Raw genomic sequence first — 183,792 nt, 5'->3', positions numbered from 1 at the left:
AAACCGACTACGACCAACTGACCAACGACTGGGCCGAGAAGGCGTTCACCGAACTCGCCGCACCGGTCCACGGCAAACAAGCACCCCTCAGCCCCCCCCCCCCCCCCCCCCGCCCCCCCCCCCCCCCCCCCCCCCCCCCCCCCCCCCCCCCCACGCCCGGCGACTTCGTCAACATCAACTGGTTCTCGTTCGTCAGCGGCGGCGACGAGCCCGCCCCGGGCTGGGTCGACGTCGACCAGACCAAATGGCAGGCCCAGCTCGACCAGTTCCGGGCGATGACCCCGGCGCCGGTGCCCGCCAACGCCGTACGCGTGCCCGAGTTCAACGCCACCTGCACCTACAGCCACTCCAAGCCGGACGACCCGATCGTCGCCCCGGGCCTGCCCGGCGCGTCCCACATGCACAGCTTCTTCGGCAACAAGAGCACCGACGCGTTCACCACCACCCAGAGCCTGCTGAGCAACACGGGCACGACCTGCACACCCGCCAAGGACCTCTCCGCGTACTGGATCCCCACGCTCTATGAGCGCGGCAAGGCGGTCGAACCCGACGGGATGATCGTCTACTACGGATCGCGGTTGCCCGACCCGACAGCGACCGTGCCCTTTCCGCAGGGCTTCCGCATGATCGCGGGCAACGCCAAGCTGCAGGTGGCCACCCCGGCCGGCTCGCCCAACCAGTTCTGGTGCGCGGGCCCCGGAGGCGAGACCGGCCGCAGCGCCGACGGCAACTGGCCGCGGTGCGCCTCCACCGCCAAGCTGGTGTACCAGCTGGTCTTCCCGGACTGCTGGGACGGCAAGCACCTCGACAGCCCGGACCACAAGTCGCACGTCGCCTTCACCTACGACGGCAAGTGCAGCGGCGCCTACCCGGTCGCCATCCCCTCGGTGTCGTTCGTCATCAGCTACCCGACCAGCGGGAGCGCCGACGGGTTCAGCCTCGCGTCGGGCATGGCCTCGTCCATCCACGGCGACTTCTTCAACGCCTGGGACAGCGCCGCCCTCGGGCAGCGCGTGAAGGACTGCATCGTGCAGAGCGCCAAGTGCAACTCCGCCGGAACGTTCTGACCCGACGGACGGCGGCCGCCCTGCTCCTGGGCCTGGCGGTCGCCGGCTGCACCTCGCAGCCGGCGGCCGACGGGCCCGCGCCCGCCGCCTTCAACGACACCGACACGGCATGGATCCAGTTGATGATCCCCATGGACGAACGGGCCTCGCTGCTCATCGGCTTAACGCCCACCCGCGCCGGACGCACGGCCCTGACCGGCTGGGCCGAGGAGACCGGAAGGAGACTGAAGGGAGAACTGGCCGATCTGCGCGAGCTGTTGGATGCCTCGGGTGTTCCCGACACCCGCCCCCACGAGGGGCACAACATGCCGGGCATGGTCACCCTCGACACCGTGCGCAGGGCGAGGACGGTGACGGGGGACAGCTTCGACCGCCTCTTCACCGAGAGTCTGCGGGCCCATCTGGTCCAGGTGCGCATGCTGTGCGCGAGTGAACGCACGTCAGGGAGCGCCGCGCGGGCGAAGGACCTCGCCACCATCATCGAAAGGAGCGCGGCACAGCAGATCACCCGGCTCGACGCCCTGATGGTCAGCGGCCCCGTCCCGCGCCGTCCCGCACGGACATGAAGAACTCGGTCCCCCGCTCCAGCCCCTCTTCCTCGCGGACATCGGACGACTGCTTGACGACAGTTCCCGTCGGTCTACGTGCAGTTCAGCGTTCCGACGAGAGCGGGAAGGGTCCTCGTGTCCGCCGGGAGAGTGCCGCGCCAGGCGATGTGGCCGTCGGGGCGTACCAGGAGCGCGGCGTTCGCGTGGTCGGCGCCGAGGAGCCGTGCCCACTGACCGGGGTCGGCTTCCTGCTGTCCTGCGGTGCGTACGGCCCGCAGGGTGAGGGGAAACCCGGCGCGCCGCACGGCTTCGGCCTGCGCCTGCCACCGTGGGTCCTCGTCGGCTGTGAGCAGAGTGAAGCCCGGGCCCAGAAGGTCGAGGGTGGAGGTGACTCCCGCCGTCCCCGGGGTGAGGCGTACGTGGGGTGCGCGTTGTCCCGGGCGGCAGCCGGGCCTGTATCCGGAGGGGTCCAGAACCTCGTGCTCACCGGTGTCCGCCGGGTCGGGGATGACGGCGGCGGAGCGGTAGGTGGCGGTCAGGAGGAGTTCGTCGTCGATGCGGTAGCCGGCCGGGGTGGTGGCGTTGGCCGTGGAGATGTCGACGACTTGGCGGGCGAGGGGGCGTCGCTCGGCTTCGTATGTGTCCAGGAGGGCCTCGCCGGCGTGTCCGGCGGTGACGGCGGCGAGTTTCCAGGCGAGGTTGTCGGCGTCGCCGATGCCGGTGTTCATGCCGTGTCCGCCGGTCGGCGGGACGACGTGGGCGGCGTCGCCCGCCAGCAGGACGCGGGATCGGCGATAGGAGGCGGCGAGTTGGGCGTCCATGCGCCAGGTCATCGTGTCGTGGACGGTCACGTCCAGGTCAGGGATGCCCGCGGCCGTACGGACGAGGCCGGCCAGGAACTCGTCATCCGTCGGGTCCGTCTCGGCGTCGAATCCGAGGGGGTACTGGTAGATCCAGTGGCGGTCATTGTCGACGGCCATGAACCCGCCCCGGCCGGGGACGGTGAGGAAGTACGAGGCGCTGGCACGGTCGGCAACGACCTCTCCCAGGGGCGCCTCGAAGCGGACGCTGAGGTAGCGCCCCAGGCCGGTGGGGCCTTCCATCGCGATCCCCGCTCCGGTGCGGACGATGCTGCCGGCGCCGTCGCAGCCGACGAGCCAGTCCGCCCGTATCCGGTCCGGACGGCCCGTCACCCTGTCCTCGACGACGGCCCGCACGCCGAGGCCGTCGTCCTCGAAGGAGACCAGACGGGCGGCGAACCGGACGCGGGCGCCGGCCAGTTCCGTGGCGCGGCGCAGCAGTATGGGTTCCAGGGTGTCCTGGGAACAGATGAGGCCGGGTGACGGCGTGTGCTCGGGGCCCTCGCCGGGCTCCTGGGCGGGACCGCTGCGGACGTAGTCGGGGTCGACGAGGTCGCGGCCCCGGTAGAAGCGGACCTGCTCGGCCGGCAGCCCCGCCGCGCGCACCTCCTTCTCCAGCCCGAGCCGACGGAAGATCTCCATGGACCGGGCCGAGACGCCCCGGGCCTTGGGGTGGCGGGAGGTGCCGGGGTGGGACTCGACCAGTACGTGGTCCACGCCCTGGTCCGAGAGCAAGCAGGACAGGGTCAGCCCGACGGGTCCGCCCCCGACGACCAGTACGGGCGTGCGCGATTCGGTCACGGGGCCCCTTCATGTGCGTACGACTACCTAAGTAACGGCTAAATCGAGAAATGACGTTACCATGCAGGGGTGCTGATTGACTGGCGCTGTCGACTGATACGGGGGGCGAGCCATGGACCAGCGGTTCACCGATGACAATCCACGCGGCCTGTACTTCCTGGCCGACCTGGTCAACGCCGTGCGGGACGGCACCGGCGCCACGCCGGCCGGGCTGGAAGCCGTCATCGAGGCGCACGGGGGTCCACCTTGGAGGCTGACCGAGACCACCGCAGGGGACATGCGGGACGCCGCGGCGGTCGTCGCCGGCATCCTGGACCTCAGCGACGAGGACAGCGCCGCCGAAGCGATCAACGCTCTGCTCGACCAGTACCCCGCCCGGCCCCGGCTTGAGCGCGTCCCCGGACGCCGCTGGTCCCTCCGCGCCACGGCCCCCCACGACGCTCAGCCCGCCCGCTGGCTGCTGTCCACCGCCGCCCTCGCCCTGGCCCTCTGGCTCAGCGAACGCGGCTACTGCGCATGGGGCCGCTGCGCCGCCCCTGGATGCGGCCGCTACTTCATCGACACGGGCCGCCGCACCCCGCAGCGCTACTGCTCGACCCGCTGCGGAACCCGCGTCCGCGTCGCCGCCCACCGCGACCGGAGCCGATGATCCGCATCGACATGTCGGCACAGGTCAGTCGAGAGCCGGGTGCAGTTCCGGACGGGCTTCCCACCAGGCGCGGTAGAACGTGTTGGTGGGGATGCTGTCGAGGTACGCGCGTGCCGCCGCCCGGTACAGCAGGCCGGCGTGGTGCTCGGAGAGCCCGGCCCGGTTCCAGGCGAGCCGGATGCGGCCGGTGAGGGGGTCGCCGGCCAGCGGGCGCAGGACCGTGCCCTCGGCGGGCGGTGAGGTGGGCTGGCACAGGGAGACGGCACGTTCGGCGGCGATCAGTTGCCAGCGCATCTTGCGGTCGTCGATGCGGTAGCGCAGCGTCGGGGTGAAGCCGGCCCGGCGGCAGGCGTCGGCCATGCCCTCCGGGCCGCCGTCGTCCTCGTCGGTCAGTGTCGTGAAGGTCTCCCCTGCCAGGTCGATCAGTTTGATCTCGTCCTGTGCGGCCAGCGGGTGTGTGGCCGCCAGGCGGACGCAGGCGGGTTCCTTGGCTATGAGGGTGCGGGCCACGACGCCTTCGGGCAGCGGCACTTCGTGGTCGGCGATCTCCCCGTAGAGGATTGCATCGTACTGTCCGGCGCCGAGCATGCGGGTGAGCCTGGTCGCGGAGTGCTCGATGGTGATGTCGATCTCGTGGCCGGGCAGTTCCTCCTCCGTGTGGCCGAGGAGCCGGTCGATCAGGACGAGCAGGATGCCGCCGATCCGCAGGGTCGGATGTGGTGCGGCGGCCCGTGTCCCGGCCGTCAGGGCCTCCATCTCGCCGAGCACCCGGCGCGCGGCCGAGAGCACCATCTCGCCCAGTGGGGTGGGCTGGACACCCCTTCTGCTGCGGACGAAGAGCTCGCCGCCGGTGACCGCCTCGATACGCCGCAATTGAGCGGAGAGGGCCGGCTGGGACACCCCCAGCCGGACCGCCGCCCGCCCCAGACTGCCCGCTTCCGCAATCACGCGGACAGCCTCGAGATGCCTCAACTCCAATTGCATTTCACCAGCTTAGGCGGGGTGCAGGGCCATGTGGAGGGGGTCCTTCCCGGCCGGTCATAGCACGGGGGTTATGAGCGATGGGATGTCCCCTTCTTGCCATGTTCACGCTCATACTCGGCGCATCCCACTGGCTCCCCAGCAACCACAGGAGCAGATGTGCACCCCACCAGACTCACGGCGGCCCTCGCGGCGCTCGCGCTGACCGCGGGCTTCGCGGGCTCCCTCGCCGGCAGTGCGGCCGCCGCCGACCGGGCGTCCGGGCACCCCCACGCTTCCCTGCGCACCGGCGCCCTGGCGGCGAAGATCAGCCCGGCCCAGCACAGGGCGCTGGTCGCGAGCGCCCAGGACGGGACGGCCGACACCGCCCGCACCCTCGGCCTCGGCGCCAAGGAGAAGTTGGTCGTCAAGGACGTCACCAAAGACGCCGACGGCACGACGCACACACGCTACGAGCGCACCTACGCCGGTCTGCCGGTCCTGGGCGGCGACGTGATCGTGCACACTCCGCCCGCCTCGCTGGCCAAGGGCACCGTGAGCACCACCTGGAACAACAAGCACACGATCCGGACAGCCTCCACCACCCCGGCGCTGCCCAAGGCGTCAGCCGAGAGCAAGGCACTGAAGACGGCCAAGGCCCTCGACGCGGCCAAGCCCACCGCCGACAGCGCCCGCAAGGTGATCTGGGCCGGTGGCGGCAGCCCGAAGCTCGCCTGGGAGACCGTGGTCGGCGGCTTCCAGGACGACGGCACACCGAGCAAGCTGCACGTCATCACCGATGCCACCACCGGTGAGGTGCTGCACCGGTACCAGGCGGTCGCGACCGGCGTCGGCAACACCCGCTACAGCGGCCAGGTGCCGCTGACCACGACCGCGTCGGGCTCCTCCTACAGCCTCACGGACAACACGCGCGGCGGGCACCGCACGTACAACCTGAACCGCGCCACCTCCGGCACCGGCACCCTGCTCAGCCAGTCCAGCGACACCTGGGGCGACGGCACCACGTCCAACGCCGCCACGGCCGCCGCGGACGCCGCCTACGGCGCACAGGAGACCTGGGACTTCTTCAAGGACACCTTCGGGCGCAGCGGCATCAAGAACGACGGCAAGGCCGCCTACTCCCGCGTGCACTACGGCAGCGGGTACGCCAACGCGTACTGGGACGACAGTTGCTTCTGCATGACCTACGGGGACGGCACGGGCAACACCACTCCGCTCACCGAGCTGGACGTGGCCGGGCACGAGATGAGCCACGGCGTCACCTCCAACACCGCGGGCCTCACCTACAGCGGTGAGTCCGGCGGCCTGAACGAGGCGACCTCCGACATCTTCGGCACCGGCGTGGAGTTCTACGCCGACAACGCCACCGACGCCGGTGACTACCTCATCGGTGAGAAGGTCGACATCCGCGGCAACGGCACCCCGCTGCGCTACATGGACAAGCCCAGCAAGGACGGCAGTTCGGCGGACAGCTGGTCCTCGGGCCTCGGCAACCAGGACGTGCACTACTCCTCCGGCCCCGCGAACCACATGTTCTACCTGCTCTCCGAGGGCAGCGGCAGCAAGACGATCAACGGAGTGACGTACAACAGCCCCACCTCCGACGGGGTCGCCGTCACCGGCATCGGCCGGGACGCCGCCCTGAAGATCTGGTACAAGGCGCTCACCACGTACATGACCTCCAGCACCAACTACGCGGGCGCCCGCACCGCCGCCCTCAACGCGGCCTCCGCGCTCTACGGCGCCAACTCCGCGCAGTACGCGGCGGTCGGCAACGCGTTCGCGGGTATCAACGTGGGCAGTCACATCACCCCGCCGACCGGTGGCGTCACCGTCACCAACCCGGGCAGCCAGTCCTCCGCGCTGGGCAGCGCGGTCAGCCTGAAGATACAGGCGAGCAGCACCAGCACCGGCGCCCTGACCTACAGCGCCACCGGTCTGCCGGCCGGTCTGTCGATCAACGCCTCGACCGGCGTGATCTCCGGTACGCCCAGCACGGCCGGGACCTACAGCACCACCGTGACCGTGAAGGACTCCGGCGGCGCGACCGGCACGGCCACGTTCTCCTGGACCGTCAGCACCAGTGGTGGCGGGGGCGGTTGCACCTCGGCCCAGCTGTTGGCCAACCCGGGCTTCGAGTCGGGCAACACCGGCTGGGCGAACAGTGACGTCATCAACAACGACAGCCGCGAGGCGGCGCACGGCGGCACCTGGACGGCCTGGCTCAACGGCTGGGGCTCCGCGCACACCGACACGCTCTCCCAGTCGGTGACGATCCCCGCGGGTTGCGCGGCGACGCTCACCTTCTACCTGCACGTCGACACCCAGGAGACGGGCAGCACCGCCTACGACAAGCTGACGGTGACCGCCGGTTCGAAGACCCTCGCGACGTACTCCAACGCCGACGCGGCCGCCGGGTACAGCAAGAAGGTGCTCGACCTGTCCGCGCTGGCGGGCCAGACGGTCACCCTGAAGTTCACTGGCGTGGAGGACGCCTACCTGGCGACCAACTTCGTCGTCGACGACACCGCCCTGACCACTGGCTGACCACCTACGCGGACCAGCCGGCGCGGTGCCGCACCCCGTCTTCCGGGTGCGGGACCGCGCCGTACGACCGGACCGAGCGCCCCGCACCTCGGCTCAGGAGCGGCCGCACCTGTGCTCCGCTTGATCCATTCGGCTGCAAACCAGGTGCGCGTTCTCACCTCTCGCCGCCGTGCTGCCGACTGCTATCGGTATGACTTCTTCTTCGTGGCGTCGCAGGACGCTGGCGGCCGCGGCCGCCGTCGCCGCGGTGTGCGTGACGGCCGTGACGGGCGCCGTTCCGGCCGGCGCGTCCGGGCACGTGTCCGCGGCGGACGCACCGTGGGTGGTGTCGCTGGGCGACAGCTTCATCTCCGGCGAGGCCGGCCGCTGGGCCGGCAACAGCGACGAGCGGGCCAACGGCCAGGCCCGCACCGACCGGGCCTTCGACCCGAAGACCGGCAAGACCGACCCCCACCGGGTGTACGGCGCCTCCTACGACAACGGCTGCCACCGCTCCGACACCGCCGAGGTCCACTCCCTCGCCCTCGACGTCCGCAAGCTCAATCTGGCGTGTTCGGGCGCGACGTCCAAGGCCGTCAAGCTGCCGGAGAACGGCGGCGAGCCGTTCAAGGGCGAGCCCTCCCAGGCCGGACAGCTCCAGAAGGCGGTGACCGGGCAGCCGCTGCGCGCGGTGGTCGTCTCGATCGGCGGCAATGACCTCGGCTTCTCCACCATCATCACCGAGTGCACGAAGGCCTTCGCCAAGCCCTACGGCCGCTCCCCGTGCGCGCCCGAAGCCGACAGGGCCGTCAAGGGGGCGCTGCCCGGCGTGCGGCAGGCCGCGGTCGACACCCTCGCCGATGTCCGTACCGCACTGAAGCGGGCCGGCCACCCGGCCGGTTCCTACCGGCTCGTCCTGCAGTCCTATCCGTCCCCGCTGCCCGACGCCGCGCGGGTCCGCTACCCCGGCGAGAAGTACGATCGGCTCACCGGCGGCGGCTGCCCGTTCTACGACCGGGACCTCACCTGGGCGCACGACGACCTCGTACCCGCGATCAGCGCCACCCTCGCCGAGGCGGCCCGCGAGGCGAAAGCGGAGTTCCTCGACCTGTCCCGCTCGTTCGAGGGCCGGGAGGTCTGCGCCACCCACACCCGGCACGCCGACGCGACACATCCGCCCACCGGTGAGACCAGCGAGTGGATGCGCTTCCTGACCACCGGCCTCCTCCAGGGCAAGGTGCAGGAGTCCCTGCACCCCAACAGCTTCGGCCAGCAGGCCCTGGGCACCTGCCTGACGCTCCAGCTCCGGCAGCCGGCCGCCGACCACCGCTGCACCAACACCAGCGGCAAGGGCCCGCAGGACATGCACCTGGCGCCTCTCACCTGACCTCGTCTCCCCCGGCCTGCGCCCCTCGGCGGGGTCGGGGGGCGCTCCACGTGTACACGAAGCGCAGCTTGGCGGTCGCCTCGCGGGCGCGGGTCAGTGCTTGTGCGGGTGAGTCACCGACGGCGATGACGTACCCGGAGCGGTCGAAGTTCTGGGTGACCGTGCATTGCGGGCTTCCGGGTTCCCGTAGCAGCGTGACCGTGTCGATGTGCGGGAGGTCGCGGACCTCCTCGACGCCTCGCACCTCCAGCAGGGTCTGTGCCGGGGGGCCGGAGGGGGCCGCGTACCACACCGCGGCGCTGCGCTCGTGGACGATCTCTTCGGGGAGCAGGGGGCTGATGTCTTCCCCGATGCTCTGACGGGCGATCAGGTCGTACAGGTCCACGCCGGTGGAGAGGCGGACGAGGTCCATGATGGCGTCGCCTGCGACGCGGTTGTGCATCTCGATGATGCGGGGCCCGCGTGAGGTGAGCATGACCTCGGTGTGCGAGGGGCAGTCGTGGAAACCGAAGGCGTCGAGAACCCGGGTGACGAACTCGGTCACCGTGTCGTGCTCGTCGGGGGCGAGGGGGGCGGGCACCACGTGTCCCCGCGAGACGAAGGTGTCGGGCTCGGTGAACTTGCGGGTGACGGCGATGAGGTGGTGGCGGTTCCCGACGGAGATCCCCTCGACGCTGTACTCCTCACCGTCCATGAACTCCTCGACCACCACGCCTCGTTCGAGGTGGTACGGACCGACCCGGCGCAGCGCCGCCTCGGTGTCCTCCGCGGTTCGGATGTGCGAAACACCCAGGCTGGCCTCGGTGTCCACCGGCTTCACGATGCACGGCAGTCCGATCTTCTCGATGGCCCCGAGTACTTCCTGCCGTCCGCGAGCGAAGGCGTACCGGCAGTTCGGGATCGCCTCCCGGTCGAGGACCTCCCGCATGCCGGCCTTGTCGAGCACCCTCTTGAACAGGTCGAGGTCGACGGTGGTGGGGATGTTCAGCCGCTCGCTGATGGCCCGCACGACGGGGTACGTGTGCTCGTTGAACGCGGCGACGGCCGCGAAAGGCGTGCGGCGGTGCAGGGATTCGGCGACCTCCGCCCACAGGTCGGTGCCGGCGCTGTCGTCGAGGATCACCACATGCGCGTACCGACCGACCGCGTCCTCGCGCACGGCTCTGCCCCGGGGGACGAAGAGCACCAGCTCATGCCCCTCGTCGCGGAGCCGGTCATGGCACATCCGGTTGGTACCACAGACAAGAATGCGCACGTTTCCTCCTGAGAAGGCTGAGGTGGCCGGGGATGCGCTGAGGTGCCGTGCCGCTCGCCTACCGCGTCGGTTCGGCACGCAGCGGTATGCGGTCCACCCGGACGAGGTCTCGCGCGGCCTCCGCCCTCGTCACGGCTTCCTCCGTGGTGGCGCCGGTGCACAGGACGTATCCCTGGCGCGAGTCGGAGGACAGGAGGGGGCCCAGTTCCTGGCCGGGTCGCAGGGTGCACTCCACGCGGATGGCGCCCGGGGCCCGTCCGGCGTCGGCGACGCCCTCGACGTGGCGGACGCGGACGTTCTCGTAGGAGAAGAAGCGGACGGCCGCCGCACCGGCCTGGGGGGCGCGTGGTGGGTCCGGCATGTTCAGCAGGGCGCACATGGTCTCGGTCATCTGGTCCGCTCCGCTGACCAAGTGGCACATCTCCCAGATCTGGTCGCCGCCGACGCGGGTCTGGGCCTCGATGAGGCGTGGGCCTGCGGGGGTGAGGCGCACTTCGCTGTGGACCGGGCCGGTTCGCTGGCCGATGAGGCCGAGGAACTCCGTGATCAGCGCCTCGACGGCGGTCCGGTCGCCGGGGCCGAGTCTGGCGGGCCCTTGGTGGCCCAACTCCACGAAGCCCGGCAGGCCGGTGGTCAGCTTCTCCGTGATCATGACGATCTCGTGGGTGCCGTGCCGGGACATCGACTCGACGCTGTACTCGGGCCCGGACAGGAACTCTTCCGCCAGGATCGGTTCCGGGCCGGCCACCGCCGTGGTCCAGGCCCAGCGTTCGGTGAGCTGCCGGGCCGACTCGACGACGTAGACCCCTTCACTGAGACCGCCCGAGGGAGGCTTGAGGACCATGGGCTGTCCGGCGAGCCCGGCCAGGAAGGCGGCCGCGTCCGCTTCGGTCGCGCACACGCGGTGCCGTACGGGGCTCAGACCGTGCCGGTCGAGCAACGCGCGGGTGCGCGTCTTGTCGCGGGTGGCGAGGACAGCGTCGAGGTTCTCCCCCGGGATGCCCAGGTCGACCGCGACGCGGGACGCGGGTTCGAGGCCGTACTCGGTAAAGGACAGCACGGCGTCGAAGGGGTCCGCCGCGTGCCAGTCCCGGACCAGGGGAAGCAGTCGGCCGGGGTCGCGGTAGTCGAGGACGGCGTAGCGCGAGGTTCTCGCCGCCTGCTCCTCGCTCGCCCATCGGGGCACCTGGACCATCGAGTGGCGCAGTCCCAGCGCCGTCGCCTTGGTCAGCTCGTGGCTTTGTCCACCGATGCCGCCGATCAGCAGCACGTGCCGCCGCCGCGGGGAGTGCCGCGAAGACTGTCTCATGGCCTCTTCCTGCCCAGAACTCGTTCCTGACTCACTGACGCAGCCGGGACAGATCCACATTCATCCGATCGGCCAGGGCGCGTGCCCGGGTGACGACGACGTCGAACAGTTCGGAGTGGGTGACGCGCAGTTCGTCGGGGTTGAGGGCCAGGGCGAGGAGTTCCCCGACCCGCTGGTGGATGTGGGCGCGCAGATTGGCCGCGTCCAGGCATTTGCGGCCGAGCCCGATGGAGTCGCTGAGCAGTTCGATGCGGTGGAACCAGCGCGCCGGGAGGTAGAGCGCGTCCCCGGGCCGCAGGACGAAGCGCGTCAGCCGGGTGTCCGGGGAGGCGCACAGCGCGTCCCATCGCGCCTCGCCGTCGGGACCGGGCAGGAGCTCGGCGTCGGGGCCCATGATGTGCCAGAGCTTCTCGCCGACGATCTGGACGTGCATGACATCGACGGAGTACGAGTCCTGGTGCAGCCGGGTGATGCCTCCGCGCTGCCCGATCCACAACTGGTGGTTGGTCGATGCGGCCTCGCCGTACAGATCGCGCCGGAAGTCGTACTGTGCGATGTCCAGTTCCGGCATGTCGGGGGCGAGTTGCGGGGCGATCGTCTGGTAGTACCACTCCTGGAGGTAGAGCGGGGACGTGCCGTCGCCTGCGCTCTCGTCCAGGAGGGTGACGAACTCGCCGAAGGTCATCTTCCGGGCGGCCTTACTGGTGTAGCTGTCGACCATGACGGGGACGTCGGCGCACCGCTCGGCCAGGTTGTGGAAGGTCCATTCGCGTACGGAGGGCCAGTCGGCGGCGTAGCCCTCCAGCACGACCGGGCGCTTTTCGAACCGGAATTCCCGGTCGAACCGGGCCCGGTCGAGGTCGCTGCGGCGCTCCAGTTCCGGGGCGGACGCGAGCGCGTCGTGGAGTGGGCCGGAGCGGAAGCCCGCCTCGACCTTGTCGAGGGCGTCGATGTCCTGTCGTTTGAGCAGGTTCGGCTCGTTCGGCATGGCGATGTGTCTCCCCGGGGCAGGTGGAACTGAGGCGGACTCAGGCGGTGAGCAGGCGCACCATGCTCTGCACGACCTCCTCCCGCAGGGTCGTCCGGCCGGGCAGCCAGCTGTGGACGAAGTGGTCGCACCCGTCGAGCCACACGACCTCGACGGACCGGGCGCGGCGGGCCGCGTCGAGGTAGCCCTCGATGACCTCGGGCGGGCACACCTGGTCCTGGCGCGCGCCGACGATCAGCAGGCTGCCCTCGAACTCCGCCAGGGCGGCGTACGCGGGCGAGTCAGGGTGACGGGCGGGGCGGGGGAGGTTGCCGTCGAAGGGCAGGTCGGCGGCGTGCGCGGGGTAGGTGGCCGGGCAGAACAGCATCAGGCAGCGCGGGCGCAGCTCCGGTACGGTCCAGGCCGCGAGGTGGGCGCCCATGCTCGTGCCGAGGATCACGGGCGGCCTTGTGGGGTCGAGCCGGTCGGCCGCGGCGAGGGTTTCGGCGCGGCGGCGGCGCAGGGTGGAGCGGGCGAGTTCTCCGGTGCTGTCGCCGTTGCCGGAGAAGTCGAAGGTGAGGCAGGTGTGCCCGTGGTCCGCCAGCTCGTCGAGCAGGTAGCGCGTGCGGTGCCTGGTCGTGGTGGGGCCCAGGCCGTGCAGGGACAGGATCGCCGGGTCCGCTCCGCCGGCTCCCGTGATCTTCGTTGCCGCCAGCCGCTCTCCAGCGGCTTCGAAGGCGAACTCGGAGACGGACTCGCGGTGCACGGCGTGTTCCTTCCGATGGACGTGGGGTGCGTCGGGCGGTGGGGCCGGAGTCAGGTGGCGAGGTCGCCGGCCGAGCGCAGTCGCGTCTCGCGGACGGTCGGCCACTCGGCGCGCAGAATGCTGTAGTAGACGACGTCGCGCCGGCGTCCCGAGGGCATGAAGTTGTAGCTGCGCAGGACGCCCTCCTCGACGGCTCCGATACCGGCGAGCCCCGCGCGCGCCTGCTCGTTGAGCACATCGGTCTTGAACTCGACGCGCTCGCAGCCGAGTTCGCCGAAGGCATGGTCGAGAAGAGCGAGTTTCGCCGCCCGGTTGACGCCGGTCCCACGCGCGCTCGCGCACAGCCAGGACCAGCCGATCTCCACGCGTCGGTCGGCCGGGGCGAGATTGCCGTAGGCCGTGCTGCCGACAATCTCGCCGGTGGTGTTGTCGGTGACGGTGTACACGATGCGGGTGCCGGTCAGTGTGTCCCGGATCGCCGTTTCGACAAACGTGTGAAGGTCGTCCGGTGTCTCCACGTTCTGGACGAAGTAGCGCCAGATCTCCGGCTCGTACACGATCCGTGCGAATGCCTCGGTGTCGGTGACGCGGATACGCCGTAGGGTCACCCGGTCGTTGGCCGGCTCGATCTCGGCCAGCTTGTCCCAGCTCACTTCTGCGGATCCTTCCCGTGTTCGTCGTGCTCCGGCTGTCCCCCGCGGGGCTCGGTGGCCGCCGTCCTCACCAGCACAGGGGTGTCGTCGGCGAGAGTGCCGTCGTTGCAGACCGGGTGATCCGCGTAGACGCCTTCCAGGTCCGCGGCGTAGCGCGCCCCGATCCGGGCCCGTACCAGCTTGTACTGGGCGTTCAGCAGGCCGTTGCGGACGGAGAAGGGCTCGCTCGCGACGACAGCCCCGTAGACGCGCTGGTCGTGGCGCAGTTCGCGGTTCAACTTGCTCACGTCGCGGGCGAGCGCCTCCGCGTCGAGGTCCCCGGCGGCCGGCGAGAGCACGGCGGCGAGGTAGGGACGGCCGTCACCGAAGATCGCGCAGTCGCGCACACCGGGCAGTTCGCGGACGCGCTCCTCGACGGCGGGGACCAGGATGTTGAGCGCCGTGCTCAGGGAGACGATGTCATCGACCCGGCCGTCGATGTAGAGGAAGCCGTCCTCGTCGACGTGGCCCAGGTCGTACGTCCTGACCTCGCCGGTGGGCAGGAACGTTCTCTCGTCGGCGCCGGGCGGGGCTGAGGTGTAACGGGTGTTGAGGGGGTGGCTGCTGCCGACGATGAGGACGCCGTCCTTGTCGAAGCGGACCCACTTGTGGGGCAGGACCCGGCCGACGCTGCCGAGGCGGAAGGCGCCGGGATGGTTCTTGGAGACGATGCAGGTCTCGGTGAGGCCATAGCCCTCGTACAGGGGGACACCGGCATCATTGAAGAAGTGCAGCATCTGCCGCCCCGCCGGAGCGGAACCGGTCCACAGGTAGCGCACGCGGCCGCCGAGCGCCCGCTGGATCGCCTCGCCACGACCCGCCCGGTCGCCGGGCAGCCCCTCGGCCTCCAGACGGGCCCGTACCTGCTCGTAGAAGCCCGGTACTCCCATGATCACGGTGGGTGAGACCACGGGCGCGGTGTCCGCGGCGGTCGCCCGGTCGGCCAGGGTGACGTCGTGACCGTGGACGAGGGCGGAGTAGATCCAGAACCGCTGCTGGAGGAAGTACAGGGGCAGGAAGACCAGCAGGTTGTCTCCGTCGCCGTGGTGGAACATGTCCTGGACGGCCGCCATGGACTGATTGACGCTGGCGACGGTGACCTCCATGCTCTTCGGCGGCCCGGTGCTCCCGGAGGTCTGCTTGATCGCGCACAGGTCGGCCGGGTCGTAGCCCGGGTGGGGCGGCAGTGCGGAGGGGCCGGTGGCGTCGAAGGCCCAGGCGCGGACCTGTCCGATGTCTCGTACCGCACCCGCACCGCTCCCCTCGTACGGGTCGCTGGTGAACAGCAGGCGCAGGCCGAGTTCGGCGGCCATGGCGGCCGGCCGGTGGCGGCCCGGCTCGATGGCGGCGGTCACGGCGCCCAGCTTGAGGGCGGCGAGGTCGAGCAGGACCCATTCGATCCGGTTGGGTGCCATGACGCCGACCCGGTCGCGCGCCCGGACGCCGAGCGCGTCGAGCCGGGCGGCCACCCTCACCGCGCCCGCGTCCAGGTCGGCCAGGCTGAGCGAGCGGACGGCGGCGCCGTCGCGGTAGTGGAAGCGGTGCAGGGTGTCCCGGCAGACGCCCCGGGCCACGGCGCTGACCACGTCGGTGACCGGGGCGTACGGGGCCTGGCGCTCGGGCGCGGACTGCTCGGTCATGCGGGCTGTTTCCTCCTTGGGCCGGATCCGTACGAAGGAAGGCCGATCCGTACGGGAGGGAGCTGTGAAGGGGCCACGGGACAGGACCACGCTCGGCGAGCATCGCGCCGCCCCTCGGCGCCCCTGCCGTGGGCACGCTCAGCCGGGCATCGGCAGCGCCTGCGTGGCGAGGGCGTACGCGCTCAGCCGCTCCCAGCCGTTCGACGCGTACCAGGCGCGGTCGAAGCCGGTCAACGGCCGCACGGGCAGCGTGGCGTTCTGCACGCCGTCCGCGAGAGTGCGCCACAGTTCGTCGACGAGGGAGCAGTGGCGTACGGCCTCGCGCATCTGGTGCAGGGTGTAGGCCGGGCCTTCCATGCGGACCAGGCGGATGTCGTAGCACCCTCGGTAGCCGTGGCCGAAGACGGTGAAGGGCGGATGCCACACCTGGGCTCCGGGAGCGCGGATGGAGTAGCGCACTCGGGACGCGGTGTGACCGCCGTGGCGGTGGTCGGCGTGTGCGGCGATGTCGGGTACTTGCGGCGGGAAGAAGTAGTGCCGGCTCTCGGGTATGGCCTCACGGTCGAACTCACCGGGGGCGAAGTGCCAGCGGTTGTACATCATGCGCTGGGCGGCACGCCACAGAATGGGGCCGGTGGCATCCCCGGCCTCGGCCATGCGGGTGGTGTGGGGCAGGCAGCAGCAGACGAAATCGCCTTTCTTGAGCGTCAGCGTGCCCTCGGGGCCACCGGGCCGGACGCCGCGCAGCCGGTTGAGATCACGGACCGAGCTGCTCATCCCGTAGTCGGAGTCGGTGGCGCGGACGGCGGAGAGCACGATGGCGGCGAGGAGTTCCCCCACAGCGCCGTGCCCGGGCCCATGCCCATTGCCCGCGCTCGTCCGGGCGTCGAGGAGGCTGGCCGCGACCGCCATGCAGTGCAGGTCCGCTCGTGCCCGGCCGGTGGGCTCGATCCCCAACTCGACCTCGCCGTGACGGGCGATCAGGTCAGGCAGGGCCTGCGGGTCGCGGGGCAGCGGAAAGTGCTCCAGATACTCGTTCTTGGCGAAGGTCAAGCCGTTGATGCGGCGGTAGCGCATGAAGGGCGACTGCCGGTCGACCTCGCCCTGGAGGGTACGGACCTCCGCCGCCAGCTCCGGCAGAGGCAGCGCGCGGGGGCTGTGCGGAGGGCGGCCGAGCGCGGCGCTGTACTGCGCGTGGCGCTCCAGCAGGAACCCGCGCAACCCGGTGACGGACAGCTGCGCCCCGTTGAACTCCTCGAACCGGACCGACCTGCCGCTGCTGAACAGGCAGTGCGCCCAGACCACGAAGAGCCGGTCGGCCCTGGCCCAGGTGTGCGGCGGGCGTCGCCGCAGGTCCGCGATACGGCCCTCGCGCGTCAGGGTGTTGCTGCCGGCATCGGACTTCGAGAAGACCTCGCGCTCGACGAACACGTAGACCGTCTCGACGCGTTCCACCCAGTCGGCGAGCTGGATCAGCCGGCGGTCCAGCTCGCCCCGCTCCTGCCAGCCGCTGAGGATGGCGTCGACCTCGGCGAACTCGGCGGCCTCCCGCGCCTGCGCGGACCGGGTCTCCTCGTCGGCCATGTCGAGGACCTCCGGCGGCACGCGCATCCAGCCCAGCGTTTCTTCCGCGTCGGGTCCCGGCACCTCACCGGGCCTCCAGAAGGAGACGCCGAAGAGCGCCGAGCGCGTCACCGCTATGAGGCCGGTGCCACGGGCCGGGCCCACACCGACTTCGACGTCGGTCCGGCCGAGCACGTGCTGCACGAGCCGCGACTCCCAGAGCGTCAGCCTCCGGCAAGCGCGCCCGAAGGGGATACGACCTTGGCACGTGAGCTCGCTGAGCAGCCAGCTCGATGCTTCCTGCGCTCGCAAGACGGCAGCCTCCCATCCTGACGCGAGCATGAGGTCTTACCGTTCGGCGTGGGGGCTTCACCGGTGCCGAAGAATTTGTGAGAACTCGTTGCATGATGCGATGGAGACAGCACTCATGGTGGCGATGGCCTCCCACGGCGTATACGCATTTTTCGGCCGTCCGCCCTGGGGTGCCCCGGTGGTGATGTCGATCGCGGCGAAGGCGACGCGAGAGGGGCTCCGCCGACGGGGACGGGCGTCGGGCGTGTGGTTGGCGGGGTGGGGCGCGGGGCGTGGGCCATGTCGTCGATGCTGTGGATGCTGAGGCTGAGGATCGGTTCGTCGTGGTTGATGTCTCATGAGTGAACCACCTCAACGTGAACCCGTTCGCTGAGCGTTTGGAGCCGGGGCACCACGGCCACCGGCCTCCCCGGCTGGCGCCCATGCACCGCGCTACCCGGGGCGCTGGGCCGCTTGCGCGCCGCGTCGGGGCCTTCTCGCTGTCACTGCTGTCCGGTTCGGTCAGCTCTTGGCCGTGCCCTGTCGCGCATTCACTCGATCGTTGTCGCGCCGTCGTGCGCCATGGACACGGACACGTTCTGGAAACTCGTCGGCCTCAACGACCACTCCCCAGCCCCCGTCTCCGAACTCCCCATGCGGCACCCTGCCCACGCCCGACGCCCACGCGCGCAGACCGCTCAACGTACTGGATGTCTTCCGCTCCTTCTACTTCGACACCGCTCTCTCCTCCCGCCCCGCCGCCCTACCTACGCTGCTCGCCGTCGCCCGTCCCGGACACACTCAAGGCCGTCAACCGATCCCACGCCGAAGCGCTCTTTCCCCGTCTGGCCGCCGCTCCCCCACGCCGTCCCCGACCCAACCGGCCTCGGTGCGCGTCGCAGGTGCGACAGGTCAAGCCGGCCTTTGCTGAGCCCCGTTTCGGGCTCGTGTCGCTGATTTGCTCGGCAGAGGCGCGTGGCGAAGGCTGTCGTGGGTGCGCAGCAGGAGACCGAGCGCGAGCTCCTCCGCACTGTGACCGCCGCCGCGGATCCGATTGGCATGCAGATGAACCGCGGAACCGTACAGTTGCTCCGGAGGCAGCCACAAGTCGTCTGTCTGCCACAACATGCGCATTTTCTTCGCCGGCGGTCCCGTCTCGGCTCGGCGGAGCTTGAGGATGTCACTCACGCGATCGCCTACGGGGCGGTTCGCGAGGGCGGTCCCGTCTCCGATGAGGTCGCGCAGCAGTTCCTTGCGCCGACGGAACTCCTCTCCGCTCGGTCTGCGAGTAGCCACCCGGCCTCGGTACCAGGCCAGGCGTTGCTCGGCGGTGAGACCGAAGCCGGTCAGGAGGTCGTCGATACTCCGTACCATCAGCGTCAGACGATCCGCGGGTGACCGCCCGTCGCGCTCCAGATGCAGGAGATCCGCCACAGCTCGGCTGTCCGCCATGAAGATCTCTTCCATGACCGCGGTGCCCTGCGGACCGCCGAATCGCTCGACTTCGCGTTCGTAGGTGTCGAGCACGAGACGGGTGCACATGCCGTCGCCGATCATGTCTTGGGCCCAGGTCAGCAAGGCTGGAAGAAGCACGCCGATGAGTCGGTCCGGTGCCCCGCGGAACCGTAGGCGCAGGTGTGGTTCCGGGTCGCTGTACCGGATGAAGAACCAGCCGTCCGCCAGACCGGCCCCGATCGTCCCCTCGGTGAAGGCACGCATCGGACCGCTGATCAGTTCCTCCTCGAGGGAGGGCGGCACGTACAGCTTCGCGTAGAGCCATTCACTGCCCGGTGGCCGCAGCTTGAGAGACGGGTGGACCCTGGGGGGCGGCTTGGTTCTGCGCATGGTGTGGCTGACGTCGGTCGGTGCGTGTGTCCGGGGAGGACTGGTGCGCACGAGCGGAACGACCAGTTCGCCGGCGAACCGGCCGCCAGGACCGGGGAGCCATGCTTGGTCCGGCCCGGGAAGCGCTTCTTGCAGCAGCGGACGGAAGGTTCTGGCCGAGCCGCGGACCTCGGTACGCAACTCTTCCACGTGCAGAGGGTCGTCCAAGTCGAGAAGAAGACGATTGTCTCCGACAGACAGGAACACGTGACGGGGTACGTCCCACGCCACGCGCCAGCGAGCCAGAGCGTCGCGGAACTTCTCCTGGTGCTCAGCCGGCAGAGCCTCGGCGGATTCCGCCGCCGGCATCCGCCATTGCGCGAGAGCGAGGACGATGCGACCGACCTGCACTCTGGGCAGGAAAGGAAACTCGCTTGCCGGGCCCCAATCGAACCCGGCGAGCTGGATGCAGCCTTCCCTCGACAGATCGTCGAGGAAGCGTACGAGATCGGAACCCTGCCGCGCCGTCAGCATGTGCCCGGCGCACGGCAGCACACTGGCTCCGGTGCGCGCCCAGCGGAGTACCAGACGGTTGCCGTTCACTCCGACGACCAGTTCGTCGACGGGGATGCGGGCATCAGGGGCCACACCTGGGGTGGTGTCCAGTGTGATCTCGTGGGTGCGTACCGCCGGGCGGACAGCGACGTTGGCCGACCTTGCGTGCGCGGGGAGGTAGACGACCTCGGCGAGCAGGTCGTGCGGCACGACGGCCTCTTCGGCACGTGCCGTGTCCCTGAGTGCGGTCAGTCCGTCCTCGGCCAGAAGGTGTCCGAACCGACCCAGATTCCGTCCAGCGGCTGAGCCCCCCAGGTTCGGGCCCACTACGACAAGGTAGTCACCTGTATCGACGGCTGCGGAGGAATCGGCGGCCACCAGCAGCGACAGGTCGAGGGACGGCGGCAGCGCCGACTCGTACTCCTTCCTCGTGGCGAGGGCCTCCACGTGCCGTTCGTGCAGTTCGACGGCCCGGCGCCGCTGGTGCAGGGCTTCGAGGGCCAGGTCGAGCAAGGCACGACTCCGTTGCGGGGTGAGCGACGTGAGGGGCGTGCGGTGATGGCCGGGTGGCCCGAGGCCGTACTCGCGGTCGAGGAGTTCGAGAAGCGGAACCTCTCGATGGGACCCGTAGCGTGCCTCGAACGATTGCCGGTACGCATGGAGTCCGGGTGATCCGGGCTCCGCGGGGTTCAGGCGCAGCAGCAGCTCAGCCGCTTGAGCCGCATCGTGCGCGAGCCGCCTCGAGACCTTTGCGGTGTGTAGTCGTAGCGCTGAGTCGACTTGCAGGGGAGGCCGCTTGCGGTGGGTCGGCTTCGGTGCGAGTGCGGCGGTCTCGTGTCCGAGCGCCCGGTACTGAGCAGCGTTCGCGTGCGGGTCGGCGTCCCAGGCGTCCGCACCCGCGAGCACATGGTCGAGCGCCTCGCGCTGCGCCAGGGCCGCGGGCACCCGGGCGAGCTGGTCGCTGACCCAGCGCGCAGGATCCGGAACGGTGAGAGGCGGCCGTAGCTCCGTCAGCAGAAAGGTCTGCCGCCAGAGGTCGTGCAGCAGTTGTGCTGCCCTGGCCTCACCAGCCTCCGCCGAACCCGAGCACTGTGTCAGGTGGGCCACCAGTTGCGCGAACGACACCGGCGTGCGGGCAGCGTCCAGTGCCGCTCGCACCATGCGCGTAGCACGTACGGACACGCTCCCGCCTTCTTGTCCCCCGGCACCGCGTGCTTGTTCGCTCAGGAAGACTCGCCCCGCTCGGACGAACGCGGTCGGGTTCGCATACCAGCGGAGCTGTTCGCGCACCTCCTCACGCGCTTCCAGCGTGTGGACCAGGTCGAGCAGCAGCCCCATGTCCGGTCGGGTCCGCGTCCTGCGTGGAGCGTCGGCGAGCGCCACCGTCGTCTCGTCCCCCCAGGTCGTGAGGCCCACACCCGCGAACAGGCCGTAGGGCGTGGGCCGGGCGCACATGCGAATGGCGTACCTGAGGAGTTTGCCCCGCAGCCGCCGTGCCGCACGGTCCGAGGAAGGCGTCCGCCGCAGAGCATCGTAAAGATCTTCGCTGCCGACGGCCAAGGCCCGCCTCACCCTCGCGTCGTCGGGGAGCAACGACCGACCCGATGGATTCCTTGCACGCCAATCAGGGTCGGATGAAGGATGCGCAAGGGTGGGACAGGACTCCACGGGGAAGAGCGGGGCGCGTAGAACCGCCCAGCCAAGTGCGCGGTAATGCAGCCGGTCGGAGGTCATGACAGCAGGAACAGCCGGTCCCACACCGGCTCCCGATCGGTGGCAGCTGCCAGCAAGGTGAGCGCCACGCCGGCGGCGCCGTCCAGCACGGCCGGCTGATCAACCTGTCGGCCGTCCGGCTCGATGTTCGCGAAGCCCAGAGGGCGGGCGGGGTCGTACGAAGCGATCAGCTGATCGACCAGCGCGACGGATGCGGCGCGGAAGATGTCGAGTTCGGTGTCGTGGGCGAATCGGAGAGTGATGTGCAGCAGACCGGCGACACCGTGGCAGAAGGTCGGGGAATCGATGCGGCGTTCCCCCGGCGTTCGCCGGTGCACAGCGGTGAGCGCTCGTACCGATAAGTCGCACAATGCGTGATCGCCCAGTGCCTGCCCGGCCAGCCACAGCGCGCGGGCCACTCCCGGGGCCCCGTAACACCAGGCGGCGCGGCCTCCTTCGAGCATGCCTGGCACAGCGGGCCTTCCGTTCGCGGACAACGGTACGACCGTCGGCCAGTTCGGCCCCCGAGCGTCGTCGAACCGGTGATCTGCCAGCCATTGGGCGGTTGCCGCGACCGCGCGGGAGATGCCTTCGACTTCGACATGCCGCGTCAGTGCCAGAGCCAGAACGGCAAGGGGCCCAGGAATACCGTGAGCCAAGCCGCAATTGAGTGTTCCGTCGGGATACCGGCGCGCCAGTGATGCGTCGCCAGTCGCCCAAGCGGGGGTGTACCAGCGTGGCGGAACCGCAGACTTCCCGGTGTCAGAAAGCGTACAGAGCGCCCCGACTGTGCGGCGGAGTACTACGTCAGCGTCAGAACCGGACTGACGACGTGACAACCAGTGGCCGGCGATACCGGACAGTCCCGAGATGGCATCGAACGCGGAGACGGACATCCCGGGTGACGCGGCCGCGACCCGGTCCGCCAGTGCGACGGTCGCCGGTAGCAGCGCGTTCTCGCAGGTCATAAGAAGCTGTCGGTAGCGTTCTCCCGTACGGGAGAGAAGCCATACGGCCGAGGCGAGCCCGGCCAGTCCACTGGACAATCCGGCAGGTAGTGGGCCTGCTCGTGCCGCGCCGCTCGCCGCTGCGGCGAGGTAGGCGTGCGCCACCTTGTCCCATCCCTCTTCGGGGAAGCACAAGTCGAGGTATCCGTGAAACACTGCCAGACCGGCATCTCCCTGAGCAATTCCCCAGGGTTCCCAGCGCATCGCATCGGGGAATCCGGTTTGCCGCATCGCAACATCGTGCGCGGCCCGTGCCACTTCGGGGTTACTCAAACGGACAGCGACGGTCCTGGCAATGGATGTCGCACGGGCGGCCCTTGGCGGATCAAGCACGGATGTCCATGGCTTGACGGTGCCTCGATACAGTTGCTGCGCCTTGGATGTCATGGCATCAACAGCGAGGGCCGCAGGTGAAGACATGCGGATTGCAGGTATCGCATGTGACGCACGTACGTCCCTCGCAGTCGGTACGGCAGGTCTCACAGGTCGCTTGGCCGCAAAGCGTCTGACAGGTATGGCAAGTTGCCTGGTCGCAATCTGTACGGCAGGTACAGGTTCCGCACTGCGTGGCACACGTCTGACACGTGTCCTGATTGCACTGTGTCCGGCAGGTCTCGCAGGTGGCTTGACCGCAGTCGGTGCGACACGTCGCACATGACATGCGCGTCTCGCAGATGTCGATACAAGTGCGGCCACGGCAGAGAGTGATCTGTACGGTGTCCCCACATTGGCACGTGACGTCCGTTACGCATGGATCGAACCGAGACGGTCCCGGGCACTCGGCTTCCCAGGTCTGCGGCTCGGTAAGCGCTGACGGCATCCGCGCCGCCGACAGCCTGACGTCGAGATCGAACTCATCGACACCGACGGGTCGGACCGTGCGAGTCCGGACATAGTCCACGCGTGCGTTCGAGCGCAGGTACACGCGTGTCGCCCTGAGCCCGACGAACGGCCTCCGCTCCGCAGGTACGTCCTCCATCGTCAGCACGTCTTCCGAGCGGAACTCCGCATAGAAGTCCAGCTCACGCGCGAAATAGATCCGGCGCTTACCGGCGTGCTCGCTGTCACCCAGAAGACCGGCCAAGTGCAGCAGTCGTTCCGGAACCGCGTCGGGACGTGGTCTGACCCACTGAACGAAGGGATCTTGCGGCCGTTCCTCTGTACGAGGAGTTTGCTCCCCCGCCCGAGATTGTCCTTCGGTGGCGTCGCCGTCGTTGCTGTCGTCAGCGTTCTGATCACTTGTCCGATCGGGCGGATCAACCATGGCGCCCTGCTTTCAGATGTCGACTCATGCGGTGGCGCCAGCGCCGCGGCGCCACCGAACGACGCGCTCAGCGTGGCAGCAGGCAAGGGTTCAGTCACTACGTCGTTCACCGCAATTCCTCACACCCGCGATGATGCGCGCTTCCGATAGTCGCTCTGACACCAAGGAGCGAAATGTGCGCCTTCGGGGACACACCGCACTCTTGAACCGTCTCAAGGCCCTCCGGCCACATCTGCGAAGTGCTTCGTCATCAGCTCCGGCAGCCCCCGATGGGCGTTGCGCAAAGCCGCCGAGTTCGAGCCAACTTGTTTGGCGGCATGCGGACTTGAACATCGAATGGACGAGGCCGACGCGCGCGGTGACGCGCCTGTCGACTGTCTCAACAACCTGATTCCCCGCAGGACTGTAGGTCTTACCCTGTGGCGAGAGCCGAGCGAGGCTTACGCTCTCGGCCTGAAAAAGCCTGCTCCGCATCTCAAAGGGAGCCGAGGCTCTTGTTACGAGTTCGCCCGGCTCAGATGCTGTTCGCGCGTACCGGTCGCCCTGGCGTCGGTGCGCGACTTCCCCTGTCGAGACCTGGGACGGAGAGGGGACAGGAATGGAACACGACGCAGAAGAGCTGGACGGCAAAGTGCAGGACATCGTGCGGCTCATCCGGGAGATCCGTGACGAAGATGTCTGGCGTAGCCTCCGGGAGTCGTGGCGGCGTCCGGGCTGGACGACCCCCGCAGAATCGATATTCGTAGCCAGTCAACTCGACGCGCTCAGGGACTCGCTGAGGGTGATACGGCAACAACAGGAGGGCCTGCTTGACGGCTGTCGCGCGGTGGGCGAGAAGAGCTGAGCCCGTCCAGGGCGGCGGTGGCCGCCAGCAGCTGTTACGACGGTGGCACGTCGGCGAGTAGGGCCGGTGTGGTCATGCCCCGACTACGCAGCAGCTCTTGTGGACGCGGCTTGCTGCGAGGATGCCTGCGGTCTCGCGCGGCAAAGCGCGTGCGTTGGCGCCCGAGCGTCGCGCCGAAGCGGCAATGGGGCCGGCGGCGCAGGCGCCTGCAAGGACGGCGAGGCTCACGACAGTGAGCGGGCGGAGTGCTCGCCGGACTGCCGCCCTGGAGGCGCTGCGCGCCTGGACGCTCGACCTGACCGGGGCCATGGTCGTCACCGGCAGCACTGGGCTCCTCGACGCCCAGCAAGGAGAGCGGGAGCATCCGCGCGGACGCGGACCCCGGTGACGTTCTCCAGCTCACCGGCGCGCTCTGGCGTGCCGCCGCCGTCCCCGAGGACCGTGCTCCCCGCATGCTCGCGCTCGTCCTGGACGGACTGAGCGCACAGCCGGAGTGCTGAGGACGGCTTGGGAGGCAGTGAGGATCGGCTGGGACCGGACCACTACCGCGTGTTGAGGGTGGCGGGCGGCCGTGTCCGGTAGAGGTGTGCTCAGCGGGCCTGTGCGAGGAGGTCCCGCGACAGGTCCCACAGGCGGGCGGCGTTGTCCGGGTCGACGGCGTAGCGGGCGACGCCGTGCAAGGTGCCGGTGCGGCGGTCGACGACATCGCTCTCGTTGCAGTCGACGAAGTAGCGGCCGCCCACGCCGTCGAGGAGCGGTGAGGCGGCGAGCAGGACGGAGGTCGCCGCTCCCTGCTCGACCGTCTTGATCAGATGGTCGGGGACCAGCCCGCTGCCTCGGCCGGAGGTGTGCCGCTGCAGGTTGGTGTGGATGGCTCCGGGCATGCACGCGTTGACGGTGATGTTGTCCCCGGCCCAGCGGCGGGTCGCTTCGACAGCGAAGAGGACGTTCGCGGTCTTGGACTGGCCGTAGGCGAGCCACGGATCGTAGGGGCGGAAGGCGAAGTGCACGTCGTCCCACACGATCGGGGAACGCTGGTGACCGGAGGAACTCACCGCGACCACACGGGCGCTGCCTGCGGCGGCCAGCGCCCGGTGCAGCCCGGTGGCGAGAGCGAAGTGACCCAGGTGGTTGGTGGCGAACTGCCACTCCCAGCCCTGCTCGGTGTACCTCTCGGGGCAGGCCATGACGCCCGCGTTGTTGACCAGGATGTGGAGCGGGCCGCGCCAGGCTGCGGTGAAGGCGGTGACAGAAGCGGGATCGGACAGGTCCAGGTGCGCCACGTGCACCTCGTGACGTCCGGTCGAGGCGGTGATTTCCTTGGCGACGCGTTCGCCGGAGGCGACGTCCCGTACGGCGAGGGTGACCTCCGCGCCGGTGGCGGCCAAGGCCCGGGCCGTCTCGGCGCCGAGCCCCGAGGAGGCACCGGTGACCACTGCGCGGCTGCCGGTGAGGTCGACGCCCTGCGTCACCTCGTCCGTCGTGCTGGAGAAACCGAAGGGGGTGGTGAGGGGGCTCATGGACGAACTCCTTGATGTGCTGCGTACTTCGAACAAGCCATGTTTTCGAGCCGGCCAATCCTTCGAGACGGCCAATCCTTCGAGTTGGCCATGCCTTCGAGCCGGCCATGTCTGCAGGCCATGTGTGCAGGCCAGCGCGACGGCTCGGCGTGTTCAGGTTTTTCTGGGGGCAGGAGGGTCAGGTAGTCAGGGGGTGAGCATCTGGTCCTGTTCCACCGGGGGTGTGCCGTCGTGCCAGGGCAGGACCTTGCCGAACCGGACCAGCTCGCCGTACAGGGCGGGATCCACGGGCTCCGCGAAGACCAGGTCGAGTACGGCCTCGGCGGCTCGGGCGGGCGTCTGGGCCCGGCTGTAGTCACTGAACCAGGGCCGCGAGGTGTCCGTGTCGACCATGCCCGGGCACACGGCCGCCACCAGGATGCCGTCGGCGAGGTCGCGCGCACGGCGCTCGGCGGCGACGGCGCGGACTGCGGCGACCTGAGCCACCTTGGACGGCACGTTCAGCCAGAGCGGCCAGCCCGCCTCCTGCGCCGTCCCGCTGTGGACGGCGCTGCGCCAGGACTCCACGGCGTACTCGACCTGGTCGAGGCTCGCACCGTCGAAGAGGTGGTGCAGCCGGGTATCGAGATGGCCCAACGTGCCCAGGCTGCTGGCCACGACCAGGAGCCGGCCGCCCGGGCGCAGGACGGGGCCCATGGAGCGCAGGACGGCGTGGGTGGCGGTGTTGGAGACGTCGATGAACTCATCGGCCCGCTCGGCCTGGGACTCCTCGGGCAGTACGCGGGCGACCGCGTTGGACACGACGATGTCGACTCCGCCGTGACGCCGCTGGAGCTCCGCGGCGAGACGGGCGATGGCATCGGTGTCGGTGACGTCCAGGACGCGGCCCTCGACCTGGGCACGAGTGCCGGGCAACCGGCCGACCTCGCGGGCGGCCTCCCCCACCCGTTGCGGGTTGCGGCCGGTGAGCAGGACGAGATCGTCCTCGTTCATGCGGGCTGCCAGTCCCTCGGCCAGGGCGCGGCCGAGCCCCTGGTTGGCGCCGGTTATCAGAGCGATGCGGGAAGCGGTCATGCCTGCCACGTTAAGAACGCCGCGTGCCATGCGTCCAACGAAAGTTCGGAACGTATGGTATGCGTGATCGTCATGAACTTCGAGGACGTCTCCCTCACCGCGCTGCGCGTCTTCCGCGCCGTCGCCGAGCACCGGACCTTCACCGCGGCCGCCTCCTCACTGGGCTACACCCAGTCCGCCGTGTCCCGGCAGGTAGCGGCGATCGAACGGGCCGCGGGCACACAACTGCTGCAACGCCGACGCGAAGGAGTACGGCTCACCGCGGCCGGCCGCACCGTCCTGCGCCACGCGGCGGTCGTACTCGACGAGATCGAGGCGATCGCCAGGGAGCTGTCCGGCCTGCCCGCGGCGGCCGGTACCGTCCGACTGGGATGGATCCCCACCGCAGGTGCGGTCCTCCTCCCCCGGGCCCTCACCGAGCTCAGCCGCACCGACCCCGGCCTGCGCGTCGTCAGCCGCGAGGGCACCACCCCCGTCCTGGTACGCGCCCTGCGCGCGGGCAGCCTGGACCTGGTCCTGCTCGGCTCGGCGCCCCCCTTCCGCCCGCCGGACACCGAGACACCCCCGCTCGTGGTGGAGACACTTACCGAACGGGCCCTGCACGTGGCGGTACCCGTCGGCCATCCGCTCGCCCGCGCCGACTTCATCGACGTGGCCGACCTCCGGGCACAGCGCTGGATCGCCGGTCCTTCCTCCGGCGAGGACCGTCTGATGGGCGTATGGCCGGGTCTGGACGAACGACCCGAGATCACCCACACCGCCCGGGACTGGTGCGCCAAGCTTCACCTCGTGGCCGCCGGTGCGGGGCTGACCACCGTGCCTGCCGCCCTGGCCCCGGCCGCGCCTGAAGGCGTCCGCATCCTCCCCGTACGCGGCGGCCCTCAGGAACAACGGCGACTGCTCCTGGCCAGTCTCGGCCGCCGTCGCACGCAGTCCGTCAACCGCGTAGCGGCCGCCCTCCGCGCCGCCGCCCTCGCTGTCACCTGACAGCGTCCACGGGACGCGGCCGGGCAAGCGACGCGGTTCCCGAAGGCGGGGTTGCCAGCATGGGCGAAGCCCGCAACGCGCCCGAACCCGCATCAGGGGTAGCGGTGGCGCCATTCCACCACCGAGGCCACCCCCAGCCAGCAAATCAGTTGAGCCGCAGACGCAGCCACAGCGACAATGCCACGATGCCCACCATCACCCCCGACGGTCGCGCGGGCATCACCGCCGACCTCGTACGACGCCTGGTCGACCGGCAGTTCCCGCAATGGTCCGGGTTGCCGGTGACCCCCGTACCCGTCGACGGATGGGACAACCGGACCTACCGTCTGGGCGACACGATGACGGCCCGGCTGCCCACCGCAGCCGGATATGTCCCGGCCGTCGCAAAGGAGCACCGGTGGCTGCCGCGCCTGGCCCCGCACCTGCCCGTCGCGATCCCGCCGGTCCTGGCCGAGGGAGAACCCGGTGAGGGCTATCCGTACCCGTGGTCGGTGCGAGGCTGGCTGCCGGGCGAAACCGCGCTCCCCCACCGCGTCGAGGACCTCGCCGGATTCGCCGTGGCGGTGGGTGAATTCCTCGTGGCCCTGCAACGATGCGATGCCACCGGCGGCCCTCTCGCCGGCGCCCACAGCTTCTACCGCGGCACATCTCCCGCCTACTACGACGAAGAGACCCGGCGCTGCCTGGAACTGCTCAAGGCCCGCACCGACCGGTTCGACATCGGCCTCGCGGAGGAGGTCTGGGCAGCAGCGCTCGCGACCACCTGGGAGAAGGACCCGGTGTGGTTCCACGGCGACGTCGGTTCGGGCAACCTGCTCGTCACCGACGGCCAGTTGACCGCGGCGATCGACTTCGGCACCTGCGGCATCGGCGACCCCGCCTGCGACCTCGTCATCGCCTGGCACATGTTCTCCGGCGCCGCCCGACAGGCGTTCCGCGACACCGTCGCCCAGGACGACGGCACCTGGGCGCGGGCCCGCGGCTGGGCCCTGTGGAAGGCAGCCTTGGTGCTCAGCGAATGCATCGACACCGACCCGGAGAAGGCCGCCGACCACGCACGGGTGATCGACGAAGTCCTCGCGGACCACCGCCGGACGACCACCTGACAGCAGCCACCCGGCCCGGCGACGTCAGCCAGGGCTGAGGTCCGGTGTAGGTAAGGCAGATGCCTTCGTTGACGCCTGAGGCCGAGACCGCGGGCAGTACGGGTGGTTGCCGACGCACATAGCTGTCATGCAACTGGCTCAGCAACCCTTCAACGCCGCGGTCGGTCAGGGGGCGCGTTTCCGATGCCGACCGGTTCGAGCACATCAACGACAGCCTCGGACGCGCGACGGACGACGCCGTCCCCGCGGCGTTACCAAGCGCGTGGGGCAACAGCCCCGGACCTCACTCCGGGGTTTCAGCCAGGCCGGGGGCCGGAACGCCGTCAGCTTAGGTGTTCCCGGCGGTGGGTGGGCGTTGATGCGTTACTCGTGGACTGACCTGAGTCTTCACGTCGGCGCGCGCGTCAGCGCGGTCCGCGCCCAGGCCCGCGAGCAGGCGCAGGCCGTCCTCGGCGGGGCTGTCGGGGGCCGCGGACAGCACCAGCAGTTCCATGCCGGACTCGTCCGGTAGCACGAAGCTCTCCTGGTGCAGTTCCAGCAGTCCGACCAGCGGGTGCTGGAACGCCTTGCGTCCATGGGTGCGGGCACACACGTCCGCGCGCGCCCAGAGGCGACGGAAACGCTCGCTGCCCATCGCCAGCTCACCGATGAGCGAGGCCAGCTGGGGGTCATCGGGATACTTGCCGGCGGCGAGGCGCAGGTGCCCGACCACGTCGAGGGTGCAGTTCTCCCAATCCGCGTAGAAGCCGCGCTCTGCCTCCTCGAGGAAGATGTGCCGGACGCTGTTCAGTCCCGCCAGAGGCCGGCCGTAGAGGAGCTCGGCGAGGCGATTGCCGGCGAGCACGTTCATGCGGTGGTCCATGATCATGGCGGGTGCGTCGGTGACCAGGTGGAGGACGCGCAGCAACTCCGGCCGGACCCGCCCGCCCGGCACCTTCGCGCGGCGGCGGCGCTGCCGGGCGAGCCGGGAGAGGTGCCCGCGTTCGGTCTCGTCGAGGCCGAGGACACGGGCCAGCGCGTCGAGGACCTGCTCGGAGGGCTGGGTCGCGCGGCCCTGCTCCAGGCGCACGTAGTAGTCGACGCTGACCCCTGACAGGTGCGCGACCTCTTCGCGACGCAGCCCTTCGACGCGGCGGCGGCTGTCGGTGGGAATACCGACGGCCGCCGGGTCGACCCGGGAGCGCCGGGTCCGCAGGAAGCTCGCAAGGTCGTCCATGCCTCCCAGTATGGCCTTGCCGGTGCCCGTGAAGGTGGTCCTGCCGTTACCAGGAAGTCCGGTCCGACGGAAGAGGCGCCCCTGAACGCGGGGCGCCGCGGTGCCCAGAATCGACGGCATCCGATCCGAAGGAGTTCCCATGAAGACGCTGATCGTCTACGCCCACCCGGAGCCGAAGTCGCTCAACGGCTCACTGAAGGACCTCGCGGTGTCCACGTTGGAGAACGCCGGACACGAGGTGCGGGTGAGTGATCTGTACGCGATGAAATGGAAGGCGGTCGTGGACGCCGAGGACTACGGCCCCCACGCCTCGAGTCCGCTGAAAGTCGCGCGGGACTCCGGCCGGGCCTTCGACGCGGGGGCTCTCACCCCGGACGTCCGCACCGAGCAGGAGAAGCTGCTGTGGGCCGACACGATCATCTTCCAGTTCCCGCTGTGGTGGTACACGATGCCCGGGATCCTCAAAGGCTGGGTGGACCGGGTGTTCACGTTCCACTTCGCGTACGGCGTCGGCGAGCACAGCGACACCAAGTACGGCGAGCGTTTCGGCGAAGGAACCCTCGCGGGCCGCAGGGCCCTGCTGTCGGTGACCGTCGGCGGCCCGGAGCCGCATTACGCCGCCCGCGGGATCGCGGGCCCCATCGACGATCTGCTGTTCCCGATCCAGCACGGCATCCTCTACTACCCGGGCATCGAAGTGCTGCCGCCGTTCGTGCTGTACAGCGCCGACCGGATGACCGACGAGGACTATCCGGACGTCGCCAAGGCCTGGAAGCAGCGCCTGCTCACTCTGGAGTCGACCGAGCCGATCCCTTTCCGGCGGCAGAACTTCGGTGACTACGAGATCCCCTCGCTGCATCTGAAGGAGGGACTGGAGCCTGCGGGCAGCACGGGTTTCGGGTTGCACGTACGGGGCTGAGCGCGGGAGTTGGGAGGAACGAGTCGGGCGCGAACCCGAGGCCAGGACTTCTGCTCATGTGAAAGAAGTTCACCGGGCCGGAGTCCGACCGCTGCTCGCCGGTAGTTCCTTCCGACCCGGCTGGAGTGAGTGAACCGCAGAGCCTGTGGTCCGTCCTGACTCAGGGCGCGCGCTTCCGGACCTTCGCGTCCGTTGGAGTCTGAGGGTCACGGAGTGGGCCCCCGCTCCCTTCTCGGGCCTCGCCTCCGGCCCATGAAAGTGATCGTTCGGCTGAAGCCCCTTGGAGCGCCTCGGCGCGAGGCGACGGCCCTCCTCCCCTCCCGCTGGCCGCGACGGCCTGGCGGGGTGCGGGCCGGGAGAGGCTGACCGGCCCGCACGAACGGATTGTTCCCTCCCAGCGGTGCTCAGCAGGTGGCAGCGCTGGAGATCCGTATTCCTGTCAGCGTTCCGCTCGACACGGTGAAGCTCGAGTTCGGGGGTATGCAGGCCGTCGTGCCTCCCGACCAGCGGATGTAGGCGACATCGTCGTGGCGGGTGTTCTGGATGACGAGCCCCGGTCCGGACGGACGGGACGGCAGGTTCTGCCAGGTACTGGTGACGTCCTGGAACTGGCCGATCTTCACACCGTTCTTGAAGAGACAGACGTACGGGTAGGCACAGGTGGCCGCCGCCGTTTTCACGGTGGAGGGCCCGGTGGCGGCGACCGCCGTCGCCTGGGCCGCGACAGACACCCCGCCGGCCATGGCCACCGTCATCGCCACGGCTCCGAGAGCACGTACTGCTTTCACGTGGAACCCCTTCACTTATGGAGGTTTCAAGCGCGTGTGGTGCAGCTCGCATCCTCCGGGAGATCTGCGCGGCCGCCCAGGTCCATACCGGTCAATCACGATGTCCGGCCCCGGTCCCGTGGACACCATCCGGCTGAAGGTGCCCGAGGTGGGCGAGTTGTTCGTGGACACCGAGTTCGCCGAGAACCTCACCGACCGGGCGGCAGCGCATCGGGGGCGGTACGGCATGGACCTGAAGTACGCGGCAGCGCACCGAATCCACGCGCGTGCACGCGGCGGTACGCGATCTGAACAGGCTGGTGCTGGCCGGCGAAACACTGCGGGCCACTCTGCTGACCAGGAGTAGAGACCGGCGGAAGAAGATAAGTGCAGGATCTCGGGCTTCCGGAGGTCAGCGACGTAGTCACCGCGACTGTTCCGCTCCGCTAACCGCCCCCCGCTACTCGTCGCCAGAGCACGAGCTAGGCTCTCGGAGGTCCCTGACGCGGGCCGCGGCGCGCCCGCCACCTGCGCGTTCCTCTCTGGCTTACGGAGCCCCGTAGTGAAGCATCGTGTCCGACCGGCCGCCCTCATGCTCGTCGTCGGCGCCCTCCTGACCGGATGCGTGTCGACACCGGCCGACACGCGACGGCCGGCCCCCGACAGCGACCGCCCTTTCTGGCAGGCGGAGTTCGACGGCGCCGCCGGTGCCCGCCCGTCGGCCGCGTACTGGAACACCGAGATCGGCAACCGGGACGAGCAGGGATGGGGCAACAACGAGCTGCAGTACTACACCGACGACGCGGCCAACGCGGCGCAGGACGGCTCAGGCCACCTCGTGATCACGGCGAAACGAGCCCCCGAGGAGGCTGAGCTCCCCTGCTACACGGAGGACTTCTGCCCGTTCACCTCGGCACGCCTGACGACTGCCCAGAAGGTTTCGCTCCGCCGGGGGCGCGTTGAGGTCCGGGCGAAGATGCCCACCGGAAAGGGCCTGCTCCCGGCCATCTGGATGCTCGGCGACAACGGTGAGCAGTGGCCCCGCCAGGGCGAGATTGACATCAGCGAGGTCGTCGGCAATGAACCACGCACGGTGTACGGCACCGCGCACGGTCCGACGTACTACAACGAGAACGGGATCGGCGACTCCACCACCCTCCCCGCTGACGCCGACCAGGCCTTCCACACCTACGCCGTCGAGAAGGAGCCACACCGCATCACCTGGTCCGTCGACGGGAAGCGGTACTTCACCCTGACCCCGGACAAGTTGCCCGCCCCGCGCGACTGGGTCTTCGAGCAGGACATGCACCTCCTGCTGAACGTCGCGGTCGGCGGCGACTGGCCCGGCTCACCCGACAACTCCACCCGCTTTCCCGCGGCCATGACCATCGACTACGTACGTTTCTACGGCACCGGACACAGTTGAGCTCTGGGAACGCTTGAGGGGCTCGGTCGCAGAGGTGTCGGCGAGGTTCAGGAACGTCGCATAGCCAAGCGGCTCGAAAAACGATTGCTGGGCACCAAGCAACGCTGGCACGATTCACGCGTGCTCACTGCTGAGACGCCGGACTGCCTGATCGTGACGGGGATGCCCGGGGCCGGGAAGTCGACGGTGACCAGGCTCATCGCCGAGCGTCTGCCGCGCTCCGCCCGGCTCGACGGTGACTTCATCAGCAGGCTGATCGTCAGCGGTCGTGTCGGGGCCCTTGGTGAACCGGCCGACGAGGCAGCGCGGCAGGTGGAGCTGTGCAACCGCAATCTCTGCACGCTGGCGAACAATTTTGCCGACGCCGGGTTCGCGCCTGTGATCGACTGGGTGATTCCCGACCGCAGGCAGCTGGACTTCTTCGTCTCACTCCTTCCGGCCAGGAGTGTTCTGTTCGTCGTCCTCGCACCGGGTATCGAGACGTGCCGTCACCGCAACACTCTCCGTGATCCACGGGAGCGGTTCGACTTCGACGGCTATGAAGATCTCGATGCCGACATGAAGCGCGAGCTCGGCGATGTCGGCTGGTGGTTCGACACCGCTGACCTCACTCCCGAGGAGACCGCCGACCGCATCATCCGCGAAGCGCGCCATCGCGCGATGGTGAACTGACTGCAAGTTCCCCGCTTTCGTTCGGGTCCCGGCGGACTGTCCTACCTGGGCTGAAGGTCAGCCGGTCGACGGTGGCCGTGCAGAGCAGGGGATCCGTAAACGTCTTGGTCCAGCCCGCCGAAGGCTTCGTTGGGGGCGATGGCGACGCTGTTCTTCTCCTCCCCATTGGGCAGCACTGCCCCCTATGCCCACAGACCGCACTTTTCGTGTTCTGGCTGTAGCAATCGTCCTACCGTTCGAGTGATCCGCCACGGAGGCCCGAGGTCTGACGCACGAGGAAGGGGACCTCTTGAGCGTCCCCATCACTCATCACTCACCCCTGCACTCCTACACTCCTGGAGGAACCATGCGTGTCCGTACCGCCCTCGCCGCGGCAGCCCTGACCGGTGCCGCCCTGACCCTGTCCACCCCCGCCATCGCCTCCGCGGCCGGTCCCCACACCGCGGCGACGGCCCAGACCCCCGCCGATGACGAGCCTCCCGTGTACTACTTCGGCCCCGACAACGGCGACGACTGGTTCTACTTCGAGGACTCCACCACCAGCAGCGACTGATGCACGGTGGTTCCGGCCGCACACCAGCGGCCGGAACCGTCGGGGCGCCCGGGTGTCAGACCGGAGCGTCCTCCGCGCACTGGCCCAGACGCGCACCCGCCGGACGTGAAGCCGACCACCAGGTAGTCGTCCTCACCCCCCGATCTCGTGCGCACGCGAAGGCGGCGGTGCAAGGAGTGACCGCTGCGCCTTCCTGCGATCGGTGTAGATCGCATGGGCCGCCCGCGTCGAGTCCAGCGTGGCGACCTCGCTGACCGGCACGTCCCACCAGCTGTCGCTGTCCGGGGCGGAGATCGAGGGATCGGTCTCGACGTGGATCACGACGGGTCCGCCGTCGGCCGGCCAGGCCTTGGCCTCGGCGATGGCCTTCTCCAGCATGTCGCGGGAGCGCGCCTCGATGACATGGGCGCCGAGGCTGCGGGCGTTGGCGGCCAGGTCGGTGGGGAGCGGGGGCCCGTCGAGGCGGCCGTCGGCGGTGCGGTAGCGGTAGCGCGTGCCGAAGCGCTGGGAGCCGAGCGACTCCGACAGCGTGCCGATCGAGTGGAATCCGTGGTTCTGGACGAGGACCACGATGATCTTGACGTGCTCCTGGACCGCGGTGGCCAGTTCGGCCGGCATCATCAGGTAGCCGCCGTCGCCGACCATGGCGAAGACGTCCCGGATGTCGTCGGCGAACCGGATGCCGAGCGCGGCCGGGATCTCGTAGCCCATGCAGGAGTAGCCGTACTCCACGTGGTAGGCCTTGCGGTCACGTACGCGCCACAGTTTGTGCAGGTCGCCGGGGATGGACCCGGCCGCGCAGAGGACGACGTCCCGGTCTCGACCGGGTCCGTGAGCACGCGCATGGCGCCGAGGAGCGCGGAGGGCAGTTGCTCGGGGCAGGTGACCCGGTCGAAGAAGCGGGAGAGGGGGCGGAAGGCGTCGTTGACGGTGATGTCGGCGGCGCCGGGCTGTTCCAGCTCCTGGAGCACGGGCGCGCTGCGGCGGGTGGCGAAGGTGTCGGCGGGGAGCAGCAGTACCGGGACGCGGTTGATCGTGGCGAGCGCGGCACCGGTCAGCATGTTGGTGGAGCCGGGGCCGATCGAGGCGGTACAGGCCCAGGTCTCCAGGCGGTCTCGGTGCCGCGCGTAGGCGACGGCGTGTGGACCATGGCTTGTTCATTTCTGGCCAGTACGTAGGGCAGGCCGTCGGCCTCCCTCTCCTGTTGGAGCAGGGCCTGGCCGAGGCCCGCGACGTTGCCGTGGCCGAAGATGCCGAGGACCCCCGCGAACATGTTGTGGACCTCACCGTCGCGCTCGGTCCGCTGGGCGGCGAGGAAGGCCACGACGGCCTGTGACCACGGTCAGCCGGACCGTCGCGGTCCGCGCTGTGGTCATGAGGCACCCCCTGGGGCCTGTGCGGTGCGCGGCGCTGGCAGCCGCGGGGCGAAAGGCGGGTCCTACCAGGTGTCGCGGACCCACGCGTGCGCGCGGTCGTCGCGGACGAACCAGGTCCGTTCGGGGCCTTGCCGGCCGTACGGCACGAGCACCCGATCCCCGGTGCGCGCCTCGGCCGGGACGGCGATGGCGGCCTGCCAGTCGGTGTCGGCCGTCGTGCCCAGGGGTCGTACCTGGCGTGCTTGGTCGTTCATCGACCGCTCCCGTGGACGAGGCCGGCCGCGATGTCGACGGCGGCGGCGACATCGTCGCCGGGCGGGTAGAGGAGGGTGCGCCCGACCACCAGGCCGCGTACCGCCGGGAGGGCGAGGGCTGCGCCCCAGGTGGCGTACGTGTCGTGGGGGTCGCCCTGCGGGTCGCCGCCGAGCAGGAGTGTCGGCAGTGTCGTCGCGTCCAGTACGCGTTCGAGTTCGTCGACGACCGGCAGTTTCAGCCAGGTGTAGGCGCTGCTCGCGCCGAGCCCGCTCGCGATGGTGATCGACCGGATGACGCTGTCGGGATCGAGGAGGTTGCGGACGCGGCCGTTCTGATGTGTGGTCAGGAACGGTTCGATCATGGCCATGAGGCTGTGCTCGGCGAGGCTGGTGACCGCGGCGGCCGTCGCCTGCAGCGTGTTCAGGGTTCCGGGGTCGTCGAAGCAGATGCGGGTGAGTGTCTTGCCGCCGTCGAGTCCCTGTGCGGCGATGGCCTCGGCGGTGTAGGCGGTGAACCGGTCGTCGAGTTCGAAGGCGGCGCCTTGCAGTCCGCCGCGGTTCATCGAGCCGATGGCGATCCGGTCCTCCAGCGCGCCCATGAGGGCCAGGTCGTCGAGGAGGTCGGGGGTGCCGAGCACGCCGTCGACGCCCGGGCGGGACAGCGCGGTCGCCAGCCGGTCCAGGAGCCCGGTGCGGCTGGCCATGGCCGCGCCGTCGTCCCGGACGCCGAGGGCGCCGCGGGCCGGATGGTCGGCGGCGACGATGAGCAGCCGCCCGTCGTCCCCGGTCAGGGGGCGCCGGGAGCGCTTCTGCCAGGCGCGGCCGATGCGTTCGGGCTCGCGGGCCCGGATCTCGGTGAGTCGTTGGGCGTCGATCATATGGTCCTCGTGGTCTGGACCGCCGGCGGGGAGGCGAGGGCCGCCTCCACCTCGGACGTGGTCGGCATGGCGGTGGAGCAGGCGAGCCGGGCGGCCACGAGAGCGCCCGCGACGTTGGCGAACTCGATGGTCCGGCGCAGGTCCCAGCCGCTGAGCAGGCCGTGCACGAGGGCGCCGCCGAAGGCGTCCCCCGCGCCGAGTCCGTTGACGACCTCGACGGGGAACGGCGGTACCTCCACCCGCTCCTCGCGGGTGGCCGCCAGCACCCCCTTGGGCCCCTGCTTGACGACGGCGAGTTCCAGGCCGCGTTCGAGCAGCGCGTCGGCCGCCCGGCCGGGTTCCGTCTCTCCGACGGCGACCTCGCACTCCTCCCGGTTGCCGACGGCGACGGTGACGTGGTCGAGCGCGCGCCCCACCTGTCGCGCGGCGTCGTCGGGGCCGCTCCAGAACATCGGCCGGTAGTCCAGGTCGAGGACGGTGTGGGGGCGCCGGGCGCGCGCCTGCCAGGCGGTGAAGTGCGCGGACCGGCTCGGTTCGGCCGACAGCCCGGTCACCGTCGCCCAGAAGACGGAGGCGTCCCGGATGTCGTCGAGCGGCAGTTCGGCAGGATCGATCATGAGGTCCGGCGCGCCGGCGTACCGGTAGAAGTAGAGCGGGAAGTCGTCGGGCGGGAAGACCTCGCAGAAGGTCACCGGCGTCGGCGGCCCGCCCGGTGCGGTGAGCGCGTGGATGTGGACCGGGTCCACGCCGAGCCGCTCGGCCTCCTGCCGGACGTAACGGCCGAAGGGGTCCTGGCCGACCCGTGTGATGAGTGCGGCGCTGCGGCCGTGGCGGGCGGCGGCGACGGCGACGTTCGTCGCGCTCCCGCCGAGGAACTTCTCGAACGTACGCACCTGTTCCAGGCCGACGCCGTGGTCGAGGGGGTAGATGTCGACCCCGGTCCGCCCGATGGTGACAAGGTCGTGGGCCACGGGTCAGCTCCTCGCGGCGGGGACGAGGGAGAGGAGGTGGGTCACGGAGGCACGCACGTCACCGGCGGGGCCGTCGCCGGCGTCCGTGTCCGGCGCGGACGTGAGGACGGTGTCCTGTTCGAGCACGTACCAGCCGTCGTACCCGGCGCTCTCCAGCAGGGCGACGATCGCGGCGATGTCGATGTCACCGGCGCCGAGCGGCACGTACATTCCGGCGCTGACCGCCTCGGTGTAGCTCATCCGCCCGGACCGCACCCGCTCGCACAGGTCGAGGCGTACGTCCTTGAGGTGGACGTGGGTGACCCGCTCGGGCTGTTTCGCCGCGAGGGCGACCGGGTCCGCGCCGCCGACGAGCAGGTGCCCGGTGTCCAGGCACAGTCCGATCCCCGAGCCGTCCAGGACGCGCTGGGTCTCCTCGCCGGACTCGACCATCGTGCCGACGTGCGGGTGAAGGGTCGCGACGAGTCCGGCCCCGGCGGCGACGGAGGCGATCCGGTCGAGATTGGCCAGGAGCGCCGCCCAGCCCGCCGTGTCGAGCGCGGGGCGCGCGTCGTATCCGTGGGCTCCGGTGGCGGCCGCGACGACGACCGTGCCGGCGTCGGCGGCCACGAGCCCGGCGATGGCCGCCTCGATCTGCGGGAGCGGGTCGTGGCCCGGGTCGTGGAGGACGGCCGGGACGAACTGGCCGACCGCCTTGAGCCCGTACGACGCGAGTGTGGCGGCCTTCTCGGCGGGGGCGTCGGGGAGGAAGCCCTCGGGCCCGAACTCCGTCGCGTTGAGGCCGGTCTCCCGCATCTGACGCAGCACCAGGTCCGGGGGAAGCTGGTGGCCCCAGCCCGGAACCTCGCAGACTCCCCAGGAGATCGGCGCTCCGGCGACGCGCTGGGCGAGGGGTGTGGTCACGGCGTTCCTCCCTGGAGGACGTGGACGGCGTGGGTCGACCTGATCGGCATACCGGGCCCCTTCCCTGATTCTCGTGGCGCATCGGGCCGGTGGAGACCCGCTCGCGTGCTGCGAGCCTGCCTTTCCTCGCCAAGCTCTGTCAACCTATTGTCCTTACATAGAGGCTCATGCGGAATTGCCTCGTCCTCCAGGAAGATCACCTCCGTGATGCCGTCCCGGCCCGAAAGGCGTGGGACCAGTTCGTCCTGGAGGCCCTTCCCCGACAGGACCAGCAACACACCGACGCGCGGGTCCGCGCTACCCGTCGTCGGTGTCCCGGCCGACCGCAGACCGGACACGTGGAACCCCGCGCCGGTGCACTCCCGGACGATCTCGCGCAGCAGCCCGCGCCCGCGGCGGCGCCGGTCGACGCCGCCGGCCACACACTGGCCGCGGTCGTCAGCCCCCGTACCGCGTCCCGGCGTACGAAGATCAGCCCACCGCCGATGAAGCCGATGCCGGAGACGATCTGCGCGGTCACCCGCGACGGGTCGAGCGCCATCCCCGGCAGGCCCGCCGATTTCTGCCGGTACTCGCGCTCCAGGCCGATGACCGTGCACAGGGCGAACGCCACGGCGAGATGGGCCAGGCAGTCGCCGTTGTGGTTCATCGCGGCTCCACCGGGGGCGTCAGGCGCGGCTCCGGCCGGGCCAGGAGCACCGGTGCCGGGCAGCGCGCCGCCACCAGCGCGAGGCCGGCGTCGTCCCACGGGCGCACATGCGTCAGCGCCAGCAGGCCGACACCGGCCAGGGACGCGAGCTCGGCCGCCTGACGTGCGGTCAGGTGGTGGGGTGCGGCGGCGGTATGGTCCTCGTCCCAGCGAGTGGGCGGCGCGCCGGGCTCGTCGCCGGGCCCGAGCGCCGCCTCGGCCAGCAGGACGCCGCTCCCCCGGGCCGGCTCGACCAGTTCCCGGCACGGACCCGAGTCGCCGGTGTACGTCAGGGAGCCGCGGTCGTCCTCGACGCGCACGGCGTAGGTCTCGACCGAGTGCCGGACCCGGGCGAGCCGCAGCCGGAACGGGCCGCACGTCAGGTCACCCGGCCGGGCCTCCTCGAAGGCCAGCCGGGAGGCGCGGCCCACCCGCTCCCGCACACCGGCCGTGCACGGCCGACCCGACGCCGCCACCGGCCGGCTACATCCCGGGATCCGGCGGTATCTTCCGGGACTGCTCGGTGCACGACTACGACATCATCCGCTGGGTGACCGGCCGCGAGGTCGTCTCGGTGTACGCCACGGGTGCCAATCGGGGGGAGGAGTTCTTCGCCGCCGCCGGTGATGTCGACACAGGGGTCAGCGTCCTCACGCTGGACGACGGGACGCTCGCCACATGCACCGCGACCCGCTACAACGGCGCCGGGTACGACGTGCGTCTGGAGGTGTGCGGCGCCAAGGGCTCACTCGTCGCGGGGCTCACCGACGAGACCCCGCTGGCCTCCGCGGACGGCGCGTTGTGGCCCGCCGGCCCGCCGCACGCGGGGTTCATGGAGCGGTTCCGGGACGCGTACCGGGCCGAACTGGCCGCGTTCACCGAGATGGTGGCCGGAGAACGACCGAGCCCCTGCACCGGCGGGACGCCCGCGCGGCCCTCGCGATCGCCGAGGCGGCCACCCGGTCGAGGACGGAGAACCGGCCCGTCCCGGTCCCTGCCATGGAACCGGCCAATCTCGCCCAGGCGCCGCTCACCTGATGGACGTGGCGTCAGTTGGATCGGAGGTGCGGTCGCTGATGTCTGGTGCTCATGGCGTGGAAGACCTTCTTCGGCTCCCAGTGGGTCTCGTCGAGCAGGCGCACGACACCGTAGGAGGCGATGTCGCGGTCGCGGGGCTTGTCGTAGTTGGCGAACGAGAACCACAACGCGGTGTCGACACCTTCCTCCTCGAAGATGTCGAGGAGTTCGTTGAGGTAGCGCACTTGCTCGTCCTCGTCCGGCGTCGCGCCGTGCGGTGGCTGCCAGGCCATGCCGCCCAGGTCGCCCGCTCCCCGGTAGGCGCAGGTGCCGTACTCGGTGATGACGACGGGCTTGCCGTGGGCGGAGAACTCGCGCAGGTGGGTGCGGAAGGTGTCGGCGTTCTGGGCAGTTCGGTAGGCGTCGATGCCCACCAGATCGAACGGGGTCCAGTCGACGGGCTCCCAGGGGCCGGAGGCGTAAGTGACCTTCCCGCCGAAGTGGTCGCGGACGGTCGCCGCGGCCTGGGCGAGAAACGCGTTCAGGCGCTCGGGGACCGGCCCGAGAGAGGTCCACCAGTGGAGGTCGGCGGTGGCCATGGCGTGGAGACGGTCGAGGTAGGTCTCGCCGGGGAGGAAGCCATGGGCGAAAGCGCTGAGTTCGCAGCCGGTGACGAACACCACCTGCGCGCCGCTTCGCCGCAGGGCTTCGGCGCGCCGGGCGCAGTCGGCGAAGAACGACAGGATCCGCTCTGGGGGAAGGTCGGCCGGGAAGGGAGAGAACCACACTTCGAGGCCGGCTTCGGCTGCGTGTCGGGCCGCGATGCTCAACCGCTCGGCGTCGCCGCCGGAGACGCGTACGACGTCGCAGTGCAGGGTCTCGGCGATCACGCTCATGTCGTGTCGGACCGCGGCGGGGTCGAAGGTCTTCCTGGTGAGACGCTGCCCCGGGAAGGTTCCGGTGTCGTAGTTGATGCCTCGCGCGCGCACGTCAGCGCCCTTCCACGTGGTTGAGTCCGTGTTCCAGCAGGTCGAAGGCCAGCTCGACGTCCTCTGCCAGCGCGCGGGCGACGTCCTGGGCACAGGCGCCGCCCAACAGACGCTGGAAGTACGTCTCCTGGAGGGTGAGCAGGGACGCGGCGATCTGGGCGGCCATGAGCGCGGCTGCCGTGCGGCCGTAGTCCTCGGCCAGGACCTGCGCCAATGCCTCGCGCTGCCGGTAGAGGAGACCGCTCGCCGCACTCTGCAGGGCCGGGCTGTCCTGGATCACACGCACGCGGGCGAGAAGCGCTTCACGGTCCGCCTCCGGTATCTGCCCGGCGGCCAGCGCGCGATGGTGCGCTCGCAGCGCCTCCAGGAACGTCTGGCCGGCCGGCCGCCGGGCGACGATCTGGGCCAGGTCGTCGCCACCCACGCCGTGGAGGGCGAGTGATTCCTTGGTCGGGAAGTACGCGAACAAGGTCGCCTTGGCCACCTCGGCGGCCTCGGCGATCTCGTTGACCGTCACTGCGTCGAAACCGCGCTCGGCGAACATCCGCGACGCCACCGCGGCGATCCGCTGCCTGGTCTGTTCCTTCTTGCGCTCACGAAGCCCTGCCATACGGCCACGATACGCATACTCGGTTCAAAAATGAACTCGGTCCGGCTAGTGAGGGTGCCTTCGGTGAGCGTCAGCGTTTCTGGGCGTCCCAGTTCGCGAGTACGGCGTCGGCCGCGGCATGCAGGTGGCGTGCTGGCGTGCCGTCACATACCTGTGTCGAAATGCCGAGCAGGAAGCCGTGGATCATTGACGTGAAGCCGTCCACGTCGGTGTCTTCGGCAAGTTCTCCCGAGGCGATGCCGCGTAGGACGCACGCCCGGATGCGCGCTCGGTCCGCCGCGCGGCGCGCCGCTACGACCTTTAGCGCTCCGGCCTCGCCCGCTCCCGGCGCCCGGGTCGTCCCCGAGAGGGCGACGAGGCATCCGCGAGGGTGGGACGTGTCGGTCTGCATGTCGATCGACCCGTGGAGGAGCCGGGCGATGGCCTCGCGGGGGTGCACCGCCTCATCGGCCACGACATCGGTGACGCTGCCCGGTCCGGCGATGTAGTGCTCAACGGCCTTTTCGAACAGTCCCTCCTTCGAGCCGAAGGCGCCGTAGAGGCTCGCGGAGGACAGCCCTGTGGCCTCGCGGAGCTGGGCCAGCGATGTCGCTTCGTAGCCCTGTTCCCAGAACAGCAGCATCGCGGCCTCCAAGACGGCCTCCATGTCGAAGACGCGGGGACGACCGACAGGGGACACGGCGAACCTCCTTCATTGCGGACTGACCGATCCAGTTTGACACCCGCAGGTACGTCGCTCAATATCGGATTGATCAATATCGGATCGATCAATCCATAACTAGTGGAGGTGTCCGCCCCGATGACCACAACCTGCCCCACGCCGGTCTGCGAGCGAGCGCACGAGCCGTTCCCCGCTGTGGCACTGGCGGTGACGGCGTGTACCGGATTCATCGTGATCATGACCGAGACGCTGCCGGCGGGGCTGCTCCCGCAGCTCGCCGCCGGACTCGACGTCTCCGAAGGCGGCGCCGGCCAGCTCGTGAGCGCCTACGCGATCGGAACCGTCCTCTCGGCGGTACCCGCGATCGCGCTGACGCGCGGGGCGCGGCGGAAGCCGCTCCTCCTCGCGGGCCTGCTCGGGTTCCTTGTCGCGAACGCCGTCACCGCGGTATCGCCGTCGTTCACCATCGCTCTTGTCGCCCGGTTCATCGGGGGAGCCTTCTCCGGTCTGCTGTGGGGCATGCTCGCCGGATACGCCCGGCGTATCGCCGCACCTGAGCACGCCGGGCGCGCCCTTGCCATCGCCATGGCCGGAACCCCCGTCGCACTCTGCGTCGGAACACCCCTTGGCGCCTGGCTGGGCTCGACGGTCGGGTGGCGCTGGTCCTTCGCCGCGATGTCAGTGCTCAGCGTCCTCGTCATGGTCCTCGCGAAGTTCCTCGTACCCGACGCCCCGGGGCAGTCGGCGCGAACCCGCGCTCCGCTCAGCCGAGTACTGGGGATTCCCGGTGTGGCGACCATCCTCGCCGTCGTGTTCGTCTGGATGCTCGCGCACAACCTGCTCTACACCTACATCGCTTCCTATCTGCAGCAGATGCGTCTCGCGCTCCGGCCCGACATCACCCTTCTCGTCTTCGGCGTCGCCGCGCTCGGAGGTATCTGGATCACCGGCGTGTTCATCGACCGCGCACTTCGCAGGCTCACCCTGGCGAGCGTGATCCTGTTCATCGTCGCCGGGGCTTTTCTTGCCGCCGCGCAGCAGTCCACCGTGCTCGTGCTGCTCGCGGTCGTCCTGTGGGGCCTCGCGTTCGGCGGCTCGGCGACGCAGTTGCAGACGGCCATGGGGAATGCCGCGGGCGAGAACGCCGATGCGGCGAACGCGATGCTGACGACCTCCTTCAACATGGCGATCTTCGCGGGTGGTGCTGTGGGGGCTGTGGTCGTCGATGGCGTGGGCGCACCGGTTCTTCCAGCCGGGATGATCGCTCTCACGCTCATGGCGCTCGTCATGGTCGGCTTCGGCCGACGCGCAGCGTTCCCTGCAGGGCATTGACCGGGAACTGACCGGGCCGCTCCTCGTGGGTGCGGTGGTCCGTGCGGTTGAGGGCGAAGCAGCGCGGGGCCGCGAACTCCGGTTCGATCCAGTTCAGCCGCCACGACCTCTGGACCGCGCCCATGACGGCAGTGAGGCCGACCTGTCCCTGCATGACGGAGTGGTCGGAGTGGAGCGGCCTCAGGTGGGAGCGGTCTGGGGCGTCCTTGTCGGTCTCATTGAGCATCTCAACGCCGCAGTTCTGCTTCCCGACGGGACCCTCATGTGCCCCCTAGGAATGCGAGTTGCCTGGCTCCTTCAGTCACGAAGATCCGGAGCCCTGGTCCGCCCCATCTGATGCGTGGGGAAGCAGGGGGAACAGTCGGGCGATGAGGGCCACCGGTCGAGCACCCTCGGGCCGCGCCAGCGGGCGCTGTTCGCGGTCCCGATAGGGCGCGAGGGCCCGTCGCACCACGTCCGCGACCCGGCCCATCTCTTCGGGTGTCAGGTAGGCGACGGCGCTGAAGGCTTCGTCGCGGCGCCATGCGGAGGGCGCTTCCTCTCGCTGGGTCAGCCATCGCTGCCAGCTTTCGTCCTCCAGCCCTCGGGCCAGATCGCCGAACTGCTCCTGCGCCCTGGGACCGTCGGCAGCGGGGGCGTGCCGCTTCAGGCGCCATGGACGTGCGCGGCCCCCGCGGTGGGGGGCTTCCTCGATGTACCCGTGACGTGCGAGTTGCCGTAGATGGAACGAGCAGAGGCCAGAGCTGTAGCCCAGCCGGGCGGCGGCTTCGGTCGCTGTGACGGTGCCGACTTCGGCAAGCAGGTCCAGCAGCGCCGTGCGGACCTCGTGCTCGCGCAGCGCTTCGCCAGTGCGGGCCGCCTGGCCGTCCGGAGGATTGATGGCTTCTTCAGTCACTTTGCAAAGTCTGCTACTTTGCAAAGGAGTTGGCAAGCGGCAGTAGGACGGAAGGCATCAGGTACGGGGCCCCGCCGCATCTGTGCCCTGCGCAAGAAGGAGACTCCATGTCTGTTCGTGACGAGCGGTCCCGTTCCGTCGACCGACGAGTCCGTGTGCAAGGCCGCCCGGTGGACACCTATCCGGCTCTGCCGCCGGAGGCGGGGCGGGGTTCGGTTCGCAGGGTCACGGTGGTGGGTGAGGAGGTCCTGAGCCGTCCATGCCGGGAGGTGACCGAGTTCGGGACTCCCGAGTTGTCGGCGTTGATCGACGACATGTTCCTGACCATGTATGTGGCCGACGGCGCCGGCCTGGCTGCCAATCAGGTTGGCGTCGACCTGCGTCTGTTCGTGTACGACTGCCCGGACGACGATGGCATCCGGCATGTCGGTCACATCATCAACCCGGTTCTGGAACTGCCCGATCCACGTAGCCGTCGGCTCATCGACGACTTCGAGGGCTGCCTGTCCGTGCCCGGCGCAGGCATGGCGGTTCCCCGCACCGATCGTGCTGTCGTCCACGGGGTCGACAAGGACGGCAACCCCCTTGTCATCGAGGGGCTGGGGTACTTCGCCCGGTGTCTGCAACACGAGGCCGATCACCTCCTGGGCCATACGTATCTTGATCGGCTCTCCAAGCGGGAGCGCAAGGACGCGCTGCGGCAGATGGCAGAGCGCCAGGAGGACGTCTTCGCCCAACGCGCGGTCAAGGCCGCCCGTCTGGGCCACCACTGAGACGCACGAAGGCGCACCAGCGCCCGGTAGGAGACGGCCAGCACAGTCCCCGCTTACTCCCGAACCCCGGACGCCCCACAGACCCTTACGGATGTATGACGCCCCGTGCTGTCGGCGGCGTTGGACGGACCTCGCACCGCCCCGCGCCCCTACCGTGTCGGCATGCGTGTTCTGGTCACCGGCGGAGCCGGTTTCATCGGGTCCCATGTCGTGGAGGCGTTGTCCGCTCGTGGGGACGAGGCGGTCGTGTTCGATGTGAGGAATGCACCCTCGGCTGATGTGCGGGACGCCGACGAGGTCGCCCGTGCGCTCCGTGGTGTGGATGCCGTCTGTCATCAAGCGGCCATGGTCGGGCTGGGTGACGGTGTGCGGGACGCGGCGGAGTATGTGTCGCGGAACGATCTGGGTACCGCCGTGCTCCTTTCGGCCATGGCGCGGGCGGGCGTCGCGCGGCTTGTGCTGGCCGGGTCGATGGTCATCTACGGCGAGGGGCGGTACACGTGTGCCCGGCACGGGGCCCAGCGGCCGGGGCCGCGCGCCGTGGAGGATCTTGATGCGGGTCGCTTCGAGCCCAAGTGCCCTGTGTGCGGCGCCGAGTTGGTGCCCGGCAGCGTCACGGAGGATGCTCCGGCCGATCCGCGCAATGTGTACGCGACGACCAAGCTCGCGCAGGAGCATCTCGCCGCGGCCTGGGCCCGCAGCACGGGCGGGGTGGCGGTGTCGTTGCGCTACCACAATGTCTACGGGCCCCGGATGCCGCGCGACACCCCGTACGCGGGGGTCGCCTCGTTCTTCCGCTCGGCGCTCGCCCGCGGTGAGGCCCCGCGGGTCTTCGAGGACGGCGGGCAGCGGCGGGACTTCGTGCATGTGCGGGACGTGGCGGCCGCCAATGCGCTCGCGCTGGCCGCGGATTGCGCGGCGGGCGTGCTGACCGCGTACAACACGGGCAGCGGGGTGCCGCACACGGTCGGCGAGTTGGCGTCGGCGTTGGCCGGTGCGTGCGGCGGGCCGCGACCGGTGGTCACCGGGGAGTACCGGCTGGGGGACGTCCGGCACATCACCGCCGACTCCTCGCGGTTGCGGGAGGAGCTGGGGTGGCGGCCCGAGGTGTCCTTCGAGGACGGGATGCGGGAGTTCGCCACCGGGTAGGGCTCAGGGGGCCGTCGGGAGCGTCACCTCGAAGCGGCAGCCGCCCGGGATGTTGCGGACGGTGGCCCTGCCCTGGTGGGCCTCCACGATGCCGCGCACGATGGCCAGGCCGAGTCCCGCCCCGGCGGGCGGGGTCCGGGCGTGGGTGCCGCGCCAACCGGTGTCGAAGACGCGCGGCAGGTCCTCCTCGGGGATGCCGCCGCAGCCGTCGGTGACGGAGACGACGACGCCGTCGGCCGCGCGCGTGGCGGCGACGGCGACCGTGCCGTCGGCGGGGGTGCGGCGGATGGCGTTGACGAGGAGGTTGCCGAGGACGCGGCTCATCTCCTTGCCGTCGACCTCGACGGGTACCGGCTCGACCTGGTCCCCGACGAGCCGCACCCCGTGTTCGCGGGCGAGCGGGTCGGCGCCGGCGAGGGCGTCGCTGACGAGGTCGTAGAGGGAGACGCGTGCGGGGGCGAGGGGCAGGGTGCCCGCGTGGATGCGGGAGAGTTCGAAGAGGTCGCCGACCATGCCGTCGAGCCGTTCGACCTCGGTGCGCATCTGGGTGAGGTACCGGGCGGGGTCGGCGGCCACGCCGTCCTCGAGGGCCTCCGCCATGGCGCGCAGGCCGGCGAGGGGGGTGCGCAGGTCGTGCGAGATCCAGGCGACGAGTTCGCGCCGGGAGGTCTCCAGCGCGCGCTCGCGCTCGCGGGAGGCGGCGAGTCTGCTGCTGGTCGCCTCCAGTTCGCGGCTGACCGCCTCCAGTTCGGCCGTGGCGGGGAGGTGCGGGGCGGCGAAGGCGCCGCCGTCACCGAACGAGCGGGCGGCGAGGGCGAGTTCACGGCTGTGGGCAACGACCCGGCGCCCCAGGAGGAGGGCGGTGGCGAGGGAGACGACGGCGGCCGTCGCCACGACGGTGGTGACCACCTTCAGGTCGTGCGGGGAGAGGAACATCGCCCAGGCCACGGCGAGGGTTCCCGCGAGCATGGCGACGACGCCGACGGCGGAGACGACGGCGAGGGAGACGGTGAGCGAGCGGCGGCGAAGGAGTCGCAGGGCGACGGCGCCGAGGAGGCCGGAGCAGGCGGCGCCCGCGAAGGAGTAGAGGGCGATGAGGAGGTTGGCGTGCACCGTCAGACCTCCGACGGTTCGGCGGGACGGCCGGTCTCGAAGCGGTAGCCGACGCCCCACACCGTCTGGATCAGGCGCGGGCGGGCGGGGTCGTCCTCGACCTTGCCGCGTAGCCGCCGGATGTGGACGGTGACCGTCGACAGGTCGCCGAACTCCCAGCCCCACACCTCGCGCATCAGCTCCTCACGGCTGTACGCGCGTCCGGGGTGGCGCAGGAAGAACGCGAGCAGGTCGAACTCCCGTAGCGTGAGAGCGAGTTCGGTCCCGTCGCGGGTGGCGCGCCGGGCGGCGGGATCGACGGTGAGGCCCGCCGCGCTCACGGGTTGCCGGTCGGTGCCGGGGCGGGCGCGACGCAGTACGGACTCCACACGCAGGACCAGTTCGCGGGGGCTGAAGGGCTTCGTGACGTAGTCGTCTGCGCCGACCTCCAGGCCCAGGATGCGGTCGTCCTCGTCGCCGCGCGCGGTCAGCATGATGACCGGGACCGGGCCGCGGGCCCGCAGTCTGCGGCAGACCTCCAGGCCGTCCATGCCGGGCAGCATCAGATCGAGCACCACGAGGTCCGGGGGGCTGGCGGTGGCGCGGGCGAGCGCCGCGGGGCCGTCGCCGGCGTGATCGACCGCGTAACCGGCCCGGTCCAGGTAGCCGGTGACGACCTCGGCGACGGTCGGGTCGTCGTCGACGACCAGGACCCGGGGGCCGGGCCCGTCGGTGGCGCCCTTCGCGGGCTCGTATGACTCGTGCATCGCCCCAGCGTGACACCCCCGCAGCGGCGGGGTGGGGCCCGGAGGGCAGGCAGGAGCGGACGTCCGTGTTTCGTAAGGAGACAGGGACCGTTATGCCCGTTTGGCGCTCGTAGGGTGAAAGCCGTGACAACCCCACCACCACCGGTCGACGTGATTCTGCCCTGCCTGAACGAGGCCGAGGCCCTCCCCTGGGTCATCGAGCGCATCCCTCCCGGCTGGCGGGCGATCGTCGTCGACAACGGTTCCACGGACGGTTCGGCGGACCTCGCCCGCACGCTCGGCGCCCAGGTCGTGCACGAGCCCCGGCGCGGCTTCGGCTCCGCCTGCCGCGCGGGTCTCGCCGCCGCCCGCGCCGACATCGTCTGCTTCTGCGACTGCGACGCCTCCCTCGACCCGTCCCACCTGGTGCCGTTCGTCGACGAGGTACGGGCGGGCGGCGCCGACCTGGTGCTCGGGCGACGCCGCCCGGCGGGCCGTGGCGTCTGGCCGGTCCACGCCCGCGTCGGCAACCTCGCCCTGGCCCGTATGGTGCGCCGCAGGACCGGCGTGCCGCTGGGCGACCTCGGCCCACTGCGCGCCGCGCGCCGCGAGGCGCTCCTCGGCCTCGGCCTCGCCGATCCGCGCAGCGGCTACCCGCTGCAGATGGTGGTGCGGGCGGCCGACGCGGGCTGGACCATCACCGAGCACGACGTGCCGTACCTGCCGCGCAGCGGAGCGTCGAAGGTGACCGGTACCTGGCGCGGCACCTGGCACGCGGTGCGCGACATGCGCCGCGTCCTCGCCGAACCGCCTGGGCGAGACGCGTCAGTCAACTCTGAAACAGCCCCTCGGCGCGGGCCCGTCCGCACAGTCACCTCGGCGGGGAAAGAGGACGCACGGTGAACACCCTGCTGGTCATCGCCAAGGAGCCGCGCCCCGGCCGGGTCAAGACGCGGCTCACCCCGCCCTTCACGCCCGCGCAGGGCGCCGCGCTCGCCGAAGCCGCGCTCTCCGACACGCTGCGCGCGGTCGCCACCACCCCGGCCGCCCGGCGCGTCCTGGTCCTCGATGGGCGCCCCGGGCCGTGGCTGCCGCCCGGCTTCGACGTCGTACCGCAGTGCGCGGGCGGACTCGACGAACGCCTCGCGGCCGCCTTCGCCGGATGCCGGGGCCCCGCGCTGCTGATCGGCATGGACACCCCGCAGGTCACGCCCGCCCTCCTCGACGTCGGCTTCGACACCTGCGACGCCTGGTTCGGGCCCGCCCTCGACGGCGGATTCTGGGCCCTCGGCCTGGCCGAACCCGACCCCGGACTGCTGCGCGGCGTCCCCATGTCGACGCCGCGCACCGGTGAGCTGCAACGGGCGCGGCTCGTCGCCGCCGGACTGCGGGTGCGCGACCTGCCCGCCCTGCGCGACGTCGACACCGCCGCCGACGCGCACGCCGTCGCCGGGCTGGCCCCGGAGAGCCGGTTCGCCGCGCGCCTCGCGCACTGTTCGCCGGCGGTACGCCGATGAGCGCGCCGCCCGCCACCGCGTCCTGGGCGAGCGCCGACCCGTACGCGTACGCGCTGCGAGCGGGCCGCGGTCCGCTGTTCCTGCGCCGCGCCGACGGCTGGCTGCTGCCTCTGGAGGTGGAGCGCTGGTGCGCGCGGGCCGACGCGGTGGACCGGGAGGTCCTCGACCGTTGCGAGGGCGCGGTCCTCGACGTGGGCTGCGGCCCCGGACGGCTCGTCGCGGAGCTCGCCGCGCGCGGCAGGACCGCGCTCGGCATCGACGTCAGCGAGGCCGCCGTCGACCGCGCCGAACGCCTCGGCGGCCCGGCACTGCGCCGCTCCGTCTTCGAACCGCTGCCGGGTGAAGGCCGCTGGGACACCGTGCTCCTGATGGACGGCAATGTGGGCATCGGCGGTGATCCACGCGCCCTCCTGGAGCGAGTGACGCAACTCCTCTCCCCCGGCGGCCTGTTGATCGCGGAGACCGCGCCGGTGGACGTCGACGAACGCGCCCACGTTCAGGTCGTCGACGTCCCGTCCGGCGCCCACGACGACGGCCGCCCGTTCCCCTGGGCTCGCCTGGGCTCCGAGGCCCTGCTCCGGCACGCAGCGCCGACGGGCCTCTCCCCCGACGCTCAGTGGTCAGCGGGCGGGCGCCGCTTCGTCGCCCTGCGCTCCCGCAGCACCGAGCAGGTCAGCACCAGCGCCGACCCGCCGAACAACGCGGCCGTGATCAGCAGCCAGTGGGTCAGGAACGGGGCCGCGGACAAGGCCGTGGCCGACCGGTAGCGCGCGTCGACCGACCCACTGATCAACGGGTACCAGACGAACAGCAGCAGGAGGGAGAGCGCGGCCGGGACCCGGACATATCCGGCCCGTGCCCGCTGCCCCGCGCTGTCCGCCACCGCCAAGAGCACCTTGTCCGCGGCCGAGTACAGCGGCACCAGAACCAGATCGTGCAGCAGCGCCGCCCCCACGATCCACAGCGCCACGCCGAGCCAGTCACCGGCGAACAGCCGCACGCCCGCATAGGCGGCGAGCGCGGACGAGCCCGCCAGCAACACGAGTTGGAACGGGCTGCCGAGTCGCGGCCGGGGCATGGTCCACTTGCCTGTCATCGTCTTCACAGCCTTCCGAACGTCAGCCGGGCCACCCACTTGGTGTTCAGCACTCCGGGCGCGGCAGGCACGATGATCCGCGCCGGGTAGCCGTGATCGGGGGTGAGCGGGGCCCCGTTCACGTACAGGGCGAGGAGGGAGCGCGGATCGGCCACCTGATTGGCGCGCAGCGCGGCGTGCCGGAACGCGCCGTGACGCTGAAGGGACTCCACGAACACGTCCGGCGGATCATCGCCGTCATGGCCGACGAGGGCCGCGAGGTCCCGCAGCCGTACGCCGCGCCACCGCTGGTCGGACGTCGACCAGCCCTCCACACACGCGATCGGCAGCGCGGCACTGTGCAGGGCGAGCGCGTCGAGCCGCGCCCGGCTGAGACGGATCGTGCCGGAGCGTCCGGTGACGACCAGACGCCAGGTGTCCGCGGAGGTCTCGGCCGCGCCGACACCCGCGTAGGCGGCGGTCTTGTTGATCTGGAAGCCGTTCGGTCCGCCACCGGGTTCGGCGCCGCCGTGCGGGGCGAGCAGTGCCGTCGGTCGCAGCCCGTCGAAGCCGCGCCCCACGGTCGTCGCGAAGAGCAGCGCCGATCCGCCGCCGACGAACCACAGGGCGCCGCGCCGCGAAACGGTCGCCGGCTCGGGGCTCGGCGCGACCAACTCCCCTTCCCCCTCCGCCCCCTCCTCGCCGTCCCGCATCTTCCGTACGTTGCGCAGTGCGGCCGGTGTCTTGAGCGCCGCGTGTGTCAGGAAAGCGGCGAAGAAGACCCAGGCCCCGTAGAAGTGCAGCGGGTAGAATGAGCCGGGGAAGAGGTAGTCGAGCTGCACATTGAGCACGCCCGTCACGAACTCGAACAGGCCGCCGCCGACCAGCAGAAGCAGCGAGAGCCGCTCCAGACCGTGGGCGAGGGAGCGGACCGGTGGCAGCGCGAACAGCCGGGGCAGCACCGACCACAGCTTGGCGAGAAGCACCGGGATCAGCGTGACGCCGAGCGTGACGTGCACGCCTTGCGTCAGCCGGTACAGCCAGTGCGGGTTCGTCGGCCAGGCGAAGAGGTAGAGGCCCAGCAGCCCTTTGCCGGGGGTCTTGTCGTTCACCGCCGCCAGGTCCGGGTTGTACGCGGCGTAGGAGAGGAGACCCGTCACGAACAGCACGGGAACACCGAGGAGCAGCACGAGGCCGAGCACCGAGGTGAAGCCGGAACCGCGCAGCGGGCTGCGCCAGAATCCGGGTGAGGAGGGGGAACGAAGGGTGTCGCGCATGGTGCGACGGTAGGCCGGATCCCCGCCCGAACCGCCTGCGCGACCCATGACGAAACGCTGACGTCCGGCCCCGGCGGCGCCGTCCGCGCACCGACCCGTCCTAGCGTTCCCGTGTGACCCGCACCGACGCTCCCACCAGGCCCCCGAGGCCGTCCAGGGCCGAACCCCGCTCCGGCCGCCGAGACCTGTACGCCGTCGCCGGGGCCGCCCTGCTCGTGGTGGCCGCCGTGCTGATCGGCCGACACATCGAACACACCCGGCACACCCTGCACGTCGGCTGGCCACCCCTGTACGCCAACTGGCTGCCCCACATCGGCCCCGGCACCCCCGCGGCGCTCGCCGTGGCCGCCGCCGTCGTGGCGTACGCCCCCGCGCTCACGACAAGACTCTCCTGGCCCGCGCTCCTCGCCACGTCCTGGGCGACCGCGACCGCCTGGATCGTGAGCCTGGCGCTGATCGACGGATGGCACCGCGGCATCGCCCGCCGCCTCACCACCAAGTACGAGTACCTCCAGGTCATCGACCGCTTCCACGACATCCCGGCCACCCTGCGGGACTACACGCACCACATTCTCATCGACTCCCCCGACCATTGGCCCGCCCACACCGCCGGCCACCCCCCGGCCGCGCCGCTCACCTTCGTACTCCTCGACCGGATCGGCCTCGGCGGCGGTGGGTGGGCCGGAATGTGGTGCGTCGTCGTCGGAGCGACGGCCTGCGTGGCGGTACTGATCACCGTCCGGGCGCTGGTCTCCGAGGAGTGGGCCCGGCGCGCGGCACCGTTCCTGGTCCTGGCACCGACGGCGGTGTGGATGGGCGCGTCGGCCGACGCCTACTTCGCCGCCGTCGCCGCCTGGGCCGTGGCCCTGCTCGCCCTCGCGGTGAGCGGCCGGTCCATGTGGTGGGCGGCGGGCTCGGGCCTCCTGTTCGGCCTGCTCTGCTACCTCTCGTACGGGCTCACCCTCTTCGCCGTCATCGGCGCGGCGGTGCTGTTCCTCGGCCGACACCGGGTACGGGAACACCCGGCGATCCTGGCGGCCTTGCTGCTCGCCGGACTCGCCGTGGTCCCAGCGGCGTTCACCCTCGCGGGGTTCAACTGGTGGGAGGGCTACCACCTCCTGGTCACCCGCTACTACCAGGGCGCGGGCGGCATCCGCCCCTACGGGTACTGGGTGTGGGCCAATCTCGCGTGCACGGTGCTGATCGCGGGCCCGGCCACGGTCGCGGGCCTGCGCAGGGCCGTCGGCCAACTCCTTCCGCGCCCACTCCCCCGGCCACTGACGCCCCAGGCCCGCCTCGCCCTCCTCACCACGAGCGCGCTCCTTGCTCTGCTCGTCGCCGACCTGTCCGGCATGAGCAAGGCCGAGACGGAACGCATCTGGCTGCCCTTCACCATGTGGCTCCTGGCAGGCGCCGCGTTTCTTCCCCGACGGCGCGTCTGGCTCGCGGCACAGGCAGGGCTGGCGCTGACGATCAATCACCTTCTGCTGACCGGCTGGTAGACGGCGCATGGCGACACCGCACGCGGTCAACTACAGTTCGCTGCCCGGCCCGAACTCGGCCATCGCCGCCGTCACCATCGCCTCCAGGCGGTCGTGGTGTGCCCCGCGCCAGTACACACGGGCACACTGCCCGCACTGGGCGAAGACGTCGTAGGTGGCGCGCGTGCCGCCCTCGATGCGGTCCGTGATGTCCTCCTTGCAGGCCTGCGTCAGCGTGCCATTGCAGGCGGTGCAGCGGGTCCAGGGGCGCAGCTCCGGGGCGAACCGGCCGAGCACGTCACGAAGTTGGTCGTCGGGGCGGTCGCTGTAGACATAACCGCCCGCCCACAGTTCGCGGCGGCGCAGCAGCCCCCGGTCGCGGCTGAGCAGGACCCGGCGTTCGGTCGCCGAGCGGAGTGCGAGGGCCGGATCGCCGATGTCGGTGGCCTCGTACGCGGTGTCGATGCCGAGCAGCCGCATCCGGCGGGCGAGGGTGCCGAGGTGAACGTCGAGGAGGAAACGCAACGGTGCGCCCGGCACCGGCTGCGGCCGGGTGACGGCCCGCACCTCGACCCGCTCCCCCGCCGCCGGGATGTGCCCGGTGCCCGCCTCGACGCCGTCGACACGGAGCCCACCGACCTCGGTGAGCGGCACCCCGAGCGACTCGACGACGTGCCCGAGCGTGGAGACGCCGTCGACGGTGAGCGGCGCGGGCGTGCCGTCGCGGTAGGCGCGCGGCACGAACAGGCCAAGGGCGGGGGCGACTTCGACAAGGATCTCCGGACCGTTCATCGGCACAGAATGCCATGGCGGCGGGCGGGCCCCGTGAGGAGGACCGGCCGCTCTCGCCCTGGCGGACCTTCGAGCGAGTCATGCGGCGTTGACTGTCGCGGCCAGGGGCCCGCCCAGCCGCACTGTACGTCAGCGCGCTCTACGCCTGCGCGTCTAGCGCAGAGCCGCGGCGACCAGTCCCTCCATGGCCTCGCGCGGCACCTCGCCGCCCCGCACCAGCCGGTCGAACACCAGCCCGTCGATGCAGGTCAGCAGGGTGAAGGTGCGGTTGTCGACGTCGCTGACGCCGTGTGCGGACAGGAACAGCCGCACCGCCTGGTGGCCGGCGTTCTCGCGTGGGACGAGGATGTCGCGCAGTTGCGTGTCGCGCACGCTCTCGACCGTGCAGGCATGACGGGCCAGCGAGCGCCGACGGCCCTCGCCGGTCAGACGCTTGTGAGCGAGGGCCATCAGGGCGTCGACCAGTTCCTCGGCGGTTCGCAGGGGTGCGAGTTCGTCGGCCGTCGTCCGCAGTTCGGCCTGGTCGCGTTCGACGAGGCGGGTGGCGAGTGCGGTCAGCAGCGCGGCGCGGGTGCGGAAGTAGGCCGAGGTGGTACCGGCCGGCAGGGCTGCTCGGCGGTCGACCGCGCGGTGGGTCAGGCCGCGCATCCCTTCGTCGGCGAGGACATCGAGCGCCGCGTCCGCGAGGAGGGTGCGTCGGTTGGAAGCCATACCCCTTTTCTACACCCGTAGAGACCCGGGATAGGGTCATCTTCTTCATCTGTAGAAGATGCAGCAGAAGGGCCAGTAGAAGGGCCTGCAAAGGGGGTCGGTATGGGAAACACGGCAGTGGTGGTCGGAGGGGGCATCGGCGGGCTGGCCGCCGCGATCGGCCTGCACCGCATCGGGTGGCAGGTGACGGTCCTGGAGCGGTCGCTGACATCCCAGGACGCGGGGGCTGGTATCTCCCTGGCGGCCAACGGCCTACGGGCATTGGACGAACTCGGTGTCGGCGAAGCGGTCCGCAGAGCATCGCGGGGCCAGTACAGCGGAGGCACGCGCACGCCCCGAGGCCGCTGGCTGATGCGGATGGACGGCGCGGCTCTGGAGAAGGCGGTGGGCACACCAATCATGGGCATCCCCCGCGCCACCCTGCACCGGCTGCTGCGCGAGGCGTTGCCCGACGGAGCGCTGACCACCGGCTCCAAGGCGTCCGCCGTCACCCAGGACGGACCGCAGACCGTGCGCGTCGACTACGACACCACCTCTCTGCACGCCGATCTGGTCATCGCCGCCGACGGCATCGCCAGCACCGTCCGCGCTCAGCTCTTTCCGCACCATCCAGGCCCCGTCTACAGCGGTTCGACCGTGCTGCGCGCCATCACCGAGCAACCGGTGCATGTGCACAGCGACTTCGAACTGACCTGGGGCCCCGGCGCGGAGTTCGGGCACATCGCCTTCCCGGACGGGCGGGCCGAGTGGCACGCCGTCCTCAGATGCCCTGCCGGGACACGGCCCGCCGACCCTCTGGCCGCACTGAGCCGACGCTTCGGCACATGGCATCACCCGATCCCTGCCCTGCTTCAGGCGACCCGGCCCGAGGCCGTGCTCCACCACGACGTGCACGAACTGCGCACGCCGCTACCCGCCTACAGGGTCGGACGCATCGCGCTCCTCGGCGACGCGGCACATGCGATGCCCCCCAACCTCGGCCAAGGCGCCTGCCAGGCACTGGAAGACGCCGTCACCCTGGCCGCCACCCTCGCCACCGAGCCCACCATCGACACCGCACTCGCCCGCTACGACGCCGAACGCCGACCGCGCAGCCAGGCCGTCGCGGACGCCGCCCGCCAGGCCGGGAGAATGGGGCACCACCTGTCCCACCCGCTGGCCGTCATGTTGCGCAACACAGCGCTGCGACTGACGCCCTCCCGGGCCGCCACCCGCATGATCCTTCGCCACCACGCGTGGACCCCACCACCGCTGAACTGACCCGGCTCCTGTCCAGCGGCATGTCGGGTGCGCTGGACCAACGCGGGGAACGCCGTCGGCACCCCGGGCCGGCCGCGCTCACACCGCGCCCGGGCTTGGCCATCAACGGCCGAGCATCTCACCGCCGTTGACCTGCACGATCTGGCCGGTGACGTGACCGCCACCGGGAGACGCCAGCCACAGCAGGGTGGACGCGATGTCGTCGGGGATGCCGGCGCGGCCGGTCGGGATGGCGTCGACCCTGCGCCGGTACTCCTCCTCGGACATCGAAGGACCGAAGAACTCGGTGTCCTCGATGTAACCCGGCGCCACCGCGTTCACAGTGATCCCGCGCGGCCCGAGGGCCTTCGCAAGGTCGTACGTGTACGGGTGCAGGGCCGCCTTGGCGCCGCCGTAGGCGCCCGTGCCGGAACCGCGCAGCGCGGCGATGGACGACAGGAAGAGGATGCGTCCACCGGGTGCCCTGAGATGGTCGCGCAGCGCCTCCGTGAGCAGGACGGACGTGAGTGTGTTGATGCGGAAGTTGTCGTTCCAGGCGTGGGCGACGGCGTCGAGGGGATCACCGTCGGCCCCGTCCACCTGCGGCGCGGGCCGACCGAGCCCGCCCGCACTGTGCACAAGGACGTCGACGGCCCCGTCGAACGCGCCGAGCGCGAAGTCGGCGGCGCCGCGCGCGCCTTGAACGGTGGCGAGGTCCGCGGCGTACATCAAGCCGCCGGGTACTCCGGCCTTCTCCAGAACCTCGGCCCTGCGCCCGACGATGAGCACCCTGTCGCCCTGCGCGGCGAACGCCTGCGCGGCCGCGCGCCCGATCCCCGTACCACCACCGGTGACTATCACGTTGCGTGCCATGCCCTCGACCGTAAGGCATTGAGCATGCTCCAACTTCAGGTCGGCATTCTCATGTCGCAGAGAGGACGTAGGGACTGTCTCGTACGGGTCGTTGCCCCCTTCCCCCTTTGGTGCACTTGGCTTCTGGTTCAGCGCGTCGAACGAACCGAGTTGGTACGGCCGCGTCCATAGCGGCCGTGCGCCGGGGAGGGAGGACGAGCGGCTGGGTTGCCCCGATCAGGTCTTCGAAGCGTTGCACCGCTTGGAGTGGGCCTTCAGTCAGTCAGGGCGTTTGCTGGTCACGAGCACGTGGACATTGCCCAGATCCTCGATGGGGCGGTGCGGGACGTATCCGCGCGGGCGGATGGTGAAGACATCGGCGCGGAGTCGTTCCGGCTGCATGAAGAAGGCCGCCCAGATGCCTGCGGGCTGAGTTTCCTCGGGCATTCCGGGCTGCTGGAAGCGTCCTTCGAGGACCACGAAGTAGCAGGGATCGGGCACAGACCGCACGCCGCCTGGCTGAAGGAGCCGAGTGGCGGCATCGCGGGTTGTCGCCACGACGCGGATACGGTCCGGCTGCGCGTCGCCGTGTGCGCGACCCCAGGCCAGAGCCTCGTCGCGGATGCGGGCCAGGACGGACGGAGTCAGATTCGCGTTGGTCATATCGCTCCCCGGTGGTCGCGGAGTGGCCGGTGCGTCGATCCGGCCGCGCCGCTGTCAAGGACGCCGGGCCGGGGTGACCACGGTGAACAGCGGGCCCTCCCAGCAACAGGGCTGACCATCGGCGTCGTGGCCGCAAGTTGTCGCGCGCGGCCTGCGGTGTCCGGCGCAACCCGCGTCCGGTCGGCGAGGGGGCGTGCCGACGGTGGTGCGGCAGAGCTGTCCGCTCCGTTACGCCGACCGCTCCGGCCAGCGCCTGCCCCACTCCTTGACCACCCGGTCGCCGACGGCGAGCGAGTGATACGTCCGGCCGTTCACCTCGATGCTGAGCTCCCGCCCCTCGTCAGTGCGGATGTGCATCATGTAGTGGCCCGTCGGGCCGTAGGTACCGGTCGAACTGCTTACCCCCCGTCCGGTGACCTCCCCGGTGTAGGCGTCCTTCGTCTCGCCCAACCCGTGCGCGGCGATCATCGCCAGAACCATGGCGAGCGGGCCGACGGTAAGGAGCAGCACCATGGTGTTCGACATATGCGACCCCCGCATCGATGACGGCACCGACTGTCCACGGCAGGGTACCGGCCTTGTGAGCACCAGCCCAGATGGCGTAGCCAGAGGGGCTGTTCGATTCCGGCCCGGGGGCCGTGGCTGATTCATGGCCCGGGTGATGGGCGCCGTTGAGGTCACCGGAGAGGGGCGGGCTGGCGAGGCCTTACGAATCGCAAGGCAGCGGCACTCCTGCACACGCTGGCGCGGCTGCCGTGCCTGGAGCACTCCTCGAACGACTCCTGGACTACCCCGATCAAGGCGGCCGCCGAGCTGGTGCGCGACGCCGCCTCCGGCACGCAAGGCGTCGCTTCGATCGCGCGCCGACTGCGCGATCGGTCGATCGCTTGAGAGCGTCGCATCGCTGGTCGACACTGTCGCATGTGGCCCGGAGGCGAGGCCCCGGCTCACAACCTGCTGGCTTCGGCGTTGGCCGCCGGGGCAGCGTGTGCCGCAGCTCACCCGTTCCCCGCCTCCGTCGGCGGAACATTGCGCACGGGTGCGGCGTTGGGAAGGGTGTGGCTGCGGAGGGGACAGTGTCCCCGGGCCTCACCTATAGCCCATGGGGAAGATCGTTCGGCTGAAGCCCCATGGAGCCTTTCGCCGCGAGGCGACCGCCCTCCGCGTGCCACACCCATACGGCCCTGGCTGGTCTCCCCCGTCCAGCCAGGGCCTTCACGTGTCGGCGACTGGCCGGCCTGCGGACAACAGGGATTGCGGCAAGTGCCGCGCACACGACGATGAAAGGCGCCAAGTCAGTCCTCGCGGGCCGGACCGCGCCCGGCTGCGAGGCGGTTCTGTCCCCCGGGCCTGGGCAGAACTGCCAACGCGGTGTCCGCAATGTCGCGCACCGTCTCCGGGGCCAGCCCGGCCTTGCCTACCGCCTCGATACCGCGGACCACCGTCAGCAGCAGTGCCGCCAGCCGCTCCGGATCCGCGTCGCTGTCGATGTCGCCGTGGCGCTGGGCGGCGCTGATCTCCGTCCGCAGCAGGGTCAGCAGCGCTGTCATGGTTTCCGCCGACTGTCCGGCGACCGTCGGGTCACACTGGCCCAGTTCCGCCGCGCCCTTGGCCAGCAGGCATCCACGGCGCTCGGTGTCGGAGGCGGTGTTCTCCGCCATGAGGCGCACGTAGTCCGACAGCCGGGCCATGGCCTCCGCATCCGGGCCGCCCGCCAGCCGTGCTTCGGCCACCTCGACGACCGCTGTGCACCAGTCGCCGAACACGCGGTGGAACAGCTTGGCCTTGTCGCCGAACGCGCCGTACAGGCTGCCCTTGCCCAGGCCGGTCGCCCGGGCGATGTCGTCCATCCGGGTTCCCGCGTAGCCGGTCGCCCAGAACTGTTCCCGGGCCCGTTCCAGGACTTGGCGTTCGTCGAATGCGCGTGGTCTCGGCATGGTTTCAGCCTAGCCATTCTTGACTCGATCGTCCATTACTGCCTACGTTGTGGACGATCGATTCCAGAACTGCACTGACTGAACCGAAGGGGTTCGCCATGCCAGGCGTACTGCAGGAGAAGGTTGCCGTGATCACCGGAGGGACGAGCGGGATCGGGCTGGCCATCGCCCACCGCTTCGTCCGGGAGGGCGCACGGGTCTTCGTGACCGGCCGGGACGCCGACCGCCTCGATGCGGCGGTCAAGGAGATGGGCCCCGCGGCCACCGGCGTACGATCCGACGTCTCGAACCTCGCCGACCTGGATGCGCTCTACGCGCGCGTCCGAGACGAGGCCGGACACATCGACGTACTGGTGGCCAATGCGGGAATCGCCGCGGACGCCGCGCTCGGAGCCCACACCGAGGCGAACGTCGACCTGACGCTCGCCGTCAACGTCAAGGGCACGCTCTTCACCGTTCAGAAGGCGCTCCCGCTGCTGGCGGAGAACGCCTCCATCGTGGTCATCGGCTCAAGCAACAGCGTGCGGCCCAATGAGCAGCTCGAGGTCTACAGCGCCTCGAAGGCGGCGGTGAGCAACCTCGTGCACAACTGGGCCCGGCAGTCACGGGAGCGCCGCTTCCGGGTCAACGTGCTCAGCCCGGGCCCCACGCGCACCCCTGGCCTGCTGGGCGTCACAGGGCCTGCCGCCGATGAGTTCGCCGAGGCCACCGTGCCCCTGGGGCGACTGGCCGACGCCGAGGAGATCGCCGAGGCCGCCCTCTTCCTGGCTTCGGACGCCTCGTCGTTCGTCACCGGCGCCGAACTCTTCGCCGACGGCGGTTACACCCGGGCCTGAACGTTGGCCGGTGGAGCGCATCCAACTCCCCCGTTCCCGCGCGCGGAGGAATGAGTAATAGGGTGCGCTCCCGGCCGCGCGTGTGCCTCTCGCACTGTGCTGACCTGGATCCGCAATGAGTGAGGCCGATCCTTGGCAGTGGCCAACCTGGCCGCACAGGCCGCCCCTACCCGCCTCTAGGATGCGATCCGCGGACCTCCACCCTCGCCCATTCACATGGCCGTGATCAGCACCTCCACAGACGTCCTACGCCACCCTGACCACATACTTGCCCTGGACGCCGCCCGCCTCCAGTGCCCGGTGTGCCGCTGCCGTCTCCTCCAGGGGAAAGACCCTGTCCACCGCAGGGCGCAGCTTGCCGTCGACCACATGGCGGGCCAGGTCGTCCAGGTCCGCCCGCAGGGGGTTGCCGCTGAAGAAGCGCACCCGGCCGCGTCCGTGGACCGAGCTGGCCGCGAGGTAGGCGAGTGACGCGGCCGGTCGCTTCAGGTCGAAGGCGATGGTGACCATGCGCCCGCCGGGGTTCAGCAGGCGCCGGAAGGCCCGCAGGTCGGTCCCCGCGGTGTCCAGGACCACGTCGAAGCGGCCCAGGTCAGTCGGTCGCACGGTCCGGTGGTCGACGGCCTTGTGTGCGCCGAGCCCGCGGACGAAGTCGAGGTTGGCCGCGCGGGCGAGAGCGGTGACCTCTGCCCCGTACGCCCGGCCGAGCTGGACGGCGGCGTTGCCGACACCGCCTGCCGCGCCCCGGACGAGGAGTCGTTCGCCGGGGCGCAGCCGGGCTTTGTCCCGCAGCGCGGTGATGGCCGTGGTGGCCACCGGCAGCGCGGCGGCGTCCACCAGGTCGAGGCCGTCGGGGAGCCGGCCGACCCGCTCGGCGGGCACGGTCACGTACTCGGCGGCGCTGCCGAACCCGGCGGTGCGGCCCAGAACCCCCCACACACGGTCGCCGGCCGCGAACTGCGTGACTCCGGTCCCCGGCGCGGTGACCTCGCCGGTGAAGTCCAGGCCGACGCGCTTGGGGAATTTCCGGCCGGTCAGCAGGCGGACACGGCCGGCGCGGGCGGCCAGTTCGCCGCCGTTGACGCTGAACGCGCGTACCTTCACCAGGACTTCGCTCGGGCCTGGCTCGGGGCGTGCCACGCGGCCCGTATAGAGGACATCGGGGCCGCCGTAGCGGTCGTAGAGCACTGCCTTCATCATGCGGTCGTTCATCGTCTGCCTTTGCCGCCGGGGGTCGTTCGGGGATGTGGCACCGACCGTAGGCTTGGAAGTGGACGCGATCGTCCGCTTGGACCGGAAGCGAGAGACAGTGATGGCGGAATCATCTCGGATCACAGGCCGGGACGAGGTGCGGGCGGACGCCCGGCGCAACCGGGAGCGCCTCCTCGTCGCCGCTCGTGCGGTCTTCGCGGAGCGTGGAATCGACGCGCCGATGGCGACCGTGGCCCGACGCGCCGAGGTCGGCGTGGCGACGCTGTACCGGCACTTCCCCACCCGGGACGCCCTGGTGAGAGGCGCGTACGCGCAGCAGATGGAGACCTGCGCGCAGGCGCTCACCGACGCTCTGGCCGCCCCTGACCCGTGGCAGGGCTTCCAGCGGATGGTCGAGACGGTCTGCGCTCTGCAGCGGGAGGAACGCGGGTTCCCGGCCGCGTTCGTCGCGGCCTTCCCGGAGACCGCGTCGGAACACGCGCAGTCCCGGCAACAAGCCGAGCGGGACTTCACGACCCTGGTGCGCAGGGCCCAGGCGGCGGGCGCGCTGCGGGCCGATTTCCACCCTTCCGACCTCGCCGTGTTCCTGTTGGCCCACTGCGGTCTGGTGACCGCCCTGCCGGATGACGGTGCAGCGTCCCGGCGCCTGGTGGCCTATCTGCTTCAGTCATTCCGCGCCGACACCGCCACCGCCCCGCTGCCGCCGCCGGCCACGCTGACACTGCGCAGCCTCCCGATCGCTTCGCCGCCCCGGTGGTGAACGGCTTACGCGCGGCATCCGTGTGACGGTGTGGGAGCGCTTCCATGGCGGCCGTGCGCCTGCCGTCACGCCCGCGCTCCCAGCGATGACCCAGCCGCGACAGGAAGGGACGACCCCGTGTCCGTCACCGCAGGCAACACCGCGAGGAGACCACTGAGAACGACGCTCGTCGCGCTCCACGGAGCGCTGGTGGCACTGCTCGCCGCGCTGCTCCTCGGCGCTCCCCCGGCCGCCGCCGCCCGCACCGGCGCCGCCGACGTGCCCTACGCGACCCTCACCGAGGTCAAGAACTTCGGCACCAATCCCAGCAATCTCCAGATGTACGTGTACGTCCCCGAGAAGGTCACCGCCCATCCGGCAGTCCTCGTCGCCGTCCACTACTGCACCGGCTCCGGGCCGGCGATGTACAGCGGCACCGAGTACGCCTCGCTCGCCGACCGCTACGGCTTCATCGTCGTCTACCCGTCCGTCACCCGGGCCAGCAAGTGCTTCGACGTCTCCTCGCCGCAAGCCCTGCGGCGCGGCGGCGGCAGCGACCCGGTCGGCATCAAGTCGATGGTCGACTGGGTGCTCGGCACGTATCACGCCGATCCCCAGCGCGTCTTCGCCACCGGTATCTCCTCCGGCGCGATGATGACCAACGTGCTGCTGGGCGACTACCCGGACGTCTTCGCCGCCGGCGCCGCCTTCGCCGGGGTTCCGTTCGGCTGCTTCGCCACCACCGACGGCTCCGAGTGGAACAGCGCCTGCGCCAACGGCACCGTGATCCGCACTCCGCAGCAGTGGGGCGATCTGGTCCGCAACGCCTACCCCGGGTACACCGGCCCGCGCCCCCGTATGCAGCTCTGGCACGGCACTCAGGACGACACCCTGCGCTACCCGAACTTCGGTGAGGAGATCAAGCAGTGGACGAACGTCCTGGGCGTGAGCCAGACCCCGGCCTCCACCGACAGCCCCGTCGGCGGCTGGACGCGCACCCGGTACGGCGCCACGGGTGAGCGCGCGCCGGTCGAGGCCATCAGCCTCCAGGGCGTCGGGCACAACGTCTACGCCTACGGCATGGGCGCCCGCGTGCTCACCTTCTTCGGCCTGGACAGTCAGACGCCCGGGCCGGGCCCCGAACCCCAACCGTCCGGCTGCAAGGTGACCGCGAGCACCTCCGCCTGGAACACCGGCCTGACCGCCTCCGTGGCCATCACCAACACCGGCACCACCGCGATCAACGGCTGGAAGCTCGGCTTCACCCTGCCGAGCGGCCAGAACATCACCAACGGCTGGGGCGCCACCTACACCCCGTCCTCCGGGGCGGTGACGGCGACCAACGTCTCGTACAACGGCACGATCGCGCCGAACACCACCGTGACGATCGGCTACCAGGCCACGCACAGCGGCAACAGCGGGGCGCCGAGCGCCTTCACGCTCAACGGCAGCACCTGCACGACCACTTGATCGAACGGACGGCCAACTTCCCCTCCGGCTGAGCACACCGGATGACCTGACCGACCCGGCCGGCCCGACCACGATCCAGTCGGGCCGGCCGACCCGCCCGCCTCAAGCGGAACGCGCGGCCCCGTCGGGAATCTCCCCGTACTGCTCCAGCGCTCTGCGCAGGACGTCGGCGCTCTCCGCCAGGGGGCGTCGTTGGGAGCGGGGTATGGCGGTGAGTACGGTCGACAGGGCGCGTGCGCGGCCTTGGCGGAGTTCGTCGAGGTAGGACCTGGCCTGCGGGGTCAGATGAAGTTCGATCTCCCTGCCGCTCTGCGGACTCGGTACGCGTCTGATGAAGCCCATGACTTCGAGCCGGGTGCACAGGCGGCTGAGTGGCGAGGGCGCGGATCTCAGGGCCGCACCCAGTTCCCGCAGGTTGACGCCGTCGGTGCGTTCCAGCTCGTAGAGGACCCGCAGTTGCGACGCGGAGACGACGTAGGAGGAGTGGCTGTGGCGCTCGCGCTCCCACAGGGACTCCAGCCGTTCCATGACCGCGCACAGCGCCCGTACGGCTTCGTGGTCCTCGTCCGGCCCGGGGGGATGCTCGCCCATGCTGATAACTCCGAGGGGTCAGATCCAGGCCGACCGAGCCGGCGTGTTCGCCCGCTCCCGGGAGCGCCGGTGCGTGCGCCGGGCCGCCGGGGACCACGTCGGTGGCGTGACCGGCGTCGTGGCCGCTGTTTGCCTGTGCACTTGATTCCTGTACCAGTCAATCACATCCGCCCGATCAGTAGGGCGTGGTGACTGCCCGTCCGGCCGTCGCCGGGCCACCTCGGCTGCAGGTTTGTGATCTTTGCGATCGCCGAGGGGCGGCATCGCGGACCCAGCCAGGAACAAACAGCCGCAAATGGGCGGCACGGTCTCATCTCTGCTTCCGCTCCGTCCGGTTGGCTTCCTCATCCATGGGCGGGCCCGGGTATCGTGGTGACGTTTTCCGCATGGAAACATTCGTGGACCGGTCGGGATCGTCGCCTGAAGGGCTTCGTCCGCTCCGTTCGCATCCGCCGCTGCTGTGTACATGGAACGAGGTTGTGTCATGCCGGAAACACCGGTTGAGGTGGCTGGCCCGGTGCCCCAGGCCCGTTCCGCGCGGGCCGCGAAGGTGGGTGAGCCGGAACTGCGCCAGTTGCTGGCCGGGCTGACCGCCGTGCGTGACGGTGACTTCGGTACGAGGCTGCCGGACGCGGCGGACGGCCTCATGGGCGAGATCGCCACGGTGTTCAACGGCATGGTCGACCAGCTCGCCCTGTTCACCTCCGAAGTCACGCGCGTGGCACGGGAGGTGGGCACCGAGGGGACGCTGGGCGGCCAGGCGGTGGTCCCGGGTGTCTCCGGCACCTGGGCCGACCTGACGGACTCGGTCAATGCCATGGCGGGGAATCTGACGACCCAGGTCCGCGACATCGCGCAGGTCGCCACGGCGGTCGCCCGTGGTGACCTGTCGCAGAAGATCGATGTCGCCGCGCGCGGGGAGATCCTGGAGCTGAAGGAGACCGTCAACACGATGGTCGACCAGCTCTCCGCGTTCGCCGACGAGGTCACCCGCGTCGCCCGCGAGGTCGGCAGCGAGGGCCGTCTCGGCGGTCAGGCGGAGGTGCCGGGCGTCGGCGGCGTGTGGCGGGACCTGACGGACTCGGTCAACTTCATGGCCGGCAACCTCACCGCCCAGGTCCGCAACATCGCACAGGTGACCACGGCGGTCGCGCAGGGCGACCTGTCGCAGAAGATCACCGTCGATGCGCGGGGCGAGATCCTTCAACTGAAGGAGACCGTCAACACCATGGTCGGCCAGCTCTCCGCGTTCGCCGACGAGGTCACCCGCGTCGCCCGCGAGGTCGGCACCGAAGGGCGCCTGGGCGGCCAGGCGGATGTCAAGGGCGTCTCGGGGACCTGGCGGGACCTGACGGACTCCGTGAACTTCATGGCCGGCAACCTCACCGACCAGGTGCGCTCCATCGCCCAGGTGGCCACCGCGGTCGCCCAGGGCGACCTGTCGCAGAAGATCCGGGTGGACGCGCGCGGCGAGATCCTTCAGCTGAAGGACACCATCAACACGATGGTCGACCAGCTCTCCGCGTTCGCCGACGAGGTCACCCGCGTCGCCCGCGACGTCGGCACCGAAGGGAACCTCGGCGGTCAGGCCACCGTCCGTGGGGCCTCGGGGACGTGGAAGGACCTGACCGACAACGTCAACGTGATGGCCTCGAACCTGACCGGTCAGGTCCGCTCCATCGCCCAGGTCGCCGCCGCCGTGGCCCGCGGCGACCTGTCGCAGAAGATCACCGTCGAGGCCAAGGGCGAGGTGGCGGCGCTCGCGGGCGTGATCAACACGATGGTGGACACGCTGTCCGCGTTCGCCGACGAGGTCACCCGGGTGGCCCGCGAGGTCGGTACCGAGGGCCGCCTCGGCGGACAGGCACGGGTGCCGAACGTGGCGGGCACGTGGAAGGACCTGACCGACAACGTCAACTCGATGGCGAACAACCTGACCGGTCAGGTCCGCAACATCGCGCAGGTGACCACCGCGGTCGCCCGGGGCGACCTGTCGAAGAAGATCGACGTCGACGCCCGCGGGGAGATCCTGGAGCTGAAGACGACCATCAACACCATGGTCGACCAACTGTCCTCGTTCGCGGCCGAAGTCACGCGCGTGGCGCGGGAGGTGGGCAGTGAGGGGCGTCTTGGCGGCCAGGCGGAGGTCGAGGGTGTCTCGGGCACCTGGAAGCGGCTGACGGAGAACGTCAACGAACTCGCCGGCAACCTCACCCGGCAGGTCCGTGCCATCGCCGAGGTCGCCAGCGCCGTCGCGGAGGGGGACCTGACGCGTTCGATCACCGTCGAGGCGTCGGGCGAGGTCGCCGAGCTCAAGGACAACATCAACACCATGGTGATGTCGCTGCGCGAGACGACGCGGGCCAACCAGGAACAGGACTGGCTGAAGTCCAGCCTGGCGCACATCTCGTCGCTGATGCAGGGACACCGGGACCTGGGGGTGGTCGCCGAGCTGGTCATGGACGAACTGGCCCCCCTGGTGGCGGCGCAGTACTGCGCCTTCTACCTCGCCGAGGAGAGCGCCGACGGGATGGAACTGCGCCTGGTCGGCGCCTACGGAAGGCCCGTCGGCATCGAGGGCCACGACCGGTTCAGGCCCGGTGAGTCCTTGGTGGGCCAGGCTGCCCGCAGCCGTCGCGTCATCACCGCCGAGGGGGTGCCCAGCGACTACATCGGCATCTCCAGCGGTCTGGGCCGGGCCAGGCCCGGCGGGCTGATCGTGTTGCCCATCGTGGTCGAGGACCAGGTCCTGGGCGTGATCGAGCTCGCTTCCTTCACCGCCTTCACGCCCATTCACCGCGACTTCCTAGAGCGGTTGATGGAGACGCTCGGTGCCAACGTCAACACCATCCTGGCCAACGCCCGCACCGATGAACTCCTGCAGGAGTCCCAGCGGCTGACCGGCGAGCTGCAGGCCCGCTCGGAAGAGCTGCAGGTGCAGCAGGAGGAGTTGCAGCGCTCCAACGCGGAGCTGGAGGACAAGGCGCAGCTCCTCGCCACCCAGAACCGCGACATCGAGGCCAAGAACCTGCAGATCGAGCAGGCCCGCCAGGAGCTGGAGGACCGCGCCCGGCAGCTCTCCCTGGCGTCGACGTACAAGTCGGAGTTCCTGGCCAACATGAGCCATGAACTGCGGACGCCGCTCAACAGCCTGCTGATCCTGGCCCAGTTGCTCGCCCAGAACCACACCCGCAACCTCACGCCCAAGCAGGTCGAGTACGCGGGCATCATCCACTCCGCCGGTTCCGATCTGCTGCAGTTGATCAACGACATCCTCGACCTGTCGAAGGTCGAGGCCGGCAAGATGGACATCAACCCCGAACGGGCTCCGCTGCGCCCGCTCCTCGACTACATCGAGGCGACGTTCAGGCCGATGACCACCCAGAAGAACCTCGGCTTCACCGTCACCACCGCTCCCGGGGTGCCCCCGGAGCTGATCACCGACGACGCCCGGCTGCGGCAGGTGCTGCGGAACCTGATCTCGAACGCGATCAAGTTCACCGAGCGCGGCCGCGTCGAGCTGTGCATCGAGCCGGCCACGCAGAAGGAAGCCGCACACGCCATCCATCACGGCGGCCCCGTCGTGGCGTTCCGGGTCAAGGACACCGGGATCGGCATCGCCCCGCAGCAGTTGGAGACCATCTTCGGCGCCTTCCAGCAGGCGGACGGCACCACCAGCCGCAAGTACGGGGGCACCGGCCTCGGGCTGTCCATCAGCCGCGAGATCGCCCACCTGCTCGGCGGTGCCATCACCGCGCACAGCGTGCCCGGCGAGGGCAGCACCTTCACCCTTTACCTGCCCGTCGTCACCGACGCGCTTCTCGACGCGAACCGCAACGCGCCGTCGGAGGACCCCGCGGGCGCCCGGGACCTGGCGGCGTCGCCCGCGAACCGGCAGTTGACCGCCGCCCCGGCGCAGTCCTCCGTCCGTACACCGCGCCGCCTGCTGGTGATCGAGAACCGGCAGGGCGGACTCCTTTCGCTGGTCGCCGAGAGCGCGGTCCGTGACCTGGAAGGCAACCGGGAACTGACCGACCAGGCCGGACGCGAAGTACTCACCGCCCTCGACGCCCAGGAAGCCGCCGCCGCCCTGGCCGCCCAGCCGTTCCACTGCGTCGTCGTGGACCTGGACCTGGACGGGCAGGAAGCCTGGGTCTTCCTCGACGCCATCGACGGCGACCCCGCCCTGCGCAACGTCCCCGTCCTGGCCCACAACAACCACCGGCTCACCGCCGAGCAGGAGCAGACCCTGCACGCGCGTTCCGAGGGGCGGCCGCTGGAACTGCTCTCCAGCCTGGACGAGCTGCGCGAACGCATCGCCCTGCACCTGTCCGCCGAACAGCCCGGCGACGCCGCCTTGCTGGTCCGCGCCGACCGGGTGCGCCCGCAGACGCTCGACACCGGCAACGACGGGCTGCGCGGGCGCACCGTGCTGGTCGTCGACGACGACGCCCGCAACCTCTTCGCCATCAGCGGCATCCTGGAGATGCACGGCATCCATGTCCTGCACGCGGAGAACGGCCGCAAGGGCATCGACACGCTCCGGGAACATCCGGAGATCGACCTGATCCTGATGGACGTCATGATGCCCGAGATGGACGGCTACACGGCCACCGCCGAGATCCGCAACATGCCGGGCTACGCGGACCTGCCCGTCATCGCCGTCACCGCGAAGGCGATGCCGGGAGACCGGGACAAGAGTCTGGCCTCGGGGGCCAGCGACTATGTCACCAAGCCGGTCGACGCCAACGACCTCCTCTCCCGCGTCCGCCACTGGCTCGGCGAGGGCTGAGCCGGTGTCGTACGACCGAACGCCGCGCCACGCGCGGTCTCGTAGCCGCGCGTGCGCGGGTGCCGTCACGCAACGCCCCGCTCGGCGCAGCAAGGAGTCCGCAACGTCATGAGTGCTCATGAGCACGGCTCGGCCGGGACGGGAGCCGACGCGGAAGCGCTGCTTCAGGCGAGGGCCGCGTCCGCCCCGCCTCCCCCGGCGCCCGCCACCGCCGAGGACGGCGAAGCCGCGGCAGTTGCCCGTGACGCCTCGTCCATAGGGCGGCTGGCCGCCACGGTGCAACGGCTGCGCGAGGAGGCCAAGGCCGCCCGCACCGCCGCGGACGGCCGGGCCCTGATCGAGCTCGCCAAGGGCATTCTGGTCGAGCGGCTGCGCTGCGGGCCCGTCCAGGCCGCACGGCAGCTCGCCGAACTCGCCGAGCAGGCGGGCGTGCCCGAACTGGAGCTGGCCGCCGACATCATCAACGAGGCCGCCCGCGACCATGTGGCCCAGGTGGCCGCCGACTTCGTCGAGAGCGCCCGCACCGCTCGCGAGGAGACCTCGCTCGCCGTGCGGCTGCGCACCACAGAGAGCGCCGCGCTGGCCGCGACCGACACCCAGGCCGTGGCCGAGTCCCTGCTCAGTCACGCCCTGGCGCCTCTCGGAGCGACAGCCGTCGCCGTGTGGAGCGCCGGTCACGACGGCTCCCTGACACTCAGCGGGCAGGCGGGCTTCAGCAGCGAAGAGGCGGCACGCTGGCGCTATGTGCCGCCCGGCGTGACCACCCTCGCCCGCCAGGCCCTCACCGAACGCGACACCGTGCACCTGACCACGATGGCCGCAGGCCCGCCCTCCATCGGCCACCTGCACGGCCCCGGTGGCGGACGCGTCGCCGTCTGCGCCGGCACCGGCGGCCGCATCCACGGCGTGCTCGAGGTCTGCTGGCCCGGACCGTACACGGCCCCGCCGCAGCCGGTCGAGCGCCAGCTCGAAGCCCTGGCGGAGCTGTGCGCGCACACCCTGGAGAACCCTCCCGTCCCCGCCGACCACCAGCACAGCCCGGCCACCCAGGACCCGTCCGCCGCCGAACTGGTCGAGCTCAGCGAAGGTCTGTACGACGCCGCCCTGGTGCTCATCCCCCACACCGGCCCCGAGGGCCGTCTCACCGACTTCCGCATCCTGCACGCCAACACCCGCTTCAAGGACCCGGCCGGCCGGCCCCGCAGCGCCCTGCACGGCGCGCTGCTGCTGGAGACCTATCCGATGGCGGTCGCCGACAGCGGCCTCTTCGACCACCTGGAACGCGTCTACGCCACCGGGGAGTCCTTCCGCACCCAGCACATGCCCCTGACCACGCTCGTCGACCAGGTGCCCCTCGCGACCGTCGCCGACATCAGCATCAGCCGGCACGGCAGCGCCCTGCTCATGATCTGGCGCGTCGAGGACGAGACCGCCCGCCTGGCCACCCTCCTGCAGCACGCCCAGCGACTGGGCCGGGTCGGCGGCTTCGAGGAGAACCTCGCCACCGGCGAGATCACCTGGAACGGTGCGCTGTTCACCCTCTACGGCCGGCAGCCGGCCGACGGCCCCGTCACCGTCCACGACCTGGCGGCGCACGCCCACCCGGACGACGCCGTCGCCATCGGACGCTTCCTGCGCACCCTCCTGCACTACCGGCGCACCGCCACCCTCGCCTTCCGCCTGCGGCGTCAGGACGGCGTCACCCGCCACATCCGCATCGCCGCCGAGCCGGTCCTCGACTCCAACGACCAACTGCTCCTGGTGCGCGGCGCCTACCAGGACATCTCGGCGCAGCACTGGACCGAAGTGGCCCTGACCGCCACCCGGGACCAACTCGTGCAGACCGAGCAGGAGATCGCCGAACGCAACCGCCTCACCCTGCAACTCCAGCACGCGATCATGCCGCCGGCGCACAGCCCTGCCCCGGCCCCCGGGATGCAGGTCGCCGTCCGCTACCGCCCGGCCGAGACGGAGTCCCTCGTGGGCGGCGACTGGTACGACGCCGCCGTCCTGCCCTCCGGCCACGTACTGCTCTGTGTAGGGGACGTGGCAGGCCACGGCATCAAGGCCGCCACCGGCATGGTCGTCCTGCGCAACGCGCTGCGCGGGCTCGCCATGACCGGGGCCGGCCCCGCGCAACTCCTTGCCTGGCTCAACAACGTCGCCCACCATCTGACCGACCACGTCACCGCCACGGCGGTCTGCGGTCTGTACGACCCCACCACGCGCATGCTGCGCTGGGCCCGGGCCGGACACCTCCCGCCCATCATGATCCGCGCGGACGACGCCACCATCCTGCCCATGACCAGCGGACTCCTCCTGGGCGCGATCGCCGATACCACTTACGCGGAGAGCGACGTGCAACTGCAGCCGGGTGACACGCTGCTGATGTACACCGACGGCCTGGTGGAGCGACGGGACACCGCCGTGCAGGACTCCCTGGCCCACCTCCTGGTCAACGCGCAAGGGCCCGCGGGCACCCTCGACCAACGGCTGAACGTCCTGCTGACCCACAGCAAGTCCGACACCGACGACGACACCTGCCTCGTGGGCATCGAGATCTGCCCCGAACCCTCCGCCTGAAGGTGTGCTCCGGCCGGAGCAACGAGCTAGAGAGCGTGCGTGCCCGTCACCTCTGACGGTCGGCGCGGGATCAGCTCGGCGGGGGCGAGACGTTCGGCGTAGCCCTCGCGCGCCACGTCCACCGAGGCGCGCATCACGGTCCGCGCCGCGTTGCGCAGGTCGTCGAGGAACAGTGCGGCCAGGCGCGGCGTGAAGCCGGTCCGGACGACGACCCGCAGCGCCCATGTGTCGGCGAGGCCCGTCGGCAGCGGATACGCCGGCACCTGCCACCCCCGGGCCCGCATGGCCAGCGCGATGCCGCGCTCATGCAGCCCGAGGGCGTGTGCGCCGTCGGTGAGACGGAAGGCGAAGGCGGGCAACTCGTCACCCTCCGTGAGCAGTTCAAAGAGGTCGAGGTCGGCGATCCCGGCCGCGAGGCCGCGCGCGATGTGCCGCGACGCGAGGTGCAGACGGCGCAGGCCCTCGTAGCCATAGCGGTGGAAGGTGTAGTACTGCGCGGCGATGTGGGAGGCCGGGCGGGTGAAGGTCAGCGAAAAGGTGTTCATCTCGCCGCCCAGGTAGTCGACGTGGTGGACGAGTTCGGCGGGGAGGGCCGCCGCGTCACGCCACAGCGCCCAGCCGAGTCCGGGGAACACCTGCCCGTACTTGTGGCCCGAGGTGTTGATGGAGGCGACGCGCGCGAGCTGGAAGTCCCACAGGAGGTCCGGGTCGAGGAAGGGGGCGACCAGGGCGCCGGACGCGCCGTCGACGTGCACGGGGATGTCGTTGCCGGTGGCCGCCTGGATGCCGTCCAGGGCGAGGCACAGGTCGCCGATGGGCTCATAGGAGCCGTCGAAGGTGGAGCCGAGGATGCCGATCACCCCGATGGTGCGGTCGTCGCAGTACTCGGCGAGCACCTCCGGGGTGAGGTGCAGGCGGCCGGGCGCGAGCGGGACGAGCCGCGCCTCCACGTCGAAGTAGGAGCAGAACTTCTTCCAGCAGACCTGGACGTTGGCGCCCGCGACGATGTTGGGGCGCTCGGTGTCGCGGCCCGCCGTGCGCCGGCGTTGCTCCCAGCGCCGCTTGAGCGCGAGCCCCGCGAGCATGGCGGCCTCGCTGGACCCGGTGGTGGAGCAGCCGGTGGCGTGCGAGGGGTCCGGTGCGTGCCAGAGATCGGCGAGCATCCGCACACACCGTGCCTCCATGTCCGCGACCTGTGGGTACTCCTCCGTGTCGACGAGGTTCTTGTCCGCCGTCTCGGTCATCAGCAGACGCGCCTCGTCCTCCATCCATGTCGTGCCGAAGGTGGCGAGGTTGAGCCGACTGCGGCCGTCGAGGAGAAGTTCGTCGCGGATGGCGTCGTAGACCGCGCGGGGCTCGCCCTCCTCGCGGGGGAAGGCGGTCTCGGCGGGAGCGGCGACATGGGCGGGGACGGGCGTGGAGGTGTAGGACATGGTCTCTCCAGAGCGGGCGGCGGCATCAGCCGATCACGCCGAACCTAGAGTGTGGGCACCTCGTTGACCTGCGTCGATTCACCCAGGCGAGGGAGGCGAAACCGAGACTAGACATACTTTTTTGCAGTCCGATCCAGGCGCTTTGCCTCGCCGTAGGCATATGCCTACACCGTCCTTATGTCCGGTCGCCGCCGATCGAAGGGCGCCTGACCGTGGCAGTTGCCCGTCAGACGCCCTTGTCCCGAAGCGGTGGGGAGATGCGCCTCAGCCCAGGATCCACTGCTGGTTGGCGCCGCCGTTGCAGGTCCACAGCTCCAGTGCGGTGCCGTTCACGTTCCCGGCGGGCTTGTCGCCGCCGGTGACGTCGAGGCACAGGCCCGACTGGACGCCGGTGATGGTGCCGTCGGGGTTCAGCCTCCATTGCTGGTTGGTGCCGCCGTCGCAGGTCCACAGTTGGACGGCGGAGCCTGACGCGGTCCCGTTGTCGCGGACCTCGACGCACTGTGTGCCGTTGTAGAGACGCAGCTCGCCGACGGGGGTGAGTGTCACGGCCTGGTTGGTGCCGCCGTGGCAGTCCCAGATCTCGATCTTGGTGCCGGGGGTGGTCCTGGCGCCTTCCGCGTCGAGGCAGCGCTGGGAGGAGGCGCTGATCAGCGGGTGGGTCGTACCGATGCTGCTGCCGGTTCCGGCCGAGACGCGGTACATCACCGTGCCGTGCGCGGGCACCGAGGCGCTGATGGTGCCGCTCGTCGACGTGACCGCCTTGGACCACAGGTTGAAGAGCTTGTACGAGGCGGCGCCCGGCAGTCCGGCCGCGGCGGCCGTGGTGCTGACGGTGGCGGCGGAGCTGTTCTCGTTGGTGAGGGTGACCGCGCGGTCGCCGTTGGCCAGCTGCTTGGTCATCACGACGAGCCCGCCGGAGGAGGAGACGACCGTGCCCTGCTTGCCGAGGGGGTCCTGGTCGACGGCGATGACGTCGCGGTTCTTCAGGATGGTCAGCGTCTGCGGGCTCGCGCTGCGGATGTCGCTGCCGATGAGCAGGGGCGCGGCCATCTGGGCCCAGAGGCTGAAGTGGGTGCGGTACTCGGTGTCGGTCATGCCGCCGTTGCCGACTTCCAGCATGTCCGGGTCGTTCCAGGCGCCGGGTTTGGCGTACTGGGCCAGGCGCTGGTTCGCGTGCGCGATCCCGATCATGCTGGACCAGTTGTCGCTGATGTCACCGGTGGTGCGCCAGCTGTTGCCGATGGGCGGTGCCCAGTTCCAGGGCTGGTTGGAGCCCCACTCGCAGATGCTGTAGAGGATCGGCCGTCCGGTGGCCTTGAGCGCGTCCCCCATCGTCTTGTACCGGGTCTGCGCGTCGACGCCGGTGTTGTTGCAGTTGTCGTACTTCAGGTAGTCCACGCCCCAGGAGGCCCACTGGTTGGCGTCCTTGGTCTCGTAGCCGAGGCCGCCGGGGAACCCCTCGTTGGCGCAGGTCTTGGTGCCCGCGCTGGAGTACAGACCGAACTTCAGGCCCTTGGAGTGCACGTAGTCCGCGACGGCCTTGATGCCGTTGGGGAACCGTACGGGGTCGGGGACCAGGTTGCCTGCGGAGTTGCGCTGGGGCAGGGCCCAGCAGTCGTCGAGGTTGACGTAGGTGTAGCCGGCGTCCTTGAGGCCCTTCTCCACGAAGGTGTCGGCGATGCCTTTGACCATCGCCTCGTTGAACTGCTTCCCGCATCCCGTGGTGTTCCAGTTGTTGAAGCCCATCTGCGGAGTCCGGGCGAGGCCGTTCTCCAGCGCGGCGGCCTGCGGTGCGGCGGTCACGGCCGCGATCTGCGTACCCGCCGCGATTCCCGTGGTCACGAGGGCGGCGCCGGTCAGGCCACCGGCCGCCAAGGTGAGCGAGGCGACCGAGGCCGCGAGACGTTGTCTGAAACTGTGCTGTTCGCTGTGCATGTGCGGCGTGTGCGGCATCTGCGGCTCCTAGGCGAGGAATGTGGCGCACAAATCAACAAGGGCGAACGAAAGCAACCACATCAGACTCGCGTGGCACGCACATGTCAAGGGGGTGCGGGTGCCCGGGGGCCGGTTCGGACAGCGCAATGCGCTGAGGGTGGTGACGGCGTCCCCTGCCTCGGCGCGACCCGCCGGTTCAGAATGCCCGGTATGGATCTGGCTGCATTCGGTGAGTTTCTGAAGTCGCGACGCGATCGCATCCGCCCCGGCGAGGTGGGGTTTCCCGAGTCGACACAACGCCGGGTGCCGGGGCTGCGCCGCGATGAGGTCGCCGTCTTGGCCGGGGCCTCGGTCGACTACTACAACCAGTTGGAACAGGGCCGGGGCGCACAGCCGTCCGAACAGATGGTGGCCGCGCTGGCGCGGGCCCTGCGGCTGACGGCGGACGAGCGTGAACATCTCTACCATCTGGCCGGTCGCCCGCTGCCTCCGCGACAAGGGCCGTCGGCGCACATCCACCCGGGGATGCTCGACCTGCTGGAACGCCTGCCGACCACCCCCGCGGCGGTGATCACCGACCTGCACGCGACGTTGGTGCAGAACCGCCTCGCTGCTGCGCTGCTCGGACCGATCCCCAGGACGAAGGGCATCAAGGCCGGCTTCCTGTACCGCTGGTTCACCGACCCCGAGGCCCGGCTGCGGTACCACCCGGACGAACACGATCACCAGTCGCGGGTCTTCGTGGCCGACCTGCGGGCGGTCTCCGCGCGCCGCGGCGGCGACAGCGAAGTGCGCGGACTGATCCGGCGGTTGGTCTCGGAGAGCGGCGAGTTCGCGGACCTGTGGGCTCACCAGGAGGTCGCCGTACGCCGGGCCGACCGGAAGAGGCTGATGCACCCGGAACTCGGCGCGATCGACCTCGACTGCCTCAGCCTGCTGAGTGAGGACGGTTCACAACGGCTGCTGTGGTTCACCGCCCCGGTGGGCGGCGACTCGGCGGAGAAGCTGAAACTGCTTGATGTCCTGGGCAGCCAGGACATCGAGGCTGCTGAGCAGAGCGGGGCGACGCTTCGCTGAGCGGAAGAAGGCGGAAGCCGTCGGGGCGAGGGAACCCCGCGTCCCGACGGCTTCGGTGCGTCACGGGCGGACGATGACCTTGCCCTTGGCGTGGCCCTGGGCGAGATGGTCGAACGCGTCCGCAGCATCGCTGAGCCGGACCGCCCGGTCGACGACGATGTCGATGCCCTCGTCCGCTACGGCGACGACTCTCGCCAGTCGCTCGGCGTCGGAGGCGTGGAAGACGAACTCGGCGCGGAGCCCGCGAGCCGCGGCACGCTCGAAGTCCGGCGGGACCGGGAGGCTGACCAGCAGACCCCCCGGCTTGAGGACATCGAGCGACCGGGACTCCGTCTCACCACCGACCGAGTCGATGGCCACATCGACATCGGATATTGCGGTGCGGAAGTCGACGCTGGTGTATCGATGACTTCATCGGCCCCGAGCTTCCAGACGATCTCGGCACCAGCCCTGGACGCAGTGGTCACCACGTGTGCACCGGCGCGACGGGCCATCTGGATGACGAAGCTGCCGACGCCCCCGGCACCTGCGTGCACGAGCACTTTCTGGCCAGGCTTCAGCTCCGCGATCTCGGTGACCGCCTGCCATGCGGTCGCCGCGGCCGTGGCCAGGCCGGCGGCGGTGTCGAGCGGAATCGTGGTCGGCGCCGCCACCAGACTCGTCGCCGGGACCACGGCGTACTCCGCGACGGCTCCGCCGACGGTCGGATCGGTACGGGTGACCACCGCGTCGCCGGTGCTCCAGCTCGTGACGCCGGGTCCGAGCCGCTCCACCGTACCCGCGAGGTCAGTGCCCACGGTCGAGGGAAAGGTGATCGGGAAGAACTCCTGGACGTGGCCCGCGCCGATCTTGACGTCGAGCGGGTTCAGGGCCGCTCCGGCGACCCGGACCAGGACCTCGCCCGGCCCGGGGACCGGCTCGGGAACATCGTTGACCACCGGGCCGCGGCCGTACGCGGTGTACTGCAATGCCTTCATGGGTGTGCTCTCTCGTGTCGTTGCTTCAGCGGGCGGGCGAGGCGTCCACCTGCCGGAACCAGTCGAGCCAGTCCTCCAGATGCCAGGTGCGGGCGATGCGTCCGTCGACCAGTTCGTGGAACTCGTGGATCCTGACGTGGACCTCCCGCCCGGTCGCCGCGACGCCGAAGATTTCGCCGCTGTGCACGCCGCGCATCTCGCCGCGCACGCCGACGAACCCGTTGCCGTCGGGACCTCGGCCGTCGACGATCTGGTGAACCACGATGCGGAAGTCGCTGAATGCCTCGTTGACGCCCTTGATCAGTGGCGCGGCGCCGACCCTGCCCGGGGTCTGGCCCGGGCCCAGCGGGATGTCGTCCCAGTCGTCGGCGACGATGTCGTCGAGGAGCTCGGGCTTGCCGCTGAACGCCGCATAAAAGGTTCCGATCAGGTTCTCGATGGTGCGTGTGCGTGTCATCGCTTGTCCTCAATGGTGATGGTGGTGGGCGCGGCGACCGTGAGGAGACCGTCAGTGCCGAGTGGGCGGAAGTACGTGTGTTGCTTGGCCCGGGGGCTTCGCAAGCACCTCGGCCAGAGCCCGGCCTACGGACTCCACTCGCGCGTGTGCTTGGTCGTTCGCGCCCCTGCGCGTCACGGCGGCCGTGCGAGCGGGCCGCTCCTCGGCTTTGCCGGTGCGGGCCGACAGGCCAGTGATGCCTCGGCTTCGGCGGCCGCATCGCCGCGGAGGTAGTGGACGAGCGCGGTGAGCCCCGCGTCCACCGCCCCTTCCGTGCTCGCGCACCGGGGCCACCTGATCCGGCTCCACGACTGTCGCGCCTTTCTGCTGGTCTCGACCTTGCGAGATCAACAGTCCACTGCGGCGTACCGCGCGAGAAGGCGTCGCTCACACTGGTGACGGCGTCACCACCCTTGTTCGTCGCGGCTGTCGGTCGCCCGCCGCCTCCAGTCGTCCGTCGTCCGTCGTCCGTCGGACGGAATACTCTGTTGCCATGAGTGAGCGAGGGATGCAGGAGCTGGCATTGCTGCTGCTGACGGCGTTGGCCAATGCGCCGCGTCACGGTTATGCCGCCGCCCAGGAGGTCAAGGCGATGACCGACGGCCGGGTGGTGCCGCGTACCGGGGCGCTCTACGGGGCTCTGGACCGGCTCCTGACAGAAGGGCTGATCCAGGTCGAGCGCGAAGAAGTGGTGGGCGGCCGGGCGCGACGCATCTTCGCTCTGGCTCCGGCCGGGAGGGAGAGGCTGGAGGAGGAGGCGGAGCGGCTGGCCGCCACTGCTCGGGAGGTCAGGCGGCGACTGGCCGACGGTGCGACGGCGCTGACGTGATCGTCGATGTACTGGTCCGCCTGTATCCGGCTGCCTACCGGGCCGCTTACGGGCAGGAGATCGTCGATGTGCACCGGGAGATGACGGCGGGCCTGCCGCGTGCGGTGCGGTTGCGTGCGGACGCCGACCTGGCCGCGCACGCCCTGCGGGTGCGGCTGAGGCTGGACTCGGCCTCGCAGGCGGGTCAACTGTTCGCCGACGCTGCCCCGTTCACGCTGGCGGCCGCCGCCGTGCACAGCGGGTTGCGGCTGACGCGCTGGTACGCCGGACTTGTGCGCTCGCCGGCCCCGGTGCGGGTACAACTCGCCGCCTTGGAGGGGTCGTGGACCCTGTATCTGCTCCTCTCCGCCCTGGTGTGCGTCGGCGCGATCATCGCCTTGACCGGCCGCTGGGTACTGGGCGCGGGCCTGGCCGCGTGCGGGCTGCTGGGGACGGCGGCACAGTGAGCAGTCACTCCTCACCTGTACGGCGAGGGCGTCGCCCCTCCGGTCGCGGCGCTGCTGACCCTCGCGGTCGTCCTGGCCTGCCCTCCGGATCGACGAGGCGACAGGCGACTGTGCGTGGCCGCCGGAGCCATGCCGCCGTGGCGTGGTTCCCCGTCGTCGCCGTTGACACCGGGGTCTTCGCGGTGACCACGGACTACGGCGCCTGGCCGATGCTGGTCCTCGCTTCCACCGGGGCGGTCCTCGCCGTGCGCACTCGGTCCTCGGGTCTGCGCGAGATCGGCGCGATGGCGCTGGCTTCTCCGCCCTTGATCGCCTACGCCTATACGGACGCCTGGCTCGAAGTGCTGCCCGTCCTCGGTATACTCCTCTTCCTTCCGGTCGCCGCCGCGCTGACCACGTTCTTCCAGGCGGTGCGCCGCCGGTACTGATCTGCCTCTTGTTCTTCGGCCGGCCGCCCTGCTCGACGGGGCGGCCGGCTTTCTCGTGCCGTCTCCACCGGCTCGCTCCCCTCTCACCTGGCGGCGCGCCACCATCCGGTTGCCATAGCCCGGTTGCCATAGTCCGTTGAGATGAATACTCTGGAGAGTCTGGACTGGATGCCCATCCGGTTCGTCGTGGAGGCTCCCGACGGCCGGGAGATCGACCTGCATCCGTTGGTCTTCAGTGATGACGGTTCAGCAGTGCAGGCGTCACCGGAACCGGACCATCCCTTCGTCTATCCCTCCTCCTGCTTTGTGACAGGCACCATCCAGGGAGCGTCCGTCCCATGCCTCTCCCCCGAGCAGCAGGTCTACTTCCATCAGGGATACGAGCCGACGGAACGCGACCGGCACGACATTGCGGAACTGCGGCGCGTCTTCGGGATCGCCACGCACTTCTGACCCGCGCCGAAGCGGTGTCAGCACTCACCTTGGTAGCCGGTCCACCCAGGTGCCCGTGGGCGCTCAAGGGATCTCAGCGGCGCGCGATGACGACAAAGGGCATGCGTCCGCTGATCGCCGCGGCGGCGTTGCGCAACGGCCTGGCCGGGGGCATGGGGCCGTCGAGGGAGGTGGTGACGAAGGCGGAGATGGCCGCGGTGTAGAAGCGGCCGCCCGGCGCGGTGAACTCCGGTGCCTCGTTGCCGAACTGGAAGGCGTACCCGTCACTGTCGCCGTCAGGGCCTCGCAGGAAGCGTGTGCCGCTCTGGTGCTCGGTGTAGGCGGTGTACTGGTAGTACAGGTCCTGCTGTGCGTCGGAGCCGTCCAGGCGTCGGCTGGTCACCATCATGGCGAAACCGCCCGCGACGCTTTCGTGGCAGTCGGGGCCGTCGGTGATCATCCGCCATCCGTAGACGTACGGAAGGAAGGGCCGGATCTGGGCCCGGGAGTACAGGCTGCGGTGCGGCACGAAATCGATCAGCAACGATACCCAGGTCCAGTCCGTGCCCGGGAAGTGCAGCACCATGGAGGTGCACTCCAGCTGATCGTCGGCGAGGGTGCCATCCCCGGGGACGGGCTCGCGGCCGGCGTAGGGCGGGGTGGCGATGTGCAGTGTCTCGCCGACCCGGAAGCGTCGCTGAGGTACATGCGGGGAGCCCAGCACCCACGAGCGCGCCCGCGGCGAGGAGGCGCGGGCCGACAGCCGTTCCTTTGCCGCCCCGAGGTCAGGAGGCACGGGCGCATCGACGTGCCCGGGAGAGAACTGCGCCCCTTCGCCGAGCCCCGGCACCTCGACCGGCTTGGAGACCGAACGCCGTTTCGCGTCGAGAAGATCTCTTACGTGGTCGTGGGCCTCGGCGCGCAGAGCACCGTACCGTCCGGCGCGCTCGACGGGGCCCGGGTTTCGTCGCAGGAGCCGCATGCCGCCTCCCCACTGGGTGTTGCGGGCACGCCCTCACTCTTCCAAATCTCGCGGGGCGACGGGAAGGTGTCGCCACAGACCACAGCCCCGGCCGAGGAGGTTGGCTGAGACCAGTTGCGGCCCCGGGGCCACCCGCCTCACCTCGCAGCCCGGCGGCCGCCAAGCCTTCCCGTCCCGACGGCGGTCAACGGTTCGGCGCGCTCAAGACCTTGGCCGCGGCGGCCCCGCGCTCGCGGTGGCGGTGTGGTGGAGATGCTGAAGGGCGTCGCAGACGATCGTGGCCGTGTGCCACTGCAGCCAGGCACCGACAACCCGTTGCAAATGATCCAGCCGGGCGAGTTGTTCCTGGTCGAGGCCGGGCTGAGGGCTGGTGTGGTGGGCGGAGATGACACCACGGACGGTGCCGTCCGCCGCGGTGAGGGGAATGCAGTGGACGGCGCGGCTGCCACTGTCCAGGAGGACCTGCCGGGTCTCGTCGTCGATCACGGGCGCGGTGGCCACGTCCCGGACCGTGACCTGGCGCCCTGTTGCCGCGGCGCGCCAGGAGACGGTGCCGCCACGGACGAACGCGAAGTAGTCGGTGAGCTGCTGGGGATGGCCGCGGTGCTGCTCCAGGCGCAACAGGCCGGCCTCGGCAAGTTGGACGTTGCCGAAGTCGGCATGGGTGAGGGTCATGGCCCGTTCGAGGGCCGCGCGCAGGACCTGGCTCTGATTTGCGGGGTCCAGGTTGCCGGCGTGCAGGGCGTCGAGGGGCGGCGCGGGGGTGCGGGTGCGGCCGGGCAGCCACTGCCGGGCTCCGGGACTCGGCGGCGGGGTGGTGGTCAGGGCGGCGGCGATCTGGTGCAGCTTGATGTTGTAGCGCTGGGACACCTGCCGCAGCGCATCGAACGCGGCCTGCGCGTCAGGGAGTTCGTAGCGGCCGATCAGCAGCCCCTGCGCCAGGGCGATCTGGGTGCGGGCCTGTACTTGTGTGCGCAGGCTCATCACCTGCGCGTTCAGCGCCCGCACTTGGCCACGCAGCGCCTCTTCCTCCACGGAGGGCCCCCGAGGCGCAGGCTGCCTGCCCACCGCAGCAGCGGGGTTGGGCGTCGCGGCGGACGCGCAGGAAGAAGCGGAGTGTGTGTGCACGGGGCAAGCCCTTCCGGTCGGCGGACCCCGCCACCGCGGGATCCTTGTGGACCACCTGCCGCGAACGGACGCAGTCGTCCGCGCATACCGCAAGAACCCCCCACAGAAGGGGGTTGTGGTCCCTCACCGTGCCTTCGGGCCGAAGCACTCTTCCCCGACGGTACCGGTTCTGCCCGCAAGGTCAACCACTCCCCCGGTGTGATGACGACCGCCCCTCGGCCACCAAGCCCCCGCCCCCTCAAGCGGTCCGGGTGCCGGGCCGACCGGGGCAGCTGTGGCGCGGCGGGCGCTCCGGCCCTGGGGGAACAGTGCGGCGCCCGGGGCACAGCTTCCGGACCCTGGGCGCCTGAGCCGTGACGGTCCCCGCGGAAAACCGACCGGCCTGCCACATGAGTGCCCCCTGCACACAACCTCACGCCTACCGTCCCACCCCAATGCCGCCCGACGCCCGGCCACCGCCCTACGTGCCCAACACCCGCCCGAGGAAGCCGCGCAAATAACCCGCGACGACGTCCAGGTGGCTCTCCAGCAGGAAGTGGCCGCCGTTGATCAGATGCACCTCCGCGTCCTTGGCGTCGCGGGCGAAGGCCCGCGCGCCGTCCGGGCCGAAGATCTCGTCGTTGCGGCCCCACACGGCGAGCACCGGGACCTCGCTGGTGCGCAGGAATTCGTGCAGCAGTGGGTAGAGCGGACGGTTGTTCCGGTAGTCGCGGAACAAGGCCAGTTGGATCTCGTCGTTGCCCTCGCGGGAGACGAGGGCGAAGTCGTGCTCCCAGGTGTCCGGGCTGACCAGGCTCGGGTCGGGCACGCCGTGCACGTACTGCCAGCGGATGGCCTCGACGCTGAGCGCGGCGCGGACGGCGGGTTCGGTGTCGGGGCCGGGGTTCGCCCCGTAGGCCCAGACGTCGGTCCAGAACGACTCGACGAAACCGTCCTCGTAGCCGTTGCCGTTCTGGGTGACGACGGCGGAGATCCGTTCGGGGTGCTTGAGCGCGAGGCGCCATCCGATGGGGGCGCCGTAGTCCTGGACGTAGAGGGCGTAGCGGTCCAGGCCCAGTTGGTCGAGGAGTCCGGAGGTGAGCTCGGCGAGGGCGTCGAAGGTGTAGGTGAACTCCGCTACGGGCGGGGCGTCGGAGTGCCCGAAGCCGAGATGGTCCGGTGCGATGACGTGGTAGTCGTCGGCCAGCAGCGGGATGAGTTCGCGGAACATGAACGAGCTGGTCGGGTAGCCGTGCAGCAGGACGATCGCGGGGGCGTCGGCGGGGCCGGCCTCGCGGTAGAAGATCTCATGGCCGTCGACTGGGGCGGTCCGGTGGCGCACCGAGCTCATATCTAACCCCTTTACAGGCTTGATGTGGTTAGGTCTCGCCATGCAAGCACCGGCGGGCTAACCTGTCAATGCACTCGATCCGGTTAGAGGGAGAGCGGCAATCGATGGACACGCTGCTGGACCTGCTCAACAGCAGGCCGCTGGTCAACGGCGAGGAACGAGACGCGCTCGCAGATCCGGCCGCAGGCAGACGCTGGGCGCGGGAGCACGGTGGTGACGGCAGCCTCGCGGAACTGGCACTCCTGCGCGAGGCGCGGGACATCCTGCGGGACATCGTGCGTGGAGACAGCTCGCCCGCCGCGCTGAGCCCGCTGCTCGAAGGGGTCCACCAGGTCCCGGAGATCACGTCCGACGGCCTCCAGTGGACCGTCAAGACTCCCCCGCACGCCCGGCTGGCCGTCGAGGTGGTTCTCGCCTGGGCCGCCACCGAGAAGCAACTGCCCGGCCGGCTGCGCCCCTGCGCCAATGACGAGTGCCGGTTGTTCCTGCTCGACCGCAGCCGCGCCAACCGTGCCCGCTGGTGCTCGATGGCGGTCTGCGGCAACCGCGAGAAGGCGCGTCGCCACTACGAGCGCACCCGCTGACTCGCCCCGACGCACCCGCAGGCGACCCCGCAATGTGATTTCCGTCACATGTAGGCAGTGGCGGGACTCCGACTCGTACGCGACAACTGCGTCGGCGCAAGTAGCGCGGCGCATGATTCGATGGGCCGGGGGGAGCTCACTCTCCGTTCGCCTTCGAATCGGGTGCTGCGCGTGCTCCGGTGGCGGTTGGGGCGAAGGGCGGCTCGCTGACGGTTGGGCAGAGCGAGACGCACTGCTTCTGTGGTGCTCGTCGAGGTGGAGCCATGGACGGAAAGCGGTGCCACTTTTCGGTTCACGTCGCGACGGCATTTTTCACTCGTTGTAAAGCGGCGAATCGAACCGCGACGCCAAGCGGTGCCCCTCAGGCTGGGAATCATGAGGCAGATGGGGACCCGTCAAAGGCCATTGTCTTGCAGCGGCTTGACGGGAACACTGTTTTCACACGGAGTCGTCACCGCGTTTTCCCTTTACCGGGAACCGGGGTCGACGCGTGTGGAAGTGAGGTGAAGTCACATGGGTATGAAGATGACAATGACCACCCGCTGTTCGGTCTCCGTGCGCTGGCAGCACGTGCGAGTGGTCATCATCCTCATCGTCCTCGTGTTCCTGATCGTGCTGGGCCACGGAGACGGTGACATGACGTTGGTCGACGCGCTGTTGCCGCGCGTCTGAGGGGCGGGCAGGCCCCTTCCAACGGGGGCGGTTGCCGGGGAACCGGTGACCGCCCCTTCGCTTTGTCAGGCTAGCGCACAAAGTCCGGTCGTTGAAGGGGATTCCGCTCGAATTCTCCGCAGCGTTCTTGGAACTATCCGGTAGGAGCCCCGGCAGGCGTCGATCGTGTACGAATTGAACGCGCTGCCGGGACGAAATCGCCAAGGAACTGTTTGCCTGGCCGGCTTGTGCAGCCGATCAGCTCACGGACAGAACACGGCGGAATTCGGTGCCGCCGTACTCGTCAGGTGAGGCGATGGCGACTCCCCGCGCCTCCACCCACGCGTGGAAACGGTAGGGATCGTCCGCCGTACCGATGCACCACGCCACGCTCCGGCCGGTCAGGGCCAGAGCTCCGAGCGTGGCCAGGGACAACTCCAGGCAGGCTGCGCGTCCGGGGTACCACCGGGCCGCCCGCCGCACCGCCGCGAGAGACGCCGATGCCTGTTCCGGCGTGGCCTCCCGTCGACACCAGGTGCGTGCGGTCCAGCTCACCGCCCGGGAGACCGTTCTCAACGGCAACCGGATCAGCAGCAGGGCGCCGAGGAGTCCCACCAGGCCGAGTGTTGCGGTCACGGCGCCGCGAAGGGAGCGGGCGCCTTCGTCCCGCATCCGTTCGGCGGCCATGGTCATCTGCGCTGCGGCCGGGCGCGTTGTCGCGGTGACGGGCGGGCGCGTTGTTGCGGTGACGGGCGGGACCTCGCCGTGCGACAGACCGTGCCCGTAGGTGCGTTGTCCTGCCGCGGAGGGTGTCCGGTTCGAGGCGTGCGCGGTGAGGAGGCCGAGACCGAGCAGGTCGTCGGCGAGACGGCGGGCGTCCTCGCGGATCCGGTCGTGTGACAGGTCCGGGTAGCGGCTCGCCAGCACCAGCACCGCGGAGTCGAAGCTTCCGCTGCGGTGCCATTCCTCCCAAAGGGCGTGAGCCATGGCGTTCATGGCGAAGCAGTGGCCTGACCGCACGTCGAGCAGCACGCTGCCACCGTGCGGTGAGGTGCTCTCGCGGACGTGCTCGGACACGCTCAGCCGCGTCATGGCCGCTCCCGTCCATGGTCGTCGGCCGTCAGCCACAGGTCCGCGCCGAGCAGGCGGTTGAGTGCCGGGAAGGGGGCGGGCAGACCCGCGGTCGCCCGATCCACCGAGGCGATCACCCGCGAGGGTTCGATGATGCCGAGTTCGGCCAGTGGGGAGCGCAGGAGCCGCGCTTTGATCTGTGTCGCCGAGCGGCGGACGCCTCGGTAGTTCTCGGCCGCGTAGTCGCCCTTGGTCCTGCGCCGCAGTACGGGGTCGGGGACGAGGCCGGTCAGGGCGGCCGCCAACAGCGGCTTGGCGGTGAACGGGTCGATCCGGCGCGGCAACGCAAGACGGGTGCAGGCCCGGACGACCTCGCTGTCCAGGAACGGAGCGTGCGGCCAGATGCCGAACGCGCGGGCTGTGGCCGTGAACTGAGTCTGTACGGCGGCGGAGGCGCGCAGTTCGCACAGGATGGCTCGGGTGCCCGGTGTCGAGGGGGTTGAAGGGGAGGCGGAGCGAGCCGATCGGGCGCTTTCTGCGGCCAGTTCTGCCAGATGCCGACGTGCCCGGCTGGTCAGCCAGGCCGTCTCCGGTCCCGGAGCGGGCCACCAGGCAACCGCGTCGGCCCACTGCGGCGGGTGGTCCAGGGGTTCGTCGAGATGAGAGACGAGTTCGGTCAGCGCCTGATGCAAGGGGGTGCGTGCGAGGCGTCGGGCTCGCAGGATGACGTCCGCGGGTGAGAGGTGCCGTATGCGGGCCAGCGCGCGCCCGTCGCGCAGGAGCCGGCGCAGTCCCGCTGTGCCCGCGATGTCTCCGAGGTAGGAGGGCGGCGCGGCCAGGAGTGCGTCGCCGCCCTCGCCGGTCAGGTGGATGCTGGGTCCGCCGCGCGCGATGTGTTCCAGGCGCAGCCGGTGTCGGGCGCCGATGACTGCCGCCGGGTCGGGCTGGTCGGCACAGCCGTGCCCGGTCAGGCCGCTGTAGGGCAGGGAGTTCTCATCACCCCGGACCACGGCGAGCTGGATCGACGGGGTCTGCTCGACGTAGGCCAGGGCGTGGGCGAGATCTCCGGCGGGGGCACCGGGGTGGTGGTAGACGAAGGCGTCCAGGGGCGGCCGGCTGGTTGCGCGGGCGGCCAGGAAGGCCAGGGACGTGGAGTCCAGGCCGCCGCTGAGGTCCGCGGTGATCCGTGGGGCGCTGTCGGTGCGCAGGGTGACGGCGCGTGTGAGGGCTGACCGCAGGTGGGCCGCGCTGTCCTCCAGCCGTGTGCCGGCATCGGGGGCGAGATCCTCGTAGGTCCAGCGGATACAGCGACCGGAGGGAGCGACTTTCAGGGCCTGGCCGCCGCTGAGTCGGCAGATTCCGTCGTACGCCGTGCGGTCTTCCACCAGTTCGGGCACCGCGGGACAGACGATGTGGGCAGCGAGCGCGGCCGTGTCGGGTCGGTCGGCTGTCGCGACCAGGGCCGCCGCGGTCCTGGCCCGGGTGGACAGGACCGTGTTGTGGCCGTGGCGTCCGTAATAGAGGGGAAACTGCCCCGCCGGGTCGGCGTACGCGGTGAGGTGGCCGTCGTCCTGGACCAGGATGAGCAGGTAGGCGCCGGGCCAGCGGGTCAGGCGTTCCCAGCGGCCGTCCTGCACAGCCCGCCGCAAGTCCTGACGCATGGTCATATCGTCGGCGAGGCATTGGCCGACGGTGGCCAGCCGGACGTGAGCGCACTGCGCGGTCCGGACCTCACCGGGATGCCACGGCCCCCAGGACCACAGCAGGGGTTCGCCCGGCCACAGGGGGGCGGCTCCACGCGGCGCCGGAGCAGGTGCGGGTGTCAGCAGTCCCGCGATGGTGGGCCCGTCGGGAGGGGGAAGGTCAGGAGACGGGCGGCGCAAGTCCGTGGCTGCGGCGGGGGCCGCGGGTCGGGGCATGACGGCGTTCCGGAACTTCAGTAGTAGTACTGGGCGTTGGCATCGGCACTGCCGCTGGGGGAACTGCCCAGCGTCACCTCACGGACATGACCCAGGTCGATCACCATCGGCGGTTCGTAGGCGACCGCTTCCTTCGGGGGCGGCACAGCCCCGCCCGTCCCGGCTTGTCGCGGACATTCGGAAACCTCGTACGGGGACAGGGAAATGGGCTCGTAAGTCATCGGGCCGCCTCGGGTCAGGGACATCAGCTGCCCCGGAAAATGATCAGAACAAACGGTAAAGATGCGTGCGCCGGTCATCCCGGCGTCGTCGGAGCCCCAAAGTGTAGCGATGCCCAAACCCCTCAAGGTGCCGAACCGGCCCGCGATCGCAAGGCTGCGGCCTGGTATTTCCCGCACCTGCTTCCGGATGGCGAAAGAGTTTCCGGCCTCGTCGGCGCGCCCGTTGACGGGGAACTGCCTCATTCGGCCAACGACGCTCACTCATTTGAACGAGCGCGGCGGCGACGGCGGGTCCTCAGCGCCATATCGAAGAAGACGGGCGCTTGCGCGGCGCGTCGGCCATCGGCACGTCTGTCAGTGCCCTGAGGGCTTTAGATAAGCGTTCGAAAGTCGGGTGTTCGAAAGTCAGGAGTCTAGGCGGGCTCGGCTGCGTGCTCCATACCCCGTAGCCCCAGGATCAGGGCGCCCTGCGCTTCGGCCCGGGTGCCCAGTTCGCTGAGGTCGAGAACGAACTTGGAGTCCTCGGCGACCGCACCGGGCAGCGCGAAACGGTGCAAGGACTCCGTGCAGCCGTCCAGCAGCAACGGACTCTGAGCGAGCTGACCGCCGATGACGACGAGGTCGGGGTTGAGCAGATTGCACAACTGGGCCAGGGACTGCCCCAGGCGCCGCCCGGCATCGTGAATCACGCGCATGCAGACCGCGTCCTGCGCCTGGGCGCCTGCGATGACCTGTTCCAGCATCTCCGGTGGGGGCACGCTGTTGCGGGCCCGCGCGGCACGGACCTGTGCGACCAGCGCGTCGGCGCCGATCACTGTCTCCAGGCAGCCGCGCCCACCGCACTGGCAGACCGCGCCGTGCGGGTCCACGGTGAGGTGCCCCAACTCCCCCGCCATGCCGCCGTGACCCCGCAGCACGCTGTTGTGCACGATGATGCCGGCGCCGATGCCCGTCGACGCCTTCACGTAGACCACCGTCTCGGCGTTCTCCCGTGTGCCGTAGGTCTGTTCGGCCAGAGCGCCGAGGTTGGCGTCGTTGTCGATGAGAGCGCGCACGCCCAGCCAGGTGCCCAGGTCATGCGCCGGGTCGTCGCCCACCCGCCAGGGCGGCAGGATCGGCGGGGTGAAGGCGCCGGTACGCGGGTTGATCATCCGGGGTACGGCGATGCCGAGGGAGAACACGTCGGAGGGGCGCTGCCCCGTTCCTTCGATCGCCTCTTCGATCATCTGCTTGACCTCGGGCAAAGCCCGGGACCACCCCCTGCTGACGCCCTCAGAGCTGACCCGCGAGGCCACCTGGTCGAACTCCCTGTCGAGCCTGCGAGCGACCACGGTCATGTGATTGAACCCGAGGTGCACCCCCACGCCGACATCGTCGATAGTGGAGAGACAGACCTTGCCGCGCCCCTTGGCAGCGGGCACGAGACTGGCCCCCGCGAGTTCGCGGACCGCGGCCGACACTGTGGCCTGCGAGAGCAGGGTGCGATGCGCGATGTCGGCCTGGGTGCCGGACTTGATCGCCACGGCGAGAAGGACCCTCCGGCGGTTGGCTGCCCGGGTGGGTCCGGCCGCGGGCAATCGGCCTAAAAGATCGTCCACGTTCGCCATTGGTCCCCCACCCCGTACCCGCACGCGATCCGTATCGCGATTCCATGGATCGAAGAGGGAAATATTACCAGCCGAGCCTTCAATTCGAACCAGCTTTGGCTTCGAATCATTGAGGGGTGGTGGAGTGAACGGTGAGGCTTATGGAGCGCGCTGATCTGCGCCGGTGATCTTTCTGACTGTACGGAATTGGCTGGAAGTGATTGGGGAGGATCGTTGGCGTGGGCGATTTTGGTCAGAATGCCTATCGATTGATCGCTCGGACAAAAGGACGCCTGCGGCCGAGCAGCGCGAACATGAGGCGGTGCAGGCGGGGGGCGCAGGTGACACGCGGCGGAAAGGGGGGCGGCCAAGGGCAGAGCCACAATGCTGGACCCGGTTGCACGCCCACCTTGACGGCCTGACGAAACGCAACAGGTCCAGGTGCAGGTGCACTTGACCATCTGTCCTGCCCTGGCTGTGTTCGCCGAGCCTGTGTGTTCCGTCGCCTGCATGGACACCGGGCTGGAGGGCGAGCGTCTGCCAGAGTGGAACGGATCCGCCCGAGCCGCCGCCGGCCTGCCCGGGCTCAGGCGGGACGCCAGACCGCGCGGGATTCGAGCTCCTCCGAAAGCGGGCCCTGCTCTACGAGTACGGTGCCGTTCAGGAGTCTTCCTCGACGAGGCCGAATCCCGCGGGGAAGCCCTCCAGAAACTCGCGCCGCGATGGGTCCAGCTCCTCCTCGGCCATCGAACGCAGCAGTTCGATCAGCTCCATTCGTTGGACACCCGACAACTGCGTCACCAGGTAGGCGACGCCCTCCAGGGCCTTGACCGCGTCGTCCTGGTTCATCTGCTCGTCCTCGCACCCCTCGATGAACCAGAGGACATCGACCAAAGCCTCCGCCAAGGCACGGGTCAGTGACGGGTACGCAGGCATCGACAGGGTCTCCCATCAGGCGGCTGGCAGGGCGAGATCACCTCAGCACAAGCCACTGACATCGCTGTCGGTGAGGCGACCACGCAAAGGGGGCCCGGGCATCTGTATGGACGTCACCGGGGCCCGGCGGTGGGACGGTGTGGTGTCCTGGCGGATGATGTCAGCGGCCAGGGAAAGGGATTGCCCGGCTCTCGCGCTGGAATCGGCGATAGAAGTCCCCCATCGCTGCAGCGACCGGCGCGTAGCGGACAAGCAATGCCGCGATCCCCGCCGGCACCCCTTCCGGGAGCACCCCTTGGGCGCAGGCGCGCACAAACGCTGCGCGTTGTTCGGGTTGATAGCCGTGCAGAGCGACGGCAAGCCAGTTCACCAGGTGCGTGACGGCGTAGCGCCGGTCGTAGGTGCGGTGCTGGTCGAAGAAGTCGGCCTCGTCCTGGTCGAGGTCGAAGCGAGAGGAGATAGCGAGGCCGTAGTCGGCGAAGAAGAGCCGTCGGCCGTCGGTCAGGATGTTCTGGAAGTGCGCATCGAAGTGCAGCAGCCCGCGGGCGTTCATGAACGAGATACCGGCTTCGAGTTCGCTGTCCACCATGGCGCAGGCCCGCTCGGCCGCGGCGTCATCGGCGTCGACCTGTGCACCCAACCAGTCGTGCAGGTTCTGTGGAATGTACTCCAGGAACAGCATGAGGCTGGCCGAGGACTGCTCAAGGGCCTCGATCCGGCTGCGTACCTCCGCTCCGCCTCCCCAATAGGCGACAGCTCGTTCGACATCGGCCAGTTCCTCAGGAAGTGGTCGGCCCGAATCCGGGAGCACACGCCAGTGGTGCATCAGGGGAAATCCTTCGTAGTCCCCCGCGATCACCCAGTTCGTCGTCATTCCGTGCACGGCCAGCTCTCGCCAGGCTCCGAACCCCGGACCGCCGATACTGCCGACGCCGTAATGACAGAAGACCGGCAGTCCGAACAGATTTGCCGTGGAGTGAACGTTCTCCGGCCGCCGCTCCAGATCAGTCAGGGGTATCTGCTTGACGAAGACCGGGGCTCCGTCGACCTCCAGCAGCAGTGTCTGCCCACCGATGCCCGACCCGACCGGTGTGGCGGCGTCCACGAGGTCGCGCAGTCTGCGATCACTGCATAACGCCAGTGATGTGGACAGGCCGCCGTGGGCGGCCAAGCGGGCACCGTGGGACATGTCGGGGCTGTTCAACTATGCCTCCAGCCGGGCACCTGCCTCTCGTGCACCACTTCAAGAACACCCGGGCAGGAGCTGCCCGCAACCTTCTCACGTCGAGGGCCGGTGATCCGTTGTCGTGGCACGGCGGCTACCACAGCCGCCGAACGACGCGATGATGTCGCGTGCGCGGCTGCGGCTGGCTACATCGTAGCCTGCAAGGCCTCAACCGGGTGCGCCCCGCCCGGTCCAGCGGCTGACGCTCCTCCATCTCCTCCTCGCCCGCCCCCTCGGCGCCCAACCGGCTGACCTGCATGTACAGGGCGCGTGGGCTTGCAACTGCCCGGCCAGCCCGCAGAACACTTCCGTGGTCAGGTCCCGGCGCTGCCTGTTGGGGGGTCGCTCAGCCGCAGGCGTCTGTCAGGGCACGACAAGGCGGGAGGCGAAGGAAACCGCGAGTGCCGGGTCATCGGTCTCCAGCAGGACGCGGCCCCTGTGGCCGTGGCTGGAATGGCGGCCGGCCTCGTGGTCGTCGGCACGGAGTGGTGGGGGCGGTGTATGTTGCAGGAGTAGAGGGCCATTTTCTGGAGGGCAGGCGCTGGTGTCAGGCCGTGCGTGGCCGTCGACGCGGGGCGGAGCGGGCGCAGTGGATGCAGGTGGTCGCCGCAGGACGGATCTCCAGGCGCTCCGGAGCGATCGTCCCGCCGCAGTCCGCGCACTGTCCGTACTCGCCCCGCTCGAGGCGTTCCAGTGCCTGGTCGAGTTCTTCCACGTGCTCGCTCGCCCGGGCCAGCAAGGCGGCCACGTGAGCGCGCTCGAAGGCAGTGCTCGATCCCTCGGGGTCGTGCTCGTCGTCGACCGCGACCAAGGCGTTCGCAGCGACGATCGCGTCGAAGTCGCGGCTCAGCGCGGCCACCCGCGCCAGCGTGCCGGCGCGGTCCGCGTCAAGGCGTGCCCGGACGGCTGCGGAGGAGGACAGGCCGTCGGTACGACCGTCCTGGGATGTTTCAGCCATGGGTGTGCCAACGCCGGACATCGGCCCCGGATTCCCTGGTCGTCGTGGCGCCACCGTCAGCGACGTCGGCTTCACTACGCGCCAGTGCTGTGCCGGGCGGCCTCGGGTTGGGCGACGGCCGCCTACTACGCCGTCGCCCTTGCATTCGCAGGTCGGATGGGGGGCTGTCTCAGGCGGGGATGAGGCCGTGGGGGTCGATGATGTACTTCACGGGCGCTCCCGTGTCGAAGGTCGCGTAGGCGTCGGGTGCCTCGTCGAGGCTGATCACCTTCGTGTTGAGCATCGCGCTCAGATACGGCATGCGGTCCCACAGGATCGCCATCATCAGTTCGCGGTTGTAGTGCATGATCGGCGCCTGCCCGGCGGTGACCCGCGGCGACTTGATCCAGGCCTTGCCGAAGTCGAGCGGGAACGTTCCCTCCTGCTCGGGCTTCGACTTCGCGAGTGGGTCGGGGCCGTAGACGCCGATGACTCCGGTGGCCCCGCCCGCGCGGGTGGCGTCGAGCACCTGGTTGATGGCGTAGGCCGGGTCCATGTTCTCGGCTTCGCCGCCGATGCCATGTGCCTCGGCGCCGACGTAGTCGACTGCGCAGTCGACCATGGGCTCGCCCAGAATTGCCTCGATCTGGTCGGTGAGCGCCGCGTCCTGGCTCAGGTCGATCGTCTCGCAGCCGTTCTTCTTCACCAGTTCCAGGCGGTCCTTGTTGTGGTCGCCGACGATGATGCAGGACGCACCGAGGAGGCGCGCCGCTGCTGCGGCGCAGCGACCGACCGGGCCCGCACCGGCGATGTACACGGTCGAGCCCGGCTTGGCACCGGCCTCCATGAGGCCGTGGAACGCGGTGGGCAGGATGTCCGAGAGCACCGCCAGGTCACGGATCTTCGCCATGGCCTGGTCCTTGTCCGGGAAGCGCAGGAGCTGGAAGTCGGCGTACGGGACGAACAGGTACTCGGCCTGGCCGCCGTCCCAGTCGCCCAGGTTGAAGCCGTAGGCTCCGCAATCCACCTTGGGGTTCGTGGTCTCGCAGACGTCGGTCCGGCGCGCCCTGCAGTTGCGGCATCGGCCGCAGGCGACGTTGAACGGGACGGAGACGAGGTCGCCTTCACTGAGGAACTCGACGTCGGGCCCGACCTCGATGACCTCCCCGGTCATCTCGTGCCCCATCACCATGCCCTGGGGCACCGGGAAGGACCCGCGGTAGATGTGCAGGTCGCTGCCGCAGATGTTGGTGGCGACCATTTTGAGGATGGCTCCGTGCGGGGCCTTCTTCCCGTTCGGCATCTGCAGTTTCGGGAAGTCCAGAGACTCGACGCGCATGTCCTTCGTGCTGTGGAAGGTGACGGCGCGGTTGCTGCTCGCCATGACGATCTCCTTGCTGATCCACGGGGGCTCGGTGGTGGGAGTGCCGGCGATCATTTTGGGGCTTTTGTGACCTCGGCCTTCCCAACTTAGGGCTGCCACCCAACGTGTGCATGTGGAGTGGGATCTTCTATGCGTCCGTTGTCGGCTTCGAGGCATGACCGATGCGGCAGCGGTCGATCTCAGAAGCCCGCGCACGTCAGGCTCGGGTCCGGGTGAGGGGCCCTCGCGAGCACCCCCTCAAGGACGCCGGGCCCGACGGTCCCGCGCGACGCGACCTTGGTCCTCAGCGGCGTCTCCGGGGACCTTCCCGGTGCAGGACGCCCAGGACGACAGCACAGCGCTGTTCGCATCCGGCTTGGCGCCCAGTAGGTGGGACATCACCCGCCGACACATCGGCGCGGGGACTTTGAGCTACGTGACCGACGTCGATGTCGACGCCGGACTGCGTGAGACGGGCGGCGGTCGCGGCTCGGATGTGGGCATCGAGGCCGTCGGCGTGGGAGCCCACGGCTCCGGGGCCCAGCAGTTCTATGACGGCCTGATCCCGAGATCCTCGGCGACGGACCGCCATGGAGAGCACAGCGCCGCGATGCCCCTGTAGGGGCAGGGCGACGGCCTCTGCCGCCGCCGGTGAGGTGGGACCGCCCGGCCCCGGACCGCCGAAGTCGGCTCAGGCGCGCGGCGGAGGTGTCACAGCATCTCCAGTGGCTGCTTGCTCTGCGGCGGCGGGAACGCCCGGTCGAGTTTCGCGAGGTCCTCGGCGGTCAGGTCCACATCCAGAGCCACTCTGTTCTCCTCGACGTGCGCGCGGGAGGACGCCTTCGGGATCGCGATGACATCGTCGTGCCGCAGGACCCAGGCCAGGGCGATCTGCGCGGGCGTCGCGCCGTGGGCGGCGGCAACGTCCCGCAGCGCCGTGTGGCCGAGCAGACGGCCCTGCTCGACCGGCGAGTACGCCATGACGGGGATCGACAGTTCACGGCACCTGGGCAGCAGACTGTGTTCAGGCCCTCGACGGCTGAGGTTGTACAGCACCTGGTCGGTCTGCGGCTTGGCTCCGGGCGGCAGGTCCGCGAGATCATCCACGTCCAGGTTGCTCACTCCCCAGGAGCAGATGGCGCCCTCCCGCACCAGGGACTCGAACGCCTCGACCGTCTCCTCCAGCGGCACGGCTCCACGCCAGTGCAGCAGGTACAGATCGATCCGGTCCGTACGTAGACGACGCAGGCTCCCCTTGCATGCCTCGGCCACTCCACCGGCGTCCGCATGGGAGGGGAGCACCTTGCTGACCAGGAAGACCTCGTCCCGCCGTCCGGCCACCGCCTCGGCCACCACTTCCTCCGCCGCGCCGTCCCCGTACATCTCGGCGGTGTCGATGAGGGTCATCCCGAGGTCCAGCCCAGCGCGCAGGGCCGACACCTCGGCCGTGCGGCGTCCGGGATCCTCCCCCATCCCCCAGGTGCCCTGACCGAGCGCCGCAACCGCAGCCCCGCAAGGAAGGGTGACTGTTCGCGGATCCGCCATGGCTTCCTCCTGGATGTAACGGTAACGGTGGCCAAGACTGCCCACGACCGGCTGCACCGCGATCTTCAGACCGGGGTGGGATCCTCTCAGAAGGGAACGGGATTCTTCTGCGGCACACGCCAAGACGCCCTCCATATGTCCGTGGGTTCATGACATGCCGCCCGATAACCCCGGTCGCCGGCGTCGACCTGTTCGGCGGGGACAGTGTGCACGTCGATGAGGGGGTGCGCGGGCGCCGTGCTGGCATGTCGGCGGCGCGAAGAGCTCACAGGGCTGATCCGCTCCTGAACTACGAGCCGCCCTCCTCGACGCCGCCTGGGAACAACTCATCGAACGCCGTCGACAGTCGCCATTGGGCGACCGAGGACCTCCCCGTCCGCGACGCGATCGGCCGCGTGAGCGACGACTTCCCACTCACCGACCCGGACACCGGATTTTGCGCGAGGACACAGAGGACACAATTGACCTGGCGACGGTAGATGTCGTGGCCGTAGCCGCGGTCGGTCAGCAGAGCCTTTGAACACCGACGCGGGCTGCGATCCGGCCCATGACCGCCAGCAGGTCATGCCCGCAGCGCCGTCTTCAGAAGGAGGCCACTGGGGTACCGAAAAGACTCTCGTCCGGCACGATGCCGAGGCCAGGACCCTGCGGTCGCTTGATGTGGCCGCCCTCGATCCGGATCCCGTTTTCCTGGTCGTAATGGCCTTCGATGTAAGGGGCCGCGACCCAGACGCCTTCGAGCAGCTCGGGTGCCACCGTGGCGCCGACATGGACGCAGGCGGCGGCGAGGATGTCTCCGCCCCAAGCGTCGTCACAGGTGTGCGGCAGGTTGCGAGCTGCGCAGAGGTCGCGGAACGCACGCATCGGGTGCAGCCCGCCGATTCGGGTGACCTTCATGCCGAAGCCGTCGACCAGTCCGGTGCCGGCGGCGGTGATCGCCGTGTTCAGGCTGGTGGCATTCTCGTCCATGTAGAGCGCGTGGCTGATCTGTGGGCGGATCTTCCGCAAGTCCTCGATGGTGTTGCAGGGCTGTTCCAGGATGAAGGGGATGTCGGGGTTCTCCCGGCTGATTCGGAGCGCATCGCGCGTGGCCAACGTGCGGTTGCCATCGACCACCAGGCGCATCCCCGACCCGCGGATGGCCTCCCAGACCTTGCGGATGGTCTCGATGTCTTCCTCGACCGGCCGTCCACCGACCTTGACCTGTAGGCGTGGGTATCCCTCGGCGTGTTTCTCCGCTGCGATGCGGGCGGATTCGTCCGGCGCGCCGACGCCGATGGCGTAGTACGACGGCACGCGATCCGTCACCGCGCCGCCCAGAAGGTCGGACACGCTGATGCCGAGGTGCTTGCCCAGAAGGTCGTGGGCGGCGATGTCGATGGCTGCCTTGGCGTAGGAGTGGCCGTTGAGCAGGCCGTCCATGCGCCGGTGCAACGGTACTGGCATTACCTCGGCGCCGCTCAGTCCCGGTGCCATCTCACTGAGTGCCGCCACGGCCCCGGCGGCGTGGGATTCCGCGTAGGTGGGGCCGAGCGGGCAGGTCTCGCCCCAGCCGACAAGTCCGTTGTCGGCGACCAGCTTGACCAGCGTCGTGGAGAGGGTCCGGATTTCCGCACGGCCTACCTTGTAGGGGCCGTTGCGGACCGGCAGGCCGTACCGATAGATGTGAGTCTCGGCGATCCTCATCGTCTGGCCTCCGGAAGGTGAGCACGAGCCTGCCCGTCGATTTCTTGCTGAGGAGTTCTTCCTGTGCCCGGGCGTTCTTCTCGTATGCGAGGGCAACGAGGCGCGTTGGAAGTCCTCACGCTGCATCGGGTCCGGTGCTGCGCGCGTTGGCGAACGGTGCCGAGTGGGGCATCTCCACCTCCAGTCTGATGCCGCCGGCCTGCTCCCGTCCCGCCTCTCTGCGCGCAGGTTCAGGTGATCGTGCAGCACGTCGTACGGGATGGAGATGCGCCAAACTTCCGCCAAGGGCTGGGTGATGCACGCCGGGGCGAGCTCACCTCCGTGCTCCTCAGCGCCGGCATCGGCGACTCTTCACAGGACACCGCCGTTGTCGCCTCGCCCTACGCCTCCCCCGACCAGGCCGGACCTCGTACGAAGTGTGCCCCCACCGCGATCAGGGCGAGGGCCGCGATGACGCCGCCTCCCGTCATCACCGTAGAAGGCGAGGTGCCATCCACGGTGAGTCCGCCGAGCAGCGCGCCGAGGGAGATCGTCGCCTGGAAGGATGCGGTGAACAGCACGGTGGCCGCTTCCGGAGCGTGCGGGGCCGCCTTGGCGAACCACGTCTGGGAGATGACGGGCACCGCCCCGTACGCGGCGCCCCAGACGATCAGCAGCACTGTCACGCCGATGCTGTGGTGGCCCACGACCGGGAGCAGAAGCGTGGCGGCAGCGATCATGCCTGCGGCCGTCGCGAAGGTGGATCGCGGTCGGCGTGCGACGCCGGCGCCGCCGAGGAAGTTGCCGACCATTCCCGCGGCGCCGAAGACCAGCAGGAGAGCGGTGAGCGAGCCGGAGCTCACACCCGTGACCTGCTGGAGGAAGGGCGTCACGTACGTGTAGGCCCCGAAGTGTGCCAGGACGATGAGAAAGGTGAGCAGGAGCGCGAAGCGGGTGTTCGTGTTGTGGAACATGCTGTGCAGCACACTCAGCCGGGTCGGTCGGAGTGGCGGCAGCGGGGGGACGAGGAGCACGAGCAGGACGAGCACGGCGAGGGCCAGGGCGCCCAGGCCGGCGAATGTCATGCGCCAGCCTGCGAGTTCGCCGATGAAGGTGCCGGCCGGGACGCCCAGTACCGAACCAAGCGGAACGGCACAGAAGATGACGGCTGTGGCCCGGCCGACCGCTTCCGGGGGCACAAGGCGCTCGGCCAGGCCCGCACCGATCGACCAGAAACCGCCGATGACGATCCCGACGACGGCGCGCGAGACCAGGACCAGCCAGTAGTCCTGGGCGGCGGCGGCAAGGAAGTTCGCGACGGCCAGCGCGAACAGGAAGACGCCCAGCATGAGCCGACGGTCGATGCGCGCGGTGGCCACGGTGATCACAGGTGCCGAGATCGCCGCGAGGATCCCCGGCATCGTCATCATCAGCCCGGCCATTCCGTCGGTGACGGTGAAGCTGGAGCCGATCGAGGTGAGAAGCCCGATCGGCAGGATCTCCGTCGTGACGATGGCGAAGATTCCCAGCATCACCACGGCCACGGACATCCATCCGAGCAAGGAGGACCGCAGCGGCAGCCCGGTGCCGCTCGTGCGGCCTGCTGTCGTGGTCGTTGACATCATCTGCTGCTCCGTACTGTGTAAAAACCGCCTGGGCGATCAGTTCACAGGCCGAAGAAGCCGAAATCTGGCGGGTTTCCGACCGGACCCGCAGAGGCTTGGCTGGTGGTGGGCCGTGCATGCGGCGTCACGGAGCACGAGGGGGCTGGCGATGGCGGCTGCGACGCGCTCCGCCGTCGGCACGCCGTTGGCCCGGTGGGTGGTGGCCCGGTGCGTCACGACCTCACTGTCGGCTCTCCCGGTCGCGCAGCCATTGTCCGAACTCGGCGGCGACGATGCGTTCGTCATGCACGCCCGCCGCGTCGTCGGAGGCCAGCCATACGATGGGCGGGCCCATCACCTCGGGGCTCAGGTATCCGTGGCCCTCGGGGACGACGTCCTGGGGCAGCATCCCGGTGACCGTCGCGCCTCCGGGCAGCAGCATGTTGACGGTGACGCCCGTGTCCCGCAGGTCGGCCGCCATGATGCGGGACAGCGCCTCGCTGCCGGCACGCGACGGCCCGTAGGGAACGAAGCCGGCGCGTCGCATGGTCGAGTGGTTCATCGAGATGTTGACGATGCGGCCACCGCCGGATGCCAGCATCCGTGGCGTGATCTCGCGGGCGACCAGGAAGTACCCGGTCAGGTTGGTGTCGATCACCGCGCGGAAGGCGTCGGAGGGGACCTCCCAGAAGCCCTGCGGGTGTGTCATAAAGCGCGGGTTGACCGTGCGCATGCCGATACCGGCGTTGTTCACCAGCATGTCGATGCCCCCGAGCCGCGACCACGTCAGGTCGACGGCCCTGGCCACCGATGACTCGTCGCGCACGTCCATCTCTACGCCGGTCGCCCCCGGCAACCCCGCCGCGACGGACTCCGCACGCTCGCCGGAGCGCCCGGTCAGCGCGACGGAGGCCCCCGCCGCGGCCAGGGCTGAGGCCATGGCGAGTCCGAGTCCGCTCGTCCCGCCGGTCACCAGCACCTTCATCGGATCACCTCTGTCCTGAGAACCGGCCCGGCCGGGTCTCGGTCGCGCTCGCCGCCGCGCACCATGGTTACCCGTTCGCGACCGTGGTGCGCGGTGACAGGGCATGCCTGTGAGCGGAGGCCCGTGCCCGGAACTCTAGGTATTGGAGCGCGCTCGAAGCCAGGCAGCGGCGGCTGTCATGGGCCCGTCCGGGTGACCTGCGCCGAGCCCGCATGATCGCCGCGACGCATGCCCGGCCGCAGGCGGTCAGTCCAGTGCGGGGCCCGCGCCGCGTCCGGTGTGTGCGGGCCGCCCGACCGTGGCGTACCAGACCAGAGCCGCACATATGAAGGCCGTCGCCCCGGAGACCAGTGACCTCGTGAGGGTGTCGCTCCGTGCGCCGGAAACGAGGGCGATGGCCAGTGCCAGCGTCAGAGTGATGACGGGCAGGGCGCGCGGACTCCGCGTGGCGATTGGCGCGGCGGCCGACGGCAGCAGCCAGGTCGCGAGGCCGTAACAGGCACAGGCCAGCAACGTGGCTCCCAGCACTTCGCTGGGCCGGTGACCGCCCATGGTCGCGCTGGCGGCGGCGATGCAGGCGAGCCACAGCACCCCGGCCATGGCGACGTAGGGGCGGATGCGGGAGGACACCACGAGGACGGCGGCGAGAGTCAGCGCGGCGGGGATGGCCGTGTGCCCGCTGGGGAAACCCTGATCCAGAAGGTTTTCGGGCGCGCCCACCAGATCGGGGCGGGGCAGGGTCGATTTGAGCACCTCCTTGCCTCCGGTGGTGACGATGACAACCGCGAGCGCCGCGCACCCCTGCCACCAGCACCGTCGCACCAGGGTGAGAACCACGATGACCGCTAGGCCCACCATGAGGGTGGGCTTGGCACTCAACTCCATCGGCGGCAGGGGTGTCGAGCCGTAGGCCGCTCCGGACAGGGGGTAGATCCATGCCTCTTCGCTCCCCTGTTTGCCGAGACCGAACAGGGCGTTCTCAGCTCGTTGTCCCCACGGGGTGCAGATGGCGAGCAGATAGAGCGTCAGGAATCCCAGGGTGTACAGCAGAGTCGGCATCCACCGTCGTGTCGTACGCGACGGGCTGCGGCCTTCGGGAACCTGCCTCTCCGGCCCCGTCCGGTGCGCGGGCAGGGACGGGGAAGCGTGCTGAGTCATCGTTCTGTGTCTTCCGGTAAGGGGGTCGGTCACGCACGTCTAAGGGGGGTCGGTCACGCACGTCTTGCGGCACGCCGTGGGCCGCCGGGCTCGGTCGGCCCTCCGGGATCCGCTGCTAGTCGGCGAGCGCCCGGTTCTCCCGGCGCTGCGCGGTGATCGCCAGGACCGGCAGCGGTGCGATCAGGAGAAGGAGGACGACCAGGTTCGGAAAGGACTGCATGAAGGCGTCCGGCTGGACGACGATCGCCTGCGTCCGGATGAATGCGACCGCCGCGACGGGGATCAGCCACCGGTAGTCGCCGGTGGCGGCCGTCGCCACCCACGCGGCGATCAGCGCCGCGACTTCGACGACGAACAAGCCGCGTTGGAAGGCCGGGCTGACGGAGATGATGTGCAAGCCCCCGGCCATGAACATGGCGAGCACCACGGGTGCCAGCCAGCGGTACGAGCGGCGTCGCAGACGGCTGGGGCGACAGAGCGCCAGCACGGCGCACGCGGCGCACAGTGCCCCCGAGAGGAGCAGGTCACGGGCCGTTATCGGGGCGCCGAGACCGTAGTAGCTCAGGCCCCTCTTGCCCTCGTCGCCGAAGAGGGTGCGGCCGTGCGACGTGGCACCCGCCCAGATCATGGTCGCCGCGACCGGCAGGGCGATCCAGGGCTTGCCGCGCAGCAGGGCGATCAGGCAGACCAGCGGGAGCAGCCCGTAGGGCAGGAGTCGCGTCGGCCCGGACCCGTCCGCCCACGGGTACCAGCCGGAGAAGCGGAAGGCGACGGCATGTTGTCCGGGGTCGATGTGCAGTGCCCAGTGCCATACGTCCTGCAAGTACGGAACCAGCGCCAGCGCGGCGAGAGCCAGGGCGGCCAGATGGATGCCGTCCAGCCACCACGGCCGGGCCGTGTCGTCGACGACGGCGCGGGCGCGGGCCTGCACGCCCGCGCGCACCAGGGCGGCGACTTCCCGGGGCGGGGGCCAGGAGCGGCCGGGATACGCCTCGGACAGGCAGGCCAGCACCTCCTCCCCCTGCCGGGAACGGTAGGGCTCGGGATAGGCCGCGAGCAGCAGACGATTCATGCCGGGGCCGTTCCGGCACCCCGCGCGTGCCCGATGACGACGGCCGCCGCCTGCTGCATCCGCAGCGCCTCCCGGCTGAGCGCCTCGGTGCCGTCCTCGGTGAGCCGGTAGTAGCGCCGCGCCCGCCCGTCGACGATCTCCTCATGGCCGGCGGCCACGAGCCCGGCCCGCTCCATCCGCTCCAGGGCGCCGTAGAGAGTGCCGACAGCGATCCGGAGCCGCCCGTCGGTGGCCTGCTCGGCGGCCTTGATGATGCCGTAACCGTGCAACGGACCGTTCATGAGCGCAGCGAGGATGAAGTACTGCGGTTCCGTCAGGGGCGGATTCTGTCTGGTCATGCGTCGAGCATATATCGAGCTACGAAATATATCTGCCCCCCGTGCCGCACTGCCGACTCAAGCCGCGATGTCGGATTCGGGTTGGAGTGCGGGGCCGAGCAGCAGGCCCCCGTCCAGGACGAACTCCGAGCCCGTAGCGAAAGACGCGTCCTGCGAGGTGATGAAGAGCAACAGGCGGGTGACGTCAGAGGGTTCGGCTAGGCGGGGGATCGCGAAGGGTTCGGGCGAGTAGAAGTCAGCGATGGGCGGCTGGCCTGCAACGGTGGGTTCGTGGATCAGGGGTGTGGAGACGACGCCGGGGTGGATGGAGTTGACCCGGATGTTGTCCCGCCCCAGCTCCAGCGCGGCCGTCTTGGTCAGCCCGCGCACGGCCCACTTGCTGGCGGTGTAGGGGGCGTAGAAGGCCGTGCCGCCGTGGGCCATGGTCGAGGCGATGTTGACGATGGTTCCACCGCCGCCCCTGCGCATCGACGGAACCACGGCCTTGATGCCGAGGAACTGGCCGGTGACGTTGACGCTGAAAGTCTGCTCCCAGGTGCGGAGTTCGGTGTGTTCGATGGGGGCCGCCGGGTTCTGGACTCCCGCGTTGTTCACCAGGATGGCGACCGGCCCAAAGTGGCCTTCGACTTCTCGCACCAGCGCCGCCCAGCCGTCCTCACTGGTGACGTCCAGGCGGACGGACAGCGCCCGTCGGCCGAGCTCAGCGGCGAGATCGCGCCCGGCGTCGTCGTCGCGGCCGGCAATGACGACGTTCGCCCCCTCGGCGTGGTAGCCCCGCACATGACTGCCGCCCATCCCCCCGGTGCCGCCGGTGACGATGACGGTCTGGCCCTCAAAGCGTTCCATGATGCTTCCTTCAGGCTTGCACAATGGTGAGTCGAGTGGCTCACCTCCCTTCTCACGGTAGAGATAGGCAGAGAGGTGAGTCAAGTGACTCACCTCGGGGCGACGGGCATACTGAGGGCATGACGGCACAGCCCTCCGAATACCACCGGCGCGTGGCAGCGCAGAAGCGGACGTCCATCATCGAGGCAGCGACCAAGCTGTTCCTCGACTCCGGTTACGACGGCACCTCGCTGGCCCGCGTCGCGGCGGCGGCCGGAGTGTCGAGGGCGACTCTGTTCAAGCAGTTCGCCACCAAGGCGGCACTGTTCGAGGCGATCGTCACCGAGTACTGGAAGGTCGACGACGGGGAGGCGCCCCTCCCCGAGCCGGGCAACCTCCGCGCAGGGCTCGAGACCATCGGACGGCGTTACGTGGCCCTTCTCACCCAGCCCGGGATGGCCGCACTCTTCCGTATCGTCATCGCCGAGGTGCCGCGCTTCCCCGAACTCGGCGAGACGCAGTTCAATCTCGGCAAGATGCCCTACTTCGAATCGGTCCGCCGCTACCTGGCAGCGGAGAGCGCCGCTGGTACGGCCCGGCTCGACGACGCGGAGATGGCGGCGACCCAATTCCTGGGGATGATCTCCAACTACGTGTTCTGGCCTCGGATGCTGCTCGCACGCTGGGAGCCCGACGATGCCGGCATCGCCAACGCGGTCGATCAAGCGGTGCTGACCATGGTCGCCCGGTACGGCGTGCCGGAGGCCGACGGCGCCTGAGACATCGGGCTCCGAAGGAACGCGACGAACAACAGGCCTCCTCCGTTCGAGCCGATCCCCATGCCGTGAGGGTCACCGGGCTGTGGGATGAAGACGTAGCCCTCCTCGGCGAGCCGGTCCAAGACATCGCGCGCCGAGTGGATGAAGTAGCCATTGCCGATATCCGGCAGGACGACCTCGCGGATGGACTCACGCTCACCGCGTCCGTGATGTCCTCGCGCCAACGCGCCAACCAGGCTGCTGAGTACGGGAGATCCATGGTCCGGATCATTCCACTCCGCGCTGGGGGCGAAGTCGAGGGTGTCGGGGGCGGCCGGTGACGACCTCGTGCGCGATCTCGCGCAACGGGCGCCCGTCTGTCCAGGTGTTCATGTACGGGGTGAGGCGGACGGCAGAAGTACCGGCGGTGGCAGGGGTCAGTGGCTCCCTCGAAGCTGCTCGCGGGCCGATCTCCGTCGCCGTCGTCGCATTGTGGATCTGCGGGGACAGCTCAAGTGGGCCCTGCGTCCATCCGCTGGCGCAGCAGGCCCGCGGCGGTTTGGGCCTGGGCGTTCAGTTCGGCGGCGGAGTCCAGTGCCTGACGCGCCGAGTCGTAGTCGCCCTGGTCGGCCTGGTGCTGGGCCACCAGCAGGTTCGCGGCTGCCAGGGCGTACCCGGCGGCAGCGGTGGGGCCGAGGCCGATGTGGCGGTCGTCGGCGCGTGGCTGCCCGGGCGTCTTGGCGGTGTCGAGGTAGCGGCTGATGTCGTAGGCGGTGCGCTGCAGCCGCCGGACCAGGACGGCGCGGCGCAGTTCCAGGGTGGGGGTCTGGGCGTGCCAGCCGCGTTGCAGATCGGCCAGGCCCTGCGGTTCGAGGGCGGCCGGGTTGAGGCGGGCGGTGGCCTCGAGTTCCGCGACGGCCAGCAGGGCCCCGGTCAGTTCCAAGGCGTCGTCCTCACCGGCGCCGTGCGGCCGCCGCTGCGGATCGACGCTCGCGGTACTGCCGAGGACGTCCAGGGCGGCCACCAACTGCAGTACGGTGACCGGCCGGTTGCTCGCGACACCCATGATCTGCCCCCTGTCGCGCTGGTGGCATACGGCTTCCGCCTCGCCCGGCAGCACTCGCCACGTCCTCGTCCTGCCGCGTCGAGGTGGTGGGGCGATGGGTGGGACCGCCGAGGAGCGGGGTCCGGGCTCCCCGGCGGCGCGGCGGGCGACGCGCAAGGCATGCCGGCCGCGTCAAGTCCGGGCTGGCGGACCTGGTGTGGCCTCCGCTGCCTTCCAGTACAGCGCGTGCCGCCGGGGGTGGGCAAGGCACTGTAGGCGCAGAGTCGTTTGCGCAGGTGGCTTCTGCCCGCACTGCGCCCCGGCGTACGCGCAGGGAGTGAGTGGCCCGAGTAGCTGGCGTGCAGGGTTCGGGCGTGGGGGCGGCGTGGCACTGCCGTCGGAGCAGGCCGGTCTCCGGCATCGAGGGGGGTGCGGGGCACCCAGGGAAGGGCCGTCCTGGAGAGGGGCGTCGGCGACGCGGCAATCTGGCGGCACGCACCCCGACCGGGGCGCGGCACCGCGACCCGACCGTGGTGAGAGCGCCACCGGCTCGATCTCGCTCGACGCCCCGGCCGGACCGCCCGTGGCGGACGTCATGCCTGGCAGCCCCACCGGGCGGCGAGTCAGTCGCCCGGCCCTGTGGCCGCTCCGCCCGGCGAAGGAGAAGGGACCCACCTGACATGACCGACAGCATCCCCGCCGATGCCCACGACCGGCTTCTCGCCCGTCTGAGCGAGCTGGAGGACCAGCAGGCGCTGCGCACTCTGATGCTCCAGGCGTGGCGCGCTCTCGACCTCAAGGACTGGGACACCTGGATCAGTTGCTGGTCCGAGGACGCGGTGTTCGAGTTCGAGCCGTGGGGCACCCTGCGCGGCCGGGAGACCATCCTGGAGCGCGTACGGGAGGCCGAGTCCGGATATCCCGCGATGCAGCACCACATCCTCAACATGCACTTCGAGGTGACGGGCGACCGGGCGCGGGGGTACGGCTTCATGTGGTTCCTCGCCGTCCAGCACGCCGAACGGCCTGACGACCACTTCGCCATGGGCGGCCCGTACGCCTGGAGCTACCAGCGCGGCGCCGACGGGTGGCGCCTCACCGAGCTGCGGCTCGGGGTGAGTTGGACCGACGGGCAGGACGAGTCGATGGTGCCCCCGCGCTGACGTCCGCCCGCCGGGGAGGGGACGTACCGTTCGGCCAGTCCGGGGCCTCGTGGCCGGGGGCCGCCTGGACGACGATGACCGGCAGGCCGGGGCCTGGATGAAGTGATGGGTCGGCGTGCGGTGGATCGAGCCGCCGAGAAGCTGGTGCCAGAAGGTGCCCTCGGGTTCGCTGTCAGCAGCGTGAAGGTGCGGGTTGGTTGTTCAGACGGTCGGGATGATGCCGCCGTCGACCCGGAACTGCGCTCCGGTGAGCCACTTGGCACGGCCGGAGGCGAGGAAGGCGATCATTTCGGCGACGTCCTCGGGGTCGCCGGGACGGCCCATGGGAACGTCCAGGTGGTCCACGATCTGCTGGGTCACCTGTTCGTTCGTCACGCCCTGCTGCTCGGCCATGTGCGTCAGATGGGCGGCGGCTCCTTCGGTGACGACGAAGCCGGGCAGGACGCAGACCACACGCACCCCGTGCCTGCCTACTTCGGTGGCCAGTTCGCGGCTGTAGGTGTTGAGCGCTGCCTTGGCCGCGGCGTAGGAAGCCTCGGAGCGCTGGGGCAGCCGGCTGGCGATCGAGGAGATGTGGACGACGACGCCCGAGCGGCGCTCGACCATCCCGGGCACCAGGGCCCGGTCCAGGCGTACGGCACTGAGAAGGTTCATCTCCAGGTCCGCGAGCCAGGACGCATCCGACCGGCTCAGGGTCGGCGCCGGCGGACTCGCGGCGCCCGCGTTGTTCACGAGGACGTCCACCCCGCCCACCTCGTCGATGACGCGGCGTCCGAGCTCGGCCACGCCGTCCTCGGACGACAGGTCCGCCGCGATGAATGTGGCCCCGTTGTCTTCCGCCGGTCGGCTGCGCGAGGCGGTCAGCACGGTCGCTCCCGCCGCGACGAAGCGGCTGGCCGTCGCCCGGCCCAGCCCGCGGCTACCGCCGGTGACCAGTACGCGCAGGCCGTTCAGGCTCTCGTCGACATCCGGCATGGCAGACTCCTCCGTAAGATGAACCCGACTCCGGAAACCGTAGCACTCAAACGGAGTCCGGTTCAGGTTATGGAGGTCACCTTGCCGACAACCCGCCCGATGCGCGCCGACGCACGCCGCAACCGTGAGGCGTTGCTGGCCGCGGCCCGCCAGACGTTCCTCGACGGCGACGGCGACGCACACGTGGAGGACATCGCCCGCACGGCAGGGGTCGCCGTGGGCACGCTCTACCGCCACTTCGAGACCCGCGAGGCACTGATCGAGGAGGTCTGGCGCTCCGAGGTCGACGAGCTGTGCGCCTCCGCCGACGACCTGATCGACCAGCACGCACCTGACGAGGCGCTCCGGCGCTTCCTGCTGCTGCTCGTGGACCATGCCGCCGTGGGCAAGGGAATGTCCGTCGCGCTGGAGAGCATCATGGCCACCGACTCGCCGGTCTTCGACGACGCCCGCAGCCGCATGGCCGACGCCCTCACCCGTCTCCTCGATGCCGGCAGCGCGGCGGGGACGTTGCGTGGCGACGTCACCGGATCCACCCTGCTGCGGGCCTTGGGAGGCGTGTGCAGCCTTCGGGCAACCGGCGGATGGATCGACGAGGCCCGACAGATCGCCGGTCTCCTGCTCGACGGGTTGCGTCATGGGGCGACACACAGCTGACGGGGCCTTGCGCCACCGACCTCCGGTGCGGTGCAGCCCGGACAGCTCCACCGCACCGGAGGTCTCCGCCGTGATGCGGCCCCGGCGTATATCAGCGACGCTCGTCATCAATGCATCAATACATCAGTACGTCGATACAGCTACGGGCTGCCGGACGGTCGCCGGCTCCCTACTGCGCACTGGCGGCCGGGCGCACCACGATCTCGTTGACGTCGACCTCGGCGGGCTGGGAGACGGCGAAGCCGATCGCGTCGGCGATCGCGGACGCCGGAACAGCCACCGAGCGGTACGTCTTCATGTCCTCGCGCGCACGCGGGTCGGAGATGGAGTCGGCGAGCTCGGACTCGGTGACGCCCGGGGAGACCACGGTGACCCGGATGTCCCCGGCCGACTCCTGGCGCAGCCCCTCGGACAGGGCGCGTACGGCGAACTTGGTGGCGCAGTAGACGGCGGCCGTCGGCACCACCTCGAAGGCGCCGACCGAAGCGACGTTCACGATGTGGCCGCCGCCCTGCTCCCGCATGACCGGCAGGGTGGCCGCGATGCCGTGCAGCACCCCGCGGACGTTCACGTCGAGCATCCGGTTCCATTCGTCCACCCTCAGCTCCGACAGCGGCGAGAGCGGCATCACTCCGGCGTTGTTGACGATCACGTCCACCCGTCCCCAGCGCTCGATCGCGGCCGATACGAAGTCCCGTACGTCGGCCGCGTCGGTGACGTCGAGCCGCCGGAAGTCGGCGGTGCCTCCGTCGGCGGCGATCCGGCCGGCCAGTTTCTCCAGGCGCTCGGTGCGGCGTGCGCCCATGAGCACGCGGTGGCCGTCGGCGGCGAGGCGCAGGGCCGTCGCCTCACCGATCCCGCTGCTCGCGCCGGTCACCAGGACGACCTTGGCGGTCTGGGTCATGACGATGTCCTTCCGGTGAATGGATGATTGCGCAGTCGACCGACTGCGCAACCGAGTCTGTGCGGGGTGGCCGGCACCGGACCAGGACGGTCGTTGCCTGGGTACGGCACACCCAGGCAAATCGACGGACGGCCGCCTACGCTGTACGGCATGGACGAGAACCACTTGGGTGACTTCCTGCGTGCCCGCCGGGCCGGCCTCACCCCACGGGACGTGGACATGGTCAGCCACGGGACGCGCAGGGTCGCCGGACTGCGCCGGGAGGAGGTCGCGGTCCTCGCCGGGGTGAACGCCGACTACTACACCCGCCTGGAACAAGGCCGCGAACGCAACCCCTCCCCCCAGGTCCTGGACGCCCTCGCCCGCGCCCTGCGGCTGGACGACGACGCCCGTACGCACCTGTTCCGGCTGGCCGGCGGTGCACCCGGTGCGGAACGCTCCGTCCACACGGCGGCCGGGGTGAGTCCCGCGCTGCGCCAGTTGATGGACGGCTATCCGCACACCCCGGCGTTCGTCCTGGGCCGCACGCTGGACGTCCTCGCCACCAACGCCCTGGCCGACGCGCTCTTCACTCCGTTCGACCCGGCGGACAACCTGGCCCGCATGATCTTCCTCGACCCCGCGGGCCGGCATTTCTATGCGGACTGGGAGCGGGCGGCCCAGGCCGCCGTGGCCAACCTGCGCGAGGGCGCCGGCCACGACCCTGACAGCCCGGAACTGCGCCGACTGGTCGCCGAACTGACCGAACACAGCGCGGAGTTCGACCGTCTGTGGAACGCCCACGGCGTGCGCGGCAAGAGCCGGGACGCCAAGAACCTGAACCACCCCGAGGTCGGTCCGCTCGCCCTCACCTATCAGGCCTTCGACGTGCGCGACGCCCCAGGTCAGCAGCTCGTCATCTACCACGCCGAACCGGGCAGCCCGAGCGCCCGGGCCCTCGGCCTCCTCGGCTCCCTGCACGCCACCCGACGCCGCGCGGAGGCCGGGCCGCCTTCGCACTGGTAGGTCGTCGGGCTTTGGCTCGACGGTGGCGGACACGGCGAACAGAAACTGGCTGCGGCTTCCAGCCGAACTCCTTTGGTTCAGACCATTGCTCTCGGGTCCCTCTGTGCAGGAAGCTGCTCCCCAAGCACCGGAACATCACGACCGGAGCGCTCGCCACCGGACAGGAAGGCAGCAACACACCCATGCGCAAAACGATCTCGGCCCTGAGCTTGACCGGACTGCTGGCCGCAACCGCCCTGCTGCTCGCCCCGTCCGCCCAGGCCACCGGTTTCACCTACGTCGGCATGTACCCGAGCGCCGCCGCCTGCGACGCGGCGGGCAAGGCCTATGTGGCCAACGGTCAGGCGGTCAGCTACTTCTGTGACGTCGCCCCCACCACGGCCCGCCTGTCCATCTGGTCCTGACCGGCCTCACCACCGCAGCAATGGCACCCGGCGCCGAACCGGCCCGTCGGACCGTTGCGCGGCGAGCCTCTACAGCGACCGCCCCGAGGGAGAAAGCACCGTCCGGCACGTCTGCCAGGCATCCGGACTCAACCAGGTCCGTACGCGACTGAACAGGGCGAGCAGTTCGGAGCCATGGCTGTCGCGGAAGCCGGGGTTGATGGCAGCCAGGTCGAGTTCATTGGCTGCCGTCAGCTCCGTGAAGTCCCGACGTTCCTGCAGCCCGGGGAGGTAGGAGCGGCCGGTGAACCGGTCGCGCAGGGCAGCGTCGCTCCGGTGCAGAGTGGGGTAGGAGGCGGCGCGGTCGCAGGAGGCGTACAGGTACACCAGCGCCTCGGCCTCCGGCCCTATCACGGACGTGAGGTCCCCTCGGCACTCAACGGGTCCCAGGGCGGTCGGGAAACCGTCCGTCCCGTAGAACGCGTGGCAGAGACCGGCCAGGTGCAGGGCCGGGCGGGCCCTCCACTCGGCGAGGCGGGACGCAACCCGCTGAAGATGGTCATAGAGCGTGCCGCCAGGATGGGCGACGCCTTCAGCGCCGCGCTGACGCAGCAACAGCAGAGCCCTGTCGGTGTCGGCCGTCGAAGCAGGCGCGGCGCTCGTCAGTTCCTCCCGGCCGTCCGTCATTCCGCCACCTCCCGGATGCGTCTGTGCCCACCTCTGCCGAGGGTCTGCCGTCCCGGTATCCGCGTCAATCCCGAGGGGTGTCGCCACTCCCCCGGGACACGCTGCGAACACTGCGGTGATCAGCGTCGGCCACGCGGCGGTCGCCGCCGTTGCGCTGCTGCCAGAACCTGTAGACCGCGGTGGCGTCCTCACGTGCCTCGTGGCGCATCGGCAGGCGGCGCTCGTCCCAGTTCTTGGCGAACTCGCTGTAGAAAGTGGCGAGTTCGAAGTACTTGCGGTCGTCCACGTAGTGGGGCTCGTAGGCCTCGCGGGTGGTGAGGAAGACGACCTCGTCCGGGGAGCAGTAGTAGAGCGAGCCCAGACACATGGGGCAGGGGTGGGCGAGGACGTAGACGGTGGTGCCGGTCAGGTGCTCGGTGCCCAGCCTGGTGCACGCTTCGCGGATGGCGAGGATCTCGGCGTGGGCGGTCGGGTCGTTGGTCTGGGCGACCTTGTTAGGGGACTCGGCGAGGATCTCGCCGTCCTTGACGATGACGGTCGCGAAGGGGCGGCCACCTTCGGCGACGTTCTGCCGGGCGAGGTCGATGGTGCGTTGTGCGAAGTCCATGGCGGTCCTCCAAGGGAGAAGGGGTGGCCGTGTCGATACGGCACGGACGGCGGGCAGGGGCGGGCACGTGAATGGAAGGACGTCGGGCCCGTCCCGGCCTCGGGGGTGTGCTGTCCGGCAGGGCGCCTCAGAAGGGCTTGGTCGGCAGGTACTTGCCGTCGAGCGTGATGACGGCGCGCTCGCCGCCCTCCGGGTCGGCGACCTTCTTCACGTCGAGCCTGAAGTTGATCGCGGAGATGATGCCGTCGCCGAACTGCTCGTGGACGAGGGCCTTGAGGGTGGTGCCGTAGACCTGGAGCATCTCGTAGAAGCGGTAGATCGTCGGGTCGGTCGGGATGCCGCCGGGGATCGAGCCGCGGGTGGGAATGGTCTGCAGCAGCATCACCGCGTCGTCGTCCAGGCCCAGGAGTTCGGCGACCGCCCGGGCGGACTCCTCGGGCAGGGCGTGCTGACCGAGGACGGCGGCGGTGACGAACGCGACCGACAGACCGGCGGCGTCGGCGATCTGCTGCCAGGACAGGTCGCGGCGGATCTTGGCCTCGACCGCGGCGGTCGCGAGCTGCTGACGGGCGGTGTTGTCGAACTGGGCGTGCACCATGAGAGGTGGTTCCTTTCCAATGGGTGCCGCTCCCGTGAGCCGGGGCGGGCAGGGTCGTGGGCAGTCGGGCGAGGGGCGCCGGTCTGGTCAGGCCGCCAGGGCCGGGGCCGCGTCGTGGAGTTCCTCGACGGTGCCGGTGGGGATGTCGAAGACCCAGCCGTGGAGTCGTACGGTGCCTTCGGCCAGGGCGCGGGCCACCGAAGGGTGGGTGGCCAGGTTCGTCATCTGGGCGGCGACGTTGTGCCGTACCAGGGCGGCGACCTTGTCCTCGCCCTCCGAGAGGGTGAGAGCGCGGGCCCGGGAGGCGTCCGCGTGGCGCAGCCAGGCGGCGACGGCGGGGGCGCCGGTCAGGTCGTGGCCTTCGGCGAGGGCGGTCATCGCGCCGCAGGCGGAGTGCCCGCAGACGATGATGTCCTGCACTCCCAGGACGGCGACCGCGTACTCGATGCTGGCGGCCACCCCGTCGGCGGCCGGGGTGTGGGCGGGGACGAGGTTGCCCGCGGTGCGGATGACGAACAGTTCGCCGGGGCCGGACTGGGTGATCAGTTCGGGGACGACGCGGGCGTCGGAGCAGCCGATGAACAGCGTGCCGGGCTGGTGGGTGGTGGCCAGGCGGGCGTAGAGCCCGGCCTCGGCGGGGAAGACCTCCCGCTGGAAGCGGTCGATTCCCTGGGCGAGATGACGCATGACCCGTACTCCCTTCGATCGGGTGTGCCGGTGGGGGCCGACGTCATTCACTGTGCATGACCTGCGGCTATAGCGTCCAAGACGCAATACGACTAGTAGCTATCGATGACATCTATAGTGTGGGGAATGAAGCCGGAACTGCGTCATCTGCGCTACTTTCTCGCCGTCGCCGAGCACGCCAACTTCACCCGCGCCGCCGAAGAGCTGCGAATTTCCCAGCCCACGCTGTCCCAGCAGATCCGGCAACTGGAGAAGGCGCTCGGCGTCCAACTCCTCGACCGCGCCGGCCGCACCGTCCGCCTCACCGACGCCGGGGCCGCCTACGCCCACTACGCCCAGCGGGCCCTTCGGGACCTCGCGGCCGGAGAACGCGCGGTCCTGGACGTCCAGGACCTTTCCCGCGGGCATCTGCGCCTCGCCGTCACCCCCACCTTCACCGCCTACCTCACCGGCCCCGTGATCTCCGGCTTCCACACCCGCCACCCCGGCATCAGCCTGGACGTGCGCGAGATGTCCCAGGACCGCATCGAGGCCGACCTGCTCGCCGACCGGCTCGACCTCGGCATCGCCTTCACCGGCGCCCATCTGCCGGGCATCGAGGCCACCGCACTGTTCACCGAGTCCCTAAGCCTCGTCGTCGGCCCCCACCACCCCGACGCCGGCGCGCCCGGGCCGCTGCCCGTCAGCGACCTCGATGAACGCCAACTCGCACTGCTCAGCAGCGACTTCGCCACCCGTCGGCACATCGATCAGCACTTCGCCGAGCACCACGTGAAGCCGCGCATCGCTCTGGAGGCCAACTCCATCAGCGCCCTCACCGAGATCGTGGCACGCACCCCGCTGGCCACCGTCCTGCCCGACGCGATCACCCACGCGCACCCCAGCCTGACCCCCATCCCCCTCGCCCCCGCACTCCCCTCCCGCACCGTCACGCTCCTGCGCCGCGACAGCACCTACCAGAGCGCCGCGGCCCGCGCCTTCACCCAGCAGGTCGTCCACTGGGCACGGGCTCTGGGGTGAGGCCGGACGCAGAGGTCGGGCGTGGTGCGGGCGCCGGACCGGTTCCGGGGCCGCGGCTCAGCCATAAACTCAAGCCTGGCGGCGCGCGGTCAGGGCGCGCTCGGCCTCGCTCATCATCTGCCGGACGACGTCCGCGGCGGGCCGGATGTCGTGGACGAGGCCGACGCCCTGCCCCATCAGCCAGGGCATCTCCTCCCAGTCGGCTTCGGTGGCCGGGGTCGGCGGCAGCACGTTGAACTTGCGCAGTACGGTTCGCTCGCCCTGGAAGAGAGTGGTTCCGACCTGTTCGAGTCCGTCCCGGTCGGCGGGGACCTCGTCGAGGCGGTGGTCCCATTCCCGTACTACGCGGTCGCGCTGCACCCGCATCGGATTGAACCGCGGCCACTCGGGACCGAAGACCCCGCTGCGTACCGTGTCCTGCCCCTGCGCGGCGATCAGCCGCCGGTGGTGCTCCGCGTGTACGTGTGCTTCGTGCGAGGCGACGAGCCGGGTGCCCACCCATACGCCGTCGGCGCCCAGGCACAGGGCCGCGGCGACCTGGCGTCCGTCGGTGATCCCGCCCGCCGCGAGGACCAGCGCGCGCTCCCCCACGGCGTCCACCACGGCGGGCACGTTGACCATGGTGGGCAGTCCGCCGTAGTTGTGCCCGCCCGCCTCCCAGCCCTGTGCGACGACGGCCTCGACCCCGTCCTCGACCGCCCGCCCGGCCGCGTCGGCGGAGCCGACCTGCTCCCACACCGACACCCCCGCCGCACGCAACTGAGCGATCTGGTCGGCCGGCGGATGACCCCAGTGGTAGGAGACGACCGGTACGCGCTCCTCGGCGCAGACGCGGACGTGCTCGGTGTTGTCGAAGTACGTGATCAGGTTGATGTGGAACGGGGCGCCGCCCGCGCCCTTGCGGACCTCATGGATTACCTGCCGCAGTGCCTCCGGGGGCATCAGCGCGGCCCCCACGCCGCCGATGCCGCCCGCACCGGATACGGCCACGGCCAGCTCGGAGGTACCGCCCGCGAAGGCCATCCCGGCGCAGACGAACGGGTACCGCACCTCGAACCGGTCGGTGAGGCGGGTGCTCAGCACACTCATGTCGGCTCCCCCTTTGGTGAGCACGGTCGTTACGGGTGGGCGCGCAGCAGATCGGCGGCACGCTCGGCCACTGCGTACACGGTGGCCACGGTGTTCGCCGACGGAATGGACGGGAAGACGGAGGCGTCCGCGACCCGCAGCCCCTCGATCCCGTGGACGCGCAGGTCGCGGCCGACGACCGCGTACGGGTCCTCGCCCATCCGGCAGGTGCCCACCGGGTGGCAGTAGGAGGCCAGGGTCCGGCACAGGTACGCGCGGATCGCCTCGTCGTCGTCCGTACCCGGGCCCGGGAGCGCTTCGGCACCGCGCCACCGGGAGAGGGCGGGCGCCGCGCCGATCTCGCGGAGCAGCCGTACTCCGGCCACGACCGCCGCCAGGTCCCGCTCATCGGCGTAGAAGTCGGGATCGAGCCGGGGCGGCGTGTCCGGTGTGGCGCTCGCGAGGCGTACGGTGCCGCGGCTGCGCGGGCACATCAGCGCGACGCTGAGGGTGTAGCCGTTGCCGGGCCCCTTGATGGAGGGCAGATGCGTGGGCGCGTCGACGAACAGCACTTGCAGGTCCGGCGCGTCCAGAGCTGGGTCGCTGCGCACCAGGCCGATGGCTTCGCCCAGGTTGCTGCTGTGCGGTGCCACGACCGGGCGGGCCCCGCTGAAGACGACACTGGCGATCGGATGATCGTGCAGCGCGCGGCCCACTCCCGGTGCGTCGAGGACGGTCTCGACGCCCACGTCCGTCAGGTGGGCGCGCGGGCCGATGCCGGACAGCAGCAGCAACTGGGCGGAGCCGATGGTGCCGGCCGCAAGGACGACCTCGCCCACGCAGTGCGCGCTCACCGTCTCGCCCGCTGTCCGGTACTCCACACCGTGGCAGCGCCCGTGCGTGAGGTGCAGGCGATGCACCAGGGCGTCGGTGACGACGGTCAGGTTGGGGCGGTGCAGCGCGGAAGTGAGGTAGGCGTCGGCGGCGGTCTGCCGTCGGCCGTGCACGATGTTGAGATCGGCGAGCCCGAAGCCCTCTTCCAGCCCGCCGCTGACGTCGGCGGCGCGGGCGTGTCCGGTCTGCGCGGCCGCTTCCAGGCAGGCTTCGATCACCGGATGGGCGGGCGCGGCCGGGCCGACCGTGAGCGGGCCGCCGATCCCGCGCAGCGCCCGGTCACGGCCCGGGGCGTTCTCGCTGCGCTTGAAGTACGGCAGAAGGTCGTCGAACCCCCAGCCTTTGGCCCCCTCCGCCGCCCAGCGGTCGTAGCCGGAGCGGTGACCGCGGGCGAAGACCATGGCGTTTATCGCCGACGAGCCGCCCAGGCCGCGGCCTCGGGGCAGAAGGGTGGAGGTCCCCGTGGCCGCCTGCTCCACGGTGAACTCCCCCCAGCACGCCGGGGATTGCAGCAGACTCGGCCACCGGGCGGGCACGCTCTGGTCCGGCAGCGAGCCCGAGCTGCCGGCCTCGATCAGCAGGACGCGCGTATCGGCGTCCTCGGAGAGCCGGGCGGCCAGTACACAGCCGGCGGTGCCCGCGCCGACCACGATGAACTCGAATTCGGCCACGGTGGTCCCCTGCCTCGTCTGCGTCCTCATCGACTCAAGCCCTTGGCCGTCGCCTACGACTGGTACGGGGGTGACGCGCGCCCGGCGATCTGTGCCGTGCCGTGCGTTCACCTTCGCCGGTGCCGCTGCCGCGTCGGTATTGTCCTGCGGGCCGGGGCCGGCGGGAGGCGCGCGAATCGGCCATCTCCGCGGGCCCACCCCATCCCGGCGTCCGCCGTTCGCCGCCGCAGGAGAGGTACGTGCGTCAGCGCAGGGGCCGGAAGGCGGCACGGATCTCCTGGGAGAACAGGGCCGGCTGTTCCCAGGCGGCGAAGTGGCCGCCCCGGTCGACCTCGTTCCAGTGGATGAGGTTGCCGTAGGCCCGCTCGCCCCAACTGCGCGGCGCGGGGTAGATCTCGCCCGGGAACACCGTGACCGCGACGGGGACAGTGGGGATGTCGACGGCGTCGAAGGGGCCACCGCCGCCGCGCGCCGCCTCCCAGTACAGCCGCGAGGACGACGCGCCGGTGTTGGTCAGCCAATACAGGGAGATCGCGTCGAGCATCTCGTCGTAGGTGAGGACCTTCTCGGGTTCACCGCCGCTGTCGGTCCACTCGGCAAACTTGTCGTAGTTGAACGCGGCGAGCCCGAGCGGGGAGTCGGCCAGCGAGTAGCCGATCGTCTGCGGGCTCTGGTTCATCATCGCCGCGTATCCGTAGCCGTCACGGTAGAAGTGCAGCAGCCGCTCGTAGGCGGTCTTCTCGCGCGGCGACAGCCCCGGGGGTGCGGGGTCGTAGTTGCGCAGGTGGCGGATGATGTCCGGGGGCACGGTGCCGGGCATGTTGACGTGAATGCCGAGCAGGCCCTTGGCGTGCTGTATCGCGAGCTGGTGCGAGATGGTCGCGCCCCAGTCGCCGCCCTGGGAGACGTACCTGCGGTAGCCGAGCCGCAGCATGAGCGTGTGGAAGGCGCGCGCCGTCCGGGCGGGGTTCCAGCCCGGCGCGGTCGGTTTGGCCGAGAAGCCGTAGCCCGGCAGGGTCGGCAGCACCAGGTGGAAGGCGTCCTCGGCCCGTCCTCCGTGAGCGGTGGGATCGGTCAGGGGGCCGATCACCTTCAGCATCTCGAAGATCGAGCCGGGCCAGCCGTGGGTCATGAGCAGCGGCAGGGCGTCGGGGTGCGGGGAGCGGATGTGGGCGAACTGGATGTCCAGGCCGTCCAGTTCGGTGATGAACTGCGGCAACGCGTTGAGTCTGGCCTCGCCCTTGCGCCAGTCGTAGTCGGAGCCCCAGTACGCGATGAGGGGGCGGAGCTTGGCCAGCTGGACGCCCTGACTGCGGTCGTCGACGGTCTCTCGCTCCGGCCAGCGCGCCTCCCGCAGTCGGCGGCGCAACGCGGTCAGCTCCCTCTGCGGGACCCGGATGCGGAAGCGGCGCACACCGTCGGGGTGTGCCCCCGGCGCGGTCGACGGGGCGGACCGCTCGTCCGGCGTCGCACCGCGTGCCCGGCGGGGGAAGCCGAACTGGGCGGCCATGGCTCCGCCGGCCGCGAGCCCGAGCAACCGCCGTCGGCCTGTGCCGATGTGACCGGTGTTCTCCTGCGCGCTCATCGAGGACTCCTTCTCCGGTGCCGGAGCAGACGCGTGCGAGGTCCGTTTCGTGGGGCTGGGGCCCACGGTAGGGCTGCGGCTGCCGCTCGGTGAGTGCCTTGTCGGCCGTCCGCCCGCCGGCACGCACATGGGCGGCGGGCTCGTCACCGGCTCGTAGTGGCGGAGGGTGGGGACGCCGGTGGGCGCGGGTGTTGTGCGGGCTCAGTCGGCTCGTTTCAGCCTGCTCAGCGCGTCTCCGAGACGCAGCTCGGTGTCGCCCCGGATCTGCAGGCCCTGTTCGAACAGTTCCGCGATGCGCTGCTGGGCTGTCTCGCCGCGCACCAGTTGCTGGAAGAGTGCGGCGTCGGCGCGTACGGCGGGGACCGAGGGGAGGCTGATGTCATTGACGGTGGCTTTGGCCGCGATCAACGCATCACGGGGAAAGCCGCTGATGCGGGCCGCCAGGGCGGCGACGAACGCGTCCAGTTCGGCGTCGGGCACCGCTCGGTTGATCCAGCCGTAGCGTTCGGCGAGGTCCGCGTCGAAGTCGGCCGCCGTCACGACGGCCTCCAGCGCCCGGCCCCGGCCCAGCAGCCGGGTCAGATGCTGCAACGCGCCCGCCCCGGGCGGTGCACCGATACCGACCTCGGGCTGGCCCAGCACGGCGTTCTCCCGGGAGGCGAACCGCATGTCACAGGCGAGCAGGAACTCGCTGCCCGCCCCGCGGGCGCGGCCGCGCACCTTGGCGATGGTGACGGCCGGGGTACGGCTCAGCCGGTGGAACACCATCCCCAAGGAGGCATCGCCCGGCCCGCCGCCCTTGCCGGCTTCCGCGGTGTACTCGGCGACCCGGGTCAGGTCGACGTGCGGGAGGAAGAAGTCCGGGTCCGCGCTGTCGAAGACCACCACGCGCGACGCGTCCGGCCGGGCGAGCTCCGCCAGCAGCGTCACAAGGTCGCGCACGAACTCGGGACCGGTGAGATTGATCGGCGGGGCGTCGAAGGTCACGGACAGGACCCCGCCGTCCGGCCGGACACGGAAGGTTTCGTACGAGGCCATCGCATGCTCCTCCTCCACGTCCGAACCTAAGAGGCATGCGCGCCGACCGCCTCTGACGATCGGCGTAGAACGGCTCGGTGGCCGGCCGGCGGAGTTATCGTCGATGATGTACGTGTGACTCACCGCATCAGCGCTCTGATCTCCGCCTTCGGCGTCCTCGTCAGCCTGACGCTGCTCGTCGGCGCCGTTCGGGAATACCGCTCCGGGGCGTCGGTCCTCTGGCTCCTGGCCGGCGTCGTGATCTTCCTCGGCGCTTTGTACGCGCTCGTGCGGGAGGCCCGGCGGCTCCGCACCGGACCGACCGCCTGACAGCGGCGCCATCGCTGCAACCGGGCTGAGAGAGTTGGGAACCAGACCGTCCCAACTCCCCTCCGCAATAAGCGACTTCAGCAGTAGCGTGACCGGTGACGATCCTGCCCTTCCCACACGTTGGGGGAGCCATGCAGCACACCCGGGAACTCATCGACAGCGTCGGCAGCCGTCTCTCCGTCGACAGCGATGTCCTGGCCCGCACCGTCCACGCACTCAGCGCCTGCGCGCAAGCCAGCAGCGCCTGCGCGGCCGGGATGCTCGCGGACAAGGACGCCGATTCGCTGCGCGAGGCGATCACCCAGAACCTCGACTGCGCCGACGTCACTCACACCACGGTCCAATTGCTGCTGCGCGGAGACGACGCCCAGCGCCCGCTGATCGGCGCGCAGCTCGCCGCGTGTCTCATCGCCTGCCGGGAGGCCCGCGACGTGTGCGGGCGACACGCCGCCCACCGCGAGCACTGCCGCCTGTGCGCCGAAGCCGCCGGCCAGGCCACCGAAGCCTGCGAGAACCTGGGCGCGGCACTACGCCCCTGACCTATCACGGCCCGATCCGACACCGCGGGCGCCCGAGTGCCGGTTAGTTCGCCCTGCGCTTCGTCAAGGCTGCGCGGGCCTCCGCGACCCGCGCGGGAAGAACTCCCCTCACCCCGTCATCGTCTACAGTACAGTAGACCGTCTACAGGGTTGTAGTCACCAGCGCCTCAGCCCCTGCTCCGCCATCCGACAAGGGCGAAGGATCCGCCGATGACCACACCCCTGGCAGTACCTCTGTCGTCACAGCTCGCCGTGAATGTGCTGGACGCCTCCTCTCTCCTGACCGCGTTCGGGGTCCTCGGCGTCGGCGTGGTGATGTTCGCCGAGACAGGGCTGCTGATCGGGTTCTTCCTGCCCGGCGACTCGCTGCTGTTCACCGCGGGGCTGCTGTGCACCGGAGGAAGAGGTCCGGGCCACGGCGCGCATCTCACCCTGGGACCGTTGCTCGTCGCGGCCGCCGTGGGTGCGGTCGCGGGCGCGCAGTGCGGGTATCTGCTCGGGCGCCGGGCGGGCGGCGCGCTGCTGGCACGCAGCCGGTCGGCGCGCCTCGCCGAGGGTGCGAAGCGCGCGGAGGAATTCCTCGCGCGGTACGGGCACGCGAAGGCGATCGTCCTCGCACGGTTCGTGCCGGTGGTGCGTACGGTGCTCAACCCGCTGGCCGGAGCGTTGGGCGTGCCCGTGCGCACGTTCACCCTCTGGCAGGTGGCGGGTGGTCTGGTGTGGAGCCTCGGGCTGACCCTTGCCGGTTACGCGCTCGGCTCCTCGATCCCGAACGTGGACCGGTATCTGCTGCCGTTGGTCGGCGTGATCGTCGTGGTGTCCCTCGTTCCGGTCGCCCTCGAAGTGCTGCGCTCGCGGCGGGCGGCCGACGCGAACTAGGCCCGCGGATGATGCCTCGTACGCTGCTCTCTCTCGACGGTGCCTCGATCGATGCTCCGCGGACCGCGACGTGACGACCCGCGACGCGCACGTGCTGTGCCGACTCGATGGACGGCCGCGCTGTGGGCACGCGTCCCCAATGAACCGCGACGGAGGATGGAGGGCGCCGATCCGAAAGTCGGCGACGAACCTCGGCTGGCGGGCCGAAAGTCGCGTCACCTCTGACCGCCCGCAGGTATCGGGGCATATCGGCCGAAATATAGCCTCAGGGACATGGCCGGACACATCCACCGTCGAGGCAGACGACGCGCCCTCGCGCTGTTCCTCCTCGCACCCCTCGTCGGCGAGTTCTTGCTCGGCAACACGCCGCTCACCAACCCGCTCGCGCTGCTGCTGTTCGCCCCCATGTACGGCGGCGGCGCGCTGCTCATTCGCGAGGCGGCCCGCCGTGCTCGGCGGGGGTGGCCGACGATGATCGTGCTCGCTGCGGCGTACGCCCTCCTGGAGGAGGGGCCCGTCGACATGATGCTGTTCAATCGTGGTTACGGCGGCTTCGACCTCGGCGCGGCCTATGCGGGCACCATGCTGCCGGGACTGGGCACGAGCCTGCAGATGCTGCAGGACGTGCTGACGATGCACACGGTGTGGAGCATCTGCGTTCCCATCGCCCTCGTCGAAGCCTTCGACGCCGCGTCCGAGCCCCGCCCGTGGCTGAGCCGCCGGGGGACGGCCCTTGTCGCCACGATCTTCGTGCTGGGCACCGCGCTGCTGTGCGCCTTCCAGGTCGCGGGCACCGGGTTCGTCGCCTCGCCCGCCCAACTGGCCTGGTCGTCCGCGGTGATCGTCGCCCTCGGCGTCGGTGCGTTCTTCGTGGGCCGGTCCCCTGCCCCAGTGCGCGGCGCACGCGCGCCCCGCCCGCGCACCGTGGCCCTGGCCGCGTTCATGGTGACCAGCCTGTACTGGGCCCGCGACCTCTTGCCCGAACGCTTCCCGGGGTGGCTGCTGTGCGTGGCGTGGTTCGTGCTGGTCGGTGTGTGCGCGGCGGGGTACGCGCATTGGGCGCGCGGCCGCCATTGGAGCCCCCTCCACCGGCTGGCCCTCGCCGGTGGCGCTCTGCTCACGTACGTATGGGCCGGTTTTGTGCACGGCCTCAGCATGGGGACGCCACTTCCGGTCGCCGGGGCCGGCAGTGTCCTGCTCGGCGCGGGGGCCGTGTGGCTGCTGCGGAGGGCCTGGCGGGCAGCGGCAGGTGCCGGGGTCAGTGGTGGGGCAGAGCCCGGGCGAGGGAGGTGAGGGCCTTCAGGGCGTCGGGGCCCGCGGGGGCGAGGACGACGCTGGTGGCACCTGCCGTGTGGCGGGCGTGGATGGCCTGACGGGCTTGGTCGGGGGTGCCGGTGATGCTCAGCTGCCGGACCCAGGCATCGGGCAGGGTGGCGGCGAAGTGTCCGGCGTCGGCGCAGGCGGCGCGGTGTTCGCGCAGTTCGTCGGCGAAGGGCAGGGGCGCGATGTGGGCGGCCCAGTCCGGTTCGCCGATGTCCTTCAGGGCGCCGCGGGCGCGGGCGAGGGCGGCGCTCTCGTCGTCGTCGACGGCTGCCGCGTCGTAGGTGACGATGTACGGCTCGCGCGTGCGTGAAGTGCGGTCCGGGGCGATGGTGTGCAGGTGGTGGAGGGAGGCGGTGATGTAGACGGGGGCGGCGGGTTCGGCCAGCAGGAGCCCGTCGGCGACCTCCCCCGCGATGGCCTGCGACTTCGGGCCGCGCACACCCAGGACGACCTGCGGCACGATGTCGGGGATCTCGGTGAGGACGACGCCTTCGCTTTGCACGTAGCGGCCGTTGGCGGGGCCGGGCTCGCCGCGCAGGAGCAGTCGCAGCCCGGTGGTGTACTCCTTGATCAGGGTGAGGGGGCTGGCGGGCCAGGCCCCTGCCTGTCGCATCCAGACGGGCATGCCGTGGCCGATGCCCGCGATGAGGCGGCCGGGGAACAACTGGGCGAGGGTGGCCAGTTCCATCGCGGCGAAGGCGACGTTGCGGGCACCGGCGGGCATGATCCCGATGCCGACGGTGAGGCGCTCGGTGACGGCCAGCACGGCGGCCGCCTGGGCGATGCCTCCGCGCCAGCCGAGATCCTCGACCACCCACACCTGGTCGAAGCCCAGTTCCTCGGCGCGCCGCGCGTAGGGCAGCACCTCGTGCGCGGGCAGGTCGCGGGGGAGCATGACCCCGACGCGGCCGCCGTCCGGGGCGGGGCTGGTCTCGGGGATGGTCGGCATCGAGGACTCCTTGTGCGGATCGGCGGATCGGTGGATCGGCGGGGCGTACGCGTCGACGGGGACGGGGCCCGGCCGGTGTGGTGCGGGACAGGGGCCTGCGCAGTGCGAGGGTCAGGGTCCGCACCGCGCAGGCGGTCAGTGGTCGCTGCGCGCAGGCTGGGACGGCCGGCCGCTTGCCACAGGCTCCGTGGCGTGGCTTGCTCCGGTGCGCAGGATCCCGGCGGCGGCCGCGGTGGCCGCGCACAGCAGTGTCAGCAGGACGAAGGTGTGGTTGAGGGCGACGAGGTGGGTCGACCAGCCGATGACGGCGGGGCCGGCGAGCATGCCGACGTAGCCGAGTCCGGCGACGCGGGAGACGTTGGCGCCGGCCGCCGCCGGGTCGGCGTGTCCGGCCGCGCTGAACAGTTGCGGGACACAGCCCGACAGGCCGAGCCCGAACAGTGCCCAGCCGGTGAACGCCGCCCACATCCACGGGCCCAGCGCCACGAGCGTGATGCCGACGGCGGCCATGGCCGCGCCCTGGCGCAGGATCGCCATCGATCCGAACCGGACCACCAGCCGGTCGGCGAGCAGCCGGCCGATCGTCATGGCCGCGGCGAAGGTGCCGTAGGCGAACGCGGCCGTACCGGCGGGCGCGTCCAGGACGTCCTTGAGGTGCAGGGCGCTCCAGTCGTTGGCGGCGCCCTCGCACAGCATGACCATCAGCGCCAGCACGGCCAGCAGCCAGACCCGCCTGTTCGTGCCGCGCGGCTCGGCCGCGTCCGACTCCACGGTCTTCCGTACGGGGTTCTCGTCGCCGTCGGTGCTGTCGACGGCGGGGGTGGCGGGCAACAGGGCGCGCGCTGCCGCGAGAGCGGTCATGATGCTCATCGCCCCCATGGCGGCCATGGACGCGGCCGGGTGCAGACCCGCGCTCGCCGCGCCCGCCCCGATCAGCGAGGCCAGGACCCCGCCGACGGAGAACGTGGCATGGAACCCCGACATCACCGGCCGCCCGTAGGCCTTCTCCACGTGCACGGCGTGGGCGTTCATGCTCACGTCCAGGCAGCCGTTGCAGAAGCCGAAGACCAGCAGCGCCCCGCCCAGTACCCAGGGATCGCGGGCGAGACCGGGCAGGGCCAGGGCCGCGGCGCACAGGACACCGCTGGCCGGGACCACGATCCGCGAACCCAGGCGGTCCGTCAGCGGACCGGCGACCTGCATGCCGGCGAAAGCCCCGAGCCCGAGCAGCACCAGCAGTCCGCCGAGGGTGGCGTGGCTGATGCCCACGCGGTCCTCGATCGCGGGGATGTGCACCACCCAGGCGCCCATCAAGGTGCCGCAGAGGACGAAGTAGACGTAGGTCGCCACGCGGGCGGCTCGGAGCGAACGTTCCATGCCGCTCACCGTAACGAACATCAGTCGTGTTTGAAAGCAGCCTTAGCGAACATCTTGGTTGTTTGTTTCGGTGTGGTGTTGAATCGCGGTATGAGCAACGCAGACCGGCACGGGCTGATCGCGAAGGCCGTCAGGGACTCCGGCGGGGCCAGCGTCCAGGAGCTGGCCGAATTGACCGGTGCCTCCGAGATGACCATCCGGCGCGACCTCGACATCCTCGCCGCCCAGGGCGTCCTCGAGCGCGTCCGCGGCGGCGCCCGCACCCTGCTGCTGCGCGGCGAGGAGCCCCCCTTCGCCCTGCGCGCCCACGAGGCCGTCGACGCCAAGCAGCGCATCGCCGCCAAGATCAGCACACTCGTCGCCGACGGGGAGAGCATCCTGCTCGACAGCGGCACCACCTGCCTGGAGGTCGCCCGCCTGCTGCGCGGGCGGCACGTCACGGTCATGCCCCTGTCCCTGCAGGCCATCCACGTGCTCAGCGAGACGCCCGGACCGGCCACGCTCGTCGTGCCCGGCGGCCAGCCCCGCGCCGCCGAGGGCGCCCTCACCGGCCCGCTCACCCTCGCCTCCCTGGCCGCGCTGCGTTTCGACACCGCGATCATCGGCTGCTGCGGCCTCACCGCCACCGACGGCGTGACCGCCTACGACCTCGACGACGCCGCCGTCAAGAAGGCCGCCATCGCCTCCGCCCGCCGCGTCATCGTCGCCGCCGACGCCGGCAAGCTCGGCCACACCGCCTACGCCCACGTGGCGCCCCCCGCACTCCTGCACACCCTCGTCACCGACGCCGCCACGCCCACCGACGAGATCACCGCACTGCAGGACGCCGGCGTCACCGTCACCACCGTCTGACCCGCGGCCCCGCGCCGGGCGCTTCGGCTCACGACCTCGGCTGTGAACGCTCAGACTCCGTCGCGGGGCCGGGCCGGTCACTGGGCCGTTCCGGCCGCCCAGTTCACTCCCCCGGTCCCCGCATGCCCGCAAGCCCGCACAGATCCGACATCGCGGAGGCGGCGTTCAGCCGTTGATGGCAGCGACGACCTTGTCGTAGTCGCCGCGCGCCTCGGCGTAGCGCTGGAACTTCACGCGTTCGACCTGGATCTCCTTGGCGTCGGGCTCGGCCTCGATCAGCCCCATCACCTCCGTGATGTACTCGTCGAGGGGCATCGCCTGCTCGTTGTCCTCGTGCCCGGGGAGCAGCGCGGTGCGGACCGCCGGCGGCACCAGCTCTACGACCTTCACCGAGGTGCCGTCCAGTTGCAGCCGGATGGACTCGCTGAGCATGTGGATCGCGGCCTTCGTGGCGTTGTAGCTCGGCGTGATCTTGAGCGGTGCGAAGGCGAGGCCCGAGGAGACGGTCATGATCGTGGCCTCCGGCCGTGTCTGGAGGTGCTCGACGAACGCGGCGATGAGCCGGATCGGGCCGAGCACGTTCGTGACCACCGTGGCCTCGGCGGTGGCGAGGAACGACGCCGGGTCGCGCCAGTCCTCGGCGTGCATGACGCCGGCCATCGTGACCAGGACGTTGAGGTCCGGGTGGTCGGCGAGGACCTGCTTCGCGGCGGAGGCGATGCTCGCCGCGTCCGTGGTGTCGATCCGTACGGTGTGGATGCCGGGGTGCTCGGCCGCGATCCGTTCCAGCAGCTCGGCGCGCCGCCCGCCGACGATCACGGTGTTGCCCGCGTCGTGCAGCCGCACGGCGAGGGCGAGGCCGATGCCGCTGGTGGAACCGGGAATGAAGATGGTGTTTCCGGAGATGTTCATGGGCCCATCGTCACCGGCCCTCCGCCACGGGTGCAGAGATCGCTTATCGGGGGATCGGCAATCCCTGGTTCCCCCACCTGCGGCGGGAGACAATCGCCGGCATGGACCGTGCAGCACTGGCCGACTTCCTGCGCCGCCGCCGCGAGGCGCTCCAGCCCGAGGACATCGGGCTGCCCGCCGGTGCGCGTCGGCGCGCCCGGGGTCTGCGGCGTGAGGAGGTCGCCTCCCTCGCCGTGATGTCGACCGACTACTACACGCGACTTGAGCAGCAGCGTGGGCCGCAGCCGAGCGAGCACATGCTGGCCTCGATCGCGCGGGCGCTGCGGTTGACGGACGACGAGCGCACCTACCTGTACCGGATCGCCGGACACAACGCGCCGGTGTCGCTGTCGGCCTCGCCGCATGTCGCCCCCGCGCTGCTGCGGGTCCTCGACCGTCTCGACGACACCCCGGCGCTCGTCCTGAGCGACCTGGGCGAGACGCTGGTGCAGAACAGGATGGCCGCCGCCCTGTTCGGGGACGCATCGCACCGCACCGGGCTCGCTCGCAGCGCGGTCTACCGATGGTTCACCGACCCCACTGAACGGCTCGTCTACCCCGAGTCCGACCGCGACCGGCAGAGCCGCGCCCAAGTCGCGAACCTCCGCGCCGCCCACGGGCTGCGCGGCCCGCGCTCGCGGGCGGGCGACCTCGTGCGGGCCTTGCGTAAGGCGAGCGAGGAGTTCGCCGAACTGTGGGAGCAGCACGAGGTGGCGCAGCGCTTCGAGGACCACAAGACGCTCCTCCACCCCGAACTGGGCGCACTTGAGCTGGACTGCCAGGCGCTGTTCACCGAGGACCAGTCCCAGACGCTGCTCGTGCTCACCGCTTCCCCGCGCACCGAGAGCCACGAGAAGCTGCAACTGCTCGCCGTGCTGGGCCTGGACCGCTTCGCCGAAGCGGAACGGTAGACATCACCGCAGCGGTCGGTCGAGGCACAGGTCCGGCCCGCCTCCAGATGTTCTGTGGAGCCCGCGGAGAGCGCGGTCTGCCTCATGGACGGCGACCGCGAGCCGCACCGCGTTCCCGGATCTCGGCCGCAGCGGCCTCGACGATGCACAGACGGGTCGCCGCCCCCTTGCCGAGCTGATCCCCTGCCCGGCGACCGGTGGTGCGACCGAGCGGGCGCGTGTGTCACCGCGTAAGAGCAAGACGCGGCAGCGCGGCGGACGTTGGCGGAAGTGAGCATCTTTGAGCAGCCCGAAACGGCAGGTCGAGCGGGCGGCCTCCGCACAATGGAACGACGAGGTCCGGTGACGGCCAGGCGGTCCTGACGGCCGGGCGCTCGCGGGCACTGCCACGCCGTTCGCCGTGGCACGTTTCTCGTCGGCCCGACAACCGCTCCGTCGAAGGTGTTCCATGCGCATTCTGTTCTCGGGTACTCCGGCCTACGGCCATCTGCTGCCGCTGCTGCCCCTGGAGAGGGCCGCCCGCCGGGCCGGTCACACCACCGCGTTCCTCACGCACCCGTCCCTCGCGTCCGTGGTGGCGCCCGCCCCCGTCATCGCGGCGGGCGCCCCACTGGACGTCACGCTGGCCGAGTTCCAGAAGCGGACCGGGAAGGACGCCACCGCCGACATGTCCCCGGCGACAGCGGGCGAGTTCTTCGGTGGAACCCGCTTCGACCTCGGTGCCGACCAAGCCCTCGCGGCAGCCCACGCCTTCGCTCCCAACCTGGTGGTCGCGGAAACCGCGGACTTCCTCGGCCCGCTGGTCGCCGCGGAGCTGCGGGTGAGGTGGGCTTCCCACGGTGTGGGCATCGCGCTGGAGGCGCCCTTGGCCGAGGCGATGTGGTCGACGGCCGAGGCGCGCGCCGCCGCGCGGAACATCGTCCTGACGCGGCCCTTCGCGTCGATCGACCCCTGGCCCGCCTGTCTGCAACGCGATGACTGGGAGCCGCCCGCGGACCGTGTCACGATCCGGCCCGAGGCGTACGGGTCCGAGACGGGATCGGAGTGGCGGCAGCCGTCCTTCCCGGGCCGCGAGCATCTGCCCCGGGTCCTGGTGACGCTGGGCACGCTCGTCGACGACTCCGACGCTCTCGTGAAGATCGTCGCGTCGCTCGCCGGCCAGGAGGTGAACGTGGTGGTCGCCCTTCCGCCGTCGGCCGAGGGGAAGACGCTGCCCGTGGAGGGCGCCGGCGTCCATGTGACCGGCTTCGTGCCCATGGGTCTTCTGCTCCAGGGCGTGGACGCGGTCGTCTCCTCCGGCGGCGCCGGCACGGTGCTGTCCGTTCTCGGCGCCGGGCTGCCGATGGTGATCTGGCCCATGGGCCTCGACAAGCCCCTGAACGCGGAGCGGACCGCCGCCCTCGGCGCCGCGGAGGTCATCGGCGCGGCGGACGAAACCGATGCGGCCGTGGCGCGAGTCCTTGACCAGCCGTCCTACCGGACCGCCGCCCAGGTGGCGGCGGGACACATCGCCGCCATGAACCCGGCCGAGGACGTCCTCACCCTGCTGACCGGACGACAGGCCCGCTGACCCGTCCGCCGAGCGGGCAGGACACCCCCTCCCCCATGGCCGACCGACCATGGCCGACCGACGCAAGGACGCACCGTGTACTACGCAGTGAGGCAGCACGTCTTCGGGCCCCCGGAGACGCTGGTGTACGAAGAGATCGATCCGCCCTCGCCCGGACCCGGCGAGGTCCGTCTCGCCGTGACAGCGGCAGGTGTGCACCTCATGGACACCGTGCTGCGCGCGGGGAGGGACATGGGGATGGCCTTGCCCCGCCTTCCGATGACGCCGGGCCGGGAGGCCGCCGGTGTCGTGGACGCCGTTGGCGCCGGGGTCGACGAGGGCTGGCTCGGCGTCCGGGTGGTGGCCTACCTGGGGCACGAGCGCAGTGGCGGCTACGCGACGCATGCCGTGGCTTCCGCGGACGCCCTGCACCGTGTCCCGGCCGGTGTCGACGACGCCACCGCGGTCACCATGATCGGAACGGGGCGCACCGTGGTCGGCGTACTCGAACAGGTGGCGTTGTCGGCCGAGGACGTCGTCGTGGTGACCGCCGCGGCCGGCGGGATGGGAACGCTGCTCGTGCAGGCGGCGCGGCATGCGGGCGCCAGGGTGATCGGCCTGGCCGGTGGTCGGCCCAAGACGCAGGCGGTGCTGGAGGAGGGCGCCGACGGTGCCGTGGACTACACCCTGGCCGGCTGGGAGCGACGCCTTATCGAGGTGCTCGGGGGCGGACGGGCCACCGTCGTCTTCGACGGCGTGGGCGGCAGCCTCGGCCGGGGCGCCGCCGAGTCGCTGGGGCCAGGGGGCAGGCACGTGTACTTCGGCTGGGCGTCCGACGAGGGGCACTTCACCACGTTCACCGAGGCGGAGCTGGACACGTACGGCATCACGTCGCGCATGGTGGTGGGGCCCTCCCTCTTCGCCCTGCCCGGTGGCGTCCGCCGGCTGGAGGAGACCGCCCTCGCCCGTGCGGCCGAGGGCATGTTCCGTCCCCTCGTGCAGTTCTTCCCCCTTTCCCGCGCCGCCGAGGCCCATCTGGCGCTGGAGAGCCGGGCCACCATGGGCAAGGTGGTGCTGCGACCGGAGGCCGACAGCCGTCCGTGACCCGCGCTCATCACCCGCGCGTATCAGGGGGCGAGCAGCGGCTGCCCCGTCCGCTCGTGCTGCCACAGCGTCTCCTCGATGCGTGCGGTCGCTGTCGTCAGGTGCCGTCGATAGGTGCTGTACGGCATGTTCAACCGCCGCGCCGCCGCCTCCTGGGTCGGCGCCCCCTCCAGGAAGGCGAGGGTGGCGACCTGGTGCGCCTTGTCGCCGCCGCGCCCGGTGACCAGGCCGGCGACGGCGTTGGACAGCACCTCCCGCAGCGTCATGCCGTGGTCGACGACGACGTGGCTACGGCTGAGCGGGTTCGCTTCAAGGGCCCGCGGTCGCCGCAGGTCGCGCAAGGCCGAGCGGACGGCGGCGGCGAACTCCGGCCGGGTCATCACCGTCGGGGACGGCGCGGGACCAGAGGGCCGGTTCGTGGCGTCGGGGCGTGTGGCGTCGGATCCGAAGTCGTCGTCCGCGCCGGTCAGGAGCGTCCGCTGCTTCTCGGCCAGCCAGTCCCTGGGCGCTATCTCGCGCCAGTCGTGAGCGAAGATCCGGTAGGCGTGTCCACCGACCATGACAGGCCGGTCCAGGGGCGCCATGTCGCAGAAGCTCATGTGGGCGTCCCAGAACCCGTCGTCGCGCAGCACGATGAACGACCATGCCAGGCCGGAGTCCCGGAGGAGTTCACCCAGCATGCGCCAGAGCATCAGGTCCATGACCGGCGAGGGCCGCTGGTAGTGGCGCGGGTACACGTGGAAGCGACCGAGGACCATGTGTTGGCCAGGTGCGAGCGGGCCGTGCGCGCTCACGTGCTCCCACGCCGCCGCGGCGACCGGATCGTCCTCGCGACCCTGGAAGGGGTCCGGACGCAACCAGGCAGAGAAGGCCGCCGCGCTCGTCGCACCGCGCAAACGCTGCACGCGGAAGTCCTGCGGCCGGTTCCTGAGCCAGTAGCGGACCGGACCGACCGCGTCGGGGCCTTCGGCCCGTTCGGCGAGCGCGAGGACATCAGCCTCGTCCGAGGGATCGTACGGATGGTCCTCGACCAGCCCCGGGGTGTACCACGCATGGCTCTGTGCCATATGGCCCGCGCCCCGGTAGAGGAACTGCAGGGAGCCCACGTCGTGGAGGAGCCTGCCGGGTGAGGCGGCGCCGATGCGTTCCAGCAGGTGGCGGTGGAGGCGTCGGTAGAGCTGGTCGAACCGCTCGGGGTCGCGCCACCTCAGGTCGGCCGCGAGCGCCTCCCGGACGACGTCGTGCGGGAAGACGCCCTCGGAGCACTGGTCGACGAAGGGTTGTTCGCGCACCCACGCGAAGAGTTCCGGCGCCTCGTCACCGACCACGGCGCGCAGCAGTTCCTCGGTGGTCACATGCGCCTGTGCGCAGACTTCCAGGGCGAGCCGGTGCCGGGGCCCGGGCAACTCCCCCAGAACGCCGCGGAGCAGCGGCGCGACGACCTCGGGGGCGGGGTCCCACCGCTGGGAGGCGGGCAGGTCGTGCCCGGCGGACGCGTGAGCGGCCAGCACCAGGGCGAGTGGATGACCGGAGGCGAACGCGAGCAGCGGACCGCGCCGCGCGGGATCGACCCCGCGCCTGTCCAGGAAGGTCTCCGCCTCGTCCGCGCTGAGGTCGCCGAGGGCGATCACCCTGAGGACGTCCGCCCAGCCCGGGTCCGCCGACCACCTCGCGTCCGGCGCATGCCGCCCCGCCACGACGACCAGGAGGTCGGCGGGCAGCCCCGGCAGGAACTCGTCGCGCAGCCAGGTCTCCAGGCTCTGGCAGTACTCGAAGGTGTCGATGAGCAGCAGCGCCCGCGGGGTCCGCACGGCCGTCTCGGCGGCCTTCTCGAACGCCTCGGGAGCGGCCGGCACCATCCGTCCGTCGATGTGGACGACCGTACGGCCGACAGCGGCGGCCTCCTTGGCGTACTGCCGCATGAGCGCCGACTTGCCGATGCCGCCGGGACCGTGCACGTACAGCACGGACGGTGCGTCGGGTCCGCCCGCGAGCGCGTCACGCAGCAGACGCAACTCGGCTTCCCTGCCGACGAACACGCGGTCCCTCGCCCCCTCGATCCGGTCGGCGATACTGCCCCGCGGCGCTCCCATCACATGCCCCTCACACCTGGCGGACACCGCCGCCCCACTCGCTGCGTCCCCTCGGACGAACTGTGATCCGGGAAAGGGTAACCAGGCCCGTTGCGCCGCGACGCGGAGGGACAGTCCTGTTCAACTCGTTACGGGCCACATCCGGAACACGGAACACCGGCACCGCCTGCTGCGTTGGCCGTCATTGTCGATCTACGAGGAGGAACTGTCATGCCTGCGATTCTTCGGCCCCGCGCGCTGCGCCCCGGTGACCTGGTGGTCGTCACGGCGCCCTCGGGTCAGCTCGCGGCGGGTGAGGAACCCCTGCTGGCCCGCGGGGTGGCGATGCTGGAGCGGATGGGCTTCCGGGTACGGGTCAGCCCGATGGTCGACCCGGCACGGAACCGCTGGTGGGCATCGGGCACACCGGCGGAGCAGGCCGAGGAGCTCAATGGACTCCTCCGGGATCCGGAGGTGCGGGCCGTCGTCGCACACACCGGCGGGCAGGCGACCATCGGCTACCTCGACCTGATCGATCTGGACGCGATCCGGGCCGACCCGAAACCGATCATCGGCTACAGCGACATCTCGTTGCTGCACATGGCGTTGCACGCCAGGACCGGTCTCGTCGGCCTCCACGCCGACATCGCCACCCACGGATTCGGCGGCGACTGGTACACGCTGGGCGACGAGGCCCGCCGCGCCGAACTCGTCGACCTCTACACCCGCGTGCTGACCAAAGCCGAGGCGCCGGGCGAGCTGCCGGCGAGGGAAGTGTGGGAGACCTGGCGACCGGGCAGCGCGCGGGGACCGCTGTTCGGCGGTCTGCTGAACCGCCTGATCCTGTTGCAGGCGACACCGTTCGCACCCGCCCCCGAACAGTTCGACGGCGCCGTGCTGTTCTGGGAGGAGCTGCAACGGCCGGTCTCGCGGATCTGGAACGACCTGCAAACTCTGCGGCTGTCCGGCGTGCTGGACCGGATCGCGGGCATGGTGGTCGGCATCCCGACCGACGTCACGCCCCACGAGGGCGACGGGGACCGCGCGGATCTACGGGACGTGGTGCTCGACGTCCTGGGGCAGCGAGACATCCCGGTCCTCGCCCAGGTCGACTTCGGCCACACCTCGCCGAACCTGCCGCTGCCCCTCGGTGTCCGCGCACACGTGGACGCGGACAACCGGACGCTGTCCCTGCTCGAACCGGCGGTCGCGGAAGGGTAAGTAGCAGCGCGAGGGTCATGCCCGCGCTTCAGGCGGAGGCGCGCTTGCCCAGCTCGACGGCGTTACCGAAGGAGCGGGCGCTCATGGCCATGGCCGGCACGTTCTCCATCATCAGGCGCATGCGGTGCGGCGCGTCGTGGAACTTGGGGTCGAGCTGGAACTCGGCGGCCAGGGAGAACCAGGTCACCGGGGTGACACCGGCCTGGACCATGCGCTGCACCGCCGCGTTGTGGGCCTCCAGCGAGGGGCTGGCCGAGGCGTCGACCACCACGTGCACGCGGTAGCCCTCGCGCAGGCCGCCCAGCGCGGTCTGCAACACGCACCCGTCGGTCGCGATGCCGCCGATCACCAGGTTCTGCCGACCCTCCGCCCGGACCGCCCCGGCGAACGACTCGTCCAGGAAGGAGTTGAAGTCCACCGTCCGCTCGATGACCGGCTGGTCACCGAGGACCTCCAGCAGCTCCGGGTACAGCGGGCCGGACGGCTTGCTCGACTGACCGTTGGTCACCACCAGGCCGCTCTCGTACCACTTGGCGGTCTTCGCGAGGCCCACGACGTTGTTCATGTGCTCCGCGAGGTCGTGGGAGCGCAGGAGGTTCGCGAAACCGACGGCGTAGTCGACGAGGACGACGGTGGTGTTGGCCGGGGTGAGGGGTTCGGGTGCCATGGCTGGTTCTCCTCTGCAGTGGGGCGGCGGTAATGGTCCGGCCGTCGCCGGGCGAGCGGGGATTTTTAGTATCCGCTTGGTCATCAGACCGTAGCGAGCCCAGGACTTAATGTCCAGGTGGTTACTTGCAATGGCCCGCCTTAGCTGCCCGCCTTACCGCCGCAACGGCCTGAGCTAAGTAACCGTGCGTATACTTACGGGATGGAGACGCCATCACCCACACCGGCCAAGAAGCGCAGGCGGGACCCCGAAGCGAGCAGAGCCGCGATTCTCGAGGCCGCCCGGGCCGCCTTCGCCGAGCGCGGCTACGCCAAGACGACCATCCGCGACGTCGCGCGCCGGGCCGGAGTGACCCACGGTCTCGTGCTGCGGCACTTCACGTCCAAGGAGCAGTTGTTCCTTGCCGCGGTTCCCAGTCCCCGCACGCTCATGGCGGAGGTGGCCGGTGATCCCAAGACCTTGCCGGTGCGCATCGCACGGTCCTACGTCCGGCGCATGGCGGAGAGCGGAGGCAGCGACCCGTTCGTGGCCATGCTGCGTGCGGTGGCCTCGGAGGAGGAGAGCGCCAAGCGGTTGTTCACCGCGATGCAGCAGGAGAGCCTGGACATGTACCGGGAGGTGATTCCGGGCCCGGAGTTGGAGGAGCGTGTGGCGTCCGTGGGTGCCTATCTGATCGGGGTGACGTTCTCCCGGTACATCTTCGGAAGCGGGCCGCTCGCCGAGATGTCGGACGAACAGCTCGTCCGACATCTCGTGCCCAACTTGCGCACTATCCTGCTGACTTGACGGTGCGGTACCTCAGTGACCGGAAGACGGATGAAGGGCGTGAATGGCCTCGCTGACCGCCCGCACCGCATGGTCGACCCCTTGCTCGATGAGCGCGGGCGAGAGCTCTTCGGATTCGTAGATCAGCTCTGTGGCACCACGTCGGCTGCCGCAGAAGTCGATGATGCCGTGCTCGATCTGCGTCCTGAGTGCCTTCTCGTAGCCGTGACGCTCGTACGCGTCGGGGTCGCCGCCGGCGATGGCTACGAGGTGCGTGGTGAGGTTCTGCAGTCTCGGCCGCAAGCCCGATCCGGGGAGCTGGTCGAAGGCCCAGCCGTTGACGAAGACACGGTCGATCCACCCCTTCAGCAGTGCGGGCATCGACCACCAGTACACGGGGAAGACCAGTACGAGATCGGTGGCCCGGTCAAGGCGGCGCTGCTCTGCCACGACGTCGGGGGGAAGGTTGCCGCCCTCTTGGTACGCCCGACGATCCGCCGGAGTGAACCGGGGGTCGAAGTTCTCCCGGGCCAGATCGGCGACCTCGACCGAGCCCGGAGCAAGTGCCTTCTCAAGTCTGCCCACTACGAAGTGGGTCAAGGACTGAGGGTCCGGGTTGGCGGCGACCAGCAAGGTGTGCATCGATGCTCCAATTACGTGTTCCGCTGTACTGCTTCAGAGGCCAGCAGGTTCGGGACGGTGTACCGCCGGTGGCACTCATTGCCGCCGCCAAGCTCCCGCTGCCACGGACCGCAGCACGTAGTCCTCGAAGGTCCGCGGTGCGCGTCCCAGCACGGTGGCGACGTCGTCCGACGTCGAGGCGAGCGCGCCGCGCTCCAGCAGCACGAACATCTCGGCGAGGACGTGCGCCTCGTGCTCGCTCCAGCCTTCCTGGACCAGTGCCGCGGTGTACTCGGCCGGGGAGATCTGCCGGTAGGCGATGGGCAGCCCGGACGCCCGGGAGATCAGCTCGGCGGCCTCCGCCCAGGTCAGCGCGTGCGGACCGGTCAGCTCGTAGATCCGGCCGGCGTGGCGGCCGGGCTCGGTCAGCACCGCGGCCGCGACGTCGGCGACGTCCTCGAGGTCGATGAACGGCTCGGGCACCGTGCCCGCCGGAAGAGCCAGCTCACCGGCGGCCAGCGGGCCGTGGAAGGGCGGCCCGTCGAAGTTCTGGGCGAAGTTCGCGGGGCGCAGAACGGTCCAGTCCAGCGCCGAACCGCGTACGGCTTCCTCGGCCGAGCGCATGTCGAGGCCGAACTCGGAGTCGCCCCAGTCGTCGGCGCCATGGCCGGAGAGCAGGACCAGGTGCCGCACACCGGCGACCTCGGCCCGCGCGACGAAATCGTGCACGGGGCCGGGGACGGTGGGGGGAACCACGTAGACAGTGGTGACGTTCCGCAGAACCTGGTCCCAGTCGGCGGGGCGGAACCAGTCGAACGCAGTCTGGCTGGAACGGGAGGCGGTGCGCAGGTGCGTGCCGCGCAGCCGCAGCCGAGCGGCAACCCGTCGACCGGTGTTGCCCGTAGCGCCGAGGACCAGAGTGATGTCGTTGCTCATGACGGCCATTCAACGGCTCCCGTTCGGACGGATCCATAGGTGATCAGCCGATACACCTGGTTGATCGTCCAGATTGTTTAGTCTTGCAGGATGGACGCTTTTGGTGACCTCTTGCGCGGGGTGCGGGCCCAGGGCTCGTTGTTCGGCAGTTCGACCCTGACCCCGCCCTGGGCGCTGCATTTCGTGGACGGTGCACCGCTGACGCTGTGCACCGTCCTCTCCGGAGGCGGCTGGATCGTGCCGGAGCACCGCCCGCCCGAGCCTCTGCGCGTCGGCGAGACGTTGATCGTGCGGGGCCCGGCGCCGTTCCTGTTCGTCGACGAGGTCGGCACCCGGGCGGAGCCGGTCGCGTGCGGCGCGTTCTGCTCGACGCCCGAGCAGGGCGGGACCCGGCACCGGCTCGGCTGGTACGACCCCCACGACGAAGCCGACGGAGGCGACGGCGCGACGACGCTGGTCGTCGGCGCCTATCCGGTGCGCGGCGAGATCAGCCGCAGGCTGCTTGACGCGCTGCCCGTCGTCCTGCGCGTGGGGTCCGACGGCGAGCCCGACCCCGTGTGGGAGCATCTGGCCGCCGAGGTCGCCACCGACACGCCGGGCCAGCAGGTGGTCCTCGACCGGCTCCTCGACTGGATGCTGGTGTGCGCGCTGCGCGAGTACCTCGACCGGCCCGACAGCGATCCTCCGGGCTGGTACTCCGCCGGGCGGGACCCGGTGGTCGGCGGCGCGCTGCGGCTGCTGCACGGCGAGCCGGCGGCGCCGTGGACGGTCGCCTCACTGGCCGAGCGCACCGGGGTGTCGCGGTCCACGCTGGCCAAGCGGTTCACCGATCTGGTCGGTGAGCCGCCACTGACCTATCTCGCGCACTGGCGCATGACGCTCGCGGCGGACCTGCTCACCGAGCGCGAAACGGCGACAGTGGCGGAGGTGGCCCGCGCAGTGGGCTACTCCGACGCGTTCGCGTTCAGCGCGGCCTTCAAACGGGTCCGCGGAGTCAGCCCCAGCGCGTACCGCGCCGCCGCGACAGCCCCGGCCACACAAGCGCCCCTGGTCCGGGCCGGCTCACCCGGCTGAGCCCGGGCGTCGACGCGGTCCGTGCGGGAGAGCTTCCACAGTTCAGCGCGGCGGGCCGAGGATGACACCGCCGTAGAGTTCCGATGCCTCGGACAGCAGGGACTTGGGTATCTCGAAGCCGTCGGGGCGCGGGGTGGTGACATCGCGTCCGGCGTGGCGGAACATGCCCTCGATGCCGCCGGGCGTGGCGATCATCAGCAGGTCGGCGCGCTCGGAGGTGATGCGGTAGGCGTGCGGGACGTTGCGCGGCAGGTAGACGATCCCGCCCTCGCGCAGTTCGTGTTCCTCGTCCCCGCACCACACCAGCGCCGTGCCCTTGATCAGCATGAACACCTCGTCCTCACGGTGTGCAGGTGCAGCGGTGGGGCTTCGCCCTTGGCGACGTCGAAGCGGCCCACGGTCAGTTGGCCGTCGGTGGCTTCCGCGTCGAGCAACACGGAGAACGTTCCGCCGTCCAGCCATTCGAGCTTCTGCTGGTCCTCGGGCTGCGCGAGATAGGACAGGGTCATCGCCGGACCTCCAAGATGATTCCGGCCTCCGGGCCGGTGCTTCGGCCCGCAGGCGGCGAGGAGATCATCGTCACGCGAGCGACAAAGCGGATGAAGGCCCACTTCAACCAGGGACAAGTTGTCCGCGGACGAAACCAGAGCACTGGCGAACGCTGGAGCATTGGAACGTCTAGGGGCTGAGGTCCCGGGCTCGTCGCACGAACGTCTCGTGCAGTTCGCAGGCCGCCTGTGACACGGACTCCGCCCGCCGGCGTTGCAGCATCAGGAGCACCCGGGCGGAGTCGTCGGTCAGGGGGCGGCACACGATCTGGCCACTGCGTTCGAGCGGGTCGCCGAGCACGCTGAAGTCGGGCAGCACTGTCACCCCGAGTCCTTCCGCGACCATCAACTTGCCCATCTCCGCGCCGTCCGTCGAGTACGAGAACGCCGGAGTGCGGCCCGCCAAGAGGCGATGCACGTAGCGGTGCATGACGTAGCCGGTGCGCATCGCGATCAGCGGTTCGGTCAGGAGGTCGTCCGCGGAGACCTCGCTGAGGGCCGCCAGTGGACTGTCCGGCCGTACGCACACCACCGGCCGCCCGCGCAGGAGTTCGGTGGCCTCGAAGCCGACGGGCGGGTCGTCACCGTCGAGATGATTGACCAGGCCCAGATCGAAGCCGCCCTCGGCGAGACCGCGTTGGATCTCCGTCTGCCGGGCCCCGACCACTTCGACCTGGGTCAGCGGATGCGTGGCCCGAAAGTCCCGCAGGACGGGGATGAGCAGCGGGACCGTCGCCGCGTTCACCGTGCCGACGCGCACCATCCGGCTCAGGCGGTGCTGCTCCCCCGCCGCCGCCCGCAGCCTGTCCACCGCTTCGAGCACGCTGACGATGTGCGGCATCAGCTCTTGCCCCACCGTGCTCATCGTCGCCCCGGTGCGTTTGCGCTCCAGCAGGTCGACACCGAGTTCCCGCTCCAGGTTCCGCACCGTCTCGCTCAGCGCGGGTTGCGAAAGGCGTAGTTCGTCGGCCGCCCGGCGCAGCGAGCCGAGCCGGGTGACGGCCGTGATGTATTCGAGCTGCTCGGTCCGCATCCCGGAAGAATGCGTCGGATTCGAGGGGTGTTCAAGGCTTTCCCTGTCACACCTTCGTGAAATCCAATGGTCCGCGATACGAGAACGGTCGGGTTTCCCTTGACCGTTCTCGGCGGCTACTGCCACCATCGACGGCATGAAGAAGCGACTGGACCTCACGCGGCGACGCCACGTCGACCTCGCACGTGTCTCCAGCGCCTCCTGTTGCGCCGCGGCCTGACCACTCCGCCGCAGATCACGCCTTTCACCGCCTGAACCGGGCCCTGCCCGCGCGCCCTCGCGGCGTTGCCGCGGGCGTCACCGCGCCCGTTCACGGCTCATTCGTTTTCACGTGCATCACCCGCACGAATTCGGCGTGCCCAAAAACAATCCCGCACCAGGAGTTCCGCGATGTCCGCAGCGCCCGTGAAATTCGCCTACTGGGTCCCCAACGTCAGTGGTGGACTCGTCACCAGCACCATCGAACAACGCACCGACTGGGGGTACGAATACAACCGCGAACTCGCCGTCCTCGCCGAGAACAACGGTTTCGAGTACGCGCTCAGCCAGGTCCGCTACATGGCCAGCTACGGCGCCGAGTTCCAGCACGAGTCGACCAGCTTCAGCCTCGCGCTGCTGCTCGCCACCGAGCGCCTGAAGGTCATCGCCGCCGTCCACCCCGGCCTGTGGCACCCCGGGGTCCTCGCCAAGCTCGGTGCCACCGCCGACCACCTGTCGAACGGCCGCTTCGCCGTGAACGTCGTCTCCGGCTGGTTCAAGGGGGAGTTCACCGCGCTCGGCGAACCCTGGCTGGAGCACGACGAACGCTACCGCCGCTCCGAGGAGTTCATCCGGGCCCTGCGTCAGATCTGGACCGAGGACCACACCGAACTCGCCGGTGACTTCTACCGGTTGCGTGACTTCTCCCTCAAGCCCAAGCCGCTCAACAGCCCCGAGCGACCGCACCCGGAGATCTTCCAGGGCGGCAACTCCACGGCCGCCCGCGCCATGGCGGGCCGGGTCTCCGACTGGTACTTCTCCAACGGCAAGGACTACGACGGGGTGATCGAGCAGATCGACGACGTCCGCAGGTCCGCCGCCGAGGCGGGACGTACGCCGCCGAAGTTCGGTCTGAACGGCTTCCTCATCGCCCGTGACACCGAGGCCGAGGCCCGTGACACCCTCCGCGAGATCGTCGCCAAGGCCGACACGGCGGCCGTCGAGGGCTTCGGCGCCGCCGTGAAGCAGGCCGGCCGGTCCACCTCCGACGGCAAGGGCATGTGGCAGGACTCCAGCTTCGAGGACCTGGTGCAGTACAACGACGGCTTCCGCACCGGGCTGATCGGCACCCCGGAACAGATCGCGGAACGCATCGTCGCCTACAAGCGGCTCGGCGTCGACCTTCTCCTGCTCGGGTTCCTGCACTACCACGAGGAGGTCGAGTACTTCGGCAAGCACGTACTCCCCCTCGTGCGTGAGCGGGAGGCCCAACTGCCGCAGGAGGAAGCGGAATCCGCACTCGCCTGACGCGCCGCCCCACGACGCACCGCACCACATCGCACCGCATGAGCAACCCCATGAGCACCGCGCAGGACGTCACCCCCATGAGCACCCCGAAAGAGGTAGCCCGATGAGCACCGCCGCCCCCACCGACTGGCACACCCGTCCCACCCCCGCGACCGCCGAGGAGTGGATCGCCCGCGCCGCCGAGGTGTCCGCCGTCCTCGCCACCGACGCCGCCGCCCGCGACCGGGCCGGTGCCACTCCTCACGCGGAGATCCGGCTCCTCAAGGACTCCGGCCTGGTCACCCTGCTCGGCCCGGTCGAACACGGCGGCGCCGGTCAGAACTGGATCACCGCCTACCGGGTGGTCCGCGAGGTCGCCAAGGCCGACGGCTCCATCGGCCAGCTCCTCGGCTACCACTACCTGTGGAACTGGGCCGCCCGTCTCGTCGGCACCCGCGAGCAGTGGGAGCATGTCGAGGCGGAGGCCGCCCGCAACCAGTGGTTCTTCGGTGGCGCCGTCAACCCGCGCGACCAGGACGTGGTCGTCACCGAGGACGGCGACGACCTGGTCTTCACCGGCCGCAAGACCTTCTCCACCGGCAGCAAGGTCTCCGACGTCACTGTCCTCGAAGGCGTCTTCGAAGGCACCGACCAGCACGTCTTCGCGATCGTCCCGTCCGACAGCCCGGGCCTGACCTTCCACGACGACTGGGACAACATCGGCCAGCGGCTCACCGAGAGCGGCGGCGTCACCCTCGACGGCGTCCGCACCCCGTGGTCCTCGGCGGCCGGATACGTCGACAAGAAGTTCAAGCCGCGCGTCTACAACACCCTCAACGTCCCCACCATCCAGCTCGTGTTCGTGAACTTCTACCTCGGTGTCGCGGCGGGCGCCCTGGAGACCGCCGCCACCTACACGCGCACCAAGTCCCGTTCCTGGCTGCACGGCGGGTACGAGCGCGCGGTCGACGAGCCGTACGTCATCGACATCTACGGTGACCTCACCGCCAAGCTGTGGGCGGTGGAGGCCCTCGCGGACGCGGTCGCCGCCGAAGGCCAGCGGCTGCACGACGACCCGGACGCCGTCACCCCCGAGGCCCGCGGCGCCTTCGAGGTCCGGGTCGCGGCGGTCAAGGCCCGCGCCACCGATGTCGCCCTGGAGATCGGCAACAAGATCTTCGAGGTCACCGGCGCCCGTGCCACCGCCACCGCCGAGGGCCTGGACCGCTTCTGGCGCAACGTGCGCACCCACACCCTGCACGACCCCGTCGCCTACAAGCGGCGCGAGGTCGGCCGCTGGGTCCTGGAGGGCGAGCTGCCCGAGCCCACCTGGTACTCCTGACCGTTCCCTTCCGGGCGCCCGTCCCGCACGGGCGCCCGGGCTCCCAGAAAGAGGCAGCCCTCATGGCCACCGTCCTTTCCGTCTCCGGCAGCCCCTCCCCCGTCTCCCGCACCGGCCGTCTGCTGCGCCATCTGGACCGGCAGCTGGCCGCCCAGGGGCACGAGGTCATCCCCCTCGACGTGCGCGCCGTCCCCGCCGAGGCGCTGCTCGGCGCCGATCCGCGCCACCCCGCGATCGTGGAGGTCGGCGAACTGCTGGCCCGCGCCGACGGTCTCGTCGTCGCCACGCCGGTCTACAAGGCTTCGTACTCCGGTGTCCTCAAGGCGCTGCTCGACCTGCTCCCGCAGTACGCGCTCGCCGGCAAGACGATCCTGCCGCTCGCCACCGGCGGCAGCGTCGCCCATGTCCTCGCCATCGACTACGCGCTGCGGCCGGTCCTGTCCTCGATGGGCGCCGCCCACATCGTGCAGGGCTGGTTCACCCTCGACAAGGACATCGCGGTGCGCGAGGACGGCACGCTCGCCCTCGCCCCGGCCGTCGCCGAGGCCCTGCTGCCGATCGTCGACCAGTTCTCGGCCGCGCTCGGGCACCGGCCCGTCCTCGCCGCGGCGGGCTGACTCCGATGAGCGCGCACATCATCACCGACGACGCCGAGGCCCTCGCCGTCGCCACGGCGCTTGCCGACGAGTTCCGCGCCGGGGCCGCGCAACGGGACAGGGACCGCAGGCTCCCCACCAGCGAGCTGGACCGGATGTCGGCATCCGGCCTGCTCGGCGTGAGCGTCCCCGCGCGGCACGGCGGCGCCGACGTCAGTGCGCTGACGCTGGCGGAGATCTTCCGGCTGCTCGGTTCGGCCGACAGCAGCCTCGCGCAGATCCCGCAGAGCCATTTCGTGTACGCCAATGTCATCCGCCGCCAGGGCACGGAGGAGCAGCAGAAGTTCTTCTTCGCCGAACTGCTTGCCGGGCGCCGCTTCGGCAACGCCCAGTCCGAGGCGGGCACCCGGCACGTGCAGGACATCCGCACCCGTCTGACGCCGCGCCCCGACGGCTCGTACCTGCTCAGCGGCGTCAAGCACTACTGCACCGGCGCACTGTTCGCCCACTGGATCCCCGTCCTCGCCCTGGCCGAGGACGACCGCCCGCATGTCGCCTACGTCCCCCGGGACGCCGACGGTCTGACGGTGACCGACGACTGGGACGGCATGGGCCAGCGGACGACCGCGAGCGGCACCGTACGCCTGGACGGCGTCGTCGTCCCCGCCGACCGGGTCCTGCCCCACCACCTGACGTTCCAGGGACCGCAACTGCACGGTGCGGTGGCCCAACTGCTGCACGCCGCCATCGACGTGGGGATCGCCGGTGGCGCGCTGGCCGAGGCGGCGGAGTTCGTGCGGACCAAGAGCCGGCCCTGGTTCGAGAGCGGGCTCGACAGCGCCGCCGAGGACCCGCTGCTGATCCAGCGGTTCGGTGAGCTCGCCGTGCAGGAGCGTGCCGCGGTGGCGCTGTTGCGTGAAGCCGCGCGGGCGGTCGACGCGGCTCGTGACCACCTCACCGACGAGTCGGCCGCCGAGGCGTCCATCGCGGTGGCCGCGGCGAAGGTACGGGCGGCCGAGGCCGCCGTGTCCGTCGCGGGCGCACTGTTCGAGGTCTCCGGCACCCGGTCGGCGCTCGACTCCCTGAACCTGCACCGGCATTGGCGGGACGCCCGTACCCACACTCTGCACGACCCGACCCGCTGGAAGATCCAGCACATCGGCCGGTACGTGCTCAACGGCACCCTGCCACCCCGTCACGGCCTGCTCTGACGGCCTTCGCGATCGGAGAACGAACGTGTCCCTCACCTTCCACTGGTTCCTGCCCACCAACGGCGACAGCCGCCATGTCGTCGGCGGCGGCCACGGCACCCCCGCGACGGCCTCGGGCCGGGACCGGCCGCCCACGGTCGCCTACCTGAGCCAGATCGCCAAGGCGGCCGAGGACCTCGGCTTCGTGGGGGCGCTCACCCCCACCGGCGCCTGGTGCGAGGACGCCTGGCTGACGACCGCGATGGTCAGCCAGAACACCGAGCGGCTGAAGTTCCTGGTGGCGTTCCGGCCGGGCTTCGTCTCGCCCACGCTCGCCGCGCAGATGGCGTCCACGTTCCAGCGGCAGAGCGGCGGACGGCTGCTGCTCAACGTGGTGACGGGCGGCGAGAGCCACGAACAGCGCGCCTACGGAGACTTCCTCGACAAGGACGCCCGCTACCGCCGCACCGGTGAGTTCCTGGAGATCGTACGGGCGCTGTGGGAGGGGAAGAGCGTCGACTTCCGGGGTGAGCACCTTCAGGTCGAGGCCGCCAAGCTGGCCCGGGTGCCGGACCCCGTCCCCGAGGTGTATTTCGGGGGCTCCTCGCCGATCGCCGGTGAGGTCGCGGCCCAGTACGTCGACACGTATCTCACCTGGGGCGAACCGCCGGCCCAGGTCGCGGAGAAGATCGCGTGGATCAGGGGCCTGGCCGCGGGAACCGGACGGACCCTGCGGTTCGGGATCCGGCTGCACGTCATCACCCGGGACACCTCCGAGGAAGCGTGGGCCGAGGCACGGCGGCTCCTCGCCGGGTTCGATCCGGAGACGGTCAAGTCCGTCCAGGAGGGACTCGCGCGGAGCGAGTCCGAGGGACAACGGCGCATGCTGGCCCTGCACGCGGGCCGACGGGACGCACTGGAGATCCACCCCAATCTGTGGGCGGGGATCGGGCTCGTCCGTGGCGGCGCGGGCACGGCCCTGGTCGGCTCCCACGAGGAGGTCGCGGACCGGATCAAGGAGTACGCGGCTCTGGGCATCGAGGAGTTCGTCCTGTCCGGCTACCCGCATCTGGAGGAGGCGTACTGGTTCGGCGAGGGGGTGCTGCCTCGGCTCGCGCAGGACGGACTGTGGCGCCACCCGGCCGGGGCAGCTGCGGCCCCGGAGGGTCTGGTGCCGTTCGCGTCATAGCCACAGGACGCACCGGTGGAGCGCCGTCGGGTCACTTGGATTCGAGGCGCCCCAGCGGGTGATCGGCCGTGAGGACGGTCCGGGCGTGGTGCCAGTCGGTGTGGTCGACTCCGGTGACGTGTCGCAGGTAGGCGAGGGTGACCTGCTGGACGAGGGCGACACGGCCGGGGTTCTCGTCGGTGGTCTCCGCCACGTGGTAGCCGGAGATGCCGCCGAGGAAGTGCTCGCCGCCCCGGACGGTCAGGAGGCTCTTGTCGCCTCGGCTGAGGGTGTAGGGGTCGGCCGTCCAGGCCGGGCCCCGGGTGGAGAGCGGGAGGTCGTCCTTGTCCCCGGCGACGACGAGACCGGGGGCGGTGATGTGGGAGAAGTCCTGGTCCCGCAGCCAGGGAAGGTGGTGGTGGGCGAAGGGGGTCAGTTCGTCGCCGCCCTTGCCGGCGGTGGCGAGCTGGATGCTGGCCATGACCCGGGCGTCGGACAGGTCCTCGGCGGCACCGGTCTGCGGGTCCCTCACGCGCAGGCCCACCAGGATGCCGGCGGTCTGCCCGCCGAAGGAGTGCCCGGCCGCGACGATACGGCTGTGATCCATGCGACCCGACAGGCCCGGCACGGCCGCCTCCAGGAAAGTGAGCTCGTCGAGGATGCGCCGCATGTCCTGTACGCGATGGCGCCACATCTGGGGCCGACGAGGGTCGTCGGCCGGGAGGGCGAGCCGCTTGGAGTCCAGATGGGTGGCCTGCACCACGACGAAGCCGCCGGCTGCCCAGTGATCGACCAGCGGGGCGTAGCCGTCCAGGTCCGAACCGAAGCCATGGGCGAAGAGCACGACGGGCAGGCTGGTGCCGGTGGTGGGAGCGGTGACGCGGACGTGCAGGTCGGCACCGCGCTGCGGTGCGTGCAGTACGAGGGGCTTGACGGACACGGTCGCGGTGGGAGTGGGGCCGGAGAGACCGGTCGTGGGGTACGTGGACATGTCTGTGTCTGCCTTTCACCAGGGCACGGGGAGGGGGGCGCGCCACGGCTTCGAAGCGGAGCGGGATTCAGCAGCTCTTCGCGGGCCGGTGGGCGCGTGAGCTACCGTAAAACTTGACGTTGGCGTGAAGGGCAAGTGCGCGTGGCGCACAGTCCGACCAGGGAGCGAGGCGGGCATGCGGATCGGTGAACTCGCGCGCCGTACGGGTGTCACGCCGCGGGCCCTGCGCTACTACGAGGAGCAGAACCTGCTCACCGCCGAGCGCAGCGGCAGCGGCCAGCGTCACTACCCGGAGGACGCCGTCGAACGGATCCGCCTCATCCGCCGGCTCTACGCCGCCGGCCTGAGCAGCAAGACCATCGCCGAGCTGACACCCCGCGTCGTCGACGGCAGAGCCACCCCTGAACTCCTCCAGCGCTTGGCCGCCGAACGCGACGACCTCGACCGGCGCATCGCGGACCTCGCGCTCGCCCGGGAAAGGCTCGACTCGGTCATCACCGGTGCCTCGTCCAACCTGCGCACCGGCGCTCCCTGCCCGCGCGGCACCGACGCATAGGCCGACGGCCGCCGGTCACGCAGGCGGCGGGGTGGGACGCAGGGCGAGGACCGCGATGTCGTCGGTGCTGCCCGCGCCGAGGCCGAGGATCAGTTCGTCGCAGAAGACGTCGAGGGGAGCCTGAGCGAGGGCGGCGGCGTGTCGGCGCAGCCGTCCCATGGAGTCGCTGAGTGATTCTCCTGGGCGTTCGATCAGTCCGTCGGTGTACATGAGCAGGGTGGAGTGGGCCGGTAGCGGGTCGCGGGCGGTGGGCCTGGGAAGAGTGCTGTCCACGCCGATGAGGAGACCGGAGGCGGAGTCCAGGTAGCGGGTGTCGCCGTTCGGGCATGTCAGCAGCACGGGGAGGTGGCCCGCGCACGAGTGGCGCACCTCCCACGGGCCGCTGTGGGGGCCTGTCACGACGGCGTACGCGCAGGTCGCGGTGGAGTGCGGGTACAGGGTGAGGGTCGCGAGGTCGAGGCGGCGCAGCACCTCCGAGGGGTCGTCCTGGCAGTCGACGGCGATGCCGCGGAGCATGTTGCGCAGTTGGCTCATCGTCACGGCGGCGTTCAGGTCGTGCCCGGACACGTCTCCGATGACCAGCGCCGTGTCTCCGTCGGGCAGGGTGAAGGCGTCGAACCAGTCGCCGCCGATCTGCGCGGTGGTGCTGGACGGGGCGTAGCGGGCGGTGATCTCCATGAAGGGGATGTGCGGGAGGCGGGGCAGCAAGGAGCGCTGGAGGCGCTCGGCGGCGGTGCGGGTGTGCTGGTGCAGACGCGCGTTGTCGACGCTGAGCGAGATGCCTTCCACGAGGTCGGCGATGAGCAGTGCGTCGTCTTCGGTGAAGGGGGCGTCGTGGCCGGTGCGTACCGCGATCAGGGCGCCAAGGACCTCGCGCCGTCCTCGTAGGGGCGCCATGATCGTGCTGCTGGCGTCCAGTTGCTCGAACAGCTTCAACTGCCGGGCGTCCAGGGCGTTCTCGGCCTGGTCCGGCGAGGGGATATCGGTGATCAGCAAGGGGCCCGCGCCGTTGAGCACCCGTGCCAGCGGTCCTTGCGCGTTCTCGGAGACCGCGGGCAGTTTGCCGAGGTACACCCCGTCGCTCAGTGCGCGGGGATCGCGGTGGACGACGCAGACGCGTTCGGCGTCGCCGTGCTCGTCGAGCAGGTCGACCACGCACCAGTCGGCCATCTGCCGGGTGAGGACCTGGCACGCCCGGCGCAGTCCCTCGCACAAGTCGAGGGTGCTCGACAGGGCGCTGGTGGTGTCGGCCAGCAGGTTCAGCCGCTCCCATGCCCGTGACGTCCGCTCACCGACGGCGTGCGGCGCTGCTGCCGTGCCGGACGGCGGCCGCGCGGAGGGCGCGGGAGTGGGAGGCGGCAGGGGGCGGTGCTCGCCGGGAGCCGTCGCCGCGGGCATGAACTGGCCGACGCGGACCGTGCGGCCGTCCACCGCCTCATGGCTGCGGACGTGCAGACGCACATGGACCAGACTGCCGTCGCGGTGCAGTGCCGGCAGCGGGATGGAGCGGCCCATGATGCGGGAGCGGCCGGTCAGCCGCAACGCGGTGAACCCGGCCCGGTGACGCTCGCGCAGATGGTCGGGGATCAGCATCGTCAGCGGCCGGCCGATCAGCTCGTCGCTCTGCCATCCGAGCAGGTCGGCCAGAGCGGTGTTGGCCGTGATGATCCGGCCGTCGTCGTCGGCGGCGACCGACGGCACACTGTTGTCCTCCACTTCCCCCGCGTCCCAGGGCACCAGCTCCACCGACGTCGCGTCCGGACCGCCCGGCTGAAGCGTCCACGCGGTGGGCGGGCCTCCGGAGAGCTGAGCGACCAGCTGGTCGAGCACCCATTGGTGGTGGCTCCGCACGTGCGGAGGGGCCGGAAGGGTGAGCACCGATCCCAGTTGCGCCGCCGCGTCACCTTGCTCGAACACGCGCCGCAGCGTGTCCACGGCGGATGCGGCGTCCGACGGGAACGCGATGTCCACCGTCACCGTGGCGCCGCTGGTGACCGTCTCCTCCAGCGCGGACGTCATGCTCGCGTTCAGCACGTTCGCCATGTCCCCGGCGACGAGCAGTTCCACGTCCGACACTCCGACGCGGTCCTCGACGCGTCTGGTCAGCATCAGTTCGCGCAGCATCTCGTCACCGTGCTGCTGCGCCGCGCGGAACACGATGCACGGCATGTCGATCAGCGTCACGGTCGTGGTCCGCCCGCCCACGGGCGCGGGCTCCCATCCGGACGACGGCGGCACCGGGGCCTTGGGCCACAGCTCGAACCAGACCGTCTTGCGGCCTTCCCCGATGTGGGCCCCATGGCTGGAGGCCAGCTCCTGGACGACCGCGAGGCCCCGTCCGGTACCGGCGTACGGCCTGGCCTTCCGCGGCACGAGCGGCCGGTCCGGTCTGCCGTCGCCGACGCGTACGCGTACGTGCCCTTCGTGCGACCAGACCCGCACCTCGACCTCGGTATGCGCGTGCAGCACCGCGTTGGTCACCAGCTCACTGGTCAGCAATTCGGCGGTCTCCACCGCCTGCGGCGCGACATCGCGCAGCACCGACCGCATGAATTGCCGGGCCAGCGGCACACTGCGTCTCTCCGGAGGGAAGCGCCGGAAGGAAACTCCCGATGGTCCATAGCCGTCCATAAAACCATCAATCCCTCCAAACGGTGTGAATGTAACTCACACGTGCAGTGAGACCACCGAAGGTGGGGAAACAGGGGGACGTCATCGCACCGGCGACAGCCGCGCGCCCACCCGCGCCGCGGTCTCCCGCAGCCAGATGTGCGCGGCGTCGTGCGTGTGCACCGGATGCCACCACAGGGCCTCCCGCAACGGCACGGCTTCGTACGGCGGTTCCACGACCCGGACCGGGGCGATCGGCGTCAGCAGACGGGCGAGGCGTCGCTGAATCATGGCGATGCGCCGCGTGCCGGCCACCAGCAGCGGAAGCATCTGGAAGCTGTCGACGGACACTTCCACTCGCGGTTCGACCCCGAGCATGCCGAGCTGGCGCACGGCCGGGGCGTCGTAGGTCCGCTGGTAGGTGACCCAGGGCAGCTCGGCCAGGTCCTGCCGGGTGAGCCGGCCGGTGACGGTGGGGTGGTCGTCGGCGACCACGAAGACCCACCGGTCCTCGTAGAGATCGGTGGCGGGGAAGTCGTTGATCACGCCGTGCGGCATGAGCAGGCCGTCGACGGCGCTGAGCAGGGTGGCAGTGTCGTCCACGACGACGGGCGGGGTCTGCGCGAAACGGAGCCGGACGCCGGGCGCCTCCTCGTGGACGACGCGGGCGAGCTCGGCGCCGAACACGGAGACGGCGTAGTCCGAGGCGACCAGCTTGAACTCGCGGCTCTCTCTCGCCGGGTCGAACTCGGCCTGGCTGGAGAAGAGGCGTTCGAGCACGTCGTAGGCGGTGGAGGTGCGGTCGAGGAGGACCTGGCCGAGGGCGGTCAGTTCGTAGTGGCCGCCGACGCGGGCGAGCAGCTCGTCGTCGAAGTGGCGGCGCAGCCGGGACAGCGCGGCGCTCATGGCGGGCTGGCTCAGTCCGACGCGCTGCCCGGCCCGCGTGACGTTGCGCTCCTCAAGGAGGGCGCGCAGAGCGACGACGAGGTTGAGATCGAGGCGAGCCAGGTTCACGGACTTTCCCTTGCTGTACGGCTTCGAACGTCGCCGACCAGAGGAAAATCCGTCCGGTGGATGGTCGGTATCCACACAATCTATTTCCCTGATCTCCGGTGGCGGGTCCAGATTAGTGCCACCGCAATCAGGAGGACATGTCCGTGAAACCTGCTCCCGCGCCCTTCGCCGGCCCTTTCGCCCTCGCGACCCTCTCGGATTCCGACGGACCGGCGTTCCCCGCTCTGGTCACCCCCGACGAGCACGTAGTCGATCTGCGGGCCGCCCTCGGCGACGACCGGCTGACCGTGCGCCACCTCCTGGAGGACTGGGCCGCGGTGCTGCCGCGACTGCGCTCCCTGGCCGACGACGGTTCCGCGGAGCGCAGGCCGCTGGCGGGGTTCCGCGTGCACGCGCCGGTCGAGCCGCGCCAGGTGTTCCAGTCCGGCGCCAACTACCGGCAGCACGTCATCGATCTGCACGTGGCGCACAAGGCGCCGGGGGACGACCGCCCGGAGGCGGAGCGGCGCGCCGAGGCGGCCGAGATCATGGACCGGCGGGCGGAGCAGGATCTGCCGTACGTCTTCATCGGACTGCCGAGCGCGATCACCGGCCCGTACGACGATGTCGTGCTGCCCGCGTGGGCCGAGAAGCCGGACTGGGAGCTGGAGTTGGCGGCCGTGATCGGCCGTCCGGCGTACCGCGTGTCCGTCGAGGAGGCTCTGGAGCACGTCGCCGGGTACACGATCGCCAACGACCTCACCGACCGCGCCACCGTCTTCCGCCGCGACATGCCGCAGATCGGCACGGACTGGCTGCGCAGCAAGAACGCCCCCGGGTTCACCCCGCTCGGCCCGTGGCTCGTACCGAGGGACTCCCTCGCGGACCCCGGCGATCTGCGGCTCACGCTCAAGCTGAACGGCGAGACCATGCAGGACGAGTCCACCAAGGACATGATCTTCGACCTCGCCCGCATGGTGTCCTACGCCTCGCAGAGCGCCCGCCTCCTCCCCGGCGACGTGGTCCTGACCGGCTCCCCCGCCGGGAACGGCATGCACTGGGGCCGCCTGCTGCGCGACGGCGACGTGATGGACGGCTCGATCACCGGGCTCGGCGTCCAGCGCACCCGGTGCGTCGCGGAGGTGACCCCGTGACCCTGGACCGCACGGACCCGGAGGGCGCGATCGCCCAGGCCGCCAAGGCGTACTCCAACTGGGGGCGCTGGGGCGAGGACGACCGCATCGGCACGCTCAACTTCCTGGACGAGGCCAAGCGCCGGGAGGGCGCGGCGCTCGTCCGGCGCGGCGTCGGCTTCTCGCTCTCCCAGCGCTTCGACATGGACGGCCCGCAGAAGGGCTGGCGGCGCCGGACCAACCCGGTGCACACCATGCTCGACACCGGCACCGACGCGGCCCTCGGCAACCAGGGCTTCCCGCACGGTCTCGGCGGCGCCGACGACGTCATCGCCATGCCGCTGCAGTGCTCCACCCAGTGGGACGGGCTCGGCCACATCTTCGACCACGGCAAGGCATGGAACGGGCGCCCCGCCGAACAGGTCGTCACCTCCGACGGCGACCTGGTCACCGGCATCGAGCACATGGCCCCGTACGTCGCCGGGCGCGGCGTCCTCCTCGACGTGGGCCGCGTCGTGGGCGCAGCCGGTGAACTCCCCGACGGCTTCCCGGTCACCGAGGAGCATCTGACCGCGACGGCCGAGGCGCACGGCGTGGCCGTCGGCCGGGGCGACATCGTGCTGGTGCGCACCGGCAGTCTCGCGCGGGCCCGGCGCGAGGGCTGGGGCGAGTACGCCGGCGGCCCGGCGCCCGGCCTGTCGTTCACCTCGGCGGGCTGGCTGCACCGTACCGAGATCGCCGCGATCGCCACCGACACCTGGGGCTTCGAGGTCCGGCCGAACGAGTTCGAGCACGCCTTCCAGCCGCTGCACCAGGTCGTGATCCCGAACATGGGTCTGCTCATCGGCGAGATGTGGGACCTGGACGCGCTCGCCGCGGACTGCGCGGCCGACGGCGTGTACGACTTCTGGCTGACGGCCGCCCCTCTGCCGATCACCGGCGCCGTCGGCTCGCCCGTCAACCCCATCGCCGTCAAGTAGTCCGCAACCACGCACCGCAACAAGGGAGTTCCTCCATGAGCACGCCCTGCACAGTCCTCGTCATAGGCGGCGGCGCGGCAGGCAACGCCGCCACGATCCTGCTGCGCCGCGCCGGTATCGAGGTCGACCTGATCGAGGCCAAGGACGACTGGAACGCCACCGCCGGCTCCGGCATCACCCTCCAGGGCAACGCCCTGCGCGTGCTACGCGAACTCGGCGTGTGGGACCAGGTGGAGAAGTCCGGGTACGGCTTCAGCGCGGTCGGCATCACCGCGCCGGACGGCACCGTCCTGCACGTCGCGGAGGACCTGCGTACTGGCGGCGACGACCTGCCCGCCACCGTCGGCATGCAGCGCCCGCAGCTCCAGCGCATCCTCAGCGACGCGGTCCGCGCCAGCGGCGCGGGCATCCGGCTCGGCGTGCGCGCCACGTCCCTGGACCAGTCCGCCGCCGACGACCGCGTCACCGTCCGCTTCAGCGACGGCACCGAGGACCGCTACGACCTGGTGATCGCCGCCGACGGCCTCGGCTCCGCCACCCGCGCGGCCATCGGCATCATGGACAGACCCGAACCCACCGGCATGGCGATCTGGCGGGTCGCCACGCCCCGCCCGGCCGGGTTGACCCGTACCGACCTCGCCTATGGCGGCCCCGCCTACATCGCCGGGTACTGCCCCACCAGCGAGGACACGATCTACGCGTACGTCGTCGAGGCGAAGCGGGATCGTGCCGCGATCCCGCCCGACTCGTACGCGGACGAGATGCGCGCCCTGGCACGGCACTACGGCGGCCACTGGCGGGAGATCACCGCGCACATCACCGACCCGGCGAAGGTGAACTACACGTGGTTCGACCGGATGCTGGTCGAGGGCTCCTGGCACCGCGGCCGTGTCGTCCTCGTCGGCGACGCCGCGCACTGCTGCCCGCCCACCCTCGCCCAGGGCGCGGCCCTGTCCCTGGAGGACTCCTGGGTCCTCGCGCAGCTCCTGACGTCGTCCGAGGTCTGGGACGACACACTCCTCCAGGCGTACTACGAGCGACGGGTCGCCCGCGTACGTCCCGTGGTCGAGGCCTCCGTCCAGATCGGCCAGTGGCAGCTCGACGGAGACCGCGACGCCGACCTGCCCGGCCTGATGGGCCGCACCATGGCCATACTGACGGAGCTTCCGTGACGACGCCCCCGCCCACCGTCGACGTGCACGCCCACGTCCTGCTGCCCGAGATCGACGCGCTGGTCGAGGGCGCGCCGGGCCATGCCGAAGCGAAGGCCCTGGACGCCCGGCGCAACGGACCGGACGCACTCCGCGTCAACGGCCCGATGATCGGCACACGCCTCCCCCGCCTCACCGACCCCACCGCCCGCCTCACCGCGATGGACGCCCAGGGCGTGGACATCCAACTGGTCAGCCCCTCCCCCTCGCACTACCACTACTGGGCCGGCGAGGAGACGGCGGAGAAGGTGTACCGGCTGGCCAACGAGGCGACCGCCGCGCACTGTTCGGCCGCGCCGGACCGGCTGCGCGGACTCGGCCTCGTCCCCCTGCAACACCCCGCGCAGGCGGTACGCGCACTCGACCACGCCCTCGCGCAGGGCCTGTACGGGGTGGAGATCTCCAGCCACGCGCCCGGCCGCGAACTGTCCGACCCGGAGTACGCCCCGCTCTGGGCGAGGGCCGAGGAAACCGGCGCGCTGGTCTTCCTGCACCCCTTCGGCTGCACGCTCGACGAGCGGCTCGACCGCTGGTACCTGTCCAACTCCGTCGGCCAGCCCACCGAGAACGCCGTCGCCCTCTCGCACCTCATCTTCTCCGGCGTCCTGGACCGCCACCCGGGCCTGCGCATCATCGCCGCGCACGGCGGCGGCTATCTGCCCACGCACATCGGCCGCGCCGACCACGCCTGGTCCGCCCGGTCCGACGCGGGTTCCGGCTGCGCCCGCCTGCCGAGCAGCTATCTGAGGCGGCTCTACTTCGACTCCTTGGTCCATAACCCGTACGTGCTGCGGGAGTTGGTACGGGTGGCGGGAGCCGACCGGGTGCTGCTCGGTTCCGACTTCCCCTTCGACATGGGCACCGACGACCCCCTCGGCGCCCTGCGCGCCGCCCGCCTGTCCGACTCCGACTTCGACGCGATCCGCGGCGCCAACGCGGTCGCCCTCCTCTCCCGGAAGGACTGACGCCATGAGCACCCCCATGAGCAACCGTCTGCTCACCCACCTGCGCCACGTCGACCTCGCCGTGCCCGACTACGACAAGCAGCTCGACTTCTACTCCGGCGTCTGGGGCCTGACCAAGGTCGCCGAGGACTCCGGCATCTCCTTCCTCGCCGCCGAGGGCAGTCCGGAGAACTACGTGATCCGGCTGCGCAAGGCCGACGAGAAGCGCCTCGACCTCGTCTCCTACGGGGCCGCGTCGGCGGCGGACATCGACACGCTGGCCGAACAACTCCTCTCCGGTGGCGTTGAGTTGATATCCCGTCCTGGAACCGTCGACACCCCCGGTGGCGGCTACGGCTTCCGGTTCTTCGACGTCGACGGCCGCACCATCGAGGTCTCCGCCGATGTCGCCGTGCGCGAGCACCGCAAGATCGAGGAGAAGGAGGCCATCCCGGTCAAACTCTCCCACGTCGTGCTCAACTCCCCCGACCTGAACCGGACCCGTGCGTGGTACGAACGCCACCTGGGCTTCGCCCTCTCCGACACCCTGTCCTCGCCGCACATGGGCGAGGTCATGCACTTCCTGCGCATCTCCAACCAGCACCACTCGATGGCGATCGCGCAGGGCCCGCACACCGCCCTGCACCACGTCTCCTTCGAAATGCGCGGCCTCGACGAGTACATGCGCGGCTCCGGACGGGTCATGCGCGCCGGGTACCGGAAGATCTGGGGGCCCGGCCGGCACATGGCGGGCGACAACACCTTCACGTACTTCCTCGACCCGCACGGCAACACCGTCGAGTACACCACCGAGCTGGAGCTGCTCGACGAGGACACCTGGCACCCGCACGTCTACGACTTCTCGCAGCCCGAGGTCACCGACCAGTGGGGCACCGCCAACCCCATGAATGAACTCATCGCCAAAGAGTCCTTCAACGACCCCGACCGCGGCGTGTTCATCGCCCCGCCGGTCTGATCCGACCGGTCCCCGCCCGCGCCAGGAGTACCCCGCATGCGTTTCGCCACCTGCGCACATGAAGACCCCGCAGACATATGTGTCGCCGTCGTCAAGGACGAGGGCACGCTCCACCCGCTGCCCGGCGCCGCCTCCCTCACCGAGTTGCTGCGCTCCGGCGGCGGACTGCCCGCCCTCCTCGACGCGGGCGCCTCCGCGCTCGACCAACCGCCGGGGCCGCACGTCTCCGAGGTGCGGTTGCTGCCCCCGATCCAGCCCTCCTCCGTACGAGACTTCGTCACCTTCGAGGAACATGTGGAGGGCGTACGCCGCTCCGTGGACGGCGTCAGCGGTGTCCCCGAGCAGTGGTACGCGGCCCCCGCCTTCTACTTCACCAACCCGCACGCGATCCACGGCCACGGCGACGCCATCCCGATGCCGCCGGGCTCCGCCGTGCTCGACTACGAGCTGGAGGTCGCCGCCGTCATCGGCCGCGAGGGCCACGACCTCACCCCGGAAGAGGCCCGCGACCACATCATCGGCTACACGGTCCTCAACGACTGGTCCGCCCGCGACCTCCAGTCCGCCGAGATGAAGGTCGGTCTCGGTCCCTGCAAGGGCAAGGACACCGCCACCACGCTCGGCCCGTACCTGGTCACCGCCGACGAACTCGACCCGTACCGCGACGGCGACGGCTTCCTGCGTCTTGCCCTGACCGCGCGGATCAACGGTCAGGTCGTCGGTGCGGACCTGCTGTCCAACATGAGCTGGACGTTCGAGGAGATGGTCGCCTACGCCTCGCGCGGCACGCGCGTCGTGCCCGGCGACATCCTCGGCTCCGGCACCTGCGGCAACGGCGGCTGCCTCGCTGAGCTGTGGGGCCTGCGCGGCGAACAGACCCCGCCGCCGCTGAAGCCCGGTGACACGGTCACCCTCACGGTGGAGGGCATCGGCACGCTCACCAACACCGTCGCGCCCGGCGCCGCCCCGGTCCCGCTGCCCACCGGTCGGCGCCGATCCCGGGAGCGGCCATGAGCGACGACCTGTACCTCAAGCGGCTCCTCGGCAAGGTCGTGGTCGTCACCGGCGCGGCCCGTGGCCAGGGCGCCGCCGAGGCCGAGGCCCTCGCCCGGGAGGGCGCCCGCGTCATCGCCACCGACGTCACCGAGGGACCCGGCATCCGTCCGCTCGACGTCACCGACGAGACACAGTGGGCGCGGCTCGCCGCCGAGCTGCGGGAGTCGTACGGCGAGGTCCACGGCCTGGTCAACAACGCGGGCGTCACCTGGCGCGCCCGCCTCGACGAGGTACGCGCCGACGACTTCGCGCGCGTCCACGCCGTCAACGTCATGGGCCCGCTCCTCGGCATCCAGCACCTCACCCCGCTGATGCCGCCCGGCGCCTCGATCGTCAACGTAGGCTCGTCGGCCGCGCTGACCGGGCACTATCCGGTGGCGTACACGGCCGGCAACTGGGCGCTGCGCGGACTTTCGAAGACGGCGGCGCTCGAACTCGGGCCGCGCGGCATCCGCGTCAACATCATCCACCCCGGCTTCATCGAGACCGGGATGACGGCGTCGGCCGCCCCCGCCTTCAGGGAGGCCAACGTCCGCGAGACACCGCTCGGCCGCACCGGCACGGTCGACGAGATCACCCCGCTCGTCACGTTCCTGCTGTCGGACGACGCCTCCTTCATCACGGGCGCCGAGATACCGGTCGACGGCGGCCTCACCGCCCACGGCGGCGCCAAGTCGATCTCCGACGCCCTGCGGCCCGGGGCGGGTTCATGAGGGCCTGCGGTCGGAGTCAGCCGTTCGCGGGTGCAGGGAGTCCGCGATGGCGACGAGCGACTGCATCATGGCCTCCGAGGCCGGGCTCAGTCGGCGTCCGGCCGCGAGGGTGATGCCGACGCGTGCGCCGACGAGGTCGAGCGAGATCGGCAGCGCGGTGAGCCGTGGGTCGCTCGCGCCGATGAGTTCCGGGAGCGCGGCCACCATGTCGGTCTCCACGAGGAGCTGGCGGATGGTGAGGAACGCGGTGGTCTCGACCCGGTCGGGCGGCAGGGAACAGTCGTTGCGGTGGAAGAACTCCTCCAGCTCCGCGCGGAGCGCCGTCTCCGTTCCCGGCAGGATCCACGGGTAGGCGATCAACTCGCCGAGCGGGATCCGGGCGCGCGCCGCGAGCGGGTGACCGGCGCGCGCGATCACACGGATGGTTTCGGCGTGCAGTGTCTGCTGGATCGTCCCCTCCGGGGGGACCGTCGCCAGGCGGCCGATGATGAAGTCGACCTTGCCCGCTACGAGGTCTTCGAGCAGTGTCTCCGGCGTCGCTTCGCGCACGACGATCCGCAGGGCGGGACGGTCCCGCTTGAGATGGGCGATGGCGCGCGGGAGCAGGAGGTTGGAGCCGGCGAGATGCGTACCGATGACCACGTGGCCGCGGGTGGCGTCGGCGATCTCCTGGAGATGGCGGCTTGCCTGGTTCATCTGGGCCAGCGCCGAGCGCGCGTACTGGGTGAAGGCGTCACCGAACTCGGTGGGCTGGATCCCTCGCGGGCCGCGTTCGTAGAGGGTGACGCCGAGGATGCGTTCGAGATCCTGGAGGCTGCGGGTGACCACGGGCTGGGTGACGTGGAGCGCGGCCGCGGCGCCGACCACGCTCCCTTGGGCGGAGAGCGCCTCGACGAGGAGGAGATGGCGGAATTTCAGCCGCCCGTCCAGCATCCGCGGTATTTCCATACGAGAACGGTAGACCGCCCACGGCCGCCGGGCATAGCCGCCCGGCTGTATGCGGCGCCATAGGCATACCCGCTGGTGGGGCCCGGTTCCAGTATTCGGTGCCGGGCTTGTGCGGGCGGTGGAACGGCGGGCCCCGGCCGTGGAGGCACGGGCGCCAGGGCCCGCTGTTCAGCGATCGGCGGGTACGCGCCCGACCCAGCGCAGTGCGTTGCCTCCGGCGATCGCCTCGCGTTCCGCGGCGCTGAGGAAGTCGGCCTTGCGCAGGACCTCGCCGACGGGCCGTTCGCCCAGCGGGTAGGGGTAGTCGCTGCCCAGCATGACGTGGTCCGCGCCGAGGGTGTCGACCAGCGTGCGCAGAGCCACCGGGTCGAAGACGACGCTGTCCACGCTGAACCGGCCGAGGTAGGCCGAAGGCGGCTGCTGCGAGGTGGCGATGAGATCCGGGCGGCGATGCCAGGCGTTCTCCAGACGCCCCAGCCAGAACGCGAACGATCCCCCGCCGTGCGCGAAGCAGATCCGCAGCGAGTCCGGCACCCGGTCGAACACCCCGCCGAGGATCATGGCGAGCACGGAGAGATGCGTCTCCGCCGGCATCCCGGTCAGCCACCGCGCCATCCAGCGGTCCAGCCGGGGGGAGGTGGGCATGTCCCAGGGATGCACGAAGACCGGCGCGCCGCGTGAGGCAGCGTGCTGGAGGAAGGTGACGACACCCTCCGCGTCGAGGTCCTGGTCGCCGACGTGGTTGCCGATCTCCACCCCCACATGCCCGGCGTCCAGGCAGCGGTCGAGCTCGCGGCAGGCCGCGTCGGGGTCCTGAAGCGGCACCTGGGCGAACGGAATGAAGCGTTCGCTGTCGGGTGCGCAGATCTCCAGGGCGAGATCGTTGAAGATCCGGCAGACCTTGACCGCCTCGGCTCCGCTCAGGTCGTACCCGAAGAACAGCGGTGTCGGAGAGACCACCTGGGCCTGCACGCCATCGGCCGCCATGTCGGCCAGCCGGGCCGACGCGTCCCAGCAGTTCGATTCGATGGCACGGAACTCGGTCTCCCCCACCATGATCATCGCCTGGCGTTCGGACTCCACCCGAAGCCAGGGCTGCCCGGGCCCGAGGTCGGGCCAGGCGGCGGGGACGTAGTGGGTGTGTATGTCGATGACATCGGACACCGGCTCAGCCCTTACCGGGGTGCAGGGCGCCGCAGTTTCCGCACGTACGCTGCTCGACGGACGCGTGGAACGCCTCGAACACCGGCGGCAGGTCGGCGACGATGTCCCGCACCTGCAACTCCACCGAATGCACCTTCGTGCCGCACTCCAGGCAGAACCAGCCGAACCGCTCCGTCGTCCCCTCGGGGCGGACGCGCTCCACCACGATGCCGATGGAGCCTTCCTCCGGGCGCTGCGGCGAGTGCCAGGTGTTGCCGGGCAGCAGCCACATGTCGCCCTCGCGGATGTCCACGCGCCGCGGACCGTCCTCGGTGATCACATTGACATGCATATTGCCCTTGACCTGGTAGAAGTACTCCTCGAACGGCTCGTGGTGGAAGTCGAGCCGCTGGTTGGGACCGCCGACGATCTGCACGATGAAGTCACCGCTGGTGTCCCACATCGCCTTGTTGTTGACCGGGGGCTTCAGCAGGTGCTCGTGCTCGGCGATCCACTGCGGGAAGTTGAAGACAGGAGGCAGTGACGACGTCATGAGAGCTCCTTGGTGGTGGGGCCGGACCGGCGCACGGCGACGGCCTGGATCTCGATGAGCAGATGCGGGTGGGGCAGCTGGTGGACCGCGACGGTGGTCCGCGTGGGGCCGCAGGCGTCGAAGTACTCGGCCCATACGCGGTTGTAGCCGCCGAAGTCGTTCATGCTGACCAGATAGGCGGTGACCTGGACCAGGTCGTCGAGCGCGCAGTCCACGGCGGCGAGGACGTCACGGATGTTCTCGATCACGGCCCGGGTCTGCGCCTCGATGTCGAGTTCCGTCACCCCCATCGCATCGGCACTGGCCCCGGCGAAACTGTTGTCGGGGCGGCGGCTGCTGGTCCCGGAGACGAACACCAGGTCGCCGACGACCTTGACATGGGGGAACCGGCCGCGCGGGGTTGCCTTCCCCTCGACCACGAGGGACTCGTCGTTCATCGCTCCTCCGCAGGTGTGTCGGTGGTGGTGATACGGACGGAGCCCAGACCGGGGACGGTGGCGCTGACCGTGACCCCGCCCGGGAGGGCCACCGCGGCGGTCGCCGCCCCGGCCAGCAGCACGGAACCGGCTGGCAGGACGACGCCTTGGGCCGCGGCCATGCGTGCGATCGCGGGCAGGGCGAGGACCGGGTCGCCGAGGATGTCGCTGGTGCTCCCGGTCGCGACGGCCGCGCCGTCGAACTCCAGTGTCACCGGCCGGTCGTCGAACCGTACGTCGGTGGCGGTGAGGTCGGCCGGCTGCCAGGCCCCGGTCACGAAGGCGGCCGCCGAGGTGTTGTCCGCGACGACATCGGTGAGCGAGAACTTGAAGTCCGCGTACCGGCTGTCGATGATCTCCAGACCGGGGGCGACCGCGTCGACGGCGGACCGCAGTTCGGCCTCGGGGTCGGCCGAGGCGCGCGCGTCGAACCGCGCACCGAGGCGGAAGGCCACCTCCGGCTCGACGCGCGGGTGGATGAACTCCTCCATGGCCACGCTGCCACCGTCGGCGTACGCGCCGCTCGCGTACAGCCGGCCGAAGATGACGTCGGAGACGCCCATCTGCAGCGCCTTGGCCTTGCTGGTGAACCCCAGCTTCACGCCGACGACACGGTCACCGCGAACCGCCCTCAGTTCGGAGCCGAGCGCCTGCACCTGGTAGGCGTCGTCCAGAGTGAGCGAGGCGGACCGGCTGAGCTGCGCGATCGCCCGCCTGGAGATGACGGCCTCGTCGAGAGCCGAGGCGTACAGGGAGAGAGGGGAGGTCGGTTCAGCAGTCACAGGGCCACGCACACATTCGTCGTCTCGGTGTAGAAGTGCAGCGAGTGCTTCCCGCCCTCGCGTCCGATACCGGAGCGGCCCGTGCCGCCGAAGGGGGCGCGCAGATCGCGCAGGTACCAGGTGTTGACCCAGGAGAGGCCGACGTCCATCGCCTGCGCCACCCGGTGGGCCCGGCTCAGATCACTGGTCCACACCGAGGCGGCGAGCCCGTACTCGGTGTCGTTCGCCAGGCCGATCGCCTCCTCCTCCGTGTCGAAGGGGATCAGCGCGGCGACCGGGCCGAAGACCTCCTCGCGCACGGTACGACAGGAGTTGTCCAGACCGGTCCACACCGTCGGTTCGATCCAGGCGCCGCGCGCCAGATCCTCACCGAGATCGGGGATGCCGCCCCCGGCGAGGACCTCGGCTCCCTCCTTCACGGCCAGGTCGAGATACGACATCACCTTGGCCCGGTGGGCCTGCGAGATCAGCGGACCGGTCGTCGTACCGGGAGCGTACGGGCTGCCGAGGCGCAACCCCCGGGCCCGCTCGGCGATCCCGGCCGCCAGCTCGTCGAAGAGACCGCGCTGGACGTAGACGCGCTCGGTGCACAGGCAGACCTGACCAGTGTTGAGGAACAAGGACCGGGTCAGCCCGTCGAGGGTCCGCTCCAACGGGGAGTCGTCGAAGACGACGGCCGCGTTCTTGCCGCCCAACTCGAAGGAGACGGGCACCACGCGCGGCGCGACCTCCCTCATGATGGTCGCCCCCGTCGAGGACTCACCGGTGAAAGTGACTCCGTCGATCCCCGGGTGCCGGGTGAGGAACTCACCCGCCGAGCCCGGGCCGAAACCATGGACGACGTTGTAGACGCCGCTCGGCGCGCCCGCCTCGGCGATGACCTCCGCCAGCAGGGTCGCCGTCGACGGAGTCTCCTCGGACGGCTTGACCACCACGGCGTTGCCGCAGGCCAGAGCCGGTGCGACCTTCCATGTGAGCAGCAGCAGCGGAAGGTTCCAGGGCACGATGACGGCCACGACGCCGAGCGGCTTGCGCACCGCGTAGTTGAGGGCGCTACGGCCTTCGGCCGTGTCGGTCAGATACGAGTCGAGGCCGGCGGAGGAGATCGTGTCGGCGAAGGACCGGAAGTTCGCCGCCGCACGGGCCACGTCCAGCTCGCGGGCCAGCGCCACCGGCTTGCCGGTGTCACGGATCTCGGCGTCCACGAACTCCTCGAAGCGCGCCTCGATCCCGTCGGCGATCCGCCGCAGCAAGGCGGCCCTGTCCCGGTCCGTGGAGAGGCCCCAGCGGCCGTCGAACGCCCGGCGCGCGGCCCGTACGGCGGCGTCCACCGTCTCCTGCCCGGCCTCGTGCACCACGGCGACACGGGCGCCGTCGACCGGGCTGATCTTGTCGAACGTGTCCGCGCCCTCGACGAAGCGTCCGTCGATGAAATTGCGGAGCTGAACGATCTCGGTTGGCGCATCGTCAGTCATGGGGGGACCGTACGGTCGCCGTTTCATGCCCGTCCAATGCCGATCCGGGGCGTTGGCATAGCTGAGTGGGCATAGCGGGGGCCGGGTGGTGGGGACACGGTTGGGCACGTGCGCCGTACGAGGCTTGGGTGCGGGGGCGCGCCTGGGTTGTGCGCAGACGGGATAAGGGGGGCGGACTCTCGGGCCGTGCGAGCTGGCAGGGCGCGGACTCCGGGCTGTGCGGAGCCGGATCAAGGGGCGTGCCCTCCCGGGTGGTGCGAAACCGGATCGAGGGGCGTGCACTCCCGGGCCGGTGAAGGCGGAATGAGGGGCGCGGACTCCCGGGCCGTGCGAAGCCAGACACCTGAGCGGGCGTCGCTGGGTCTCGGGAAGCGGGATACGGGAGTTGGCACCCCCGGGCCTTGGGAAACACGACACGGGAGCCAGCACCCCCCGGGCCTCGGGAAACACGACACGGAAGCCAGCACCCCCCGGGCCCCGGGAAACACGACACAGAAGCCAGCCCCCCGGGCCACAGGAAGCAGGACACGGGAGCCGGCACCTCCGGGCCGCGGGAAGCGGGATCAGCGGGCGCGCCCCCGGTATGACCGGATGGCGATAGGTGCGGACGAAGTAGGCATTACCCGAGGCGCTGCGGGCCTGGCGATGATTCGGACCACTGCACACCCGGAGCCCCCAAGGCACCGGCGATGACGAGGAGCAGCAGTGGCCGGAAGTCAAGCAGTCCGCCCGGCGGACACCCATGAGTTCTTCACCTGTCGGCACCCGGAGGACTATCACCCCGACTGGCCGGGCTTCTACCGGCGCGCCGCACACCGCCGCCAGGAGCTGCGCTCGCGGGTGCCGAACGAGGTCGACCTCAAGTACGGCCCCGACGCCCACCAGTTGGTGAACGTCTATCACCCCGAGCCGTCCCTCCCCGCTGCGACCGGCTCCGGTGACCGCCCGGTCATCGTGTACTTCCACGGAGGCCGCTGGCGCGAGGGCCACCCGGCCTACTACGACCACCTCGCAGGCCCCTGGGTGGACGCCGGCGCGGTCTTCATGTCCTGCGGCTACCGGCTCGAACCGCGCCACACCATCGCCGACGCGGTCGCGGACGCGGCCCAGGCGGTGGAGTGGGCGCGCGCGAACGCCGCCCGTTACGGAGGCGACCCGGAACGCATCACCGTGGCCGGGCACTCCGCGGGCGGTCATCTCGCCGCGATGGTCACGCTGACCGACAGTTCCCCGGGTCCGGTGGCGGGCACCGTGTGCATGAGCGCGCCCACCGATCTGCGCGGCATCGTCGAGGACCCGGAGCAGGCCCTATGGCTCAGCCCCGCCCTGCGGGTGAGCCGCAGCCCGGAGCGGGTGGTGGTCTCCTTCGGGGACCCGGAACCCAACCGCAAGACGGACGACGACCTCTGGCTGACCCGCCAGGGACGGCTGCTCGCCGACGCCCTGACCGACGCGGGCAGGCCGCCGGTGACCGTGGCGCTGACCGGGACCGACCACATCGGCACCGCCACCGCCTTCGCCGAACCGGGCTCGGAGCTGTTCGAAGCCGCGCACCAGGTCGTCTTCGGAGGCACCCGATGAGGGACAACAAGACCGTGGCGACGGAGACGGGGACGGAAGCGGGGGCGGGGACGGGGACGGGACAGGGAAGCCTCCTGGCGAGCTTTCGCGGGATGCGCTTCGGAGTGGTGGGACTCGCCTTTCTCGCGGTGTTGCTGGACGGTTTCGACTCCGCGTCGCTCTCCTTCGTCCTGCCTTCCCTGGCCGAGCAGTGGGGCATCGACTCGGCCGACTTCACCCCGGCGGTGGTGCTGACCAACATCGGTGTGGTGCTCGGCTACCTCGCCTCGGGCCGCCTCGCGGTGCGGCTGGGTCTGCGGCGGATGCTGATCGCCGGGACCTTGCTGTTCGCCGCGGGCTCGCTGGCCACCGCCCTGGTGCTTCCCCTGCAGTCACTTGCCGCCCTGAGCACGGTCAGGCTGATCACGGGGCTCGGACTCGGCGTCGTACTGCCCGGCGCCGTCTCCCTCGCCACCGCCCACCACCCGGACGGGCAACGGCAGTCGGTCTCCGTCACGGTCACCCTCGGACTCGCCTTCGGCGGAACGGTCGCGGGCGTCTTCGGCAGCAGCATGCTGGCGTCGGTCGGGGCCACCGGGGTGTTCTGGATCGGCGGCGCACTGCCGCTGCTGCTCGCCCTGGTGATGGGCCGCTGGTTGCCGGCTGCACCGGCATACGTGGCCGCGGACAGCACGGTCGCCGCACCCGGCGCCGACGACCCGGCGGACGCCTCACGCGGGGCCCGAGTCGGCTCGCTGTTCGCACCCGGACTGCGCGCCGCCACGGCCCTGCTGTGGACCTTCGCCTTCCTGGTCTTCATCGCCAGCTACACCCTGCAATCCTGGGTCCCCACGTTGCTGACCGGATACGGATTCGCCGCCTCGCAGGCCCCGATCGGCCTGGCCTTCCTGAGCTTCGGCGGGGTCGTCGGCGGCATCGTGCTCCTGGTGCTCGCCGCCCGGCGTGGAATCAAGTTCGCCCTCATGGTGATGCCGGTGATCGGCGCGGCGTCGATGGTCTGCGCGGCCACCGTCGGCACCGACCACACCGCTCTGCTGCTCGCACTCGCCGGTTCCGGTGCGGGTGTCACGGCCAGCCAGATCGGCCAGCTCACCCTCGCCGTGGCGATGTACCCGCCGGCCACCAGGACCGCCGGAGTGGGCTGGGCCGCGGCCCTGGGCCGGGTCGGCTCGATCGTGGGCCCGGCCGCGGCGGGCGTCCTGCTCGCCCTCTCACTCCCCGGCGACGACATCGTGCTGCTGACCACCATTCCAGTGGTGGTGGCCGCGGCGAGCGCGGCGGTGCTGTGGCGCCTGCCCGCCGCGACCGAGCAGACACGCGGGACCAAGAACACGGAGCGGAAACGACGGGAAGTGGCGGCGCGATGAGTGATGGGTTCAACCTTGGCGACAGCGCGATCAGCGGCGGAACCGGCTTCGGTGGCCGCTCGATGAGCGGCGGGCCTGACCTCGATGGTCGCTCGATGAGCGGCGGATCCAAGCTCGCTGACAGCTCGACGAACACCCGGCCCGGCCCGGGCGACCGCTCGATGAGAGGCGGACCCGGCCCCGGTCACAGTTCAACGAGCGACAGTCCCGAGCCCGCTGACAACCCGCTGAGCCCCGGCCTCGGCGGCAGTTCGATGAGCGACGCGCCCAAACTCACTGACAGCTCGATGAACAACGGAACCGGCCCCGGAGACAGCTCCACGAGCAACAAGCCCGAGCACGCTGACAACTCGTCAGGCAGTCGGCCCAGCCCCGGCTCCAACCCGTTGAGCGGCAGGTCCAACCCCGCTCAAACCCCGACAAGCAGTCGGCTCAACCCCGCCCACACCCCGACGCGCAGTCAGCCCGGCCCCGGCCACAACCCGCTGAGCCACAGGCCCGCCCCCACTGACAACTCCCCGCGCGGCTGGTTCGATCTCGGGGACGTCGTGGTGGTTCCGGTCGTGGAGGCGTCGCGGCTGCTCATCGACCCGGCGGAGTTCTTCCCCGGGCATCCAGGTGTGCCCTCCGGATGGGCCGCCGAGGAGCCCTGGTTCGACCCCGGGCGCGGACGGCTCGTCTTCACCATGCAGGCCTTCCTCGTCGTCACCCCGTACGAGCGGATCCTGGTCGACGCCTGCGTCGGCGACGGCAAGCACCGGGTCAGGCCGGAGTTCGACCGCCAGGACAGCGGCTGGTGGCAGCGGTTCTCGGCGACCGGGCTGTCCGCCGACGACGTGTCCACGGTCGTCCTCAGCCATTTGCACGTCGACCACGTCGGCTGGGCGACGCGGTGGGCGGACGGGCGCTGGCAACCGGCTTTCGCGAAGGCCCGCCACGTTCTCACCGCCTCCGAGTACGACTACTGGCGCTCGGACGCGGGGGCCGCGGCGATGACCCGGACCGGCGACTACCTGGCCGACAGTATCGAGCCGGTCGCCGAGGCGGGTCTGCTGGACCTGACGCCCCCGGACGCCGAGATCGGCCCGCATGTGCGGCTGTGCCCGGCACCGGGTCACACCCCGGGCAACACGGCCGTCCTGGTCACCGGCTCCCGGGCCCGGATGCTGCTCACCGGCGACGTCCTGCACCACCCGCTCCAGATGACGGATCCGGACATCAGCACCCGGTACTGCGTCGACCCCGAGCTGTCGGCACTCACCCGCAGGCGGACGCTGGAATGGCTGGCCGACACCGGAACCGCGATGATGCCCGCGCACTTCGCCGCCCCTTCCGCAGGACATGTCGTTCGGCACGGCTCCGGGTTCGCCTTCGCCCCTGCCGTTGATCTCCACCGCCCGGGCCGGTACGTGGTGGCGGACCGGCCCGACGGGGGCTGAGCGGTCCGCCACACAGCCTGCTCGTCGGCCGACCGAGAGGCGGCCGACGAGCACCGGCGCCGCCGGGTGCGCGCTATTCGTGTGTCCCGGCGGGGAGCAGTCGCGGCTCCGGCGCGGGCGCGGTGTCGCGCTGCACCGTCTCACGGGCGAAGTAGACGGAGACGAGGGTGATACAGCCGAGGAAGATGAGGTAGAGCGAGATGGGCCAGGAGGCGTCGGTGGCCGCAAGGAGCGCGGTCGCGATGAGCGGCGAGAGGCCACCGGCGAACACCGAGGCGAGTTCGTGTCCGAGCGCGATGGCGCTGTAGCGCGAACTCTTGCCGAACAGCTCGGTGAAGAAGCTCGGCTGAGTGCCGATCATGGCCCCGTGGCCGATGCCGATGGCGATGATGAAGGCCAGCCAGACGAGTGCGGGGGTCCCGGTGTCCACGAGCCAGAAGAAGGGGAACGCGAAGGCGACCAGGGTGGCCGCCCCGGCCATGTAGACGGGGCGCCGGCCGATGCGGTCGGAGAGGGCGCCGAACCCCACCATCGAGGCGCCTTCCACGACGTTCGCGACGATGATCCCGGTCAGCAGCAGGCCGTTGCCGACGCCGATGTGCTTGCCGTAGGCGAGGGAGAAGACCAGGAAGACGTACGACGCGCCGTTCTCCGCCATGCGGGCGCCGGCCGTGACCAGGATGGCGCGGGGATGGGTGCGCAGGGCGTGGACGATCGGCAGCCGTTGCTTGTCGCCCTCGTGCTGGACGCTCCGGAACTCCGGTGTCTCCTCTATCTTCAGGCGGATGACGAGGCCGACCAGCGCGGGAACGGCGCCCAGGAGGAAGGGCAGACGCCATCCCCAGGACAGGAACGCCTCGTCGGACAGGGCCTGCACCGCGGCGAAGACTCCGGCGGAGGTGACGAAGCCGAGGTTGATGCCGACCTGGCTCCAGGCCGAGTAGAAGCCGCGGCGTCCCTCGGGGGCGTGCTCGGTGATCATGAGGACGCTTCCGCCCCACTCGCCGCCGACCGCGATGCCCTGGAGGACGCGCAGCAGGGTGAGCAGGATCGGTGCCCATACGCCGATCTGCGCGTAGGTGGGCAGGGCGCCGATGAGGAACGTGGTGAACCCCATGACGAGCAGCGTGATCACGAGCATGGGTTTGCGGCCGAGGCGGTCCCCGAAATGACCGAAGACGATGCCGCCGAGGGGGCGGGCCGCGAAGCCGACGGCGAAGGTGCCGAAGGAGGCCAGGGTGCCGGCGAGGGAGCTGGCCTCGGGGAAGAAGAGGGTGCCGAGCACCAGCGCGGAAGCGGTGCCGTAGAGGAAGAAGTCGTACCACTCGAGTGCGGTTCCGGTCAGGCTGGCGATGGCGATCTTGCGGATCGACTGTGGTCCGGCTGCCGGTTTGTGCGGTGCGGTGGGGCTCATCTCGTCACCTCTGGATGAGGACGGTGGCCATCGGGACGTCGAGGGTCGCGCGGGGTCGTCCCGGTGGCCGGGGAAGGGGGGATGTGCCGGGGCGGGGTACGCCCGAGGGCAGGTTCAGTGGCCGCCGCTGGCGGCCAGGACCTGTCCGGTGACGGCCACCGGCTTCTCGAAGGCGGTGGCCGCGATCTTGGAGGCGGAGACTCGGCTGCCGCCTAAGGGTGGCCTCGACGAGGAGCGTGGTCGCCGTGTCGGGCTGGGTGGCCGTCTTCGCGGAGGTGAGCCAGGGAACGGCGTCCTCGGGAGCACCGCGCGGGCCGGTTTCCGGCTGGCGCGCGAGAGGCCGTGGCCGACTCTCGCCGCTCGACGCGGGCAGACGCCACCACACACTGCCCCGCGTCCTCGTCGCGGTGTCCCGTCACGTACGAGCGCCGTCCGGGCGGGCCGTGGCGGGCTGCTCGCGCCGCAGGACGACGCCCGCGGCCTCGCGGTCCCAGTCGGCGCGTTCGGCTCCCCACTCCCTCAGCACGGTCTTGCGCACCTTGCCGTTCTCGGTCAGCGGCAGTTCCGGGCACAGCGCCACGAAGCGGGGTATCGCGTAGTAGGCCAGCCGGGGTTCGCAGAAGGACACCAGCTCGGTGAAGTCGATCTCCTCACCCTCGACCGGGACGACGGCGGCCATCACCTCGTCCTCGCCCAGTTCGGAGTCCACCGCGTACACCGCGACGTCACGGACACCGGGGTGCTGCGCGAGGACGCTCTCGACCTCGACGGAGGAGATGTTCTCTCCGCGACGGCGGATGACGTCCTTGATGCGGTCGACGAACCTGATCCACCCGTCCGCCTCGATCACCATCCGGTCGCCGGTGTGGAACCACAGGTCCTGCCACGCGGCGACGGTGGCGTCGGGCATGCGGTGGTAGCCGGAGGCGAAGGCGAAGGGTTGCTCGCTGCGCAGCAGCAGTTCGCCCGGTGTGCCGGGGGGAACGTCGAGCCCGTTCTCGTCGACGATCCGGGCGGAGAACCCCTCCTGGAGGCGTCCGATGTAACCCGGCCGCTGTTCGGTCCGGCTCGCGGAGATCACCGCGTTGGTCTCGGTCGAGCCGTAGCCGTCGACGAGAACGACACCGAACCGCTCCTCGAACTCGCGCAGGAGCCCGGCGGGGGTGGCGGGCGCCAGTGCCGCGGTCACCCGGTGCGCCCGGTCGTGCTCCCCCGGCGGCCGGCCCGCCAGGATGCTGATCATGGCGCCCAGCAGATAGGTGAAGGTCGCCCCGCTGGCCGTCACGTCCGACCAGAAGCGGGAGGCCGAGAAGCGCGGGCCGATGACGTACTGGGCACCGCTGACCAGCGCCTGGCTGAAGGCGTTGAGCGCGTTCGTGTGGAACAGCGGCAGGCAGGTGTGCAGCACGTCGGCCGAGGTGATGCCGAGCTGGGCCGTGACGTTGCGGCCCCACCAATAGAACTGGGCGTGGGGGCAGACGACTCCCTTGGAGACCCCGGTGGTGCCCGAGGTGTAGAGGATCACCGCGGGGTGGCCGGGGCCGACCTCCACGGGCTCCACGGCCCGCCCGTCGTCGGGGATCAGGTCGACGGGGACCGGCAGCACCGAGACGACCCCGGCCCCAGCTCCGTCCCCATCTTTGTCCTCATCGAGGAGCCAGATCTGGCGCAGTTCGGCGGTGCTCGGCAGCGCCTCCACCTGTGGGAGGAGGGGGCGTTCGAGAACCAGCAGCTCCGCTTGTGAGTTGGTCAGGATGTGGTGGAGCTGTTCGCCTCGTGCGGCGGTGTTGATCGGCACCGCGACGGCACCGATCCACGCACAGCCAAGTATCAGGTCGAGCAATTCGACCCGGTTGGACGCCATCAGCGCCACCCGGTCTCCGCGCTCCACCCCGTGCCCGCGCAGCAGGCCTCCCGCGACGGCGACGCGTTCGAGCATCTGGGCGGCGGTCCTCCGCGTGTCACCGCAGCGCAGCAGGATGTGGTCCGGGGTCAGGTGCGCGCGCCATCGCAGCAGACCGGGGACGGTCGCACGGGTGAGGTCGGGCGCGGCGGTGTCGTCGCTCATGACAGCTCCTCTCGGGGCCCGCCGCTCGGCGGTACGAAGGCAACGGGGCGGCCGGACGCCTCGGCGCGATCGGACGCGTCGGGGCGGTCGGTGAGTTCCACGACGTCACCGGCGTGAACCGGGCCGTGCAACCTGGCCACGAGCAGTGGCTCGGGGTCGCAGGCCACCGACGCGATGACGACGTCGCCGAGGTGGGTCAGTTGCTCCACCACCCCGCGCTCGACGCTTCTGGGCGCGAGGTCGGCGCCCCCGCAGCGGGGGCACAGCAGCCGGGCGGGGAACCACTGGCCGCCGCACGTCCGGCAGTTCTGGACGATCACACTCATGCGGCCGCCTCCAGGAGCCCGGCGGTGGCACACGCGCCGTAGCGGTAGAGCACCATCCCGTATCCGCTGAACAGGCCGAGCCGGGCGTCGACCTGCCGCTGCCCGGCCTGGCCGCGCAACTGCCGGACGATCTCGACGAGGCCGTGCATGCCTCCCGCGGCACCCGGCTGGCCGGCCGAGAGCTGTCCGCCGGAGGTGTTGACGGCGAGCTTGCGGGTGGCCAGACGCTCGGCGATGAACGCCGGCATCTCACCCCCGGCGACAAAGCCGAGGTCCTTGAGCTGGGCGAGCGCCATGGCCGGGTAGTCGTCGTACACGCTGACCACGTCGATGTCGGCGGGCCCGTGGCCTGCGGCGTCCCACAGTTCGGGCGCGCAGTCGGCCAAGCCGGTGACCAGGCCGTCGCCGGTCTGGTCATCGGTGTTGTAGCGGGCCGAGACGGTCAGCACCCTGGCTCGTCGGGTGCCCGCGGCCCGTTCGTCGGCCGCGACCACCACGGCGTCGGCGCCCGTGACCGGCGGTACGCAGTCGTACCGGCCGAGGGGTTCGGCGACCATGGGGGCGTTGAGGTAGTCGTCGAGCGTCATCGGTGTGCGGTACACGGCCCCGGGGTTGAGGGCCGCCCATGCGCGCTGCGCCACCGCGAGCCGCCCGTAGTCCGTACGCGTCAGTCCCTCGGCCGCCATCTGACGTTGGGTCAGCAGGGCGAAGAGGGCGTTCGGTCCGAGCATGTCCAGCGGAACCAGATGCTCGGCGGTCGCCCGGTTGTACTCGGCCACCATCTTGAGGTGCACCTGCTGGTCCATCCGGTCGCCGGCCACGAGCACGACGACCGAGGCGTCGCCGGACTCCACGGCCCGTACGGCGTGCTGCAGCATCGTGCCGGCGCTCGCCCCGCCGTTGGTGTCCTGCGTCAGCCAGCGCAGCCGCAGTCCGAGCCGCCAGGCCAGGTCGACGGCGTGGTCCGGGCCGAGGGTGAAGCTGCAGGCACCGAAGCCGTCGACGTCGGAGGTCTTCAGATTCGCGTCGGCGAGTGCGCGGCGTACGGCGTCGGCGAGCACCTGTTCCGTGGTCAGGTCGGCTGCCGGATGTCGGGTGTAGGGCGACTCACCGGCGCCGATGACGGAGACGCCGCTTGTCCTCTTTCTCATCGAAGCTCGCTTTCCCGTTCGGTGACGTGGCCAGGGGGATTCATGCCGGGGGCGCCTCAGTGCCCGAACGCTTCCTGGAGCCACCAGGAACCTCCGTCCGAGGTGATCTTGGCGTCCAACACCAGGGGGCGGACGGGGCCGGCTGCCAGCCACTCCTTCGCGGCGTGCACGTCCTCGGGCCGTCGGACGGTCAGCGCCTCGCACCCGTGTCCCCGGGCGAGCGCCGCGATGTCCGTGTCGGGGAAGGTCACCGTGTCGAGGCCGCTCGTGCCCGCCCCGAAGTGATGCACCTCGGCGCCGTACATGGCGTCGTTGTAGACGACGATCAGCATGGGAAGCCCGAGGCGTACGACGGTCTCGAGCTCCGACAGGCCCATCAGGAAGCCACCGTCGCCGCAGCCGGCCACGGGCAGCCGGTCGGGCTGCGCCAGCGCGGCACCGATCGCGGTCGCCAGGCCCAGGCCGACGGACTGGAACGCCTGGGTGAAGCAGAACCCGTACTCGTCGGGCACGTCGAGGTACATGCTCGGGTAGCCGAGGAAGTTGCCCGAGTCCACGGAGACGATCCGCTCGGTGGGCAGGATGTCGTTGAGCGCGACGGTCAGAGTGCGCGGGTCGACCCGTCCGTCCCCCGACGCGTCCTCGAATCCCAGCTGGTTCCAGCGCAGGCCGGACCGGATCCGCTCGGCCACGTCCGGAGTGCGGTACCCCGTGCGCTTGCCGGATGAGTTCGCCCGCAGCCACGCGGCCGTCGCCCTCGCGGTCGCCGCGACACCGCCCCACAGGCCGAGGTCCACGTCACGGTGTACGCCGATGGCCCCCGGTTCGACGTCGACCTGGACGACGGTCGCGTCCGGCGCGATGAGCCTGCCGTGCCGCATGGTCCACATGTTCAGGGCGCAGCCGAACCCCACCAGCAGGTCGGCGCCGGAGACGAGTTCGGCCGTCAGCGGCGAGGAGAAGCCCCCGGAGACGTCGATGTTCCAGTCGTCACCGTTGAACATGCCGCGGGAGACGGCGGAGGTGGCGAGGAGAGCGCCCGTCTCGGCGGCCAGTTCGCGGACGGCCTCCCTGGAGCCCGGCGAACGGCCACCGCGTCCCACGACGAAGACCGGCCGTTCGGCGCGTTCGAGGAGCTGGGCGAAGGTGGCTATTTCGCTGTCGTCGGGCCGCGGTTCGGCGACCCGCCGGTACTCCCGGGCCGGGGACTCCGCGTCCAGGGGCGCGTCCTGAACGTCGATCGGGACGTTGAGGACGACCGTGCGCCGCTGGTGAGCGCAGATCGCGAAGGCCCTTGCCACGTCGTCGAGGGCGGTCCGGGGTGACCGGACGCGCAGGGCGACCGCCCCGACTCCGGTCGCGATCGCGGCCTGGTCGAGCGCGAAGTTCGAGGTGGGGTCGGCGGCTTCGGCGGTCAGCACAAGGAGCGGCGTCCTGCTCTTCGCGGCCTCGGTGATTCCGGTGAGGGCGTTCGTGTAGCCGCAGCCCTGGTGCAGGGAGAGCACGGCGACCTCGTCGGACATCCGGGCGTAGGCGTCCGCCATGGTGGCCGCGCCGCCCTCGTGACGGGCGGCGACGAACCGCGCGCCGCCGCGGACCATCGCGTCGGTGAAGTGGAAGTTGCCGCTGCCGACCACACCGAAGACCGTACGGACTCCGAGATCGGTGAGCTGCTTGCCGATGGCGTCGTGAACCAGCACGGTCACTGGGCGTCTCCGTTCTCCATGAGCGTGTTGACCGGGGGCGCGTTCTCCACGAGCGCCAGGACCCGCGCCGGGCTGCCGGACCCTCCGGCGATGCGCAGCGGGGCGACGATGAGGACGGTGCCGGTGACGGGCAGCCGGTCGAGGTTCTGCAATTGGGTGACTCCGTACTTGCCCGCGCCGAGCAGGTAGTGGTGTGCCGGGAACTGCGGAGTGAAGGTGAACGCCTGTCCCGCGTCGGTCCCGACCGTCTCGACTCCGAGTCCGACGATCGGTGCCTCGTCGGCCAGCCAGCGGGCGCATTCGGGCGCGATGCCGGGTGTGTGCGGGCCGCTGTCGTCGGCGTTGAGGAAAAGTTCCTGGTCGTGCGAGCGTGCGGCCCAGCCAGTCCGGTAGAGCAGCCAACCGCCCTCAGGGAGCGGGCCGTTGAGGTGCTGCCACTCCTCCACGTGCTCACGTGTCAGCAGGAAGTCCGGATCGGCGGCGCACTCGGGGGTCTTGTCGATCACGACAGCGGGGGCAGCCAGGCGCCGGACCGGTACCTGAGCGACGTCCCCCTTGTCGGCGCCGGTGACCCAGTGGCACGGCGCGTCGAAGTGGGTGCCCACGTGCTCACCGGTGTGGATGCCGTTCTGGTAGGACGTGCGCCCCCGTTCGTCGTACCGGGCGAGCTCCTCCAGCTCGAAGTGCGGAATCGGTGCCATGTCCGGCGGAAGGTCGAGCACGGGCGTCGACGGCGACAGGACGGCGGTCAGGTCGACCACCTCGACGCCGCCGGAGGCCAGAGCGGACACCAGGCCGCCCAGCGGGCCCTCCGCGGAGAGTGTCGAAGACATGGCCTCATCATTTGGCAGAGATTCGGCCTTGACTAATGCTTCTCCGGTCGCCGTTATGCATGTTTGGCTATACCGAAGACCAACGCCATGTTACGGAGAGATGTCGAGGCATGAACGTGGATCACTTGCTGGACGGCCGCCTCAAACTGCGCCACCTCGTTCTCCTGACCGTGGTGGCCGACGAGGGCACATTGGTCGGCGCCGCCAAGGCGATGCACGTCACCCAGCCGGTCGTGACCCGGAGCCTGCAGGAGATCGAGACACTCGTCGGGGTCGAACTCTTCGCCAGGGGGCCGCGCGGCGTCCGGCCGACCCAGTACGGCGACATCCTCATCGAGCACGCCCGCGCGGTCGTCGGCCATGTGCAGGCCGCGGCCGGACGCATCCACGAGCTCCAGCGTCTCGGCATGGAGCCCGTCCGGGTCGGAACCAACCTCGCCGTCTCCTACTCCCTGCTGCCGCAGACCCTGGTCCGGCTCAAGGAGGCCCATCCGCGTCTCACCATCTCGGTCGTCGAGGCGATGCCCGAGGAACTCGGCCTGCGACTGGCCCGGGGCGAGGTGGACGTGCTGATCGGCCGGCTCCAGCCGTCGAGCCTGCGCGCCACGCTGCGTCACGTACGGCTCTACGACGAACCGGTCCGCCTTGTCGTCCGGCGCGAGCACCCCTGCCTCGGGGCGCCCGCCGGCGGCATCACGGACCTGATGGACCTGCCGTGGATCCTGCCGGGCCGGAACACACAACTGCGTCAGGAGATCGACCAACTCTTCGACCGCCGGGGCCTGCCCCTCCCCGCGAACATCATCGAGTGCTCGTCGATCCTCACGCTGCGGACGGTCCTGCTGGAGACGGACGCCGTGGCTCCCCTGCCCATGCTGATCGGCGCGCGGGACCCTCTCCTCGCCATGCTGCCCTTGGGCCTGGACACCGTACCGGCCGAGATCGGGATCACCACGGCCGCCGACCGGCCGCCGTCCGCGAGCACCAGGCTCCTGATCAAGGAGATCGTCGCAGTCGCCCGGGAGACCGAGTCCATGCTGATGGAAGCGCGGTGACGACGGAGGCGATGCCGGTCACGCGGCCTCATCGCGCGGGGCGCTCGTGGTCCCATACAGTCGACACCTTCCGATGCCCCGGAAAGCCGGAAAGAAGACCTCCCCTTGAGCAACGACGCGCCGAGCGGCGTCCTGAGCAAAGCCCTGGCCGTGCTGCAGGCGTTCACCGTCGAGGACACCACCCTGGGCTTCACCGAACTGCGGCAACGTACGGGGTTCGCGAAGAGCACCCTGCACCGGGTGCTCGGCGACCTCGTGGCGGCACGGCTCCTCGACCGCGTACAGGAGCGCTATCGCCTGTCGGGCCTCGTCTTCGAGCTGGGCATGCGCGCGTCGGTCGAGCGCGGGCTGCTCGAAGTGGCCACGCCCTTCCTTGAGGACCTGTACGAGCGCACGCACGAGCTTGTCCATCTGGGCACCCGTGAGGGCACCGAGGTCGTCTACGTCGCCAAGATGGGCGGGCATCAACAGGCGCCCTCCCCCTCTCGGCTCGGCGGGCGCATGCCGCTGCACGCGACGGCCCTCGGGAAGGTGCTCCTGAGCCACGCCCCGGCCGACGTACGGGAGGCCGCGCTGCGTGGACCCCTGGAGCGCAAGGCTCCACGGACCATCACCAATGTCGAGGTGCTGACACGCCAGCTGTCCGACGTGGTCACCAAGGGGGTGGCCTTCGAGTACGAGGAGTCGGCGGTCGGCATCGTCTGCGTGGCCGCCGGGATCTTCGGGCCGTCGGACGAGATCGTGGCGGCGGTCAGTGTGACGGGCCCGGTGCACCGCTTCCAGCCCGCCCGGCACGCCATCAGTGTGCGAGCCGCCGCGGCGGGGATCTCCGCGACGCTCGGGCGCCGCGCGGAACTGCGCAATCACTGATCGGCTGCTGCCGCGACCACCGGGCGGCGGCTGTTGCCCGGCTGCCGCGCTGCCACCGGTCGCCCCTCATCGGCGGATGAGTTCCGCGAGGCGGAACTCATCGCTGGGCGCGGGGCGGCGCTCGTGTTCAAGCTGTGGGCATGAACGAGTTCCCTCCCGGCGACGACGCCGTGGCGCGGGCGGCCGAGCGTCTGCTGCGTGCCGCCGCCGACCGTGTGCCCTGTCCCCCGGTCCGCGATCTGATCGGCAGCGACGACGTGAAGGCGGCCTACGCCGTCCAAGAGCTGCTGACCGCGCGCCGCCTCGACGCGGGCGCCCGGGTGACCGGCCGCAAGATCGGCCTCACCTCCCCCGCCGTCCAGCGTCAACTGGGCGTGGACCAGCCGGACTTCGGGGCCCTTTTCGCGGACATGAGCGTCGCGGACGGGGCGTCCGTACCGCTCGACACCCTGCTGCAGCCGAAGGTCGAGGCGGAGATCGCGTTCGTGCTGGGCGCCGACCTCGCCGAGGGGCCGCTCGACGCCGCGCAGATCCGGGCCGCCGTGGCGCACGCCGTGCCCGCGCTGGAGATCGTGGACAGCCGGATCGCCGACTGGGACATCACCTTCGGTGACACCGTCGCCGACAACGGCTCCTCCGCGCTCTACGTCCTCGGCGCACCAGCCAAGCCGCTCACCGCGTTCGAGCCGGTCGAGGCCGCCATGACCCTCGACCGGGGTGGGGAGACCGTCTCGACGGGCGATGGCGCGGCCTGTCTCGGTGACCCGCTGGCCGCCCTGGCCTGGCTCGCCCGCACCGCGCGCGATGTCGGTGATCCGCTGCGCGCGGGCCAGGTCGTGCTGTCCGGTGCGCTCGGCCCGATGGTGCCCGTCGCGGCCGGGGACGTGTTCACCGCCGAGATCACCGGCCTCGGCTCCGTCTCCGTCCGCTTCCACGCCTCCGGCCACGAAGGAGCCTCCGTATGAAGACCAAGGTCGCCGTCATCGGCTCGGGCAACATCGGCACCGACCTGATGATCAAGGTGCTCCGCCTGTCGGAGACCCTGGAGATGGGCGCGATGGTCGGCATCGACCCCGCCTCCGACGGACTCGCCCGCGCCGAGCGGCTGGGGGTCCCCGTGACCGCCGACGGCGTCCAGGGCCTGATCGCCATGGACGGCTTCGAGGACATCCGCATCGTCTTCGACGCCACGTCCGCGAAGGCGCACGTCGCCAACGCCGCCGCGCTCGCGCCGTACGGCAAGCAACTCATCGACCTCACCCCCGCCGCCGTCGGCCCGATGGTGATCCCCGCGGTGAACCTCGACGACCACGTCGCCGCGGACAACGTGAACATGGTGACGTGCGGCGGCCAGGCCACCATCCCGGTCGTCGCCGCGATCTCGTCGGTGGCACCGGTCCCGTACGCGGAGATCGTCGCCTCGATCGCCTCGAAGAGCGCCGGTCCCGGCACCCGCGCCAACATCGACGAGTTCACCGAGACGACCAGCCACGCCATCGAGACGGTCGGCGGCGCGGAACGTGGCAAGGCCGTCATCATCCTCAACCCGGCCGAGCCCCCGCTGATCATGCGGGACACCGTGCTCGCGCTCGTGGACGCGCCCGACGAGGCGACCCACGACGCGATCCGGACAGCGGTCGCGCGGCGGGTCGAGGAGGTGTCGGCGTATGTGCCGGGCTACCGCCTCAAGCAGCAGGTGCAGATCAGCCCCGTCCCCGCGGACCAGCCGGTGCACACCCTCACCAGGGCCGCGGCCACCCACCAGGTGTCCGTGTTCCTGGAGGTCGAGGGCGCGGCCCACTATCTCCCCGCCTACGCCGGGAACCTCGACATCATGACCAGCGCGGCCCTGCGGATGGCCGAGGCCATGGCCGCCCGCGCCACCGAACTCCAGGGAGCCGGCGCATGACCGTCGACAAGCTGTTCATCCAGGACGTCACCCTGCGGGACGGCATGCACGCCATCCGGCACCGCATCGAGCCCGAGCAGGTGGGCCGGATCGTGGCTGCGCTCGACGCGGCGGGCGTCGACGGCATCGAGGTGTCCCACGGCGACGGCCTCGCGGGCGGCTCGCTCAACTACGGCCCCGGCAGCCACACCGACTGGGAGTGGATCGAGGCGGCGGCGGCGCACATCGAGCACGCCCGACTCACCACGCTCCTGCTGCCCGGCATCGGCACCATCGAGGAGCTCAAGCAGGCGTACGCGCTCGGGGTGCGTTCGGTGCGGGTCGCCACGCACTGCACCGAGGCAGACGTCTCGGCCCAGCACATCGCCACCGCCCGCGAACTGGGCATGGACGTGTCCGGCTTCCTCATGATGAGCCACATGGCCGACGCCAGGACGCTCGCCGGGCAGGCCAAGCTCATGGAGTCGTACGGCGCGCACTGCGTCTACGTCACCGACTCCGGCGGCCGACTGATGATGGACGGCGTGCGCGAGCGGATGCGCGCCTACCGCGACGTCCTTGACCCGGCCACGGAGATCGGCATCCACGCCCACGAGAACCTGTCCCTCGCGGTCGCCAACTCCATGGTCGCGGTCGAGGAGGGCGTGACCCGCGTGGACGCCTCCCTCGCCGGTCAGGGCGCGGGCGCGGGCAACTGCCCCATCGAGCCGTTCGTCGCGGTCGCCGACCTCAACGGCTGGAGGCACGGCTGCGATCTCTTCGCGCTCCAGGACGCGGCCGAGGACCTCGTGCGTCCGTTGCAGGACCGGCCGGTCCGTGTCGACCGCGAGACGCTCACGCTCGGCTACGCCGGTGTCTACGGCTCGTTCCTGCGCCACGCGGAGGCCGCGGCCGAGCGCTACGGCGTCGATGTCCGCACGATCCTCGTCGAGGTCGGCAAGCGCGGTCTCGTCGGCGGCCAGGAAGACATGATCGTCGACGTGGCGCTCGGGCTCGCACGGGCGAGCTGACACTCCGTACGACGCGGGGCCGGGAGGGCAGTGGCTCCCGGCCCCGCTCGGCATGGGCATACGGATCAACAGAAGAATCGACGCGCTTCGACGCACAGGGGTTGACGCGACCGGGCAGGCACCCGCCATTCTAGCGTCCGAGCAGTCGTTACACGTTCGAAACATCGAACAAACGAGAACGCACACACCGCTCCTCTCCTGCTGGACCCCCACCCGAAGGAGTAAGCGCAAATGTCATGGACTCGTCACGAGTTGAACCGTCGTACGGTGCTCGCCGCGAGCGCGGGCCTGCTGGCGCAAGGTGCCCTGCCCGCCATGGCGGCCGGGCGGGCGTCCGGTGCCGAACCTCAGGCGCCCTCGGCCGGTTCAGCCACGACCTTCGCCAACCCGGTGCTCTGGCAGGACTTCGCGGACATCGACATCATCCGCGTGCAGGACACGTACTACCTCTCGGCCTCGACCATGCACTACTCGCCCGGCGCACCGGTCCTGCGCTCGTACGACCTGGTGCACTGGGAGTTCGCCGGCCACTCGGTCCCGCGCCTCGACTTCGGCACGAAGTACGACCTCAACGGCGCACGCGGCTACGTCCGGGGCATCTGGGCCTCGTCGCTGGCCTACCGGCCGTCCAACAGGACGTTCTACTGGCTGGGCCAGATCGACTTCGCGAAGTCCTATCTGTACGCGGCGACGGCCGTCGAGGGCCCGTGGAGCCGACTGGCCACCCTCAACACCGCCTACTACGACGCCGGGTTGCTCGTCGACACCGACGACACCCTGTATGTGGCATACGGGAACACCACGATCAACGTGGCGCAGCTCTCCGCGGACGGCCGCACACAGGTGCGTAGCCAGCAGGTGTTCAGCACACCGTCGAGCATCGGAACCCTGGAGGGCTCCCGGTTCTACAAGATCAACGGCAATTACTACATCTTCCTGACCCGCCCGGCCAACGGCCAGTACGTCCTGAAGTCGACCAGCGGCCCGTTCGGGCCCTACACGCTCCGGCAGGTCCTGCTCGACCTGCGCGGGCCGGTTCCCGGTGGAGGCGTTCCCCACCAGGGCGGACTCGTGCAGACCCAGTACGGGGCCTGGTACTACATGGCCTTCGTCGACGCCTACCCGGGCGGCCGGATCCCCGTACTCGCCCCGGTCACCTGGACCGCCGACGGCTGGCCGACCGTGCAGCTCGTCAACAACGCCTGGGGCAGCACCTATCCGCTGCCCGCCGTACCGACGCCACCCCGCGCCGTGGAACCGATGACAGGTGTGGACACCTTCACGGGGACGTCCCTGGCCCCCAAGTGGGAGTGGAACCACAACCCGGACGACACCAAGTGGTCCGTCGGCAACGGGCTCACCCTCCGGACGGCGACCGTCACCAGCGACCTGTACTGGGCCCGCAACACCCTCACGCACCGCATACCCGGCCCCACCTCCACCGCGACGGCGCTCCTCGACTTCTCCGGGATGCGGAACGGGGACCGGGCGGGGCTCGCCCTCCTGCGGGACTCCTCCGCCTGCGTCGGCCTCGTCCGCGACAGCGGCGGCACCCGCGTGGTCATGGTCGACGGCCTCACCATGGACGCCAACTGGAACACCACCGGCACCGGCACGGTACGGGCCAGCGCCGCCGTCCAGGGCAACCAGGTCTGGCTGCGGGCCAAGGCCGACATCACCCCCGGCACCGGCAGGACCGCCACCTTCTCCTACAGCACCGACGGCACCCGCTTCACCTCGTTCGGGCCCGCGTTCACCCTGAACAACGCCTGGCAATTCTTCATGGGTTACCGCTACGCGCTCTTCAACCACGCCACCGCGTCGCTCGGCGGTTCCGTCCGGGTCACACGTTTCGAAGTGACCGCGCCCTGAGCAAGCACTGGCCGCCACACGAAGGAAGTGTGTCCGGTCCGCCCGCAATCAACTCCTCCCCTTCCCCCCGAAAGGGCACGCGATGTCGTCCTCGCTCAGCAGACGCCGCCTCCTCGCGATCGCCGGTGCCACGGCCGCGGCCTCGACCGCCCCACCCCTCCTCGGCGGCCCGACCGCGCGGGCGGCGGTCGTTCCGCCGGCCCGCGCCGACACCGGGGTCCTGGCCCATGCCTTCGCGCCGGGCGAGGTCCGGCTGACGGCGAGCCGGTGGCTGGACAATCAGAACCGTACGGCTTCCTACCTGCGGTTCGTCGATGTGGACCGGCTGCTGTACGTCTTCCGGGCCAACCACGGTCTGTCCACGGGCGGCGCCGCCGCGAACGGCGGCTGGGACGCCCCCACCTTCCCCTTCCGCAGCCACGTCCAAGGACACTTCCTCACTGCCTGGGCACAGTTGTACGCCGTGTCGGGGGACACCGTCTGCCGGGACAAGGCCGCGTACATGGTGGCGGAGCTGGCGAAGTGCCAGGCCAACAATCGTGCCGTCGGCTTCGGCAGCGGATATCTGTCCGGGTATCCCGAATCCGACTTCACCGCTCTGGAACAACGCACCCTGAACAACGGCAATGTTCCGTACTACACGATCCACAAGACCCTCGCCGGGTTGCTGGACGTGTGGCGGTACCTGGGCAACACCCAGGCACGGGACGTGTTGCTGGCCCTCGCGGGCTGGGTCGACGCGCGCACCGGCCGCCTGAGCACGGCGCAGACGCAGGCCATGCTGGGCACCGAGTTCGGCGGCATGAACGCCGTGCTGACCGACCTCCACCAGCAGACCGGTGACGCGCGCTGGCTCACCGTGGCTCAGCGGTTCGACCATGCCGCGGTGTTCGACCCGCTGGCCGCGAACCAGGACCGGCTGGCCGGTCTGCACGCCAACACGCAGGTACCCAAGTGGATCGGCGCCGCCCGCGCCTACAAGGCCACCGGCACCGCGCGGTACCGCAGCATCGCCGCCAACGCCTGGAACATATGCGTAGGTACGCACACGTACGCCATCGGCGGCAACAGCCAAGCCGAACACTTCCGCGCACCCAACGCCATCGCCGCCTACCTCAACCAAGACACGTGTGAGAGCTGCAACACCCACAACATGCTCACCCTCACGCGGGAGCTGTACGCCCTCGAACCCGACCGGGCCGCGCTCTTCGACTACTACGAGCAGGCGTGGCTCAACCAGATGACCGGCCAGCAGAACCCGGCCGACCCGCACGGCCACGTCACCTACTTCACCCCGCTCAACCCCGGCGGCCGACGGGGTGTGGGACCGGCGTGGGGCGGCGGCACCTGGAGCACCGACTACACCACCTTCTGGTGCTGCCAGGGCACCGGCCTTGAGGCGCACACCCGGCTGATGGACTCCGTCTACTTCCACGACGGCGGCGACACCCTGACCGTGAACCTGTTCGTGCCGTCCATCCTCACCTGGGGCCGGCGCGGCATCACCGTCACCCAGACCACGTCCTTCCCGATGAGCGACACGACCACGCTGCGCGTCACCGGAGACGCCGGGGGCACCTGGACCCTGCGCGTCCGCATTCCGGGCTGGACCACGGGAGCCACCGTCAGCGTCAACGGCACTCCGCAGACCATCGCCACCACTCCGGGCAGTTACGCAGCCCTCACCCGCTCCTGGACCGCCGGGGACACGGTGACCGTGCGCCTGCCCATGCGGGTCGTCATGCGGCCGGCCAACGACAACCCCAAGGTGGCGGCCGTCACCTACGGTCCGGTCGTCCTGTCCGGGAACTACGGCGACACCAAGCTCAGTTCCCTCCCCTCCCTGGAGCCGTCCACGATCCGACGAACCAGCGCGGACAAGCTCACCTTCACCGCCACCGCGAACGGCGCGCCCGTTACCCTCGGCCCGTTCCACGACGCGCACGGCCACAACTACACCGTCTACTGGAACATCGGCACCGCACCCTCCTCACCCACCGTGCGCCTGGTCAACGTGGGCAGCGGTCTCGTCCTAGGCATCCAGGACATGTCCACGGCCGACGGCGGGCGGGCCCTCCAGTGGACGGACAGCGGCACCGCCGACCACGACTGGGAGATGATCGCCGACGGCACCGCCGTCCGTTTCCGCAACGCCCACAGCGGCAAGGTGCTCGGCGTCCTGAACATGGCCACGACGGACAAGGCGACCGTGCTCCAGTGGGCGGACAACGGAACCGCGGACCACCGCTGGACCCTGCTCGACCAGAACGACGGCACGTACAAGATTCGCAACGTGCACAGCGGGAAGCTCCTCGCCATCGCGGGCAACTCCACGGCGGTGGGCGCGTTCGCGGTCCAGGACGCCGACGACGGCACGGCGGACAACCGCTGGCGGGTCGTGCGTCTATAGCGCT

At 70.5% G+C, this 183,792-nt stretch carries 170 protein-coding genes and 7 pseudogenes; 78 read left to right on the top strand and 99 right to left on the bottom strand.

Going from position 1 to position 183,792, the window contains the following annotated elements:
* Window positions 1-275: 275 nt before the first annotated feature.
* Both ABZ877_RS08335 and ABZ877_RS08330 read left to right on the top strand, forming a co-directional pair.
* Window positions 276-1,067, top strand: coding sequence for a DUF1996 domain-containing protein (locus tag ABZ877_RS08335; RefSeq protein ID WP_361066360.1), 792 nt, complete (start codon window positions 276-278; stop codon window positions 1,065-1,067).
* Window positions 1,043-1,633 (top strand): DUF305 domain-containing protein, encoded by a 591-nt coding sequence (locus tag ABZ877_RS08330; RefSeq protein WP_361066357.1) that lies wholly within the window; start codon window positions 1,043-1,045, stop codon window positions 1,631-1,633. Before ABZ877_RS08335 ends, ABZ877_RS08330 begins: the two co-directional genes overlap by 25 nt.
* A 74-nt stretch (window positions 1,634-1,707) precedes the next feature.
* Here the strand turns inward: ABZ877_RS08330 and ABZ877_RS08325 are convergent, their stop codons facing one another.
* Window positions 1,708-3,276 (bottom strand): FAD-dependent monooxygenase, encoded by a 1,569-nt coding sequence (locus ABZ877_RS08325; RefSeq protein WP_361066354.1) that lies wholly within the window; start codon window positions 3,274-3,276, stop codon window positions 1,708-1,710.
* 112 nt (window positions 3,277-3,388) lie between these two features.
* Here ABZ877_RS08325 and ABZ877_RS08320 point away from each other — a divergent pair, with 112 nt between their 5' ends.
* Window positions 3,389-3,925, top strand: coding sequence for a CGNR zinc finger domain-containing protein (locus ABZ877_RS08320; RefSeq protein WP_361066351.1), 537 nt, complete (start codon window positions 3,389-3,391; stop codon window positions 3,923-3,925).
* A 24-nt stretch (window positions 3,926-3,949) separates the two neighbouring features.
* On the opposite strand, the gene ABZ877_RS08315 is transcribed toward ABZ877_RS08320, so the two are convergent.
* Window positions 3,950-4,909 carry a LysR family transcriptional regulator gene (locus tag ABZ877_RS08315; RefSeq protein ID WP_361066348.1) on the bottom strand — a complete coding sequence of 320 codons (960 nt, stop codon included), beginning with the start codon at window positions 4,907-4,909 and terminating at the stop codon, window positions 3,950-3,952.
* Window positions 4,910-5,107: 198 nt separating this feature from the next.
* Between ABZ877_RS08315 and ABZ877_RS08310 the strand changes: the two genes are divergently transcribed.
* Together ABZ877_RS08310 and ABZ877_RS08305 are read left to right on the top strand one after the other, a co-directional pair.
* On the top strand, window positions 5,108-7,453 hold the full coding sequence (locus ABZ877_RS08310; RefSeq protein WP_361066399.1) for a M4 family metallopeptidase: 2,346 nt from the start codon (window positions 5,108-5,110) through the stop codon (window positions 7,451-7,453).
* Window positions 7,454-7,643: 190 nt separating this feature from the next.
* Window positions 7,644-8,819, top strand: a complete 1,176-nt coding sequence (locus tag ABZ877_RS08305; protein WP_361066344.1) for a GDSL-type esterase/lipase family protein — start codon at window positions 7,644-7,646, stop codon at window positions 8,817-8,819.
* Here the strand turns inward: ABZ877_RS08305 and ABZ877_RS08300 are convergent.
* The 9 genes from ABZ877_RS08300 to ABZ877_RS08260 all read right to left on the bottom strand — a co-directional run bounded on the left by ABZ877_RS08300 (window position 8,812) and on the right by ABZ877_RS08260 (window position 22,632).
* Window positions 8,812-10,074, bottom strand: a complete 1,263-nt coding sequence (locus ABZ877_RS08300; protein ID WP_361066341.1) for an ATP-grasp domain-containing protein — start codon at window positions 10,072-10,074, stop codon at window positions 8,812-8,814. The genes ABZ877_RS08305 and ABZ877_RS08300 overlap by 8 nt on opposite strands.
* Window positions 10,075-10,132: 58 nt before the next feature.
* Window positions 10,133-11,383, bottom strand: a complete 1,251-nt coding sequence (locus ABZ877_RS08295) for an ATP-grasp domain-containing protein (RefSeq protein ID WP_361066338.1) — start codon at window positions 11,381-11,383, stop codon at window positions 10,133-10,135.
* Between the two features lie 31 nt (window positions 11,384-11,414).
* Window positions 11,415-12,371: a cupin-like domain-containing protein gene (locus ABZ877_RS08290; protein ID WP_361066335.1), complete on the bottom strand. Its 957-nt coding sequence runs from the start codon at window positions 12,369-12,371 to the stop codon at window positions 11,415-11,417.
* A gap of 40 nt (window positions 12,372-12,411) precedes the next feature.
* A complete protein-coding gene (locus ABZ877_RS08285) occupies window positions 12,412-13,116 on the bottom strand; it encodes an alpha/beta fold hydrolase (RefSeq protein WP_361066332.1) in 705 nt (234 codons plus the stop codon).
* 50 nt (window positions 13,117-13,166) lie between these two features.
* On the bottom strand, window positions 13,167-13,769 hold the full coding sequence (locus ABZ877_RS08280) for a GNAT family protein (RefSeq protein WP_361066329.1): 603 nt from the start codon (window positions 13,767-13,769) through the stop codon (window positions 13,167-13,169).
* On the bottom strand, window positions 13,766-15,448 hold the full coding sequence (locus ABZ877_RS08275; RefSeq protein ID WP_361066326.1) for an AMP-binding protein: 1,683 nt from the start codon (window positions 15,446-15,448) through the stop codon (window positions 13,766-13,768). Before ABZ877_RS08275 ends, ABZ877_RS08280 begins: the two co-directional genes overlap by 4 nt.
* A 138-nt stretch (window positions 15,449-15,586) precedes the next feature.
* Window positions 15,587-17,215 carry a hypothetical protein gene (locus tag ABZ877_RS08270; protein WP_361066323.1) on the bottom strand — a complete coding sequence of 543 codons (1,629 nt, stop codon included), beginning with the start codon at window positions 17,213-17,215 and terminating at the stop codon, window positions 15,587-15,589.
* Window positions 17,216-18,214: 999 nt separating this feature from the next.
* Window positions 18,215-21,415, bottom strand: a complete 3,201-nt coding sequence (locus ABZ877_RS08265) for a lantibiotic dehydratase (RefSeq protein ID WP_361066320.1) — start codon at window positions 21,413-21,415, stop codon at window positions 18,215-18,217.
* Window positions 21,412-22,632 (bottom strand): lanthionine synthetase C family protein, encoded by a 1,221-nt coding sequence (locus ABZ877_RS08260; protein ID WP_361066318.1) that lies wholly within the window; start codon window positions 22,630-22,632, stop codon window positions 21,412-21,414. The genes ABZ877_RS08265 and ABZ877_RS08260 overlap by 4 nt, the downstream gene beginning before the upstream one ends.
* Window positions 22,633-24,263: 1,631 nt before the next feature.
* Between ABZ877_RS08260 and ABZ877_RS08255 the strand changes: the two genes are divergently transcribed.
* From ABZ877_RS08255 to ABZ877_RS08245, 3 genes are all read left to right on the top strand, one after another.
* A complete protein-coding gene (locus ABZ877_RS08255) occupies window positions 24,264-24,509 on the top strand; it encodes a hypothetical protein (protein ID WP_361066315.1) in 246 nt (81 codons plus the stop codon).
* Between the two features lie 232 nt (window positions 24,510-24,741).
* Window positions 24,742-24,897 (top strand): hypothetical protein, encoded by a 156-nt coding sequence (locus tag ABZ877_RS08250; RefSeq protein ID WP_361066312.1) that lies wholly within the window; start codon window positions 24,742-24,744, stop codon window positions 24,895-24,897.
* Window positions 24,836-25,009 carry a hypothetical protein gene (locus ABZ877_RS08245; protein WP_361066397.1) on the top strand — a complete coding sequence of 58 codons (174 nt, stop codon included), beginning with the start codon at window positions 24,836-24,838 and terminating at the stop codon, window positions 25,007-25,009. The genes ABZ877_RS08250 and ABZ877_RS08245 overlap by 62 nt, the downstream gene beginning before the upstream one ends.
* Window positions 25,010-25,099: 90 nt before the next feature.
* On the opposite strand, the gene ABZ877_RS08240 is transcribed toward ABZ877_RS08245, so the two are convergent.
* Entirely contained in the window at window positions 25,100-26,029 is a 930-nt protein-coding gene (locus ABZ877_RS08240) for an SDR family NAD(P)-dependent oxidoreductase (RefSeq protein ID WP_361066309.1), read from the bottom strand.
* Window positions 26,030-26,215: 186 nt separating this feature from the next.
* Window positions 26,216-27,103: an SDR family NAD(P)-dependent oxidoreductase gene (locus ABZ877_RS08235; RefSeq protein ID WP_361066306.1), complete on the bottom strand. Its 888-nt coding sequence runs from the start codon at window positions 27,101-27,103 to the stop codon at window positions 26,216-26,218.
* Between the two features lie 72 nt (window positions 27,104-27,175).
* On the opposite strand from ABZ877_RS08235, the gene ABZ877_RS08230 reads away from it, so the two are divergent.
* Together ABZ877_RS08230 and ABZ877_RS08225 are read left to right on the top strand one after the other, a co-directional pair.
* Complete coding sequence (locus ABZ877_RS08230) at window positions 27,176-28,090, top strand: LysR family transcriptional regulator (RefSeq protein WP_361066303.1); 915 nt, start codon at window positions 27,176-27,178, stop codon at window positions 28,088-28,090.
* A gap of 185 nt (window positions 28,091-28,275) precedes the next feature.
* Window positions 28,276-29,196: an aminoglycoside phosphotransferase family protein gene (locus tag ABZ877_RS08225; RefSeq protein WP_361066300.1), complete on the top strand. Its 921-nt coding sequence runs from the start codon at window positions 28,276-28,278 to the stop codon at window positions 29,194-29,196.
* A gap of 328 nt (window positions 29,197-29,524) precedes the next feature.
* On the opposite strand, the gene ABZ877_RS08220 is transcribed toward ABZ877_RS08225, so the two are convergent.
* A complete protein-coding gene (locus ABZ877_RS08220; protein WP_361066298.1) occupies window positions 29,525-30,412 on the bottom strand; it encodes a helix-turn-helix transcriptional regulator in 888 nt (295 codons plus the stop codon).
* A gap of 139 nt (window positions 30,413-30,551) precedes the next feature.
* On the opposite strand from ABZ877_RS08220, the gene ABZ877_RS08215 reads away from it, so the two are divergent.
* Window positions 30,552-31,331 (top strand): NAD(P)H-dependent oxidoreductase, encoded by a 780-nt coding sequence (locus ABZ877_RS08215; RefSeq protein WP_361066295.1) that lies wholly within the window; start codon window positions 30,552-30,554, stop codon window positions 31,329-31,331.
* A 404-nt stretch (window positions 31,332-31,735) separates the two neighbouring features.
* Here the strand turns inward: ABZ877_RS08215 and ABZ877_RS08210 are convergent, their stop codons facing one another.
* On the bottom strand, window positions 31,736-32,086 hold the full coding sequence (locus tag ABZ877_RS08210) for a hypothetical protein (RefSeq protein WP_361066394.1): 351 nt from the start codon (window positions 32,084-32,086) through the stop codon (window positions 31,736-31,738).
* Window positions 32,087-32,660: 574 nt separating this feature from the next.
* Between ABZ877_RS08210 and ABZ877_RS08205 the strand changes: the two genes are divergently transcribed.
* Window positions 32,661-33,524 (top strand): glycoside hydrolase family 16 protein, encoded by an 864-nt coding sequence (locus ABZ877_RS08205; RefSeq protein WP_361066292.1) that lies wholly within the window; start codon window positions 32,661-32,663, stop codon window positions 33,522-33,524.
* A gap of 120 nt (window positions 33,525-33,644) precedes the next feature.
* Window positions 33,645-34,196 carry an AAA family ATPase gene (locus tag ABZ877_RS08200; protein ID WP_361066289.1) on the top strand — a complete coding sequence of 184 codons (552 nt, stop codon included), beginning with the start codon at window positions 33,645-33,647 and terminating at the stop codon, window positions 34,194-34,196.
* Here ABZ877_RS08200 and ABZ877_RS08195 read toward each other — a convergent pair.
* Window positions 34,159-34,357 (bottom strand): annotated as a pseudogene (locus ABZ877_RS08195) (AAA family ATPase); the annotation flags it as partial. The gene ABZ877_RS08200 and the pseudogene ABZ877_RS08195 sit on opposite strands and share 38 nt — an antisense overlap.
* Before the next feature lie 185 nt (window positions 34,358-34,542).
* Between ABZ877_RS08195 and ABZ877_RS08190 the strand changes: the two are divergent.
* Window positions 34,543-34,749, top strand: a complete 207-nt coding sequence (locus ABZ877_RS08190; protein ID WP_361066286.1) for a hypothetical protein — start codon at window positions 34,543-34,545, stop codon at window positions 34,747-34,749.
* Between the two features lie 132 nt (window positions 34,750-34,881).
* Here the strand turns inward: ABZ877_RS08190 and ABZ877_RS08185 are convergent.
* From ABZ877_RS08185 to ABZ877_RS08155, 7 genes and pseudogenes are all read right to left on the bottom strand, one after another.
* Window positions 34,882-36,125, bottom strand: a pseudogene (locus tag ABZ877_RS08185) (thiamine pyrophosphate-dependent enzyme).
* A 62-nt stretch (window positions 36,126-36,187) separates the two neighbouring features.
* A complete protein-coding gene (locus ABZ877_RS08180; RefSeq protein ID WP_361066283.1) occupies window positions 36,188-36,379 on the bottom strand; it encodes a hypothetical protein in 192 nt (63 codons plus the stop codon).
* On the bottom strand, window positions 36,376-37,257 hold the full coding sequence (locus ABZ877_RS08175; protein ID WP_361066281.1) for a deoxyribose-phosphate aldolase: 882 nt from the start codon (window positions 37,255-37,257) through the stop codon (window positions 36,376-36,378). The genes ABZ877_RS08180 and ABZ877_RS08175 overlap by 4 nt, the downstream gene beginning before the upstream one ends.
* Complete coding sequence (gene iolC / locus ABZ877_RS08170) at window positions 37,254-38,228, bottom strand: 5-dehydro-2-deoxygluconokinase (protein WP_361066279.1); 975 nt, start codon at window positions 38,226-38,228, stop codon at window positions 37,254-37,256. The genes ABZ877_RS08175 and iolC overlap by 4 nt, the downstream gene beginning before the upstream one ends.
* Window positions 38,229-38,231: 3 nt before the next feature.
* Complete coding sequence (locus tag ABZ877_RS08165) at window positions 38,232-39,131, bottom strand: TIM barrel protein (RefSeq protein ID WP_361066276.1); 900 nt, start codon at window positions 39,129-39,131, stop codon at window positions 38,232-38,234.
* A 418-nt stretch (window positions 39,132-39,549) separates the two neighbouring features.
* Window positions 39,550-39,780 (bottom strand): annotated as a pseudogene (locus ABZ877_RS08160) (MgtC/SapB family protein); the annotation flags it as partial.
* On the bottom strand, window positions 39,777-40,250 hold the full coding sequence (locus tag ABZ877_RS08155; RefSeq protein ID WP_361066391.1) for an MBL fold metallo-hydrolase: 474 nt from the start codon (window positions 40,248-40,250) through the stop codon (window positions 39,777-39,779). The gene ABZ877_RS08155 and the pseudogene ABZ877_RS08160, both read right to left, overlap by 4 nt.
* A 20-nt stretch (window positions 40,251-40,270) precedes the next feature.
* On the opposite strand from ABZ877_RS08155, the pseudogene ABZ877_RS08150 reads away from it, so the two are divergent.
* Window positions 40,271-40,857, top strand: a pseudogene (locus ABZ877_RS08150) (Gfo/Idh/MocA family oxidoreductase); the annotation flags it as partial.
* An 11-nt stretch (window positions 40,858-40,868) separates the two neighbouring features.
* Here ABZ877_RS08150 and ABZ877_RS08145 read toward each other — a convergent pair.
* The 3 genes from ABZ877_RS08145 to ABZ877_RS08135 form a co-directional block, all read right to left on the bottom strand.
* Window positions 40,869-41,825 carry a hypothetical protein gene (locus ABZ877_RS08145; protein WP_361066273.1) on the bottom strand — a complete coding sequence of 319 codons (957 nt, stop codon included), beginning with the start codon at window positions 41,823-41,825 and terminating at the stop codon, window positions 40,869-40,871.
* 1 nt (window position 41,826) lies between these two features.
* Complete coding sequence (locus tag ABZ877_RS08140) at window positions 41,827-42,435, bottom strand: TetR family transcriptional regulator (protein WP_361066270.1); 609 nt, start codon at window positions 42,433-42,435, stop codon at window positions 41,827-41,829.
* A gap of 70 nt (window positions 42,436-42,505) precedes the next feature.
* Complete coding sequence (locus ABZ877_RS08135) at window positions 42,506-43,114, bottom strand: TetR/AcrR family transcriptional regulator (RefSeq protein ID WP_361066267.1); 609 nt, start codon at window positions 43,112-43,114, stop codon at window positions 42,506-42,508.
* A 177-nt stretch (window positions 43,115-43,291) separates the two neighbouring features.
* Between ABZ877_RS08135 and ABZ877_RS08130 the strand changes: the two genes are divergently transcribed.
* A complete protein-coding gene (locus ABZ877_RS08130; protein ID WP_361066264.1) occupies window positions 43,292-44,428 on the top strand; it encodes an MFS transporter in 1,137 nt (378 codons plus the stop codon).
* On the opposite strand, the gene ABZ877_RS08125 is transcribed toward ABZ877_RS08130, so the two are convergent.
* Both ABZ877_RS08125 and ABZ877_RS08120 read right to left on the bottom strand, forming a co-directional pair.
* Window positions 44,382-44,654 (bottom strand): hypothetical protein, encoded by a 273-nt coding sequence (locus ABZ877_RS08125; protein WP_361066261.1) that lies wholly within the window; start codon window positions 44,652-44,654, stop codon window positions 44,382-44,384. The two genes, ABZ877_RS08130 and ABZ877_RS08125, sit on opposite strands and share 47 nt — an antisense overlap.
* Window positions 44,655-44,729: 75 nt before the next feature.
* Complete coding sequence (locus ABZ877_RS08120) at window positions 44,730-45,323, bottom strand: winged helix-turn-helix domain-containing protein (RefSeq protein WP_361066258.1); 594 nt, start codon at window positions 45,321-45,323, stop codon at window positions 44,730-44,732.
* 107 nt (window positions 45,324-45,430) lie between these two features.
* Here ABZ877_RS08120 and def point away from each other — a divergent pair, with 107 nt between their 5' ends.
* Window positions 45,431-46,096, top strand: a complete 666-nt coding sequence (gene def / locus ABZ877_RS08115) for a peptide deformylase (RefSeq protein WP_361066255.1) — start codon at window positions 45,431-45,433, stop codon at window positions 46,094-46,096.
* 162 nt (window positions 46,097-46,258) lie between these two features.
* The gene (locus tag ABZ877_RS08110; protein ID WP_361066253.1) at window positions 46,259-47,245 is read left to right on the top strand and encodes an NAD-dependent epimerase/dehydratase family protein; all 987 of its coding nucleotides are present in this window, start codon (window positions 46,259-46,261) and stop codon (window positions 47,243-47,245) included.
* A 3-nt stretch (window positions 47,246-47,248) separates the two neighbouring features.
* On the opposite strand, the gene ABZ877_RS08105 is transcribed toward ABZ877_RS08110, so the two are convergent.
* Window positions 47,249-48,358 (bottom strand): HAMP domain-containing sensor histidine kinase, encoded by a 1,110-nt coding sequence (locus tag ABZ877_RS08105; protein WP_361066250.1) that lies wholly within the window; start codon window positions 48,356-48,358, stop codon window positions 47,249-47,251.
* Between the two features lie 2 nt (window positions 48,359-48,360).
* A complete protein-coding gene (locus ABZ877_RS08100) occupies window positions 48,361-49,104 on the bottom strand; it encodes a response regulator transcription factor (protein WP_361066245.1) in 744 nt (247 codons plus the stop codon).
* Window positions 49,105-49,218: 114 nt separating this feature from the next.
* Here ABZ877_RS08100 and ABZ877_RS08095 point away from each other — a divergent pair, with 114 nt between their 5' ends.
* From ABZ877_RS08095 to ABZ877_RS08085, 3 genes are read left to right on the top strand one after another with little or no spacing between them, the layout of a single operon-like run.
* Window positions 49,219-49,986 carry a glycosyltransferase family 2 protein gene (locus ABZ877_RS08095; protein WP_361066241.1) on the top strand — a complete coding sequence of 256 codons (768 nt, stop codon included), beginning with the start codon at window positions 49,219-49,221 and terminating at the stop codon, window positions 49,984-49,986.
* Window positions 49,983-50,600 (top strand): DUF2064 domain-containing protein, encoded by a 618-nt coding sequence (locus ABZ877_RS08090; RefSeq protein WP_361066238.1) that lies wholly within the window; start codon window positions 49,983-49,985, stop codon window positions 50,598-50,600. Before ABZ877_RS08095 ends, ABZ877_RS08090 begins: the two co-directional genes overlap by 4 nt.
* Entirely contained in the window at window positions 50,597-51,367 is a 771-nt protein-coding gene (locus tag ABZ877_RS08085; protein ID WP_361066236.1) for a class I SAM-dependent methyltransferase, read from the top strand. Before ABZ877_RS08090 ends, ABZ877_RS08085 begins: the two co-directional genes overlap by 4 nt.
* 334 nt (window positions 51,368-51,701) lie before the next feature.
* On the opposite strand, the gene ABZ877_RS08080 is transcribed toward ABZ877_RS08085, so the two are convergent.
* On the bottom strand, window positions 51,702-52,952 hold the full coding sequence (locus ABZ877_RS08080; RefSeq protein WP_361066233.1) for a molybdopterin-dependent oxidoreductase: 1,251 nt from the start codon (window positions 52,950-52,952) through the stop codon (window positions 51,702-51,704).
* 185 nt (window positions 52,953-53,137) lie between these two features.
* Between ABZ877_RS08080 and ABZ877_RS08075 the strand changes: the two genes are divergently transcribed.
* Window positions 53,138-54,454: a hypothetical protein gene (locus tag ABZ877_RS08075; protein ID WP_361066389.1), complete on the top strand. Its 1,317-nt coding sequence runs from the start codon at window positions 53,138-53,140 to the stop codon at window positions 54,452-54,454.
* Between the two features lie 30 nt (window positions 54,455-54,484).
* Here the strand turns inward: ABZ877_RS08075 and ABZ877_RS08070 are convergent, their stop codons facing one another.
* The gene (locus ABZ877_RS08070; protein ID WP_361066229.1) at window positions 54,485-55,225 is read right to left on the bottom strand and encodes a Mut7-C RNAse domain-containing protein; all 741 of its coding nucleotides are present in this window, start codon (window positions 55,223-55,225) and stop codon (window positions 54,485-54,487) included.
* Window positions 55,226-55,378: 153 nt separating this feature from the next.
* Window positions 55,379-55,936: a TetR family transcriptional regulator gene (locus tag ABZ877_RS08065; protein ID WP_361066226.1), complete on the bottom strand. Its 558-nt coding sequence runs from the start codon at window positions 55,934-55,936 to the stop codon at window positions 55,379-55,381.
* Window positions 55,937-56,038: 102 nt separating this feature from the next.
* On the opposite strand from ABZ877_RS08065, the gene ABZ877_RS08060 reads away from it, so the two are divergent.
* On the top strand, window positions 56,039-57,196 hold the full coding sequence (locus ABZ877_RS08060) for an FAD-dependent monooxygenase (RefSeq protein ID WP_361066223.1): 1,158 nt from the start codon (window positions 56,039-56,041) through the stop codon (window positions 57,194-57,196).
* 102 nt (window positions 57,197-57,298) lie between these two features.
* Here ABZ877_RS08060 and ABZ877_RS08055 read toward each other — a convergent pair whose 3' ends face one another.
* From ABZ877_RS08055 to ABZ877_RS08045, 3 genes are all read right to left on the bottom strand, one after another.
* A complete protein-coding gene (locus ABZ877_RS08055; protein ID WP_361066220.1) occupies window positions 57,299-58,048 on the bottom strand; it encodes an SDR family oxidoreductase in 750 nt (249 codons plus the stop codon).
* Window positions 58,049-58,306: 258 nt separating this feature from the next.
* Entirely contained in the window at window positions 58,307-58,690 is a 384-nt protein-coding gene (locus tag ABZ877_RS08050) for a hypothetical protein (protein WP_361066217.1), read from the bottom strand.
* Window positions 58,691-58,918: 228 nt separating this feature from the next.
* Window positions 58,919-59,215: a hypothetical protein gene (locus ABZ877_RS08045; RefSeq protein ID WP_361066215.1), complete on the bottom strand. Its 297-nt coding sequence runs from the start codon at window positions 59,213-59,215 to the stop codon at window positions 58,919-58,921.
* 192 nt (window positions 59,216-59,407) lie between these two features.
* On the opposite strand from ABZ877_RS08045, the pseudogene ABZ877_RS08040 reads away from it, so the two are divergent.
* Window positions 59,408-59,581 (top strand): annotated as a pseudogene (locus tag ABZ877_RS08040) (fic family toxin-antitoxin system, toxin component); the annotation flags it as partial.
* A 404-nt stretch (window positions 59,582-59,985) separates the two neighbouring features.
* Here ABZ877_RS08040 and ABZ877_RS08035 read toward each other — a convergent pair.
* Complete coding sequence (locus tag ABZ877_RS08035) at window positions 59,986-60,627, bottom strand: TetR/AcrR family transcriptional regulator (RefSeq protein ID WP_361066212.1); 642 nt, start codon at window positions 60,625-60,627, stop codon at window positions 59,986-59,988.
* 98 nt (window positions 60,628-60,725) lie between these two features.
* Between ABZ877_RS08035 and ABZ877_RS08030 the strand changes: the two genes are divergently transcribed.
* Window positions 60,726-61,463, top strand: a complete 738-nt coding sequence (locus tag ABZ877_RS08030; protein ID WP_361066209.1) for an SDR family oxidoreductase — start codon at window positions 60,726-60,728, stop codon at window positions 61,461-61,463.
* Window positions 61,464-61,709: 246 nt separating this feature from the next.
* Here ABZ877_RS08030 and ABZ877_RS08025 read toward each other — a convergent pair whose 3' ends face one another.
* Window positions 61,710-62,675 (bottom strand): NAD(P)-dependent alcohol dehydrogenase, encoded by a 966-nt coding sequence (locus ABZ877_RS08025; RefSeq protein ID WP_361066206.1) that lies wholly within the window; start codon window positions 62,673-62,675, stop codon window positions 61,710-61,712.
* A 100-nt stretch (window positions 62,676-62,775) separates the two neighbouring features.
* Here ABZ877_RS08025 and ABZ877_RS08020 point away from each other — a divergent pair, with 100 nt between their 5' ends.
* Both ABZ877_RS08020 and ABZ877_RS08015 read left to right on the top strand, forming a co-directional pair.
* Window positions 62,776-63,435, top strand: a complete 660-nt coding sequence (locus ABZ877_RS08020) for a TetR/AcrR family transcriptional regulator (protein WP_361066203.1) — start codon at window positions 62,776-62,778, stop codon at window positions 63,433-63,435.
* A 117-nt stretch (window positions 63,436-63,552) separates the two neighbouring features.
* Window positions 63,553-64,884, top strand: a complete 1,332-nt coding sequence (locus ABZ877_RS08015; protein ID WP_361066200.1) for a PHB depolymerase family esterase — start codon at window positions 63,553-63,555, stop codon at window positions 64,882-64,884.
* A 102-nt stretch (window positions 64,885-64,986) separates the two neighbouring features.
* Here ABZ877_RS08015 and ABZ877_RS08010 read toward each other — a convergent pair whose 3' ends face one another.
* Window positions 64,987-65,475, bottom strand: coding sequence for a MarR family transcriptional regulator (locus tag ABZ877_RS08010; RefSeq protein WP_361066197.1), 489 nt, complete (start codon window positions 65,473-65,475; stop codon window positions 64,987-64,989).
* 517 nt (window positions 65,476-65,992) lie between these two features.
* Between ABZ877_RS08010 and ABZ877_RS08005 the strand changes: the two genes are divergently transcribed.
* Window positions 65,993-70,267, top strand: a complete 4,275-nt coding sequence (locus tag ABZ877_RS08005; protein WP_361066194.1) for a HAMP domain-containing protein — start codon at window positions 65,993-65,995, stop codon at window positions 70,265-70,267.
* Between the two features lie 108 nt (window positions 70,268-70,375).
* Complete coding sequence (locus ABZ877_RS08000) at window positions 70,376-72,850, top strand: SpoIIE family protein phosphatase (protein WP_361066192.1); 2,475 nt, start codon at window positions 70,376-70,378, stop codon at window positions 72,848-72,850.
* A 26-nt stretch (window positions 72,851-72,876) separates the two neighbouring features.
* Here ABZ877_RS08000 and ABZ877_RS07995 read toward each other — a convergent pair whose 3' ends face one another.
* Both ABZ877_RS07995 and ABZ877_RS07990 read right to left on the bottom strand, forming a co-directional pair.
* A complete protein-coding gene (locus ABZ877_RS07995) occupies window positions 72,877-74,283 on the bottom strand; it encodes a glutamate decarboxylase (RefSeq protein ID WP_361066189.1) in 1,407 nt (468 codons plus the stop codon).
* Window positions 74,284-74,547: 264 nt separating this feature from the next.
* Complete coding sequence (locus ABZ877_RS07990; RefSeq protein ID WP_361066386.1) at window positions 74,548-76,032, bottom strand: ricin-type beta-trefoil lectin domain protein; 1,485 nt, start codon at window positions 76,030-76,032, stop codon at window positions 74,548-74,550.
* A gap of 399 nt (window positions 76,033-76,431) precedes the next feature.
* Here ABZ877_RS07990 and ABZ877_RS07985 point away from each other — a divergent pair, with 399 nt between their 5' ends.
* Window positions 76,432-77,298, top strand: coding sequence for a helix-turn-helix transcriptional regulator (locus ABZ877_RS07985; RefSeq protein WP_361066186.1), 867 nt, complete (start codon window positions 76,432-76,434; stop codon window positions 77,296-77,298).
* A gap of 60 nt (window positions 77,299-77,358) precedes the next feature.
* On the opposite strand, the gene ABZ877_RS07980 is transcribed toward ABZ877_RS07985, so the two are convergent.
* From ABZ877_RS07980 to ABZ877_RS07970, 3 genes and pseudogenes are all read right to left on the bottom strand, one after another.
* Window positions 77,359-77,658, bottom strand: coding sequence for a zinc-binding dehydrogenase (locus ABZ877_RS07980; RefSeq protein ID WP_361066183.1), 300 nt, complete (start codon window positions 77,656-77,658; stop codon window positions 77,359-77,361).
* Between the two features lie 416 nt (window positions 77,659-78,074).
* Window positions 78,075-78,275, bottom strand: a pseudogene (locus ABZ877_RS07975) (NADP-dependent oxidoreductase); the annotation flags it as partial.
* A gap of 25 nt (window positions 78,276-78,300) precedes the next feature.
* Window positions 78,301-78,732 (bottom strand): ester cyclase, encoded by a 432-nt coding sequence (locus ABZ877_RS07970; protein ID WP_361066180.1) that lies wholly within the window; start codon window positions 78,730-78,732, stop codon window positions 78,301-78,303.
* Window positions 78,733-79,264: 532 nt separating this feature from the next.
* Here ABZ877_RS07970 and ABZ877_RS07965 point away from each other — a divergent pair.
* From ABZ877_RS07965 to ABZ877_RS07950, 4 genes and pseudogenes are all read left to right on the top strand, one after another.
* Complete coding sequence (locus ABZ877_RS07965; protein ID WP_361066177.1) at window positions 79,265-79,600, top strand: helix-turn-helix transcriptional regulator; 336 nt, start codon at window positions 79,265-79,267, stop codon at window positions 79,598-79,600.
* A complete protein-coding gene (locus ABZ877_RS07960; protein ID WP_361066172.1) occupies window positions 79,597-80,046 on the top strand; it encodes a hypothetical protein in 450 nt (149 codons plus the stop codon). The genes ABZ877_RS07965 and ABZ877_RS07960 overlap by 4 nt, the downstream gene beginning before the upstream one ends.
* 137 nt (window positions 80,047-80,183) lie before the next feature.
* On the top strand, window positions 80,184-80,474 hold the full coding sequence (locus ABZ877_RS07955) for a hypothetical protein (protein ID WP_361066169.1): 291 nt from the start codon (window positions 80,184-80,186) through the stop codon (window positions 80,472-80,474).
* 153 nt (window positions 80,475-80,627) lie between these two features.
* Window positions 80,628-80,927, top strand: a pseudogene (locus tag ABZ877_RS07950) (amino acid transporter); the annotation flags it as partial.
* Between the two features lie 73 nt (window positions 80,928-81,000).
* Here the strand turns inward: ABZ877_RS07950 and ABZ877_RS07945 are convergent.
* The 3 genes from ABZ877_RS07945 to ABZ877_RS07935 all read right to left on the bottom strand — a co-directional run bounded on the left by ABZ877_RS07945 (window position 81,001) and on the right by ABZ877_RS07935 (window position 84,346).
* Window positions 81,001-81,888: a hypothetical protein gene (locus tag ABZ877_RS07945; RefSeq protein WP_361066166.1), complete on the bottom strand. Its 888-nt coding sequence runs from the start codon at window positions 81,886-81,888 to the stop codon at window positions 81,001-81,003.
* A gap of 201 nt (window positions 81,889-82,089) precedes the next feature.
* A complete protein-coding gene (locus ABZ877_RS07940; protein ID WP_361066163.1) occupies window positions 82,090-82,923 on the bottom strand; it encodes a GAF and ANTAR domain-containing protein in 834 nt (277 codons plus the stop codon).
* A 553-nt stretch (window positions 82,924-83,476) separates the two neighbouring features.
* Window positions 83,477-84,346, bottom strand: a complete 870-nt coding sequence (locus tag ABZ877_RS07935) for an alpha/beta hydrolase (RefSeq protein WP_361066160.1) — start codon at window positions 84,344-84,346, stop codon at window positions 83,477-83,479.
* Between the two features lie 104 nt (window positions 84,347-84,450).
* On the opposite strand from ABZ877_RS07935, the gene ABZ877_RS07930 reads away from it, so the two are divergent.
* Window positions 84,451-84,930, top strand: coding sequence for a CGNR zinc finger domain-containing protein (locus ABZ877_RS07930; protein ID WP_361066157.1), 480 nt, complete (start codon window positions 84,451-84,453; stop codon window positions 84,928-84,930).
* A 531-nt stretch (window positions 84,931-85,461) separates the two neighbouring features.
* Entirely contained in the window at window positions 85,462-85,602 is a 141-nt protein-coding gene (locus ABZ877_RS07925; RefSeq protein WP_361066154.1) for a hypothetical protein, read from the top strand.
* A 237-nt stretch (window positions 85,603-85,839) separates the two neighbouring features.
* Here the strand turns inward: ABZ877_RS07925 and ABZ877_RS07920 are convergent, their stop codons facing one another.
* From ABZ877_RS07920 to ABZ877_RS07885, 8 genes are all read right to left on the bottom strand, one after another.
* Entirely contained in the window at window positions 85,840-86,673 is an 834-nt protein-coding gene (locus ABZ877_RS07920) for a lasso peptide biosynthesis B2 protein (protein WP_361066151.1), read from the bottom strand.
* Complete coding sequence (locus ABZ877_RS07915) at window positions 86,670-88,571, bottom strand: albusnodin/ikarugamycin family macrolactam cyclase (protein ID WP_361066148.1); 1,902 nt, start codon at window positions 88,569-88,571, stop codon at window positions 86,670-86,672. The genes ABZ877_RS07920 and ABZ877_RS07915 overlap by 4 nt, the downstream gene beginning before the upstream one ends.
* Before the next feature lie 17 nt (window positions 88,572-88,588).
* On the bottom strand, window positions 88,589-89,035 hold the full coding sequence (locus tag ABZ877_RS07910) for a lasso RiPP family leader peptide-containing protein (protein WP_361066145.1): 447 nt from the start codon (window positions 89,033-89,035) through the stop codon (window positions 88,589-88,591).
* A 170-nt stretch (window positions 89,036-89,205) separates the two neighbouring features.
* Window positions 89,206-90,399 (bottom strand): ROK family transcriptional regulator, encoded by a 1,194-nt coding sequence (locus ABZ877_RS07905; RefSeq protein ID WP_361066142.1) that lies wholly within the window; start codon window positions 90,397-90,399, stop codon window positions 89,206-89,208.
* 639 nt (window positions 90,400-91,038) lie between these two features.
* The gene (locus ABZ877_RS07900; RefSeq protein WP_361066139.1) at window positions 91,039-91,314 is read right to left on the bottom strand and encodes a hypothetical protein; all 276 of its coding nucleotides are present in this window, start codon (window positions 91,312-91,314) and stop codon (window positions 91,039-91,041) included.
* Between the two features lie 160 nt (window positions 91,315-91,474).
* Entirely contained in the window at window positions 91,475-92,503 is a 1,029-nt protein-coding gene (locus tag ABZ877_RS07895) for a protein kinase family protein (RefSeq protein ID WP_361066383.1), read from the bottom strand.
* Window positions 92,504-93,086: 583 nt separating this feature from the next.
* Complete coding sequence (locus ABZ877_RS07890) at window positions 93,087-93,497, bottom strand: TraR/DksA C4-type zinc finger protein (RefSeq protein ID WP_361066136.1); 411 nt, start codon at window positions 93,495-93,497, stop codon at window positions 93,087-93,089.
* A gap of 169 nt (window positions 93,498-93,666) precedes the next feature.
* Entirely contained in the window at window positions 93,667-94,860 is a 1,194-nt protein-coding gene (locus ABZ877_RS07885) for an alcohol dehydrogenase catalytic domain-containing protein (protein WP_361066381.1), read from the bottom strand.
* Window positions 94,861-95,275: 415 nt separating this feature from the next.
* Here ABZ877_RS07885 and ABZ877_RS07880 point away from each other — a divergent pair, with 415 nt between their 5' ends.
* Window positions 95,276-95,461, top strand: coding sequence for a hypothetical protein (locus tag ABZ877_RS07880; RefSeq protein WP_361066132.1), 186 nt, complete (start codon window positions 95,276-95,278; stop codon window positions 95,459-95,461).
* An 89-nt stretch (window positions 95,462-95,550) separates the two neighbouring features.
* Here ABZ877_RS07880 and ABZ877_RS07875 read toward each other — a convergent pair whose 3' ends face one another.
* The 8 genes from ABZ877_RS07875 to ABZ877_RS07840 all read right to left on the bottom strand — a co-directional run bounded on the left by ABZ877_RS07875 (window position 95,551) and on the right by ABZ877_RS07840 (window position 104,052).
* Window positions 95,551-96,384 carry an aldo/keto reductase gene (locus tag ABZ877_RS07875; protein WP_361066129.1) on the bottom strand — a complete coding sequence of 278 codons (834 nt, stop codon included), beginning with the start codon at window positions 96,382-96,384 and terminating at the stop codon, window positions 95,551-95,553.
* 582 nt (window positions 96,385-96,966) lie between these two features.
* Window positions 96,967-98,070, bottom strand: a complete 1,104-nt coding sequence (locus ABZ877_RS07870) for a mandelate racemase/muconate lactonizing enzyme family protein (RefSeq protein WP_361066126.1) — start codon at window positions 98,068-98,070, stop codon at window positions 96,967-96,969.
* Window positions 98,071-98,450: 380 nt separating this feature from the next.
* On the bottom strand, window positions 98,451-99,599 hold the full coding sequence (locus ABZ877_RS07865) for an MFS transporter (protein ID WP_361066378.1): 1,149 nt from the start codon (window positions 99,597-99,599) through the stop codon (window positions 98,451-98,453).
* Between the two features lie 295 nt (window positions 99,600-99,894).
* Entirely contained in the window at window positions 99,895-100,638 is a 744-nt protein-coding gene (locus ABZ877_RS07860; protein ID WP_361066123.1) for an SDR family oxidoreductase, read from the bottom strand.
* Between the two features lie 246 nt (window positions 100,639-100,884).
* A complete protein-coding gene (locus tag ABZ877_RS07855) occupies window positions 100,885-101,697 on the bottom strand; it encodes a phosphatase PAP2 family protein (protein ID WP_361066120.1) in 813 nt (270 codons plus the stop codon).
* A gap of 214 nt (window positions 101,698-101,911) precedes the next feature.
* Window positions 101,912-102,868 (bottom strand): hypothetical protein, encoded by a 957-nt coding sequence (locus ABZ877_RS07850; protein ID WP_361066117.1) that lies wholly within the window; start codon window positions 102,866-102,868, stop codon window positions 101,912-101,914.
* The gene (locus ABZ877_RS07845; RefSeq protein ID WP_361066114.1) at window positions 102,865-103,206 is read right to left on the bottom strand and encodes a helix-turn-helix transcriptional regulator; all 342 of its coding nucleotides are present in this window, start codon (window positions 103,204-103,206) and stop codon (window positions 102,865-102,867) included. The genes ABZ877_RS07850 and ABZ877_RS07845 overlap by 4 nt, the downstream gene beginning before the upstream one ends.
* A gap of 57 nt (window positions 103,207-103,263) precedes the next feature.
* Complete coding sequence (locus ABZ877_RS07840; protein ID WP_361066111.1) at window positions 103,264-104,052, bottom strand: SDR family NAD(P)-dependent oxidoreductase; 789 nt, start codon at window positions 104,050-104,052, stop codon at window positions 103,264-103,266.
* 119 nt (window positions 104,053-104,171) lie between these two features.
* Here ABZ877_RS07840 and ABZ877_RS07835 point away from each other — a divergent pair, with 119 nt between their 5' ends.
* Window positions 104,172-104,810 carry a TetR/AcrR family transcriptional regulator gene (locus tag ABZ877_RS07835; RefSeq protein ID WP_361066108.1) on the top strand — a complete coding sequence of 213 codons (639 nt, stop codon included), beginning with the start codon at window positions 104,172-104,174 and terminating at the stop codon, window positions 104,808-104,810.
* Window positions 104,811-105,300: 490 nt separating this feature from the next.
* On the opposite strand, the gene ABZ877_RS07830 is transcribed toward ABZ877_RS07835, so the two are convergent.
* On the bottom strand, window positions 105,301-105,855 hold the full coding sequence (locus ABZ877_RS07830) for a hypothetical protein (RefSeq protein ID WP_361066105.1): 555 nt from the start codon (window positions 105,853-105,855) through the stop codon (window positions 105,301-105,303).
* Between the two features lie 659 nt (window positions 105,856-106,514).
* Between ABZ877_RS07830 and ABZ877_RS07825 the strand changes: the two genes are divergently transcribed.
* Entirely contained in the window at window positions 106,515-106,997 is a 483-nt protein-coding gene (locus tag ABZ877_RS07825; protein ID WP_361066102.1) for a nuclear transport factor 2 family protein, read from the top strand.
* Window positions 106,998-107,198: 201 nt separating this feature from the next.
* On the opposite strand, the gene ABZ877_RS07820 is transcribed toward ABZ877_RS07825, so the two are convergent.
* Window positions 107,199-107,972 (bottom strand): oxidoreductase, encoded by a 774-nt coding sequence (locus ABZ877_RS07820; RefSeq protein WP_361066099.1) that lies wholly within the window; start codon window positions 107,970-107,972, stop codon window positions 107,199-107,201.
* Window positions 107,973-108,053: 81 nt separating this feature from the next.
* Here ABZ877_RS07820 and ABZ877_RS07815 point away from each other — a divergent pair, with 81 nt between their 5' ends.
* Entirely contained in the window at window positions 108,054-108,629 is a 576-nt protein-coding gene (locus ABZ877_RS07815; protein WP_361066096.1) for a TetR family transcriptional regulator, read from the top strand.
* Between the two features lie 169 nt (window positions 108,630-108,798).
* Here ABZ877_RS07815 and ABZ877_RS07810 read toward each other — a convergent pair whose 3' ends face one another.
* Complete coding sequence (locus ABZ877_RS07810) at window positions 108,799-109,533, bottom strand: SDR family oxidoreductase (protein WP_361066093.1); 735 nt, start codon at window positions 109,531-109,533, stop codon at window positions 108,799-108,801.
* A gap of 150 nt (window positions 109,534-109,683) precedes the next feature.
* Between ABZ877_RS07810 and ABZ877_RS07805 the strand changes: the two genes are divergently transcribed.
* A complete protein-coding gene (locus tag ABZ877_RS07805; RefSeq protein WP_361066089.1) occupies window positions 109,684-110,538 on the top strand; it encodes a helix-turn-helix transcriptional regulator in 855 nt (284 codons plus the stop codon).
* A gap of 182 nt (window positions 110,539-110,720) precedes the next feature.
* Entirely contained in the window at window positions 110,721-110,942 is a 222-nt protein-coding gene (locus tag ABZ877_RS07800) for a hypothetical protein (RefSeq protein ID WP_361066086.1), read from the top strand.
* Between the two features lie 69 nt (window positions 110,943-111,011).
* Here ABZ877_RS07800 and ABZ877_RS07795 read toward each other — a convergent pair whose 3' ends face one another.
* The 4 genes from ABZ877_RS07795 to ABZ877_RS07780 form a co-directional block, all read right to left on the bottom strand.
* Window positions 111,012-111,608 carry a DUF6817 domain-containing protein gene (locus ABZ877_RS07795; RefSeq protein ID WP_361066083.1) on the bottom strand — a complete coding sequence of 199 codons (597 nt, stop codon included), beginning with the start codon at window positions 111,606-111,608 and terminating at the stop codon, window positions 111,012-111,014.
* A 64-nt stretch (window positions 111,609-111,672) separates the two neighbouring features.
* Window positions 111,673-112,215, bottom strand: coding sequence for a nucleoside deaminase (locus ABZ877_RS07790; RefSeq protein ID WP_361066080.1), 543 nt, complete (start codon window positions 112,213-112,215; stop codon window positions 111,673-111,675).
* Window positions 112,216-112,342: 127 nt separating this feature from the next.
* Entirely contained in the window at window positions 112,343-112,813 is a 471-nt protein-coding gene (gene cynS, locus ABZ877_RS07785; protein ID WP_361066077.1) for a cyanase, read from the bottom strand.
* Window positions 112,814-112,900: 87 nt separating this feature from the next.
* Entirely contained in the window at window positions 112,901-113,500 is a 600-nt protein-coding gene (locus ABZ877_RS07780) for a carbonic anhydrase (protein ID WP_361066074.1), read from the bottom strand.
* 126 nt (window positions 113,501-113,626) lie between these two features.
* On the opposite strand from ABZ877_RS07780, the gene cynR reads away from it, so the two are divergent.
* On the top strand, window positions 113,627-114,520 hold the full coding sequence (gene cynR, locus ABZ877_RS07775) for a transcriptional regulator CynR (RefSeq protein WP_361066071.1): 894 nt from the start codon (window positions 113,627-113,629) through the stop codon (window positions 114,518-114,520).
* Between the two features lie 69 nt (window positions 114,521-114,589).
* On the opposite strand, the gene ABZ877_RS07770 is transcribed toward cynR, so the two are convergent.
* The 4 genes from ABZ877_RS07770 to ABZ877_RS07755 all read right to left on the bottom strand — a co-directional run bounded on the left by ABZ877_RS07770 (window position 114,590) and on the right by ABZ877_RS07755 (window position 119,776).
* Complete coding sequence (locus ABZ877_RS07770) at window positions 114,590-115,609, bottom strand: nitronate monooxygenase (RefSeq protein ID WP_361066068.1); 1,020 nt, start codon at window positions 115,607-115,609, stop codon at window positions 114,590-114,592.
* A 29-nt stretch (window positions 115,610-115,638) separates the two neighbouring features.
* Entirely contained in the window at window positions 115,639-117,153 is a 1,515-nt protein-coding gene (locus ABZ877_RS07765) for a GMC family oxidoreductase N-terminal domain-containing protein (RefSeq protein WP_361066065.1), read from the bottom strand.
* A gap of 244 nt (window positions 117,154-117,397) precedes the next feature.
* The gene (locus tag ABZ877_RS07760) at window positions 117,398-118,738 is read right to left on the bottom strand and encodes an epoxide hydrolase (protein WP_361066062.1); all 1,341 of its coding nucleotides are present in this window, start codon (window positions 118,736-118,738) and stop codon (window positions 117,398-117,400) included.
* 201 nt (window positions 118,739-118,939) lie between these two features.
* Window positions 118,940-119,776 carry an enoyl-CoA hydratase/isomerase family protein gene (locus ABZ877_RS07755; protein ID WP_361066058.1) on the bottom strand — a complete coding sequence of 279 codons (837 nt, stop codon included), beginning with the start codon at window positions 119,774-119,776 and terminating at the stop codon, window positions 118,940-118,942.
* A 114-nt stretch (window positions 119,777-119,890) separates the two neighbouring features.
* Here ABZ877_RS07755 and ABZ877_RS07750 point away from each other — a divergent pair, with 114 nt between their 5' ends.
* The 4 genes from ABZ877_RS07750 to ABZ877_RS07735 all read left to right on the top strand — a co-directional run bounded on the left by ABZ877_RS07750 (window position 119,891) and on the right by ABZ877_RS07735 (window position 122,796).
* Window positions 119,891-120,085, top strand: coding sequence for a hypothetical protein (locus tag ABZ877_RS07750; RefSeq protein ID WP_361066055.1), 195 nt, complete (start codon window positions 119,891-119,893; stop codon window positions 120,083-120,085).
* Window positions 120,086-120,216: 131 nt separating this feature from the next.
* A complete protein-coding gene (locus ABZ877_RS07745) occupies window positions 120,217-120,624 on the top strand; it encodes a hypothetical protein (RefSeq protein ID WP_361066051.1) in 408 nt (135 codons plus the stop codon).
* Window positions 120,625-120,834: 210 nt separating this feature from the next.
* Window positions 120,835-121,503: a DedA family protein gene (locus ABZ877_RS07740; RefSeq protein WP_361066047.1), complete on the top strand. Its 669-nt coding sequence runs from the start codon at window positions 120,835-120,837 to the stop codon at window positions 121,501-121,503.
* A gap of 273 nt (window positions 121,504-121,776) precedes the next feature.
* Window positions 121,777-122,796, top strand: a complete 1,020-nt coding sequence (locus ABZ877_RS07735; protein ID WP_361066044.1) for a hypothetical protein — start codon at window positions 121,777-121,779, stop codon at window positions 122,794-122,796.
* On the opposite strand, the gene ABZ877_RS07730 is transcribed toward ABZ877_RS07735, so the two are convergent.
* Window positions 122,762-123,775, bottom strand: a complete 1,014-nt coding sequence (locus ABZ877_RS07730; RefSeq protein WP_361066041.1) for an LLM class flavin-dependent oxidoreductase — start codon at window positions 123,773-123,775, stop codon at window positions 122,762-122,764. The two genes, ABZ877_RS07735 and ABZ877_RS07730, sit on opposite strands and share 35 nt — an antisense overlap.
* A 135-nt stretch (window positions 123,776-123,910) precedes the next feature.
* Window positions 123,911-125,152: an MFS transporter gene (locus ABZ877_RS07725; protein WP_361066038.1), complete on the bottom strand. Its 1,242-nt coding sequence runs from the start codon at window positions 125,150-125,152 to the stop codon at window positions 123,911-123,913.
* A gap of 90 nt (window positions 125,153-125,242) precedes the next feature.
* Here ABZ877_RS07725 and ABZ877_RS07720 point away from each other — a divergent pair, with 90 nt between their 5' ends.
* Window positions 125,243-126,004: a DeoR/GlpR family DNA-binding transcription regulator gene (locus ABZ877_RS07720; protein WP_361066035.1), complete on the top strand. Its 762-nt coding sequence runs from the start codon at window positions 125,243-125,245 to the stop codon at window positions 126,002-126,004.
* Between the two features lie 165 nt (window positions 126,005-126,169).
* Here ABZ877_RS07720 and ABZ877_RS07715 read toward each other — a convergent pair whose 3' ends face one another.
* Entirely contained in the window at window positions 126,170-126,916 is a 747-nt protein-coding gene (locus ABZ877_RS07715) for an SDR family NAD(P)-dependent oxidoreductase (RefSeq protein ID WP_361066031.1), read from the bottom strand.
* Between the two features lie 101 nt (window positions 126,917-127,017).
* Between ABZ877_RS07715 and ABZ877_RS07710 the strand changes: the two genes are divergently transcribed.
* From ABZ877_RS07710 to ABZ877_RS07700, 3 genes are all read left to right on the top strand, one after another.
* On the top strand, window positions 127,018-127,866 hold the full coding sequence (locus ABZ877_RS07710) for a helix-turn-helix transcriptional regulator (protein ID WP_361066027.1): 849 nt from the start codon (window positions 127,018-127,020) through the stop codon (window positions 127,864-127,866).
* A gap of 448 nt (window positions 127,867-128,314) precedes the next feature.
* Window positions 128,315-129,436 carry a glycosyltransferase gene (locus ABZ877_RS07705; protein ID WP_361066024.1) on the top strand — a complete coding sequence of 374 codons (1,122 nt, stop codon included), beginning with the start codon at window positions 128,315-128,317 and terminating at the stop codon, window positions 129,434-129,436.
* Window positions 129,437-129,511: 75 nt separating this feature from the next.
* On the top strand, window positions 129,512-130,519 hold the full coding sequence (locus tag ABZ877_RS07700; RefSeq protein WP_361066021.1) for a zinc-binding dehydrogenase: 1,008 nt from the start codon (window positions 129,512-129,514) through the stop codon (window positions 130,517-130,519).
* Window positions 130,520-130,542: 23 nt separating this feature from the next.
* Here the strand turns inward: ABZ877_RS07700 and ABZ877_RS07695 are convergent, their stop codons facing one another.
* Window positions 130,543-132,612, bottom strand: a complete 2,070-nt coding sequence (locus tag ABZ877_RS07695) for an ATP-binding protein (RefSeq protein WP_361066018.1) — start codon at window positions 132,610-132,612, stop codon at window positions 130,543-130,545.
* Window positions 132,613-132,822: 210 nt separating this feature from the next.
* Here ABZ877_RS07695 and ABZ877_RS07690 point away from each other — a divergent pair, with 210 nt between their 5' ends.
* Window positions 132,823-133,812: a S66 peptidase family protein gene (locus ABZ877_RS07690; protein ID WP_361066015.1), complete on the top strand. Its 990-nt coding sequence runs from the start codon at window positions 132,823-132,825 to the stop codon at window positions 133,810-133,812.
* Window positions 133,813-133,840: 28 nt separating this feature from the next.
* On the opposite strand, the gene ABZ877_RS07685 is transcribed toward ABZ877_RS07690, so the two are convergent.
* Window positions 133,841-134,479, bottom strand: coding sequence for an isochorismatase family protein (locus ABZ877_RS07685; RefSeq protein WP_361066012.1), 639 nt, complete (start codon window positions 134,477-134,479; stop codon window positions 133,841-133,843).
* A gap of 201 nt (window positions 134,480-134,680) precedes the next feature.
* On the opposite strand from ABZ877_RS07685, the gene ABZ877_RS07680 reads away from it, so the two are divergent.
* Window positions 134,681-135,265 (top strand): TetR family transcriptional regulator, encoded by a 585-nt coding sequence (locus ABZ877_RS07680; protein WP_361066009.1) that lies wholly within the window; start codon window positions 134,681-134,683, stop codon window positions 135,263-135,265.
* A 12-nt stretch (window positions 135,266-135,277) separates the two neighbouring features.
* Here ABZ877_RS07680 and ABZ877_RS07675 read toward each other — a convergent pair whose 3' ends face one another.
* Window positions 135,278-135,886 carry an NAD(P)H-dependent oxidoreductase gene (locus tag ABZ877_RS07675; protein WP_361066006.1) on the bottom strand — a complete coding sequence of 203 codons (609 nt, stop codon included), beginning with the start codon at window positions 135,884-135,886 and terminating at the stop codon, window positions 135,278-135,280.
* A 75-nt stretch (window positions 135,887-135,961) separates the two neighbouring features.
* Entirely contained in the window at window positions 135,962-136,801 is an 840-nt protein-coding gene (locus ABZ877_RS07670) for an NAD(P)H-binding protein (protein ID WP_361066003.1), read from the bottom strand.
* Between the two features lie 90 nt (window positions 136,802-136,891).
* Between ABZ877_RS07670 and ABZ877_RS07665 the strand changes: the two genes are divergently transcribed.
* The gene (locus ABZ877_RS07665; RefSeq protein WP_361066000.1) at window positions 136,892-137,875 is read left to right on the top strand and encodes an AraC family transcriptional regulator; all 984 of its coding nucleotides are present in this window, start codon (window positions 136,892-136,894) and stop codon (window positions 137,873-137,875) included.
* Window positions 137,876-137,917: 42 nt separating this feature from the next.
* Here the strand turns inward: ABZ877_RS07665 and ABZ877_RS07660 are convergent, their stop codons facing one another.
* From ABZ877_RS07660 to ABZ877_RS07650, 3 genes are all read right to left on the bottom strand, one after another.
* Entirely contained in the window at window positions 137,918-138,202 is a 285-nt protein-coding gene (locus tag ABZ877_RS07660) for a cupin domain-containing protein (RefSeq protein ID WP_361065997.1), read from the bottom strand.
* A complete protein-coding gene (locus tag ABZ877_RS07655; RefSeq protein ID WP_361065994.1) occupies window positions 138,196-138,384 on the bottom strand; it encodes a hypothetical protein in 189 nt (62 codons plus the stop codon). The genes ABZ877_RS07660 and ABZ877_RS07655 overlap by 7 nt, the downstream gene beginning before the upstream one ends.
* Window positions 138,385-138,553: 169 nt before the next feature.
* Window positions 138,554-139,456 carry a LysR family transcriptional regulator gene (locus tag ABZ877_RS07650; RefSeq protein ID WP_361065990.1) on the bottom strand — a complete coding sequence of 301 codons (903 nt, stop codon included), beginning with the start codon at window positions 139,454-139,456 and terminating at the stop codon, window positions 138,554-138,556.
* 136 nt (window positions 139,457-139,592) lie between these two features.
* Here ABZ877_RS07650 and ABZ877_RS07645 point away from each other — a divergent pair, with 136 nt between their 5' ends.
* The 6 genes from ABZ877_RS07645 to ABZ877_RS07620 all read left to right on the top strand — a co-directional run bounded on the left by ABZ877_RS07645 (window position 139,593) and on the right by ABZ877_RS07620 (window position 145,258).
* A complete protein-coding gene (locus ABZ877_RS07645) occupies window positions 139,593-139,676 on the top strand; it encodes a putative leader peptide (protein WP_361066375.1) in 84 nt (27 codons plus the stop codon).
* Window positions 139,677-139,846: 170 nt separating this feature from the next.
* On the top strand, window positions 139,847-140,962 hold the full coding sequence (sfnG, locus tag ABZ877_RS07640) for a dimethylsulfone monooxygenase SfnG (protein ID WP_361065987.1): 1,116 nt from the start codon (window positions 139,847-139,849) through the stop codon (window positions 140,960-140,962).
* 103 nt (window positions 140,963-141,065) lie between these two features.
* Window positions 141,066-142,283, top strand: coding sequence for an acyl-CoA dehydrogenase family protein (locus ABZ877_RS07635; RefSeq protein WP_361065984.1), 1,218 nt, complete (start codon window positions 141,066-141,068; stop codon window positions 142,281-142,283).
* Window positions 142,284-142,345: 62 nt separating this feature from the next.
* Window positions 142,346-142,900, top strand: a complete 555-nt coding sequence (gene ssuE / locus ABZ877_RS07630; RefSeq protein ID WP_361065981.1) for an NADPH-dependent FMN reductase — start codon at window positions 142,346-142,348, stop codon at window positions 142,898-142,900.
* Between the two features lie 5 nt (window positions 142,901-142,905).
* Window positions 142,906-144,090, top strand: coding sequence for an SfnB family sulfur acquisition oxidoreductase (locus ABZ877_RS07625; protein ID WP_361065978.1), 1,185 nt, complete (start codon window positions 142,906-142,908; stop codon window positions 144,088-144,090).
* A gap of 25 nt (window positions 144,091-144,115) precedes the next feature.
* Window positions 144,116-145,258: an LLM class flavin-dependent oxidoreductase gene (locus ABZ877_RS07620; RefSeq protein WP_361065975.1), complete on the top strand. Its 1,143-nt coding sequence runs from the start codon at window positions 144,116-144,118 to the stop codon at window positions 145,256-145,258.
* 31 nt (window positions 145,259-145,289) lie between these two features.
* Here the strand turns inward: ABZ877_RS07620 and ABZ877_RS07615 are convergent, their stop codons facing one another.
* Window positions 145,290-146,228, bottom strand: a complete 939-nt coding sequence (locus tag ABZ877_RS07615; protein WP_361065972.1) for a chlorophyllase — start codon at window positions 146,226-146,228, stop codon at window positions 145,290-145,292.
* A 175-nt stretch (window positions 146,229-146,403) separates the two neighbouring features.
* Between ABZ877_RS07615 and ABZ877_RS07610 the strand changes: the two genes are divergently transcribed.
* Window positions 146,404-146,784, top strand: a complete 381-nt coding sequence (locus ABZ877_RS07610) for a MerR family transcriptional regulator (protein ID WP_361065969.1) — start codon at window positions 146,404-146,406, stop codon at window positions 146,782-146,784.
* Window positions 146,785-146,799: 15 nt separating this feature from the next.
* Here the strand turns inward: ABZ877_RS07610 and ABZ877_RS07605 are convergent, their stop codons facing one another.
* A complete protein-coding gene (locus ABZ877_RS07605; RefSeq protein ID WP_361065967.1) occupies window positions 146,800-149,415 on the bottom strand; it encodes a SpoIIE family protein phosphatase in 2,616 nt (871 codons plus the stop codon).
* 81 nt (window positions 149,416-149,496) lie between these two features.
* Entirely contained in the window at window positions 149,497-150,408 is a 912-nt protein-coding gene (locus ABZ877_RS07600; RefSeq protein ID WP_361065964.1) for a LysR family transcriptional regulator, read from the bottom strand.
* Window positions 150,409-150,545: 137 nt separating this feature from the next.
* On the opposite strand from ABZ877_RS07600, the gene ABZ877_RS07595 reads away from it, so the two are divergent.
* From ABZ877_RS07595 to ABZ877_RS07565, 7 genes are read left to right on the top strand one after another with little or no spacing between them, the layout of a single operon-like run.
* A complete protein-coding gene (locus tag ABZ877_RS07595) occupies window positions 150,546-151,541 on the top strand; it encodes a fumarylacetoacetate hydrolase family protein (RefSeq protein ID WP_361065961.1) in 996 nt (331 codons plus the stop codon).
* Window positions 151,538-152,500: a cyclase family protein gene (locus ABZ877_RS07590; protein WP_361065958.1), complete on the top strand. Its 963-nt coding sequence runs from the start codon at window positions 151,538-151,540 to the stop codon at window positions 152,498-152,500. Before ABZ877_RS07595 ends, ABZ877_RS07590 begins: the two co-directional genes overlap by 4 nt.
* A gap of 35 nt (window positions 152,501-152,535) precedes the next feature.
* Window positions 152,536-153,672 (top strand): FAD-dependent oxidoreductase, encoded by a 1,137-nt coding sequence (locus ABZ877_RS07585; protein WP_361065955.1) that lies wholly within the window; start codon window positions 152,536-152,538, stop codon window positions 153,670-153,672.
* A complete protein-coding gene (locus ABZ877_RS07580; RefSeq protein WP_361065952.1) occupies window positions 153,669-154,676 on the top strand; it encodes an amidohydrolase family protein in 1,008 nt (335 codons plus the stop codon). The genes ABZ877_RS07585 and ABZ877_RS07580 overlap by 4 nt, the downstream gene beginning before the upstream one ends.
* Before the next feature lie 16 nt (window positions 154,677-154,692).
* A complete protein-coding gene (locus ABZ877_RS07575; protein WP_361066372.1) occupies window positions 154,693-155,631 on the top strand; it encodes a VOC family protein in 939 nt (312 codons plus the stop codon).
* A 36-nt stretch (window positions 155,632-155,667) separates the two neighbouring features.
* Entirely contained in the window at window positions 155,668-156,645 is a 978-nt protein-coding gene (locus ABZ877_RS07570; protein WP_361065949.1) for a fumarylacetoacetate hydrolase family protein, read from the top strand.
* Window positions 156,642-157,400 (top strand): SDR family oxidoreductase, encoded by a 759-nt coding sequence (locus ABZ877_RS07565; protein ID WP_361065947.1) that lies wholly within the window; start codon window positions 156,642-156,644, stop codon window positions 157,398-157,400. The genes ABZ877_RS07570 and ABZ877_RS07565 overlap by 4 nt, the downstream gene beginning before the upstream one ends.
* Here ABZ877_RS07565 and ABZ877_RS07560 read toward each other — a convergent pair.
* The 6 genes from ABZ877_RS07560 to ABZ877_RS07535 all read right to left on the bottom strand — a co-directional run bounded on the left by ABZ877_RS07560 (window position 157,395) and on the right by ABZ877_RS07535 (window position 162,777).
* Window positions 157,395-158,348, bottom strand: coding sequence for a LysR substrate-binding domain-containing protein (locus tag ABZ877_RS07560; protein ID WP_361065944.1), 954 nt, complete (start codon window positions 158,346-158,348; stop codon window positions 157,395-157,397). The two genes, ABZ877_RS07565 and ABZ877_RS07560, sit on opposite strands and share 6 nt — an antisense overlap.
* A gap of 168 nt (window positions 158,349-158,516) precedes the next feature.
* The gene (locus ABZ877_RS07555; protein ID WP_361065941.1) at window positions 158,517-159,512 is read right to left on the bottom strand and encodes an amidohydrolase family protein; all 996 of its coding nucleotides are present in this window, start codon (window positions 159,510-159,512) and stop codon (window positions 158,517-158,519) included.
* A 4-nt stretch (window positions 159,513-159,516) separates the two neighbouring features.
* Window positions 159,517-160,044 (bottom strand): 3-hydroxyanthranilate 3,4-dioxygenase, encoded by a 528-nt coding sequence (locus ABZ877_RS07550; RefSeq protein ID WP_361065938.1) that lies wholly within the window; start codon window positions 160,042-160,044, stop codon window positions 159,517-159,519.
* Window positions 160,041-160,481: a RidA family protein gene (locus tag ABZ877_RS07545; RefSeq protein WP_361065934.1), complete on the bottom strand. Its 441-nt coding sequence runs from the start codon at window positions 160,479-160,481 to the stop codon at window positions 160,041-160,043. Before ABZ877_RS07545 ends, ABZ877_RS07550 begins: the two co-directional genes overlap by 4 nt.
* A complete protein-coding gene (locus ABZ877_RS07540) occupies window positions 160,478-161,302 on the bottom strand; it encodes a fumarylacetoacetate hydrolase family protein (protein WP_361065931.1) in 825 nt (274 codons plus the stop codon). Before ABZ877_RS07540 ends, ABZ877_RS07545 begins: the two co-directional genes overlap by 4 nt.
* Window positions 161,299-162,777: a 2-hydroxymuconic semialdehyde dehydrogenase gene (locus ABZ877_RS07535; protein WP_361065928.1), complete on the bottom strand. Its 1,479-nt coding sequence runs from the start codon at window positions 162,775-162,777 to the stop codon at window positions 161,299-161,301. The genes ABZ877_RS07540 and ABZ877_RS07535 overlap by 4 nt, the downstream gene beginning before the upstream one ends.
* Window positions 162,778-163,482: 705 nt before the next feature.
* Between ABZ877_RS07535 and ABZ877_RS07530 the strand changes: the two genes are divergently transcribed.
* From ABZ877_RS07530 to ABZ877_RS07520, 3 genes are all read left to right on the top strand, one after another.
* Entirely contained in the window at window positions 163,483-164,358 is an 876-nt protein-coding gene (locus ABZ877_RS07530; protein ID WP_361065925.1) for an alpha/beta hydrolase, read from the top strand.
* Complete coding sequence (locus tag ABZ877_RS07525) at window positions 164,355-165,725, top strand: MFS transporter (RefSeq protein WP_361065921.1); 1,371 nt, start codon at window positions 164,355-164,357, stop codon at window positions 165,723-165,725. The genes ABZ877_RS07530 and ABZ877_RS07525 overlap by 4 nt, the downstream gene beginning before the upstream one ends.
* Window positions 165,726-166,012: 287 nt before the next feature.
* Entirely contained in the window at window positions 166,013-167,164 is a 1,152-nt protein-coding gene (locus tag ABZ877_RS07520) for an MBL fold metallo-hydrolase (RefSeq protein ID WP_361065918.1), read from the top strand.
* 73 nt (window positions 167,165-167,237) lie between these two features.
* Here ABZ877_RS07520 and ABZ877_RS07515 read toward each other — a convergent pair whose 3' ends face one another.
* From ABZ877_RS07515 to ABZ877_RS07490, 6 genes are all read right to left on the bottom strand, one after another.
* Window positions 167,238-168,578: an MFS transporter gene (locus ABZ877_RS07515; RefSeq protein ID WP_361065915.1), complete on the bottom strand. Its 1,341-nt coding sequence runs from the start codon at window positions 168,576-168,578 to the stop codon at window positions 167,238-167,240.
* 415 nt (window positions 168,579-168,993) lie between these two features.
* A complete protein-coding gene (locus ABZ877_RS07510) occupies window positions 168,994-170,646 on the bottom strand; it encodes an ATP-dependent acyl-CoA ligase (protein WP_361065912.1) in 1,653 nt (550 codons plus the stop codon).
* Window positions 170,643-170,972 (bottom strand): zinc ribbon domain-containing protein, encoded by a 330-nt coding sequence (locus tag ABZ877_RS07505; RefSeq protein WP_361065909.1) that lies wholly within the window; start codon window positions 170,970-170,972, stop codon window positions 170,643-170,645. The genes ABZ877_RS07510 and ABZ877_RS07505 overlap by 4 nt, the downstream gene beginning before the upstream one ends.
* Window positions 170,969-172,123 (bottom strand): thiolase family protein, encoded by a 1,155-nt coding sequence (locus tag ABZ877_RS07500; protein WP_361065906.1) that lies wholly within the window; start codon window positions 172,121-172,123, stop codon window positions 170,969-170,971. The genes ABZ877_RS07505 and ABZ877_RS07500 overlap by 4 nt, the downstream gene beginning before the upstream one ends.
* 56 nt (window positions 172,124-172,179) lie before the next feature.
* Entirely contained in the window at window positions 172,180-173,829 is a 1,650-nt protein-coding gene (locus tag ABZ877_RS07495; protein ID WP_361065903.1) for a thiamine pyrophosphate-binding protein, read from the bottom strand.
* Window positions 173,826-174,662 carry a cyclase family protein gene (locus ABZ877_RS07490; protein WP_361065900.1) on the bottom strand — a complete coding sequence of 279 codons (837 nt, stop codon included), beginning with the start codon at window positions 174,660-174,662 and terminating at the stop codon, window positions 173,826-173,828. Before ABZ877_RS07490 ends, ABZ877_RS07495 begins: the two co-directional genes overlap by 4 nt.
* 110 nt (window positions 174,663-174,772) lie before the next feature.
* Between ABZ877_RS07490 and ABZ877_RS07485 the strand changes: the two genes are divergently transcribed.
* The 7 genes from ABZ877_RS07485 (at window position 174,773) to ABZ877_RS07455 (ending at window position 183,788) form a co-directional block, all read left to right on the top strand.
* Window positions 174,773-175,717 carry a LysR substrate-binding domain-containing protein gene (locus tag ABZ877_RS07485; protein WP_361065898.1) on the top strand — a complete coding sequence of 315 codons (945 nt, stop codon included), beginning with the start codon at window positions 174,773-174,775 and terminating at the stop codon, window positions 175,715-175,717.
* A 105-nt stretch (window positions 175,718-175,822) separates the two neighbouring features.
* Complete coding sequence (locus ABZ877_RS07480) at window positions 175,823-176,587, top strand: IclR family transcriptional regulator (protein WP_361065895.1); 765 nt, start codon at window positions 175,823-175,825, stop codon at window positions 176,585-176,587.
* A gap of 140 nt (window positions 176,588-176,727) precedes the next feature.
* A complete protein-coding gene (locus ABZ877_RS07475; RefSeq protein WP_361065892.1) occupies window positions 176,728-177,552 on the top strand; it encodes a fumarylacetoacetate hydrolase family protein in 825 nt (274 codons plus the stop codon).
* Window positions 177,549-178,496 (top strand): acetaldehyde dehydrogenase (acetylating), encoded by a 948-nt coding sequence (locus ABZ877_RS07470; RefSeq protein WP_361065889.1) that lies wholly within the window; start codon window positions 177,549-177,551, stop codon window positions 178,494-178,496. Before ABZ877_RS07475 ends, ABZ877_RS07470 begins: the two co-directional genes overlap by 4 nt.
* On the top strand, window positions 178,493-179,506 hold the full coding sequence (gene dmpG / locus ABZ877_RS07465) for a 4-hydroxy-2-oxovalerate aldolase (RefSeq protein ID WP_361065886.1): 1,014 nt from the start codon (window positions 178,493-178,495) through the stop codon (window positions 179,504-179,506). The genes ABZ877_RS07470 and dmpG overlap by 4 nt, the downstream gene beginning before the upstream one ends.
* A gap of 231 nt (window positions 179,507-179,737) precedes the next feature.
* The gene (locus tag ABZ877_RS07460; protein ID WP_361065883.1) at window positions 179,738-181,378 is read left to right on the top strand and encodes a glycoside hydrolase 43 family protein; all 1,641 of its coding nucleotides are present in this window, start codon (window positions 179,738-179,740) and stop codon (window positions 181,376-181,378) included.
* A gap of 82 nt (window positions 181,379-181,460) precedes the next feature.
* Window positions 181,461-183,788, top strand: a complete 2,328-nt coding sequence (locus tag ABZ877_RS07455; protein ID WP_361065881.1) for a beta-L-arabinofuranosidase domain-containing protein — start codon at window positions 181,461-181,463, stop codon at window positions 183,786-183,788.
* The last annotated feature ends 4 nt before the right edge of the window (window positions 183,789-183,792 follow it).

The organism is Streptomyces sp. NPDC046939, assembly GCF_040644575.1.
Classification (GTDB): domain Bacteria; phylum Actinomycetota; class Actinomycetes; order Streptomycetales; family Streptomycetaceae; genus Streptomyces.
Note: the sequence above shows the minus strand (reverse complement) of the source record. Positions and strands in the feature narration are given on the sequence as shown.

What these genes read in the sequence shown, in the direction of transcription:
- ABZ877_RS08335 (WP_361066360.1), top strand. Translation starts at nt 276, where the DNA reads ATGACCCCGGCGCCGGTGCCCGCCAACGCCGTACGCGTGCCCGAGTTC.
- ABZ877_RS08320 (WP_361066351.1), top strand. Translation starts at nt 3,389, where the DNA reads ATGGACCAGCGGTTCACCGATGACAATCCACGCGGCCTGTACTTCCTG.
- ABZ877_RS08315 (WP_361066348.1), bottom strand. Translation starts at nt 4,909, where the DNA reads ATGCAATTGGAGTTGAGGCATCTCGAGGCTGTCCGCGTGATTGCGGAA.
- ABZ877_RS08305 (WP_361066344.1), top strand. Translation starts at nt 7,644, where the DNA reads ATGACTTCTTCTTCGTGGCGTCGCAGGACGCTGGCGGCCGCGGCCGCC.
- ABZ877_RS08295 (WP_361066338.1), bottom strand. Translation starts at nt 11,383, where the DNA reads ATGAGACAGTCTTCGCGGCACTCCCCGCGGCGGCGGCACGTGCTGCTG.
- ABZ877_RS08290 (WP_361066335.1), bottom strand. Translation starts at nt 12,371, where the DNA reads ATGCCGAACGAGCCGAACCTGCTCAAACGACAGGACATCGACGCCCTC.
- ABZ877_RS08275 (WP_361066326.1), bottom strand. Translation starts at nt 15,448, where the DNA reads ATGACCGAGCAGTCCGCGCCCGAGCGCCAGGCCCCGTACGCCCCGGTC.
- ABZ877_RS08265 (WP_361066320.1), bottom strand. Translation starts at nt 21,415, where the DNA reads ATGACCTCCGACCGGCTGCATTACCGCGCACTTGGCTGGGCGGTTCTA.
- ABZ877_RS08260 (WP_361066318.1), bottom strand. Translation starts at nt 22,632, where the DNA reads ATGCGGCAAACCGGATTCCCCGATGCGATGCGCTGGGAACCCTGGGGA.
- ABZ877_RS08255 (WP_361066315.1), top strand. Translation starts at nt 24,264, where the DNA reads ATGGAACACGACGCAGAAGAGCTGGACGGCAAAGTGCAGGACATCGTG.
- ABZ877_RS08240 (WP_361066309.1), bottom strand. Translation starts at nt 26,029, where the DNA reads ATGAGCCCCCTCACCACCCCCTTCGGTTTCTCCAGCACGACGGACGAG.
- ABZ877_RS08235 (WP_361066306.1), bottom strand. Translation starts at nt 27,103, where the DNA reads ATGACCGCTTCCCGCATCGCTCTGATAACCGGCGCCAACCAGGGGCTC.
- ABZ877_RS08230 (WP_361066303.1), top strand. Translation starts at nt 27,176, where the DNA reads ATGAACTTCGAGGACGTCTCCCTCACCGCGCTGCGCGTCTTCCGCGCC.
- ABZ877_RS08225 (WP_361066300.1), top strand. Translation starts at nt 28,276, where the DNA reads ATGCCCACCATCACCCCCGACGGTCGCGCGGGCATCACCGCCGACCTC.
- ABZ877_RS08220 (WP_361066298.1), bottom strand. Translation starts at nt 30,412, where the DNA reads ATGGACGACCTTGCGAGCTTCCTGCGGACCCGGCGCTCCCGGGTCGAC.
- ABZ877_RS08215 (WP_361066295.1), top strand. Translation starts at nt 30,552, where the DNA reads ATGAAGACGCTGATCGTCTACGCCCACCCGGAGCCGAAGTCGCTCAAC.
- ABZ877_RS08210 (WP_361066394.1), bottom strand. Translation starts at nt 32,086, where the DNA reads ATGACGGTGGCCATGGCCGGCGGGGTGTCTGTCGCGGCCCAGGCGACG.
- ABZ877_RS08190 (WP_361066286.1), top strand. Translation starts at nt 34,543, where the DNA reads ATGCGTGTCCGTACCGCCCTCGCCGCGGCAGCCCTGACCGGTGCCGCC.
- ABZ877_RS08180 (WP_361066283.1), bottom strand. Translation starts at nt 36,379, where the DNA reads ATGAACGACCAAGCACGCCAGGTACGACCCCTGGGCACGACGGCCGAC.
- ABZ877_RS08175 (WP_361066281.1), bottom strand. Translation starts at nt 37,257, where the DNA reads ATGATCGACGCCCAACGACTCACCGAGATCCGGGCCCGCGAGCCCGAA.
- ABZ877_RS08140 (WP_361066270.1), bottom strand. Translation starts at nt 42,435, where the DNA reads ATGGCAGGGCTTCGTGAGCGCAAGAAGGAACAGACCAGGCAGCGGATC.
- ABZ877_RS08125 (WP_361066261.1), bottom strand. Translation starts at nt 44,654, where the DNA reads ATGCTCAATGAGACCGACAAGGACGCCCCAGACCGCTCCCACCTGAGG.
- def (WP_361066255.1), top strand. Translation starts at nt 45,431, where the DNA reads ATGTCTGTTCGTGACGAGCGGTCCCGTTCCGTCGACCGACGAGTCCGT.
- ABZ877_RS08110 (WP_361066253.1), top strand. Translation starts at nt 46,259, where the DNA reads ATGCGTGTTCTGGTCACCGGCGGAGCCGGTTTCATCGGGTCCCATGTC.
- ABZ877_RS08100 (WP_361066245.1), bottom strand. Translation starts at nt 49,104, where the DNA reads ATGCACGAGTCATACGAGCCCGCGAAGGGCGCCACCGACGGGCCCGGC.
- ABZ877_RS08085 (WP_361066236.1), top strand. Translation starts at nt 50,597, where the DNA reads ATGAGCGCGCCGCCCGCCACCGCGTCCTGGGCGAGCGCCGACCCGTAC.
- ABZ877_RS08080 (WP_361066233.1), bottom strand. Translation starts at nt 52,952, where the DNA reads ATGCGCGACACCCTTCGTTCCCCCTCCTCACCCGGATTCTGGCGCAGC.
- ABZ877_RS08070 (WP_361066229.1), bottom strand. Translation starts at nt 55,225, where the DNA reads ATGAACGGTCCGGAGATCCTTGTCGAAGTCGCCCCCGCCCTTGGCCTG.
- ABZ877_RS08065 (WP_361066226.1), bottom strand. Translation starts at nt 55,936, where the DNA reads ATGGCTTCCAACCGACGCACCCTCCTCGCGGACGCGGCGCTCGATGTC.
- ABZ877_RS08060 (WP_361066223.1), top strand. Translation starts at nt 56,039, where the DNA reads ATGGGAAACACGGCAGTGGTGGTCGGAGGGGGCATCGGCGGGCTGGCC.
- ABZ877_RS08055 (WP_361066220.1), bottom strand. Translation starts at nt 58,048, where the DNA reads ATGGCACGCAACGTGATAGTCACCGGTGGTGGTACGGGGATCGGGCGC.
- ABZ877_RS08050 (WP_361066217.1), bottom strand. Translation starts at nt 58,690, where the DNA reads ATGACCAACGCGAATCTGACTCCGTCCGTCCTGGCCCGCATCCGCGAC.
- ABZ877_RS08045 (WP_361066215.1), bottom strand. Translation starts at nt 59,215, where the DNA reads ATGTCGAACACCATGGTGCTGCTCCTTACCGTCGGCCCGCTCGCCATG.
- ABZ877_RS08035 (WP_361066212.1), bottom strand. Translation starts at nt 60,627, where the DNA reads ATGCCGAGACCACGCGCATTCGACGAACGCCAAGTCCTGGAACGGGCC.
- ABZ877_RS08030 (WP_361066209.1), top strand. Translation starts at nt 60,726, where the DNA reads ATGCCAGGCGTACTGCAGGAGAAGGTTGCCGTGATCACCGGAGGGACG.
- ABZ877_RS08025 (WP_361066206.1), bottom strand. Translation starts at nt 62,675, where the DNA reads ATGAACGACCGCATGATGAAGGCAGTGCTCTACGACCGCTACGGCGGC.
- ABZ877_RS08020 (WP_361066203.1), top strand. Translation starts at nt 62,776, where the DNA reads ATGGCGGAATCATCTCGGATCACAGGCCGGGACGAGGTGCGGGCGGAC.
- ABZ877_RS08010 (WP_361066197.1), bottom strand. Translation starts at nt 65,475, where the DNA reads ATGGGCGAGCATCCCCCCGGGCCGGACGAGGACCACGAAGCCGTACGG.
- ABZ877_RS08000 (WP_361066192.1), top strand. Translation starts at nt 70,376, where the DNA reads ATGAGTGCTCATGAGCACGGCTCGGCCGGGACGGGAGCCGACGCGGAA.
- ABZ877_RS07995 (WP_361066189.1), bottom strand. Translation starts at nt 74,283, where the DNA reads ATGTCCTACACCTCCACGCCCGTCCCCGCCCATGTCGCCGCTCCCGCC.
- ABZ877_RS07990 (WP_361066386.1), bottom strand. Translation starts at nt 76,032, where the DNA reads ATGGGCTTCAACAACTGGAACACCACGGGATGCGGGAAGCAGTTCAAC.
- ABZ877_RS07985 (WP_361066186.1), top strand. Translation starts at nt 76,432, where the DNA reads ATGGATCTGGCTGCATTCGGTGAGTTTCTGAAGTCGCGACGCGATCGC.
- ABZ877_RS07970 (WP_361066180.1), bottom strand. Translation starts at nt 78,732, where the DNA reads ATGACACGCACACGCACCATCGAGAACCTGATCGGAACCTTTTATGCG.
- ABZ877_RS07965 (WP_361066177.1), top strand. Translation starts at nt 79,265, where the DNA reads ATGAGTGAGCGAGGGATGCAGGAGCTGGCATTGCTGCTGCTGACGGCG.
- ABZ877_RS07945 (WP_361066166.1), bottom strand. Translation starts at nt 81,888, where the DNA reads ATGCGGCTCCTGCGACGAAACCCGGGCCCCGTCGAGCGCGCCGGACGG.
- ABZ877_RS07935 (WP_361066160.1), bottom strand. Translation starts at nt 84,346, where the DNA reads ATGAGCTCGGTGCGCCACCGGACCGCCCCAGTCGACGGCCATGAGATC.
- ABZ877_RS07930 (WP_361066157.1), top strand. Translation starts at nt 84,451, where the DNA reads ATGGACACGCTGCTGGACCTGCTCAACAGCAGGCCGCTGGTCAACGGC.
- ABZ877_RS07925 (WP_361066154.1), top strand. Translation starts at nt 85,462, where the DNA reads ATGACCACCCGCTGTTCGGTCTCCGTGCGCTGGCAGCACGTGCGAGTG.
- ABZ877_RS07920 (WP_361066151.1), bottom strand. Translation starts at nt 86,673, where the DNA reads ATGACGCGGCTGAGCGTGTCCGAGCACGTCCGCGAGAGCACCTCACCG.
- ABZ877_RS07915 (WP_361066148.1), bottom strand. Translation starts at nt 88,571, where the DNA reads ATGCCCCGACCCGCGGCCCCCGCCGCAGCCACGGACTTGCGCCGCCCG.
- ABZ877_RS07910 (WP_361066145.1), bottom strand. Translation starts at nt 89,035, where the DNA reads ATGAGGCAGTTCCCCGTCAACGGGCGCGCCGACGAGGCCGGAAACTCT.
- ABZ877_RS07905 (WP_361066142.1), bottom strand. Translation starts at nt 90,399, where the DNA reads ATGGCGAACGTGGACGATCTTTTAGGCCGATTGCCCGCGGCCGGACCC.
- ABZ877_RS07900 (WP_361066139.1), bottom strand. Translation starts at nt 91,314, where the DNA reads ATGCCTGCGTACCCGTCACTGACCCGTGCCTTGGCGGAGGCTTTGGTC.
- ABZ877_RS07895 (WP_361066383.1), bottom strand. Translation starts at nt 92,503, where the DNA reads ATGTCCCACGGTGCCCGCTTGGCCGCCCACGGCGGCCTGTCCACATCA.
- ABZ877_RS07890 (WP_361066136.1), bottom strand. Translation starts at nt 93,497, where the DNA reads ATGGCTGAAACATCCCAGGACGGTCGTACCGACGGCCTGTCCTCCTCC.
- ABZ877_RS07885 (WP_361066381.1), bottom strand. Translation starts at nt 94,860, where the DNA reads ATGGCGAGCAGCAACCGCGCCGTCACCTTCCACAGCACGAAGGACATG.
- ABZ877_RS07875 (WP_361066129.1), bottom strand. Translation starts at nt 96,384, where the DNA reads ATGGCGGATCCGCGAACAGTCACCCTTCCTTGCGGGGCTGCGGTTGCG.
- ABZ877_RS07870 (WP_361066126.1), bottom strand. Translation starts at nt 98,070, where the DNA reads ATGAGGATCGCCGAGACTCACATCTATCGGTACGGCCTGCCGGTCCGC.
- ABZ877_RS07865 (WP_361066378.1), bottom strand. Translation starts at nt 99,599, where the DNA reads ATGTCCGTGGCCGTGGTGATGCTGGGAATCTTCGCCATCGTCACGACG.
- ABZ877_RS07860 (WP_361066123.1), bottom strand. Translation starts at nt 100,638, where the DNA reads ATGAAGGTGCTGGTGACCGGCGGGACGAGCGGACTCGGACTCGCCATG.
- ABZ877_RS07855 (WP_361066120.1), bottom strand. Translation starts at nt 101,697, where the DNA reads ATGCCGACTCTGCTGTACACCCTGGGATTCCTGACGCTCTATCTGCTC.
- ABZ877_RS07850 (WP_361066117.1), bottom strand. Translation starts at nt 102,868, where the DNA reads ATGAATCGTCTGCTGCTCGCGGCCTATCCCGAGCCCTACCGTTCCCGG.
- ABZ877_RS07845 (WP_361066114.1), bottom strand. Translation starts at nt 103,206, where the DNA reads ATGACCAGACAGAATCCGCCCCTGACGGAACCGCAGTACTTCATCCTC.
- ABZ877_RS07840 (WP_361066111.1), bottom strand. Translation starts at nt 104,052, where the DNA reads ATGGAACGCTTTGAGGGCCAGACCGTCATCGTCACCGGCGGCACCGGG.
- ABZ877_RS07835 (WP_361066108.1), top strand. Translation starts at nt 104,172, where the DNA reads ATGACGGCACAGCCCTCCGAATACCACCGGCGCGTGGCAGCGCAGAAG.
- ABZ877_RS07830 (WP_361066105.1), bottom strand. Translation starts at nt 105,855, where the DNA reads ATGGGTGTCGCGAGCAACCGGCCGGTCACCGTACTGCAGTTGGTGGCC.
- ABZ877_RS07825 (WP_361066102.1), top strand. Translation starts at nt 106,515, where the DNA reads ATGACCGACAGCATCCCCGCCGATGCCCACGACCGGCTTCTCGCCCGT.
- ABZ877_RS07820 (WP_361066099.1), bottom strand. Translation starts at nt 107,972, where the DNA reads ATGCCGGATGTCGACGAGAGCCTGAACGGCCTGCGCGTACTGGTCACC.
- ABZ877_RS07810 (WP_361066093.1), bottom strand. Translation starts at nt 109,533, where the DNA reads ATGACCCAGACCGCCAAGGTCGTCCTGGTGACCGGCGCGAGCAGCGGG.
- ABZ877_RS07805 (WP_361066089.1), top strand. Translation starts at nt 109,684, where the DNA reads ATGGACGAGAACCACTTGGGTGACTTCCTGCGTGCCCGCCGGGCCGGC.
- ABZ877_RS07800 (WP_361066086.1), top strand. Translation starts at nt 110,721, where the DNA reads ATGCGCAAAACGATCTCGGCCCTGAGCTTGACCGGACTGCTGGCCGCA.
- ABZ877_RS07795 (WP_361066083.1), bottom strand. Translation starts at nt 111,608, where the DNA reads ATGACGGACGGCCGGGAGGAACTGACGAGCGCCGCGCCTGCTTCGACG.
- ABZ877_RS07790 (WP_361066080.1), bottom strand. Translation starts at nt 112,215, where the DNA reads ATGGACTTCGCACAACGCACCATCGACCTCGCCCGGCAGAACGTCGCC.
- cynS (WP_361066077.1), bottom strand. Translation starts at nt 112,813, where the DNA reads ATGGTGCACGCCCAGTTCGACAACACCGCCCGTCAGCAGCTCGCGACC.
- ABZ877_RS07780 (WP_361066074.1), bottom strand. Translation starts at nt 113,500, where the DNA reads ATGCGTCATCTCGCCCAGGGAATCGACCGCTTCCAGCGGGAGGTCTTC.
- cynR (WP_361066071.1), top strand. Translation starts at nt 113,627, where the DNA reads ATGAAGCCGGAACTGCGTCATCTGCGCTACTTTCTCGCCGTCGCCGAG.
- ABZ877_RS07770 (WP_361066068.1), bottom strand. Translation starts at nt 115,609, where the DNA reads ATGAGTGTGCTGAGCACCCGCCTCACCGACCGGTTCGAGGTGCGGTAC.
- ABZ877_RS07760 (WP_361066062.1), bottom strand. Translation starts at nt 118,738, where the DNA reads ATGAGCGCGCAGGAGAACACCGGTCACATCGGCACAGGCCGACGGCGG.
- ABZ877_RS07755 (WP_361066058.1), bottom strand. Translation starts at nt 119,776, where the DNA reads ATGGCCTCGTACGAAACCTTCCGTGTCCGGCCGGACGGCGGGGTCCTG.
- ABZ877_RS07745 (WP_361066051.1), top strand. Translation starts at nt 120,217, where the DNA reads ATGCAGCACACCCGGGAACTCATCGACAGCGTCGGCAGCCGTCTCTCC.
- ABZ877_RS07740 (WP_361066047.1), top strand. Translation starts at nt 120,835, where the DNA reads ATGACCACACCCCTGGCAGTACCTCTGTCGTCACAGCTCGCCGTGAAT.
- ABZ877_RS07735 (WP_361066044.1), top strand. Translation starts at nt 121,777, where the DNA reads ATGGCCGGACACATCCACCGTCGAGGCAGACGACGCGCCCTCGCGCTG.
- ABZ877_RS07730 (WP_361066041.1), bottom strand. Translation starts at nt 123,775, where the DNA reads ATGCCGACCATCCCCGAGACCAGCCCCGCCCCGGACGGCGGCCGCGTC.
- ABZ877_RS07725 (WP_361066038.1), bottom strand. Translation starts at nt 125,152, where the DNA reads ATGGAACGTTCGCTCCGAGCCGCCCGCGTGGCGACCTACGTCTACTTC.
- ABZ877_RS07720 (WP_361066035.1), top strand. Translation starts at nt 125,243, where the DNA reads ATGAGCAACGCAGACCGGCACGGGCTGATCGCGAAGGCCGTCAGGGAC.
- ABZ877_RS07715 (WP_361066031.1), bottom strand. Translation starts at nt 126,916, where the DNA reads ATGAACATCTCCGGAAACACCATCTTCATTCCCGGTTCCACCAGCGGC.
- ABZ877_RS07710 (WP_361066027.1), top strand. Translation starts at nt 127,018, where the DNA reads ATGGACCGTGCAGCACTGGCCGACTTCCTGCGCCGCCGCCGCGAGGCG.
- ABZ877_RS07705 (WP_361066024.1), top strand. Translation starts at nt 128,315, where the DNA reads ATGCGCATTCTGTTCTCGGGTACTCCGGCCTACGGCCATCTGCTGCCG.
- ABZ877_RS07695 (WP_361066018.1), bottom strand. Translation starts at nt 132,612, where the DNA reads ATGGGAGCGCCGCGGGGCAGTATCGCCGACCGGATCGAGGGGGCGAGG.
- ABZ877_RS07690 (WP_361066015.1), top strand. Translation starts at nt 132,823, where the DNA reads ATGCCTGCGATTCTTCGGCCCCGCGCGCTGCGCCCCGGTGACCTGGTG.
- ABZ877_RS07685 (WP_361066012.1), bottom strand. Translation starts at nt 134,479, where the DNA reads ATGGCACCCGAACCCCTCACCCCGGCCAACACCACCGTCGTCCTCGTC.
- ABZ877_RS07680 (WP_361066009.1), top strand. Translation starts at nt 134,681, where the DNA reads ATGGAGACGCCATCACCCACACCGGCCAAGAAGCGCAGGCGGGACCCC.
- ABZ877_RS07675 (WP_361066006.1), bottom strand. Translation starts at nt 135,886, where the DNA reads ATGCACACCTTGCTGGTCGCCGCCAACCCGGACCCTCAGTCCTTGACC.
- ABZ877_RS07670 (WP_361066003.1), bottom strand. Translation starts at nt 136,801, where the DNA reads ATGAGCAACGACATCACTCTGGTCCTCGGCGCTACGGGCAACACCGGT.
- ABZ877_RS07665 (WP_361066000.1), top strand. Translation starts at nt 136,892, where the DNA reads ATGGACGCTTTTGGTGACCTCTTGCGCGGGGTGCGGGCCCAGGGCTCG.
- ABZ877_RS07660 (WP_361065997.1), bottom strand. Translation starts at nt 138,202, where the DNA reads ATGCTGATCAAGGGCACGGCGCTGGTGTGGTGCGGGGACGAGGAACAC.
- ABZ877_RS07655 (WP_361065994.1), bottom strand. Translation starts at nt 138,384, where the DNA reads ATGACCCTGTCCTATCTCGCGCAGCCCGAGGACCAGCAGAAGCTCGAA.
- ABZ877_RS07650 (WP_361065990.1), bottom strand. Translation starts at nt 139,456, where the DNA reads ATGCGGACCGAGCAGCTCGAATACATCACGGCCGTCACCCGGCTCGGC.
- ABZ877_RS07645 (WP_361066375.1), top strand. Translation starts at nt 139,593, where the DNA reads ATGAAGAAGCGACTGGACCTCACGCGGCGACGCCACGTCGACCTCGCA.
- sfnG (WP_361065987.1), top strand. Translation starts at nt 139,847, where the DNA reads ATGTCCGCAGCGCCCGTGAAATTCGCCTACTGGGTCCCCAACGTCAGT.
- ABZ877_RS07635 (WP_361065984.1), top strand. Translation starts at nt 141,066, where the DNA reads ATGAGCACCGCCGCCCCCACCGACTGGCACACCCGTCCCACCCCCGCG.
- ssuE (WP_361065981.1), top strand. Translation starts at nt 142,346, where the DNA reads ATGGCCACCGTCCTTTCCGTCTCCGGCAGCCCCTCCCCCGTCTCCCGC.
- ABZ877_RS07625 (WP_361065978.1), top strand. Translation starts at nt 142,906, where the DNA reads ATGAGCGCGCACATCATCACCGACGACGCCGAGGCCCTCGCCGTCGCC.
- ABZ877_RS07615 (WP_361065972.1), bottom strand. Translation starts at nt 146,228, where the DNA reads ATGTCCACGTACCCCACGACCGGTCTCTCCGGCCCCACTCCCACCGCG.
- ABZ877_RS07610 (WP_361065969.1), top strand. Translation starts at nt 146,404, where the DNA reads ATGCGGATCGGTGAACTCGCGCGCCGTACGGGTGTCACGCCGCGGGCC.
- ABZ877_RS07605 (WP_361065967.1), bottom strand. Translation starts at nt 149,415, where the DNA reads ATGGACGGCTATGGACCATCGGGAGTTTCCTTCCGGCGCTTCCCTCCG.
- ABZ877_RS07595 (WP_361065961.1), top strand. Translation starts at nt 150,546, where the DNA reads ATGTCCGTGAAACCTGCTCCCGCGCCCTTCGCCGGCCCTTTCGCCCTC.
- ABZ877_RS07585 (WP_361065955.1), top strand. Translation starts at nt 152,536, where the DNA reads ATGAGCACGCCCTGCACAGTCCTCGTCATAGGCGGCGGCGCGGCAGGC.
- ABZ877_RS07575 (WP_361066372.1), top strand. Translation starts at nt 154,693, where the DNA reads ATGAGCAACCGTCTGCTCACCCACCTGCGCCACGTCGACCTCGCCGTG.
- ABZ877_RS07570 (WP_361065949.1), top strand. Translation starts at nt 155,668, where the DNA reads ATGCGTTTCGCCACCTGCGCACATGAAGACCCCGCAGACATATGTGTC.
- ABZ877_RS07565 (WP_361065947.1), top strand. Translation starts at nt 156,642, where the DNA reads ATGAGCGACGACCTGTACCTCAAGCGGCTCCTCGGCAAGGTCGTGGTC.
- ABZ877_RS07560 (WP_361065944.1), bottom strand. Translation starts at nt 158,348, where the DNA reads ATGGAAATACCGCGGATGCTGGACGGGCGGCTGAAATTCCGCCATCTC.
- ABZ877_RS07550 (WP_361065938.1), bottom strand. Translation starts at nt 160,044, where the DNA reads ATGACGTCGTCACTGCCTCCTGTCTTCAACTTCCCGCAGTGGATCGCC.
- ABZ877_RS07545 (WP_361065934.1), bottom strand. Translation starts at nt 160,481, where the DNA reads ATGAACGACGAGTCCCTCGTGGTCGAGGGGAAGGCAACCCCGCGCGGC.
- ABZ877_RS07535 (WP_361065928.1), bottom strand. Translation starts at nt 162,777, where the DNA reads ATGACTGACGATGCGCCAACCGAGATCGTTCAGCTCCGCAATTTCATC.
- ABZ877_RS07525 (WP_361065921.1), top strand. Translation starts at nt 164,355, where the DNA reads ATGAGGGACAACAAGACCGTGGCGACGGAGACGGGGACGGAAGCGGGG.
- ABZ877_RS07520 (WP_361065918.1), top strand. Translation starts at nt 166,013, where the DNA reads ATGAACAACGGAACCGGCCCCGGAGACAGCTCCACGAGCAACAAGCCC.
- ABZ877_RS07515 (WP_361065915.1), bottom strand. Translation starts at nt 168,578, where the DNA reads ATGAGCCCCACCGCACCGCACAAACCGGCAGCCGGACCACAGTCGATC.
- ABZ877_RS07510 (WP_361065912.1), bottom strand. Translation starts at nt 170,646, where the DNA reads ATGAGCGACGACACCGCCGCGCCCGACCTCACCCGTGCGACCGTCCCC.
- ABZ877_RS07505 (WP_361065909.1), bottom strand. Translation starts at nt 170,972, where the DNA reads ATGAGTGTGATCGTCCAGAACTGCCGGACGTGCGGCGGCCAGTGGTTC.
- ABZ877_RS07500 (WP_361065906.1), bottom strand. Translation starts at nt 172,123, where the DNA reads ATGAGAAAGAGGACAAGCGGCGTCTCCGTCATCGGCGCCGGTGAGTCG.
- ABZ877_RS07490 (WP_361065900.1), bottom strand. Translation starts at nt 174,662, where the DNA reads ATGTCTTCGACACTCTCCGCGGAGGGCCCGCTGGGCGGCCTGGTGTCC.
- ABZ877_RS07485 (WP_361065898.1), top strand. Translation starts at nt 174,773, where the DNA reads ATGAACGTGGATCACTTGCTGGACGGCCGCCTCAAACTGCGCCACCTC.
- ABZ877_RS07475 (WP_361065892.1), top strand. Translation starts at nt 176,728, where the DNA reads ATGAACGAGTTCCCTCCCGGCGACGACGCCGTGGCGCGGGCGGCCGAG.
- ABZ877_RS07470 (WP_361065889.1), top strand. Translation starts at nt 177,549, where the DNA reads ATGAAGACCAAGGTCGCCGTCATCGGCTCGGGCAACATCGGCACCGAC.
- dmpG (WP_361065886.1), top strand. Translation starts at nt 178,493, where the DNA reads ATGACCGTCGACAAGCTGTTCATCCAGGACGTCACCCTGCGGGACGGC.
- ABZ877_RS07460 (WP_361065883.1), top strand. Translation starts at nt 179,738, where the DNA reads ATGTCATGGACTCGTCACGAGTTGAACCGTCGTACGGTGCTCGCCGCG.
- ABZ877_RS07455 (WP_361065881.1), top strand. Translation starts at nt 181,461, where the DNA reads ATGTCGTCCTCGCTCAGCAGACGCCGCCTCCTCGCGATCGCCGGTGCC.